The 230,025-nt window shown below is 58.8% G+C and carries 216 protein-coding genes, 6 tRNA genes and 3 rRNA genes (2 of these 225 only partly in view); 90 read left to right on the plus strand and 135 right to left on the minus strand.

Annotated elements, in window-relative coordinates:
* Positions 1-36: the 5' portion of a DUF6515 family protein gene (locus tag ACA060_RS25265; RefSeq protein ID WP_497313892.1), read on the minus strand. It extends 981 nt beyond the left edge of the window; 36 of the gene's 1,017 nt are visible here — the first part of the coding sequence; the start codon lies at positions 34-36; its stop codon lies off the left edge, out of view.
* 435 nt (positions 37-471) lie between these two features.
* Here ACA060_RS25265 and ACA060_RS25270 point away from each other — a divergent pair, with 435 nt between their 5' ends.
* Positions 472-951: an Lrp/AsnC family transcriptional regulator gene (locus tag ACA060_RS25270; RefSeq protein WP_007894448.1), complete on the plus strand. Its 480-nt coding sequence runs from the start codon at positions 472-474 to the stop codon at positions 949-951.
* Positions 952-1,154: 203 nt separating this feature from the next.
* Positions 1,155-1,364, plus strand: a complete 210-nt coding sequence (locus ACA060_RS25275) for a DUF2788 domain-containing protein (RefSeq protein ID WP_109635094.1) — start codon at positions 1,155-1,157, stop codon at positions 1,362-1,364.
* Here ACA060_RS25275 and ACA060_RS25280 read toward each other — a convergent pair.
* The 4 genes from ACA060_RS25280 to ACA060_RS25295 all read right to left on the minus strand — a co-directional run bounded on the left by ACA060_RS25280 (position 1,359) and on the right by ACA060_RS25295 (position 7,799).
* Entirely contained in the window at positions 1,359-1,994 is a 636-nt protein-coding gene (locus ACA060_RS25280) for a pseudouridine synthase (RefSeq protein ID WP_497313894.1), read from the minus strand. The genes ACA060_RS25275 and ACA060_RS25280 overlap by 6 nt on opposite strands.
* A 70-nt stretch (positions 1,995-2,064) precedes the next feature.
* Positions 2,065-3,564, minus strand: a complete 1,500-nt coding sequence (gene amn / locus ACA060_RS25285) for an AMP nucleosidase (protein WP_169858286.1) — start codon at positions 3,562-3,564, stop codon at positions 2,065-2,067.
* A 127-nt stretch (positions 3,565-3,691) separates the two neighbouring features.
* Complete coding sequence (locus ACA060_RS25290; RefSeq protein WP_497313896.1) at positions 3,692-5,341, minus strand: acyl-CoA dehydrogenase family protein; 1,650 nt, start codon at positions 5,339-5,341, stop codon at positions 3,692-3,694.
* A 73-nt stretch (positions 5,342-5,414) separates the two neighbouring features.
* Positions 5,415-7,799, minus strand: coding sequence for a hybrid sensor histidine kinase/response regulator (locus ACA060_RS25295; RefSeq protein ID WP_497313898.1), 2,385 nt, complete (start codon positions 7,797-7,799; stop codon positions 5,415-5,417).
* A 421-nt stretch (positions 7,800-8,220) separates the two neighbouring features.
* Between ACA060_RS25295 and ACA060_RS25300 the strand changes: the two genes are divergently transcribed.
* The 4 genes from ACA060_RS25300 (at position 8,221) to ACA060_RS25315 (ending at position 11,754) form a co-directional block, all read left to right on the plus strand.
* Complete coding sequence (locus tag ACA060_RS25300) at positions 8,221-9,018, plus strand: hydroxymethylpyrimidine/phosphomethylpyrimidine kinase (protein ID WP_109635101.1); 798 nt, start codon at positions 8,221-8,223, stop codon at positions 9,016-9,018.
* Positions 9,019-9,050: 32 nt separating this feature from the next.
* Positions 9,051-9,674, plus strand: a complete 624-nt coding sequence (gene thiE / locus ACA060_RS25305; protein ID WP_497313900.1) for a thiamine phosphate synthase — start codon at positions 9,051-9,053, stop codon at positions 9,672-9,674.
* A 15-nt stretch (positions 9,675-9,689) separates the two neighbouring features.
* Positions 9,690-10,973 (plus strand): glutamate-1-semialdehyde 2,1-aminomutase, encoded by a 1,284-nt coding sequence (gene hemL / locus ACA060_RS25310; protein ID WP_497296237.1) that lies wholly within the window; start codon positions 9,690-9,692, stop codon positions 10,971-10,973.
* Positions 10,974-11,199: 226 nt separating this feature from the next.
* On the plus strand, positions 11,200-11,754 hold the full coding sequence (locus ACA060_RS25315; RefSeq protein WP_109635106.1) for a tetratricopeptide repeat protein: 555 nt from the start codon (positions 11,200-11,202) through the stop codon (positions 11,752-11,754).
* 179 nt (positions 11,755-11,933) lie between these two features.
* On the opposite strand, the gene ACA060_RS25320 is transcribed toward ACA060_RS25315, so the two are convergent.
* Entirely contained in the window at positions 11,934-12,263 is a 330-nt protein-coding gene (locus ACA060_RS25320; RefSeq protein ID WP_007894425.1) for a DUF1820 family protein, read from the minus strand.
* Positions 12,264-12,398: 135 nt separating this feature from the next.
* On the opposite strand from ACA060_RS25320, the gene miaB reads away from it, so the two are divergent.
* From miaB to lnt, 5 genes are all read left to right on the plus strand, one after another.
* Positions 12,399-13,727: a tRNA (N6-isopentenyl adenosine(37)-C2)-methylthiotransferase MiaB gene (gene miaB / locus ACA060_RS25325; protein ID WP_162556250.1), complete on the plus strand. Its 1,329-nt coding sequence runs from the start codon at positions 12,399-12,401 to the stop codon at positions 13,725-13,727.
* 206 nt (positions 13,728-13,933) lie between these two features.
* Positions 13,934-14,938, plus strand: coding sequence for a PhoH family protein (locus tag ACA060_RS25330; protein WP_497313902.1), 1,005 nt, complete (start codon positions 13,934-13,936; stop codon positions 14,936-14,938).
* On the plus strand, positions 14,931-15,425 hold the full coding sequence (gene ybeY, locus ACA060_RS25335; RefSeq protein ID WP_497313904.1) for an rRNA maturation RNase YbeY: 495 nt from the start codon (positions 14,931-14,933) through the stop codon (positions 15,423-15,425). Before ACA060_RS25330 ends, ybeY begins: the two co-directional genes overlap by 8 nt.
* A 5-nt stretch (positions 15,426-15,430) precedes the next feature.
* Positions 15,431-16,270, plus strand: a complete 840-nt coding sequence (locus ACA060_RS25340; protein WP_109635113.1) for a CorC family transporter — start codon at positions 15,431-15,433, stop codon at positions 16,268-16,270.
* 14 nt (positions 16,271-16,284) lie between these two features.
* Positions 16,285-17,808 (plus strand): apolipoprotein N-acyltransferase, encoded by a 1,524-nt coding sequence (gene lnt, locus ACA060_RS25345; RefSeq protein WP_497313906.1) that lies wholly within the window; start codon positions 16,285-16,287, stop codon positions 17,806-17,808.
* 130 nt (positions 17,809-17,938) lie between these two features.
* Here lnt and ACA060_RS25350 read toward each other — a convergent pair whose 3' ends face one another.
* On the minus strand, positions 17,939-18,706 hold the full coding sequence (locus ACA060_RS25350) for a YdcF family protein (protein WP_497313908.1): 768 nt from the start codon (positions 18,704-18,706) through the stop codon (positions 17,939-17,941).
* Positions 18,707-18,811: 105 nt separating this feature from the next.
* Positions 18,812-19,132 (minus strand): hypothetical protein, encoded by a 321-nt coding sequence (locus tag ACA060_RS25355; RefSeq protein ID WP_109635118.1) that lies wholly within the window; start codon positions 19,130-19,132, stop codon positions 18,812-18,814.
* 279 nt (positions 19,133-19,411) lie between these two features.
* Here ACA060_RS25355 and leuS point away from each other — a divergent pair, with 279 nt between their 5' ends.
* The 5 genes from leuS (at position 19,412) to ACA060_RS25380 (ending at position 25,545) form a co-directional block, all read left to right on the plus strand.
* Positions 19,412-22,018 (plus strand): leucine--tRNA ligase, encoded by a 2,607-nt coding sequence (gene leuS / locus ACA060_RS25360; RefSeq protein ID WP_497313910.1) that lies wholly within the window; start codon positions 19,412-19,414, stop codon positions 22,016-22,018.
* An 89-nt stretch (positions 22,019-22,107) separates the two neighbouring features.
* Entirely contained in the window at positions 22,108-22,713 is a 606-nt protein-coding gene (locus ACA060_RS25365; protein WP_497313912.1) for an LPS-assembly lipoprotein LptE, read from the plus strand.
* Positions 22,714-22,752: 39 nt separating this feature from the next.
* Positions 22,753-23,790, plus strand: a complete 1,038-nt coding sequence (gene holA / locus ACA060_RS25370) for a DNA polymerase III subunit delta (protein WP_109635124.1) — start codon at positions 22,753-22,755, stop codon at positions 23,788-23,790.
* A 205-nt stretch (positions 23,791-23,995) separates the two neighbouring features.
* Positions 23,996-24,160: an alternative ribosome rescue factor ArfA gene (arfA, locus tag ACA060_RS25375; RefSeq protein WP_065908951.1), complete on the plus strand. Its 165-nt coding sequence runs from the start codon at positions 23,996-23,998 to the stop codon at positions 24,158-24,160.
* A gap of 62 nt (positions 24,161-24,222) precedes the next feature.
* Positions 24,223-25,545: a lytic murein transglycosylase gene (locus ACA060_RS25380; RefSeq protein WP_497313915.1), complete on the plus strand. Its 1,323-nt coding sequence runs from the start codon at positions 24,223-24,225 to the stop codon at positions 25,543-25,545.
* Between the two features lie 104 nt (positions 25,546-25,649).
* On the opposite strand, the gene ACA060_RS25385 is transcribed toward ACA060_RS25380, so the two are convergent.
* The 13 genes from ACA060_RS25385 to ACA060_RS25445 all read right to left on the minus strand — a co-directional run bounded on the left by ACA060_RS25385 (position 25,650) and on the right by ACA060_RS25445 (position 38,221).
* Entirely contained in the window at positions 25,650-26,600 is a 951-nt protein-coding gene (locus ACA060_RS25385) for a S66 peptidase family protein (protein ID WP_497313917.1), read from the minus strand.
* Positions 26,601-26,763: 163 nt separating this feature from the next.
* Positions 26,764-27,789, minus strand: a complete 1,026-nt coding sequence (gene lipA / locus ACA060_RS25390; protein ID WP_109635129.1) for a lipoyl synthase — start codon at positions 27,787-27,789, stop codon at positions 26,764-26,766.
* 1 nt (position 27,790) lies between these two features.
* Entirely contained in the window at positions 27,791-28,438 is a 648-nt protein-coding gene (lipB, locus tag ACA060_RS25395) for a lipoyl(octanoyl) transferase LipB (protein ID WP_109635131.1), read from the minus strand.
* Positions 28,438-28,713: a DUF493 domain-containing protein gene (locus ACA060_RS25400; RefSeq protein ID WP_008152827.1), complete on the minus strand. Its 276-nt coding sequence runs from the start codon at positions 28,711-28,713 to the stop codon at positions 28,438-28,440. Before ACA060_RS25400 ends, lipB begins: the two co-directional genes overlap by 1 nt.
* A gap of 80 nt (positions 28,714-28,793) precedes the next feature.
* Complete coding sequence (locus tag ACA060_RS25405) at positions 28,794-29,951, minus strand: D-alanyl-D-alanine carboxypeptidase family protein (protein ID WP_403102620.1); 1,158 nt, start codon at positions 29,949-29,951, stop codon at positions 28,794-28,796.
* Between the two features lie 181 nt (positions 29,952-30,132).
* Positions 30,133-31,146, minus strand: a complete 1,014-nt coding sequence (locus ACA060_RS25410; RefSeq protein WP_497313920.1) for a septal ring lytic transglycosylase RlpA family protein — start codon at positions 31,144-31,146, stop codon at positions 30,133-30,135.
* Positions 31,146-32,156: a lytic murein transglycosylase B gene (gene mltB / locus ACA060_RS25415; RefSeq protein ID WP_497313922.1), complete on the minus strand. Its 1,011-nt coding sequence runs from the start codon at positions 32,154-32,156 to the stop codon at positions 31,146-31,148. Before mltB ends, ACA060_RS25410 begins: the two co-directional genes overlap by 1 nt.
* Positions 32,157-32,173: 17 nt before the next feature.
* Positions 32,174-33,277, minus strand: coding sequence for a rod shape-determining protein RodA (rodA, locus tag ACA060_RS25420; RefSeq protein ID WP_438661385.1), 1,104 nt, complete (start codon positions 33,275-33,277; stop codon positions 32,174-32,176).
* 31 nt (positions 33,278-33,308) lie between these two features.
* Positions 33,309-35,204 (minus strand): penicillin-binding protein 2, encoded by a 1,896-nt coding sequence (mrdA, locus tag ACA060_RS25425; RefSeq protein ID WP_109635136.1) that lies wholly within the window; start codon positions 35,202-35,204, stop codon positions 33,309-33,311.
* A 10-nt stretch (positions 35,205-35,214) separates the two neighbouring features.
* Positions 35,215-35,682, minus strand: coding sequence for a 23S rRNA (pseudouridine(1915)-N(3))-methyltransferase RlmH (rlmH, locus tag ACA060_RS25430; RefSeq protein ID WP_007937439.1), 468 nt, complete (start codon positions 35,680-35,682; stop codon positions 35,215-35,217).
* A 9-nt stretch (positions 35,683-35,691) separates the two neighbouring features.
* Positions 35,692-36,186: a ribosome silencing factor gene (rsfS, locus tag ACA060_RS25435; RefSeq protein ID WP_010467363.1), complete on the minus strand. Its 495-nt coding sequence runs from the start codon at positions 36,184-36,186 to the stop codon at positions 35,692-35,694.
* 72 nt (positions 36,187-36,258) lie between these two features.
* The gene (gene nadD / locus ACA060_RS25440; protein ID WP_497313924.1) at positions 36,259-36,981 is read right to left on the minus strand and encodes a nicotinate-nucleotide adenylyltransferase; all 723 of its coding nucleotides are present in this window, start codon (positions 36,979-36,981) and stop codon (positions 36,259-36,261) included.
* Positions 36,950-38,221, minus strand: coding sequence for a glutamate-5-semialdehyde dehydrogenase (locus ACA060_RS25445; RefSeq protein WP_497313926.1), 1,272 nt, complete (start codon positions 38,219-38,221; stop codon positions 36,950-36,952). Before ACA060_RS25445 ends, nadD begins: the two co-directional genes overlap by 32 nt.
* 189 nt (positions 38,222-38,410) lie before the next feature.
* On the opposite strand from ACA060_RS25445, the gene ACA060_RS25450 reads away from it, so the two are divergent.
* The 5 genes from ACA060_RS25450 (at position 38,411) to ACA060_RS25470 (ending at position 48,010) form a co-directional block, all read left to right on the plus strand.
* The gene (locus tag ACA060_RS25450; protein WP_109635140.1) at positions 38,411-39,109 is read left to right on the plus strand and encodes a DNA-3-methyladenine glycosylase; all 699 of its coding nucleotides are present in this window, start codon (positions 38,411-38,413) and stop codon (positions 39,107-39,109) included.
* A gap of 85 nt (positions 39,110-39,194) precedes the next feature.
* Positions 39,195-40,511, plus strand: coding sequence for a bifunctional DedA family/phosphatase PAP2 family protein (locus tag ACA060_RS25455; RefSeq protein WP_497313928.1), 1,317 nt, complete (start codon positions 39,195-39,197; stop codon positions 40,509-40,511).
* 265 nt (positions 40,512-40,776) lie between these two features.
* On the plus strand, positions 40,777-44,238 hold the full coding sequence (locus ACA060_RS25460) for a calcium-binding protein (RefSeq protein WP_497313930.1): 3,462 nt from the start codon (positions 40,777-40,779) through the stop codon (positions 44,236-44,238).
* A gap of 72 nt (positions 44,239-44,310) precedes the next feature.
* On the plus strand, positions 44,311-46,134 hold the full coding sequence (locus ACA060_RS25465) for a hypothetical protein (RefSeq protein WP_497313932.1): 1,824 nt from the start codon (positions 44,311-44,313) through the stop codon (positions 46,132-46,134).
* Between the two features lie 274 nt (positions 46,135-46,408).
* On the plus strand, positions 46,409-48,010 hold the full coding sequence (locus tag ACA060_RS25470; protein ID WP_497313934.1) for a hypothetical protein: 1,602 nt from the start codon (positions 46,409-46,411) through the stop codon (positions 48,008-48,010).
* Positions 48,011-48,048: 38 nt separating this feature from the next.
* Here ACA060_RS25470 and ACA060_RS25475 read toward each other — a convergent pair whose 3' ends face one another.
* From ACA060_RS25475 to ACA060_RS25485, 3 genes are read right to left on the minus strand one after another with little or no spacing between them, the layout of a single operon-like run.
* Positions 48,049-48,639, minus strand: coding sequence for an LON peptidase substrate-binding domain-containing protein (locus ACA060_RS25475; protein ID WP_007946676.1), 591 nt, complete (start codon positions 48,637-48,639; stop codon positions 48,049-48,051).
* A gap of 10 nt (positions 48,640-48,649) precedes the next feature.
* Positions 48,650-49,366, minus strand: a complete 717-nt coding sequence (locus ACA060_RS25480; RefSeq protein ID WP_109635146.1) for an LrgB family protein — start codon at positions 49,364-49,366, stop codon at positions 48,650-48,652.
* A complete protein-coding gene (locus ACA060_RS25485; protein WP_109635147.1) occupies positions 49,363-49,725 on the minus strand; it encodes a CidA/LrgA family protein in 363 nt (120 codons plus the stop codon). Before ACA060_RS25485 ends, ACA060_RS25480 begins: the two co-directional genes overlap by 4 nt.
* Before the next feature lie 197 nt (positions 49,726-49,922).
* Between ACA060_RS25485 and ACA060_RS25490 the strand changes: the two genes are divergently transcribed.
* The 3 genes from ACA060_RS25490 to ACA060_RS25500 all read left to right on the plus strand — a co-directional run bounded on the left by ACA060_RS25490 (position 49,923) and on the right by ACA060_RS25500 (position 52,881).
* Positions 49,923-50,378: a MaoC family dehydratase gene (locus tag ACA060_RS25490; protein WP_010467353.1), complete on the plus strand. Its 456-nt coding sequence runs from the start codon at positions 49,923-49,925 to the stop codon at positions 50,376-50,378.
* 115 nt (positions 50,379-50,493) lie between these two features.
* Complete coding sequence (locus tag ACA060_RS25495) at positions 50,494-52,212, plus strand: C13 family peptidase (RefSeq protein WP_497313937.1); 1,719 nt, start codon at positions 50,494-50,496, stop codon at positions 52,210-52,212.
* 27 nt (positions 52,213-52,239) lie between these two features.
* Positions 52,240-52,881 (plus strand): oxidoreductase, encoded by a 642-nt coding sequence (locus ACA060_RS25500; protein WP_109635151.1) that lies wholly within the window; start codon positions 52,240-52,242, stop codon positions 52,879-52,881.
* Positions 52,882-52,991: 110 nt separating this feature from the next.
* On the opposite strand, the gene ACA060_RS25505 is transcribed toward ACA060_RS25500, so the two are convergent.
* The 4 genes from ACA060_RS25505 to ACA060_RS25520 all read right to left on the minus strand — a co-directional run bounded on the left by ACA060_RS25505 (position 52,992) and on the right by ACA060_RS25520 (position 57,381).
* On the minus strand, positions 52,992-53,276 hold the full coding sequence (locus tag ACA060_RS25505) for a YceK/YidQ family lipoprotein (protein ID WP_109635155.1): 285 nt from the start codon (positions 53,274-53,276) through the stop codon (positions 52,992-52,994).
* Positions 53,269-53,901, minus strand: coding sequence for a flavin prenyltransferase UbiX (gene ubiX, locus ACA060_RS25510; protein ID WP_497313940.1), 633 nt, complete (start codon positions 53,899-53,901; stop codon positions 53,269-53,271). The genes ACA060_RS25505 and ubiX overlap by 8 nt, the downstream gene beginning before the upstream one ends.
* A complete protein-coding gene (gene mpl, locus ACA060_RS25515) occupies positions 53,898-55,247 on the minus strand; it encodes a UDP-N-acetylmuramate:L-alanyl-gamma-D-glutamyl-meso-diaminopimelate ligase (protein ID WP_109635158.1) in 1,350 nt (449 codons plus the stop codon). The genes ubiX and mpl overlap by 4 nt, the downstream gene beginning before the upstream one ends.
* Before the next feature lie 220 nt (positions 55,248-55,467).
* Entirely contained in the window at positions 55,468-57,381 is a 1,914-nt protein-coding gene (locus ACA060_RS25520) for a sigma-54-dependent Fis family transcriptional regulator (protein ID WP_497313942.1), read from the minus strand.
* Between the two features lie 449 nt (positions 57,382-57,830).
* On the opposite strand from ACA060_RS25520, the gene exaC reads away from it, so the two are divergent.
* From exaC to darG, 13 genes are all read left to right on the plus strand, one after another.
* Positions 57,831-59,351, plus strand: coding sequence for an acetaldehyde dehydrogenase ExaC (gene exaC / locus ACA060_RS25525; RefSeq protein WP_033054129.1), 1,521 nt, complete (start codon positions 57,831-57,833; stop codon positions 59,349-59,351).
* Positions 59,352-59,468: 117 nt separating this feature from the next.
* The gene (gene eat / locus ACA060_RS25530; protein ID WP_461977063.1) at positions 59,469-60,917 is read left to right on the plus strand and encodes an ethanolamine permease; all 1,449 of its coding nucleotides are present in this window, start codon (positions 59,469-59,471) and stop codon (positions 60,915-60,917) included.
* A 51-nt stretch (positions 60,918-60,968) separates the two neighbouring features.
* Complete coding sequence (locus tag ACA060_RS25535) at positions 60,969-62,363, plus strand: ethanolamine ammonia-lyase subunit EutB (protein WP_497313945.1); 1,395 nt, start codon at positions 60,969-60,971, stop codon at positions 62,361-62,363.
* 8 nt (positions 62,364-62,371) lie between these two features.
* Positions 62,372-63,196: an ethanolamine ammonia-lyase subunit EutC gene (gene eutC, locus ACA060_RS25540; protein WP_497313947.1), complete on the plus strand. Its 825-nt coding sequence runs from the start codon at positions 62,372-62,374 to the stop codon at positions 63,194-63,196.
* Between the two features lie 120 nt (positions 63,197-63,316).
* Positions 63,317-63,775 (plus strand): GNAT family N-acetyltransferase, encoded by a 459-nt coding sequence (locus ACA060_RS25545; protein WP_109635166.1) that lies wholly within the window; start codon positions 63,317-63,319, stop codon positions 63,773-63,775.
* Positions 63,776-64,016: 241 nt separating this feature from the next.
* A complete protein-coding gene (locus ACA060_RS25550) occupies positions 64,017-64,673 on the plus strand; it encodes a DedA family protein (protein ID WP_010467341.1) in 657 nt (218 codons plus the stop codon).
* A 6-nt stretch (positions 64,674-64,679) separates the two neighbouring features.
* Entirely contained in the window at positions 64,680-65,492 is an 813-nt protein-coding gene (locus tag ACA060_RS25555; RefSeq protein WP_109635168.1) for a M90 family metallopeptidase, read from the plus strand.
* 113 nt (positions 65,493-65,605) lie between these two features.
* Positions 65,606-66,133: an inorganic diphosphatase gene (ppa, locus tag ACA060_RS25560; protein ID WP_028620880.1), complete on the plus strand. Its 528-nt coding sequence runs from the start codon at positions 65,606-65,608 to the stop codon at positions 66,131-66,133.
* Between the two features lie 230 nt (positions 66,134-66,363).
* Positions 66,364-67,110 (plus strand): S24 family peptidase, encoded by a 747-nt coding sequence (locus ACA060_RS25565; protein WP_497313950.1) that lies wholly within the window; start codon positions 66,364-66,366, stop codon positions 67,108-67,110.
* Positions 67,111-67,689: 579 nt separating this feature from the next.
* Positions 67,690-68,610 carry a restriction endonuclease gene (locus ACA060_RS25570; protein ID WP_497313951.1) on the plus strand — a complete coding sequence of 307 codons (921 nt, stop codon included), beginning with the start codon at positions 67,690-67,692 and terminating at the stop codon, positions 68,608-68,610.
* A 165-nt stretch (positions 68,611-68,775) separates the two neighbouring features.
* Entirely contained in the window at positions 68,776-69,357 is a 582-nt protein-coding gene (locus ACA060_RS25575) for a DarT ssDNA thymidine ADP-ribosyltransferase family protein (RefSeq protein WP_497313953.1), read from the plus strand.
* The gene (gene darT / locus ACA060_RS25580; protein WP_497313955.1) at positions 69,354-69,998 is read left to right on the plus strand and encodes a type II toxin-antitoxin system toxin DNA ADP-ribosyl transferase DarT; all 645 of its coding nucleotides are present in this window, start codon (positions 69,354-69,356) and stop codon (positions 69,996-69,998) included. Before ACA060_RS25575 ends, darT begins: the two co-directional genes overlap by 4 nt.
* Positions 69,995-71,080: a type II toxin-antitoxin system antitoxin DNA ADP-ribosyl glycohydrolase DarG gene (darG, locus tag ACA060_RS25585; RefSeq protein ID WP_497313957.1), complete on the plus strand. Its 1,086-nt coding sequence runs from the start codon at positions 69,995-69,997 to the stop codon at positions 71,078-71,080. The genes darT and darG overlap by 4 nt, the downstream gene beginning before the upstream one ends.
* Before the next feature lie 244 nt (positions 71,081-71,324).
* Here darG and ACA060_RS25590 read toward each other — a convergent pair whose 3' ends face one another.
* The 6 genes from ACA060_RS25590 to ACA060_RS25615 are packed head-to-tail and all read right to left on the minus strand — an operon-like array spanning position 71,325 to position 81,503.
* Complete coding sequence (locus ACA060_RS25590; RefSeq protein WP_497313959.1) at positions 71,325-72,140, minus strand: YfaP family protein; 816 nt, start codon at positions 72,138-72,140, stop codon at positions 71,325-71,327.
* A 3-nt stretch (positions 72,141-72,143) separates the two neighbouring features.
* Positions 72,144-73,763, minus strand: a complete 1,620-nt coding sequence (locus ACA060_RS25595; protein ID WP_497313961.1) for a DUF2300 domain-containing protein — start codon at positions 73,761-73,763, stop codon at positions 72,144-72,146.
* Between the two features lies 1 nt (position 73,764).
* Positions 73,765-78,330 (minus strand): alpha-2-macroglobulin family protein, encoded by a 4,566-nt coding sequence (locus ACA060_RS25600; protein WP_497313963.1) that lies wholly within the window; start codon positions 78,328-78,330, stop codon positions 73,765-73,767.
* The gene (locus ACA060_RS25605) at positions 78,327-78,977 is read right to left on the minus strand and encodes a DUF1175 domain-containing protein (RefSeq protein WP_497313965.1); all 651 of its coding nucleotides are present in this window, start codon (positions 78,975-78,977) and stop codon (positions 78,327-78,329) included. Before ACA060_RS25605 ends, ACA060_RS25600 begins: the two co-directional genes overlap by 4 nt.
* Positions 78,962-80,674 carry a DUF2138 domain-containing protein gene (locus tag ACA060_RS25610; RefSeq protein ID WP_497313967.1) on the minus strand — a complete coding sequence of 571 codons (1,713 nt, stop codon included), beginning with the start codon at positions 80,672-80,674 and terminating at the stop codon, positions 78,962-78,964. The genes ACA060_RS25605 and ACA060_RS25610 overlap by 16 nt, the downstream gene beginning before the upstream one ends.
* A gap of 37 nt (positions 80,675-80,711) precedes the next feature.
* The gene (locus tag ACA060_RS25615; RefSeq protein WP_497313969.1) at positions 80,712-81,503 is read right to left on the minus strand and encodes a YfaP family protein; all 792 of its coding nucleotides are present in this window, start codon (positions 81,501-81,503) and stop codon (positions 80,712-80,714) included.
* A 277-nt stretch (positions 81,504-81,780) separates the two neighbouring features.
* On the opposite strand from ACA060_RS25615, the gene ACA060_RS25620 reads away from it, so the two are divergent.
* The 5 genes from ACA060_RS25620 (at position 81,781) to ACA060_RS25640 (ending at position 88,370) form a co-directional block, all read left to right on the plus strand.
* Positions 81,781-82,926: a Fic family protein gene (locus tag ACA060_RS25620; protein ID WP_497313971.1), complete on the plus strand. Its 1,146-nt coding sequence runs from the start codon at positions 81,781-81,783 to the stop codon at positions 82,924-82,926.
* Positions 82,927-83,186: 260 nt separating this feature from the next.
* Positions 83,187-83,429, plus strand: coding sequence for an exodeoxyribonuclease VII small subunit (locus tag ACA060_RS25625; RefSeq protein ID WP_007894317.1), 243 nt, complete (start codon positions 83,187-83,189; stop codon positions 83,427-83,429).
* Positions 83,426-84,328 carry a (2E,6E)-farnesyl diphosphate synthase gene (gene ispA / locus ACA060_RS25630; RefSeq protein ID WP_109635185.1) on the plus strand — a complete coding sequence of 301 codons (903 nt, stop codon included), beginning with the start codon at positions 83,426-83,428 and terminating at the stop codon, positions 84,326-84,328. The genes ACA060_RS25625 and ispA overlap by 4 nt, the downstream gene beginning before the upstream one ends.
* Before the next feature lie 91 nt (positions 84,329-84,419).
* On the plus strand, positions 84,420-86,318 hold the full coding sequence (gene dxs, locus ACA060_RS25635; protein ID WP_497313973.1) for a 1-deoxy-D-xylulose-5-phosphate synthase: 1,899 nt from the start codon (positions 84,420-84,422) through the stop codon (positions 86,316-86,318).
* A 168-nt stretch (positions 86,319-86,486) separates the two neighbouring features.
* Positions 86,487-88,370, plus strand: a complete 1,884-nt coding sequence (locus tag ACA060_RS25640; protein WP_497313975.1) for a TonB-dependent receptor domain-containing protein — start codon at positions 86,487-86,489, stop codon at positions 88,368-88,370.
* A gap of 151 nt (positions 88,371-88,521) precedes the next feature.
* On the opposite strand, the gene ACA060_RS25645 is transcribed toward ACA060_RS25640, so the two are convergent.
* The 12 genes from ACA060_RS25645 to nrdR form a co-directional block, all read right to left on the minus strand.
* A complete protein-coding gene (locus ACA060_RS25645; RefSeq protein ID WP_497313977.1) occupies positions 88,522-89,322 on the minus strand; it encodes a cobalamin-binding protein in 801 nt (266 codons plus the stop codon).
* Positions 89,322-89,741, minus strand: a complete 420-nt coding sequence (locus ACA060_RS25650; RefSeq protein WP_109635191.1) for an MFS transporter — start codon at positions 89,739-89,741, stop codon at positions 89,322-89,324. Before ACA060_RS25650 ends, ACA060_RS25645 begins: the two co-directional genes overlap by 1 nt.
* Entirely contained in the window at positions 89,738-90,355 is a 618-nt protein-coding gene (ribA, locus tag ACA060_RS25655) for a GTP cyclohydrolase II (protein WP_027924335.1), read from the minus strand. The genes ACA060_RS25650 and ribA overlap by 4 nt, the downstream gene beginning before the upstream one ends.
* A gap of 233 nt (positions 90,356-90,588) precedes the next feature.
* Entirely contained in the window at positions 90,589-91,326 is a 738-nt protein-coding gene (locus ACA060_RS25660; protein ID WP_497313979.1) for a substrate-binding periplasmic protein, read from the minus strand.
* Positions 91,327-91,348: 22 nt separating this feature from the next.
* Complete coding sequence (locus tag ACA060_RS25665) at positions 91,349-91,852, minus strand: phosphatidylglycerophosphatase A family protein (protein WP_403102722.1); 504 nt, start codon at positions 91,850-91,852, stop codon at positions 91,349-91,351.
* Complete coding sequence (gene thiL, locus ACA060_RS25670; RefSeq protein ID WP_497313981.1) at positions 91,849-92,814, minus strand: thiamine-phosphate kinase; 966 nt, start codon at positions 92,812-92,814, stop codon at positions 91,849-91,851. The genes ACA060_RS25665 and thiL overlap by 4 nt, the downstream gene beginning before the upstream one ends.
* An 18-nt stretch (positions 92,815-92,832) precedes the next feature.
* The gene (nusB, locus tag ACA060_RS25675; RefSeq protein WP_008033741.1) at positions 92,833-93,333 is read right to left on the minus strand and encodes a transcription antitermination factor NusB; all 501 of its coding nucleotides are present in this window, start codon (positions 93,331-93,333) and stop codon (positions 92,833-92,835) included.
* Complete coding sequence (gene ribH / locus ACA060_RS25680) at positions 93,330-93,806, minus strand: 6,7-dimethyl-8-ribityllumazine synthase (protein WP_003185938.1); 477 nt, start codon at positions 93,804-93,806, stop codon at positions 93,330-93,332. The genes nusB and ribH overlap by 4 nt, the downstream gene beginning before the upstream one ends.
* Before the next feature lie 91 nt (positions 93,807-93,897).
* Positions 93,898-94,989, minus strand: coding sequence for a bifunctional 3,4-dihydroxy-2-butanone-4-phosphate synthase/GTP cyclohydrolase II (ribBA, locus tag ACA060_RS25685; protein WP_109635198.1), 1,092 nt, complete (start codon positions 94,987-94,989; stop codon positions 93,898-93,900).
* A 16-nt stretch (positions 94,990-95,005) separates the two neighbouring features.
* Positions 95,006-95,668, minus strand: a complete 663-nt coding sequence (locus ACA060_RS25690) for a riboflavin synthase (RefSeq protein ID WP_497313984.1) — start codon at positions 95,666-95,668, stop codon at positions 95,006-95,008.
* Positions 95,669-95,714: 46 nt separating this feature from the next.
* Complete coding sequence (gene ribD / locus ACA060_RS25695) at positions 95,715-96,848, minus strand: bifunctional diaminohydroxyphosphoribosylaminopyrimidine deaminase/5-amino-6-(5-phosphoribosylamino)uracil reductase RibD (protein WP_497313986.1); 1,134 nt, start codon at positions 96,846-96,848, stop codon at positions 95,715-95,717.
* Entirely contained in the window at positions 96,845-97,309 is a 465-nt protein-coding gene (gene nrdR, locus ACA060_RS25700; protein ID WP_003228656.1) for a transcriptional regulator NrdR, read from the minus strand. The genes ribD and nrdR overlap by 4 nt, the downstream gene beginning before the upstream one ends.
* A 128-nt stretch (positions 97,310-97,437) precedes the next feature.
* Here nrdR and ACA060_RS25705 point away from each other — a divergent pair, with 128 nt between their 5' ends.
* The 3 genes from ACA060_RS25705 (at position 97,438) to trxA (ending at position 99,624) form a co-directional block, all read left to right on the plus strand.
* On the plus strand, positions 97,438-97,902 hold the full coding sequence (locus tag ACA060_RS25705; protein WP_109636232.1) for a YbaY family lipoprotein: 465 nt from the start codon (positions 97,438-97,440) through the stop codon (positions 97,900-97,902).
* Positions 97,899-98,555 (plus strand): class I SAM-dependent methyltransferase, encoded by a 657-nt coding sequence (locus ACA060_RS25710; protein WP_497313988.1) that lies wholly within the window; start codon positions 97,899-97,901, stop codon positions 98,553-98,555. Before ACA060_RS25705 ends, ACA060_RS25710 begins: the two co-directional genes overlap by 4 nt.
* 196 nt (positions 98,556-98,751) lie before the next feature.
* Entirely contained in the window at positions 98,752-99,624 is an 873-nt protein-coding gene (gene trxA, locus ACA060_RS25715) for a thioredoxin (protein WP_497313990.1), read from the plus strand.
* An 87-nt stretch (positions 99,625-99,711) separates the two neighbouring features.
* Here the strand turns inward: trxA and ACA060_RS25720 are convergent, their stop codons facing one another.
* Positions 99,712-100,062 (minus strand): hypothetical protein, encoded by a 351-nt coding sequence (locus tag ACA060_RS25720; RefSeq protein ID WP_109635208.1) that lies wholly within the window; start codon positions 100,060-100,062, stop codon positions 99,712-99,714.
* A gap of 134 nt (positions 100,063-100,196) precedes the next feature.
* Here ACA060_RS25720 and ACA060_RS25725 point away from each other — a divergent pair, with 134 nt between their 5' ends.
* The 5 genes from ACA060_RS25725 to ACA060_RS25745 all read left to right on the plus strand — a co-directional run bounded on the left by ACA060_RS25725 (position 100,197) and on the right by ACA060_RS25745 (position 104,336).
* Positions 100,197-100,778: a DUF2796 domain-containing protein gene (locus ACA060_RS25725; protein WP_497313992.1), complete on the plus strand. Its 582-nt coding sequence runs from the start codon at positions 100,197-100,199 to the stop codon at positions 100,776-100,778.
* 136 nt (positions 100,779-100,914) lie between these two features.
* Positions 100,915-101,625 carry an ABC transporter ATP-binding protein gene (locus ACA060_RS25730; RefSeq protein ID WP_497313994.1) on the plus strand — a complete coding sequence of 237 codons (711 nt, stop codon included), beginning with the start codon at positions 100,915-100,917 and terminating at the stop codon, positions 101,623-101,625.
* A 1-nt stretch (position 101,626) separates the two neighbouring features.
* Positions 101,627-102,892 (plus strand): ABC transporter permease, encoded by a 1,266-nt coding sequence (locus tag ACA060_RS25735; RefSeq protein WP_497313996.1) that lies wholly within the window; start codon positions 101,627-101,629, stop codon positions 102,890-102,892.
* Between the two features lie 11 nt (positions 102,893-102,903).
* Complete coding sequence (locus ACA060_RS25740) at positions 102,904-103,416, plus strand: DUF3299 domain-containing protein (RefSeq protein WP_497313998.1); 513 nt, start codon at positions 102,904-102,906, stop codon at positions 103,414-103,416.
* A gap of 221 nt (positions 103,417-103,637) precedes the next feature.
* Entirely contained in the window at positions 103,638-104,336 is a 699-nt protein-coding gene (locus tag ACA060_RS25745) for an OmpW/AlkL family protein (protein WP_109635216.1), read from the plus strand.
* A gap of 195 nt (positions 104,337-104,531) precedes the next feature.
* Here ACA060_RS25745 and pgnE read toward each other — a convergent pair whose 3' ends face one another.
* Positions 104,532-105,461: a UDP-N-acetylglucosamine epimerase PgnE gene (pgnE, locus tag ACA060_RS25750; protein WP_497314000.1), complete on the minus strand. Its 930-nt coding sequence runs from the start codon at positions 105,459-105,461 to the stop codon at positions 104,532-104,534.
* Positions 105,454-106,338 carry a sugar nucleotide-binding protein gene (locus ACA060_RS25755; protein WP_497314002.1) on the minus strand — a complete coding sequence of 295 codons (885 nt, stop codon included), beginning with the start codon at positions 106,336-106,338 and terminating at the stop codon, positions 105,454-105,456. The genes pgnE and ACA060_RS25755 overlap by 8 nt, the downstream gene beginning before the upstream one ends.
* 300 nt (positions 106,339-106,638) lie before the next feature.
* Here ACA060_RS25755 and ACA060_RS25760 point away from each other — a divergent pair, with 300 nt between their 5' ends.
* Positions 106,639-110,955 carry a DNA glycosylase AlkZ-like family protein gene (locus ACA060_RS25760; RefSeq protein ID WP_497314004.1) on the plus strand — a complete coding sequence of 1,439 codons (4,317 nt, stop codon included), beginning with the start codon at positions 106,639-106,641 and terminating at the stop codon, positions 110,953-110,955.
* A 132-nt stretch (positions 110,956-111,087) separates the two neighbouring features.
* Here ACA060_RS25760 and ACA060_RS25765 read toward each other — a convergent pair whose 3' ends face one another.
* On the minus strand, positions 111,088-113,196 hold the full coding sequence (locus ACA060_RS25765; RefSeq protein ID WP_497314006.1) for a mechanosensitive ion channel family protein: 2,109 nt from the start codon (positions 113,194-113,196) through the stop codon (positions 111,088-111,090).
* A gap of 356 nt (positions 113,197-113,552) precedes the next feature.
* On the opposite strand from ACA060_RS25765, the gene ACA060_RS25770 reads away from it, so the two are divergent.
* From ACA060_RS25770 to ACA060_RS25790, 5 genes are all read left to right on the plus strand, one after another.
* The gene (locus ACA060_RS25770) at positions 113,553-114,755 is read left to right on the plus strand and encodes an MFS transporter (RefSeq protein WP_109635224.1); all 1,203 of its coding nucleotides are present in this window, start codon (positions 113,553-113,555) and stop codon (positions 114,753-114,755) included.
* A gap of 208 nt (positions 114,756-114,963) precedes the next feature.
* Complete coding sequence (locus ACA060_RS25775; RefSeq protein ID WP_109635226.1) at positions 114,964-115,890, plus strand: DUF72 domain-containing protein; 927 nt, start codon at positions 114,964-114,966, stop codon at positions 115,888-115,890.
* Positions 115,887-116,684, plus strand: a complete 798-nt coding sequence (locus tag ACA060_RS25780; RefSeq protein ID WP_109635228.1) for an endonuclease/exonuclease/phosphatase family protein — start codon at positions 115,887-115,889, stop codon at positions 116,682-116,684. Before ACA060_RS25775 ends, ACA060_RS25780 begins: the two co-directional genes overlap by 4 nt.
* Positions 116,681-117,976 (plus strand): cardiolipin synthase ClsB, encoded by a 1,296-nt coding sequence (gene clsB, locus ACA060_RS25785; RefSeq protein ID WP_497314009.1) that lies wholly within the window; start codon positions 116,681-116,683, stop codon positions 117,974-117,976. Before ACA060_RS25780 ends, clsB begins: the two co-directional genes overlap by 4 nt.
* On the plus strand, positions 117,963-118,973 hold the full coding sequence (locus ACA060_RS25790; RefSeq protein WP_497314011.1) for a lysylphosphatidylglycerol synthase domain-containing protein: 1,011 nt from the start codon (positions 117,963-117,965) through the stop codon (positions 118,971-118,973). Before clsB ends, ACA060_RS25790 begins: the two co-directional genes overlap by 14 nt.
* 122 nt (positions 118,974-119,095) lie before the next feature.
* Here the strand turns inward: ACA060_RS25790 and ACA060_RS25795 are convergent, their stop codons facing one another.
* The 3 genes from ACA060_RS25795 to ACA060_RS25805 form a co-directional block, all read right to left on the minus strand.
* Positions 119,096-119,854 (minus strand): alpha/beta hydrolase family protein, encoded by a 759-nt coding sequence (locus ACA060_RS25795; RefSeq protein WP_109635233.1) that lies wholly within the window; start codon positions 119,852-119,854, stop codon positions 119,096-119,098.
* Positions 119,844-120,953: a DUF3182 family protein gene (locus ACA060_RS25800; RefSeq protein WP_497314013.1), complete on the minus strand. Its 1,110-nt coding sequence runs from the start codon at positions 120,951-120,953 to the stop codon at positions 119,844-119,846. The genes ACA060_RS25795 and ACA060_RS25800 overlap by 11 nt, the downstream gene beginning before the upstream one ends.
* Positions 120,954-121,253: 300 nt before the next feature.
* Positions 121,254-122,246, minus strand: coding sequence for a GlxA family transcriptional regulator (locus ACA060_RS25805; protein WP_497314015.1), 993 nt, complete (start codon positions 122,244-122,246; stop codon positions 121,254-121,256).
* A gap of 104 nt (positions 122,247-122,350) precedes the next feature.
* Between ACA060_RS25805 and ACA060_RS25810 the strand changes: the two genes are divergently transcribed.
* The 10 genes from ACA060_RS25810 to ACA060_RS25855 all read left to right on the plus strand — a co-directional run bounded on the left by ACA060_RS25810 (position 122,351) and on the right by ACA060_RS25855 (position 131,647).
* On the plus strand, positions 122,351-122,905 hold the full coding sequence (locus ACA060_RS25810) for a cysteine hydrolase family protein (protein WP_497314017.1): 555 nt from the start codon (positions 122,351-122,353) through the stop codon (positions 122,903-122,905).
* 282 nt (positions 122,906-123,187) lie between these two features.
* A complete protein-coding gene (locus ACA060_RS25815; protein ID WP_010467297.1) occupies positions 123,188-123,769 on the plus strand; it encodes a YjfI family protein in 582 nt (193 codons plus the stop codon).
* A 24-nt stretch (positions 123,770-123,793) separates the two neighbouring features.
* Positions 123,794-124,492, plus strand: a complete 699-nt coding sequence (locus ACA060_RS25820) for a PspA/IM30 family protein (protein WP_497314019.1) — start codon at positions 123,794-123,796, stop codon at positions 124,490-124,492.
* Positions 124,493-124,647: 155 nt separating this feature from the next.
* The gene (locus ACA060_RS25825) at positions 124,648-125,211 is read left to right on the plus strand and encodes a rhomboid family intramembrane serine protease (RefSeq protein WP_109635241.1); all 564 of its coding nucleotides are present in this window, start codon (positions 124,648-124,650) and stop codon (positions 125,209-125,211) included.
* 71 nt (positions 125,212-125,282) lie between these two features.
* Complete coding sequence (locus ACA060_RS25830) at positions 125,283-126,317, plus strand: ion channel (RefSeq protein ID WP_109635242.1); 1,035 nt, start codon at positions 125,283-125,285, stop codon at positions 126,315-126,317.
* Positions 126,304-126,981 (plus strand): DUF2491 family protein, encoded by a 678-nt coding sequence (locus ACA060_RS25835; protein ID WP_109635244.1) that lies wholly within the window; start codon positions 126,304-126,306, stop codon positions 126,979-126,981. The genes ACA060_RS25830 and ACA060_RS25835 overlap by 14 nt, the downstream gene beginning before the upstream one ends.
* Before the next feature lie 15 nt (positions 126,982-126,996).
* Complete coding sequence (locus tag ACA060_RS25840) at positions 126,997-127,425, plus strand: DUF350 domain-containing protein (protein WP_109635246.1); 429 nt, start codon at positions 126,997-126,999, stop codon at positions 127,423-127,425.
* 18 nt (positions 127,426-127,443) lie between these two features.
* Complete coding sequence (locus ACA060_RS25845) at positions 127,444-128,163, plus strand: DUF1190 domain-containing protein (protein ID WP_109635248.1); 720 nt, start codon at positions 127,444-127,446, stop codon at positions 128,161-128,163.
* A 12-nt stretch (positions 128,164-128,175) separates the two neighbouring features.
* Entirely contained in the window at positions 128,176-129,333 is a 1,158-nt protein-coding gene (locus ACA060_RS25850) for a glutathionylspermidine synthase family protein (RefSeq protein WP_497314020.1), read from the plus strand.
* A 109-nt stretch (positions 129,334-129,442) separates the two neighbouring features.
* Positions 129,443-131,647, plus strand: coding sequence for an OsmC domain/YcaO domain-containing protein (locus tag ACA060_RS25855; protein ID WP_497314021.1), 2,205 nt, complete (start codon positions 129,443-129,445; stop codon positions 131,645-131,647).
* A gap of 73 nt (positions 131,648-131,720) precedes the next feature.
* On the opposite strand, the gene ACA060_RS25860 is transcribed toward ACA060_RS25855, so the two are convergent.
* Complete coding sequence (locus tag ACA060_RS25860) at positions 131,721-132,248, minus strand: single-stranded DNA-binding protein (RefSeq protein ID WP_016969466.1); 528 nt, start codon at positions 132,246-132,248, stop codon at positions 131,721-131,723.
* Between the two features lie 9 nt (positions 132,249-132,257).
* A complete protein-coding gene (locus ACA060_RS25865; protein ID WP_462029816.1) occupies positions 132,258-133,655 on the minus strand; it encodes an MFS transporter in 1,398 nt (465 codons plus the stop codon).
* Between the two features lie 191 nt (positions 133,656-133,846).
* Here ACA060_RS25865 and uvrA point away from each other — a divergent pair, with 191 nt between their 5' ends.
* Positions 133,847-136,681 carry an excinuclease ABC subunit UvrA gene (gene uvrA, locus ACA060_RS25870; protein ID WP_497314022.1) on the plus strand — a complete coding sequence of 945 codons (2,835 nt, stop codon included), beginning with the start codon at positions 133,847-133,849 and terminating at the stop codon, positions 136,679-136,681.
* 65 nt (positions 136,682-136,746) lie between these two features.
* On the opposite strand, the gene bfr is transcribed toward uvrA, so the two are convergent.
* The 56 genes from bfr to tyrS form a co-directional block, all read right to left on the minus strand.
* Complete coding sequence (gene bfr / locus ACA060_RS25875) at positions 136,747-137,211, minus strand: bacterioferritin (RefSeq protein ID WP_007943775.1); 465 nt, start codon at positions 137,209-137,211, stop codon at positions 136,747-136,749.
* Between the two features lie 149 nt (positions 137,212-137,360).
* On the minus strand, positions 137,361-138,815 hold the full coding sequence (locus ACA060_RS25880) for a catalase (protein ID WP_497314024.1): 1,455 nt from the start codon (positions 138,813-138,815) through the stop codon (positions 137,361-137,363).
* Between the two features lie 237 nt (positions 138,816-139,052).
* Complete coding sequence (rplQ, locus tag ACA060_RS25885; RefSeq protein ID WP_008145500.1) at positions 139,053-139,439, minus strand: 50S ribosomal protein L17; 387 nt, start codon at positions 139,437-139,439, stop codon at positions 139,053-139,055.
* 42 nt (positions 139,440-139,481) lie between these two features.
* The gene (locus ACA060_RS25890) at positions 139,482-140,483 is read right to left on the minus strand and encodes a DNA-directed RNA polymerase subunit alpha (RefSeq protein ID WP_003186012.1); all 1,002 of its coding nucleotides are present in this window, start codon (positions 140,481-140,483) and stop codon (positions 139,482-139,484) included.
* Between the two features lie 22 nt (positions 140,484-140,505).
* A complete protein-coding gene (gene rpsD / locus ACA060_RS25895; RefSeq protein WP_003210056.1) occupies positions 140,506-141,126 on the minus strand; it encodes a 30S ribosomal protein S4 in 621 nt (206 codons plus the stop codon).
* Positions 141,127-141,144: 18 nt separating this feature from the next.
* A complete protein-coding gene (gene rpsK, locus ACA060_RS25900) occupies positions 141,145-141,534 on the minus strand; it encodes a 30S ribosomal protein S11 (protein WP_002555466.1) in 390 nt (129 codons plus the stop codon).
* A gap of 30 nt (positions 141,535-141,564) precedes the next feature.
* Positions 141,565-141,921 (minus strand): 30S ribosomal protein S13, encoded by a 357-nt coding sequence (gene rpsM / locus ACA060_RS25905; RefSeq protein ID WP_003186020.1) that lies wholly within the window; start codon positions 141,919-141,921, stop codon positions 141,565-141,567.
* 130 nt (positions 141,922-142,051) lie between these two features.
* Positions 142,052-142,168, minus strand: a complete 117-nt coding sequence (rpmJ, locus tag ACA060_RS25910) for a 50S ribosomal protein L36 (RefSeq protein WP_002555468.1) — start codon at positions 142,166-142,168, stop codon at positions 142,052-142,054.
* Between the two features lie 27 nt (positions 142,169-142,195).
* Complete coding sequence (secY, locus tag ACA060_RS25915) at positions 142,196-143,524, minus strand: preprotein translocase subunit SecY (RefSeq protein ID WP_007896784.1); 1,329 nt, start codon at positions 143,522-143,524, stop codon at positions 142,196-142,198.
* A complete protein-coding gene (rplO, locus tag ACA060_RS25920; RefSeq protein ID WP_007896782.1) occupies positions 143,525-143,962 on the minus strand; it encodes a 50S ribosomal protein L15 in 438 nt (145 codons plus the stop codon). It abuts the gene before it with no gap.
* Positions 143,963-143,965: 3 nt separating this feature from the next.
* On the minus strand, positions 143,966-144,142 hold the full coding sequence (gene rpmD / locus ACA060_RS25925; protein WP_003186033.1) for a 50S ribosomal protein L30: 177 nt from the start codon (positions 144,140-144,142) through the stop codon (positions 143,966-143,968).
* A 2-nt stretch (positions 144,143-144,144) separates the two neighbouring features.
* Positions 144,145-144,645, minus strand: coding sequence for a 30S ribosomal protein S5 (rpsE, locus tag ACA060_RS25930; RefSeq protein WP_007943782.1), 501 nt, complete (start codon positions 144,643-144,645; stop codon positions 144,145-144,147).
* Positions 144,646-144,648: 3 nt separating this feature from the next.
* Positions 144,649-144,999, minus strand: coding sequence for a 50S ribosomal protein L18 (gene rplR / locus ACA060_RS25935; protein ID WP_003186037.1), 351 nt, complete (start codon positions 144,997-144,999; stop codon positions 144,649-144,651).
* Positions 145,000-145,009: 10 nt separating this feature from the next.
* The gene (rplF, locus tag ACA060_RS25940; protein ID WP_003176412.1) at positions 145,010-145,543 is read right to left on the minus strand and encodes a 50S ribosomal protein L6; all 534 of its coding nucleotides are present in this window, start codon (positions 145,541-145,543) and stop codon (positions 145,010-145,012) included.
* A 12-nt stretch (positions 145,544-145,555) separates the two neighbouring features.
* Positions 145,556-145,948 carry a 30S ribosomal protein S8 gene (gene rpsH, locus ACA060_RS25945; protein WP_003186040.1) on the minus strand — a complete coding sequence of 131 codons (393 nt, stop codon included), beginning with the start codon at positions 145,946-145,948 and terminating at the stop codon, positions 145,556-145,558.
* Positions 145,949-146,157: 209 nt separating this feature from the next.
* Positions 146,158-146,463, minus strand: a complete 306-nt coding sequence (rpsN, locus tag ACA060_RS25950; RefSeq protein ID WP_003176414.1) for a 30S ribosomal protein S14 — start codon at positions 146,461-146,463, stop codon at positions 146,158-146,160.
* 13 nt (positions 146,464-146,476) lie between these two features.
* Positions 146,477-147,016: a 50S ribosomal protein L5 gene (rplE, locus tag ACA060_RS25955; protein WP_003176415.1), complete on the minus strand. Its 540-nt coding sequence runs from the start codon at positions 147,014-147,016 to the stop codon at positions 146,477-146,479.
* Positions 147,017-147,036: 20 nt separating this feature from the next.
* The gene (rplX, locus tag ACA060_RS25960; protein ID WP_003176416.1) at positions 147,037-147,351 is read right to left on the minus strand and encodes a 50S ribosomal protein L24; all 315 of its coding nucleotides are present in this window, start codon (positions 147,349-147,351) and stop codon (positions 147,037-147,039) included.
* A gap of 11 nt (positions 147,352-147,362) precedes the next feature.
* Positions 147,363-147,731, minus strand: coding sequence for a 50S ribosomal protein L14 (gene rplN, locus ACA060_RS25965; RefSeq protein ID WP_002555479.1), 369 nt, complete (start codon positions 147,729-147,731; stop codon positions 147,363-147,365).
* A 23-nt stretch (positions 147,732-147,754) separates the two neighbouring features.
* Entirely contained in the window at positions 147,755-148,021 is a 267-nt protein-coding gene (rpsQ, locus tag ACA060_RS25970; RefSeq protein WP_003176419.1) for a 30S ribosomal protein S17, read from the minus strand.
* Between the two features lie 2 nt (positions 148,022-148,023).
* A complete protein-coding gene (rpmC, locus tag ACA060_RS25975; RefSeq protein WP_002555481.1) occupies positions 148,024-148,215 on the minus strand; it encodes a 50S ribosomal protein L29 in 192 nt (63 codons plus the stop codon).
* Positions 148,215-148,628 (minus strand): 50S ribosomal protein L16, encoded by a 414-nt coding sequence (gene rplP, locus ACA060_RS25980; RefSeq protein WP_007896757.1) that lies wholly within the window; start codon positions 148,626-148,628, stop codon positions 148,215-148,217. The genes rpmC and rplP overlap by 1 nt, the downstream gene beginning before the upstream one ends.
* 12 nt (positions 148,629-148,640) lie before the next feature.
* The gene (gene rpsC, locus ACA060_RS25985; RefSeq protein WP_003176422.1) at positions 148,641-149,327 is read right to left on the minus strand and encodes a 30S ribosomal protein S3; all 687 of its coding nucleotides are present in this window, start codon (positions 149,325-149,327) and stop codon (positions 148,641-148,643) included.
* 13 nt (positions 149,328-149,340) lie between these two features.
* Positions 149,341-149,673 carry a 50S ribosomal protein L22 gene (gene rplV, locus ACA060_RS25990; RefSeq protein ID WP_003103908.1) on the minus strand — a complete coding sequence of 111 codons (333 nt, stop codon included), beginning with the start codon at positions 149,671-149,673 and terminating at the stop codon, positions 149,341-149,343.
* A 13-nt stretch (positions 149,674-149,686) separates the two neighbouring features.
* On the minus strand, positions 149,687-149,962 hold the full coding sequence (gene rpsS, locus ACA060_RS25995; protein ID WP_002555486.1) for a 30S ribosomal protein S19: 276 nt from the start codon (positions 149,960-149,962) through the stop codon (positions 149,687-149,689).
* Positions 149,963-149,978: 16 nt separating this feature from the next.
* Complete coding sequence (gene rplB / locus ACA060_RS26000; protein WP_003176423.1) at positions 149,979-150,803, minus strand: 50S ribosomal protein L2; 825 nt, start codon at positions 150,801-150,803, stop codon at positions 149,979-149,981.
* A gap of 14 nt (positions 150,804-150,817) precedes the next feature.
* Positions 150,818-151,117, minus strand: coding sequence for a 50S ribosomal protein L23 (gene rplW, locus ACA060_RS26005; protein ID WP_002555488.1), 300 nt, complete (start codon positions 151,115-151,117; stop codon positions 150,818-150,820).
* Positions 151,114-151,716, minus strand: coding sequence for a 50S ribosomal protein L4 (gene rplD, locus ACA060_RS26010; protein ID WP_007896707.1), 603 nt, complete (start codon positions 151,714-151,716; stop codon positions 151,114-151,116). The genes rplW and rplD overlap by 4 nt, the downstream gene beginning before the upstream one ends.
* Positions 151,717-151,728: 12 nt before the next feature.
* Complete coding sequence (gene rplC / locus ACA060_RS26015; RefSeq protein ID WP_003186059.1) at positions 151,729-152,364, minus strand: 50S ribosomal protein L3; 636 nt, start codon at positions 152,362-152,364, stop codon at positions 151,729-151,731.
* A gap of 80 nt (positions 152,365-152,444) precedes the next feature.
* Complete coding sequence (rpsJ, locus tag ACA060_RS26020) at positions 152,445-152,756, minus strand: 30S ribosomal protein S10 (RefSeq protein WP_003186070.1); 312 nt, start codon at positions 152,754-152,756, stop codon at positions 152,445-152,447.
* Between the two features lie 156 nt (positions 152,757-152,912).
* On the minus strand, positions 152,913-154,106 hold the full coding sequence (tuf, locus tag ACA060_RS26025) for an elongation factor Tu (protein ID WP_007896660.1): 1,194 nt from the start codon (positions 154,104-154,106) through the stop codon (positions 152,913-152,915).
* A 31-nt stretch (positions 154,107-154,137) separates the two neighbouring features.
* Complete coding sequence (gene fusA, locus ACA060_RS26030) at positions 154,138-156,243, minus strand: elongation factor G (RefSeq protein ID WP_438662389.1); 2,106 nt, start codon at positions 156,241-156,243, stop codon at positions 154,138-154,140.
* A gap of 30 nt (positions 156,244-156,273) precedes the next feature.
* Positions 156,274-156,744 carry a 30S ribosomal protein S7 gene (gene rpsG / locus ACA060_RS26035; protein WP_002555493.1) on the minus strand — a complete coding sequence of 157 codons (471 nt, stop codon included), beginning with the start codon at positions 156,742-156,744 and terminating at the stop codon, positions 156,274-156,276.
* A 118-nt stretch (positions 156,745-156,862) separates the two neighbouring features.
* On the minus strand, positions 156,863-157,234 hold the full coding sequence (gene rpsL, locus ACA060_RS26040; RefSeq protein WP_002555494.1) for a 30S ribosomal protein S12: 372 nt from the start codon (positions 157,232-157,234) through the stop codon (positions 156,863-156,865).
* A 216-nt stretch (positions 157,235-157,450) separates the two neighbouring features.
* Positions 157,451-161,650 (minus strand): DNA-directed RNA polymerase subunit beta', encoded by a 4,200-nt coding sequence (gene rpoC / locus ACA060_RS26045; RefSeq protein ID WP_007896632.1) that lies wholly within the window; start codon positions 161,648-161,650, stop codon positions 157,451-157,453.
* A 64-nt stretch (positions 161,651-161,714) separates the two neighbouring features.
* Positions 161,715-165,788 (minus strand): DNA-directed RNA polymerase subunit beta, encoded by a 4,074-nt coding sequence (gene rpoB, locus ACA060_RS26050; protein ID WP_497314027.1) that lies wholly within the window; start codon positions 165,786-165,788, stop codon positions 161,715-161,717.
* Between the two features lie 220 nt (positions 165,789-166,008).
* Complete coding sequence (gene rplL, locus ACA060_RS26055) at positions 166,009-166,374, minus strand: 50S ribosomal protein L7/L12 (RefSeq protein ID WP_010467258.1); 366 nt, start codon at positions 166,372-166,374, stop codon at positions 166,009-166,011.
* A gap of 80 nt (positions 166,375-166,454) precedes the next feature.
* Positions 166,455-166,955, minus strand: coding sequence for a 50S ribosomal protein L10 (gene rplJ, locus ACA060_RS26060; RefSeq protein ID WP_010467255.1), 501 nt, complete (start codon positions 166,953-166,955; stop codon positions 166,455-166,457).
* 198 nt (positions 166,956-167,153) lie between these two features.
* Positions 167,154-167,849 (minus strand): 50S ribosomal protein L1, encoded by a 696-nt coding sequence (gene rplA / locus ACA060_RS26065; RefSeq protein ID WP_007896626.1) that lies wholly within the window; start codon positions 167,847-167,849, stop codon positions 167,154-167,156.
* Entirely contained in the window at positions 167,849-168,280 is a 432-nt protein-coding gene (gene rplK / locus ACA060_RS26070; protein WP_003210097.1) for a 50S ribosomal protein L11, read from the minus strand. Before rplK ends, rplA begins: the two co-directional genes overlap by 1 nt.
* Before the next feature lie 117 nt (positions 168,281-168,397).
* Complete coding sequence (nusG, locus tag ACA060_RS26075; protein WP_007896622.1) at positions 168,398-168,931, minus strand: transcription termination/antitermination protein NusG; 534 nt, start codon at positions 168,929-168,931, stop codon at positions 168,398-168,400.
* Between the two features lie 9 nt (positions 168,932-168,940).
* On the minus strand, positions 168,941-169,309 hold the full coding sequence (secE, locus tag ACA060_RS26080; protein ID WP_131062048.1) for a preprotein translocase subunit SecE: 369 nt from the start codon (positions 169,307-169,309) through the stop codon (positions 168,941-168,943).
* A gap of 45 nt (positions 169,310-169,354) precedes the next feature.
* Positions 169,355-169,430: transfer RNA gene (locus ACA060_RS26085), tRNA-Trp, on the minus strand.
* Between the two features lie 53 nt (positions 169,431-169,483).
* Positions 169,484-170,677, minus strand: coding sequence for an elongation factor Tu (gene tuf / locus ACA060_RS26090; protein ID WP_010467251.1), 1,194 nt, complete (start codon positions 170,675-170,677; stop codon positions 169,484-169,486).
* Between the two features lie 83 nt (positions 170,678-170,760).
* Positions 170,761-170,836: transfer RNA gene (locus ACA060_RS26095), tRNA-Thr, on the minus strand.
* Between the two features lie 26 nt (positions 170,837-170,862).
* A tRNA-Gly gene (locus ACA060_RS26100) sits at positions 170,863-170,936 on the minus strand.
* Positions 170,937-170,960: 24 nt separating this feature from the next.
* Positions 170,961-171,045, minus strand: a tRNA-Tyr gene (locus ACA060_RS26105).
* Between the two features lie 142 nt (positions 171,046-171,187).
* The gene (locus ACA060_RS26110; protein ID WP_497314029.1) at positions 171,188-171,628 is read right to left on the minus strand and encodes a hypothetical protein; all 441 of its coding nucleotides are present in this window, start codon (positions 171,626-171,628) and stop codon (positions 171,188-171,190) included.
* Positions 171,629-171,635: 7 nt separating this feature from the next.
* Positions 171,636-172,385 (minus strand): pantothenate kinase, encoded by a 750-nt coding sequence (locus tag ACA060_RS26115; RefSeq protein WP_109635262.1) that lies wholly within the window; start codon positions 172,383-172,385, stop codon positions 171,636-171,638.
* Positions 172,375-173,334 carry a bifunctional biotin--[acetyl-CoA-carboxylase] ligase/biotin operon repressor BirA gene (gene birA, locus ACA060_RS26120; protein WP_497314031.1) on the minus strand — a complete coding sequence of 320 codons (960 nt, stop codon included), beginning with the start codon at positions 173,332-173,334 and terminating at the stop codon, positions 172,375-172,377. The genes ACA060_RS26115 and birA overlap by 11 nt, the downstream gene beginning before the upstream one ends.
* A gap of 133 nt (positions 173,335-173,467) precedes the next feature.
* A 5S ribosomal RNA gene (rrf, locus tag ACA060_RS26125) occupies positions 173,468-173,583 on the minus strand.
* 160 nt (positions 173,584-173,743) lie between these two features.
* A 23S ribosomal RNA gene (locus tag ACA060_RS26130) occupies positions 173,744-176,635 on the minus strand.
* 250 nt (positions 176,636-176,885) lie between these two features.
* Positions 176,886-176,961, minus strand: a tRNA-Ala gene (locus ACA060_RS26135).
* 27 nt (positions 176,962-176,988) lie between these two features.
* Positions 176,989-177,065: transfer RNA gene (locus tag ACA060_RS26140), tRNA-Ile, on the minus strand.
* Positions 177,066-177,148: 83 nt separating this feature from the next.
* Positions 177,149-178,687 (minus strand): 16S ribosomal RNA (locus ACA060_RS26145).
* The 16S, 23S and 5S rRNA genes sit together here with 2 tRNA genes alongside, the layout of an rRNA operon.
* A gap of 551 nt (positions 178,688-179,238) precedes the next feature.
* Entirely contained in the window at positions 179,239-180,438 is a 1,200-nt protein-coding gene (gene tyrS / locus ACA060_RS26150; protein WP_497314033.1) for a tyrosine--tRNA ligase, read from the minus strand.
* Between the two features lie 212 nt (positions 180,439-180,650).
* Between tyrS and ACA060_RS26155 the strand changes: the two genes are divergently transcribed.
* Positions 180,651-182,072 (plus strand): peptidoglycan DD-metalloendopeptidase family protein, encoded by a 1,422-nt coding sequence (locus ACA060_RS26155; RefSeq protein WP_497314035.1) that lies wholly within the window; start codon positions 180,651-180,653, stop codon positions 182,070-182,072.
* A 3-nt stretch (positions 182,073-182,075) separates the two neighbouring features.
* Positions 182,076-183,167: an anhydro-N-acetylmuramic acid kinase gene (locus ACA060_RS26160; protein WP_497314037.1), complete on the plus strand. Its 1,092-nt coding sequence runs from the start codon at positions 182,076-182,078 to the stop codon at positions 183,165-183,167.
* Positions 183,168-183,234: 67 nt separating this feature from the next.
* Here ACA060_RS26160 and erpA read toward each other — a convergent pair whose 3' ends face one another.
* Positions 183,235-183,585, minus strand: a complete 351-nt coding sequence (gene erpA, locus ACA060_RS26165; RefSeq protein WP_007947969.1) for an iron-sulfur cluster insertion protein ErpA — start codon at positions 183,583-183,585, stop codon at positions 183,235-183,237.
* Between the two features lie 168 nt (positions 183,586-183,753).
* Complete coding sequence (argC, locus tag ACA060_RS26170) at positions 183,754-184,788, minus strand: N-acetyl-gamma-glutamyl-phosphate reductase (RefSeq protein ID WP_109635271.1); 1,035 nt, start codon at positions 184,786-184,788, stop codon at positions 183,754-183,756.
* Positions 184,789-184,923: 135 nt separating this feature from the next.
* Between argC and hemJ the strand changes: the two genes are divergently transcribed.
* From hemJ to coq7, 6 genes are all read left to right on the plus strand, one after another.
* Complete coding sequence (gene hemJ, locus ACA060_RS26175) at positions 184,924-185,352, plus strand: protoporphyrinogen oxidase HemJ (RefSeq protein ID WP_109635272.1); 429 nt, start codon at positions 184,924-184,926, stop codon at positions 185,350-185,352.
* A gap of 27 nt (positions 185,353-185,379) precedes the next feature.
* A complete protein-coding gene (locus ACA060_RS26180; protein ID WP_497314039.1) occupies positions 185,380-186,348 on the plus strand; it encodes an NAD(P)H-dependent flavin oxidoreductase in 969 nt (322 codons plus the stop codon).
* Between the two features lie 92 nt (positions 186,349-186,440).
* Positions 186,441-187,385 (plus strand): DUF805 domain-containing protein, encoded by a 945-nt coding sequence (locus ACA060_RS26185; RefSeq protein WP_497314041.1) that lies wholly within the window; start codon positions 186,441-186,443, stop codon positions 187,383-187,385.
* Between the two features lie 95 nt (positions 187,386-187,480).
* A complete protein-coding gene (locus ACA060_RS26190) occupies positions 187,481-188,269 on the plus strand; it encodes an SDR family NAD(P)-dependent oxidoreductase (RefSeq protein WP_109635278.1) in 789 nt (262 codons plus the stop codon).
* A gap of 81 nt (positions 188,270-188,350) precedes the next feature.
* The gene (locus ACA060_RS26195) at positions 188,351-188,689 is read left to right on the plus strand and encodes a histidine triad nucleotide-binding protein (RefSeq protein ID WP_094470373.1); all 339 of its coding nucleotides are present in this window, start codon (positions 188,351-188,353) and stop codon (positions 188,687-188,689) included.
* Positions 188,690-188,906: 217 nt separating this feature from the next.
* Complete coding sequence (gene coq7 / locus ACA060_RS26200; protein WP_497314044.1) at positions 188,907-189,554, plus strand: 2-polyprenyl-3-methyl-6-methoxy-1,4-benzoquinone monooxygenase; 648 nt, start codon at positions 188,907-188,909, stop codon at positions 189,552-189,554.
* Positions 189,555-189,673: 119 nt separating this feature from the next.
* Here the strand turns inward: coq7 and speD are convergent, their stop codons facing one another.
* Positions 189,674-190,468 (minus strand): adenosylmethionine decarboxylase, encoded by a 795-nt coding sequence (speD, locus tag ACA060_RS26205; protein ID WP_109635282.1) that lies wholly within the window; start codon positions 190,466-190,468, stop codon positions 189,674-189,676.
* Between the two features lie 237 nt (positions 190,469-190,705).
* The gene (locus tag ACA060_RS26210) at positions 190,706-191,128 is read right to left on the minus strand and encodes an OsmC family protein (RefSeq protein ID WP_007994936.1); all 423 of its coding nucleotides are present in this window, start codon (positions 191,126-191,128) and stop codon (positions 190,706-190,708) included.
* A 234-nt stretch (positions 191,129-191,362) separates the two neighbouring features.
* Between ACA060_RS26210 and crp the strand changes: the two genes are divergently transcribed.
* Positions 191,363-192,007 (plus strand): cAMP-activated global transcriptional regulator CRP, encoded by a 645-nt coding sequence (gene crp / locus ACA060_RS26215; protein WP_008027103.1) that lies wholly within the window; start codon positions 191,363-191,365, stop codon positions 192,005-192,007.
* A gap of 10 nt (positions 192,008-192,017) precedes the next feature.
* On the opposite strand, the gene ACA060_RS26220 is transcribed toward crp, so the two are convergent.
* From ACA060_RS26220 to ACA060_RS26235, 4 genes are all read right to left on the minus strand, one after another.
* Entirely contained in the window at positions 192,018-192,719 is a 702-nt protein-coding gene (locus ACA060_RS26220) for a lipoate--protein ligase family protein (RefSeq protein ID WP_497314046.1), read from the minus strand.
* A gap of 146 nt (positions 192,720-192,865) precedes the next feature.
* Positions 192,866-193,702 carry an indole-3-glycerol phosphate synthase TrpC gene (gene trpC / locus ACA060_RS26225; protein ID WP_109635285.1) on the minus strand — a complete coding sequence of 279 codons (837 nt, stop codon included), beginning with the start codon at positions 193,700-193,702 and terminating at the stop codon, positions 192,866-192,868.
* Positions 193,699-194,748: an anthranilate phosphoribosyltransferase gene (gene trpD, locus ACA060_RS26230; RefSeq protein ID WP_497314048.1), complete on the minus strand. Its 1,050-nt coding sequence runs from the start codon at positions 194,746-194,748 to the stop codon at positions 193,699-193,701. The genes trpC and trpD overlap by 4 nt, the downstream gene beginning before the upstream one ends.
* A 9-nt stretch (positions 194,749-194,757) precedes the next feature.
* On the minus strand, positions 194,758-195,351 hold the full coding sequence (locus tag ACA060_RS26235; RefSeq protein ID WP_109635289.1) for an aminodeoxychorismate/anthranilate synthase component II: 594 nt from the start codon (positions 195,349-195,351) through the stop codon (positions 194,758-194,760).
* Between the two features lie 405 nt (positions 195,352-195,756).
* Between ACA060_RS26235 and estP the strand changes: the two genes are divergently transcribed.
* A complete protein-coding gene (gene estP, locus ACA060_RS26240) occupies positions 195,757-197,667 on the plus strand; it encodes an esterase EstP (RefSeq protein ID WP_497314050.1) in 1,911 nt (636 codons plus the stop codon).
* Between the two features lie 182 nt (positions 197,668-197,849).
* Here the strand turns inward: estP and trpE are convergent, their stop codons facing one another.
* The 10 genes from trpE to ACA060_RS26290 all read right to left on the minus strand — a co-directional run bounded on the left by trpE (position 197,850) and on the right by ACA060_RS26290 (position 210,404).
* Positions 197,850-199,331 carry an anthranilate synthase component I gene (gene trpE / locus ACA060_RS26245; RefSeq protein ID WP_497314052.1) on the minus strand — a complete coding sequence of 494 codons (1,482 nt, stop codon included), beginning with the start codon at positions 199,329-199,331 and terminating at the stop codon, positions 197,850-197,852.
* A 71-nt stretch (positions 199,332-199,402) separates the two neighbouring features.
* Positions 199,403-200,221, minus strand: coding sequence for a phosphoglycolate phosphatase (locus ACA060_RS26250; protein ID WP_497314054.1), 819 nt, complete (start codon positions 200,219-200,221; stop codon positions 199,403-199,405).
* On the minus strand, positions 200,218-200,892 hold the full coding sequence (rpe, locus tag ACA060_RS26255; RefSeq protein ID WP_008027088.1) for a ribulose-phosphate 3-epimerase: 675 nt from the start codon (positions 200,890-200,892) through the stop codon (positions 200,218-200,220). The genes ACA060_RS26250 and rpe overlap by 4 nt, the downstream gene beginning before the upstream one ends.
* A gap of 117 nt (positions 200,893-201,009) precedes the next feature.
* A complete protein-coding gene (locus tag ACA060_RS26260) occupies positions 201,010-202,158 on the minus strand; it encodes an iron-containing alcohol dehydrogenase (protein WP_109635298.1) in 1,149 nt (382 codons plus the stop codon).
* Positions 202,159-202,379: 221 nt separating this feature from the next.
* Positions 202,380-203,204, minus strand: a complete 825-nt coding sequence (locus ACA060_RS26265; RefSeq protein ID WP_403107452.1) for an ABC transporter permease — start codon at positions 203,202-203,204, stop codon at positions 202,380-202,382.
* Positions 203,205-203,216: 12 nt separating this feature from the next.
* Complete coding sequence (locus ACA060_RS26270; protein ID WP_497314057.1) at positions 203,217-204,464, minus strand: ABC transporter permease; 1,248 nt, start codon at positions 204,462-204,464, stop codon at positions 203,217-203,219.
* 196 nt (positions 204,465-204,660) lie between these two features.
* A complete protein-coding gene (locus ACA060_RS26275) occupies positions 204,661-205,704 on the minus strand; it encodes an ABC transporter substrate-binding protein (RefSeq protein WP_109635303.1) in 1,044 nt (347 codons plus the stop codon).
* 48 nt (positions 205,705-205,752) lie between these two features.
* A complete protein-coding gene (locus ACA060_RS26280; protein ID WP_109635305.1) occupies positions 205,753-206,877 on the minus strand; it encodes an ABC transporter ATP-binding protein in 1,125 nt (374 codons plus the stop codon).
* 343 nt (positions 206,878-207,220) lie between these two features.
* Positions 207,221-207,850, minus strand: coding sequence for a response regulator (locus ACA060_RS26285; protein WP_003210977.1), 630 nt, complete (start codon positions 207,848-207,850; stop codon positions 207,221-207,223).
* Between the two features lie 157 nt (positions 207,851-208,007).
* Positions 208,008-210,404: a PAS domain-containing sensor histidine kinase gene (locus ACA060_RS26290; RefSeq protein WP_497314060.1), complete on the minus strand. Its 2,397-nt coding sequence runs from the start codon at positions 210,402-210,404 to the stop codon at positions 208,008-208,010.
* A 73-nt stretch (positions 210,405-210,477) separates the two neighbouring features.
* On the opposite strand from ACA060_RS26290, the gene ACA060_RS26295 reads away from it, so the two are divergent.
* The gene (locus tag ACA060_RS26295; protein ID WP_497314062.1) at positions 210,478-211,470 is read left to right on the plus strand and encodes an alpha/beta hydrolase family protein; all 993 of its coding nucleotides are present in this window, start codon (positions 210,478-210,480) and stop codon (positions 211,468-211,470) included.
* A gap of 139 nt (positions 211,471-211,609) precedes the next feature.
* Here the strand turns inward: ACA060_RS26295 and ACA060_RS26300 are convergent, their stop codons facing one another.
* From ACA060_RS26300 to ACA060_RS26310, 3 genes are read right to left on the minus strand one after another with little or no spacing between them, the layout of a single operon-like run.
* Complete coding sequence (locus ACA060_RS26300) at positions 211,610-212,377, minus strand: TerB family tellurite resistance protein (RefSeq protein ID WP_109635310.1); 768 nt, start codon at positions 212,375-212,377, stop codon at positions 211,610-211,612.
* 1 nt (position 212,378) lies between these two features.
* On the minus strand, positions 212,379-213,050 hold the full coding sequence (gene murU / locus ACA060_RS26305; RefSeq protein ID WP_497314064.1) for an N-acetylmuramate alpha-1-phosphate uridylyltransferase MurU: 672 nt from the start codon (positions 213,048-213,050) through the stop codon (positions 212,379-212,381).
* Positions 213,047-214,066 carry an aminoglycoside phosphotransferase family protein gene (locus tag ACA060_RS26310; RefSeq protein WP_497314065.1) on the minus strand — a complete coding sequence of 340 codons (1,020 nt, stop codon included), beginning with the start codon at positions 214,064-214,066 and terminating at the stop codon, positions 213,047-213,049. The genes murU and ACA060_RS26310 overlap by 4 nt, the downstream gene beginning before the upstream one ends.
* A 130-nt stretch (positions 214,067-214,196) precedes the next feature.
* On the opposite strand from ACA060_RS26310, the gene ACA060_RS26315 reads away from it, so the two are divergent.
* From ACA060_RS26315 to ACA060_RS26365, 11 genes are all read left to right on the plus strand, one after another.
* On the plus strand, positions 214,197-216,995 hold the full coding sequence (locus ACA060_RS26315; protein WP_497314067.1) for an LPS-assembly protein LptD: 2,799 nt from the start codon (positions 214,197-214,199) through the stop codon (positions 216,993-216,995).
* Positions 216,976-218,292: a peptidylprolyl isomerase SurA gene (gene surA / locus ACA060_RS26320; RefSeq protein ID WP_497314069.1), complete on the plus strand. Its 1,317-nt coding sequence runs from the start codon at positions 216,976-216,978 to the stop codon at positions 218,290-218,292. The genes ACA060_RS26315 and surA overlap by 20 nt, the downstream gene beginning before the upstream one ends.
* The gene (gene pdxA / locus ACA060_RS26325) at positions 218,289-219,278 is read left to right on the plus strand and encodes a 4-hydroxythreonine-4-phosphate dehydrogenase PdxA (RefSeq protein ID WP_497314071.1); all 990 of its coding nucleotides are present in this window, start codon (positions 218,289-218,291) and stop codon (positions 219,276-219,278) included. The genes surA and pdxA overlap by 4 nt, the downstream gene beginning before the upstream one ends.
* Positions 219,275-220,093: a 16S rRNA (adenine(1518)-N(6)/adenine(1519)-N(6))-dimethyltransferase RsmA gene (gene rsmA / locus ACA060_RS26330; RefSeq protein WP_109635321.1), complete on the plus strand. Its 819-nt coding sequence runs from the start codon at positions 219,275-219,277 to the stop codon at positions 220,091-220,093. Before pdxA ends, rsmA begins: the two co-directional genes overlap by 4 nt.
* Before the next feature lie 123 nt (positions 220,094-220,216).
* The gene (apaG, locus tag ACA060_RS26335) at positions 220,217-220,597 is read left to right on the plus strand and encodes a Co2+/Mg2+ efflux facilitator ApaG/CorD (protein WP_497314073.1); all 381 of its coding nucleotides are present in this window, start codon (positions 220,217-220,219) and stop codon (positions 220,595-220,597) included.
* Positions 220,597-221,481, plus strand: a complete 885-nt coding sequence (locus ACA060_RS26340) for a symmetrical bis(5'-nucleosyl)-tetraphosphatase (RefSeq protein ID WP_109635325.1) — start codon at positions 220,597-220,599, stop codon at positions 221,479-221,481. The genes apaG and ACA060_RS26340 overlap by 1 nt, the downstream gene beginning before the upstream one ends.
* Positions 221,482-221,514: 33 nt before the next feature.
* A complete protein-coding gene (gene glpE, locus ACA060_RS26345) occupies positions 221,515-221,844 on the plus strand; it encodes a thiosulfate sulfurtransferase GlpE (RefSeq protein WP_109635326.1) in 330 nt (109 codons plus the stop codon).
* 296 nt (positions 221,845-222,140) lie between these two features.
* Positions 222,141-224,063: a PrkA family serine protein kinase gene (locus ACA060_RS26350; protein WP_059407387.1), complete on the plus strand. Its 1,923-nt coding sequence runs from the start codon at positions 222,141-222,143 to the stop codon at positions 224,061-224,063.
* Between the two features lie 202 nt (positions 224,064-224,265).
* Positions 224,266-225,537 (plus strand): YeaH/YhbH family protein, encoded by a 1,272-nt coding sequence (locus ACA060_RS26355; protein ID WP_010467159.1) that lies wholly within the window; start codon positions 224,266-224,268, stop codon positions 225,535-225,537.
* Positions 225,534-227,096 (plus strand): SpoVR family protein, encoded by a 1,563-nt coding sequence (locus tag ACA060_RS26360; protein ID WP_109635328.1) that lies wholly within the window; start codon positions 225,534-225,536, stop codon positions 227,094-227,096. The genes ACA060_RS26355 and ACA060_RS26360 overlap by 4 nt, the downstream gene beginning before the upstream one ends.
* A gap of 63 nt (positions 227,097-227,159) precedes the next feature.
* Complete coding sequence (locus ACA060_RS26365; protein WP_497314076.1) at positions 227,160-228,389, plus strand: multifunctional CCA addition/repair protein; 1,230 nt, start codon at positions 227,160-227,162, stop codon at positions 228,387-228,389.
* Positions 228,390-228,472: 83 nt separating this feature from the next.
* Here the strand turns inward: ACA060_RS26365 and folK are convergent, their stop codons facing one another.
* Positions 228,473-228,991: a 2-amino-4-hydroxy-6-hydroxymethyldihydropteridine diphosphokinase gene (folK, locus tag ACA060_RS26370; protein ID WP_497314078.1), complete on the minus strand. Its 519-nt coding sequence runs from the start codon at positions 228,989-228,991 to the stop codon at positions 228,473-228,475.
* A complete protein-coding gene (folB, locus tag ACA060_RS26375) occupies positions 228,982-229,338 on the minus strand; it encodes a dihydroneopterin aldolase (RefSeq protein ID WP_008027044.1) in 357 nt (118 codons plus the stop codon). The genes folK and folB overlap by 10 nt, the downstream gene beginning before the upstream one ends.
* 74 nt (positions 229,339-229,412) lie before the next feature.
* Here folB and plsY point away from each other — a divergent pair, with 74 nt between their 5' ends.
* Positions 229,413-229,982 carry a glycerol-3-phosphate 1-O-acyltransferase PlsY gene (gene plsY / locus ACA060_RS26380; RefSeq protein ID WP_109635333.1) on the plus strand — a complete coding sequence of 190 codons (570 nt, stop codon included), beginning with the start codon at positions 229,413-229,415 and terminating at the stop codon, positions 229,980-229,982.
* A 23-nt stretch (positions 229,983-230,005) separates the two neighbouring features.
* On the opposite strand, the gene tsaD is transcribed toward plsY, so the two are convergent.
* Positions 230,006-230,025, minus strand: partial view of a tRNA (adenosine(37)-N6)-threonylcarbamoyltransferase complex transferase subunit TsaD gene (gene tsaD / locus ACA060_RS26385; protein WP_010467153.1) — the end only. 1,006 nt of this gene lie beyond the right edge of the window; only the last 20 of its 1,026 coding nucleotides appear in the window; its start codon lies off the right edge, out of view; the stop codon is at positions 230,006-230,008.

A 230,025-nucleotide genomic window follows, 5' to 3' on the forward strand; every position in this document is an offset into this window, starting at 1 on the left:
ACCAACACCGGCCAAACGCCAGATGCGCGACTTCATGCTTTTCCTCACTGCGGGTTAGGGCCTGTACGTAAGACTGGGAAAGGACAGGGCGGTTCTGCAACAGGTTATCAGTCGCGCAACTTATTTATTGAGGGCAGTTCTCAAATTCCAGGCAAAAGAAAAGGGAGACCCGTCGGCCTCCCTTAGATAACTTCGTCCGTGCTCGACGCTTATGACGTCGGCTCACCTCACGCCGTCTTCTGGACAGTGTGTAGCTCGGGGGCCGGCACATCCCCTGTGGGGGTGGCGGCCGCCGCTGGCCTGATTCGGCGAGCAGCTGTGGACTGTTTGTCCGAGCAGTGATTCTGGTGATAAGAATAGGCCGCGGGCGCCGGCAGAGGATTGCGAAGATTGCTCAATTAAACATCACTTGCGCAATTTTTAACCCTGGATAGATAATCTGCCGCAATAGTTATGACAAAGGCCTGATTGATGAGCAAACTCGACCGATACGACTTGAGCATTTTGGCGGAATTGCAGCGTGACGCGCGCATCTCCAACCAGGAGCTGGCCGAACGCATCGGCCTGTCGCCTTCGCCTTGCTCGCGCCGGGTCAAGCAACTGGAAGACGACGGCTACATCACCCGTCAGGTGGCGCTGCTGGACCGCAAGATGCTCGGATTGAGCCTCACGGCCTACGTACTGATCGGCATGGACCGACATACGCCGGAGCGTTTCGAGAACTTTGAAGCTGCGATCCGCACGTTGCCGCAGGTGCTGGAATGCAGTTTGGTGACGGGGATGGATGCGGATTATCAGCTTAAAGTTGTCGTGCCCGACATGGATCATTATCAGAAATTGCTGCTGGGGCATTTGACCCGGATTGAAGGGGTGACCAGCGTTCGTTCGAGTTTTGTGTTGAATCAGGTGCTCAATAGTACCGAGCTACCTTTAACCCATCTGCGCAGCTAAGTACGCCTTCGCGGGCAAGCCTCGCTCCTACAGGATTGTGGTAGCTCGTGATCCACACAAATCCGTAGGAGCGAGGCTTGCCCGCGAAGGGGCCGGCACAGGCGACGAATAGCTGCGACACACTGCCGCAGGTCAATCCTCCACCCCTGCCCCATGCCGTATACTCCAGCGCCTTTTAGCCCCGCCCGCGCTGGAGAAACTCAATGGATCCTGCCGTATTCGAAGAGTGGATGATGACTGGACTGGTCAGCATCCTGATCATTTTCATGGGTTTCATCGTCTGGGATCTGGCGAAGAAATCCAAGGCCGGACGCTTTGGCTCGGTCATCCTGTTCTCCGTACTGGGTCTGGGCGTGGCCGCGTTCGTGATCAAAAGCGTGGTGATCGGCCTGATCGAATCCGGCGCGTTATAAGCGCGCCGGCACTTCCTTCCACTGGCCCTGGTCGAGCCCTTCGATCGTCCAGTCGCCGATTCTGACCCGCACCAGACGCAACGTCGGCAAGCCGACCGCCGCCGTCATGCGCCGTACCTGACGGTTACGCCCCTCGCGAATGACCAACTCAAGCCAGCTCGTCGGCACACTTTTGCGAAAACGCACCGGCGGATTGCGTGGCCACAGCTCAGGCTCATCCAGTTGCCGCGCCTCGGCGGGCAAGGTCATGCCGTCATTCAGTTCGACACCGTCACGCAAACGCTGCAGCTGCTCGACGCTCGGCTCGCCCTCCACTTGCACCCAATACGTCTTGGCCAATTTGTGTTTCGGGTCGGCGATGCGCGCCTGAAGCTGGCCATCGTTGGTCAGCAGCAGCAAACCTTCGCTGTCGCGGTCCAACCGTCCTGCCGGGTAGATCCCCGGAATCTCGATGTAGTCCTTGAGCGTCGCCCGCCCTCCTTCGTCGCTGAACTGCGTCAGCACATCGAACGGTTTATTGAACAGAATCAGCTTCGGCTCGGCCGGCGGCGCTTTGGCGACACGGCGCGGGGCTGAAGGAGCTGGCTTCGCGCCTGGACGACGGGAAGGAGGATGCGGTGGACGGGACATGGGGAAAACAACATCTAACGGTCAGGGCTGCTAATGCTAGTGCCCTGACCGCTAAATGGCCATCTCGCAATCAGCGGAACGGCGGCTCGTCGAAGCTACGCAGTTTGCGCGAGTGCAACGAGTTGAGTTCGGTGCGCAACAGATCCACCGCCTCGATGCCGATCTTCAAGTGCTGGCTGACCGCGCGCTCATAGAAGGCGTTGGCCGAACCCGGCAGTTTGATTTCGCTGTGCAGCGGTTTGTCCGAGACGCAGAGCAACGTGCCGTATGGCACTCGCAAGCGATAACCCTGGGCCGCGATGGTGCCGCTTTCCATGTCCACCGCCACGGCGCGGGACAGGTTGATCAGCGGACGTTCCTGAGCCCAGCGCAATTCCCAGTTACGGTCGTCGTAGGTCAGCACGGTGCCGGTTCGCAGGCGTTTCTTCAGCTCGTCGCCCTTCTCTCCGGTGATGTTGGCAGCCGCTTGCTGCAAGGCCATCTGTACTTCGGCGAGGGCCGGAATCGGAATGTTCGGCGGCACGACGCGGTCGAGAATCCCGTCACGACGCATATAAGCGTGAGCCAGTACGTAGTCGCCAATGGTCTGCGACTGACGCAAACCGCCGCAGTGACCGATCATCAGCCAGCAATGCGGACGCAGCACCGCAAGGTGGTCGGTGATGTTCTTCGCGTTGGAAGGGCCGACGCCGATATTCACCAATGTCACACCATGGCCATCGCTGGCGATCAGGTGATAGGCCGGCATCTGATAGCGGTGCCACACCACACCGGCGGCAATCGCCGAGGCTTCGCCGTGGTCCATGCTCTTTTCGATGATCACGTTGCCCGGCAACACCATGCGCACGAAACGCGGATCGCTGCGCAACTGTTCCAGGCCATGGACGATGAACTGATCGACGTAACGGTGGTAGTTGGTCAACAGAATCCACGGCTGCACATGACGCCAGTCGCTGCCGGTGTAGTGCACCAGACGCCGCAGGGAGAAATCGACCCGCGCGGCATCAAACAGGGCCAGTGGCAGAGGATCGGTGTTTTCCCAATCATACAAACCATCGGCAATGCCGTCGGTCGCGGCCGACAGGTCGGTACTCGGGAACACCCGCGCCAGCACGGCAGCGGTGACACCGGAGCCGGCCAGTTCATCGCCCTGCTCGACCACGTACGGATAAGGAATGTTTTGCTGGCTGATGCCGACTTCCACGGTCACGGTGAAGTCGTGCATCAACGGCACGAGTTGTTCCAACAGGTATTTACGAAAAGCCGCCGGATGGGTGACGGTGACGCTGTAGGTTCCGGGCAACTGAACCTTGGCATAGGCGCGCGTGGTCTGTGGGACTTCGCCCTGGCAGTGGTAGGTCAGACGCAGTTCGGGATAACGAAACATCGCACGCTGTTCAGCGTCCGGTTCAACTCGGTCCTTGAGATAACGCTTGAGCGCCTGGTTCAGCGCGGTGGTTGCACGATTGTGCAAGAGCGCAAGCCGGTCCACGGCTTGCTCGGCGGTTTGAACGACAATAAAAGCTTCGGTCACGATCAGCATCCTGTGTTCTGACTTGCAGAGCTTCATCTTGCCTGCATCATCGCTTCACGGGAACAGTGGCGTGTTGGCTGCACACCAATTCTGAGACACCTTTGAACCTGTGGGAGCGGGCTTGCCCGCTCCCACAGGTTCAGCAGTGTTGATCAAAATGTGATCAGAATCCTTGCGGGGTTGAGCGGGCGACGATCGATTCCACCTCCAACCCACGCGGCAACGCGCCATACACTCGACCGGCCGAACCGAGGCGACTGGCGATGAAGGCATCGCTGACCGCCGAGTTGCCGGCCTCCAGCAGCAGCTTGGCCTGGAGCCCCAGCGCGATGTCTTCGGTGAGCTGCCGCGCGCGGTATTGAATGTCGCTGGTGTCCTTGAACGCCGTCTGCAACTGAGTGATGTGCGCGGCCAGGCGTTTATCGCCATGACCATCACCCAACTCGCTGAACAACACATCAAGCACACCCGGCTCCTTCGACAACGCTCGCAGCACGTCCAGGCATTGCACATTGCCGGAACCTTCCCACGTCGAATTGACCGGCGCCTCACGGTACAGACGCGGCAGGATGCTTTCCTCGACATAGCCCGCACCGCCCATGCATTCGGCGGCTTCATTGATCATTGCCGGCGCGCGCTTGCAGATCCAGTACTTGCCCACCGCCGTCACCAGTCGGGCGAATTTGGCTTCATGGCTGTCATCCAGATGATCCAGCGCCTTGCCCATGCGCAGGCTCAAGGCCAGGGCCGCTTCGCTTTCCAGCGCCAGATCGGCCAAAACGTTCTGCATCAATGGCTGCTCACTGAGCAACTTGCCGCCGACCCTGCGGTGAGCGCAGTGATGGCTGGCCTGAGTCAGCGCCTGACGCATCAGCGAGCTGGAGCCGACCATGCAATCGAAACGAGTCATCGCGACCATTTCAATGATGGTCGGAACCCCGCGCCCTTCTTCGCCGACCATCCACGCCAGCGCACCGCGAAATTCCACTTCGCTGGACGCATTGGAGCAGTTGCCGAGTTTGTTTTTCAGGCGCTGGATATAGAACTGGTTGCGCGTGTCGTCCGGGCGATGGCGCGGCAGCAGGAAACAGGTCAAACCCTTGTCAGTCTGCGCCAACGTCAAGAACGCATCGCACATCGGCGCGGAACAGAACCACTTGTGACCCACCAACTCATAGGCCTGGCCCGGACCACTGGCGCCAACCGGGTACGCCTTGGTGGTGTTGGCCCGCACGTCGGTGCCGCCCTGTTTCTCGGTCATCGCCATGCCGATGGTAACGCCAGCCTTGTGCGCCATACCGACATTACGCGGGTCGTATTCAGTGGAGAGGATTTTCGGCAGCCATTGTTTGGCCAGATCCGGTTGCAGGCGCATCGCCGGAACGCTGGCGAAGGTCATGGTCAGCGGGCAACCGCTACCTGCTTCGGCCTGGCTGTGCAGGTAGGTCATGGACGCGCGAGCCACATGCGCGCCGGGCTGCGGATGCGCCCAGGGCAACGAGGTCAACCCGTGCTCGACCGCCGTGCGCATCAACTCGTGATACGCCGGGTGAAATTCCACCAGATCGATGCGATGGCCGTAGCGGTCATGGCTGACGAACACCGGTTTGTTCTGATTGGCCAGAAACCCTGCTTCCATCAGCGGCCCGCCGGCCAGTGCGCCATACGCGTCGATCCGCGACTCGGCCCAACCGGCCCCGAAACGCCGCGACCACTCCTGCAAAGGCAGGTCGATGCGGTAGAGGTTGGTGCCGTCCAGCGACGGTGGCTGGTTGGTGACTTCGTGGGTTTCGGCGAACTGATGCAGGTTCATGACGGGGCTCCTTTGGTCAGCCAAGGACTTCAGTTAAGCACCGCCCCCTGGCCGAACAAAGTGTCATACCTGCCTAAATGTCGGCGCTTTCGCCTTGCCCCGAACAGAGCACCCGCCGATACAGCGCCGCTTGCAAATCCTCGAATTTCACCGGTTTGCTCAGGTAGTCGATCAAGGCGCCAGTCGGGCAGCGCTCCCGATCGGCGCTCACGGCAATCACGAACACTGGCAACTCGGCGCAGCCCGGCAAGGCGCGGATCTGGCAGCACAGGGAGGTGCCACCCTGCGTCGGCAACTGACAATCGAGCAGCACCGCGTCAAAGGTTTCTCGCTGCAAGAGATCAAGCGCGGCAGCGCCACCGTCGGTGGCGCGCACCCGGAATCCGAGTTTGAGCAACATGCCGCGCATCACCAATTGATTGATGCTGTTGTCATCCACCAGTAGCACCGTGCAGTCCTGGGGCAATCGAAGACGAGGAAACTCGCGGGTCATCATGGGCACGGCCGGCCGCTCGACCACGGGCAGTTCGAACTCGACATCCAATTGGAAGCGGCTGCCGCTGCCGGGCTCGGACCGATGGGTCAGGCGTCCGCCGAGCAATTCGACCAGTTGGCGACAGATCGCCAGGCCAACGCCCAGGCCGCCGTATTCGCGGGTCATTGAACCGTCGAGCTGGAAGAAGCGCTGATACATCGTCGCCTCGCCCAGATCGGTGAAGCCGATGCCGGTGTCGATCACCGCAAACGACACCGACACCCGACCGTTCTCCACCGGTTTGCCCGTGACGCGCAGGGCCAGCCCGCCGACCCGGGTGAATTTGATGGCGTTGTCCAGCAGGCATTCCAGGCATTGCGCCAGCTTGGCACTGTCACCGTTCAAGCGATCCGGCAGGCCTGGCGTCACTTCCACTTTGAAGTCCAGCGACTTGCTTGCAGCATTGCCTTCGAACTGCGCGCGCAAGGTCTCGACGACGCCGCGCAGACTGAACGTTGCCGAGCTGACCTTGAGCTTGCCGGCTTGCAATTCCGTCAGGGTCAGGATGCCGTTGACCATGCGCATCATGTCCCGCGCAGAACCGGCGGCGGTTTGCTGGTATTGCTCCAGTTCCGGGTCCATCTCGACGGTCTGCATCAACTCGAGCGAACCGATCACACCGTTCATGGGCGTGCGCAACTCGTGGGTCAGGGTGGCGAGGAATTCGTCCTTGAGCTTGTTGCTGTGGGCCAGTTGCTGGTTCAGCACTTCGAGCTTCTGACCGGCATCGAACAGCGTCTGCGCCTGCTGCTCGCGCATGGCGTTGATGCGGTCGGCCAGGGCCAGGGACAGCAACGCCACTTCGATGGCCGAACCGATCTGGCTGGAATACATGGTCAGGAACACGTTGGGCAGGTAACCCAAGACCATCATGGTGTTGACGATGCCGCCGAGCAGGAAAGCCGACCAGGCAATGATGAAATACCGCGCCACCCGCAGGCCACGCAACCAGGCGCACAGCCCGGCGATGAAGATCACCACGGTGAAGACCAGCGCCAAGGCTGTCGCCAGACGCAAGGCCAGCGCGTAACTGGCCATCAACGACAACCCGATCACCACTGCACTGAACGCCACCAGGGCCAACAGTAAACGGTCGAGCCAGCGACCGTGGCTGGCCGTCTGCAAGAAACTGCGAGCGAACTGGCTGCCGAACAGGCCTGCGCACCCGATGAAGAACGGCGTCGCGGCGTTGGCCCACCAGGGGTTGTCCGGCCAGAAATACTCCACGGCCGCGCCGTTCACCGACAGCTGATACAGGCCGAATGAAGCGATGTAAAAGATGTAATAGAGGTAACTGGTGTCGCGCACGCTGAGGTAAATGAACAGGTTGTAGACCAGCATTCCCAACAACACGCCATAGATCAGCCCCAGCACATACAGGCGGACCGGTTGTTCTTCGAGGTAAGCGGTGCTCGACCACAAGGTGACCGGCGCCTGGATCGACCCTTCGCTCTGCAGGCGCAGGTACACGGTTTGCGCCTGGTCAGGGGTGAAATTCAGATCGAACAGGTAGTTGTTCTGGCGGATCTCGCGCGTGGCAAACGGCAACGCATCGCCGGTTTGCCGGGCCAATCGATAGTCACCGCCCGCATCGGGCAAGTAGAGATCGAGGTGATCGAGGGGCGGATAGGCCAGTTCCAGCAGCCAGGTCCGTTGCGCCGCCGGATTGGTCGGGCGGTAATGCAGATCGATTTTCAGCCAGAACACCGAACGCGAGTAACCGGCGTTGAGAGTGGCTTTATCGTGGGGCTTGAAGTTTCCGGCCGCGGCTTGCGCACGAACATCGGCGATGGTCGCCTGACCGCCCGCGTCTTCGTACACCTGCAGGGCTCGGCCCAGGGGAAGGCTCTGGGTGAATTCATCGAACTCGACGGCGCTCGCCATTAGGGGCAAGCACAACAGTAACATCAGCAAATAGCGCATTTAAGCCCCAGCGTGGCCTGTCCGGTTATCTCAGGAAGCCCCTCATTCCCTTTGAGTAGACGTAAAACCGGTATTACCTGTTATTGGTTTGGATCCACTCTAGCATAGCCGTTGATGGCCATTGAGCACCATTGAAATTTTTCCTGCGAAGGCTCTAGTACGGGCGTTCCAGCGGCATGATTGAGGCAGATCTGTTTATGCTGTCAGCGCGTGACAAGGCATCGGCCGCTTTACACATTCCTGTAGCAGCTGGCGAAGCCTGCGTTCGGCTGCGAAGCAGTCGTGAATTCAGACGATGCGATGCATCATTCAGACCGCGCGCTCAGGTTTTACGACAGCTTCGCAGCCGAACGCAGGCTTCGCCAGCTGCTACAAGTCACTCCCATGACTCGTTGGTCGACTGGTGGTAAGCTCGCGCACCATGAATATCTACAGCTCTCGCCCCGTTGTCCTCTGTCTCTCCGGCCACGACCCAAGTGGTGGCGCCGGCTTGCAGGCAGATATCGAAGCCCTGCTCGCCCAGGGTTGTCATGCGGCCCCGGCCGTCACCGCCCTGACCGTGCAAGACACGGTCAACGTCACTGACTTTCGCGTGCTCGACCGCGAGTGGGTGCTGGCCCAGGCCAATGCCGTGCTCAACGACTCCGAAGTCGCTGCCGTGAAGCTGGGCATGCTCGGTTCCCTGGAGATGGTCGACACCGTCGTCGAACTGCTCTCGGCGCACCCGCATTTGCCGGTGGTCTGCGACCCGGTGCTGCGCGCCGGCGGCGGCGGACGCCTGGGCAAGGATGAAGTCGGCTACGCCATGCGCGAACGCCTGCTGCCCCTGTCCATCATCGCTACCCCCAACCTTCCCGAAGCCCGCATCCTCGCCGAACTGCCCGAAGGCACCGCGGACGAGTGCGCTGAAAAACTCCTGCCGTTCGTCAAACACCTGCTGATCACCGGCGGTCATGGCGACGAACACGAAATCCACAATCGCCTGTACAGCCGCGAAGGCCTGCGCGAAACCTATACCTGCCAGCGCCTGCCCGGCAGCTATCACGGTTCCGGCTGCACCTTGGCCAGCGCCCTGGCCGGTCGACTGGCCCAGGGTGAAAACCTCGCCAGCGCCGTGCAGACCGCGCTTGACTACACTTGGCGTACCCTGCGTGATGCCGAGCAGTTGGGCAAAGGCCAGTTCGTGCCGCGTCGCCTGCCGCTGGATTTCTGTTCGTAACTTTCTATTCGCACTGCGGTGAGGCTTGTCCGATGAAACTACGTGGCCTGTACGCCATTACCGACAGCCAGTTGCTGGCCGGTAAATTTCTCTCGTACGTGGAAGCGGCGCTGGAAGGCGGCGTCACCCTGCTGCAATACCGCGACAAAAGCAGCGACGACGCCCGACGTTTACGTGAGGCCGAAGCCCTGCGCGATCTGTGTGATCGCTACAAGACTCATTTGATCATCAACGACGACGCCGAACTGGCCGCTCGCTTGAACGTCGGCTTACACCTGGGTCAGACCGATGGTCCGCTGACACCGGCACGCGCGTTACTCGGCCGTCAGGCGATCATCGGTTCAACCTGCCACGCGCAACTCGAACTCGCCGAGCAAGCGGCCAAGGAAGGCGCCAGTTACGTCGCCTTCGGTCGCTTCTTCAATTCCAACACCAAACCCGGCGCCCCGACCTGCAGTCTTGAACTGCTCGACCAGGCCCGCAGCAAACTGCACCTGCCGATCTGCGCGATTGGCGGCATCACCTTGGACAACGCCGCGCCGCTGGCGGCCCATGGGGTCGACTTGCTGGCGGTGGTGCATGGCCTGTTTGGCGCCGACAGCACGGCTGAAGTGACCCGCCGCGCCCGCGCCTTCAACGAATTACTGAAAATCTGATTTGAGAGCCCGATCATGTCTCGTTCCGAAACCCTGTTTGCCAATGCCCAGAAACACATTCCCGGTGGCGTGAACTCGCCTGTTCGTGCGTTCAAAAGCGTGGGCGGCACACCGTTGTTCTTCAAACACGCCGAAGGCGCTTACGTCACCGACGAAGACGACAAGCGTTATGTTGACTACGTTGGCTCCTGGGGCCCGATGATTCTCGGCCACAGCCATCCGGACGTGCTGGACGCAGTGCGCAAACAACTGGAACACGGTTTGTCCTACGGTGCCCCAACCGCGATGGAAACCGAGATGGCCGACCTGGTCTGCTCGATCGTGCCGTCGATGGAAATGGTGCGCATGGTCAGCTCCGGCACCGAAGCGACCATGAGCGCCATCCGTCTGGCCCGTGGTTTCACCGGTCGCGACAACATCATCAAGTTCGAGGGCTGCTACCACGGTCACTCCGACAGCCTGCTGGTCAAGGCCGGCTCCGGCGCCCTGACCCAAGGCGTGCCGAGCTCGGCCGGTGTGCCGGCGGATTTCGCCAAACACACCCTGACTCTGCCATTCAACGACATCGACGCGGTCGAAGCCATGCTCGCCGACGTTGGCCAGGACGTGGCCTGCATCATCGTCGAGCCGGTGGCCGGCAACATGAACTGCGTACCGCCGGCACCTGGTTTCCTCGAAGGCCTGCGGACCCTGTGCGACAAGCACGGCGTGGTGTTGATTTTCGACGAAGTGATGACCGGTTTCCGTGTTGCCCTCGGCGGCGCACAAGCGCACTTCGGCGTGACGCCGGACCTGAGCACCTTCGGCAAGATCATTGGTGGTGGCATGCCGGTCGGCTGCTTCGGCGGCAAGCGTGAAATCATGTCGCACATCGCGCCACTGGGCCCGGTGTATCAGGCTGGCACGCTGTCCGGTAACCCGCTGGCAATGGCGGCGGGCCTGACGACGTTGCGCCTGATCAGCCGCCCTGGCTTCCATGACGAACTGAGCGACTACACCAGCCGCTTGCTCGATGGCCTGCAACAGCGCGCCGATGCCGCGGGCATTCCGTTCGTCACTACTCAGGCCGGCGGTATGTTTGGTCTGTACTTCAGTGGTGCCGATGACATCGTGACTTTCGACGACGTGATGGCCAGCGACGCCAAGCTGTTCGGTCGTTTCTTCCACTTGATGCTCGAAGGCGGCGTGTACCTGGCACCGAGTGCTTTCGAAGCCGGCTTCACCTCGATCGCTCATGGCGAAACCGAGTTGAAACTGACGCTGGATGCCGCCGAACGTGCATTCGCCGCACTGAAATAACGCAGTGCCCGCTGACGCTGGCGATTGCCAGCGTCAGCTTTCACCTGGATTTCCCCCTTTATTCCTGTGCTTCTGCTAATAATCCCCCGCAAATGGGGCGATATATTCCCCGCGCAGCAGAAAAACGAGTAAAGACTTTGTAAGGTTGGCCCTGCTTATTTCATAATGCGCGCTTATTGGATCCCCTCGATGGGTCCGCGCGCCCTTCAGAGGTAAGTCGATTCCCATGAACCGCACCGGCCGCGCCCTTGCACTGGGCTGCCTGTTGCTCCTTCAGCCCCTGCTCGCGCTCGCACAAGCAGGCGGCAACTCGTTGTTAATCCCAGCGATGGGTCGCTGCACCCTCAATACTCAGCCGCAAGACCTGACGCAAGCGCTCGCCGCCTGCCAGAAAGCGTCGGATGAAGGGGATGCGCAAGCGCAATACGAGTTGGGTGAGTTCTACTACGACGGCAAAAACACCCCGCGCGACCTCAAAATAGCCCTGGGCTACTTCGAAAAGGCCTCGCTGCAAGGCCACGCCCAGGCGCAATTCAAACTCGGCACCATGTTCTTTCACGGCGAAGGCGTGCCGGCCAATAACGTTCAGGCGTATATCGTGCTGAAAATGGCCGCGGTCAACGGCGCTGAAGATGCGCTGGATACGGCGGATGAAGTCGCCGAGAAGATGCCGCGCGAAGATCTGGAAGTCGCTACCCAGGTGCTGGGGCAAATATTCCGTAAATACCTGATGGAATTGCAGAGCGCCGATGGGCGTACGCCGTTTTCGCCACTGCCCTGATTGACGCAGGCCCCTGTGGCGAGGGAGCTTGCTCCCGCTCGGCTGCGCAGCAGTCGTAACGTCAAACAATGCGGTGAATCAGAAAAACGGTGTTTGCAGAGTTTAGGGCCGCTTCGCGCCCCAGCGGGAGCAAGCTCCCTCGCCACAAACAACCCAGTTCATTTCAAAAGCTTTCCTGCTTACTTCTCAGGCATCGGCATCGGAAACGGCATGACATTGCCGACCGCGCCGCGGGCTTCGCTGATTTTCGGTGTGCCGAGGCGTTCCACTTCGTCGATGCGCACAATCGAATGCATCGGCACGAAACTGCGCACCACGCCCTCGAACTGAGCCTTGAGCTTCTCTTCGCTCGGATCGACGACCACTTGCGTACGCTCGCCAAAGACGAACTCTTCCACTTCCAGGAAGCCCCACAGATCACTTTGATAGATCTGCTTGGCATACATTTCGTACACCTGGCCCTGGTTGAGGAAAATCACCTTGTAGATTGGGGCTTCACGTTTGGTCATGGTGGGCGGGCAACACATTAGGGGATAAAAATGAGGGCGCGAACTATAGCATAGCCGCCGGACGCACAGCGGTAGGAACCTGGGGACATGTTCCCTATAATGCGCGGTTCTTTGAATCACGTGATGACTGTATCCATGGCCAAGAAGCTTTACATCGAAACCCACGGTTGCCAGATGAACGAGTACGACAGCTCGCGCATGGTCGATCTGCTGGGTGAACATCAGGCCCTGGAAGTCACCGCTCGCGCTGAAGATGCCGACGTGATCCTGCTCAACACCTGCTCGATCCGCGAACGCGCCCAGGACCGGGTGTACTCCCAACTCGGCCGCTGGCGCGAACTGAAACTGGCCAACCCGGACATGGTAATCGCCGTCGGCGGTTGCGTGGCCAGCCAGGAAGGCGCGGCCATCCGCGATCGCGCCCCGTACGTGGACGTGGTCTTCGGCCCGCAAACCCTGCACCGCCTGCCGGAAATGATCGACGCCGCGCGCGCCACCAAGCTGCCGCAAGTCGACGTCTCGTTCCCGGAAATCGAAAAATTCGACCATTTGCCCGAGCCGCGTATCGACGGTCCAAGTGCCTACGTGTCGGTCATGGAAGGCTGCAGCAAGTACTGCACGTTCTGCGTGGTGCCTTACACCCGTGGCGAAGAAGTCAGCCGACCGTTTGATGACGTGATTGCCGAAATCATGCACCTGGCCGAAAACGGTGTGCGGGAAGTGACGCTGCTGGGTCAGAACGTCAACGGTTATCGCGGGACCACTCACGATGGTCGCCTGGCGGATCTCGCCGAACTGATCCGCGTGGTAGCCGCCGTCGATGGCATCGACCGGATCCGCTACACCACCTCACATCCGCTGGAATTCTCGGACAGCCTGATCCAGGCCCACGCCGACGTGCCGGAACTGGTGAAACACCTGCACTTGCCGGTGCAATCGGGTTCAGACCGCATTCTCTCGGCGATGAAACGCAACCACACCGCGTTGGAGTACAAATCCAAACTGCGCAAATTGCGCGCCGCCGTGCCGGGGATCTGCATCAGCTCGGACTTCATCGTTGGCTTCCCGGGCGAGACCGAGAAAGACTTTGAACAGACCATGAAACTGATCGAAGACGTCGGTTTCGACTTCTCCTACTCCTTCGTCTACAGCCAGCGTCCGGGCACTCCGGCCGCCGATCTGGCCGACGAAACGCCGGAAGAGTTGAAAAAGGAACGCCTGAACGCGCTGCAACATCGCTTGAACCAGCAGGGTTTCGAGATCAGCCGACAAATGGTCGGGTCGATCCAGCGGATTCTGGTCACCGATTATTCGAAAAAAGACCCCGGCGAGCTGCAAGGTCGGACCGAGAATAACCGTATCGTCAACTTCCGCTGCGACAATCCGACCTTGATCGGCCAGTTCGCCGATGTGCACATCGATGCCGCACAGCCGCACTCGCTGCGGGGCTCACTGGTCCAGTAACCCATATCTCCCCTCTGGGAGCGGGCTTGCTCGCGAAAGCGTCGGCACATCCAACATCTATGTGACTGACAGACCGCATTCGCGAGCAAGCCCGCTCCCACAGGGGGGCGGTGTTTGGCGCTGGATTATTTAAGAGCTTTCGCACCCAGCCCACTGGCGTTATCCTTGATTTCATCTTAATTGCCCCAGGGCGGCTAAATACGACCTTGAACGCACCCATAGAACCACATCGTTTTATTCTCGAGCCCTTTGAGGCCCGCCGCTTCGCCAATCTGTGCGGGCAGTTCGACGAGCATCTGCGCTTGATCGAACAGCGCCTGACCATCGAGATCCGCAACCGCGGAAACCAGTTCGAGCTGATCGGCGACCCCAAGCACACCACCTCCGCGGAAAACCTCCTGCGCCGCCTGTACCGGGAAACCAAGGGTACCGAGCTGTCGCCGGACATGGTTCACCTGTTCCTGCAGGAATCGGCCGTCGAAGAACTGGACAACGTTTCCCCGTCCGAACCCTCCGTAGCCCTGCGTACCAAAAAAGGCATGATTCGCCCTCGAGGCTTGAATCAGCTGCGCTACGTGAAGGAAATTCTCGGCAACGACATCAATTTCGGCATTGGCCCGGCCGGTACCGGCAAGACCTATCTGGCCGTTGCCTGCGCGGTCGACGCGCTCGAACGCGAGCAGATCCGTCGCATCCTGCTGGTGCGCCCGGCGGTTGAAGCGGGCGAAAAGCTCGGCTTCCTGCCCGGCGACCTGTCGCAGAAGATCGACCCGTACCTGCGCCCGCTCTACGACGCTCTCTACGAGATGCTCGGTTTTGAACACGTGGCCAAGCTGATCGAGCGCCAGGTCATCGAAGTTGCGCCGCTGGCCTACATGCGCGGCCGCACGCTGAACAACAGTTTCATCATCCTCGACGAAAGCCAGAACACCACCGTCGAACAGATGAAGATGTTCCTGACCCGGATCGGCTTCGGCTCCACAGCCGTCATCACCGGTGACATCACCCAGGTCGACCTGCCGAAAGGCACCAAGTCCGGGCTGCACCATGTGATCGAAGTGCTCAAAGACGTTCCGGGCATCAGTTTCACCCATTTCATGCCCAAGGACGTTGTGCGCCATCCGCTGGTGCAACGCATCGTCGAAGCCTACGAGCGCTTCGAGAATCGCGTGGTAGACGAAACGCCAAAGGACAGTCGCCGCGATGCTTGAGCTTGATCTGCAACTGGCTACCCAAGCGTCTGCCCCGAGCGAAGCCGAGTTCCGCCAATGGTGCGAACTGGCCCTGCGCCAGCGCACCGCCGACTCTGAAATGACCATCCGTTTGGTCGATGAAGAAGAGGCCCGCGAGCTGAACCACACCTGGCGGCAGAAGGATTACGCCACCAACGTCCTGTCGTTTCCTGCCGATGTGCCTGACGAGTTTCTGGATATCCCACTGCTGGGCGATCTGGTGATTTGCGTGGCCGTGGTCGAACGCGAAGCCGCCGAGCAAGGCAAGGAACTAAAGGCCCATTGGGCGCATCTGGTGATTCACGGCAGCTTGCATCTGTTGGGTTACGACCATATAGATGACGACGAAGCCGAAGAAATGGAAGCACTGGAACGAACGTTGCTTGCCGAGTTGGGCTATCCCGACCCTTATGAAGACGACGAAACAGACACAACCCCTCCCGTGACAACAAAGGATTCAGAGTAATCGCTATGAGCGAAGATCGATCGAGCAACGGGCAAAAGTCTTGGCTGGGTAAGCTCACCCAGGCTTTTGCCCACGAGCCGAAGAACCGCCAGGAGCTGCTGGAGCTGCTGCGCGACGCACACCAAAACAAACTGCTGGACAGCGAAGCGCTGGCCATCGTCGAAGGCGCCATTCAGGTCGCTGACCTGCAAGTACGGGACATCATGGTCCCGCGCTCGCAGATGATCAGCATCAAGGCGACCCAGACACCTCGCGAGTTCCTGCCTGCCGTGGTCGACTCGGCTCACTCCCGTTACCCTGTCATCGGCGAAAGCCACGATGACGTGATGGGCGTGTTGCTGGCCAAGGACTTGCTGCCATTGATCCTCAAGGAGAATGGCGACAGCTTCAACATCAAGGATCTGCTGCGTCCGGCCACCTTCGTGCCCGAGTCCAAGCGTCTGAACGTGCTGCTGCGTGAGTTCCGCGCCAATCACAACCACATGGCCATCGTCATTGACGAATACGGCGGTGTGGCGGGCTTGGTGACCATCGAAGACGTGCTGGAACAGATCGTCGGCGACATCGAAGACGAGCACGACGTCGAGGAAGACAGCTACATCAAGCCGCTTCCAAGCGGTGACTTCCTGATCAAGGCCCTCACGCCGATCGAGAACTTCAACGAGTTCTTCGACAGCGAATTCTCCAACGACGAGTTCGACACCGTTGGCGGCCTGGTGATGAGCGCGTTCGGGCACTTGCCAAAACGCAACGAAATCACTGAAATCGGCCCTTATCGCTTCCGCATCCTGAACGCCGACAGCCGTCGGATTCACTTGCTGCGCCTGACGCCTATTGCCCGGTAATTCTAAGGATTGAAATGCATCGTATGACCCGCCCCGGCTGGCCCGGTAACCTGCTGGCCGTGGCGGCCGGTGCACTCACCACCCTGGCCCTGGCGCCGTTCGATATCTGGCCGTTGGCGTTGCTGGCGGTCGGTTTCTTCTATGCCGGTTTGCGCGAACTGAGCCCCCGTCAGGCCCTGGGCCGTGGCTGGTGTTTCGGTTTCGGCCTGTTTGGCGCCGGCACCAGCTGGATCTATTACAGCATCCACCACTTCGGCGGCGCTTCGGTGTTGCTGGCCGGTTTCCTGATGCTGATCTTCACGGCGGCGATTGCCTGGTTCTTCGCCCTGCCCGCCTGGATCTGGGCGCGCTGGCTGCGTCGTAACGAAGCACCGCTGGCGGATGCCTTGGCGTTTGCAGCGCTGTGGGTCGGCCAGGAAGCGTTTCGCGGCTGGTTTCTCACCGGTTTCCCGTGGCTCTACTCCGGTTACAGCCAGCTCGACGGCCCGCTGGCCGGGCTCGCCCCCGTCGGCGGGATGTGGCTGATTTCCTTCACCCTGGCCCTGACGGCTGCGCTGATCTACAACTCAATACGTCTGGTGCGCACGGGCCGCAAAGGCTTCATCGCCGCAGGCGTGTTGCTGCTGGTCGGCCCTTGGGTGGCCGGCATGGCCTTGAAGGAACACGCCTGGACCAGCCCGGCGGGCCCGGCGCTGAGCGTCGCGGCCATTCAGGGCAATATCGAACAAAGCATGAAGTGGGACCCGGCGCAGCTCAACGCGCAGCTGGCGTTGTACCGCGACATGAGCCTCAGCTCCAAGCCAGTCGACTTGCTGATCTGGCCGGAAACGGCCGTCCCGGTGCTCAAAGAGTCCGCCGAGGGCTACCTGAACATGATGGGGAATTTCGCCTCAGAGCGTAAATCTGCGCTGATTACCGGCGTCCCGATCCGCCAGGAAGTCCGCCATGAGAAGCGCTTTTTCAACGGCATTACCGTGCTTGGTGAAGGCGATGGCACCTACCTCAAGCAGAAACTGGTGCCGTTTGGTGAATACGTTCCGTTGCAGGACGTGCTGCGCGGGCTGATCGCGTTTTTCGACCTGCCGATGTCTGACTTTGCCCGTGGCCCGGCAGACCAGCCCATGCTGCAAGCCAAGGGTTATCAGATTGCGCCATTCATCTGCTACGAAGTGGTCTACCCGGAATTCGCCGCCAGTCTGGCGGCTCGCAGTGATTTGCTGCTGACCATCAGCAACGACACCTGGTTCGGCACCTCCATCGGTCCGCTGCAACATCTGCAGATGGCGCAGATGCGCGCGCTCGAGGCCGGCCGCTGGATGATCCGCGCCACCAACAACGGCGTGACCGGCCTGATCAACCCGTTCGGGCAGATCACGGTGCAGATCCCACAGTTTGAACGCGGCATCCTGTACGGCGAAGTCGTGCCGATGCACAACCTGACGCCTTACCTGGAATGGCGTTCGTGGCCGTTGATCATCGTTTGTGTGTTGTTGTTTGGCTGGGCACTGGTGGCGAGCCGGATGGCCAAGACCGTCTGAGACTGACGAGCTTTTGTGGCGAGGGGATTTATCCCCGTTGGGATGCGGAGCAGCCCTGAAAAATGGGCCTGCTGCGCAGTCCAACGGGGCGGTGCGACGTTTCGCTAAATCCCCTCGCCACAGGTATCGATCACTTCCGTCGGTAAAACAGCGAATACCCGATCTGCCCCACTGCCTCATTCAACAACTGCCCGCTCTGCCAGATCGATTTGAATTCCGGCATCCAGCCGCCCAGCGGCCGGGCATTGTCCACGCCTAAAAAACCCACCGGCGCTGGCACCACTTCAAACCCTGCCTGTTCAAAACTCCAGACCGATCGCGGCATGTGCCAGGCCTGTGTGACCACCACTACCCGCTTGATTCCCTGCGGCAACAACACCTCGGCGCTGAACTGCGCGTTCTCCCACGTCGTGCGGCTGCGCCCTTCCTGCCAGCGCACGGTCACGCCGAAATCATCGAGCAACGAATCCGCCATCAACTTCGCTTCGGTGGGCGGCGTACCGTAATGCAGGCCGCCGCTGGTGAGAACGGGCAACCCGGAAGCCTTGGCCAGCCGCGCCGCATACCGTTCGCGCTCCAGACCTATACCTGTCGGCTGATCAACCCCCCAGGCAATATCGCCACGCTCACGCCCGGAACCCAGCAGCACAATCGCATCCGCGCGCTGGTTCAGGGTGGCCCATTCCTCCCGTGCCAGTGGCGGCTCACTTTCCAGCGCCTTGGCGCCCCACTGCACCACCACCGGCAAACTCATTAACAGGAAGCCGCCGAAACCCAAGGTAAAGCAAACCGCCGCAAGCCTCGGCCTAGAGCGGCGAAACCACCACGCAAGCATCAACAGCAGCAAAAGAATGCCGGGAGGCAATAGAAGTTGTTTCACGAAATAGCGAAAAGGCATCGAGCATCTCCAAAAGATGCCCGAAGCCTAAGTGGGTTGACGCAATGCGACAACAAGTGCGGAAGGACTATGCTTTAAAAAGCCATGGGACATGGCTTGCAGTCGTTATTTGAACTGCAGAGACCGGACCTTTTCCGCGTCCCTGCCAGGTGCCTTGTCCTTGAGCCAGATGATCTTGGCCGAACGTGGTGCGTCGAGTTGCTTCACTGCTGCAGACAAGCATCCGTGCGTCTCACGTTCACTGCGGTCCAGATAGGCTTTGACCAGTGCAAACTCTGCGGGGCTCAACCCACGCAGTTCCAGCTCCAGGGGACGCTCATCGCGTAGCCGGTCCGCGGTTTTAGCTGCGTCCAGGGCCATCCCCAGACGATCGATCAGTCTTTCATACAGCTGCGGTTTCGTGACTTTTTTCTGTGACTCAACCATCCCTCACCTCATTGAAGATAAGACTCGCTCCCCATTTAGAGCTTAGCTTCCATGAACAAACCGGCTGGATGCCGCGACCAACGGCCCTCGCGGCGGTTTTCACAAGACGCGCGGCAGTAATCAGGGTTTCCCTCGGTAGAGTGCGGTCATGTATGCTACGGCGCTTCCTGTAACTCCACTTCCAGCTCGCGTGGGCACCGAAACGCCGATTTGGCGTCGTCACCGTCCAGCGTTGCATTGAAGAGGATTAGGCCACCCCTATTCAGTTCAAAAGTAGCCATGCACGAACAATATCAGCCCCGTGAAATCGAAGCCGCCGCCCAGTCGTTCTGGGATGAGCAAAAGTCCTTTGAAGTCAGTGAACAGCCAGGCAAGGAGACTTTCTATTGCCTGTCGATGTTCCCTTACCCCAGCGGCAAGCTACACATGGGGCACGTGCGCAACTACACCATCGGCGACGTGATCTCCCGCTACCAGCGCATGCAAGGCAGAAACGTTCTGCAACCCATGGGTTGGGACGCCTTCGGCATGCCGGCGGAAAACGCCGCGATGAAGAACAACGTAGCGCCCGCCAAGTGGACCTACGAAAACATCGCCTACATGAAAACCCAGCTGCGCAGCCTGGGCCTGGCGGTGGACTGGTCCCGCGAAGTGACCACCTGCAAGCCTGATTACTACCGCTGGGAACAATGGCTGTTCACTCGCCTGTTCGAAAAAGGCGTGATCTACAAGAAAAGCGGCACCGTGAACTGGGACCCGGTCGACCAGACCGTCCTGGCCAACGAACAAGTAATCGACGGCCGCGGCTGGCGTTCCGGCGCGCTGATCGAAAAGCGCGAAATCCCGATGTACTACTTCAAGATCACCGCCTACGCGGATGAGCTGCTGGAGAGCCTCGACGAACTGACTGGCTGGCCTGAACAGGTCAAGACCATGCAGCGCAACTGGATCGGCAAATCCCGTGGCATGGAAGTACAGTTCCCGTACAACGTCGACTCCATCGGCGAAGCCGGCGCGCTGAAAGTCTTCACCACCCGTCCGGACACCCTGATGGGCGCGACCTACGTCGCCGTGGCCGCCGAACACCCACTGGCCACCCTGGCCGCGCAGAACAACCCTGAACTGCAAGCGTTCATCGCTGAATGCAAGGGCGGCAGCGTTGCCGAAGCCGACGTCGCCACCCAAGAGAAAAAAGGCCTGCCGACCTCGCTGTTCGTCGAGCACCCACTGACCGGTGAGAAACTCCCGGTGTGGGTCGCCAACTATGTGCTGATGCATTACGGCGATGGCGCTGTCATGGCTGTCCCGGCTCACGACGAACGTGATTTCGAGTTCGCCACCAAGTACGACCTGCCGATCAAGACCGTGGTGCGCACCAGCTCTGGCGACACCAACCCCGCTCCATGGCAGGACGCTTACGGCGAGCACGGCACGCTGATCAACTCCGGTGAGTTCGACGGCCTGGACTTCGCTGGCGCATTCGACGCCATTGAAGTCGCGCTGATCAAGAAAAACCTCGGCGCCTCGCGTACCCAGTTCCGCCTGCGCGACTGGGGCATCAGCCGTCAGCGCTACTGGGGCTGCCCGATCCCGATCATCCACTGCACCACCTGCGGTGACGTGCCGGTCCCGGAAGATCAACTGCCTGTCGTACTGCCGGAAGACGTGGTGCCGGACGGCGCCGGTTCGCCATTGGCGCGCATGCCTGAGTTCTACGAGTGCGCTTGCCCGAAATGCGGCGCACCGGCCAAGCGTGAAACCGACACCATGGACACCTTCGTCGAGTCGTCGTGGTACTACGCCCGTTACGCCTCGCCACACTATGAAGGCGGCCTGGTAGAAAAATCCGCGGCTGACCACTGGCTGCCGGTTGATCAGTACATCGGCGGTATCGAACACGCGATTCTTCACCTGCTGTACGCGCGCTTCTTCCACAAGTTGATGCGCGACGAAGGCCTGGTGAGCTCCAACGAGCCGTTCAAGAACCTGCTGACCCAGGGCATGGTGATCGCCGAGACTTACTATCGTCGCGAAGCCAATGGTGCTTACACCTGGTTCAACCCGGCGGACGTCGAACTCGAACGCGACAGCAAGGCCAAGGTCATCAGCGCCAAGCTGATCGCAGACGGCCTGCCGGTGGAAATCGGCGGCACCGAGAAGATGGCCAAGTCGAAGAACAACGGCGTCGACCCACAGTCGATGATCGACCAGTTCGGCGCAGACACCTGCCGTCTGTTCATGATGTTCGCCTCGCCACCTGACATGAGCGCGGAATGGTCCGACTCCGGCGTCGAGGGCTCGCACCGCTTCCTCAAACGCGTCTGGCGCCTGGCTCAAGCGCACGTCACTCAGGGCTTGCCGGGTAAACTGGACGTCGCCAGCCTGAACGACGAGCAGAAAGCCATTCGCCGTTCGATCCACCTGGCCATCAAGCAGGCCAGCCACGACGTCGGCCAGAACCACAAATTCAACACCGCCATCGCCCAGGTGATGACGCTGATGAACGTGCTGGAAAAAGCCGCGCAAGGCACCGAACAGGATCGCGCACTGGTTCACGAAGGTCTGGAAGCCGTGACGTTGCTGCTGGCTCCGATCACCCCGCACATCAGCCACGAGCTGTGGCATCAACTGGGTCACGCTGGCCCGGTGATCGACGCCGGTTGGCCGGTGGTGGACGAAACCGCGCTGGTGCAGGACAGCCTGACGCTGGTCATCCAGGTCAACGGCAAGCTGCGCGGCCAGATCGAAATGCCGGCCACCGCGACTCGCGAAGAAGTCGAAGCCGCTGCCCGGGTCAACGAGAACGTGCTGCGCTTTGTCGACGGCCTGACTATTCGTAAAGTGATCGTAGTGCCCGGGAAACTGGTCAATATCGTCGCCAGCTAAAATTGGATCAGGCGCCAGGTGAGCCTGGCGCCGAGTAAAACCTTTCGGGCCGCACGGTCGGCCCACATGGTTTCAAGGGGAGCAACAAGATGATCAAACGCAATTTGCTGGTGATGGGCCTTGCGGTCCTGTTGAGCGCCTGCGGTTTCCAGCTGCGCGGCACCGGCACCAATGAACTGGCGATCAAGGAGCTCGATCTGAGCGCCCGCAACGCCTACGGCGAAACCGTGACGCAATTGCGTCAAGTGCTGCAAAGCAGCGGCGTCAAGGTTTACACCGGAGCGCCGTACAAGCTTGTGTTAACGGATGAGCAGGAAAGCCAGCGCATCCTCAGCTACGCCGGTGCCGGCCGTACTGGCGAATATCAGGTGAGCACCGTGTTGAGCTACGACATCCGGGGTGCGCAAGGCCTGCCGCTGCTGAGCGACAAGCTCGAAGTGCAGAAGATCTTCATCCACGATGGCAACAACCTGGTGGGTTCCGACCAGGAAGCCAATACGGCTCGCACAGAAACCCGTCGCGAGTTGGTTCAACGCATGATGCTGCGCCTGTCACAGCTCTCTCCGACTCAGTTGGAGCAACTGCAACAGACCGCCGACGCCAAGGCAAAAGCCGAAGCCCAGGCACTGGAAGCGGCGCAGAAAGCTGAAGCGGAAACCCCGCGTCAGTCGCCCATCGAAATCCCGCAGCAATAAGACTTACGGGGCGCCCAGGCGCCCCGTTCGCCCTTTCTTATGAAACTCGCCCCCGCCCAACTCGCCAAGCACCTGCAAGGCACCCTCGCGCCTATCTACATCATCAGTGGCGATGACCCGCTGCTGTGTCAGGAAGCCGCCGACGCCATTCGTGCCGCCGCTCGCCAACAGGGTTTTGACGAACGCCAGGTCTTCGCCGCCGACGCCAGCTTTGACTGGGGGACGTTGCTGCAAGCCGGCGCGAGCATGTCGCTGTTCGCCGAAAAGCGCCTGCTGGAGCTGCGTCTGCCGTCCGGCAAACCCGGTGACAAGGGCGCCGCTGCGTTCATCGAATACTGCTCGCGCCCAGCCGAAGACACGGTGCTGCTGATCAGCCTGCCCAAGCTGGATGGCAGTGCGCAGAAAACCAAGTGGGGCAAGGCGCTGGTCGAAGGACAGCAGACGCAGTTCGTGCAGATCTGGCCGGTGGATGCCAACCAGTTGCCGAGCTGGATTCGTCAACGGTTGTCCCAGGCCGGGCTTTCCGCCAGCCAGGACGCCGTGGAACTGATTGCCGCGCGGGTCGAAGGCAACCTGTTGGCCGCCGCCCAGGAAATCGAAAAACTCAAGCTGATGGCCGAAGGTGGCCAGATCACCGTCGAAACCGTGCAAGCGGCGGTGGCCGACAGTGCGCGCTTCGATGTCTTTGGCCTGACCGACGCGATTCTCAACGGCGAAGCCGCCCATGCCCTGCGCATCCTCGAAGGGCTGCGCGGGGAAGGCGTCGAACCCCCGGTGATTCTCTGGGCGCTGGCCCGGGAGCTGCGTCTGCTGGCCAACCTTTCGCTGCAATACAGCCAGGGTGTGCCGCTGGACAAAGCCTTCAGCCAGGCTCGACCGCCGGTCTGGGACAAGCGCAAACCGCTGATGAGCAAAGCCCTGCAACGCTACCCGGCGCAACGCTGGGCGCAGTTGTTGCTGGAAGCGCAGCGCATTGATGCGCAGATCAAGGGTCAGGCGGCGGGTTCGCCATGGATGAGTCTCAGTCGGTTGTCGTTGTTGATGGCGGGCCAACGGCTGACGTTGCCTGCGGAGTAAGGTTTTTTGTGGCGAGGGAGCTTGCTCCCGCTGGGTTGCGAAGCGACCCCGCTTATCCCTGAAAGCAGGGGACCGCTGCGCAGTCCAACGGGAGCAAGCTCCCTCGCCACAGATATCATTGCCTACGCAATACGGGGACTAGACAGCCCTCCAACTTCAGCAGATTATTTCCCCCGCAAAACCCACTCATCCGAGAGATCTGATCATGAGCAAAAAGCCATCCAGGCATGGCCCCAACAAGGCCAAATCCATCATCGCCCAGCCATTGTTCCGCAGCCGTCAGGAACGAGCCGGAAAGGGCAAAGGCAGCTACCGCCGCGAAGCCTTCCAGTCTAATAGCTGGGAGGCTTCTTACTTTCTGGCGGCCTGAAAGGCAAGCCATCGCTCAACATGTTAAGGTCTGCACCTGATTCGTATTCTCTGGACCTGTGCATGCCCCTTTGTATTTCCCGTCGTTGGCCCCTGCGCCAACTGATCGCTGCCTCCAGCCTCATTTTGCTTGTCGCCTGCGCGGAAAAACCGACCGCCGCCGACGCCCAGCCGCTTCAGACCCTTCCCGTATCGACAGCCCCTGCGGTCATTCCGCCCGTGGTACCGACCGGTGAAAACCTCGACATCCAGCCCACCCAGACCTTCGCCGAATGGCAGGCGGGTTTCCGCAAAGACGCGCTGGCCGCCGGCATCCGCGCAGATCTCTTCGACCGCGCCTTCGCCAATGTCAGCCTCGACACCAGCGTGATCCGTGCCGATCGCAGCCAACCCGAGTTCTCCCGCCCGGTGTGGGAATACCTCGATGGCGCCCTGTCGCCACTGCGGGTACGCAAAGGTCAGGCGCTGGTCAGCCAATACGCTGACATTCTGCAAAGCATCGAGCAGCGCTACGGCGTTGATCGCCAGGCCTTGGTGTCGGTGTGGGGCATGGAGAGTAATTTCGGGCAGTTCCAGGGCAACAAGTCAGTGATCAACTCCCTGGCCACCCTGGCCTACGAAGGCCGGCGTCCGGGCTTTGCTCATGCGCAACTGATCGCCGCCTTGCAAATCCTGCAACAAGGCGATATCGAGCCTGAGAAAATGCTTGGCTCCTGGGCGGGCGCCATGGGCCAGACCCAGTTCATCCCGACCACCTACAACACCCACGCCGTGGATTTCGACGGTGACGGCCGCCGCGACATCTGGGGCAGCCCGGCCGATGCGCTAGCCTCGACGGCGCACTATCTGCAAAGCTCCGGCTGGCAGAAAGGCCAACCGTGGGGCTTTGAAGTGCAGTTGCCAGGCAGTTTCAACTACGTCCTGGCCGACGGCACGATTCGCAAGAGCGTCGCCGAATGGCAACAGTTGGGGGTCTCGCTGCCTAATGGCGCCCAGGTTCCGGCAGGTTCCGAACACCTGTCCGCCGCCCTGCTGTTGCCGGCCGGTTATCGTGGCCCGGCGTTCCTGGTGCTCGACAACTTCCGCGCAATCCTCAAGTACAACAACTCGTCGTCTTATGCATTGGCGGTGAGCCTGTTGTCCGAGCGGTTCAATGGCGGCGGCCTGATCAATGGCACTTGGCCAAAAGATGACTTGCCGTTGAGCCGCACCGAGCGGATCGAACTGCAAAGCCTGCTGAGCGCGCAGAACTACGATGCGGGCACTGCCGACGGGATTATCGGCGCCAATACCCGCAAAGCGATCCGCAGTGCCCAGCAGTCGTTTGGCTGGCCGGCGGACGGGTATCCGACGCACAAGCTGCTCGAAGGCCTGCGTAACCGTTAAAAAGCTTCGCGGGCAAGCCTCGCTCCCACAGGTTTTTGTGTCGTTCACAAAACCCATGTGGGAGCGGGCTTGCTCGCGAAGACTGACTGTCAGGCGACAACTGTCTACCGTTTGACGACCACATCCTGCTCCAACACCAATTCCTTCTTCCCCGCATCCAACCGAACCAACGCACCCATCGGCAACGTCAGGTTCGGATCGCAATGCCCACTGCGCCATCCAGCCAGCACCGGTATCCGCAACGGTTCGAATGTTTGCTTGAGCAAACGCTCCAGCGCCACCCCATCAACCCCCGCCACATCACCCACCAGAACACCGCGCAACTTGCCCAGCGTGCCGGAAAGGCGCAGGTGAGTCAGTAAGCGGTCGATGCGATACAGCGGCTCGTTGATGTCCTCAATAAAAAGAATGACCCCTTCAGCCTCCATCTCGTACGGCGTGCCCATGGTCGCGGCAATCATCGACAGATTGCCCCCCAGCAAACGCCCGTGAGCAATGCCAGGCTCGATTGTGGTCAGCGGGTAAGCCACCGGGTGCGAAAGCACACTGCCCGCCTTCACCTGCCCTCTGAGCATGTTGAAAAACGAAGACTCCGTAGGCTTTTGCTTCTCGCCCAGCAAATCGGCATTGAGCAGCGGACCGTGAAAGGTCACGAAACCGGCGTAACGGCTGATTGCCACGTGCAGCGCAGTGATGTCGCTGTAGCCGATAAACGGCTTGGCGTTGTTTTGCAGCAACTCGAAATCGATTCGATCGAGCAGGCGCGGCGTACCGTAACCGCCACGCAGGCAAATGATCGCGTCGACTTCGGTGTCGGCGAACGCCGCGTGCAAGTCATTGAGCCGCACATCGTCGCTGCCGGCCAGGTAGCCATCCTGCTCGTACACCCCAGGAAACACCCGCAGCGCATAGCCGCGAGCACGCATCCAGGCAACGGCCTTATCGGTGTCCAGCCCGGCAGGACCGGCGGGCGCAATGACGCCGATCAGCCCTTGCGAAGGCAAGGCCGGAACGGGTGAGTGAGGAAACAGCGTGTGAGTGGGTCGAACGGTCATCCATGAATCTCCCTGCGCGAAAAGCTTCACCACACAGTAGTCAGGAACGGGGACAAACAGAAGAGGATCAATCGCCCCGCAGGTTGCAGGAAAAGACGGTAGCGGCCGTAGGCACGGCCAACAAAAACGCCCGCAAGGTTTGAAAAACCTTGCGGGCGTTTTGTTACAAGGACGAGATCAGTTCAGCTTTAACCAGCTTCGCCTGCTCGTCGGCGTGATACGAGGAACGTACCAGCGGGCCGGAAGCGACGTTCTTGAAGCCCATCTTGTAACCTTCCTCGGCGAACCAGGCGAATACGTCCGGGTGCACGAAACGCTGAACCGGCAAGTGGCTGCGCGACGGTTGCAGGTACTGTCCCAGGGTCAGCATGTCGATGTCGTGTTCGCGCATGCGCTTCATGACTTCGATGACTTCTTCGTCGGTTTCGCCCAGCCCCAGCATCAGGCCGGATTTGGTCGGAATGTGCGGCATCATCTGCTTGAAGCGTTGCAGCAGGGTCAGCGACCACTGGTAGTCCGAACCCGGACGCGCAGCCTTGTACAGGCGCGGCACGGTTTCCAGGTTGTGGTTGAACACATCTGGCGGCTCGGCGGCGGTGATTTCCAGCGCAACGTCCATACGGCCACGGTAATCCGGGACCAGGGTTTCGAGCTGCACGTTCGGCGACAGCTTGCGGATCTCGCGGATGCAGTCGGCAAAGTGCTGGGCACCGCCGTCACGCAGGTCGTCGCGGTCAACCGAGGTGATCACCACGTATTTGAGTTTCAGGTCGGCGATGGCGATGGCCAGGCTTTCCGGCTCATTGACGTCCAGTGGCTTCGGACGACCGTGGCCCACGTCGCAGAACGGGCAGCGACGGGTGCAGATGTCGCCCATGATCATGAAGGTCGCGGTGCCGCCGGAGAAGCACTCGCCCAGGTTCGGGCAGGACGCCTCTTCGCACACGCTGTGCAGCTTGTGTTTGCGCAGCAGGGCTTTGATGCGGTCGACTTCCGGGGAAACCGGGATGCGCACGCGGATCCAGTCAGGTTTCTTCGGCAGTTCGGTGGTCGGGATGATCTTCACCGGGATGCGTGCAACCTTCTCGGCGCCGCGCAGCTTGACGCCGGCTTCAACCTTGGCACGCGGGGCCGGACGCTCGGTTACATCCAGCGTCGGGATCATGGTTTGCACTGCATCAGTAGTCATATCAGTCGATTCCGCCCGTTAGGGTCGTCTGCTCAGCATAGTCGAGGTGTTTGACGAGCTGCGCGCGCAGCCGGGCACTTACCTCGGCAAATTCAATCGATCCTGCGTGATCGCTCAGCTGGGTCATCGCCAGCCCGGCGTAGCCGCAGGGATTAATCCGTCGAAACGGTTCCAGGTTCATGTCCACGTTCAGGGCCAGGCCATGAAAGGAGCAACCGTGGCGGATCCGCAGACCCAGGGACGCGATTTTCGCCCCGTTGACGTAGACACCCGGCGCATCGGGCTTGGCCGCTGCGGTCACGCCGTAGCTGGCCAGCAGCTCGATCAGGCAGTGCTCCATGCGGGTGACAAGGTCACGCACGCCGAAACCCAGTTTGCGCACATCGAGCAACAGGTAGGCCACCAGCTGGCCAGGGCCGTGGTAAGTCACCTGACCACCGCGATCAACCTGCACCACCGGGATATCCCCCGGCAGCAGCAAGTGCTCGGCCTTGCCGGCCTGGCCTTGCGTGAACACCGGCGGGTGTTCGACCAGCCAAATCTCGTCCGCGGCATCGCTGCCGCGTTCGTTGGTAAACCGCTGCATGGCATGCCAGACCGGCTCGTAAGCCATCTGACCGAGCTCGCGAAAGCCCAGCGTGCCGGACATCACAGCACCATGTGCACGAAACCGGTAGCCCGCAACTCGCTGTTGATGTCGTACAGCTGTTCCTGGCCGGTGGCGATGATGTGCAACTGGATGGTCGTGTACTTGCCGTTGGTGCTCTGGCGCTCGGCCAAGGTCTTGTGGTCAACGGTCGCGTGTTTCTCAAGGATCGCGATGATCTTGTCCTTGAAACCCACGCCGGTGTCGCCGATCACCTTAATCGGGTAATCCGCGCAGGGGAATTCGATCTTTGGCGCCTTTACTTCGGTATCTGTCATGGCGTAACGGCCTCGTAAGCCGTGGCAACGGACATGGCCCCGCTCCGGATTGGAACGGGGCCATGCAAGTCCACACTAATTCAGTTGAACAAGCCGTAGAAGAATAGACGGATGCTATCCCACATGCGGCGGAAGATACCACCCTCCTCGACAGCGTCCAGGGCGATCAGGTCGGCGCTGTGCACCACCTTGTCGTCCAGTTTCACTTCGACTTTACCGATTACGTCGCCCTTGGCGATTGGCGCAACCAGTTGCGGGTTCATGGTCATGCTCGCGGCGAGCTTTTTCAGCTGGCCTTTTGGCAGGGTCATGGTCAGGTCTTGAGCCAGGCCGGCCTTGACTTGATTGGTGCTGCCTTTCCAGACAGGGGCCTGAGCCAGCTCGGCGCCTTTCTGATAGAAGGTCTGGGTTTCGAAGAAGCGGAAACCGTAGGTCAGCAGCTTCTGGGTTTCGGAAGCACGAGCCACTTCGCTGTTGGTGCCGAACACCACGGCGATCAGGCGCATGCCATCACGTACAGCCGAAGACACCATGCAGTAGCCGGCTTCGTCGGTGTGGCCGGTTTTCAGACCATCGACGGTCTTGTCGCGCCACAGCAGCAGGTTGCGGTTAGGTTGCTTGATACCGTTCCAGAAGAACTCTTTCTGCGAGTAGATCGCATAGTGAGCCGGATCTTCGTGGATGATCGCGCGAGCCAGCACGGCCATGTCGTGAGCCGACGAGTAGTGCTCAGGGTTCGGCAGACCGGTCGGGTTCATGAAGTGGCTGTTGGTCATGCCCAGGTCGGCCACGGTTTTGTTCATCATGTCGGCGAATGCGTCCTCGCTGCCGGCGATGTGCTCGGAGAGCGCAACACTGGCATCGTTACCCGACTGAATGATGATGCCGTGCAGCAGGTCGCTGACAGTGACTTGCGAGCCGACCTTGATGAACATCCGCGAACCGCCGGTACGCCAGGCGTTTTCGCTGACGGTCACCGGATCGTTTTCACCGATCTGGCCACGACGGATTTCCAGGGTCGCGATGTACGCGGTCATCAGCTTGGTCAGGCTGGCCGGCGGCAGACGCTGGTCACCGTTGTTCTCCACCAGCACGTTGCCGCTGCTGGCGTCCATGAGTACATAGGCTTTGGCGGCCAGTTGCGGTGGCGACGGCATCATCTCGACCGCAAAAGCGGCAGGTGAGAGGAGCAGCGGGACTAGCAGGCACAGGCGTTTGGCAAAGGTGGTGATGTTCATCCGTCTCTCGAAATCGCTAATGGAAACTGCCCAAGGGCAAAACTAATCAGACAGCTTTCTAACGAGCTGTCGCGTGTTCAGTTGTTCACTCAGAACCCTTGCCGGGCTTTTGTTCTTCAACGAGCCAACAACCAGGTCCACCCCCCAAACTGCAAGCGAACCGTCAATCAAGTACTGCGTATTATTCGGCGGTGACCACGCTCGGCGAACCGAGATTGGCCAGGCGCACGCTGTTCTGCACTTGCTGGATTTCACCCGGCGAGCCAATCGGCCCCAGACGTACGCGGTGCAGCGTTTGTTGATTACGCACGATCGAGCTGATGAACACCGGAGCGCTCACCATCCCGCTGAGCTTCGATCTCAGGAGTTCTGCAGCGTCCGGGTTGGCGAACGCGCCCACCTGCAGATACTGGCCAGAGGCTGGTACAGAAGCGTTTTTTTTTGCATCAATCTGCACGGGCACTACGGCCGCCGCGTGTTGCTGCGGAGGTGGCGTCCATTGCTCGACGGTGCCGGCCGAAGCGGTAATCGTCGGCGCGGCATTTTGCGCTACTTGCGGCTCGTTGAGCATCAAAGGCGCCGGACGGCCCTTTTGTGCCCACCACTGTTGCGGATCGATGCCCTCGACCTTGACCCGCGCGGTGCCGGTTTCGGCGTAACCGAGTTTTTTCGCGGCGGCGTAGGACAAGTCGATGATGCGGTCCGAATAGAACGGCCCGCGGTCGTTGACTCGCAGGATCACGCTCTTGTTGTTGTCCAGGTTGGTCACCCGAACGTAACTTGGCAGTGGCAATGTCTTGTGAGCGGCACTCATGCCGTACAGGTCATACACCTCGCCATTGGCGGTGTTCTGGCCGTGGAACTTGGTGCCGTACCAGGACGCCGTGCCCGAGGCGACATAGGTCTTGGATTCTTGCAGCGGGAAGTAAGTCTTGCCCAGCACGGTATACGGGTTGGCTTTATAAGGGCCGGAGTGCAGGGTCGGCGTGGCATCCGGGATGCGCGATACGTCGACATCCCACCACGGTGCGCCATCTTTGTGCGCACGGTTGATGTCCAGCCCCGGCGTCGAACGCACGGCGGTGGATGAAGATTTCTGAGCCGGCGCGCGGCTGGTCGAGCAACTGGCGACCAGCACCGCCAACGCGGCGAAAGCCATGAGCTTCAGGGGTTTATTCATAGGCAATGCCCGCATTACTTGACGCCCCGTGCTTGGACCAGCTGTTCAGACAGTTGATGTACCGCCATGGCGTACATCACGCTGCGGTTATAACGCGTGATTGCGTAAAAATTCTTCAGGCCCATCCAGTATTCGGGGCCATTGTTACCTTCCAGGCGGAAAGCCGTGACCGGCATATCATCGCGCAGCGCATCATGACTCGACCAGCCCAAGGCTCGCAACTCCCCGACCGTTTTAGTCGGCTCGATGCCCGTCGTCAAACCTTCATCCACATGCTCGCCACGCACATCGGCGCGGCTGACCACCGGCTCACCGGCGACCCAGCCGTGGCGCTTGAAATAACTGGCGACGCTACCAATGGCATCGTCCGGGTTGGTCCAGATATTGATGTGGCCGTCACCGTCGAAGTCCACCGCGTAGGCGCGAAAACTGCTCGGCATGAACTGCGGCAAACCCATTGCGCCGGCATAAGAGCCTTTGAGGGTCAGCGGATCGACCTGCTCTTCACGGGCCAGCAACAGGAATTCACGCAACTCCTTGCGGAAGAATTCAGCACGGGGAGGATAGTCGAAACCCAACGTCGACAAGGCGTCAATTACCCGGAAATTGCCGGTATTGCGGCCGAAAAAGGTCTCAACACCGATGATCGAGACAATCACCTGCGCCGGCACACCATATTCCTGCTCGGCACGGGCCAGTACCGCCTCGTGCTGACGCCAGAAGTCCACACCACGGGCGATGCGCGCGTCGGTGATGAACATCGGGCGATATTCGTTCCACTGCTTGACCCGTTCGGCAGGCTTCGAGATCGCGTCCAGAATCGACTGCTTGCGCTCGGCTTCGCGGAACACGCCCATCAGCTGTTCACCGGCAAAACCGTAGTCGCGGGTCATTTCACCGACGAATTCGGCCACCTGGGGTGAGCCTTCGTAATCGCCGGCCAACGCGTCCTGCGTTGTGCCAAGGATGCTTACCAGGCCGACCCACGGCGCGTATCGAGTCGCCCAGCCACGCATTACTTGCATTGACATCTTCACCTTATTCAAACCTGTGCGATCCACTTACGATGGGTATGGATCGACATCAAAACCCCAAACGCTGACAGCAGCGTTACCAGCGAAGTTCCTCCGTAGCTAATGAACGGCAACGGCACCCCCACGACTGGCAACAGGCCACTGACCATACCGATGTTGACGAAAACGTAAACAAAAAACGTCATGGTCAGGGCGCCCGCGAGCAATTTGCCGAACAATGTCTGGGCCTGGGCGGTAATCACCAGCCCTCGACCGATCAGCAACAGGTAAATCAGCAGCAGTGCGCAAATGCCCACCAGGCCGAACTCTTCGCCCATCACCGCAATAATGAAGTCGGTGTGGCTTTCCGGCAGGAAGTCCAGGTGCGACTGGGTGCCGAGCAGCCAGCCTTTGCCGAACACGCCGCCGGAACCGATGGCGGCTTTCGACTGAATGATGTTCCAGCCGGTGCCGAGCGGATCGCTCTCCGGATCAAGGAACGTCAGGATTCGCTGCTTCTGGTAGTCGTGCATGATGAAGAACCACATCGCCACGGCCACCGGCACGGCAGCGGCCAGCACGCTCATGATCCAGCGCCAGCGCAACCCGCCCATGAACAAGACGAAAGCGCCACCCGCGAGGATCAGCAGCGAGGTGCCGAGGTCTGGCTGACGCACGATCAGAATGAAGGGCAAGCCGATCAGGAACAGACTGACTCCCACATGTTTGAGCTGCGGCGGCAAGGTGCGCTTGGACAAGTACCAGGCGATGGTCGCCGGCATCAGGATCTTCATGAACTCCGAAGGCTGGAAGCGGATCACCCCCGGAATGTTGATCCAGCGTGTGGCGCCCATGGCGTTATGGCCCATGACATCCACCACCACCAGCAACAGCACGCCGATCACATAACCGACCGGCACCCAGCGGGCCATGAAGCGCGGCTCGAACTGGGCGATGACGATCATCGACACCAGGCCGATGCCGAACGAAGTGGCTTGCTTGGCCAGCAGGTCCCAGCTCTTGCCACTGGCCGAATACAGCACGAACAGGCTGCCGGCGGCGAGGGTCAGCAGCAGGATCAGCAACGGGCCGTCGATGTGCATGCGTTGCAACAGCGTCGCACGGCGACGCATCACATCCTCACTGGAGAGGATGCGATCGAAATTACTCTTCACGGGCCGTAGCCTCCGCACTGATAGGGCTGGCGTATTCGGCCTTCAACCGACCGTCCTGGTCCAGAAGCCAGGCGTCCATGATCTGACGCACCACGGGGGCGGCGACGCCGGAGCCGGACTCGCCATTCTCGACCATCACCGACACCACGATTTGCGGGTTGTCGGCCGGCGCGAAACCGACGAACAAGGCGTGGTCGCGGTGGCGTTCCTGAACCTTGGAGCGGTCGTACTTCTCGCCCTGCTTGATCGCCACCACCTGAGCCGTACCACTTTTGCCCGCGATGCGGTATTGCGCACCGATCGCCGCTTTTCGCGCCGTACCCCGGGCACCGTGCATCACCTGCTGCATGCCATGGTTGACCTTGGTCCAGTCGGACGGGTCGCGCAGGACGATGTCCGGTATCGGGTTTTCGTCCTTCGGCTTCTCGCCTTCGACGGTCTTGGCCAGGTGCGGACGGTTCCAGACACCTTTGTTGGCGACCAGCGCGGTGGCCTGGGCCAGCTGTAACGGCGTGGACTGCATGTAGCCCTGCCCAATCCCAAGAATCAGTGTTTCTCCCGGGTACCAGGCCTGACGTCGGGTTGCACGCTTCCATTCCCGTGTCGGCATCAGCCCCGGTGACTCTTCGAACATGTCCAGCGAGACCTTCTGGCCGATGCCGAACTTGCTCATGTACGCCGACAAGCGATCGATTCCCAATTTGTGGGCCAGGTCGTAGAAGTAGGTATCGTTGGACCGCATGATCGCCGTGTCCAGGTCCACGTAGCCGTCACCGGTACGGTTCCAGTTACGGTATTTGTGGTCGTAATTGGGCAACTGGTAATAGCCAGGATCGTAGACCCGACTCGACGCAGTCACGACACCAGCATCCAGCCCGGCAATCGCCACCGCCGGCTTGATGGTCGAGCCCGGCGGGTAGAGGCCGCGCAGCACGCGGTTGAACAGTGGCCGGTCGATGGAGTCGCGCAGCTCGGCATAGGCTTTGAAGCCGATGCCGGTGACGAACAGGTTCGGATCGAAACTCGGCGCACTGACCATTGCCAGCACTTCGCCGGTTTTCGGATCGAGCGCTACCACAGCGCCACGGCGACCACCGAGCGCCGCTTCGGCGGCTTCCTGCAATTTGATGTCCAGGCTCAGGACGATGTCCTTGCCGGGAATCGGATCGGTACGCTTGAGCACACGCAATACGCGGCCCCGAGCATTGGTTTCGACTTCTTCATAACCCACCTGACCGTGCAGCTCGGGCTCGTAGAAACGCTCGATCCCGGTTTTACCGATGTGGTGGGTGCCGCTGTAATTGACCGGATCGAGCGACTTCAGCTCTTTCTCGTTGATCCGCCCCATGTAGCCCACCGAGTGCGCAAAGTGCGGGCCCTGCGGGTAGTGACGTACCAGCTGCGCGACCACTTCCACCCCCGGCAGACGGAACTGATTCACCGCGATGCGGGCGATCTGCTCTTCGGTCAGCTCGAACAGGATCGGCACCGGCTCGAACGGCCGGCGCCCCTGACGCATGCGCTTCTCGAAGATCACCCGGTCTTCGGGTGTCAGTTCCAGCACTTCGACGATCACGTCGAGCACTTGCTGCCAGTCGCCGGACCGTTCGCGGGTCATGCTCAGGCTGAAGCTGGGCCGGTTATCGGCCACCACCACGCCATTGCGGTCGAAGATCAGCCCGCGGGTCGGCGGAATCGGCTGCACATGGACGCGGTTGTTTTCCGACAGGGTCGAGTGGTACTCGTACTGGATCACCTGCAGGAAATACAGCCGCGCGATCAGCACGCAGATCAGCAACACCACCGCAATTGCCCCGAACACGACGCGGCCACGCACCAGACGGGCGTCTTTTTCGTGGTCCTTGATGCGGATCGGCTGGGGCATGAGGGCAGAACTACTTGTGGTAAGGGTGGCCGGACAAGACTGTCCAGGCACGATACAGCTGTTCGCCGATCAGAATCCGCACCAGCGGGTGCGGCAACGTCAACGGCGACAACGACCAGCGCTGATCGGCCCGCGCACACACTTCCGGCGCCAGCCCTTCGGGGCCACCGACCATGAAATTTACCGTGCGCGAGTCAAGCCGCCAGCGATCGAGTTCGACCGCCAACTGCTCGGTGCTCCAAGGCTTGCCGTGGACTTCGAGAGTGACAACACGCTCATTCGGCCCGACCTTGGCCAGCATGGCTTCGCCTTCCTGACGGATGAAGCGTGCCACGTCGGCGTTCTTGCCACGGGTGTTGAGCGGTATTTCCACCAGTTCCAGCGCCAGCTCGGACGGAAGACGCTTGGCATATTCATGCCAGCCTTCTTCCACCCACTTGGGCATGCGTGAACCGACGGCGATCAGTCGCAGTCGCACAGCGGTCCCTTATTGCTGGTCTTTGTTGAGCTTGACGAAGTGCTCATGGGTGTTTTCCGGGCTGTGGTGAGCGGCGTTCAGAGCACGGCTCTGTTCCGCACCGGACCACAGACGCTCGAGGTCGTAAAACTGACGAGCCGAAGCCGTCATCATGTGCACGATGACGTCATCCATATCCAGCAGCACCCAGTCGCTGTCGCCCTTGCCTTCTTCACCCAGTGGCTTGACGCCCAGGGCTTTGACGGCTTCGCGGACCTTGTCCAGCATCGCGCCGATCTGGCGGTTGGAGGTACCGGTGGCGATGATCATGTAGTCAGTAATGCTCTGCTTTTCACGAACGTCGATGACCTGGATGTCCTGGCCCTTTACGTCTTCCAGGGCTGCTACGGCAACCTTGACCAGCTCATCACCCTTCAGGGGCTCGGTGGTGAGAACCGGCTCAGGCAGCGGGGCGCTCTTGAACGTGCCTTTGCGCTTTACTTTAGTTACGTCTTTGTTCGTCATATAAAACTCGTTTTGCTCGTATGTTCGGGCGCTTCGGTACACGCGTTCACGTGTTTTGAAGCGCTCCCTTTTTCAGTTCGACGCACGGTAGAGTCCGTGCGCATCGATGTAGGCCAGGACCGCGTCGGGCACCAGGAAACGTACCGACTTACCGCTGGCCAGCAGTTGACGGATCTGGGTGGCGGATACCGCGAGCGGCGTCTGCCAGACGAATGCAATCTGTCCGCTCGGCCCTTTGAGGGCCAGCGGGTCGCTCACCGAGCGTGCCGCCAACAGATTGCGCAAGGCATCCGGCGGTTCGCTGTCGGCATCCGGGCGTTGCAGCACCAGGATGTGGCAATGCTGGAGCAACTCTTCCCAGCGGTGCCAAGTGGGCAGGCCGCAAAATGCGTCCCAGCCCAAAAGTAGAAAAACCTGGTCAGAGGCGGCCAATTCGGCGCGCATCAGTTCCAGGGTGTCGATGGTGTAGGACGGTTTGTCCCGCTGCAATTCGCGGGCGTCCACCACCAACGGCGCCACACCGGCCACCGCGCACTCGACCATCGCCAGACGGTCCTTCGCCGCCACCTGCGGCGTACCGCGATGTGGCGGCCGGGCACTGGGTGTCAGGCGTAACTCGTCGAGCGCCAGCGATTCGGCAACTTCCAGCGCACCGCGCAAATGGCCGATGTGCACCGGGTCGAAAGTCCCGCCCAGTACGCCAATGCGTCGAGGCGCAGGCTCGCTGGCGGTTTCCGGAGCTGCCTTTTTGAGGTCGCCCAAGTCAGACCGACGCCTGGCCGCGCAACTGGCCATCACCGACTACGATGTACTTCTCGCAGGTCAGACCTTCGAGGCCCACCGGGCCGCGGGCGTGCAGCTTATCAGTAGAAATGCCAATCTCGGCACCCAATCCGTATTCAAAGCCATCGGCGAAGCAGGTCGGCGTGTTGATCATTACCGACGACGAATCGACTTCCGCCACAAAACGCCGGGTGTCGGCGAGGTTTTCACTGACGATCGAGTCGGTGTGATGCGAGCCGTACTGATTGATGTGCTCGATCGCCTGGTCCAGCCCGTCAACGACGCGAATCGAGAGAATCGGCGCCAGGTATTCGGTGTTCCAGTCTTCGTCAGTGGCCAAGACAGCCTCGATGATCGCCCGGGTGCGCTCGCAACCGCGCAGCTCGACGCCTTTTTCGCGGAACTGTGCGGCCATCGACGGCAGGAAATCCTTGGCGACGGCTTGATCCACCAGCAGCGTTTCCATCGCGCCACAGATGCCATAACGGTAAGTCTTGGCATTGAAGGCGATGCGCTGGGCTTTCGGCAGATCGGCGTGGGCGCTGACGTAGACGTGGCAGATACCGTCCAGGTGTTTGATCACCGGCACGCGGGCATCGCGGCTGACGCGTTCGATCAAGCCACGGCCGCCACGGGGCACGATGACGTCGACGTATTCGGGCATGGTGATCAGCGCGCCAACGGCGGCACGGTCGGTGGTTTCGACTACTTGCACTACGGCAGCGGGCAATTCTGCCTCGGCCAGGCCACGTTGAATGCAGGCAGCGATGGCGCGATTGGAATTTATCGCCTCGGAACCGCCACGCAGGATGGTTGCATTGCCGGATTTCAGGCAAAGGCTCGCGGCATCGATGGTCACGTTCGGCCGGGATTCGTAGATGATCCCGATCACGCCCAACGGCACGCGCATCTTGCCGACCTGAATGCCCGATGGCCGGAAGCTCATGTCGCGAATCGCGCCGACCGGGTCCGGCAGCGCCGCGACCTGACGCAAGCCGACGATCATGCCGTCGATGCGTTCCGGGGTCAGCGCCAGACGCTCAAGCAATGCTGGTTCGAGACCATTGGCACGACCTGCAGCCAAATCCAGCTCATTGGCCGCCGTCAGCTCGGCGCGTGCAGCGTCCAGCGCATTGGCAGCCGCCTGCAACGCGCGGTTTTTCTGCGCAGTGCTGGCACGGCCAATGACGCGAGAAGCCTCGCGGGCGGCGCGACCCAGGCGGGTCATGTAGTCAAGAACGGACTCAGTCATTGTCTGTGGTGGTCTTTGCTAAGGTCTTGGTAAAGAGTAAAGCGGCAGATTATAGCTGTCGCGTCCCGGGACTAACAGCGGTGACGGGCGGATGGTCGAAATGGAGGGCAATTAGCCGACGTTCAGCCGGGATTAAGCTGCAAATTGTTATCATCACGACTCAATCAGCCTTGATAAACATCGTTCATCATGTCCAACCTGACTGTTCGAGCGTCCGCTGCAGGCCTGCCCACGGGGCTCCCGGACGAGTTTTTCGACCGCGACGCGCAAACCCTGGCCCGGGATTTACTCGGCAAAGTCATCCGTCATCGAGTCGGTGACCTGTGGCTCAGCGCCCGGATTATCGAGACCGAGGCCTACTACTGCGAAGAAAAAGGCAGCCACGCGTCCCTCGGCTACACAGAAAAGCGTAAGGCTTTGTTTCTGGATGGCGGGCACATCTATATGTATTACGCCCGCGGTGGTGATTCCCTGAACTTCAGCGCCCAGGGGCCGGGCAACGCGGTACTGATCAAATCTGCCTATCCATGGGTCGACGAGTTGAGCGGGCCGGCGAGCCTGGCGCAGATGCTGCTGAACAACCCCGACGCCCAAGGCCGCCCTCGCCCGTCGCAAAAGCTTTGCGCCGGGCAGACGTTGCTTTGCAAGTCGCTGGGTTTGAAGGTGCCGGCCTGGGATGCCAAGCGTTTTGACCATGAAGTGTTGCTGGTCGAAGACGTCGGCCCGGCGCCTGTTCACATCATTCAAACCACGCGACTGGGCATCCCCCATGGGCGTGATGAGCATTTGATGTACCGCTTCGTCGACGCGGCTTACGCGCCGTATTGCACGCGGAACCCGATGCGAAGGGGGCAGGTCGAAGGTCGCGATTATTTTTTGCTGTCCTGAATAATGCCTCCCACATAGGGGTTGTAGTGTTTTAAAGATTGCGTTCGTCCCAAGGGACCAATGAACATCAGATGGAGTTGTTTTTATGGGCCCATGGCTCGATAGCGTGACAGGTTGGCTGGCGGCTAACCCGCAATGGCTGGCCGCGGCGGTGTTCATCGTGGCATTCGTGGAATGCCTGGCAATTGCCGGGCTGATCGTGCCCGGCACGGTGTTGCTGTTCGCCGTGGCGGTGCTGGCCGGCAGCGGCGCGTTGTCCTTGAGCGAAACGCTGTTGCTGGGGTTCGTCGCCGGCGTGCTGGGCGATATCGTTTCGTACTTCATCGGTCGACATTTCCACCAGAACATCCGGCGTCTGCCTGGGCTGCGCCACCATCCGGAATGGATCGCCGGCGCCGAGGCGTATTTCCAGCGCTACGGCATCGCAAGCCTGCTGGTCGGCCGCTTTATCGGCCCGCTACGGCCGATGCTGCCGATGGTCGCCGGGATGTTCGACATGCCGTTCCCGCGCTTCGCCGCTGTCAGCTTGTTGGCCGCCGCAGGCTGGAGCGTTGCGTACCTGCTGCCCGGATGGGCCACGGGCGCGGCGATTCGCTTGCCATTACCCGAAGGTTTCTGGCCTGAAGCAGGGATCGTCGCCGGCAGCATTGCGCTAATGATCGGCTTGAGCGTGACCAGCAGCCTGCGCCGCCATCGCCACGCCACCGCCTATATAGCGAGCTTCGGCTTGTTGATTCTGGCGGGGCTGTTTATCGGCTACCCGCACCTGACCGCGCTCGATCAAGGCGTGATGACCCTGGTGCAGGAACACCGCAGCCCGATGCTCGATGAAGTGGCCGTCACCTTCACGCTGATCGGCGAATTCCGCAACATGCTGGTGTTCAGCGCCCTGCTGACTGGCTTGCTGCTGCTCACCCGGCAGTGGCGCCAGGCGATTTTCGCCGGCGGCACCCTGCTCTTCACCGCGCTAGGCAACACGTTCACCAAACAATTTTTCGCCCGTGTGCGCCCGGAAGTGCTGAGCGACCCGCTCACCAGCTACAGCATGCCCAGCGGCCACGCCTCGGGCGCCTTCGCCTTGTTCCTGACCCTCGCCGTGCTGGCCGGTCGCGGCCAACCGCCGCGCATGCGCCTGACCTGGTTGCTGCTGGGCTGCCTGCCGGCGCTGGCGATTGCCTTGTCGCGGGTGTATCTGGGCGCGCATTGGCCGACGGATGTACTAGCCGGCGCGATGCTGGCGGCTTGCGTCTGTGCGGCGAGTTTGTGGCTGAGCCAACGTCAGACGCCGCTCAACGCCATGCCGCCCAAGATCTGGTGGCTGGTGTTGCCGGCGCTGGTGGCGCTGTTCGGTTTCTTTGCGTTGAGGCATTTGCCGCATGCGATGTTGCGGTACGCCTACTAAGTGCAGCTACAAAAAACCCGGGCGCAATGCTCGGGTTTTATTGGACGTGACCAGAGTTTAATCTCCTAGACCTTGTCGCGCTCACTGCCATTTACTAGTCCATCAATCGTTATCAGTTATTTCTTAAACAGCTCCCCACATCTGTCAAAAACAACAAACATCCAGAAAAACAAATACCATCGAAATAGACATAACGTCATGCAATATTCACTACCACTCACGGAGCACTCATCAATTATAAATAACCTATGAAAGATAAAAACTCATGCCCCTACCCGCCACGCTGACAAATAGAAACAACGCTATAAATATCACAGATATTTTACCGTCCCCCTCCGTTACACCACTCGTTGAATCCCACCCTATCAAGCAAACTTCAGAAAACAAATCCTCCGCACTAAAACCCAGCCTTCAAGATCTCGACGCATTATTTGGTTTTCTGCACTTCGGGGAGTTTTCGGTCAGTCGCGTAGAACTTCATACAATGGGCGCCATGATCAATGGTGAATTTATCACCAGCACCAACACTTACTTCGCAATGCCTGATCAGGTATTCATCGATTCACTGGAGTTTGATCCTGCCAAGGTCGAACAACGTATCAAAGCCGTGGAAGCACACCAGAGCCATATCCCCGCCACTCTGCTTTTTGAAATCGCCACACAACGCTCAACCACCGCTCCTCCCTTGTTAAAAGAGTCAGATGCCTCGACGGTGCCCGCTGAGAAAATCAGCAACCTGTTGAAATCAACCCAGCGCCTCGACATCCACAAAAACCCCTTGCCCGATCAATTGCCTGCCTGGATTGACAGGACCAAGAGTTATGGCATGAGCTCCATGGGCGCCGGACTTCAGGCATACGGTCTCTACAGCGCGATTATCGGCACAGCTGAAGCGATCAAGAAAGGCCATTGGGACGAAGCGGCGATCAATGTCGGGGGAGGCACAGCAGAGATCGGCTCGCTGATTATCGAACGCGGTCTGGCGAAGACTGGCGAGGCCATGATTCGCAGCGGAGCAAAAACGTTTGAACATTTCGGCAGAACAACCGTTGGACAAGTACTGAGCAAAGGTGCCGGCCTGATGGCCAGTGTCCTGACGCTGCCCTTCGATCTCTACACAGCGATCAAATCGTTCAACGATGCCGCCGACGCCAAGGGAAAAGAAGCGCAAGACCATTACTTCAATGCCGCCCTCAGCCTGACCAGTGCAGGTCTTTCCACAATACTTGGGTGCGCCGCGCTACTCGGCTTCAAAGCCGCCGGCCCTGTGGGTATCGCTGCCGCCGCAATATTGATTGTCGGCGCCAGAATTTATGGTGCCGCACGGACTGTTGACGACATCGACGATTACATCGAGCTGAGCATGCATGAACGCTGGCGGGCAGGTTGGTTTGCCTTTACCGGTCAGAATCAGGACCAAGAGGTCCTGGACCGTTTTGCCGTCGCCAAAACCTACAGCGATTATGCCAAGGCGCTCGATAGCACCGGCACCGGCTGGCTCAAAAATGAACTGAAGGACAGTGTCGAAGCGGTGGTGAACGGGCGATTTGAAGTGCAGTTACAACCCACCCGACACCATAAGTTTCAATGGGATGAAGCCAGCGGCGAACCCTCCTTTGTAACGGTCAACGTCCCCGTGATCAAAGAGACCGATGACATCTACGACGCCACAGACGGTCTTCCGACAGGTATTCCCAATGCCCTTGTCGGTGAAACAGGTCCTTCCAAAGGGGTCCTCTGGCAACTGGGCGGCGGCAACGACAGCATCATTGGCGTTCGAAGCAAACCGAACTACTTCAACTATTCCTCCGGAATTAAAACGCTGAACGGAGGCGACAAGAACGATTCTTTCCTTTTCCAGTCCGCCGCTCAAAGCCTCAAGAAAGCGCCTTCAACCGGACAGGTCAATACATTACGAGGCGGAGCCGGCACAGACACGTTATCGCTTCAGGGTAAGCATGTTCCGGTTCGCCATGGGCCGGATGACACGATGTATGTTGGGTACGACATCAATCTGATGAGTGGAAAGCTCGGGTTACGTTCACCGGATAACGCCACCGCTCCAGTCCTGCACTCAAACATCCACTCCATCGAAAAGGTCGAAACCCTGGCCGGTGCGCATAACCTTGTGACGGGTTCCGACGAGGCTGACTACATCATTGCGAACGGCCACGACCGCATCAATGCTGGCGCGGGAAATGATCAGATCGTCGTCCGAGGCAACGACTGCAGCGTCAATGGGGGTAGCGGTGCGGATACCTACTACCTCAATGGCATGACGCATTCGGTATCCATTGCAGAAGATGGCGAAGATCTTAGCGTCATTCACCTTGGTGTAACGCTTGAGTTCGTGCAGGACTGGCGCATCCGCGATAACGCATTGGTCATTTCATCCCTGCAAAACGCGGAGTCTTTCCAGCCGGAAAGGCAACTGGTCATTAATGACGTGTATGAAACGCAGGCGGATAAACGCTCGTTACGAAACCCCATGCTTTTATTTGTCACTGAGGACGGGTACCAACTAAAGGCCGATCTGCCCGCCCTGATAAACGGCCTGACCGAGCAGAGCGTCAACGTCATTGTTGTGGTGATGGGAACACCAAAAACACCGCCCTTCATTGTCAACAGCCGTGTTCAGCGAGTGCCTAACCCCAGCCTTTCGTCCTACTTTGTGGCCCGCGAGACTTATAGAACCGTCTTTTTTGTCGACAAGCCAGAAAGCCTTACGCCCAGTGTTTTATACATAGACTTTGACAGTGACGAAATCACAGCGATCGACGCCATTTACACAGTGACCTCCACACCTCGAAACAGCTTTAACTACCTGAATTATTCAAACACCCATTTCCAGATTTCGTTCAAGAGCGGTAGCTCCCTACTGATTCACGGCAGTGTGGAAGAGGATCCCGGAAAAAAAACCGATAGGGGCGCCGGCATCATGTCCTCGGGCTGGAAGACCGTCCACCCGTTCACCCTGGTAATGCGTAACGGTAAATCCTACTGGTTGGACTTCCCTAAAAACGCCTACCTTGATGACAGCAAATACCCTGGGTACAGAGTCATCGACAGCGCCGCCTCATTGCGTGAAAAACCCGGAAAATACGTATTCGCTAAACCGACTTGCGATAGACGTCTTTTGAAAGCGGCTCCGCAGCGTGTCGATTTCGATTCAGCGTCACACAGCTCCGTTTATTCGCTGGAAGGGCAAGCCTCATCCTATGACATCTACCCGACCGGCAATACATCCCTTCGGCTGTCGACTCCCGGTGCCGCGGCCAAAACCTCCAGCGCCTCGACCTGGAACATTTACACGCTTCGCCTGGCAGAGAACATCACTCTGCAAGGGATAAACATCAAAAACAATTTCCTGAAAATTGGAAGTGTCCATATTCAACTGCCAAATACCGAAGTGTCTGACATACCGCTGGAAACGATCAACGTTATTGTTTCATCAGGAAGCCGCTATCGCATCGACCCTTTGTTCGAAGTTGCCGTCTTGCACGCCATCAATGCGAATAGTTACCCAAGCATTGCCGCCATCGTATTGGACATCATTAAACACAAACAAAATGACGGCCTTGTCGCCGAACTGATAAGCATTGAAAACCTTCGAACGAACGACACCACGCAAGGAAACATTTATTACGACACAGAAATTGACAACTGGACTATCGACACGGACTGGTCACGTAGCTTCAAAATCGAAAACCTGGAGATTGTGAAATAACCTGGCCCGCCTCAACCCTTCATTCCACATTTATTCAGTCACCCCAATTATTAAACATTGAGGAGCGCCAACATGCGTCCAAAACCGCCACATCGATTAAAACCGGACGGAGTCAACTTATCACCTGACGCGCTGGAACCACCCCGATTGCCCGGAAACGAAACGCTCACGAGGCAACATTCAAGCATCGTCGACCCGCATGATTTTCATCCTCAAGGTCGGCAGCCATTCCTGCCAGATGAAAGACAGATCAGCGGAGCAACCAGTGTCGAAGGCGTATCGGTGCCCGAGTCGGGGGTGGAGATCTCGGATACGCCAGGGTCGGGCCCCGGTGAACTGGCGGTCCAGTACGGCCTGGAGACTTACTTGCTGCGACCCGCCCTGCTAAGCGGCATGCAACCACCCGATGGCCAGGGGTTCCGGTGGATGAAAGGGCGCAAGTTTGTTGATATCGAAAATAAGGGAACCGCGTATGTGGAATTCGACATCGTCACCGGAACCTACCGTGCGACTGATCTCTACCGGAAGCTCCCTTCCGGCCCCGCCCTGTACAAAAATGAGGGAGCACTGACCTGGCGTCAAAAAGAAGCGATCACCGAAGGCAGTCCTGATCAATCTGCCCGACATCAACATCCAATTGTCGAGGCGCAACCCGGACACAGCAGGAGTCGCTCAGACTCTCTGGAGCAGGAATCACTCGCCTCCCAACCCAGTGCAAAAAAAACAGAGACTGACTTGACCGCTCAGTCGAACACACCTGATACCGTCGACTCTGTCGATGCTGGAAGGCTGTTAATCGATGGGCCATTGAAATGGCTATACCCGAGCAAGACAAGCAGCGAACGCTACGAGTTACTTGAATCGTACAACTTAACCAGCGGCCAACTTACACGCTTGCTTCGAGACATGAACGAAACTCGCACTTTTCCTGCGTGGGCGGAAACTCATAAGCACTTATCTTCACAAGCGGACAACTCTCAAAGATTCGACCTCATTGCTGCCGAGGTTGCTCTGGTCATCCCCCAACTAAGACGTCAGCCACAAGACGATTACTCTCCACACGACTTATATTGCTCCAGCGAGTTTCTCGGCCATTTTTCCGCGTCGATCGGTTATCAGCGCAACCAACACGGTCTTTTATACCGTACCGATATTCCCGCCATGTTCAGGGGGGATGATCGAACGCCGTTCGAACTGGCAAGGGATCGGCGAATGATCGCGCGCGAAGGGCATCCTCAAACGGTCACACAACGAGCGCAAAGCGCTACTTTTCTCCTGTCAGATGCGAAGGATTATGCAAGCAACCTGGGTGGGCACGCGAAAAACGACAAGTTGCGATACAACGCACAGGCCAATCTATTTCCTGGAGTGCGAAAGTATCCAAAAGGCAGGTTTGATGATGATTCTGACGAGGACTACCGTAACGAGTCGTCGAATTCGGATTCCGACAGCTCATTTACGCTTGATAAGTCGCGAGACTATGAGCCCATCAGATACAGGCAACATGTTGGTTTTATCTACATGATCGACACCCGTGGTATTGAGGTGGTGCCGGGGCGAGAAAACCTCTATCTCAATGATGATGGCTCGAGCAGCTTCCAGCCCGACGCGCTGGAAGGCGTTATCTCAATATCGAAAAGGGGATTGAGTTCCGACCGGGTATGGTTAGTCAATTCAGATCTGACTCGTGCCGCCCCCGTCAATGAGGTTTACGAGCAGGCAGGTAACAACGCTGACGCCATAGAACATGAAACCTGGATCGGTACCTTTAACCGGGATCGTTATGATCAGTTGGTTGATCAAGTCGTCGACAAAGGCTGGGGGATCACATTTCCGGAAAACCAGGCGATCTCTTCCGACGATATTGTTTGGCCGACCATAGAACCCAGGTCGTAAGTCATTTGCTACATAAGCCCCATAAACTTTCTTTGCTTAAACGGATTTGAGCACCTCTACCATGCCTGTAAAACCCCCTACGAAGCTTCCTGCAGTAGACATCTCAACAATCAACGTCAATCCGCCGCCAATACGGCCCGACAGAGACGCCCTGGTTCCACCACCGGCAATGCCAGGCAGCTCCGTTTTTCATCATGGACAATCGCCAAGTCCGGCGAGGCCTGAACACGGGACGGGCGCCACCGTTGCAATAACCTTCGATAGAGGGGGTCGCGTGCCTGCGAAACTGGACATTACGGAAATCTCCGTAAGACAACCGTTACAACCCTTGGCAGACTCGAGTCTGACACCCTATCTATTGCGCCCCGCCATGCTGCGAACTATGCCGCTGCCCGACGAACTCGGGTTTCGGACAATCGTCGCACGCAAATTTGTGGACGTTAAAAACGAAGGAACCGTCTATGTGGAATTCGATGACGCCACCGGGGCTTATCGAGCGACAGACCTTTACAAAAAGCAGCGGCAAGGACCTGCGCTTTACAAAAACGACGGGGAAGCCACCTGGAGTCAGCGGCCTCGGGCGAGAGAAACAGTCACTCTGAAACGTTCCCGGCCCGATGAGTCAGTGCTTGAAACAACCCTCCCCGACAAACATCCAAGAGTCCAGTCTCCAGGTGCGCCACGGAGCATTGAGGATGCGCCTGCAAGCCCCCGCCCGGGCAATACGCAATGGGGTCAGAACCCACGGGCTGAGTTGATCGATGGTCCACTTCAGTCGCTCTATCCAGACAAAACAGCCAACGAGCTTGAAACACTTCTAAGGTCTTACAATTTATCCCCGGGACAGCAAACACGCCTGCACAGGGACATGGTGGAAAATCTCAAGATTCCCGAATGGGCTGAACAGCATAAGCAGGTGAGCAGGGATACCGGTAATCCTCATCGACACGACCTGCTGTACAGCGAGATAGAGCCAAACCTGATTCACCTGAGGAACGGAACCGCAACTACTGGCCTGTATGACCTTCATCTCAGTTTGACCAAAGAGTTTCTCGATAGCTTTCTGCTAAAGGCTGGCTACTTGCGAAACAGAAACAACTGCCTGTACCGGACCGATATCCCGGCTGTATTCAGGGGGGATGAACGCACACCGTTTGAACTGGCAAATGATGGCTGGATGCTGCCCCGCTACAACCATAAACCCTATGCAACCACCCAAAAAGCCATGAGCGTCACAGTGAGTTTGAAGGCGGCAAAAATGTATGGCGGGGACGAGCCGGACCCGGAATATCTGCTTTACAACAGTCAAACCAATAAATACCCGGGCAAGCAACCCGATGACGCCAGCGACGACTCCGATGCCTCCACGACCTCTCAGACCGCCAGCAGCGGATCAGAGTCGGACAGTTCGCTGCAACTCGACCTGGAGCGCAACTACGAAACGACCAGGCACAACCAGAAAATTCAGTTTGTTTATGCCATCGACAGCCGAAACATGGAAATCGTACTGGGCGAAGAAAACCATGCGTTCAACCGCGCAGCAAACGGCCCGAACTGGTTCCCCGAGGATGATCTGGAAGCACTGCTTTCAGTCTCGAGACGAGGCATCAGCGCCGATCGGATCTGGGTTTTTGATTCCGCCCACCAAAAAGCGGTGCGCGTCAAAGATCTCCGGGATCACGCCGATGACGCCGATGACTCCTACGCCCGAAGAGTAGAAGAACGAACACACTCCGGCGCCAGCAACACAGATGAGTATGACCTTCTGATTGCTGAGGTTGCAGCGGCTGGCAAACCGGTCCTTTTGCTCAGTGGCGACAAGGAGTGGTTTGCCAACGATATCGTCTGGCCTTCACTGTCGGAAAATCAAAGCTAACGCGGCGTTCGACTTACCCTGCAATCAATACCCCGAAATCAGGCAAACAACTCACCCTGCAACTCATCCAGCAGCGCCTGAATCGCATCCAGTCGCTGTTGGGGATCATCGAGTTGCAGCAGGTCGATCTTGTCCACTTCAGCGAACGGCAGCAGATACGCCAGTTGATTGGCCAGCGACTGTTGCCCGGTCGCTTCGGTGCCCATGTTCAGCGCCTCGACCATCGGGTGTTCGGCCAATGCCTTGAGGAGTGCGACCAGGTCGGCGTCCTCGTCCTGCAGCGGCTGCTCAGGCTCGTCCTCCAGCCACTCGACGTCAGCGACGGTCAACTGATCGCGCTGCACCTCGGTGCGCAAGACATGAAAGCGCCGCCCGCCCTGCACGCGAATGCCCAGCAGGCCGTTGTCCTGTTGCTTGAAATCGGTGATCAGCGCCTCACACCCCACCAGCGCATAGCCGGCCGGAGCGATGCCGACTTCTTCGCCGTCGAGAATGCACACCACGCCGAAGCCGCCGCCCTGCTTCATGCAGCGGCCGATCATGTCCAGGTAGCGCGCCTCGAAGATCTGCAAGTCGAGGATGCAACCAGGGAACAGCACCGTGTTCAACGGGAAAAGCGGCAAGCTCATAGACATTTCCTTACACCACTATCGACACCGCCAACGGCAGGAACACCGCCGTGGCTACGCCCATCAGACTCATCGCCAGCGCCGCGAAGGCGCCGCATTCTTCACTTTCCTGCAAGGCCACCGAGGTGCCGACCGCGTGGGCGGTCATGCCCAGCGCCATGCCCCGGGCTTCAGGGCTGTGCACACCCAGCCGGGTCAGCAGACTCGGCCCGAAGATCGCACCGATCACGCCGGTGATCAACACGAACACCGCCGCCAGCGCCGCGACACCACCGATCTGCTCGGCGACCAACATGGCAATCGGCGACGTCACCGACTTCGGCGCCATGGTCATCAGGATCATGTGCTCGGCGCCAAACCACCAGCCCAGCAACACGCCCATGCCCGTGGCAACCACGCCGCCTATCACCAGCGTAGTAAATATCGGCCAGAACAACTGCCGAATCCGTCGCAGATTGAGGTACAGCGGCACCGCCAGTGCAACGGTCGCAGGCCCGAGCAGGATGCTGAGGATCTCGGTGCTCTTGCGGTATTCGATAAAGGTAATGCCACACACCGTCAGCACGCCGATCACCAACAGCATGGAGACCAGCACCGGTTGCAGAAAGATCCAGCGGGTCTTCTCGAAGGCCGCCAGCACCAGCTGATAAGCGCCCAACGTAATGCCGATGCCGAACAACGGATGATGGATCACCGAATCCAGCGCGCCGTGCCAGTCGAGGATCATGGGCGATCTCCGCGGTGGGCATGACGCTTGACCATGCGCTGCATCAGCACCCCGGCAAACGCCATGGACAACACCAGCGACAACACCAGTGCGCCGACGATGGCCCAGAAATCCGCGGCGATGTCCTTGGCGTAAACCATCACGCCCACGGCCGGCGGCACCAGCAGCAACGGCAAATAACGCAGCAGGCTGCTGGCCGCCAGGTTCAGCGGCTCGCCGACCTGCCCGCGTGAAATCAGGTACACCAGCAACAGCAGCAGGCCGACAATCGGCCCGGGCAGTACCGGTAAAAACAAATGGTTGATGGCTGTGCCCAGCAATTGGAACAGCACCAGCCAGGTCAGGCCACGTAACAACATCCAGCATCTCCCGCACGCACTCCCCACCAAACAGGGGCCGGGCATTATAAGCACGTCAACGCTATGGATCGGCATTCGCCAAAAGCATGGTCGGTTGACCGGAGCAATTTGCCATGTTGATCTAAAGTGGTTCACAGGGAGGCCAAATCCCCCCACTCGAAAAACTATAAATCCGATGAAACCCAAGGAGAGTCTCAATGCCCTATGTTCCCGTTGCAGAGCTCAAAGATTATGTCGGCAAGGAACTCGGACGTTCCGAATGGCTCACCATCGATCAGGAGCGCATCAACCTGTTCGCAGAAGCCACAGGTGATTATCAGTTCATCCACGTCGACCCGGTCAAAGCCGCGCAAACGCCATTTGGCAGCACCATTGCACACGGATTCCTGTCGCTGTCGCTGATCCCGAAACTGATGGAAGACATCCTGATCCTCCCTCAAGGGGCGAAGATGGTGGTCAACTATGGTCTGGACAGCGTGCGTTTCATTCAGCCAGTGAAGGTCAACTCCAGGGTTCGACTCAAGGTCGACATGAACGAAGTCATCGAGAAGAAACCCGGTCAATGGCTGCTCAAAGCCACCGCCACGCTTGAAATCGAAGGATCGGACAAACCGGCGTATATCGCCGAGCCGCTGTCCCTCTGTTTCGTCTGACACAGGCCTGATTGCGAAACAGCTCACGCTGTTTCGCGCCGTGTCTCTGCCGTGTCTCTATAAATGCGACACATAGCTGCGGCATACTCCGTCGCATAATTGCCCGGATCCCGCTATGCGCTCACTTGCCCTCCTCGCCTTGACCCTGTTGCTCACCGCTTGCGGCGATGGCGAATCGCTGCTGCCCCCCGATGCCCGCTTGCCGGACGGCGGGCGCTATCGCGGTGATCTGGTCAACGGCTTGCTGCAAGGCCAGGGCCGCATCGACTACCCCAATGGCAGCTGGTACGCCGGCGAGTTCGACAAAGGCCAATGGCATGGCCAGGGCGAATGGCATGGCAGCAACGGCGAGGTCTATCGCGGCCAATTCAATCAAGGCTTGTTCGACGGCCAAGGCACACTGACCACCAACGGCAGCAGCTACACCGGCGGATTCAAACTCGGCCGTCGTGATGGCGAGGGCACGCTCAAAGAAAACGCGATGACCTATCGCGGTGAATTCAAGGCCGATCAATATTCAGGGCTCGGTCGTCTCGAACTCGACGACGGCAGCTCTTACCAGGGCCAGTTCGCCCACGGCAAACCCAACGGTGAAGGCCAGCGCGGCGACGCCAGCGGCAATCAGTTCACCGGGCACTTCAAGGACGGTCAGCTGGAAGGCAACGGGACCTTCAACAGCGCCGATGGCGACATCTACGTCGGTGGCTTCAAGAACAATCAACTGCACGGCAAGGGCCGCTACGAGAACGCCGACGGCGATGTCTGGCTGGGCCAGTTCAAGGAAGGCTCGCTGAACGGCAAGGGTGAGTTGATTGGTGCCGATGCCAGTCATTACGTCGGCCAGTTCAGCGACTGGCGCTTCAGTGGCCAAGGCCGATTGAACCTGCCCGACGGCAGCTTCTACATCGGCCAGTTCGACGCAGACGCCTATTCGGGGCGCGGCACGCTGGTGCTGACGGACGGCACGGTGCAAAGCGGCACGTGGATCAATGGTCAGCGGGTCCGCGATGCCGATGGCAAATTGTTGCCCGATAGCCTGGAGCTCGGTTTGTTGGCCCAGGGCCGCTTGCTCGACGATGCACTGACCAACGTGCCGGCCTCGACGCCAGCGGTTGAGCTGTACACGTTGACCGTCGGCGGTGACGGTAAGCAGAGCGTGTTCCTGCGTGAGTCCGATTACGTCAGCAACATGCTGACCAGCCGCTTCGGCGCCTTCGGCCAGATCCGCCTGGTGAACCATCGCGATCACCTCGTCGACCGGCCGATGGCCACCCGGGAAAACCTGCGCCGCGCTGCGCTGACCCTCGCCGAGCGCAGTGGCCCGGAAGACTTGATTTTCATCTACCTGACCAGCCACGGCAGCAGCGAACATGAACTGGTGCTCGACCAGCCGCGCATGGAGTTGGCCGATCTGCCGGCCGATGAACTCGCCGCCGTCCTCGCGCCGCTGAGAAATCGCGACAAGATCATCGTGATTTCATCCTGCTACTCCGGCGGTTTCATCCCCGCGCTCAAGGATGAACGCACGCTGATCATGACCGCCTCACGCGCTGACCGGGTGTCCTTCGGTTGCTCGGAAGAAGCCAATTTCACCTACTTCGGCGATGCGCTTTTTGCCCAGGCACTAAACCAGACCGATGACCTGGAGCAGGCCTTCAAGCTGGCCAAGGCCACGGTGGCGGAGCGTGAGCTGGCTGACGGCTTCGAAGCCTCTGAACCGCAGATCTGGGCGCCGAAAACCGTTCTCTCGCACTGGCAGCTGTTACGCAAGCAGCAGGCACGAAAAGCACTACAAAGTGTCTCTATCAGCAACAAGGATGCAAAGAGCAACTAAGCTGAACAGTATCAAGGGGGAAACACTATGTACTTGACGCCTCAGCATGTATTGCTTGCCGGAGCTACCGGGTTGACCGGTGAACATTTGCTTGATCGCCTGCTCAATGAGCCAACGATTTCAAGGGTATTGGCCCCCTCACGCCGGCCACTGGCCGAGCATCCCCATCTGGAAAACCCGGTCGGTGACCCGGCGGTGTTTCTGCCGCAACTGAACGGTCGTGTCGACATCGCCTACTGCTGCCTCGGCACCACGATCAAACAGGCCGGCTCCGAACAAGCCTTTCGTGCGGTGGACCTGGACATGGTGGTGGCGTTCGCCAAACGTGCGCGGGAGATGGGAGCACGACACCTGATCGTCATCAGTGCCTTGGGGGCCGATCGCAGATCCTCGGTTTTCTACAACCGGGTCAAAGGCGAGATGGAATATGCATTGCGCGCGCAGGACTGGCCGCAGCTGACCATTTGCCGACCTTCGGTGTTGTTGGGCGAGCGACTCGAACCGCGCACGGCTGAGCAATTCGTCGGGCCGTTGTCGCGCTTGATCCCTGGCAAATACCGCGGCATCGAAGCCTGCCAATTGGCGCGGGCGATGTGGCGGCTGGCGCTGGAAGAACAGGATGGGGTGCGGATTGTCGAGTCGGACGAGTTGCGCAAGTTAGGCAAATAGTCCGCAGGACCTGTGGCGAGGGAGCTTGCTCCCGTTGGACTGCGCAGCAGTCCCTGTTTTGGGGCCGCTTCGCGACCCAACGGGGGCAAGCCCCCTCTCCACAGGGTCTCCTACAACCCACCCGTCGCCTGAAAACTCACCCCGATCACCGTCAGCAATGACAACGGCAATAACAGCGTGTCGAGCAACGCGCTGGCCGGCAGATCGACACCAGGGTAGCTCGGCGCTTCGGCGCCAAACCGGTCCATGGCGCAGCACCCACCGTTCATGGCGTACAAATCAAGACGCGTCCCCGCGTACACCACTGGCGCTCCCGGCTTGGCGGCGTCCAGCGTGCGCGCCGTGGCGCAGCCCGTCAGTTGCAGCGCCAGCAGCATAATCAGCAGCTTATTCATCGCTGCTCAAATGATGTTCGCCCCAGCGCGGCAGCATGTCTTGCGGGATGTTCAACAGGTTGAGAATCCGTGCCACCACAAAATCGATCAGGTCATCGATGGTCTGTGGCTGGTGATAGAAGCCCGGCGAAGCCGGCAAAATCGTCACGCCCATGTTCGACAACTTGAGCATGTGCTCCAGATGAATGCTCGAATACGGCGCCTCGCGCGGCACCAGAATCAACTGGCGACGCTCCTTCAACGTCACATCGGCAGCCCGCTCGATCAGGTTGTTGCAGGCACCGGTCGCGATGGCCGACAAGGTCCCGGTAGAGCAAGGCACCACCGCCATCGCCGCCGGCGCACCGGAGCCCGAGGCCACCGGCGACATCCAGTCTTCCTTGCCGTACACCTTGATCTGCCCGGCCGCCGCGCCGGTGTATTCAGTGAGGAAGGCCTGCATCGACTGCGGCTTGGCCGGCAGCGTGACGTCAGTTTCGGTCGCCATCACCAGTTGCGCCGCCTTGGAGATCAGGAAGTGCACTTCGCGGTCTTCGCGGATCAGGCAGTCGAGCAGACGCAAACCGTACTGGGCGCCCGAAGCGCCGGTCATCGCGAGGGTGATGCGTTCCGGGCCGTTGTTCATTGCAGCGCCTCGGCGAGTTTGCCGTGCAGGCCGCCGAAGCCGCCGTTGCTCATGATCACCACGTGGGTGCCGGGCTGGGCCTGGCTCTTCACGCGCTCGATGATACCTTCCAGGGAGTCGCTGACAATCGATGGCACCGTGCACAATGCGGCGGTCGCGCCCAAGTCCCAGCCGAGGTTGGCAGGGGCGTACCAGATCACTTGATCGGCATCGACCACGCTTTCCGGCAAACCGTCACGGTGAGCGCCGAGCTTCATGGAATTGGAACGCGGCTCGATGATCGCAATCAACGGCGCATCGCCGATGCGTTTGCGCAAGCCGTCGAGGGTCGTCGCAATCGCCGTCGGGTGGTGAGCGAAGTCGTCGTAGATGGTGATGCCGCGAACCTCGGCGACTTTTTCCATCCGGCGCTTCACGCTTTTGAACGCGCTCAACGCGGCGATGCCCATGGCAGGCACCACGCCGACATGGCGAGCGGCCGCCAATGTGGCCAGGGCGTTAGCGACGTTGTGCTGGCCGGTCATGTCCCAGTCGACGACGCCTTGGGCCACGCCTTCGAACATCACTTCGAACTTCGAACCGTCTTCGCTGAGCAGTTTGACCTGCCACTGACCGCCGGCACCGGTGGTTTGCACCGGGGTCCAGCAGCCCATCTCGATGACCCGCTGCAACGCCGGCTCGGTGGTCGGGTGGATCACCAGGCCTTCGCTCGGGATTGTGCGCACCAAATGGTGGAACTGCCGCTCGATGGCGGGCAAATCCGGGAAAATGTCTGCGTGATCGTATTCCAGGTTGTTCAGGATCGCCGTGCGCGGACGGTAGTGAACGAACTTGGAGCGCTTGTCGAAGAACGCGCTGTCGTACTCGTCCGCTTCGATGACGAAGAACGGCGTACCGCCCAGACGCGCTGACACCGAGAAGTTTTGCGGCACGCCGCCGATCAGGAAACCCGGGCTCATGCCCGCGTGCTCCAGGACCCAGGCGAGCATGCTGCTGGTGGTGGTTTTGCCATGGGTGCCGGCGACAGCCAGGACCCAGCGACCTTGCAGCACGTGGTCAGCCAGCCATTGCGGGCCGGAGACGTAAGGCAGGCCTTTGTTGAGCACGTATTCGACGGCCGGGTTGCCGCGGGACATGGCGTTGCCGACCACCACCAGATCCGGTGCCGGATCGAGTTGGGCGGGGTCGTAGCCTTGGGTCAACTCAATGCCCTGCGCTTCAAGCTGAGTGCTCATCGGCGGATAGACGTTGGCATCGGAGCCCGTCACGTGATGGCCCAGCTCTTTGGCCAGAACTGCCATCGAACCCATGAAAGTGCCGCAGATACCAAGAATATGAATGTGCATAGTCGACCTCGTAAAACATGGCCGCAGGTTAGCGTAGGGAGGAGAAAATCGCACTCTTTAGCTGATGGGGCCCCGGTCTCTGTGGCGAGGGAACTTGCTCCCGTCCGGCTGCGCAGCAGTCGTAAAACCTGAGTTCGCGATGTACCTGATACACCGTAGTTGCAGATTTTTGGGCCGCTTCGCAGCCCAGCGGGAGCAAGCTCCCTCGCCACAAAAGCCTCTAGCGGGCGATTCCGTGTTTGCGCAGCTTCCGATAGAGGGTGTTACGACTGACGCCAAGCTGTTCGGCGGTATGCGTCATGTGCCAGCGCGTCTGCTCCAGCGCATTAAGCAACGCCAGCCGCTCTGCATCGTCCAGCGGATATTCGGAGGGCTCTTCGACGGCCACAACCGGCACCGGCTTAGCCTGACGAATCATCGCCGGCAAATCCTCCAACCCGATCCGCCCGTCGTCACACAACGCCGCCAAGGTGCGCAGCACATTGCGCAACTGCCGCACGTTCCCCGGCCAGACGAAGCCCAGCAAAGCTTGCCGGGCCGGCTCATCGATCAGTACGGTTTCCCCGCCCGCTTCTTCGGCCAGCAGGAAATCAAGCAGCTGCGATTTGTCACTGCGCTCACGCAACGCCGGCAACGCAACCTCCAGCCCATTGAGCCGGTAATACAGGTCCTCGCGGAAGCTACCGTCCTGCACCCGGTCCAGCAAATTACGGTGAGTGGCGCTGATGATCCGCACATTGACCGCCTCCGGTTCGCCGCCAATCGGCACCACCTGACGATCTTCCAGCACTCTTAGTAGTCGGGTCTGCAACGCCAACGGCATGTCGCCGATTTCATCGAGGAACAGCGTGCCGCCGTCCGCCTGCTGCAACTTGCCGCGCATGCCTTCCTTGCGCGCGCCGGTGAAGCTGCCGCCGCGATAACCAAACAGCTCGCTCTCGATCAGGCTTTCAGGGATCGCCGCGCAGTTGAGGGCGACGAAGGCTTTTTCCGATCGCTGGCTGGCCTGATGCACGGCTTTGGCAAAGGCCTCTTTGCCGGAACCGGTTTCGCCATTGATCAACAGCGGCACGTCTCGCTCGAAGACCCTCAAGGACTTGCGGAAATCTTCCTGCAACGCGGCATCGCCCAGGCAAATGCCCGACAGACGCGGACGCTCGGCAATCGCCGGGCTTGGCACCACGGGTACCGGAATGCTGCGCGGCTGCCCGCGCAACAGGGCAAACAGGCTCCGCCCATCGCGGGTGCGCAATGGCCAACTGGCGCTGGCGTTGACACTGGCGCGGCCGAGCAAGTCGTCCAGCGAGCAATCGAAAAACGCCTCGACCGGCTTGCCCAACAATCCACCGCGAATATGCCCCAGCAGGTTCAACGCACTCTGGTTGACCGCACTGATGCGCCCTTCTCCGTCGAATGCCAGCAACCCTTCGCTGAACAGCCCGACGGATTCAGCCTGCAAGTGAAAGCGCAGCAGCCATTGATTGTCGAAGTAGCGCAGGAAATAGCAGCTCTCGATCATCTTCGCCGACAGATTGACCAGAGCCATGGTGTGGAATTGGCTTTGTCGTGAAACCTCGTGACGCGCCGAGGACACGTCAAGCACCGCCAGCAGCTCGCCGTGAGGGTCGAACACCGGGCTCGCCGAGCACGTCAGGCCCGTGTGGCGGCCGCGAAAGTGTTCATCCTGGTGAATGGTCAGCGACTGGCGCTCCACCAGGCAGGTGCCGATACCGTTGGTGCCTTCGCAGGCTTCACTCCAGTCGGCGCCGAGCCACAGGCCTGCGCGTTCGAAGATTTTCCGTTCGGCAGGTGCAGTGACGCAGTTGAGGATCACCCCGCGGGCGTCGGTCAGCAGTACGGCATGCCCGGCGCCGGAGAGTTGCTGATGCAGGCTGGTCATTTCGTTGCCGGCAATGTGCAGCACTTGCTGCAAGCGTTCGCGGCTTTCGAGCACCCGCCCATGTTCCAGCACCGTCGGCGCCATGGTCAGGGCCGGGTCGAGGTGATAGTCCTCAAGACAGCGCAGCCAGGAACGGGCAATGGACGGATCGCTGCCGGGACCGTGCAGGTGGGATTTGCCCTGAGTGACGGTCAAGACTTGCTGGGCATGGCGACTCAAATGGTTGTCGTGCATTTCTTATTATTCTCCCCGAGAGCTGTGCTGAACCCCACGAAGGGCTGACACACATCCTGTGGCGAGGGAGCTTGCTCCCGTTCGAGTGCGAAGCGCTCGCCAAAAACCATAATCGGCAGACATTTTGGGGCTGCTTCGCAACCCAGCGGGAGCAAGCTCCCTCGCCACAGAGAAATACCGGTGCAGTGATTTGTGGCCCAGCATCCTCCAGCCATCGGCGCATTGCAATGCTGGCCAGACTCGCCAGTCACAGGTTGTGCCACAAGCGATACAAAGTGTCACAGGGGCTGTACCGAAAGCGTCACAGGCGCGGCCCGCCTGTCCGACAAAAACCACGCAAGGCCTTGATTTGCCTGACCTGCAGGGCAGTGGCCCGACCTTTGCTCTACGCTTATAGCAGGCGCACATGCGCTCTCCCTTATAAGCACAAAAGCCAAGGAGAAATCACCATGCGTTACGCTCACCCCGGTACTGAAGGCGCTATCGTTTCGTTCAAGAGCAAATACGGTAACTACATCGGCGGCGAGTTCGTCGCGCCTGTCAAAGGTCAGTACTTCACCAATACCTCGCCAGTGAATGGCCAACCGATTGCCGAATTCCCGCGGTCCACGGCCGAAGACATCGAAAAGGCCCTGGACGCTGCCCACGCCGCTGCCGATGCCTGGGGCGCCACGTCCGCTCAGGCTCGCTCGCTGGTGCTGCTGAAAATCGCCGACCGCATCGAACAGAACCTCGAAGTCCTGGCAATCACCGAATCCTGGGACAACGGCAAAGCCGTGCGTGAAACCCTCAACGCCGACATTCCACTGGCAGCCGACCACTTCCGTTACTTCGCCGGTTGCATCCGCGCCCAGGAAGGCAGCGCCGCCGAGATCGATGGCAACACCGTGGCTTATCACATCCACGAACCGCTGGGCGTGGTCGGGCAGATCATCCCGTGGAACTTCCCGATCCTGATGGCTGCCTGGAAACTCGCCCCGGCCCTGGCTGCCGGTAATTGCGTGGTGCTCAAGCCGGCCGAGCAAACGCCACTGGGCATCACCGTGCTGATGGAACTGATCGGCGACCTGCTGCCGCCGGGCGTGCTCAACGTCGTGCAAGGCTTCGGCAAAGAAGCCGGCGAAGCGCTGGCCACCAGCAAACGCATTGCCAAGATCGCCTTCACCGGCTCGACCCCGGTTGGCTCGCACATCATGAAATGCGCCGCAGAAAACATCATTCCGTCCACCGTGGAGCTGGGTGGCAAGTCGCCGAACATCTTCTTCGCCGACATCATGCAAGCCGAAGAAACCTTCATCGAAAAAGCTGCCGAAGGCCTGGTGCTGGCGTTCTTCAACCAGGGCGAAGTCTGCACCTGCCCATCCCGTGCATTGGTGCAAGAGTCGATCTACGACGACTTCATGAAAGTCGTGATGAAGAAAGTGCTGTCGATCAAACGTGGCGACCCGCTGGACACCGACACCATGGTCGGCGCCCAGGCGTCCGAGCAGCAATTCGACAAAATCCTTTCGTACCTGGAAATCGCCAAGGGCGAAGGCGCCGAGCTGCTGACCGGCGGCAAGGTAGAAAAACTCGAGGGCAACCTGGCGACCGGGTACTACATCCAGCCGACCCTGCTCAAGGGCACCAACAAAATGCGTGTGTTCCAGGAAGAAATCTTTGGCCCGGTGGTGAGCATCACCACGTTCAAGGACGAAGCCGAAGCCCTGGCCATCGCCAACGACACCGAGTTCGGCCTGGGTGCCGGCCTCTGGACCCGCGACATCAACCGCGCCTATCGCATGGGCCGCGCCATCAAGGCCGGTCGCGTGTGGACCAACTGCTACCACCTGTACCCGGCGCACGCCGCGTTCGGCGGTTACAAAAAATCCGGCGTCGGTCGTGAAACCCACAAAATGATGCTCGACCACTATCAGCAGACCAAAAACCTGCTGGTGAGCTACGACATCAATCCGTTGGGTTTCTTCTAAAAGCGTCTGTCGCAGGCAAGCCACTCTCCTTGTGGGAGTGAGCTTGCCTGCACATTAGGCCTTCGCGCCAACCCGGCAACCACGCCGGTCAAAAACAATAAGAACAGGTGAACTCCTATGCCTAGCGATCAAGCCAGCGTGCAGCCGGCTACCTCCTCGGTCGACTTTGAAAAAGTCGGCTCCGACTATTTCCAGCAACGGGAACTGAAAAAAGGTGCAGCAGGCTGGGTCCTGCTAGTGGGCCTGGGCGTGGCCTACGTCATCTCCGGCGATTACGCGGGTTGGAACTTCGGCCTGGCCCAAGGTGGCTGGGGCGGTATGTTTCTCGCCACGTTGCTGATGGCGACCATGTACCTGTGCATGTGTTTTTCCTTGGCGGAGCTGTCTTCCATGATTCCTACCGCGGGTGGCGGCTACGGTTTTGCCCGTAGCGCATTCGGGCCGTGGGGCGGGTTTCTGACCGGGACCGCAATCCTGATCGAATACGCCATCGCCCCGGCGGCGATCGCGGTGTTTATCGGCGCCTATTGCGAGTCACTGTTCGGTATCGGTGGCTGGATGATTTACCTGGCGTTCTACATCATCTTTATCGCCATTCACATTTTCGGGGTCGGCGAAGCGCTAAAACTGATGTTCGTCATCACCGCCGTCGCCGCCCTGGCACTGGGCGTGTTTCTGGTGGCGATGGTGCCGCACTTCAACGTCGCCAATCTGCTCGACATCCCGGTGACTGACGCCAAGGGCGCCAGCAGCTTCCTGCCCTTCGGCTACGTCGGCGTGTGGGCGGCAATTCCTTACGCGATCTGGTTCTTCCTCGCTGTCGAGGGCGTGCCGTTGGCAGCAGAAGAAACCAAAAACCCGAAACGCGACCTGCCCCGCGGATTGATCGGCGCCATGCTGGTGCTGGTGAGCTTTGCCCTGCTGATTCTGGTCATCGGCCCGGGCGGTGCGGGCGCCAATGCACTGCTGACCTCGGGTAATCCGTTGGTCGAAGCATTGAGCAAGGCCTATGGCGGCTCGACCTGGATGGGCCACTTCGTCAATCTGGTGGGTCTGGCGGGTCTGATTGCCAGTTTCTTCTCGATCATCTACGCCTACTCGCGGCAGATCTTCGCGCTGTCCCGCGCCGGCTACCTGCCGCGCAAACTGTCAGAAACCAACAAGAGCAAGGCTCCCGTTCTGGCTCTTATTATTCCCGGCATCATCGGATTCGGCTTGTCGCTGACAGGTCAAGGCGACCTGCTGATTCTGGTAGCAGTGTTCGGCGCGACCATTTCCTACGTCCTGATGATGGCGGCGCACATCACACTGCGCATTCGGCGCCCCAAAATGGATCGCCCATATCGCACGCCCGGCGGTATCTTCACCTCCGGCGTAGCGTTGGTGCTGGCTTGCATCGCCGTAGTAGCGGGTTTTCTGGTAGACCCTCGCGTGGTGATTGGCGCTGCGATCATCTATGGAGTGTTAATTGCTTACTTTGCTTTCTACAGTCGGCATCACTTGGTAGCAGGCACGCCCGAAGAAGAATTCGCGGCCATTCAGAACGCTGAAAAAGCCCTGCACTAACGGCCAGAAATCGCGGCGCAGGCCCTGTCTGCGCCGTCACGGAGAATCTGTATGGCAAGTTTTGCTCAAACGATCGGCGCCCAGACCTACCGCTTCGCGAGCCTCAAGGACGTCATGGCCAAGGCCAGTCCGGCGCGCTCCGGGGACTTTCTGGCCGGCGTCGCCGCCCTCAACGACGGCGAGCGTGTGGCCGCACAAATGGCCCTGGCTGACATCCCCCTGAGCCATTTCCTGCAGGAAGTACTGATTCCTTACGAAGCCGATGAAGTCACCCGACTGATCATCGACACTCACGACAAACAAGCCTTCGCCGCCGTCAGCCATCTCACCGTCGGCGGGTTCCGCGACTGGCTGCTCAGCGATGAGGCCGACGAACAGAGCCTGCGCGCCCTCGCTCCCGGCCTGACCCCGGAGATGGTTGCCGCCGTGTCGAAGATCATGCGCGTGCAGGATCTGGTACTGGTGTCGCAAAAGATCCGCGTGGTCACGAAATTCCGCGGCACCATGGGTTTGCGCGGGCGACTGTCCACGCGCCTGCAACCCAATCACCCCACCGACGAACCGGCCGGCATTGCGGCGAGCATTCTCGACGGCCTGTTGTACGGCAACGGCGACGCGATGATCGGCATCAACCCGGCCACCGACAGCATCGCGTCGATCTGCGCCATGCTGGAAATGCTCGACGCGATCATCCAGCGCTACGAAATTCCGACCCAGGCCTGCGTGCTGACCCACGTCACGACCTCCATCGAGGCGATCAATCGCGGTGTTCCGCTGGATCTGGTGTTCCAGTCGATCGCCGGCACTGAAGCGGCGAACGCCAGTTTCGGCATCAACCTGAATGTCCTGCAGGAAGGTTATGACGCCGGCCTGAGTCTGAATCGCGGCACTCTGGGCCAGAACCTGATGTATTTCGAGACCGGCCAGGGCAGTGCCCTGTCGGCCAACGCCCACCACGGCATCGATCAACAGACCTGCGAAACCCGCGCCTACGCCGTGGCGCGCCATTTCAAACCGTTTTTGGTCAACACCGTCGTAGGATTTATCGGCCCGGAATACCTCTACAACGGCAAACAGATCATCCGCGCCGGTCTCGAAGACCACTTCTGCGGCAAGCTGTTGGGCGTGCCGATGGGTTGCGACATCTGCTACACCAACCACGCCGAAGCCGATCAGGACGACATGGACACCCTGCTGACCCTGCTGGGCGTGGCCGGGATCAACTTCATCATGGGCATCCCGGGCTCCGACGACATCATGCTCAACTACCAGACCACCTCGTTCCACGACGCCCTTTACGCCCGCCAGACCCTGGGCCTGAAACCGGCGCCGGAGTACGAACAGTGGCTGGCAAAAATGGGCATCCTGACGCAAGCGGACGGCAAGATTCACTTCGGCGACAAGCTGCCGCCGGCCTTCCGCCAAGCAATGGCGCAACTGGGATGAGTGTTGAAATGGATAAACCACCTGTTGATCCAGAGAATCCGCTATTGGAACTGCGTCGCCTGACCCCGGCGCGGATTGCCCTGGGTCGCACCGGCACCAGCATGCCGACCCGTGCGCAACTGGATTTCCAGTTCGCCCACGCTCAAGCCCGGGACGCGGTGCACTTGCCGTTCGATCATGCTGGGCTCAACTCACAACTGGCCGAGGCCGGGCGTGAGAGTTTGCTGCTGCACAGTGCCGCCACGAACCGGGACACTTACCTGCAGCGGCCCGATCTGGGGCGAAAGTTGAGTGATGAGTCGGCGCAGACCCTGCGCGAGTACGCGCTGGCCAAACCGGGCGGTGTGGACCTCGTGATCGTGGTCGCCGATGGCTTGTCGGCGCTGGCCGTTCATCGCCATACCTTGCCGTTTCTGGCGCGGATGCAAGAGCAGATCGAGGCTGAAGGCTGGTCCGCTTCGCCGGTGGTGCTGGTGGAGCAAGGCCGGGTCGCCGTGGCCGACGAGATTGGCGAATTGCTCGGCGCAAAAATGGTGGTGATCCTGATCGGTGAACGCCCCGGCCTCAGTTCGCCGGACAGCCTGGGGTTATATTTCACCTACAATCCAAAGGTCGGGCTGACGGACGCCTACCGCAATTGCATCTCCAATGTCCGGCTCGAGGGCTTGAGCTACGGCATGGCGGCACACCGTTTGCTGTACCTGATGCGTGAGGCTTGCCGCCGGCAGCTGTCGGGAGTCAATCTGAAGGACGAAGCCCAGGTTCAGACGCTGGAGTCGGACGCAGGTGCAGACATGAAAGGTAATTTCCTACTGAGCCCGCCGATTGCCTGAACCGTTTCCGCATTGCGTTTCTGTTCCGGTTTCAGGCAGGATCGATGCACGGCTGCCCGAGTGAAGAACCGTTCGCCGTCAGAGCACGTGAAGACAGCCACTTGAAGACGAGACCTATCGATGCGGATTATTCAAGCGACCCTCGAACACCTGGACCTGCTGACCCCGTTGTTCGTCAAATATCGCGAGTTTTATGGTTCCCTGGCGTATCCGGACTCGTCCCGGGCGTTCCTTGAGAAGCGCCTGCGACGCAAGGAATCGGTGATTTACCTGGCGCTGGCCGATGGCGACGACAAACTGATGGGGTTCTGTCAGTTGTACCCGAGCTTTTCGTCCCTTTCGCTCAAACGCGTGTGGATCCTCAACGACATCTACGTCGCCGAAGACGCCCGCCGCCAATTGGTGGCCGACAACCTGATCCGCACCGCGAAGAAAATGGCCAAGGAAACCAATGCCGTGCGCATGCGCGTTTCCACCAGCAGCAATAACGAAGTGGCGCAGAAAACCTACGAATCCATCGGGTTCAAGGAAGACACCGAGTTCAAGAACTACGTGTTGCCGATCAGCGACGAGCTCTGATGCCTGCCGGCTTCTGTGATGAGGGATCGTTCGCCCTCATCACAGAAGGGTTATTTATTGTCACCAGACTTCCGGCCGCGGCATAGACATCCCCCGCTACAATCTCGACGCGCGTTTCACCACTCAGCCCGTATAATGCCGGCCTTTTCGGCTTGTAAGAAAAACTACACTCCTCTGTAGGCTTTCGCGAAGTCATCCGCACAGGCCCGCAGAGTCCGGCCGTCACCACAGGTGCCCCTCCATGGATTTCAACCCGATCGACCTTATCCTGCATCTCGATGTTTACCTCGACTTGCTGGTGAACAACTACGGGCCATGGATCTACGCCATCCTGTTTCTGGTGATCTTCTGCGAAACTGGCCTGGTGGTAATGCCCTTCCTGCCGGGCGATTCCCTGTTGTTCATCGCTGGCGCCGTAGCGGCTGGCGGCGGCATGGACCCGGTATTACTGGGAGGCCTGTTGATGCTGGCGGCGATCCTCGGTGACAGCACCAACTACGTCATCGGCCGAACCGCGGGCGAACGTTTGTTCAGCAATCCGAACTCGAAAATCTTCCGTCGCGACTACCTGCAGCAAACCCATGACTTCTATGACAAGCATGGTGGCAAGACTGTGACTCTGGCGCGCTTCCTGCCGATCATCCGCACCTTTGCACCGTTCGTCGCCGGCGTCGCCAAAATGCCTTACCCGCGTTTTTTTGCCTTCAGCGTCCTCGGCACCATTCTGTGGGTCGGCGGCCTGGTGACCCTGGGTTACTTCTTCGGCAACGTACCGTTCATCAAGAAAAACCTTTCGCTGCTGGTGGTGGCCATCATCCTGCTGTCGCTGGTGCCAATGATCATCGGCGTGGTCCGCAGTCGCTTCGGCAACGCCGCGTCCAAAACCCAATCGCGCTGACTCGCGATGTGGTCCCTGAGCGCCTGGCGTCGCCGGCGTATCTTGGCCAGACACCCGATTGCCGACGATCTGTGGCAACGGGTGCGCCATCACTTGAGTTTTCTCGATGGCCTCAGCGCCGCCGAAGATCAATGGCTGCGCGAAGCCTGCGTGCTGTTCCTGGAAGATAAACACCTGACCGCCCTGCCCGGCGTCGAACTCCATCAGGAGCAGCGCCTGCTGCTCGCTGCTCAAGCGCAATTGCCGCTGCTGCACCTGGGCGACCTGAACTGGTATCAGGGTTTCCATGAAATCGTTCTCTACCCCGATGACTTCCTCAGCCCTCAACGCCATCGTGATGCCAGCGGCGTCGAACACGAGTGGGACGGCGAGCACAGCGGCGAAGCCTGGCAGCAAGGCCCGATCATCCTCGCCTGGCCGGGCGTAATGGCCAGCGGCGGCTGGGAAGGCTACAACCTGGTGATCCACGAACTCGCGCACAAACTCGACATGCTCAACGGCGACGCCAACGGCTTGCCGCCGCTGCACCCCGACATGCGGGTCAGCGAATGGGCCAAGGTCATGCAGCACGCCTACGACGACCTGAATAAGCACCTTGACCGTAATCCGGACGCCGAAACGGCTATCGACCCCTACGCGGCAGAAAACCCCGCCGAATTCTTCGCGGTCACCAGCGAATACTTCTTCAGCGCCCCGGATTTGCTGCACGAGGCGTATCCTCAGGTCTATGAGCAGCTGAAGCTGTTTTACCGCCAGGACCCACTGGCCAGGCTGCGGCAACTTCTGGCCGAGAACCCGGTCTATCAGGCACACGACTAAGGTCTCTACGACCCTTGGTACGTAGCATCAACGGCGGAATATGCCTATAATCGCCGCCACTTTTTGGTCAATCCGGCCAAGTGTTTTTGGTCAACTAACGGGGGCACCGCCCAATGAGCTACAGCAAGATTCCGGCTGGCAAAGACCTGCCGAACGACATCTACGTCGCGATCGAGATTCCGGCCAACCACGCGCCGATCAAATACGAAATCGACAAAGACAGCGATTGCCTGTTCGTTGACCGTTTCATGGCCACCCCGATGTTCTACCCGGCCAACTACGGTTTCATCCCGAACACCCTGGCTGACGACGGTGACCCCCTCGACGTGCTGGTCGTGACCCCTTACCCGGTTGCACCAGGCTCGGTGATCCGCGCACGTCCGGTCGGCATCCTGCACATGACCGACGACGGCGGCGGCGATGCCAAAGTCATCGCAGTCCCACACGACAAGCTGTCCCAGCTGTACGTCGACGTGAAGGAATACACCGATCTGCCTCCACTGCTGCTGGAACAGATCAAGCACTTCTTCGAGAACTACAAAGACCTCGAAAAAGGCAAATGGGTGAAGATTGAAGGTTGGGGCGACGCAGAAGCCGCTCGCACCGAGATCATGAAGTCGGTTGCTGCCTATAAAGGCTAAGGCGCCATTGGCCTCGCGCCTGTGACGACTTGAAGAAAACCCCGGTTGATCCGGGGTTTTTTGTGGGCGTCCATTAAGGGCTTTTTAAACGGCGCGTTTACTTCCAGAACGCTACGTTTTTTCTTGTTTAATTTGTTCCAAATACGTCTTACATCCGGTCGTAAATTTCCCTCGAAATTTGAACGGTTCGTTTATTCAAAGCCCGCCCCGGCGCCCGTAGACTCGTGTTTATGAAAAAGAACACTAGCGGCCCACGGTTTAAAGCGCTCCTCGAAAAAGCGAAAATAACGACGACAGGATTTGCCGCTTTCTTCGATACGGAGCCGCAAAATATCCACAACTGGTACACCCGCGGTGTGCCCGCCTACCGCATGGAAGAAGTCTCCAGACTACTCTCGGTAAACAGCGACTGGCTGAAAACCGGCGAGGGTTCCCAAGACTCCAAACACTTGCGCCTGCTCGACGAGTCCGGCAACACCTTCGACGCCCAGGCCATTCGCGGCATCTACACGGTGGTCGAACCCACCGATGTCGAACTGCCCCTCTACAAGGAAATACCCATCGCCCCGGGCTCCTTCAACACTCACGTCGTCGAAGACCCCGGCCAATTCATCCGCCTGCCCAAAAGCCACCTCGACTCCCTGGAAATCAAATACACGGATGTCTTCTGCGTCCAGATGATCGGCAACGGCATGGGAGCACGGATTGAGGACGGCTCCACACTCGCCATCGACCGCGGACTGACCAAGGTGATTGACGGGGAAATCTATGCCATCGAGCACGACGGCATGCTGCGCATCAAATACCTGCACCGGATGCCGGGCAATGCCCTGCGGTTGCGCAGCTACAACCAGGCCGAACACCCGGATGAGATCTTCAATGCCGAGCAGATTGATAAGCAGAACATCAGGGTGCTGGGGTGGGTGTTCTGGTGGTCGACGCTGAACAAACGGCGGCCGGCGGTGCCGTTTTTGTAGCACCCGGGCATTTTTACACCCACAGGCATCACACAATCCCTGTGGGAGCGGGCTTGCCCGCGAAAGCGATGGAACACTCACCCTGGATATCCAGACGGATCACTCGATCCCAAGCCCCGATAGCTCTAAGACGCACACCACACTGGGAATCCGGCAAAAAAATCAGTATGCTGCGCCCCACATTTGCGCATCACCCCGCCCCGCGGCTCTGATCGCACCGACAAGGCAGATGATTTTCTCGCCGAGTCCCACAGCCGGACGCAAGATCCGGGTGTACGTTTTGAAGGCTGGCGAGGTTTACCAAAAATGAACCAAGCCAGTCCCCGAGAAGCCGGCCACAAGCCGGCTTTTTAATGCCTGCTGGAAGTCGCTCGCACTTCTGAAACTCTCTGCTTTTGCCAGATCAATAGTCTCATCCTGCTTTCACAAAACTCTGTTCTACGTCGACAGCCCCCCCATGACACAGTGGCTTACGCTTTCTCAGCATCAACGGCTCACTCGTGAGGGATACCTGAGCGGCCGTTAACTTATACTCGCCCGCGCCATGCTCAAATACGTAGCCATCACAGGGAAGCGTCCATGTCCGTTCCAACTTACGATCAGTTCATCGAGCCGATCCTGCGGTTTCTCGCCACTAAACCCGATGGAGCACCCGCTAGGGATGCCTATGAAGCTGCAGCAAAAATGTTGCACCTGTCTTTAGAGCAGCGCGAAGAACTGATAGCCAGTGGGCAGACGACCTATAAGAACAGAGCGGGCTGGGCACATGATCGGCTCAAGCGCGCCGGCCTTTCCAGCAGTGCCAAACGCGGGTATTGGAAATTGACTGATGCCGGTGTGGCCTACGCCAAGGAACATCCAGCGCCCTTGCCGGCCGGCGCAGTGGAACATTTAGCCATTGGCTATATGAATGTGAAGCTGAAGGTTGCCCCTGACGCGGCACCGCTTGATGACGAAACACCTGTTGAACCTGACGTGACCTCCGCGACCGCCAGCCCGGATGACCGGCTTGAGCAAGCCCTCCAGGAATTACGCGACGCTACGGCGGCTGACCTTTTGGATAACTTGTTACAGGTCAGCCCCAACCGCTTCGAAGTGATTGTGCTGGATGTGTTGCATCGCCTGGGATACGGCGCTAGTCGCAATGACTTGCAGCGTGTCGGAGGCTCTGGGGATGCCGGCATTGATGGCATCATCTCGCTCGATAAGCTGGGGCTCGAGAAGGTTTATGTCCAAGCCAAGCGCTGGCAGAACACGGTGGGTCGCCCTGAGCTGCAGGCATTCTACGGCGCACTCGCCGGGCAAAAGGCTAAGCGCGGGGTGTTCATCACAACCTCTGGTTTCACGGCTCACGCTGTCGACTTTGCTAGATCGGTGGATGGCATTGTGTTGGTGGATGGCACACGACTGGTGCATCTGATGATGGATCATGAGGTGGGGGTTACATCGCGACTGTTGCGGTTGCCGGCGCTAGATCGTGACTATTTTGACGAAGAGTGAGAGACGGTTTTTGGGCAAACCGGTCACTTCCCCGCAACGCTTGTAGTTCAAGACGCTGGCAAACTAGAATCACGAAGTGCGCCCGACTTGGAAGGTCGCGGTTTACGCGTAGAAGAGACAGGGCTAAAGCGGATTTAGATAGTTGTGCAGGTCAAGGAGACCACGATGCCGGACGTCAGAAATATCAAGGAACAAAAGCTTCTATACCACCTCACTTCGGTTGCAAACCTGGATGGCATTCTTCAGGTAGGTCTAAAGCCTCGCGCTGAACTCACCGACTTCAAAGATGTAGCTGACAGTGAAATTCTGAAGAAGCGCAAAGTCCTTGAGCTTGACAGCTATGTGCCCTTTCACTGGTTCGCTGCAAATCCGTTTGACGGAAGTGTGCAACGTAACAACCCTGATGTGACATTCGTCCTGATCTCCGTTTACAGGTCTATTGCGAAACAAAACGGTTGGAAAGTCATTCCTCGCCACCCTCTGGCAAACGACTCAATCCAGTTACTCGATTACGACGAGGGTTTCGAAGCCATTGAGTGGGAGGTCATGAACAGCCGGGAGTATCACGACGCTCACTGCAAAAGCATCTGCATGGCGGAATGCCTGGCGCCTGGGGTTGTTAAGCCAAACGCCTTCTTCAAAATCTTCACTCCTAACGAGGAGGTCGAAGCACTCTGCGTGGCTAAAATGCGCGAGGCCGGTGTTAATGTACTCACCGGAGCGAATCAGAGAATGTTTTATCAATGAACTACACCAGTCTGAATCCAGAGAAGGCTCTGATTTGGCGTATCGTCCACCGCGATAACCTACCTTGGATTCTGGACAACGGCCTGCATTGCGCCAACTCGGACGTGCAGGCTCCACAGTATGTGAATATTGGCAACGCTGACTTGATCGACAAGCGCCGCAATCGTTTTGTTCCTATTGCTCCAGCGGGCGTTTTGGCCGACTACGTACCCTTCTATTTCACACCCTTCTCTGTGATGATGAAAAACATTCACTCCGGGTGGAGCGTTCAGCAGCGCAGCAACGACGAGATCGTGATTCTGGTCTCCAGCCTGTACCGCGTCGAACAGCTTGGCCTACCGTTTGTCTTCACAAACGCACATGCCTACCCGGATTGGACAGACTATTACAGCGATCTGGCGAGTCTCGGCGAGATCGATTGGTCTATCCTTCAACGACGCGACTTCAAACGTGATCCTGATGACCCTCGAAAGATGGAGCGTTATCAGGCCGAAGCGCTGATTCACGATCACCTACCGATTACAGGACTCCTTGGCATCATGTGCTACACCGATGCAATGAAAGAACGCATAGAACAAGACGTGGCTGCTAGAGGCCTGACGTTATCTGTTCATGCGCGTCCGGGATGGTATTTCCAATGATCAGATTTACCCAAGGCAACCTTCTGGAAGCCGAAACCGAAGCCCTCGTCAATACGGTGAATACCGTGGGTGTGATGGGCAAAGGTATCGCGCTGATGTTCAAAGAGCGTTTCGCGGAGAATTACCGTTTGTATTCGGCGGCCTGCAAGGCTGGCGAGGTAGAAACAGGCAAGGTTCACGTAACCGCAGTCAATGAACTGGAAGGCCCTCGCTGGATCGTTAACTTTCCTACCAAACGTCACTGGCGATCACCTTCGCAGATGGCATGGATAACAGAAGGTTTACACGATCTGCGTCGCTTTTTGATTGAGAACAATGTGAAGTCCGTGGCGGTTCCGCCGCTAGGTGCCGGCAACGGTGGTTTGAAATGGGCAGAAGTCCGCGAACAGATTGTTGATGTCTTGAGTGATCTGGATGTCGATGTGCTGGTGTTCGAACCGTCCAATCAGTATCTAAATGTCGCCAAGCGTAGCGGTGTGGAAAAGCTTACGCCTGCTCGCGCACTCATTGCGGAACTGGTTCGACGCTACTGGGTTTTAGGCATGGAATGCAGCCTGCTTGAGATTCAGAAGCTGGCCTGGTTCCTGGAGCGCGCTATTGAGAAGCTGCCGGACACCAAAAACCCGCTGGATCTTAAGTTCGTTGCTCATAAATACGGGCCATATGCCAATCGGTTGGAGCATCTGCTCAGTAACCTGGATGGCAGCTACCTGCATTGCGACAAGCGCATCAGTGATGCGGGAATCAGCGACGTGATTTGGTTTGACCAAGAGCGCAAAACCTTTTTGCAAACTTACCTCAAGACCGAGGCCAAGGAGTATTCCCAAGCCTTGGAGCGCACTGCCGAGTTGATCGACGGCTTTGAGTCGCCATTCGGCATGGAATTGTTGGCGACAGTCGATTGGCTGCTGAGTCAGGAGAAGGTATCCCCGACTGTTCCTGCTGTGCGTGAAGCATTGAAGCATTGGGATGGCGGAGCCGGTGCCGCCGCCCGCAAGAGCAGGCTGTTTGACGACTCGGCGCTTGATATCGCTCTCAAACGCCTGACATCCAGTAGTTTTAAGCCTGAAATGGCTGCCTGATAACCTCACTACCGTCGATGATTGTCCAACAACCGTTGGACAGTAGGGGACGGCTTGTAGCATCTCAGCGAGCAAAGGTCAGTCTGGATCATCTCGACTGTTCAGTTGCCAAATTAGACGACGCCTGAACACTCCGAAATCGGTCAGCAGCCTGCTGACTAATTCTGTCTGATCGCTTTGAAGCAATTGGGCAGCAAGCTGCTGCCCAATTCAATTGTGCAAGAGCTACTTGCACAATCACCCCTCACGGATAACTAAACCCCTTAACCAACGTCAACTCTCCCACCGCCCGCATCGGCACCAGGAACGTCTCCATCTTCTCATTCGGCGTCCCCTCTTCTGTAATCACCGTCACCTGCGCAGTCGTCAGTGGCTGAACCGCCTCCTCCTGCCCATCCTCATCACTCCGATACCCGCCCCCGAAGTAATTCACATAAACGAGGTATTGCCCCTTGATCGGCGCCGGCATTGCGAAGATTTCAGGGCCATACCCCGTCGTCACGTCAACATCCAGCGCCGCACCATTAGGCACAACCCGATCGCCATACCAGATGTGCGCACCATCGGGCGTGATGAGGTGCAGATCCAGATCCGTCCCATCGCTGTCCCACGCCAGCAACACCCGCAACTTGGCCGGCGTGGCGCCACCACTGGCATTGAGAAACTGCGTCCGATGCCGCTGCTGACCATCGGGGCTGCGAACTTCAACGCTGTTGCTGCCATTGGGAAACGAGAACGGTCGATCAAAGCGTCCAGCCGGATCAATCTTCAGCGGCATGCTGACGCCGTTGATGATCAACCGTCCCGGTTCACCTGACTTGGGCGTGGCGTTGATCTGTCCGGTGATACGCGCAGTATTGGCCTGGCCCACCGGGGTGTTCACCGACGAAGCCGGGTAGTTAACAATCTGACGAAAGCTTTCACCTTCACCTTCGGACGCGCCAGTGCGCCAACCACCAACGGGCGTATCAAGTTTCACGCCGCTCTCAGCCGCAAAAACCGTCGGCAATACGCAAAAAGAACAAAGGAACAGGAAGACCTGTGGATAACGGAGTTTCATGGCCTATTCCAGCAAGAGGTGGCGGGCGAGCCCTTCGATGTAGGTTTCATCCTGGCCGTTGGGATGTGCTTCGAAGGCCAGGTGCAGGTATTCGTGGGTCAGGTCGAGGCGGTCTTGCAGCGACAGCACGCCGCGCACGTAGATGCGCTGGCGTTCGCGGTCGACATAGGGGCGGCCGAAGGCCAGGCGGCAGACGGCGAAGGTGCTGACGTCGTTGTAGCCGACTTCGCTTTCCAACCGCGGACGCCAGCCGCGGCGTTGCTTTTGCAGCCAGTCTTGCGCGGCGGGCAGTGCTTCGCAGGAGGCGACGGGGTTGTCCCAGCGGCTGAGGCTGGCGCGCGGGTAGGCGTGCAGCAGGATGGCGTCGTAGCGTTGGCCGGCGTTGGCTTGTTCGACGGCGTGCTGCCAGGACAGTTTGTCCGGGCCGGGTTGGTCGGAGTGATAGGTGACGGTGCTGCCGGCGAGGACCAGGTCGCTGGTCCAGGCGGCGATGTGGCGTGATTCGGCGGCGGCCGGGCGTGGGGCGACGCGTTGGCGGCTGCTGCTGTCGTCGATGCTCAGGCAATCGCCGTGGCGGGTGGCGTTTTGCAGCAGGTAGGTTCTTATCGCAATGGCCAGTGCTTTAGCGGCTTCAGCAGGTTCGGGTTTGGCTTCACGTTGCAGGACCCGGGCGACGTACTCTTCACGGTCCAGCCGGGCGACGAGCTTGTCCTTCAACAGAAACAGTTCGCCATCGCTGTGGATATCGAGTTGATTGCCGTTGGCGAATTCGACGCGGTAATCGCCTTGCAAAGGCCCGGAAGCCACAACGTGATCCCCGGCCAGAACGCGCCCGATCGGATAACGAGAAAACAGCCCGACCTCGACACATCGTCCTGCGTCCGCGGGCCAATCCACCGACAACACCGAAGCCAACGCAGCCCCGTAATGACGAAGCACCATCTGACTGGTCCCGCGCCCGCCCGCCCAGATCGGCGTGCCGTCCGTCGTCCAACCGGCAAACCCGCCCTGACGCGACGAAGGATCCTCATCGCCCAACCAACTCCAGGTTTTCACCCGCAACCGGCCACCGAGTTCGCCGACGACATTGCCGTCAGCCGCATTGAGCACCACATCGAGCAACACCCGCCGCGCCTGATCCTGAGCCGGCATCACGGCCAGCACCTTCAGCAATTCCGCCACCGACACGCGCGTAGAAGGCTGCAACGAAGGCAAGTCCAGCAACCATTCCGGAGCCTGCCGAGCCTGCCAATATCCCCGCCAGCCAGCATTGGAAATACCCAATCGCGCAGGCTCAAAGTACAAACCGCACGATTTCACCAACGCCTGATCGCGTTCGATCTTGCCACCCGCCGTGCAGCAATAAACTTCCTCTTTCGACTGCCCGCGACACTCATACGCCGGCTCACGGGCGCCGGTATCCACCAGCCAGCCGTACACAAACAATTTCCACAAACTGCCGAGCGGTGCCTGCACATCAGCAGGCAATGGCTCGCGGGAAATCACCTGAGTCCGGTTCAGCGAAATCAATTCACCCTTGAAGCCCAGTCGCAGCGGTTCGTCCTGCGCTGTCGCCAGCGCAGGAATCAAACACAGCAGCCACCAGACCAGCGCTCGGGTCATGTCAGTTGACCGTGACCTGACCGAGAGCCGGTTTCTGTTCCTGGGCCTGATGTTGTGGCGCGTAGACCTGAGTGAAGCGCACCGGCGGCAGGTCGAACTGGCCTTTCTGCGAAAAGCGCACCAGATGACGCAGGCGCAGTTCGCCGCTCAAGGCATCGACCGGAATGGCATACGCCATCTGGCCCGGTTCGAAACGCGCTTTCTCCAGTGCAGTCGGTTCCGTGCCGGCCTTGCCCATGAGCTTGATGCCCCAAGTCGTGCGCTCGACATCGGCGCCCGGCGGCAGCGGCACTTCAATCATGCCGTAGCGCAACGGCTTGGCGGCTTTGCTGGTGATGATCACTTCGTCCAGATACAGGCCGTCACTGGACAACGGTTTGTTGCCCACCGCTTCAAGCTTGAATTGGAACGCTTCGTCACCCGGCACCAATCGAGACAGGCGCCGGGTGATGGTCACCGCCATCGGCTCAACCGGCGGTTGTTTGGTCTGGAAGCTCAGCGCGGCGCGCAACGGACGTTCCTGCGTTCCGGTCAGCGACAACACCGCCGGCACAGACGGAGCACCCTGCCATGTCCAATACATCTCACCGGTAGCACTGTGTTGTTTTTTCCAGCCTTCACCCGGAGCCAGTGCAATCGTCGGCGACGCTTGCTCGATGCTGCGCTGCAACCAGGTCAACGCCAACGCGCGCTCCAGGGTTGATTGCTGTGGCAGCAACCGTTGCAACAACGCTTGCGCACGAGCCTGATCGAAGGTTTGCAGCGACAGGTTCAAGGCTTCGGCAAAGGGCTGAGAACTGACCGCCAGACGTTGCTGTGCATCCGGCAGCTGACGATTGAATGCGTCGGGCAAAGCCACCTTCGACTGACGCGCCAGCGATGCCGTCAGCGCACGAGCAGCCGCCAGACCCAATGCGGAATCCGGATCGCTCATGACAAGGCTGTCCTCGCCATCCTCCATCAGGTTCGCCGCATTGCCCTCGCCTGCGTTGGCCAAGTCATCCATCAAACCGCTGAGCAACGTATTGACCGGCAATTGCATCTGCTTGGCGAACGACAGAATCAGCGCCCGCTGCAACAACGGCGTGTTTTTCGCCTGCTTCGAATACACCTCCAGCACCCGCTGCCAATGCTCCGGCGGCAGGCTCAGTTCCAGCGCTTTGCTGGCGTGCCAGTCGGCGTAATAGGCGTAGGCAGTGAGGAACGCATCCGGCTCACCGTCCATGCCCCACCAGGTGAAGCTCGCGGAAGGCCCGGCCATTTGCACCAGGCGCAGGCGGCTGTTCTGCATGATCAGGCGCAAGCGATCGCGGATCTGCGGGTTCGACGACAAGGTCGGATACGCAATGCTCAACGGCAGCAAACGGCTAGCCGTTTGTTCGACGCCGCCGTACGGATAGCTCAGCAAATCATCGAGCGCCGAGCGGAACAGCGCTTGCGGACTGTCATCCAGACGCAGGCGAATATCCGTCGCGTCCGCCGGCAGCGTCAGCGGCGTGTCACCGCTGGCCACGTCCAGGCTCTGGCTTTGCGTCACCTGCCAACCTTCGCCGGTCGCAGTCAGGCGCACGGCCAGGGCATCGGCGGTTTTACCGTCCTGCACCAGTTCGGCGGCCCACTCGCCGGAGGCCAGCGCGAACGCCGGCAGCGCGATGTAGTTGATGCCGTTGTTGAGCGTTACCGGCACGCGCTGCTCGGTGCCGCCGTAATGGATGACCAGTTCAGCCTTGACCGGTTTTTCGGCCTGGCTGAAAGCGAACACACCGAGATCCGGTTTGTCGCCATTGCGGAACTTGGTCGGGCCGCTCCACTTCAGGTACAGCGGTTTCTCCGAGCGCACGAATTGCTTCTTCTGCCCGACCTGACCGTCATCGGCGATGGCCCGCGCAGTGATGCGCCAGCGGGTCAGCGAGTCCGGCATTTTGAAGGTGAAGCGGATTTTGCCGTTGGCGTCGGTGATCAACTCAGGTTCCCACGCGGCGGTGTCGACGTCTTCGCGACGCGGCCGTTCCAGCACTTTCACGCCGCGTTCGCTGCGGTTGGCTTTGCCCGGTGCCCCGGGGCTGCCCGGCAGCGCAACGTCGTAGCTGATAAACGACAGACTGGCGCTGGTGCGCACGTTGTTGCGGCGCGGGTGGTAGAAGAACTGGTCGATGGTCGGCGCGACTTCCGGTTGCAACGCGTAGACCATTTCATCGACCACGCTGACGGTCAGGTGCGCCGGAATCGGCTTGCCGGCGAACTGGGTAGTCAGGTCGACCGACACGGTATCGCCCGGCTGGTACGACTCTTTATCGGTGGCAATGGCGACGTCGATTTGCGGCGCGATCACCTTGATGCCGGCGTTCTGGAAGCTGTACTGACCGCCCTTGGTGTACAGCACCGAGAACGTCAGGTTCGGCGCGAAATTGTCCTTCACCGGAATGCGCGCGCGGTATTGGGTGTCGCTGAGTTTTTCCATCTTCAGCCAGTCGCCGCCCTTGGACAGCAGCGCGGTGGACTCGACCTTGTCGCGTTCCAGCGACAGCAAGGCATCGCTCACTGGCTCAGGGAAAGTGATCAGCGCCAAGGCTTCATCGCCTGCCTTGTACTCGGGTTTGTCGAGGACGATTTCCACGGTGCCGGGCACCGCTTTCACGCCATCGCCCGTGACCGAATGGCCAGTGGCGCCGACGACTCGACCATGGCCATCTTTCAACGTCAGGTTGTAGGTGCCCGGACGGTCGAAGGCCAATGTGAAGCCTTTATCGGTTGCGGTGAGTTTGCCGTCGCCGGTGCTCTGGTCTTCCAGACGCACCCAGCTGTAGCTGCCCGGCGTGACCGCTTTGCTTTCCTCGCTGCCGCCTTCGTTGGCGTAGCTGAACGCAACCTTGTCGCCCACTGCGCTGAACCGCTGCGGGGCGCTCAAGCGGAAACTGGCGGCACCACGGTCGATGAGGATTTCCTTGGTGGTCTTGACCCGATACGCCGCGCCATCGCTGGCGAAAACGGTGAGCATGTAGCGACTCGGTTTCTCGGCGGCCGGCAGGTCGAGGGTCGCATTGCCCTTCGAATCCGTGGTCAGTTCGGTGCTGGTCAGTTCCACCGGGAATTGCCCGAGGTATTGCAGCTCGTTGTCGACCATCGACAATTGCTGGGCGCGCAGGCTCAGGCTCAACTTGGCGTTCGCCACAGGCTTGCCGTCCGGGTACAGCAGCACGAGGCTGCCTTTGACCGGTTCGCCGGTGCGGTAATCCTGCTTGGCCAGGTTCAGCGAGATTTCGAAGTGCGGCTTGATGTATTCGGCGACGCGAAATGCGCTGCTGTAAGCCTGATCCTTGTAGCTGAAACGCAGTTCATAACCACCCGCCACCGCGTTATCCGGTAGCTGGAAGCGGCCCTGGGTGCCGGACTTGGAATCGAGTTTCAGCGAGAGCGATTGCAGCGCCGTGCCAGTAGCATCGAGCACGGTGACGTTGACGTCGGCAGCGGTCGGCTGCACCGAATCCCGGGCATTCTTGAACTCGCGGCCGACGATTTTCAGCGACACCCAATCCCCCGGCCGATACAGCGGCCGATCGGTGAAGGCATAGAGTTTGGTGTCGTAGATTTCGCTGTCGTAGTAGAAGTTCTCGGAGACAAACACCCCGCCCTCTTCGTCCTCGCCGATCACGAACGAACGCTCGGGGCTGACGTGTTTCAGGCGCAGCAAACCATCGCCATCAGTGGCGCCGCTGCTCATCACGCCCAGACCATCGGTCCACAGCACATTGACCTTCGGCACCGAACTGCCTTCGTGTTTGCGCGCGGCCCAGACCAGCAGTTCATCACCGGCAATCTTGCTCACGGCGACGGTGTTGGAGACAAAGACCATGGTGGTCGCGCGGTACTTGCCGATCAGCGCTTCCACCAGGTACAAACCCGGTTTCAGGTTGCCCAGCGGAATGTAAACGTTGCCCGGTGCGACGCTGACGAACTCACTGGAAGAACCGGCCAGATTCACACCGGTAGGCGGCTGGATCGGCTTGGCTTGCCACAGCGGATAACGGAACTGACTGACCACCGGCAAACCCGGGATCAATGCGAATTGCGGCTGAGCGTCGTAGGGCGTTGGCGCGGCAATCGCGCTGCCCATCTTCAGTTCCGGCACTTCCTCGGTGACTTGTTTGCGCGACTCGTAGGAAAACGCCCGCTGCATCACACGACGGGATTTGCGGTACCAGTTGTCCCACAGGTACGCGAGGGTGTTCGACAGGCCTTCGCCCTTGAACTGGCCGTCACTGACCACGCGGTGCAGGTTCTTCTGGCGCTTGAGGAAATCCAGCGGTTTGTCGATGCGATACACCCGAATGTCGGCGCCGCCGTAAGGCTCCATGCGGAACCGGCGATAGTCGCGACCCGGTGCTTCGAGGCGCACCATCGCCTGCTCGTCGCTGGCGAAACTGCTGTCGGCCAGCAGGAAAAAGCTTTCACCGGCCACCGGCGTGTAGCCGCTCGGCTCGACGGAGTCTTCAGCGTTGACTGCTGAAAACGGCAACACCAGGAGCAACAGCAAAGGCAGAAAACGCAACATGCGGGCACCGATCATTGGGAGAGGAAGTTCAGTCGATAGACGCCGATGAAGTTGGGGTTGGCTGCGTCGGGTATCCATCGGGTGTCCTTCCATGTCATGAGTTGCTGCAGGCTCGCGGAACGCATGCCGTTGTCTGTGGGGGTGGTGGAGCCGGTGTGATAGGCGATGTAGCGGCCCATCCAGATCATCAGGTGCTGGTCGTCGCCCTGATCGAAAAACATCAGGTCGCCAGGCCGGGCCTGCGATACGTCGCGGCCCACCAGATGACTGTTGAACTGGATCAGTTTGATTGCGTTGACGTACGGCCCGACCTTGCCGCCGCCCTGCTGCCATTGCTGGGCGAGGCCGCGCTGGGCTTCGCTCAGTGGCAGCTCTGGCGGCAGGTAACGGTTGGACAGGCCATTGCTGCGCAGCCATTTATCGTCGTGGACTTTCAGCGCTTCGTTGGCGGCGAAACGCACCAGGCCCGCGCAGTCCTGCTGATACCAGCGCGGACTCGGGCCTTGGGTCAGTTGTTCCTGGGCGATGCGCACGAACCAGGCGCGGAACACCTGGGATTGCTGCGGATCCAGCGCTGCCGCTTCGGTGGCAAATGCGCGACTGCCCAGCAACATCGCCAGCAGGCCGAGGCCTCGGATAAGTGCGGTCACAGGGATTTCCATTCCAGCGGCAGCCACTGCCAATGGCCGTCAGGCTCACTGCCTTCAGGCAAGGTCAGGGCGTATTTTCCGTAACCGCCGAGCTTGCGCAGTTTCGGGATCAGGTAGGTTTGCGCGGCGTTGTAGAACACCGGCTCCATGTCCTGCGGCAGGCTGTCGAGGGTTTCCTGTTGCATCAGTTGCGCCATGGCATCCGGGCCGAAGTAGACCGGCATCAGCAGGTCTTTCGGCACCACGTCGGCCATCGGCGGGAAGCGTTTGTCGAGGGTGCCGAGTGCCTTGTCCACGAGCTTGTCGTCGAGGGAGAACAGCAACGTCGAACCGTGACGCGCGAGACTGACCTTCATGAACGCCTTGCCGGTGATCGCGTCCGGGTTCTCGGCATCCTTGGCTTTATAAGGACCGAAGTTGGAGCTGACCTGGCGCTGCCATTGATGGCTTTGGCCTTCCTGCTTCTCGACCACCGGGAACGCGTGTTCTTCAACGTTGCCTTCGTAGGCGCCGACCATCGAGCCGAACAGAGTGCCCAGGTCGCCGTCGAGTTTGGCGCTGTCATCATCGTTCAGGCTGGCCACCAGCAACGGCGTGTACAGCCGCGAATCGGCGTACCAGCAGAGTCCGGCCGCACCGGCCATGTGTTCGGTCAGGGACTGGGCCACGGTTTCGTCGGCGCCCAGTTTCACTAGCAGCGGTTTCTGTTGTTCGGCGGCGAGCGGCAAGGCCACGCAAGCACTGGCGCCCATCGGCATGGCTTGCCAGATCGGTTTGAAATCGAAGTCCGGTTGGTTGTCCAGTTCGTCCATGGCGAGGAAGCTGTGCCAGCCCTTGTCGTCCATGTCGAAGCGCAGGCCGGCGAAGTTCGGGATGAAACGCTGGTAACCCATGGCCAGAACGCTGGCGTTGACCGACAAGCGTTGTTTCACTTCAGGCGTGCGCGGTGGCAGGCCGAAGGCTTCGGGGAACAGTTTCTGACCGCCGAGCAGTGCTTCCAGCGCTTGGGTCGACACCATGCCGCGCTCGTCAGTCGGGCCGTGGCCGGTGTCATACAGCTTCGAAGGGTTGGACAGCACCACCAACTTGTCGCCATAGGAGGCGAACACCAACGCTTTGCTGTTGTTGTAGGTCAGTTGATACAGCGGCACCGCATCGCCGGCGACCTTGATTTCACCGAGCTGGGTCAGCTGCGTATCATCCAGTGCCACTTTGGCCAGCGGCTCCAGCACCTTGGCCAGACCACCGCGATCCATCACCAACAAAAAGTCTTTCAGACGACCATCCGCCCCGCGCCACAACGCCACATCCGCCGGCTGATCGAAGAGTTGCTCGATCAGGCTGTCCTGCAATTTCAGGTCATGTTCGTAAATGATCCGCCGCAGACTGCCGATCAAACCGAGGCGATCGGCATGCGCTTCGTAATAGAAGACGAAATCTTCGGTCAGGGTTTCCTTGAGGAACGGCACGGCCAGCAAGTCCTTGGGCAACTGGCTCAAGGAGTGGGTTTCGAGCAGGCCGTCCGGGCGGCTCATGCCCAGTTTGTCACTGGCCAACTCTGCCGCTGGCGCCTTGGGTTTGTGCATGAACCAGCCCAAACCGCCCGCCACGCCGGCCACCAGGACCAGCCCGACCAGCAGCGCCGGCCAGCGGCGAGGAGTTTTGGCAGCAGGCGTTTCGGCGGCCGGAGAAACAGTGTTATCACTCATGTTCACAAAACCCGATGTCATCCGTGGAGCGGGATGCTTAATAGTTGAAAGTCTTGACCAGCAGCAGGTCACCGATGGCCCGCAGGGGCACGATGAAGGTCTCGCGTTTTTCGTCGACGGTGTTTTCGTTGAGCACCAGGTTGATCTGCGAGGTGATCACCTCGTTCTGGTTGCTGGTCTCATCGAAGTTATAGCCGCCGCTGCCGAAGTTGCCCCAATAGTTCACGTAAACCAGATAGGTGCCATGCATCGGTGCGGTCATGGTGAACATTTCCGGGCCAGGGCCATCGACACCGTCCGGGTCCAGGCCGCCGCCGTTGCTCATCGCCGGGCGAGCCCAGAACGCATGCTGGCCGTCGGGGGTCACGATGTGCAGATCGAGTTCGGCTTTCGGATCGTCCCATCCCAGCACCACGCGAATCCGCGCCGGCGTGCGCAGGTTGTTCGCTTCATAAAATTGAACGCGCTTGAGGGATTTGCCTTCGACACTGCGCACTTCGACGCTGTTGGAGCCGGCACCGAACGCATACGGCCGGGCGAAACGCCCTTGGTCGTCGGTGTACAGATTCAGGGGATTGCCGTTGACCGCCAGCGTGTGCGGCCCGCGTTGAGTGCCGATGGCCTTGAGCTGACCCTGGATCATCGTGCGATTACGCTGCACGCCCCGGTCGATGGGCGGCGTGGGATAGGCAACTTGAGGGTATTCGCTGCGATCGAGCAGGCCGTTGTAGCGCCAGCCGCCGACCGGTTCCGACAGCTCAGCCGTCGACTCGGCCCAGGCAGCGGTCGCGCAGACCCACCCCATCAGCACTAGAAGTAATGAACGCATGTGACGCCTCCTGCCATGCATAACGAAACCTTGCACCCGATCCTCGGCGCGTTACAGATCCAAAAACTGCGTTTCGTCAGAAAGACCCGTGACTATTGGGTCGTAGAAGGCGCGAAGGTTAGCCATTTGGCGGTTTTTTAACAATCGGATACATCTATATTTGCGGTAGGAATCACGGTGTTTTTTGGACGTGAGCCGAATAAAGAGGTTATTCGGCTCACGAAATGAGCCGAATACGACTATTATTCGGCTCATTGACCTTGGAGCACCTGAATTCATGGCACCTCACTGGATCTGGCAACAGCCCGAATGGCCGAATTTCAACTGGCAAGCCGAGCGCCTGACACCGCTGCTGCGTGAGTGCGTGCAGGCGCAAGGCCGGTTGATGGGCATGGCCAGTTCCGTGGGTGGCTCGCTAAGTGCGCAGAGCGAACTGGATGCGTTGTTGCAAAACATCGTGACGTCTTCCGCTATCGAAGGTGAACAGCTCAATGTTGGCTCGGTCCGCTCTTCGCTGGCGCGGCGCCTGGGTCTGGAACAGGTCGATGGCGATCACGTCAGTCAGCGCAGCGAAGGTCTGGCGGAGTTGATGCTCGATGCCACCCAGCACTTTGCGAAACCGCTGACGCTGGAGCGATTGCTGGAATGGCATGAGTGGCTGTTTCCGGATCAGGACACTGACCTTGCTGCTCGAGCGATGCATGTCGGCGCGTTACGCGGCGATGAGCCGATGCAGGTAGTTTCAGGCCGGCTCGACCGACCGACCATTCACTTTGAAGCGCCTCCCCGTCGTGGCCTTGAGCAACAACTCGATACGTTCCTTGCCTGGTTTGAAGCCAGCCGAAGTCAGGAAGGGCTCGATCCATTGCTGCGGGCCGGCATCGCGCACTTCTGGTTCGTCACCTTGCACCCCTTCGACGATGGCAATGGCCGCCTGACACGCACCCTCACCGATCTGGCGCTGGCTCAGGGCGAGGCACAGGCCATCCGTTTCTATGCGATGTCAGCGAGCATTCTTGAGGATCGCGCTGGCTATTATCGGGTGCTGGAAGCCAGCCAGAAGGCGACGACGGATATTACTGATTGGTTGGAATGGTTTCTGAAAACCTTGCTGCGCAGCTTGCACCAGGCTATGGCGCGGATCGAATCCGTGTTGGGCAAGGCGCGTTTCTGGCAGACGCATCGGCAGTCCCCCTTAACGGCGGAACAGACCAAAGTGCTGAATCGCCTGCTTGATGGCGGGGAGCGCGGTTTCGAGCATGGCATCAGTGCGGCGCAGTATCAGGCAGTGGCGAAAGTATCCAAAGCTACTGCCACTCGTCATCTGAGCGAACTGTTGGAGAAAGGCTACCTGAAGCGTCTACCAGGCGGCGGGCGCAATACTCGATACCAGATCAGCTACCCCGATGCCTCCACCGATTAATCAGGATCAACGCTGTCCTGTGGCGAGGGAGCTTGCTCCCGCTCGGCTGCGCAGCAGTCGTAAATTGCTGAATGCGGTCTTCTTGAAAAAACCTGGGTGAATGGTCTTGGGGCCGCTGCGCGACCCAGCGGGAGCAAGCTCCCTCGCCACAAGGGGTGTTTTCAACTTGGGATCAAGGCTCAAAAACCCGCCCTCATTTGCCCATAACCCCCATGTCTGCTAGTGTCGCGCCGGTTTAACGTCAACCGGAAATAGCCGCCATGGCCCGCAAAAAAGCTGCACTGGATTTCGAACAATCTCTCGCTGACCTGCAAACGCTGGTGGAGCGTCTGGAGAACGGCGAATTGTCGCTGGAAGACTCGCTGACGGCTTTCGAGCAGGGCATCGGTCTGACACGCGATTGCCAGGCGGCGCTGGCCCAGGCCGAGCAAAAGGTTCAAGTGCTGCTCGAGCGTGATGGCGAGTTGGCCGAGGAACCCTTCGACGCGGATCAGCCAGAATGATTGCAGCGTATTCGGCGACCAGTCAGGCCCGCGTCAACGCCGCACTGGAAACCTTGTTCAACGCGCCGAGCCCTGAGCTCGCGCGCTTGTACGAAGCCATGCGCTACAGCGTGATGAATGGCGGCAAACGGGTTCGCCCGCTACTGGCCTACGCCGCGTGCGAAGCGCTCGGTGGCAAGGCCGAGCAAGCCAACGGTGCGGCCTGCGCCGTTGAGCTGATTCACGCTTATTCCTTGGTGCACGACGATTTGCCGGCCATGGACGACGACGATCTGCGTCGTGGCCAGCCGACGACGCACAAGAAATTCGATGAAGCCTGCGCAATTCTGGCCGGTGACGGCTTGCAGAGCCTGGCGTTCAGCGCCCTGCTTGATCCGCGCCTGAGCAACTCTGACGCTGCTCTCACCTCCGATCACCTTCGCCTGCAAATGGTCAGTGCCCTGGCATTGGCAGCCGGCCCGGCCGGCATGGTCGGCGGCCAAGCCATCGACCTCGGCTCGGTCGGTCTGAAACTCGATCAAAAAGCCCTCGAAACCATGCACCGGCACAAGACCGGCGCGCTGATCGAGGTCAGCGTCAAACTCGGCGCCCTGGCCAGTGGCCGCGCCGAGAAGGACGAACTGAAGTCCTTGCAGACTTATGCACAGGCCATCGGCCTCGCTTTCCAGGTGCAGGACGACATTCTCGACGTCGAGAGCGATACCGAAACCCTCGGCAAACGTCAGGGCGCCGACATCGCTCGCGACAAGCCGACCTACCCGGCCCTGCTCGGCCTCGACGCGGCCAAGGCTTACGCCCTGGAATTGCGCGATCAAGCCCTGCATGCGCTGCGACCGTTTGACGCGGCCGCCGAGCCGTTGCGCGATCTGGCCCGCTACATCGTCGAACGGCGCAGCTGACAGCGTATCCGCCAAAAAAGAGCAACGCGTGGGCAGGGGGCGATGCATCAGGTAAACTGCCGCATCTTTTATACCTATAACGATTCGCCTGATGCCCACGACGTTTCATGAGATTCCCCGCAAGCGCCCGACCACGCCCCTGCTCGACCGTGCCAACACGCCGGACGGCCTGCGCCGGTTAGGCGAAGCCGAGCTGGAAACCCTGGCCGATGAGTTGCGCCTGGAATTGCTCTATACGGTCGGACAGACCGGCGGGCATTTCGGTGCCGGCCTGGGCGTCATCGAGCTGACCATCGCGTTGCATTACGTCTTCGACACCCCGGACGACCGGCTGGTGTGGGACGTGGGTCATCAGGCCTATCCGCACAAAATCCTCACCGGCCGTCGCGAGCGCATGGGTACCCTGCGCCAGAAGGACGGCGTTGCGGCTTTCCCGCGTCGCTCCGAGAGCGAGTACGACACCTTTGGCGTCGGTCACTCCAGCACCTCGATCAGCGCAGCGCTGGGCATGGCCATTGCCGCCCGTCTGCAGAACAGTGATCGCAAGGCCATTGCGGTGATCGGCGACGGCGCACTGACCGCGGGCATGGCGTTCGAAGCGCTGAACCATGCGCCGGAAGTGAACGCCAACATGCTGGTGATCCTCAACGACAACGACATGTCGATCTCGCGCAACGTCGGCGGGTTGTCGAACTACCTGGCGAAGATCCTTTCCAGCCGCACTTACGCGAGCATGCGTGAAGGCAGCAAAAAGGTCCTGTCGCGCCTGCCCGGCGCCTGGGAAATCGCCCGTCGCACCGAAGAATACGCAAAAGGCATGCTGGTCCCCGGCACGCTGTTCGAAGAACTGGGCTGGAACTACATCGGCCCGATCGATGGCCACGACCTGCCGACCCTGATCGCCACCCTGCGCAACATGCGCGATCTCAAAGGCCCGCAGTTCCTGCACGTCGTCACCAAGAAAGGCAAAGGCTTCGCCCCGGCGGAAGTCGACCCGATCGGTTACCACGCCATCACCAAGCTTGAACCTGTTGATGCGCCGGCCGCGGCGCCGAAGAAATCCGGCGGACCGAAGTATTCCGGCGTGTTCGGCGAATGGCTGTGCGACATGGCCGCGTCTGATCCGCGCTTGGTGGGCATCACCCCGGCGATGAAAGAAGGTTCCGACCTGGTGGCGTTCAGCGAGCGTTTCCCGCTGCGCTATTTCGATGTGGCGATTGCCGAACAGCATGCTGTGACCCTCGCCGCCGGCATGGCCTGCGAAGGTGCGAAACCGGTGGTGGCTATCTATTCGACGTTCCTGCAACGCGGTTACGACCAACTGATTCATGACGTCGCGGTGCAAAACCTCGACGTGCTGTTCGCCATCGACCGCGCAGGCCTGGTCGGCGAAGACGGCCCGACGCACGCGGGCAGTTTCGACCTGTCGTTCCTGCGCTGCATCCCCGGCATGCTGGTGATGACCCCGAGCGACGAAAACGAACTGCGCAAAATGCTCACCACCGGTCACCTGTTCAACGGTCCGGCGGCGGTGCGCTACCCGCGCGGCTCCGGCCCGAATGCAACGATCGAAAAAGACCTTCAACCGATCGAAATCGGCAAAGGCGTGGTTCGTCGCCAGGGCAACAAAGTCGCCCTGCTGGTGTTCGGTGTGCAACTGGCCGAGGCGCTGAAAGTCGCCGGGAAGCTGGATGCGACCGTGGTCGACATGCGTTTCGTCAAACCGCTGGACGAAGAACTGGTTCGCGAAATCGCTGGCAGCCACGAGTTGCTGGTGACCATCGAAGAGAACGCGATCATGGGCGGTGCCGGTGGCGCGGTCAGCGAATTCCTGGCCCGTGAAAACATCCTCAAGTCGATGCTGCATCTGGGTTTGCCCGACAGTTACGTCGAGCATGCGAAGCCTGCGCAAATGCTGGCTGAATGCGGGTTGGATGAAGCGGGAATTGAAGCGTCGGTTCGTCAGCGGCTGCAACTACTGAACATCTAAACACCAGACACATGCAAAACCCTGTGGGAGCGGGCTTGCCCGCGATAGCGAAATGACAGTCAACTTATTCATTGACTGACACACCGTCATCGCGGGCAAGCCCGCTCCCACATTGGTTTTGAACAACCTTCAAAAATGTGTTCGCTTTAAAGCGTCACCGGACTGTCCATGAAACTCTCCCACCTCGCCCTGACGCTGACCCTGCTGCCGGCCGGCCAACTCTTGGCTGACACCTTCGAACGCGATCAAGCCCTGAAGCTCCCCGAAGTGCTGATCAGCGCCAACCGTCAGGTCGAAGCGCGCAACGACAGCAGCGCCGCCAACACCGTCTTCACCCGCGAAGACATCGACCGCCTGCAACCGAGCAGTGTCACGGACTTGCTAAGTCGTGTGCCGGGTGTGCAGGTCGGGCAAACCGGCGGGCGCGGCAGTCTGCCGGGGATTTACATTCGCGGGACCAAGTCGGCGCAGAGCCTGGTGCTGGTGGATGGTCAACGCATCGGCAACTCGACTTCCGGCGACAGCAACCTGCAACACATCAACATCGAACAGGTCGAGCGCGTGGAAGTGTTGCGCGGCTCCCGCTCGGTGATTTATGGCAGTGATGCAATTGGCGGCGTTATCCAGATTTTCACCCGGCGTGGCGTCGAACAAGGCCTGCAACCGCGTCTGCACGCTGGATTTGGCAGCAACCAGACGTGGGAGCGAAGCCTGGGGTTGTCCGGTGGCAATGAAAAAACCCGTTTCAACCTTGGCGCCAGCCTCGATGAAACAGCCGGAATTAATCGCACCCACGAGTCGTATCCCAGTGATGGCGATCACGATGAGTATCGCAATAAATCGGTGAGTTTGAGCCTGAGCCATGCCCTCACCGATGACATCGAAATCGGTGCCAACGCTCTCGATAATCGCGGCAAAAGCGAGTTCGACAATCCATTTGGCCGCTTCGACACGACGACCTTCGAATCGCTCCAGCAGCAGCCTTACAGCGACTTTGCCGTAAGCAGCATCAGCAGTTATGTCGATGCCCGGGTTAACGATCTCTGGAAAACCCGTGTCGAATTCGCTCACAGTGAAAACCGCGAGAAGACACTGGACACGCTCAGCGATGAGCGCAGCGTGTTCAACACCTACCGTGATTCGGTGAATTGGCAGAACGACCTGACGCTCAATGAGCGCAACAGCTTGATTCTCGGCGGCGACTGGTACGAAGACCGGATCAACAGCAGCACAGCGTTCGACGAGGACAGCCGCTGGAACCGCGCGGCGTTTATTCAGCATCGCTATCAGGCAGACAATTTTTCCACGGAGCTGGGTTTGCGCCGTGACCAGAACCAGCAGTTCGGTGGCCAGAATAGCTGGAGCGGCACCTTCACCTTGCCGCTGAACCCGGACAACGACGTGCTGTTGACCTACAGCGAGGGCTTTCGCGCACCGACCTTCAATGACTTGTACTACCCGGATTTCAGCAATCCTGACCTGAAGCCTGAAACCTCGAAAAGCTACGAGCTGCAATGGCGCAGCCAATTGACCGAGACCAGTCGCCTCGAAGCTTCGCTGTATCGCACGGACCTTGAAGACGCGATTATCTTCGGCAATCACTCACGGCCGCAGAACGTGGCTTCAGCGCGTATCAACGGGTTCGAAGCGGCACTGAAACAGGAGCTGTTCGGCTGGCAGAGCAACCTCGGCGTGGCGATCATCGACCCACGGGATCGCGACAGCGGCCATACCCTGGCCCGTCGTGCGCGGCGGACCTTGAGCCTGGACCTGGACCGACAGTTCGACCGGCTCGGCCTCGGCGCCAGTTGGCAGGCGGTGAGCAGCAGTTATGACGACGAGAACAATCTGCAGCCGCTGGGCGGGTATGCGTTGCTGGGGTTGCGTAGCAGTTGGGAATTGAATCGTGAGATCAAGCTTGAGCTGAAGGTCGATAACCTGCTGGACAAGGGTTATAGCCGGGCGTTGTACAGCCATGATGGCAGTCAATACGGGTATCGCGAGGAAGGTCGGGCGTGGATGTTCGGGGTGACCTGGACGCCGGAGTTCTAAAACTGACACCGGCCACTGTGGCGAGGGAGCTTGCTCCCGCTCGACTGCGCAGCAGTCGCAAAACAGGCTGATGCGGCTTCATTTGAAGTAACCCTCAGACAAATTTGGGGCCGCTTCGCAGCCCAGCGGGAGCAAGCTCCCTCGCCACAGGTCAGCGGTTGGGCGCGATGACTTGGCACAGTTTGGCCGTCGCCTCGATCATCTGCCCACTCGGTCGCTCCAGGCCCTTATCGGTCACCAGCAGCAATTGCTCCCGAGTCACTGCAGCGACTTGCGGCCAGGCTTTCCACGCCTCCAGCTGCGCCTGATCACTGGCCAGAATCACCTCGGGGTTACGCTGCAACACCGCCTCCACGCTGACCTGCGGTGCCGGCAATGTCAGGTCGGCAAACACATTCCGCGCCCCGCACACTTCCAGCGCATCACTGATGATCTGCCCGCCACCCACGGTGTACAGCGGTCGATCCCATACCTGATAAAACACCCGCAACGGTTCATCCCGGCGATAGCGCTGGCGCAGCCCATCCAGGCGCTGGCGTAATTGCGCGGCCAATGAAACGCCACGCTCGGGCCGACCGAGTTGCGTGGCAATCGCTTCGATCTGCGCGGTCAGTTGTTCGAGGGTGTGAGGTTCGGCGACATACGTGGGAATGTTCAGTCGCTTGAGCTGCTCACGCTGGCCCGGGCCAACGCTGCCGGGCCAGAGCAGCAGCAAATCAGGTTTGAGGCTGAGCAGCCGCTCCATGTCCAACTGGCCATAACGGCCAACCGATGGAAGCCCTTTGAGTTCGGCAGGACGTTCACCGGCATCCAGCACGCCGACCAGAAGGTCCGCGGAACCCAGTTCGACAACGATTTCAGACAGAGACGGCGCGAGGCTGACAACGCGCTCGACAGCAGAGGCCATGCCGCTACTGGCCAGCAGCATCACCGCCAGCCAGACGCGAAACATCAGGCGAGTTGACGCGGGATACGGTAGAGGTAGAACAGCACCGTGGTCGACAGCGCCAGCAGCACCAACGGAACTGCTTCGAGGCCGACGAACACCGCCAGCGCACCGATCCACGCCGGCAGACTCGCGACCAGCAACGCCGTGCGACGCTTGGCAGCCAGGGTGATCCAGGCGGCGGGCTCTTCAGGGGTGTCGAGGGCTTTCTGGGTGGCGATCAGTGCATGTTTGTAGCCGCCGAAAAACTTCAGACTGACAAACATCGAGGCGACACCGGCAATGAACAAAGGCATCGCCAGCACCGGCAAGATCGCCTCGCCCTGGCCAAACACGCCATTGATCACGAACAGCGGCAACAGGGCCAAGGCCATGTATTGCCACCAGTTGAAGGACAATCGCCGCCTTACTTGACCGCGCGTCACGCCCGGTCTGCCTCGCCCTGATGCTCGTTGCCCATCATGTGGTCGAGCTTGCTGGCCTTGGTGGCCAGGTAGAGTTTGTTGTGCGGGTTATGCCCGGTGTGCAGCGGCACGCGCTCGGCGACCACAATGCCCATGTCGGTCAAGGCTTTGACCTTGCGCGGGTTGTTGGTCATCAGGCGCAGGGATTTCACGCCCAGGTGTTCCAGCATCGGCAGGCACATGGCGTAGTCACGCTGGTCGGCGGCAAAGCCCAAGCGTTCGTTGGCTTCAACGGTGTCGGCACCGCCATCCTGCAACTCATAGGCGCGGATCTTGTTCAGCAGGCCAATGCCACGGCCTTCCTGGCGCAGGTAAAGCAACACGCCACGGCCTTCACGAGCGATAGCCTGCAAGGCGGCTTCAAGTTGCGAGCCGCAGTCGCAACGCTGGCTGAACAAGGCATCACCCGTCAGGCATTCGGAGTGCAACCGGCCGAGTACCGGGGCACCGTCGGCGAACTCACCCAGGCTCAACACCACGTGCTCGCGCCCGTTTTCTTCATCGAGAAAGCCGTGCATGGTGAATTGCGCAAAAGGCGTTGGCAGCTTGGAAGCGGCGACAAAAACGACAGGCACCGGTGTGCTCCTGATCAATAAGTACTGGAGATTCGCAGAGGCGGCATTGTAACAGCAGGTTCCTGCAGACGCTTAGGCTGAATTATGGGGCATAACGATCAAAAAGTTAGATCTCAGGCCCACCATCAACCCCTGTGGGAGCGGGCTTGCTCGCGAATGCGGGCTGTCAGTCGACTGAAATGTTGACTGAACTACCGTTTTCGCGAGCAAGCCCGCTCCCACATTGACCGTGTTCAGTTCGGGTTGAACGGATAGGGTTGTTTCCAGCGTTCGAAGATCGGTTTCAATCGGCCGCTTTTCACCAGCAGTTCCATGCGCTGATCGAACAGCGCCATCAATGCGCGAGCCTTGGGCGTATCGGCGAAGCACAGGTACAGCGGCAATTCCGCAATATGAGTGCGCCGAAACTGAGACGGATCCTTGGCCCACTTCAGGATGTAGTCGACCTCGGTCAGTGCGTCGATGTAGAAGTCGGCACGGTTACGGGTCAGCATCGACAGAATGCCGGTGCGCCGCACGACCTCGTTATAGCGCTGCACGCCGGGCAGGTATTTCTGGTACTCGTAACCGCGGACCCAGGCCAGTCGATAGTTGCCAAGGGTTTCCGGGGTCGGCGCCGGATTACTGGCCAGGCCTAGGGCGTAGATGTGATCGGTATCATAATTCCAGCGTGGATAAAGCACATCACTGGCCTCGTCACGGTAAGAACCGACACAGGCATCCACTTCACCACGCTGGGCCAGGCCCACGGCGCGGGTGTAAGGTTCGGTACGAAAAGCCAGTTTGATCCCGGCCGGTTCGAACACTTCCCGCAGCACATCCCACCCCAGGCCATGCCCGTCAGCAGCGGTATAGTCTTCCCATTCCTCGCTGGCCAGATGGATCACGGAGGGCGTCGTCGCGGCATCCTCCGCCTGGGCGAACGAGCAAAACATGGCGAACACCATCACAGCCAACCGGCGCCGAGCCATCCTTAGTCCCCTGTCTCGCCCGTCAGGCGAAAATCCATACCAGCCCCTGCATCGCCAACCACGCAAACACACCTGCCAATACGTCATCGAGCATGATCCCGACGCCACCGTGCACATGCCGGTCGATCCAGTGAATCGGCCAGGGCTTGAGAATGTCGAAGAAGCGGAACACCAAGAACCCCGCGAGCAACCAGTACCAACCTTCTGGCACCAGCCACAGGGTGATCCACATCCCGACCATTTCGTCCCAGACGATGCCTTCGTGGTCGTGGACCCGCAGATCGTCGGCGACCTTGCCGCACAGCCAGAAGCCGAACAGCATGGTGACGCCGAGCATCAGCCAGTAACCCCAGTCGGGCAGCATCTGCCACAACGGGATGAAGGGTAGCGCAACTAACGACCCCCAAGTGCCCGGCGCTTTTGGCAAGGTGCCCGAACCGAAGCCGAACGCCAGGAAATGCCAGGGATTGCGCCAGACCGAAGGCGGTACGAATTCCGCCGGGACCTGTTTGGGATGATCTGTCACGGTGTCTCCCGAAAATGTTGATAGCCCCGGGTTTGCGGGGTGATGTCTTGCCCAGCGGCATCCAGCAGCACAACGCCCTGCCCTGCCACCACACGTCCGACCATGTGGATCGGCCAGCCGGCGGCCAGCAACGCGGGCAACTCGACGGACGGTAGGCTGAAGGCCAGTACATAGTCATCGCCGCCACTCAGGGCCGCGTCTTCAGCACCCGGCTGGCCGAGGAAGGCAACTAGAGCGTTCGACAGCGGTAAGCGGTCGCGTTCAACCTGAATGCCGACATTCGACGCCAGGGCGATATGCCCGCAGTCCGCGAGCAGGCCGTCGGAGATGTCCAATGCCGAGGTGGCTTTGCCACGCAGCGCCTGACCCAACGCCAGTTGCGGCTGCGGTGACCAGTAATGGGCCAGCAATGGGTCGGCGATGGCGGTTTCAGCCGTACGCTGCCCCAACACCAGCGGCAAGGCACCCGCCGCATTGCCCAACTCACCGCCCACGCAGAGCAAATCGCCGGGCTGCGCCCCCCGGCGGGTCAACGCCTTGCCGGCCGGCACACGACCGAACACGGTCATCGTCAGACTCAGCGGCCCGCGCGTGGTATCGCCGCCCACCAGCGCCACGCCACAGCTCTGCGCCATGGCATTCAAACCACGGGCGTAGGCGTCCAGCCAATCGGCGGTCACCGTCGGCAAGGTCAGGGCAAGGGTAAAGGCAATTGGGGTGGCGCCCATGGCGGCCAGATCGCTGACGGCTACAGCCAGCGAACGCTGACCGAGCAGAAACGGGTCGCAAGGATCTGCGAAATGCACGCCGGCAACCAGCGTGTCGGTGGAAATCGCCAACTGTTCCCCGGGAGGAACAGCGAGCAAGGCGCAGTCATCGCCGATCCCGAGGGCAACGCCTTCACCGCCTTGCGCACAAGGCGCGGCGGCGAAGAAATTGCGGATCAGCTCAAACTCACCCATAGCGATTGCAAGCGCCGATTAGCGCTTGAACGCCTTCACTTCAGCTTCACGCAGACGCGGGGCCAGCTTGTCGAGTACACCGTTGACGAATTTGTGGCCGTCGGTGGAACCGAAGACTTTCGCCAGCTCGATACCTTCGTTGATCACAACGCGGTAAGGGACGTCGACACGCTCAAGCAGTTCCCAGGTGGACAGGCGCAATACCGCCAGTTCAACCGGGTCCAGCTCTTCGATGGTCAGGTCCAGGCAAGGCTTGAGAGCGGCGTCGATCTTGTCCTTCTGCGCTGGAACCCCGTGCAGGATTTCACGGAAGTAGGCGCCGTCGACATCGCTGAAATCGTTATCGACCCGAAACTGCGCTTCGATCTCGTTCAGCGACTGCTTGGCCATGTGCCACTGGTACAGCGCTTGAGTCGCGAGCTGACGGGCTTCGCGACGCTTGACGCTTTTCGATGGCTTGCCAGCATCCGCAGGCTTTGGATCGCGCGGGTTGAAACGATCGCTTTCGTCGCTAATCACTTGGCCTCCAACTGCGCCAGCAGGCTGACCATTTCCAGAGCGGACAGGGCAGCTTCGGCACCTTTGTTACCGGCCTTGGTGCCGGAACGTTCGATGGCTTGCTCGATGGAATCAACGGTCAGGACGCCGAAAGCGACCGGTACGCCGAACTCCATGGACACCTGGGCCAGGCCCTTGGTGCATTCGCCCGCCACGTATTCGAAGTGCGGAGTACCGCCACGAATGACCGCGCCCAGGGCGATGATTGCCGCGTATTCGCCCTTCTGAGCGACTTTCTGCGCAACCAGCGGGATTTCGAAGGCGCCAGGCGCGCGGATGATGGTGATGTCGCTTTCGCTTACGCCGTGGCGAACCAGGGCATCAACTGCACCGCTGACCAGGCTTTCAACGACGAAGCTGTTGAAACGGCCCACTACCAAAGCGTAGCGGCCTTTAGGGGCGATGAAGGTACCTTCGATGGTCTTCAGGGTCATTCGTTAGATCTCTTAAAGAGCCGGGACGCGTTTTCTACGCATCCCTCAGTGATGTGTTAGCCGCGAATCAAGGACTGGAAACAACCGGTCATTATTCGGAGGGCACGTATTCTACAACTTCCAGATCGAAACCGGATATCGCATTAAATTTCATTGGCGCCGACATCAAGCGCATTTTGCGTACGCCCAGGTCCCGAAGGATCTGCGAACCGGCACCAACGATGCTGTAAGTGGTCGGTTTTTTCACGGCCGTCTGGTCCGCAGTTTCACGGATGTGCGCCAGCAACACGTCGCCATCGAGCGGGTGACCGAGCAACAGCACCACGCCGCTGCCCGCCTCGGCGACCGCAGCCATCGCGGCGCGCAGGCTCCAGCGGCCCGGTTGCTTGACCATCAACAGGTCGCGCAGCGGGTCCATGTTGTGTACGCGAACCAGGGTCGGTTCTTCAGCGCACACGGTGCCCAGGGTCAGGGCCATGTGCACGTCGCCTTCCACGGAATCACGATAGGTCACCAGGTTGAACTGGCCCAGTTCGCTGTCCAAAGGCTGCTCGGCAATCCGCTGAACGGTACGTTCGTGGATCATCCGGTAGTGAATCAGGTCGGCGATGGTGCCGATCTTGATGTTGTGCTCGGCCGCGAAGGCTTCGAGTTCAGTGCGACGGGACATGGTGCCGTCGTCGTTCATCACTTCGCAGATCACGCCGCTTGGCTCGAAACCGGCCATGCGCGCCAGGTCGCAGGCCGCTTCGGTGTGGCCAGCGCGCGCCAGGGTGCCGCCGGCCTGAGCCATCAGCGGGAAGATGTGGCCAGGGCTGACGATGTCTTCAGCCTTGGCGTCTTTCGCTGCGGCCGCTTGCACGGTGCGCGCGCGGTCGGCAGCGGAGATGCCGGTGGTCACGCCTTCGGCCGCTTCGATGGACACGGTGAACTTGGTGCCGAAACCGGAACCATTGCGCGGTGCCATCAAAGGCAGCTTGAGCAGCTCGCAGCGCTCGCGGCTCATCGGCATGCAGATCAGGCCACGGGCGTGCTTGGCCATGAAGTTGATGTGTTCGGCCTTGCAGCACTCGGCGGCCATGATCAGGTCACCTTCGTTCTCGCGGTCTTCGTCATCCATGAGGATGACCATCTTGCCTTGGCGGATGTCTTCAACCAGTTCTTCGATGCTATTGAGCGCCACAAGGCACCCCCTTCAGTCAGGATTTGAGGTAGCCGTTGGCGGCCAGAAAGCTTTCAGTGATGTTACTGGAGGCTGGCTCTGCGGCCTTGTCGCCCAACAACAGGCGCTCCAGATAACGTGCCAGCAAGTCGACTTCGAGGTTCACCCGGCGACCTGGCTGGTACGACGCCATGATGGTTTCGCTCAGGGTGTGCGGAATGATAGTCAGCATGAACTCGGCGCCATCGACCGCGTTCACGGTCAGGCTGGTGCCGTCGACGGTGATCGAGCCTTTATGGGCGATGTACTTGGCCAGGTCCTTCGGCGCACGGATGCGGAATTCCACGGCACGGGCATTCTCGGTACGGGCAACCACTTCGCCCACCCCGTCGACATGACCGCTGACCAGATGCCCGCCGAGGCGAGTGGTCGGGGTCAGGGCTTTTTCCAGGTTTACCGGGCTGCCGCTTTTCAGGTCATTCATGGCGGTGCAGTCGAGGGTTTCGCGACTGACGTCCGCGGCAAAGCCATTGCCCGGCAATTCAACGGCGGTCAGGCACACGCCGTTCACCGCGATGCTGTCGCCCAGTTTGACGTCGCTCAGGTCGAGCTTGCCGGTTTCTACGTGGACCCGCACATCTCCGCCTTTTGGGGTCAATGCACGAATACTGCCGATGGATTCGATGATGCCGGTAAACATGGAGTCCTCCTCGAGAACAAAGCCGTCGCGTGGCGCAGGCCGGGAATTATACGCTCGCCGCCGGCGCAGGAATGGCGATGACTCGCCAGTCATCGCCAACCGCGCGAATTTCGGTGATTTTGAGCTCGGGCGCGTCTTTCATTTGCGCGAGCGGCCAGTCCAGTAATGGGCGAGCCGAGGAGCCGAGGAACTTGCCGGCGATAAAAATCTGGAATTCATCCACCAGACCTTGCTGGGCAAAAGCCCCCGCCAGACGCGGACCCGCTTCGACCAACACTTCATTGACCCCACGGGCGGCGAGTTCGACCAGCAACTTGCGCAGGTCGACCAGGCCATCGTCACCGGCCACGATCAGGCATTCCGGACCGTTGGCGTATTGCTCTTCAATCGCCATGCAAGTGGCGACCAGTGCCGGGCCAGCCTTGAAGAACGGAGCGTCCAGCGGCACGCGTAAACGGCCGTCGATCAGCACGCGCAGCGGCGGACGGCTCATGGCCAGGGCCGTTTGCTCGGGGTCCAGACCCAGTTCATCGGCCCGCACGGTCAATCGGGCGTTGTCCGCCAGCACCGTGTCGGCGCCGGTCAGCACCACGCTGGCCTGGGCGCGCAGGCGTTGTACTGCTGAGCGCGCCGCTGGGCCAGTGATCCATTGGCTCTCGCCGCTTTCCATCGCCGTGCGACCGTCCAGGCTCATGGCCAGCTTCACCCGCACGAACGGCAAGCCGTGTTCCATGCGCTTGAGGAAACCTTCGTTGAGCTTGCGCGCCTCGCCTTCGAGCACGCCGCTTTCGACAGCGATGCCAGCCTGGGCCAGGCGTTGCATACCGCGACCGGCCACCGACGGATTCGGGTCCTGCATCGCCGCGACGACCCGTGCGAGGCCGGCATTCACCAGCGCATCGGCACAGGGCGGCGTGTGGCCATGGTGGCTGCACGGTTCGAGGGTCACGTAAGCGGTGGCGCCTCGGGCCTTGTCGCCAGCGGCGCGCAGGGCGTGAACTTCGGCATGGGGTTCGCCGGTGCGCACATGCCAGCCTTCGCCGACAATTTGCCCGTCCTTCACGATTACACAGCCGACCCGAGGGTTGGGGTGGGTCGTGTAGTGGCCTTTGCGCGCCAATTCCAGGGCGCGGGCCATGTAATGGGCGTCGAGGATGGCTTGTTCCGGGGTGGTGGTCATTCTTTCACCGGCTCACGGGCCAGGCGATCGATCTCTTCGCGGAACTCGTTGAGATCCTGGAAGCGCCGATACACGGAGGCGAAACGAATGTAAGCGACTTCGTCGAGCTTTTGCAGCTCGGCCATCACCAGCTCACCGACCACGAGGGATTTGACCTCGCGTTCACCGGTGGCGCGCAGTTTGTGTTTGATGTGCACCAGCGACGATTCGAGGCGTTCGACACTCACCGGGCGCTTCTCCAGCGCGCGCTGCATGCCGGCGCGAAGTTTTTCTTCGTCGAAGGGCTGACGGCTACCGTCGGTTTTGATCAGGCGCGGCAACACCAGTTCGGCAGTCTCGAACGTCGTGAAACGCTCGCCGCAGGCCAGGCATTCACGCCGGCGGCGCACCTGTTCGCCCTCGGCGACCAGACGCGAGTCGATGACCTTGGTGTCGTTGGCACCGCAGAAGGGACAGTGCATGGTGGCAGGCAACAAAAAAAGGGAGGGCCATGGTAGCGCATCCCCGTGGCAAGACAAGCCATAGGGTTTGCGGTATACAGACTGGCTATAGAGCTTGATCCATGGATTTCACCTTGCTGGAGCCGCAAATGTCCCTAAGACCGCTCGTATTGCTCAGTGTTTTCAGCCTGCTGGTGGCCTGCAGCAGCGATGCGCCCAAGCCTCAGCCGCCAACGCCAGGGCCCGCCCCGCAGGCGGCGCAGAAAAAAGCCAAGGAATCCGCCAACCTCGGCCCGTTGCCCGCGTATCAGCGTGAATTGAGCGGCACCCTGCAAGGCATACCGGCCGGTGCCGAAGTCGAGCTGGCGCTGCTGGTGATCGATGCCCAGGACCGTCCGCAACAATTGCTCGCCAGCTCCAGCCTGATCGGCACCAATCAGATTCTGCCGTTTCACCTGCGCTTCAACCCGGAATCGTTCCCGGCGGGCGTGCGTGTTGAACTGCGCGGCCGTGCCAGCCAGTCCGGTCAGCTGATTTTGCATCTGCCGTCGCAAGTCATTACCCAGCCGACGACTCAGGCCTTGGGTCAGTTGCAATTCGTCAAAGCGCCATGACTGCACCGCTCGACCTGCAACAGGCGTTGGGTGAATTGCTCGGTGATGCGCAGCTGGTGCCTGTCCCGTTACCCGGCACCGAGCTGAAACTCTGGTTGATCGACGGCGACAACATGGACCGCGCGTTCAGCCCGGAAGAAACCCGGCGGATTCTGCATGAGCCGCCGTACTGGAGTTTCTGCTGGGCCAGCGGTTTGGCGGTGGCCCGTTATCTGGCAGCGTTTCCAGAATGGGTCAAAGGCAAACGGGTGCTGGATTTTGGCGCCGGTTCCGGGGTGGCAGGAATTGCAGCAGTCAAGGCCGGGGCGCTGGAAGTGGTGGCCTGTGACCTGGATCCGCTGGCGATTGCCGCGTGCCGGGCGAATGCTGAACTCAATGAAGTGGAGCTGAGCTACTCGTCGGATTTTTTCGCCGAGGCGGACCGGTTTGATCTGATTCTGGTGGCCGACGTTTTGTATGACCGGGCGAACTTGCCATTGCTTGATCAGTTTTTGAGCCGCGGCCAGGAGGCATTGGTGGCGGATTCGCGGGTGAGGGATTTCAGGCATCCGCTCTATCAACGTATCGAAATGCTGGAAGCGATGACCCTGCCGGATCTGGCCGAACCTGAAGAGTTTCGGCATGTGAGCCTGTACCACGCGCGGCGCGCCTGAAAGCTTCGCGAACAAGCCCGCTCCCACAGTGTTCTGTGTTGTTCACAAAGATTACATTCACAGAAGATCCCTGTGGGAGCGGGCTTGCCCGCGAAGGCGTCCGGTCAGGCAACATACCTCTCAACCGCCACCCCGCTTCCGGCCGCCCCCCGTCAAGCCGTATAGTTGCCCCATTCACGCTTCCAAGAGATCCCCCATGAGTCAGGAAACGCCGTACATCTTCGACGCCACGACCGCCGATTTCGACCAGTCGGTGATCGAGAACTCTTTCCACAAACCGGTGCTGGTGGATTTCTGGGCCGAATGGTGTGCGCCCTGCAAAGTGCTGATGCCGATGCTGCAGACCATCGCCGAAAGCTATCAGGGCGAGTTGTTGCTGGCCAAGGTCAACTGCGATCTCGAACAAGACATCGTTGCCCGTTTCGGCATTCGCAGCCTGCCGACGGTGGTGTTGTTCAAGGACGGTCAGCCGGTGGACGGTTTTGCCGGTGCGCAACCGGAATCGGCTGTGCGGGCGATGCTTGAGCCTCACGTACAAATGCCGCCACCCGCAGCCGCCGATCCGTTCGAACAGGCCCAGGCGCTGTTCGATGACAGCCGTTTCGCCGACGCCGAGGCCGCGCTCAAAGTGCTACTGGGCGAAGACAACACTAACGCTGGCGCCTTGATCCTCTATGCCCGTTGCCTGACTGAACGTGGCGAACTGGGCGAAGCCCAAACCGTGCTCGACGCGGTGAAAAGCGATGAGCACAAAGCCGCGCTGGCCGGCGCCAAGGCGCAGATCCAGTTCCTGGGTCAGGCCAAGGATTTGCCGGATGCCGCAGACCTGAAAGCACGTCTGGCGAAAAACGCGCAGGACGATGAAGCGGTGTATCAACTGGCGATCCAGCAACTGGCCCGCCAGCAATACGACGCCGCGCTGGATGCCTTGCTGAAACTGTTCATCCGCAATCGCAGCTACAGCGAAGGCTTGCCGCACAAGACCCTGCTGCAGGTCTTCGAACTGCTGGGCAATGATCATCCGCTGGTGACCACTTACCGCCGCAAGTTGTTTGCTGCGCTTTATTGAAAGATCAAAAGATCGCAGCCTCGTTTCACTCGACAGCTCCTACAGGGGATCTTGTTTCCCTGTAAGAGCTGCTGCGATCTTTGCGGTTTACTCGATCCAGCTGTAGAGCGGCGTATCCCCGCCGCTCGACACTTTCACCTCCGCGCAATGGCGCAGGCGCACCAGCAGGCGCTTGCCCGACGCCGCGCTGCCGGTCAGTCCTTCCAGCTGCTCCAGCAAATCCGGCCCGCTCAATTGCCCGGCCTTGCGCAGCAAGTCTTTGGCGATCTGCCACAGCGCATCATCCTGGTTCATCGGCTTGGCCGGGGCAGCACTGGCTGCACTGGTGTCAGGTGTGACCACCTGCAACTGCGCGCCGAACCGAGCCCAGTCGGCGTCATCCATCTCCAACGTCAAATCCACCGGCCAGTCGCCGATGCTTCCGCGTATACGCAACATAAGTCTGCTCCTGCACATTTCTGACTTGCATGCTCCCATGTGACTTGCGCAACGCCAAGCAGGCGGTCAAACTCCTCGCACTTTCGTTATAAGATTACATAACAAACTCTTCATTTTACTTTCGGAGACCCGCCATGCGCCGTCTGCTTCTCGCTCTGCCGTTTGCCCTGTTGCCGCTGGCCGTCGCCCACGCCGCTGAAGAACATGATCACGACCACGATCATGAACACGGCAGCCTCAGCGCCCACGAACATGGCGTCGCTCGCCTGAATGCAGCGCTGGACGGTCAGACCCTGGAGCTGGAACTGGAAAGCCCGGCGATGAACCTGGTGGGCTTCGAACACGTTGCCACCACTGACGCCGACAAGGCCAAAGTCGCCGCCGCTCGTGCACAGCTTGAGAAACCGTTGTCACTGTTCAACCTGCCGAAAGCCGCCGGTTGTGTAGTGGCGACCCAGGAACTGGAAAGCCCGCTGTTCGGTGACAAGCCAGACGCTGATGACGAAGATGCCAAAGACGAACATCACCACGACCACAGCGAAATCCACGCGCACTATCAATTCACCTGCTCGGCCCCGGGCGCGCTGAAAACCCTGGACCTGGCGAACATCTTCAATACCTTCCCGGCTACCCAGAAGATTCAGGTACAACTGATCAGCCCGAGCGGCCAGCAAGGGGTTGAAGTGACGGCCAAGGCGGCCGCCCTGAAATTCTGAATTTAACCTCGCCACTGTAGGAGCGAGGCTTGCCCGCGAAGACGTCGTTACAGTCGACATCACTGTTGAACGTGATGGCCTCTTCGCGGGCAAGCCTCGCTCCTACAGGGTTCAACACCAACCTGACCGGTTTCACATGACCCAAGCACTCATCGAACTGTCCGACCTGGGCTTCAGCTGGCCAGGTCACCCGCCGCTGCTGGACATCCCGGCGTTTCGCCTGGAACCCGGTGAAACGCTGTTCCTCAAAGGTCCCAGCGGGAGTGGTAAAACCACCCTGCTCGGACTGCTCGGCGGCGTTCAGAAACCCGATCGCGGCAGCATTCGCCTGCTGGGCCAGGAACTGACCGAACTCGGTGCCGGCGCGCGTGACCGCTTTCGCGTGGATCACACCGGCTACATCTTCCAACAGTTCAACCTGCTGCCGTTTCTCTCGGTGCGCGAGAACGTCGAACTGCCCTGCCACTTCTCCAGGCTGCGCACCGAACGGGCGAAACAACGCCACGGTAGCGTCGACCAGGCCGCGGCCACCCTGCTCGCGCATTTGGGTTTGAAGGATGAAAGTATCCTCAGCCGCCGCGCCGACTCGCTGTCCATCGGCCAGCAGCAACGGGTCGCCGCCGCGCGCGCATTGATCGGTCAGCCGGAACTGGTGATCGCCGACGAACCGACCTCGGCCCTGGATTACGACGCTCGCGAAAACTTCATTCGCCTGCTGTTCGCCGAATGCCGCGAAGCCGGCTCGAGCCTGTTGTTTGTCAGCCACGACCAAAGCCTCGCGCCGCTGTTCGATCGCCACTTGTCGCTGGCCGATCTCAATCGCGCCGCCACCCCGTTCGAGGTCTGAGATGTATTTGTTTCGTCTTGCGATGGCCAGCCTGGCTAACCGCCGCTTCACCGCGATTCTCACCGCGTTCGCCATCGCATTATCGGTTTGCTTGCTGTTGGCCGTGGAACGGGTGCGCACCGAAGCCAAGGCCAGTTTCGCCAGCACCATCAGCGGCACCGACCTGATCGTCGGCGCACGCTCCGGTTCGGTGAACCTGTTGCTGTACTCGGTATTCCGCATCGGCAACGCCACCAACAACATCCGTTGGGACAGCTTCGAGCACTTCGCCAACAATCCGAAAGTGAAGTGGGCGATCCCGATGTCGCTCGGCGATTCCCATCGCGGTTACCGGGTGATGGGCACCACCGAGGCGTACTTCGAACACTATCAATACGGTCATCAGCAACACCTGGAACTGGCCGATGGCCGCGCCTTCGCCAGCGATCCGTTCGAAGTGGTGCTCGGTGCCGAAGTGGCGGAGGCGCTGCACTACAAGCTCGGCGACAAACTGGTGCTGGCCCATGGCGTGGCGGTGATCAGCCTGGTCAAACACGACGACAAACCGTTCACCGTGGTCGGCATTCTCAAACGCACCGGCACCCCGGTGGACCGCACGTTGCACATCAGCCTCGGCGGCATGGAAGCGATTCACGTCGACTGGCACAACGGTGTGCCGGCCCAGGGCAAAGGCCGGATCAGCGCCGATCAGGCGCGCAACATGGACCTGACGCCGCAAGCGATCACCGCGTTCATGCTCGGTCTCAACAGCAAGATTTCGACCTTCGCCATGCAACGTGAAATTAACGAATTTCGTGGCGAGCCGATGCTGGCGATCCTGCCCGGCGTGGCGCTGCAAGAGCTGTGGAGTCTGATGAGCACGGCGGAAAAAGCCTTGTTCGTGGTCTCGCTGTTTGTGGTGCTGACCGGGTTGATCGGCATGCTCACGGCGATTCTCACCAGCCTCAACGAACGACGCCGCGAGATGGCGATTCTGCGCTCGGTCGGCGCGCGGCCGTGGCACATCGCGTCGTTGCTGGTGCTGGAGGCGTTTGCCTTGGCGTTGTCGGGTGTGATCGCCGGGCTGGGGCTTTTGTACGTGGGCATCGCCCTGGCCCAGGGGTATGTGCAGGCCAATTACGGCTTGTACTTGCCGCTCGCCTGGCCCAGTGAATATGAATGGACGCTGCTCGGTGGCATCCTGATCGCCGCGTTGCTGATGGGCAGCGTGCCGGCGTGGCGCGCGTATCGCCAATCCCTGGCCGATGGCCTGTCGATCCGACTATGAGGACGTTAATGATGCCCCGCGCCCTGCTTGCGCTGTTGATGCTGGTCGCCCTGCCGCTGTGGGCGGCCGAGCCGAAAGAACTGACCTGGTCAGAAATGATCCCGCCGGACGCCATGCCGGAAGTGCCGAACATGACACCGCTGCATGACCTGTCGCAGATGAGCAGCGCACTGGAGTCGGCGCCCGCCGCCAAGCAGGACATGCCCAATGCGCCGGTGGTGAAAAGTCTCGACGGGCAGAACATTCGCTTGCCGGGCTACATCGTGCCGCTGGAAGTGAGCGAGGAAGGACGCACCACGGAGTTTTTGCTGGTGCCGTATTTCGGCGCCTGTATCCACGTGCCGCCACCACCGTCGAACCAGATCGTGCACGTAAAAAGCGAAGTGGGCGTGAAGCTGGATGAGCTGTACCAGCCGTACTGGATCGAGGGGGCGTTGCAAGTCAAAGCGTCGACCAGCGAGCTGGCGGATGCGGGGTATCAGATGGAGGCGGACAAGATTTATGTGTATGAATTGCCGGAGTGAATCCGGGAGTCATGTGGTGTTTGATAGATAGCCTTCGCGAGCAAGCCCGCTCCCACATTTGATCGCATTCCAATGTGGGAGCGGGCTTGCTCGCGAAGAGGCCATCAAAGGTTCCACAAAAATCAGCACCATCACTGTTTCATTGAGCTGAATCAAAAGACCGTATCAGACGCCTCCGTACCATTGGACATCGATCATTTTTAACGTCCTTTGGAGCCTCCATGCACAAGTCCTTGCTCAGCGCTTCGCTGTTCGCCCTCGCGCTCGCAGCCCCGCTCGCCTACGCCCATGACGCCGGCGACATCCTCGTTCGTGCCGGTGCAATCACCATCAACCCGAAAGCCGACAGCTCCAGCGTCAAGGTCGATCAAGGCCCGCTGGCCGGCGCCGACCTGGGTGGCAAGGCCACCATGGGCAGCGACACGCAGCTGGGTCTGAACTTCGCTTACATGATCGACAGCCACTGGGGGATCGAGCTGCTGGCCGCCTCGCCATTCGAGCATGACGTGAAGATCAAAGGCACCGCCCTGGGCGCGGCCAACGGCAAACTCGGCACCCTGAAACACCTGCCGCCGACCTTGAGCGTTGTGTACTACCCGCTGGACGGGAAGTCCGCGTTCCAGCCGTACGTTGGCGCCGGCATCAACTACACCTGGATCTACGACGAGCACGTCGGCAGCGCAGCACAGGCCAACGGCTTCAGCAATTTCAAGGCGGATAACTCTTGGGGCATGGCGTTTCAGGTCGGTGCTGACTACATGATCACCGACAACATCATGCTCAACGCCCAGGTGCGCTACATCGACATCGACACTACGGCGACCGTAGAAAACAACGCCGTGGCTCCGGGCACTCGGGCCAAGGTCGATGTGGATGTCGACCCGTTCATCTACATGGTTGGCCTGGGTTACAAATTCTAAGAAGGACTTGAATGGCTTTAGTGGCGAGGGAGCTTGCTCCCGTTGGACTGCGAAGCAGACCCGGGATTGATGACGACTGCTGCGCAGTCGAGCGGGAGCAAGCTCCCTCGCCACAGGTCCTGCATCGGCCAAAGAAGCATTTCCGGCCACAAAAAAGGCGCCCCGAAAGGCGCCTTTTTCATGGCTGCGAATACCTCAGCGCCCCAACAACCGCGCCAAGCCGACACTCATCGGTGTCTGCTCAGGGTAGGTAAAGCGCTCCAGCAATCGCCGGTTGTTCGCTCGCGAATGACGGATATCACCAGAGCGCGCCGGGCCATAACTCACCGGTGGCAATTGACCGACCACCGCCTTCAGCGCTTCAAGCATTTGCTTGAGGGAAGTCGCCTGATTCCAGCCGACATTGACCGCGCCCACTTCGACCTGCGGTTGCTCGATGGCTTGCACCAGAAAGTCCACCAAATCCTCGACGTACACAAAATCACGCGTCTGCTCGCCATCGCCAAACACGGTGATCGGCAGGCCTTTCTGCGCGCGTTCGCTGAAAATACTGATCACGCCGGAATACGGCGAGGACGGGTCCTGACGCGGGCCGAAGATGTTGAAGAAACGGAAAATCACCGGTTCCAGATCATGCTGGCGACGGTAGAAATCGAAGTAGTACTCGCTGGCCAATTTGTCCGACGCATACGGGGTCAACGGTGCCTTGGGCGTGTCCTCATCGATCGACTCGCCTTCGCCATTGTTGCCGTAGACCGCCGCACTGGAGGCGTACAGCACTCGCTTGACGTCGGCCTGGCGCATGGCTTCGCAGACATTCAGCGAGCCGATGAAATTGCTTCGGTGAGTCTTCACCGGATCGTCCACCGAGGCCTGCACCGAAGCCACCGCGGCCAGATGCGCCACGGCGCTGCAACCGACCATTGCTTGAGCCACCAATGCAGCATCGGCGACGTCACCCACGATGAGTTCGACCTTGGGGTTGTCCAGCGGCAGGTTGCTGCGTTTGCCGGTGGACAGGTCATCGAGAATGCGCACCGAATGCCCCTTGGCGAGCAAGGCATCGGTCAGGTGCGAGCCGATGAAACCGGCGCCGCCGGTGATTAAAACAGGGCCGTCAGCCATGGCGATAGAACCTATCCAGTAAGCCCGGGAGTGCCGCACGCCAGGCGCGAGGCTTGATCCCGAACGTGTGCAGAATTTTCTTGCAGGCCAGCACCGCGTGTTGCGGTTCTTCGGCGGCGTCCGGGCGCGCGGCGTGAGCCTGGGCGGTCGGCGCTTCGATGGCGAGCGGATGCAGTGCGCGTGCTTCGGTGAGGATCGCTTGCCCAAGCGCCAGCGGCGTGGTCGCCTCATGCCCGGCGTAATGATAGGTGCCCCACAGCGGCGCCGCACAATCGAGTTGCTTGAGCACCGAAATGATCACCCGCGCGGCGTCGTCGACCGGTGTCGGGTTGCCCCGGCGGTCATCGGCCATCAGCAATGCTTCAGGCTGTTCGGCGCGACCGAGGAAACGCCCGAGGGTGCCGTCGGGGCTGTCATCGAGCAGCCAGCCGAAGCGCAGCAGCACGTGTTGCGGGCAAGTGGCGCGCACGCTTTGTTCGATCCGCCACAAGGCCTGACCGCGCAGGCCCAGCGGCACCGGTTCGTCTTTTTCGCTGTAGGCGGTCGCCCGAGAGCCATCGAACACGCGATAGCTCGACGGTTGCAGCAGCACGATGTTGTGATGCTGGCACAGTTCGGCCAGACGCTCGATCGCCCGCTCCTGCCCGGCCAGACGCTGCTCGCTGACCGTCTCCGCCTGGAACCAGTCGAAGTAGTAGGCGAGATTGATCAGCGCGTCCGGGCGGGTGTCGTCGAGCAGTTGCGTCAGGCTCGCGGCATCCCAGCCGTCTTGCGGTGGGCGGGGGGCGAGGAAGCCGATGTCTTCCTCCGCACCGAGGCGAATCAGCGCCTGCCCAAGGGCATTTCCGCCGCCCAGTAACATAAGGCGCATTCGCATAGAGTCAGCAGGCCCAGTCTGATTGGAAGATTGGCTTTATCGACAGCGCCCACGGGCGATGTCGTTGATAGTTGCCGGAATCGTTGCATTTTGCGGGTTTAGTGCGCAACCGTCATCCGTAAAGTGTAGATCCCGGGGATTTGTGGTGCCTGTTCCGGCCCCTTCGCGGGCAAGCCTCGCTCCTACAAGGGAGCGCGATCATCTGTAGGAGCGAGGCTTGCCCGCGAAGAGGCCCTCAAAATCGGCGCAAGTCTTGAGTGGTACTTGCAACTTCCTATCCCCACCCGCATAAATTACCCCATGAATCTGCCCATCCCCACGGACGCGGCCCTGGCAGGCTTCCACCCCGCCGTCAGCGCCTGGTTCAGCAACACCTTCCCGACGGTCACCGCCGCCCAGGCCCGGGCGTGGCCGTTGATCCGCCAGCACCGCTCAACCCTGATCGCCGCGCCCACCGGGTCCGGCAAGACCCTCACGGCCTTCCTGGCGGTCATCGACGACCTGGTCCATCGCGGACTGGACAATGAAGGCGGGCTGCCCGACGAAACCCTGGTGGTCTACGTTTCACCGCTCAAAGCCCTGTCCAACGACATCCAGATCAACCTGCAAAACCCGCTGGCCGGCATCACCGAGCAATTGCGCGTCATGGGCCTGCCCCCATTGCAGATCAACACCGCCGTGCGCACCGGCGATACGCCGCAAAAAGACCGCTCGGCCATGCGCCGAACAGCGCCGCATATTCTGGTGACCACCCCGGAATCCCTTTACGTGCTGCTCGGTTCCGACTCCGGCCGGCAGATGCTCGGCACCACGCGCACGGTAATCGTCGACGAAATCCACGCCATCGCCGCCAGCAAACGCGGCAGCCATTTGGCCCTGAGCCTCGAACGATTGCAGGCGCTGTGCGCGGTCCCGCTGATGCGCATTGGCCTGTCCGCCACGCAAAAACCCATCGAAGCGGTCTCGCGCTTCCTTGTTGGCCGTGATCGCGAATGCGAAATCATTGACATCGGCCACGCCCGCCCGCGGGATCTGGACATCGAAGTGCCGCCGGTGCCGCTGTCCGCCGTGATGGCCAACGATGTCTGGGAACTGGTCTACGACAGGCTCGCCGCCCTCGCCCGCGAACACCGCACCACGCTGATTTTCGTCAACACCCGGCGCCTGGCCGAGCGCCTGAGCCGGCATTTGAGCGAGCGCCTCGGCAAAGAGGCCGTCGCCGCGCACCACGGCAGCCTGGCCAAGGAATTTCGCCTCGACGCGGAACAGCGGCTCAAGCGCGGCGACCTGCAAGTGCTGATCGCCACAGCCTCGCTGGAACTGGGGATCGACATTGGCGACGTCGACCTGGTGTGCCAAATCGCCTCGCCGCGCTCGATTGCCGGGTTTCTGCAACGGGTCGGCCGCTCCGGGCACCAAGTCGGCGGCACGCCCAAGGGCCGTTTGTTCGCCACCACCCGCGATGATTTGATCGAATGCGCCGCCCTGCTCGACTGCGTGCGTCGCGGCGAACTCGACACCTTGCAGATTCCCAAGGCGCCGCTGGATGTGTTGGCGCAGCAAATCATCGCCGAAGTCAGCTGCCAGGAATGGCAGGAGCAGGCGTTGCTGGAGATGTTCCGCAAAGCCTCGCCTTACGCCGAACTCGACGAAAAACATTACCAGGCGCTGCTGCACATGCTCGCCGAGGGCTACAACGGTCGTCAGGGGATCCGCAGCGCCTACCTGCACCGCGACGCCGTGACCCGTACGTTACGCGGTCGTCGGGGCAGCAAACTGACGGCCGTGACCAGCGGCGGAACGATTCCGGACAACGCCGATTACAGCGTGCTGCTCGAACCTCAATGGCTGAACATCGGCAGCGTCAACGAAGACTTTGCGGTGGAAAGTATCGCCGGAGACATCTTCCAGCTGGGAAATACGTCGTATCGAATCCTGCGCGTCGACACCGGCAAGGTCCGGGTCGAAGACGCCCAGGGCCAGCCGCCGACCATTCCGTTCTGGCTCGGTGAAGCGCCGGGACGCAGCGCAGAATTGTCGTTCGCCGTGGCGCGCCTGCAAGCGCAGCTAGACGAACTGCTCGGCGCCACACCGGGCAACTTGCAACCGGCCATCGACTGGCTGACCGACACCCTCGGCCTGAACCTCGCCAGCGCCGAACAGCTGGTGGATTACCTGGCCCGGGCGCGCCTGACATTGGGCGCGCTGCCGTCACAAGACACCTTGCTGATGGAGCGTTTTTTCGACGAGTCCGGCGGCACGCAACTGATCATCCACTCGCCGTTCGGCAGTCGCATCAACCGCGCCTGGGGGCTGGCCTTGCGCAAGCGGTTCTGCCGCACGTTCAACTTCGAATTGCAGGCCGCCGCCAGCGAAGACGCGATTGTGCTGTCGCTGTCCACCAGCCACAGCTTCGAACTCGACGACGTCTGGCGCTACGTGCACAGCAACACCGCCGAGCACCTGCTGATCCAGGCAATACTCGATGCGCCGCTGTTTGGCGTGCGCTGGCGCTGGAACGCCGGGGTTGCCCTGGCGTTGCCGCGTTACACGGGCGGGCGCAAAGTCGCGCCGCAGATCCAGCGCATGAAAAGCGAAGACCTGATCGCCAGCGTATTCCCCGATCAGATCGCCTGCGTGGAAAACCTCGCCGGCGAACGCGACGTGCCCGAGCATCCGCTGGTGGAACAAACCCTCGACGATTGCCTGCACGAAGCCATGGACAGCGAAGGTTGGCTGGCGTTGTTGCGGCGCATGGAAAGCGGCGATGTCCGGCTGATCAGCCGTGATTTGCCGGCGCCCTCGCCACTGGCAGCGGAAATCCTCAGCGCCCGGCCCTACACCTTTCTCGACGATGCACCGCTGGAAGAACGCCGCACCCAAGCGGTGCTCAACCGTCGCTGGACCGATCCGCAGTCCACCGACGACCTCGGTGCTCTGGACGCCGAAGCGATTCAAGCGGTACGCGACGAAGCCTGGCCAACGCCCACGAGCGTCGATGAAATGCATGAGGCCTTGATGAGCCTGGCATGCATCTCCGATGCCGAGGCGAAGGCCAATGCGCATTGGCTGGACTGGCTGAACGCCCTCGCTGAAAGCGGCCGCGCCAGCCGCTTGCAACTCAATGCCGGGCAATCGCTGTGGTTGGCGCTGGAACGCCTGACCTGTCTGCGGGCGATTTATCCACAGGCGACGTTGCTGCCACCGCTGGAGGCGCTGCCAGGTTTCGATGAAGTCTGGGAGTCGGATGAAGCGGTGTTGGAAGTGATTCGCGCGCGGCTCAGCGCGTTTGGTCCACTGCCGTTAAAAGCGATTGCCGAACCGTTGGGATTGCCGGCCATTGAAGTCACCCAAGCGCTGGCGCAACTGGAGCGCGAAGGTTATGTGCTGCGCGGTCAATTCACTCCGGGCGCCACTGAGGATGAATGGTGCGAACGGCATCTGCTGGCGCGGATTCATCGCTACACGGTCAAGCGTCTGCGGCGGGAAATCGAGCCCGTATCGTTGCAGGATTTCATGCGATTTCTGTTTGATTGGCAGCACCTGTCCGCCGCGACTCAAGGCCAGGGCAGCGCGGTCTTGTCCGCCATCGTCGCGCAGTTCGAAGGCTACCCCGCCGCCGCGTCAGCCTGGGACAGCGACATCTTGCCGATGAGGATCAAAGGCTATTCGGCGAGTTGGCTGGATGATTTGTGTCGCAGCGGCAAACTGGTCTGGACGCGCCTGACCGCACGCAACAAGAGCGCCAGCACGGCGCTGCGCAGCACGCCAATTCTGTTACTGCCGCGCAGCCAGGTCGGGTTGTGGAGCAGCCTGACCGAGCAAACTCCGGTCAGCGAACTGTCGCCCAAGACGCAAAAAGTCTACGAAGCACTTAGTCAGCACGGCGCGCTGTTTTTCGATGAGCTGATTCACGAGGCGCATCTGCTGCGCGCGGAGCTGGAAATTGCCTTGCAGGAACTGGTCGGCGCCGGGCTGGTGAACGCCGACAGCTTCGCCGGCCTGCGAGCGCTGATCACCCCGGCCAGCAAACGCCAGAATCGCAGCAGCCGACGCGGGCGCGGGGCGTTTGTCGGCGGGATGGACGATGCCGGGCGCTGGGCTTTGCTACGACGCGGTCCCGCCGCGTCGGTTGTGGATAACAAACGCCCGGCGCCGACGCCGAGCGACACCCTGGAACACATCGCCATAACCTTGCTTCGGCGCTACGGCGTGGTGTTCTGGCGCTTGCTGGAGCGGGAAGCGGATTGGTTACCGAGCTGGCGGGAACTGCTGCGCACGTTCCATCGGCTGGAGGCGCGAGGGGAAATTCGCGGTGGGCGGTTTGTCAGTGGGTTGGCCGGGGAGCAGTTTGCGTTGCCTGAGGCCATTCCATTGCTGCGCGAAGTGCGGCGCCGACCGCATGACGGAAGTCTGATTGCGGTGTGCGGGGTTGATCCGCTGAACCTTGCCGGGACGTTATTGCCCGGGGCAAAAGTGCCGGCGTTGGCGAGTAATCGGTTGGTGTATCGGGATGGTCTTCCGGCTGCCGCCGAAATCGCCGGCAAGCAGGTTTATTGGGTAGAGCTGGATCAGCAAATGACTGCTGAATTGCACAACAAACTGACCCGGCATTGAGGTTGTCTGGACGGGCCTCATCGCGGGCAAGCCCGCTCCCACAATGATCTCTGTTGTTAATAAGATCTGAATTCACCGAAAAACCTGTGGGAGCGGGCTTGCCCGCGATGAGGCCAGTAGTAACAACGCAAACTATTGAGTGCGAGGCTGATCCGGCAGCATCACCGGCGAATTTTCGGCCAGCGGCCCATCATCTGCCATCGCATGTTTCGGCATCAAAACCTGCTGTGGATAAGTCTGCGCGAAATGCACCCACGGGCTGTTATCCACAAGCTTCTTCAAGCGCTGGTTAAACGCCCGGCTCACCGCATATTGCCCGCCCGACACCGTGCGGAACTGCGCCGTCAGCACCACGCCGTTGAGGTCCATTTTGTCGACCCCGAACACGTCCAGCGGCCCTTGCAGGTTGTACTTGAGAAACGCGTCCTCACGTATCGAGTCCCCCGCTTCGCGAATCAACTCGATGGCTTTGTCGACATCGGTGTCATAGGTGAACTGCACCGAGAAAAACGCATAGGCAAATTGCCGTGATTGGTTGGTGACAGCCTTGATCTGCCCGAACGGCACCGAATGGACAAACCCCTTGCCGTCGCGCAGGCGCAAAGTGCGGATGGTCAGGCCCTCGACCGTGCCGGCGTGGCCGGAGTCGAGCACCACCCAGTCGCCAATCGACAGGGTGTCTTCGATGATGATGAACAACCCGGTGATGACGTCCTGCACCAATTGCTGCGAACCGAAACCGATGGCCAGGCCGACCACCCCGGCACCCGCCAGCAACGGCGCGACGTTGATCCCCAGGTTAGCCATGGTGGTGATCGCGCAGATCACCACCAGGATGATTTTGATCGCGTTGCGCAACAGCGGCAGGATGGTTTTGACTCGCGTACTCGGTTGCGCCGTGCGTTTGTTGACCGGTGGTTTCAGCGCTTCCTGGATTGCCGTATCGAGCACCACCCACAGCAACCAGGTCACCAGAAAGATCAGCCCCATGCTGCTCAACGACTCACTGATCGCCCGCCCTACCGAGTTCTGCTCGGCGAATTCGAAAAGCGACACGCCCCAGATCCGGCCGAGGATTTCGATGAAGGCAACGGCCATGACGATGCGCAGCAACGCGTGCAGCAGACTGAGAAAGCGCTCTTTGTAGGCGCTGCTGTGCTGGATCGCGGCGACCTGACGCGACTTGAACATGTGCTGGAAAATCGTGCTGAGGAACACCGTGGCGATCAGCAGGATGGTGGTGAACAACGCACAGCGCAGGGCTTTCTGATTGTCATCGCCCACGCCGAGCAGGTTGATCGCCGAGACCATCACCATCAGCAGGATCGGCCAGTACCAGAGCCCGGAAAAGATCCGCAGGGATTCTTGAAGCGACGGCTGTTTGAGGCGCTGGGCCAGTGACCGGTTACGGATCAGATGCGCGACCGGGCGCCTTAGTCGAATCACCAAAAATCCGAAAATGATCGAAACGAAAAACCCGGTCAGCACTGCAGCGCTGCTGGTGATGTTGCCGCCCAGTTGCCGGGCGATTTGCGGGCTGGTCAACGCATCACTGAGCGCGGCGAGAAAGCCGATCAGGAACAGCGGTCGTGGGCAGAAATCGCGAATGATCTGCACCGCCGTGCGCTTGTGGCCGGTGTTGAACATGACAATCACGCAGAGCAGCATCGAGGTCGAGAAAATACCGCTGCTGGTGGCATAGGCGAAACACAGCGCCAGCGCCCGGCCTACCGAGGCGGGCAGGAAATGGCTGACGTACAGGGTCAAGGGCAGGCATATCAGCGCCGGGAGCGTGTAAGGCAGCACATAATTGAGCAGATCCTGACTGCGCTGGCGGGTTCGCAGAAAGCGGCCCTGGTTTAAACGCTTGGCGAGGATCCCGCCGAGTACGGTGAGCAAGGCAAAGGTGCCGAGCCAGACGCCGGACAACATCAGGAAATCGCCAATCACGCTCCAACCTGAACGGCTCGAGGGTCGATTGACCAGTTTGTCCACTTCGTTCGCCGCCCGATCGGCCCGCAGGCGCCAGGCGTCGACCAGGTCTTCGTTGAGGTCGAGCTTGTCCTGAACGTCGTCGATGCTGGAACTGATCGCTCCGAGCAGTCCGCCCTGGACCAACGGCTCCGGCGTAGCAGGTTCCTCGGCAGCGGCGGGAACACCCGGCAGCGCGGCGGCTTCCAGCTCGTTGCTGCCCAGAAACAGCAACGCCCCCAGTAGTATCGCGGTCTTGAACTTGAGCAAAACGGGAAGCTCCTTGGGAAGGGTCTGTAAGGAACTGATCGGGAAATGGCGGGCAAGTTCGGTTTTGCCCGCGAGATAACAGCCAGCACATCCCCCTGTGGCGAGGGAGCTTGCTCCCGCTGGGGTGCGAAGCGCCCCCAAAAACCTGCAAACCCGAGCTCCACAGGTACACCGCGCTGTAAGGCTTTGCGGCTGCTGCGCAGCCGAGCGGGAGCAAGCTCCCTCGTCACAGGGTTTCATTTGCCAGCGCGATATTTGACCGGCACGCAAATATCAAATGCCCACCCCTCTATTTTTCCGCACAACCCAAACCCCGACACTGCGCTCCATCAATCAAACCCACCGGAGTTGCAGTCATGCCCATTGCCTTGCTCGCGCTGACCCTCAGCGCCTTCGCCATCGGGACGACCGAGTTCGTCATCGTTGGCCTGTTACCCACCATCGGTGCCGACCTCGGCGTCAGCCTGCCGTCCGCCGGCCTGCTGGTCAGTCTTTACGCACTGGGTGTTGCCATTGGCGCCCCGGTGCTGACCGCCCTCACCGGCAAAGTCCCGCGCAAATTGTTGCTGTTGTCGCTGATGGTGCTGTTCACCCTGGGCAACCTGCTGGCGTGGAAAGCCCCCAGCTACGAGTCGCTGATCATTGCGCGAATCGTCACCGGCCTGGCCCACGGGGTGTTTTTCTCGATTGGCTCGACCATCGCCACCAGCCTGGTGCCGAAGGAAAAAGCCGCCAGCGCGATTGCGATCATGTTTACCGGCCTGACTGTGGCGCTGGTCACCGGCGTACCGCTGGGAACCTTCATCGGTCAGCATTTCGGCTGGCGTGAAACCTTCCTCGCCGTGTCCGCCTTGGGTGTGATCGCCTTTATTGGCAGTCTGCTTTATGTGCCGAAAAACATCGCCCACAGCAAACCCGCTTCGCTGTTGCAGCAATTGCAGGTGCTCAAGCAACCACGCCTGCTGCTGGTGTACGCCATGACTGCGGTCGGTTACGGCGGCTCGTTCATCGCCTTCACCTTCCTGGCGCCGATTCTTCAGGACATTTCCGGCTTCAGTGCCGGCACCGTCAGCCTGGTGTTGCTGGTCTATGGCATCTCGGTGGCCGTCGGCAACATCTGGGGCGGCAAACTGGCGGACAAACGCGGCCCGATCAGCGCCCTGAAAATCATCTTCGCCCTGCTCGCTGCCGTACTGTTCGTGCTGACCTTTACCGCCGGCAACCCATGGCTGGCGCTGGCCACCGTGCTGGTCTGGGGCGCAGTGGCGTTCGGCAACGTGCCGGGGCTGCAGGTTTACGTAGTGCGCCAGGCCGAACATCACACCCCGCAGGCTGTGGATGTGGCCTCGGGGCTGAACATCGCCGCGTTCAACCTTGGCATCGCCGGCGGCGCGTGGGGTGGTGGCTTGATCGTTGCGCACATGGGCCTGATCCACACGGCGTGGATTGGCGGGCTGGTGGTGTTGGTGGCATTGGCGCTGACGGCTTGGAGTGGTCGTCTTGATCGCCTCGGCCCGGTCTATGCCGAGGGCTCAACCCGCATCGCCGTCAGCCACTAAACCCTGTGGGAGCGGGCTTGCTCGCGAAAGCGGTGTGTCAGCTGCATTAATGTCGACTGACACTCCCTCTTCGCGAGCAAGCCCGCTCCCACATTTTGTTATGCGGTGTTTATCGAGGTTGCCGTCCGTAGCCCCGTCGAAACTTTCACGGTTATCCCACGGTCATCAAAAGACAGTGGCAACCGAGGACCATTAGACGGGAGGCGACATGGCGGCGATTCACATCGGTATTTCAGGCTGGCGCTACACACCCTGGCGGGGTGGTTTCTACCCGAAGGGGCTGACCCAGAAGCGCGAATTGCAATTTGCGTCACGGGCGGTCAACAGCATCGAAATCAATGGATCGTTTTACGCCCTGCAACGGCCTGAACGTTACGCCCAGTGGTACGCAGAAACCCCGGCGGACTTCGTGTTCAGCGTCAAAGCCCCGCGGTTCATCACCCATATCAAACGCCTGCGGGACATTCATAAACCGCTGGCGAATTTCTTTGCCTCCGGGATCCTCGAGCTCAAAGAAAAACTCGGTCCGATCCTCTGGCAGTTCCCGCCCAACTTCAAATTTGACGTCGAGCTGTTCGAAAGCTTCCTCAAGCAATTGCCCCACGACACCCAGCAGGCGGCCGCCCTCGCCCGCCAGCACGATTCGCACCTGCACGGCCCCGCCAGCATGAAGGCGTACAAGAAAAAGCCGCTGCGCCATGCCGTTGAAATCAGGAACGAGACCTTTATTGACCCGGCGTTCGTGCGCCTGCTCAAACGCTACAACGTTGCCTTGGTGATCGCCGACACCGCCGGAAAATGGCCGTACCGCGAAGACGTCACCAGTGATTTCGTCTACCTGCGCCTGCACGGCACCGAAGAACTCTATGCCAGCGGTTACACCCCCGAGGCGCTGGAACGCTGGGGCGAGCGGATCGACGCCTGGAACCACGGCCAGCAACCCGCCGATCCACAGTTGATCGCACCTCGGCAGAAACCGAAAGCGCGCAAGTCCCGGGAAGTCTTCTGCTATTTCGACAACGACATCAAGGTCCGCGCGCCCTTCGATGCTCGGCGCTTGCTTGAGCACTTCCATCTCGACAAGGACCTCGCTACCGCCCCCGGCGAACCTGTTGCCGAAGGGGTATTGCCATGAGCATTTCCGAACCGGTCGGCACCACCGACGAACAGCAACCGATCATCACCGCCGTGCGCCGCTTCACCGTGCTGACGGTCAATACCCACAAGGGTTTCACTGCGCTCAACCGGCGCTTCATCCTGCCGGAATTGCGCGAAGCGGTGCGCAGCGTGTCCGCCGACGTGGTGTTTTTGCAGGAAGTCCACGGCACCCACGAGCATCATCCGCAGCGCTACAGCAACTGGCCAGCGATGCCGCAGTACGAATTCCTCGCCGACACCCTGTGGCCGCAGTTTGCCTATGGCCGCAACGCGGTGTACCCGGCGGGTGATCACGGCAATGCGTTGTTGTCGAAATTCCAGATCATTCGCAACGACAACTTCGACGTCTCGATCAGCGGCCACGAGAACCGCGGCATCCTGCACTGCGTGTTGCGCCTGCCGGGCGATGGCCGGGAATTGCACGCCATTTGCGTGCATCTGGGGTTGCGTGAGTCCCATAGAACGGAACAACTCAAGTTGCTGGCGCAACGCCTTGAAGACCTTCCGGACGACGCCCCGGTGATCGTCGCCGGCGACTTCAACGATTGGCGCCTGCGGGCCGATGCGCTGCTCAAGCCCTGCGGCCTGCGCGAAGTGTTCGCCGAACACCACGGCAAACCGGCACGCAGTTTTCCGGCGCGATTGCCCGCGCTACGCCTGGACCGCATCTATGTGCGCAACCTCAAGGCCAGCCGTCCGCAAGTGCTGGCGGCGCGGCCCTGGTCACACCTTTCCGACCACGCACCGCTATCGGTGGAGATCGAGCTATGAGCAGCGCCCCGATGGAAAAGGCCACCGTTGAACACGTGCCGACTAACCCGCCGGTGCGTGAACCCGGTGTGGTCGACGTCGAATACGGCTGGCAGGGCAATAACCTTGTGGAAATGCTGGAAAACGGCGAAGCCTATTTCCCGCGGGTGTTCGAGGCCATGCGCCAGGCCAAGACCGAAATCCTCCTGGAAACCTTCATTGTGTTCGAGGACAAGGTCGGCAATGAGCTGCAGCAAGTGCTGATCGAAGCCGCCCAACGCGGCGTACGGGTCACCGCCAGCCTCGACGGGTTTGGCTGTGGCGAGTTGAGCAACGGCTATCTCGCGGCGTTGAGCCAAGCCGGCGTGCGCCTGCAAATATTCGATCCGGCGCCCAAGCATCTGGGCATCCGCACCAACTGGTTCCGCCGCCTGCACCGCAAGATCGTGGTGGTGGACGGCACGATTGCGTTCATCGGCGGGATCAACTTTTCCGCCGACCATCTGGCCGACTTCGGCCCCGAGGCCAAGCAGGATTATTCGGTTGAAGTGCAAGGTCCGGCGGTGGCTGACATCCATCATTTCGCGCTGCTGCAAAGTGGCCGCCCGGCCCGCGCCAAATACTGGTGGCAACGCCGCCGGCAGCGGCGCTCGGAACTGGCCTTCAGCGATCACGACGGCCAGGTTCGCCTGGTGTACCGCGACAACGGCGACCACCGGACGGATATCGAAGAGGTTTACCGCCAGGTGCTGCGCAGTGCCCAGCGCCGCGTCGTGATCGCCAATGCCTACTTCTTTCCGGGTTACCGCTTGCTGCGTGAAATCCGCAACGCCGCGCGCCGTGGCGTGGACGTGCGCCTGATTCTGCAAGGCCAACCAGACATGATGGTGGCCAAACTGGCCGCGCGCATGACCTACGACTATCTGCTCAAGTCCGGGGTGCAGATCTTTGAATATTGCGAACGCCCGCTGCACGGCAAAGTCGCGCTGGTGGATGAGGACTGGAGCACCGTTGGCTCAAGCAATCTCGACCCGTTGAGCCTGTCCATGAACCTGGAAGCCAATGTGTTGATCCGCGACCGTGCCTTCAATCACGACCTGTTCGAACGGCTTGAGGTGCTGAGCAATAACCACTGCAAAGCCATGTTCGTGGAAAAGTCACCGCGCGGACGGATCTGGCACATGACCGTCGGCTTTCTGGTGTTTCACTTCCTGCGCCACTTCCCGGCCTGGGCCGGTTGGCTGCCAGCGCATAAACCTCGTCTGAAACCCTTTACTCATCAAGCCGGGAGCGACCACCATGGACCGCGTTGAAGCTCACTCGGCACCTCATGACGACAGCACAGCACCTGCCCCGGAAAAGAAAACACGCTGGAGCCGCTGGAAAAAGCCGCTGACGATGCTGTTTTTCCTGGCGCTGATCGTGCTGTTGACGATGCTTGCCCAGCGCATCGAATGGGATGAAGTGTTCCACACCCTGGCCAATTTCAAGGTGCGCACACTGATCATTGCGTCCGGCCTGACGCTGGTGAGTTTTCTGGTATACGCCTGTTTTGACCTGATCGGCCGCACCTACATCCGCCAGGACCTGACCTGGAAACAGATCCTGCCCGTGGGGGTCATCAGCTACGCCTTCAACCTCAACCTGAGCGCATGGGTCGGCGGCATTGCCATGCGTTATCGCCTGTATTCGCGGCTCGGGGTGAGCAAAAGCAACATCGCGAAAATCCTCGGATTGAGCCTGGCGACCAATTGGTTCGGCTACATGGTGATTGCGGGCGCGGTGTTCAGCAGCGGACTGGTCAGAATGCCTCCGGGCTGGAAGCTGAGTAGCGGTGCATTGCAAGCTGTTGGCGTGTTGCTGTTGTTGGTGAGCGCGGGGTATCTGGCGGCGTGTCAGTTTTCCAGGCGTCGGGAATGGTCAATACGCGGGGTGGAAATCAATCTGCCGTCGCTGCGTATGGCGGTGCTGCAACTGGCCCTCGGGGCACTGAACTGGTCGCTGATGGCAGCGGTGATTTTCACGTTGCTGCCGAGCAAGCTGGATTATCCGTTGGTGCTCGGGGTGTTGCTGATCAGTGCGATTGCCGGGGTGATTACCCACATTCCTGCGGGGCTCGGGGTGTTGGAGGCGGTATTTGTGGCGTTGTTGCAGCATGAGGCTTCGCGGGGGAGCCTGGTGGCGGGGTTGCTGGCGTATCGGGCGATCTATTTTATTTTGCCGTTGCTGATTACGTTGGTGATGTATCTGGTGGTGGAGGCCAAGGCGAAGTCGCTGCGGATTGCCAAAAAGCCCAAAGAGTCAGGTTGATTTCGAGGACGCCATCGCGGGCAAGCCCGCTCCCACAAGGTTCTGCGGTGTTACAGATAGTGTATTCACCAGAGACCCTGTGGGAGCGGGCTTGCCCGCGAAGGCGTCCGAAAGATCCCCACTCATTTCGACTGAATAATGCTCAACCGCTCGCCAACCACCATCTCGGTAATCCAGTCCACCAGAATCGACGTATACGCCTGCTGCGAAACCGGTTCGCTCAACGCGTGATCGGCGCCGTCGATGATCCGGTGCGTCAGCGAATGCGTCTGTTGGCACGCGGCGCGGTAGCTCATGATCGTTGCGTGAGGCACGAAGTCGTCGGTCTCGGACTCCACAAGCAGCACATCCCCGGTGAATTGCGAACAGGCATGCAGGGCGCGATTGCTGTCGGCGCGTACCAGCGTGTTGCGGTAATCGCGCAAATCCGCCTTGTCCAGTTCACGCTTGGGCGTGTGCCATTCATCGTCGCGATACAGCGCCGGCACCCGCAGCGCCAGCCAGCGCACCGGGCGCAACGAAGTCAGGATCGAGGCCAGATAACCGCCATAGCTGGTGCCGACCACCGCAATGGCGGAGGTGTCGAGCGCCGGATGGGCGAGCAAGCGGTCGTACGCCGCCAGCAAATCGCGCAGGTTGTCTTCACGGGTGACGCGAGTGAGCGGAATACCGGTGCCGCCGGTGTGCCCGCGCAAGTCGAACGTCAGGCACACGCACCCCAGACCGGCGATGCCTTTGGCCCGTTCCAGATCCCGCTCCTGGCTGCCGCCCCAACCGTGCACAAACAACACGCCGGGGACTTTCGATTTGGGGCTCAGAAATGTCCCGCTCATTTGTTCATCGTCGATGTCGATCTGAATGGTTTCGCTTCTAGCCGTCATAGGATTTGACCGTTACGTACTTGAGAAGAAAGTCACTGTTTTGCGCCGGTCCGCGATACACCTCGATGGCGTCCGCCGGCAGCGGCTGGTCGATGTAGGTTTCCACCGAAGACACGCTAATCGCGCGCATTCCGGGGTCGTTGACGAAGCTCTGCAACGCCGCCACTTCGGCACTGCTGGCACCGCCCATGCGCCAGGACTGTTCGAGCACACCGCTTCGCTGTTGGCCATTGCTGTCCAGGCCTTGGGCGATGTCATAGTTGCGGCGCGAGGCATAGAAACCGGGGTAGGCCTCGTCTGCGGCACTGTCGAACACTTGCGCTTGCTGGATCGCCAGGCGCACATCGTCAGGCAGGTCCAGTTTCAGCAGGTCTTCGTAGTAACCCTGCACCACCAGCAGATTGGAACCTCCATAAACCTGCTCGCCCTGACCGTCTTCGGTCAAGTATTGATCGCCGCAATAACTCAGCACCCTGCCGCCGATAAAGCTCTGGCCGACGCTGTGGGTGATCACTTTGTCGAGATCCTGCTCAAGCACCACGCCTTCGTTGAACAGCGCCTTGGCATCGGGACGAGCCAGAACCGCATCGAACTGATCGAGGCTTTTGATCACTTCCTGGCCTCGTCCGGCGCAGGCATGAATCGGCTTGATGCGGATCGGTCCGGTGTAGAGCAAATGCTCAGCCGCCGGTCGCGCATCGTCGAACGAGAACACGCTGAGGCCATCGAGCACCACGCTGCGTACGCGTTCGGAAAACAACGGTGACCAGCCTTCCGGGGCGTGCGCATTTTTGTTGCGCAACCCGTGACTGATGGCTTTGGTGCAGATGAAATCGTGATCGACGTAGCCGCCCCACATATCCTCCGGCCCCGTGACGCCCAATGCCCGGGCGGCAGCGACGCCGACCAGGGTCTGGGTCGGCAAGAGATAAAGATCGCGGCCGTTATGAAGTTCGGGATCGTAGCTGCCACCGAACTTGAGCCCGAGGATTTGCGCCAGCCAACGGGCGAGTGCGCGATTGGTTTCGACTTCGTGCTGGGGCGCCTCGGGGCGGACCGAGTGGGCGACCACCAGTTTCTTGCGGTTTGTTGGGGTCATGCGTCCCCCTTCAATCGGCTTTTGATGAATGTAGTTGAAGGGGTGCAGAGATCAAGCCAAGGGCGGCTTGATCGAAATGGCCTTGAATTCAGTCGGTTGCAGGAATCGTAATGGCACGACGCCTGCTCGATTCTGCACGACGCCCATCGGCGACTCCGGCATTTTGCACGATCCCGGCCTTCCACTGATCCCCTGTGGGAGCGAGCCTGCTCGCGATAGCGGTGTGTCAGTCACATTAATTTGTCTGACACACCGCTATCGCGAGCAGGCTCGCTCCCACAGGGGATTGGGGTGTTACAACTACCGGGTTGCGGCAATGGGCGTCACGCCAAACCGTGACCGGTAATCACTCGGCGCCAGCCCGGTAATTTTCTTGAACGTCGCCCGGAACGCCCCCGGGTCCTGATAGCCCACGGTCCACGCGATGTGGTCGATGGTGCCGTTGGTGAATTCGAGCATTTCCCGCGCCTTGCCGACCCGCAGGTGCTGGCAATACTCGGTGGGTTTCAACCCGGTCGCTGCGCGGAAGCGGCGCAGGAACGTGCGTTCTTCCAGCCCCGCCCGCTCGGCCATCGCTGTCAACGACACATCGGTGGCCCCGGTGCTTTGCAGCCAGTGCTGAACCTTGAGAATCGATGCGTCGCCGTGGCTGAGAATCGGTGAAAAATTGCTACCGCATTCACTCGCGCTGTCGCTGTGCTCCACCACCAGAAAACGCGCAGTGCCGGTGGCGATGCTCGGGCCGAGCAGACGGTCTACCAAACGCAGCCCCAGCTCGGACCAGGCCATCAGCCCGGCGGTGGTGATCAAGTCGCCGTCGTCGACAATGGGCGTATCGGCCTTGAGCTTGATCGCCGGATAACGCTCGGCGAACGTTTTGGCCGAGGTCCAGTGGGTGGTGGCACTGCGGCCGTCGAGCAAACCGCTTTCCGCCAACAGAATCGAGCCCACGCAGATGCCACCGAGCGTCGCGCCCTGCGCATGTTGCTGACGCATCCAGTCGATCAACGCCTGCGGTGCCTGGCCTTCGGAAAACCCTGCGATCGACGGCGGAATCAACACCGCCACCAAGGCGCGATCGGGCCCCGGATGACTGTCGTAGACCCGCTCCGGCGCCTGCTCGCCATCAACCTGCCAATGGCTGACCCGCAGCAACGGCAACTGCGCAGACTGATGTTCGGCGGCAATCCGGTTGGCCACGCCGAACAGATCGGTCAACCCGTGCACCGCCGCCATCTGCGCGCCGGGATAAATCAGCACGCCGAGTTCGGCGATTGCCCTTTGTGCATCCATTGTCAGTTTTCCCCCTTCTATTGTCGGTGCGGCCAATCCCCTGACGGCCTGCCAGAGCCAATACTTCGTTCCACACCCAACACACACATTTCGAGGAAACAGCCATGGCCAAGCAAGCACTCATCGTAGTCGATATCCAAAACGACTACTTCCCCCAAGGCAAGTGGCCGCTGGTCGGTGCCGATGCTGCCGCCGACAACGCCGTCCGTTTGCTCAAAGCCTTTCGTGATGCTGGTGATTCGGTGGTGCACATCCGTCACGAATTCACCTCTGACGAAGCCCCTTTCTTCACCCCGGGTTCGGAAGGCGCGAAGCTGCACCCGAAAGTCCTGAACCGTGCCGACGAGCCGGTGGTGCTCAAGCACTTCGTCAACTCGTTCCGTGAAACCGAACTCAAATCGATCCTCGACGAGCAAGGCATCAAGGAACTGGTGGTCGTCGGCAGCATGAGCCACATGTGCGTCGATGGCATCACCCGCGCCGCGGCCGATTTCGGCTACACCGTCACCGTGATCCACGACGCCTGTGCCTCACGCGACCTGGAATTCAACGGCGTCACAGTGCCCGCCGCCCACGTTCACGCCGCCTTCATGTCGGCCCTGGGTTTTGCCTATGCGAACGTGATTTCCACTGACGAATTCCTGGCGGCCAGCCGCTGATCTCTTAACTTATTGATCAACTTCCGAAAAGGGTCCGCCGCGCTTGAGCGCTGCGGGCCCTTTTGGCTGGCCGAAAAAAGTAATGCAAAAAATCTCACGCGTGAGCTATTGAGAGTGGCAAAAATTGCCTGTAGTGTTTCCCACGCGTGAGTTTTTCACATCGAGGTCAGCCCCATGAAAAGCAGCTCTCCATCGAGCCCCCCAACCGGGCCCGAGACCGATCCAGCAAGCCGCAAGGGAGAGCGCGCGAAACCGTCCGCGAAAAAACCGTCGAGCTTTTACATGAAGCAGATGCGCGCGGGCCTGGGTGCCGCCGGTTATGTGAAACACGAGACTTGGGTGCTTCCCGAAAACCGAAGCCTGCTCAAGCAGATGGAGAAACAGCTTCGCCAACCGATTCTGGCTGGCTCATTCATGTCGGAGAATTACATGAGCGCAGGTACAAACTGGAACATTGATCGCCTCTTCAGCGCCCTTCAGGCCCTGGACGAAGTGGTTTCGAACGACATCACGCTTTCTCTCGTTCAAGGCTCCGAATCCAGCATCAAGCTGGAAATGAACGATTTCGGTGGCTTGCCGATTTACATCGCGGTGGTGGGCGAGCAGATCATCGTCGATACCGTTCTGGTCGACATCGAGTCTATCAACGACGTGCCGGCCTTCAATGACGCCGTGCTGCGCAGCCGGGAGATGTTCCCCCTGTCCTCGATCGGTATCGAGTCCATGCCGAACGGGCAGATTGTCTACAACATGTTCGGCGCCCTGAGCTCCGACTCCAGCCTGACGAACATCGTGACCGAGGTGAAAACCCTGGTCGATAACGTCCAGCGCGCCAGCGAAGCCTTCGAACGTTTCTTCAATTAATTATTCGGTATCAGGAAATATCCAATGACTCAGTCCATCTGGAGCAAATTGTTCACCGCGCTGCGCGGCGGTGCCAACGAAGTCGGCGAATCGATTGTCGACCAACAGGCCCTGCGCATCCTCGACCAGGAAATTCGCGATGCGGACAGCGCCCTGGCCAACGCCAAACGTGAACTGGTCACCATCATGGCCAAGCACAAACTGTCGGCTGACCGCGTCAGCGAGTACAACGCCAAGATCAAGGACCTGGAATCCAAGGCCCTGGCCGCGATCCAGGCCAACCGTGAAGACCTGGCACTGGAAGTGGCCGAAGCCATTTCGACCCTGACCAACGAGCTGGACGTCGAGCAGAAGCAGGCCACCGAATTCGGCGGTTACGCTGAAAACATGCGCAAAGACATCACCAAGGCTGAAAACCGCATCAAGAGCCTGCGCCAGCAAGTGGACATGGCCAAGGCCCGCGAAAGCGTACAGAAAGCCCAGGTCAGTGCTTCGATCGCCAGTGGCGGCGCCAACGGCAAGCTGGAAACCGCCGTCGGTACATTGAACCGCCTGCAGGCCAAGCAGCAGCAACGCGCGGCTGAACTGGAAGCTCAGGACCAACTGGCCGATGCATCGACCGGTACTGATCTGGAACGCAAACTGCGCGACGCCGGCATCACGCCGAACGAAGGCAGCGCCAATGCGATTCTGGAACGCCTGAAGAAAAAATCGGCTGAGTAATCGACTCTCGGGTCGAACGCATAACCTGTGGGAGCTAGCCTGCTAGCGATTGCGGTTTGTCAGACAACATCGATATCGACTGACACTCCCCCTTCGCGAGCAGGCTCGCTCCCACAATAGGATGCGTTCCAGTTTTCAGTGAATCGAGGTCAAGGATGGATGCCCTGAAGGGTTTCAAGACAATCGCAGGCTTGGCGCTCGTCATGGTCGCGTTGCAACTGTTCAACGTCGCGACCGGCTACAGCCTCATGGCCTTCGGCCTGATCCCGAGAACCGTGCACGGTCTGCTCGGCATCATCACCTCGCCTTTCCTGCACGCTTCCTTTGCGCACCTGAGCGCGAACCTGATTGCCTTTTTGATACTGGGCACCCTGGTCATCATCGAAGGACTCAACCGGTTCATTGCGGTCAGCGCGATCATTATTCTGCTGGGCGGCGCGCTGGTCTGGCTGTTCGGCTTTGCCGGCGTACACATCGGCGCCAGCGGCTGGGTATTCGGACTGTGGGCGTACCTCTTGTCCCGCGCCTGGTTTCACAGGAGCTGGGGCAACCTGATAACGGCCGGCGTCGTTGCCTTGCTCTACGGCGGGCTGATTTTTGGCTTCCTGCCTCGCCAGGGTGTTTCCTTCGAAGGTCACCTGTTTGGTGCACTCGCCGGATTTATTGCAGCCAAGGTACTTTTCTCGGCGCCGCGCAGCAGGTTTAATGCCGCCGGTTGAACGCACTTGTGCATTGAGACGCCGAGGCGATGAAGTCGCCAGGAACAAGTACCCACGGAGTCAGGGACGAAATGTCGATTTTCCTTTTATTGCGCATGTATGCCTCGTCCCTCTTCCACCGTTTCGGCTGGGCAGGTCTGGTCATTGCCTTGGGCGTCCACCTGATCACGGCGTATCTGGGCCTGGTGCTCCTGGGCGAACAACACCTCACCGCCCCCGCCACGTTTACTTACTTCTATCTGACCACCACACTCACCGTCGGCTATGGCGATCTTGCGCCGCAGACAGCGGCGGGACGGATTTTCGTGGCCACCTGGGTCATGCTCGGGGGCATTGCGCTGCTGACGGCAGCCATCGGCAAAACCACCAGCAGCGTCATTGATGCATGGAGAAAAGGCATGAAGGGCAAAGGCGATTTCACCGGCAAGGTCGGCCATACGGTTCTCATCGGCTGGGAAGGCGCGTCCAGTGAGCGGGTCATTGAATTGTTGCTTCAGGACGAAACCTCGAACGACAACCTGATCGTCATTTGCGATTGCACCCTTGAAGAAAACCCGATGCCGGGCAAAGCCAGCTTCATCAAAGGTGAAAGCCTGTCTTCGGTTGCGTTGCTACTACGCGCTGGCGTTCCCGGTGCCGAACGCGTTCTGGTGCGAACCCATTCAGACGACCTGACCCTGGCCACGGTGCTGGCGGTCAATCAACTGAAGCCTGTCGGGCATGTGGTCGCCCACTTCAATGACAGTGAAGTCGCCGCACTCGCCAGCGCTTATGCGCCGAGTCTGGAATGCACTTCAAGCATGGCCATCGAGATGTTGGTGCGCGCGTCTCAGGATCCGGGCTCGTCAGTGGTCATCAATGAACTGCTGTGCGTGGGTCAAGGCGCCACCCAATACCTGATGAAACTGCCCGAGGCCTTTGAAGCGACGTTTGGCGATCTGTACACACGGATGAAAGAACATCACAACGCCACGCTCATCGGCTATCGCGCCAAGGGCGCCCGACAACCGTCGATCAACCCGCCCGGCGCTACCCGCGTTGAGGGCGGCGAACTCTTCTACATCGCCTCCACTCGCCTCAAGGAAATCTCCAATGGGATGGTTTAAACAGTTGATGGGGCTTGAGGCCCCGAACGCGACGCCAGAGTCGAAATGGACCGCCAACGAAACCCCGCCACCTGCCACCGGCCCATTGGGCCTCGGATTGGGCAAGGGCGTGATGTTCGACACCTCCCTGAGATTGTTGCTCGACGGCAACACCACGGTGACCATCCCGGGTTCCCAGCAGATCTGGAGCAACGGCACCGTCGATCTCGGGCAGTCGACCTGGCTGTCGCGCTATTACATGAACGACGAAGACTACTGGCTGCAGGTACACACCACCGGCGAAATTGCCGGGCAGGTCGAGTCGGTGATCCTGTTCAACTACCTCAGTTACATCACCATCAGCAGTGAAGCGGAGCTGCGCCGATTGGCCGGTCCGCAAAGCCTGATCGGGCTGCCGACCTACACCCATAACGGCGTCGAATACACCCGCGAATGGGGCACCGAGAATGGCCAGACAGAATTGGTGGCGTTGAGCGAACAGCTGAAAAATCCGGAGGAGTCCTACGGCATCGAGCACCGTTCGATGCTGTACGCCCGCGAAACCGGCCTGACCGATCGCCGGGAGTTCCTGCTGTTTTCCGTTGAGGAAGACGCCGAAGGCACCATCAGCTTGAGTACGTCGCTAGGCATCTCGCTGTACACAACCGACCTGAATACGTTTTAAAAAAGGAAGAAGTCCATGCTAGAAGCACTCTCCATCTCCCTGAACAAGGCCGCCGTGTTCGGGTTTGTTTCGTACATTCTCGGCGCCGCGGTTTTGTTCGCGCTGTTTCAGTTCATCTACACCCGCATCACCCCGCACAAGGAATTCGAACTGATCCGTTCGGGCAACGTAGCCGCTGCAATTGCCCTGGGCGGCGCCGTCATCGGCTTCGCCATTCCGGCGAGCAACGTGATTGCGTACTCGATCAGCATCCTCGACTTCGTTGTCTGGGCAGTGATCGCGGCCCTCGTGCAACTGCTGGCGTTTCTGGTCACCAGCCTGGTGCTCAAAGGCACCTCGGAACGCATCAAGAAAGGTGAAATCGCGGCCGGCATCTACGTCGCAGCCGTGGCCATCAGCGTCGGCATGTTGAACGCCGCGTGCATGACCCCTTCCCAGAACTGATTGCGCCCGGAGATCCCGATGAAACGAAGCAAGTACGTTCAGCTTTCGCTGGCAGCGTCGGTCGCCATGGCGATATCCGGCTGCGGACCGACGGAAAAAACCTACGCGGTGCAAAAGAAGTACAACTTCCAGTCCGTTCAGCAGTGCGCCGATGAAAAGCTTCCGGTGGACGTCTGCTCGGACGCCTACATGACGGCCATGGCCGAGCATCGCCGCATTGCGCCGGTGTACGACAGCCAGGCCGATTGCGATGCCGACTTTGTCGCCGACTGGTGCCAGCAGGATTCCGCCGGCAAGTTCATCCCCAAGCTCGGCGGTTTCGAACTGACCGCCGATGGCCAGGTGACGCAATCCCAGGTGGACGCCGCCAAGGCGCAATTACCCGCCTCGGAAACGGCGAACACGGGTGGCTCGGGCTTCTCCACCAGCAGCCTGCTGACCGGCTTGCTGATCGGCAACATGCTGAGCAGCAACCGCAACAGCTACTACTCCGAGCCGGTGTATCGCTATCGCGATGATCGCGGCAGCTACTCGAACTCGACGCTCAGCCAGCGGATTGCCAAGGGCTCGACGTTCACCAAGTCCAATCAGGCGCGGTACGGCAGCAGCAACTACGCCGACTCGGTCCGTTCTTCTACCAGCAAGCCGGTTTCCGTTTCCTCGTCCACCTCCCGTGGCGGCTTCGGCAGCAAGGCCAGCGCACGCAGCGGCTGGGGCGGCGGCGGATCGAGCAGTTAAGGAAACCGGGCCATGAAGAAGATCCAATGCGCAGAACGTCCTGACTGGAAGCAGACAGCCGAGAGTCTCGGCTTTATGTTCCATACCATCGACAACGAACCTTACTGGGACGAGAGCGCGTATTACCAGTTCACGCTCAAGCAGATCGAGAACGATCTCGAAGACCCGACCACCGAGATCCATGAGATGTGCATGGACCTGGTGGCCCGCGTGGTGCAGAGCGAGGAGCTGCTGGAGCGCCTGAGCATTCCGGCGCCATTCTTCGACATGGTCCGCACCTCATGGCTCCAAGGTCACCCGCACCTGTACGGGCGCATGGACTTCTCCTACAACGGCACCGGTCCCGCCAAGTTGCTCGAACTCAACTACGACACGCCGACCAGCCTGTATGAGGCGGCGGCGTTTCAGTGGGGCTGGCTGGAGCAATGCATCGAACGCGGTGTGCTGCCCAAGCAGGCCGACCAGTTCAACAGCATCGACACCAAACTGCATCAGGCCTTCGCCCAATTGCAGCTCAAGCAGCCCTTCTACTTCGCCTCGATGAAAGACTCGGTCGAAGACAAGGGCACCACCGATTACCTGCGGCTGGTGGCGGAAAAGGTCGGCATCGAATCACGCCACATCGATATCGAAGACATCGGCCTGACCAGTGACGGACGTTTCGTCGACCTCGAAGAACGCTGGATTCCTCACCTGTTCAAGCTGCACGCCTGGGAGTTCATCTTCCACGAGCCCTTTGGTGCCGCGATTGCCCAGAGTGATACGCAGTTTTTCGAGCCGGCGTGGAAATCCATCATCTCCAACAAAGGCATCCTGCCGCTGTTGTGGGAATTCAACAAAGGTCACCCGAACCTGCTCGCGGCGCACCTGGATGCTGACCCGAACAAAGCAGTGCCGAAGGGCTGGGTGCGCAAGCCGTTCTTCTCGCGGGAAGGCGCCAACATCGAGCTGCAAACCGCTGACGGTCTGATCGTGAAAGAGGACGGCCCCTACACCGATGCGCCGTTTATCCTTCAGGAATTCGCGCCGCTGCCACGTTTTGGCGACAGCTACACGCTGATTGGCTCCTGGGTGATCGGCGATCAGGCGGCGGGGATCGGTGTGCGAGAGGACAACAGCCTGATCACCAAGGATTCGAGTCGCTTCTTGCCGCATCTGATCCTCGACTGACTGCTAAAAAAGGCCCGTTGGGGACATATCACAAGACGCTCGCAAGACTTACAGCTGAAATACCGGATAATGGCGGCCATTCGTCTAGCCGTTATTCTGGTAATCCCCCATGGAAATCAAGGTCAACTTTCTCGACAACCTTCGACTTGAAGCCAAGTTCGATGACTTCACGGTGGTGGCCGATCAACCTATCCGCTACAAGGGCGATGGCTCGGCACCGGGTCCGTTCGACTACTTCCTGGCGTCGTCAGCGTTGTGCGCCGCTTACTTTGTGAAGTTGTACTGCAGCACGCGCAATATCCCCACGGATAACATCCGGCTGTCGCAGAACAACATTGTTGACCCGGAAAACCGTTACAACCAGATTTTCAAGATCCAGGTCGAGTTACCGGCGGACATCTCCGACAAGGATCGCCAGGGCATCCTGCGCTCCATCGACCGTTGCACCGTGAAAAAAGTGGTGCAGGCCGGGCCGGAGTTTGTGATCGAAGAGGTGGACAACCTCGACGCCGATGCCCAGGCATTGCTGATGCCGGCGTCCAGTTCAGAGGCGAGCACTTACATCGCGGGCAAGGATCTGCCGCTGGAGCAAACCATCGCCAATATGTCGGCCATTCTGGCGGACCTGGGCATGAAGATTGAAATCGCCTCGTGGCGCAATATCGTGCCCAATGTGTGGTCGCTGCATATCCGCGATGCGCACTCGCCGATGTGCTTTACCAACGGCAAGGGTTCGACCAAGGAAAGCGCACTGGCATCGGCGTTGGGCGAGTTTATCGAGCGACTCAACTGCAACTTCTTCTACAACGACCAGTTCTGGGGCGAGGACATCGCCAACGCGCCGTTTGTGCATTACCCGGACGAACGCTGGTTCAAGCCTGGCCGTAAAGATGAACTGCCGACGGAAATCCTCGACGCGTACTGCCTGAAGATTTACAACCGCGACGGCGAGCTGCGCGGCTCCCACCTGATCGACACCAACTCGGGCAACGAAGAGCGCGGCATCTGCTCGCTGCCGTTCGTGCGCCAGTCCGATGGCGAGGTGGTGTATTTCCCGTCCAACCTGATTGAAAACTTGTTCCTGAGCAACGGCATGAGTGCCGGTAACACGCTGGCCGAAGCCCAGGTCCAGTGCCTGTCGGAGATCTTCGAGCGCGCGGTCAAACGCGAAATCATCGAAGGTGAATTTGCATTGCCGGATGTGCCGGCTGATGTGCTGGCGAAGTACCCCGGAATACTGGCCGGTATTCAGGCGCTGGAAGAACAGGGGTTCCCCGTGCTGGTGAAGGATGCGTCCCTGGGCGGTGAATTCCCGGTGATGTGCGTCACGCTGATGAACCCGCGCACAGGTGGTGTATTCGCCTCGTTCGGCGCGCACCCGAGCCTGGAAGTGGCGCTCGAACGCAGCCTCACCGAATTGCTCCAGGGTCGCAGCTTCGAAGGCCTCAACGATTTGCCCCAGCCGACGTTTGAAGGTCATGCGGTGACCGAGCCGAATAACTTCGTCGAGCACTTCATCGACTCCAGCGGCGTGGTGTCGTGGCGCTTCTTCAGCTCCAAGTCCGATTACGAATTCGTGGAGTGGGACTTCTCCGGCCAGGGCGAAAACTCGAACACCGACGAAGCCGCAACGCTGTTCGGCATTCTCGAGGGCATGGGCAAAGAAGCGTATATGGCGGTGTATGAGCACATTGGTGCAACGGCCTGCCGCATCCTGGTGCCGGACTATTCGGAAATCTATCCCGCGGACGATCTGATCTGGGATAACACCAACAAAGCGCTGTTCTTCCGCGCCGATATCCTCAACCTGCATCGCCTGGACGAAGAGGAACTGCAAGCGCTTGTTGAGCGTCTGGTGGAAAGCGAGCTGGACGACTACACCGACATCACCTCCTTGATCGGCATCGAATTTGATGACAATACGGCCTGGGGTCAGCTGACGATCCTGGAGTTGAAGCTGCTGATCTATCTCGCCTTGCAGCAATATGAAGAGGCGAAAGAGGCCGTGGAAATGTTCCTGCAGTACAACGACAACACCGTTGAGCGCGGCTTGTTCTACCAGGCTGTCAATGTGGTGCTGGAGATGAAGCTGGACGAAGACCTGGAACTGGAAGACTACGAGGCCAATTTCCGTCGGATGTTTGGCAACGAGCGCACGGATGCAGCGATCGGCTCGGTGGACGGCAGCGTGCGTTTCCATGGCTTGACGCCGACCAGCATGAAGCTGGAGGGGCTCGACAGACACCTGCGCCTTATCGAGAGCTACAAAAAACTGCACACCGCGCGGGCCAACGTCACGACGTTATCCCTTTAACAGTGCCCACAAAAAAGCGAAGCCGGATTAATGGCTTCGCTTTTTTTGGTGTCACTTATCGAGTAGCTGCTTCTCAGAACGGGATATCGTCATCAAAGCTGTCGAAATCCGGTGCTGGCTGCGGAGCGGCCTGCTGTGGAGCCGGAGCCTGACGCGACTGTTGCGGTGCCGACTGCTGCGGACGCGGCGCCTGCTGGCGTGGAGCCGGGGCAGACTGCTGATAGTTATTGCCCCCGCCTTGTTGGTCGCCCTGTTGTGGACGGCCGCCGAGCAGTTGCATGGTGCCTTGCATGTCGACCACGATTTCAGTGGTGTAACGCTTGATACCGTCTTTTTCCCACTCGCGGGTCTGCAGCTTGCCTTCGATGTAGACCTGCGAACCTTTACGCAGGTATTCACCGGCGATCTCTGCGACCTTGCCGAACATCGAAACACGGTGCCATTCGGTCTTCTCGACCTTCTGACCGGTTTGCTTGTCGGTCCACTGTTCGCTGGTCGCCAGACTCAGGTTGGTCACGGCGTTACCGTTAGGCAAGTAGCGAACTTCGGGATCCTGGCCGCAAGTGCCGACCAATATGACTTTGTTAACCCCACGGGCCATAACGTTCTCCTAGGCTTCGCACGCTGTCGCGGCCGGGTTGTTCACCAGACGCTCGAGGGTAGTGCGATCCAATAATTCGGTGTCCAGTTTGATGTAAATCGCCGCTTCATCGGCAACCACGATTGCATCGGTTACTCCAACGACGGCCTTGAGGCGCTCGATCAGGCCAGCTTCACGAATCGCTTCGGGCGACAACGGCAAGCGCAGGCTCGTCACGTACGGAGGTTCCCGCATGGTAACAGCAAAGGCTAGCCAAAGTGCAGCCAGCCCGGCACATCCCAAGAACACAACCGACAAACCGCCGTGCTGAAACATCCAGCCGCCGAGGATCCCGCCCAGCGCCGAACCGAGGAACTGGCTGGTGGAATAAACCCCCATCGCCGTGCCTTTGCCGCCTGCCGGTGAAACCTTGCTGATCAGCGATGGCAACGAAGCTTCGAGCAAGTTGAACGCGGTAAAGAACACCACCGTCCCGATCACCAGAGCCCGCAGGCTATCGCCGAACTGCCAGAAGAATAGCTCAGTGAGCATCAGCGTCAGCACCGCGCCCAATAAAACTCGTTTCATTTTGCGTTTCTTCTCGCCGTAGATAATGAACGGGATCATGGCGAAGAAGGAGATCAGCAGCGCGGTCAGGTAGACCCACCAGTGCTGCTCTTTGGGCAACCCGGCTTTTTCGACCAGGGCCAGGGGCAAGGCAACGAAGCTCGACATCAACATCGCGTGCAACACAAAAATGCCCAGGTCCAGGCGCAACAGGTCCGGATGCTTGAGCGTCGGGATCAGCGCCGAACGCGCGACACCGGATTCACGGTGCTGCAACGGGCCGGTGGAACGCGGCACCATGAACATCACAATCACAATGCCGAACAGCGCCATGCCACCCGTGGCGAGGAACAACCCGGACAGACCGAAGGCGCGGGTCAGCAACGGCCCTACCACCATGGCGACAGCGAACGACAGACCAATCGTCATGCCGATCATGGCCATGGCTTTGGTCCGATGCTGTTCCCGGGTCAGGTCTGACAGCAGCGCCATCACCGCAGCGGAAATCGCCCCGGCGCCTTGCAGGATCCGTCCGGCGATGACGCCCCAGATCGAATCGGCATTGGCCGCCAGCACGCTGCCGAGGGCGAAGATGATCAGCCCGAGGTAAATAACCGGACGGCGGCCGATGCGGTCGGAAATGAAGCCGAAAGGAATCTGGAAAATCGCCTGGGTCAGGCCGTAAGCGCCAATCGCCAGCCCGATGAGGGCCGGGGTCGCCCCTGCCAGATCCATCCCATAGGTCGCCAGTACCGGCAACACCATGAACATGCCAAGCATACGGAAGGCGAACACCAGGGCCAGACCGCTTGCTGCGCGCGTCTCACTGCCACTCATGCGTTCGCTGTGGGGATCGTGCATGGAAAAACCTCATGTGAACCGGCGGCGATTCTACCAGTCCCATCGATTGACGGGGTATATCGCGACGCTTTGACGCGCTCCGCTGACAGACTCTTCATGTAAGACGCAAATCCGCTCGTTTGATAGTGTGCATCCATCCAGTATTTGGCCGTATACTCCTACGTTTTCGACGCCCGCCAAGCGAGGCCACTTTGGACAAGATCCTGATTCGTGGGGCCCGAACCCACAACCTGAAGAACATCGACCTGACCCTGCCACGGGACAAACTGATCGTCATCACCGGCCTGTCCGGATCCGGCAAATCGTCCCTGGCGTTTGACACGCTGTACGCCGAAGGCCAGCGCCGCTACGTCGAATCGCTGTCGGCCTATGCCCGGCAGTTTTTGTCGATGATGGAAAAGCCTGACGTCGACACCATCGAAGGTTTGTCGCCAGCCATTTCCATCGAACAGAAGTCGACCTCGCACAACCCGCGCTCGACGGTCGGCACCATCACCGAAATCTACGACTACCTGCGCCTGCTTTATGCACGCGTGGGTATTCCGCGCTGCCCGGATCACGACATTCCGCTGGAAGCGCAGACCGTCAGCCAGATGGTCGACCTGGTCCTCGCCCAGCCGGAGGGCAGCAAGCTGATGCTGTTGGCCCCGGTGATTCGCGAGCGTAAAGGCGAGCATCTGTCGGTCTTCGAAGAACTGCGTGCCCAGGGTTTTGTCCGGGCGCGGGTCAACGGCCGGCTCTGCGAGCTGGACGAGTTGCCGAAGCTGGATAAACAGAAGAAGCACTCGATCGATGTCGTGGTTGACCGCTTCAAGGTTCGCCCCGACCTGCAACAGCGCCTGGCCGAGTCGTTCGAGACCGCACTGAAGCTGGCGGACGGCATTGCGCTGGTAGCGCCGATGGACGACGAGCCCGGCGAAGAGATCATCTTCTCCGCGCGCTTCGCCTGCCCGATCTGCGGTCATGCCATTAGCGAACTCGAACCCAAGCTGTTCTCCTTCAACAACCCGGCGGGCGCTTGCCCGACGTGCGATGGTCTGGGGGTCAAGCAGTTCTTCGACATCAAGCGCCTGGTGAACGGCGAGCTGACGCTGGCCGAGGGCGCGATTCGCGGCTGGGACAGGCGTAACGTCTATTACTTCCAGATGCTCGGGTCGCTGGCCTCACACTACAAGTTCAGCCTCGAAGTGCCGTTCAACGACCTGCCGGCCGATCAGCAGAAATTCATCCTGCACGGCAGCGGTTCGCAAAACGTCGACTTCAAATACCTGAACGACCGCGGCGACATCGTCAAACGCTCGCACCCGTTCGAAGGCATCGTGCCGAACCTCGAACGCCGCTACCGCGAGACCGAGTCGGCTTCGGTGCGTGAAGAGCTGGCCAAGTTCCTCAGCACCCAGCATTGCCCGGATTGCCGGGGCACGCGCCTGCGTCGTGAGGCGCGGCACGTCTGGGTGGGCGAGAAGACGCTGCCGGCGGTGACCAATCTGCCGATTGGCGATGCGTGTGAATATTTCGGCGTATTGAAGCTGACCGGCCGCCGCGGAGAAATTGCCGACAAGATCCTCAAGGAAATCCGCGAGCGCCTGCAGTTCCTGGTCAACGTGGGTCTCGACTATCTTTCACTGGACCGCAGTGCCGACACCTTGTCCGGCGGTGAAGCTCAGCGGATTCGTCTGGCCAGTCAGATTGGCGCCGGCCTTGTGGGGGTTCTGTACATCCTCGATGAGCCGTCGATCGGCCTGCATCAACGTGATAACGATCGGTTGCTCGGCACGCTCAAGCACCTGCGTGACATCGGCAACACAGTGATCGTGGTCGAACACGACGAAGATGCCATTCGCCTCGCGGACTATGTGGTCGACATTGGGCCGGGCGCGGGTGTCCACGGTGGGCATATTGTCGCCGAAGGTACGCCGGCCGAGGTCATGGCTCACCCTGATTCGTTGACCGGCAAGTATCTGTCGGGCCGGGTGAAGATTGCGGTTCCAGCCAAACGCACACCGCGTAACAAGAAGTTGTCGCTGTCCCTCAAGGGCGCTCGCGGCAACAACTTGCGCAATGTCGACCTGGACATTCCGATTGGTCTGTTGACGTGCGTCACCGGTGTGTCCGGCTCGGGCAAGTCGACGCTCATCAACAACACGCTGTTTCCCTTGAGCGCCACGGCACTCAATGGCGCAACGACGCTTGAGGCTGCCGCTCACGACAGCATCAAGGGCCTGGAGCATCTGGATAAGGTCGTCGACATCGACCAGAGCCCGATCGGCCGTACGCCGCGCTCCAACCCGGCGACCTACACCGGGCTGTTCACGCCGATTCGTGAATTGTTCGCGGGCGTGCCGGAATCTCGCTCCCGTGGTTACGGCCCAGGCCGCTTCTCCTTCAACGTGAAGGGCGGACGCTGCGAAGCGTGTCAGGGCGATGGCCTGATTAAGGTGGAAATGCACTTCCTGCCGGACATCTATGTCCCGTGCGACGTCTGCAAGAGCAAGCGCTACAACCGCGAAACCCTTGAGATCAAGTACAAGGGCAAGAGCATCCACGAAACCCTCGAGATGACCATCGAGGAAGCGCGAGTGTTCTTTGATGCGGTTCCGGCACTGGCGCGCAAGCTTCAGACGTTGATGGATGTAGGCCTGTCCTACATCAAGCTGGGACAATCGGCGACGACGCTGTCGGGGGGTGAAGCCCAGCGGGTGAAACTGTCCCGCGAGCTGTCCAAGCGCGACACCGGCAAGACCCTGTACATCCTCGATGAGCCGACCACCGGCCTGCACTTCGCGGATATTCAGCAACTGCTGGACGTGCTGCATCGACTGCGCGACCACGGCAACACCGTGGTGGTGATCGAGCACAACCTCGATGTGATCAAGACGGCCGACTGGCTGGTGGACCTGGGGCCGGAAGGCGGCTCCAAGGGCGGACAGATCATTGCTGTCGGTACCCCGGAAGAAGTGTCGGAGATGAAGCAGTCTCACACCGGCTTCTACCTCAAGCCGCTGCTGGCTCGCGACAAGGCCTGAATCACAGCCATGAAAAAGCCCCTGTCACTTTGTCAGTGACAGGGGCTTTTTTGTATCCGGTGGAATCAGGCGTGCGACTGCAGGTAGTTCTCGAGACCGATCAATTTGATCAGACCCATCTGCTTTTCAAGCCAGTAGGTGTGGTCTTCTTCGGTGTCATGCAATTGAACACGCAGCATCTCGCGGCTGACATAGTCCTTGTGCTGCTCGCAGAGCTTGATGCCCTTACAAAGCGCAGCGCGGACTTTGTATTCCAGTCGCAGGTCGGCAGCGAGCATGTCAGGCACCGTGGTGCCGACGTCGAGATCGTCCGGACGCATGCGCGGCGTGCCTTCCAGCATCAGGATACGGCGCATCAGTGCATCGGCGTGCCCTGCTTCTTCTTCCATCTCGTGGTTGATTCGTTCGTAGAGCTTGGTGAAACCCCAGTCCTCATACATCCGCGAATGGACGAAATATTGATCACGCGCCGCCAGTTCGCCGGTGAGCAACGTGTTGAGGTAATCGATTACATCTGGGTGGCCTTGCATCGCCCTACATCTCCCTGCTTGAAAGTCTGTAGTTTGAACCAAGGCGACTGTTTGGTCACTCCGTTCGCGCGATAAAAGCGAAGATATTCTGAGAAAAGCAGTTCAAATAACGCAAAAACCGCCCAAATGAGGGCGGTTCTGCTTCTCGTTTAGACTTCGTTAAGCTGTACGTTGAGTGCCTTTGCGATTGCTTCTCCATACGCCGGGTCAGCCTTGTAGAAATGCTGCAACTGGCGATCAACCACATCACTGGAAACACCAGCCATCGCGCCGGCAATGTTGCTGACCAACAGAGTTTTCTGCTCGTCATTCATGAGTCGGAAAAGTGCACCGGCGTGGCTGTAGTAGTCGGTGTCTTCGCGATGATCGTAACGATCAGCGGCGCCGCTCAATGCCAAAGCCGGCTCAGCGTAGCGCGGCGCTTGTTTTGGCGAATCGACATAGCTGTTCGGCTCATAGTTTGGTGCCGCACCGCCATTGCTGCCGAACGCCATCGAACCATCGCGCTGGTAGCTATTCACCGGACTGCGAGGCGCGTTCACAGGCAGCTGCTGATGGTTGGTGCCAATGCGGTAGCGGTGAGCGTCGGCGTAAGCGAACACACGGCCCTGGAGCATGCGATCCGGCGACAGACCAACACCCGGGACCATGTTGCTCGGACCGAACGCCGCCTGCTCGACTTCAGCAAAGTAGTTCTGCGGATTGCGATTGAGCTCCAGCTCTCCGACTTCGATCAGCGGAAACTCTTTCTGCGACCAGGTTTTGGTCACGTCGAACGGGTTTTCGTAGTGCGCTGCGGCCTGGGCCTCAGTCATGATCTGGATGCACACGCGCCATTTCGGGAAGTCACCGCGCTCAATCGCTCCGAACAGGTCACGCTGCGCGTAATCCGGATCGGTACCGGCCAGGCGTGCTGCATCTGCAGGCGCCAGGTTCTTGACCCCTTGCTTGGTCTTGTAGTGCCACTTCACCCAATGCCGCTCGCCATTGGCGTTGATCAGGCTGTAGGTGTGGCTGCCGAAGCCGTGCATGTGACGATAGCCGTCAGGAATGCCACGGTCGGAAAACAGAATGGTGACCTGGTGCAGCGCCTCAGGCGAGTGCGACCAGAAGTCCCACATCATCTGCGCGCTTTTCAGGTTGCTTTGCGGCAGACGTTTTTGGGTGTGGATAAAGTCGGGGAATTTCAGCGGATCACGGATGAAGAACACGGGCGTGTTGTTGCCGACGATGTCCCAGTTACCTTCTTCGGTGTAGAACTTCAAGGCAAAGCCACGTGGGTCGCGCTCAGTATCCGCCGAACCACGTTCGCCACCTACCGTGGAAAACCGCAGGAACGTCGGGGTTTGCTTGCCGACCGATTCAAACAGTTTGGCGCTGGTGTATTGGGTGATGTCGCGAGTTACGGTAAACGTACCGTAAGCACCCGAGCCTTTGGCGTGTACACGACGCTCAGGGATGTTTTCACGGTTGAAGTGGGCAAGCTTCTCGATCAGGTGGAAGTCGTCGAGCAGCAGCGGGCCACGAGGGCCGGCGGAACGGGAATTCTGGTTGTCGGCGACAGGAGCGCCGCTGGCGGTGGTCAGCGTCTTACTTTGACTCATGCGATCTCTTCCTCTGTCAGTCTTTAACTGCCGGCTATCGGCTGAGAGGGAGTATTGATCACGAACGTTACACTGACTAATTCATTAACTCGCGATCATCAATAGAAAATTACTAATACTCCCCCTTTCGGAGGCTGACAATATTAGTAATGTGCAGGCATGGACAATCAGACATAGGTTTATTTCAGGCACAAAAAACCGGGCACTAGGCCCGGTTTTTCGTTTCAGACTGACGTCTTACTCAGCGGATACAGCTTCACCACCGGCAGGACGGTCAACCAACTCGACGTACGCCATAGGCGCGTTGTCGCCAGTGCGGAAACCGCACTTGAGGATGCGCAGGTAGCCACCCTCACGGGTAGCGTAACGCTTGCCCAGGTCGTTGAAGAGCTTACCAACGATAGCCTTCGAACGAGTACGGTCGAAAGCCAGACGGCGGTTAGCCAGGCTGTCTGTCTTGGCCAAAGTGATCAGCGGCTCAGCAACGCGACGCAGTTCTTTAGCTTTCGGCAGTGTAGTTTTGATCAGCTCGTGCTCGAACAGCGACACTGCCATGTTTTGAAACATGGCCTTGCGGTGCGAGCTAGTGCGGCTCAGGTGACGACCACTTTTACGATGACGCATGGTTCATTCCTTACCAAACACAACGTTCGGTGATTACGACGATCAGGCAGTCGCCTTGTCGTCCTTCTTAAGACTTGCAGGCGGCCAGTTGTCGAGGCGCATGCCGAGGGACAGACCGCGGGAGGCCAGAACGTCCTTGATTTCAGTCAAGGATTTCTTGCCAAGGTTCGGAGTCTTCAACAGCTCTACTTCGGTACGCTGAATCAGGTCACCGATGTAGTAGATGTTTTCCGCCTTAAGGCAGTTAGCCGAACGTACAGTCAGTTCCAGATCGTCAACCGGGCGAAGCAGGATCGGATCGATCTCGTCTTCCTGCTCAACAACCACTGGCTCACTGTCACCTTTGAGGTCGACGAACGCAGCCAACTGCTGTTGCAGAATGGTTGCAGCGCGGCGAATAGCCTCTTCAGGATCCAGGGTACCGTTGGTTTCCAGATCAATAACCAGCTTGTCCAGGTTAGTACGCTGCTCGACACGGGCGTTTTCCACCACGTATGCGATACGGCGAACCGGGCTGAACGAAGAGTCAAGCTGCAAGCGACCGATGCTGCGGCTTTCGTCTTCATCGCTCTGACGCGAGTCTGCCGGTTCATAACCACGACCACGAGCTACGGTGAGCTTCATGTTCAGGGCGCCGTTAGACGCCAGGTTAGCGATTACGTGATCGGGGTTAACGATCTCGACATCATGATCCAGCTGAATATCGGCAGCGGTAACCACCCCCGAACCCTTCTTCGACAAGGTCAGCGTAACTTCGTCACGACCGTGCAGCTTGATAGCCAGACCTTTAAGGTTCAACAGGATTTCAATTACGTCTTCCTGTACGCCTTCGATGGCGCTGTACTCATGGAGCACACCGTCAATCTCGGCCTCGACTACTGCACAGCCGGGCATTGAGGACAACAGGATGCGTCGCAGCGCGTTGCCCAGGGTGTGGCCGAAACCACGCTCGAGAGGCTCGAGAGTGATCTTGGCGCGGGTTGGACTGACAACCTGCACATCAATATGGCGGGGTGTCAGGAACTCATTTACCGAAATCTGCATGGATGCACCTATTTTCTAGCCCTTACTTGGAGTAGAGCTCGACAATCAGGCTTTCGTTGATGTCGGCGGACAGATCACTGCGAGCAGGAACGTTCTTGAAAACGCCCGACTTCTTCTCAGTGTCTACTTCTACCCATTCTACGCGGCCACGTTGGGCACACAGATCGAGAGCTTGGACAATGCGAAGTTGGTTCTTTGCTTTCTCGCGAATCGCGACCACGTCACCAGCACGAACCTGGTAGGACGGTACGTTTACGGTCTGACCGTTAACGCTGACGGATTTGTGCGATACCAGCTGACGGGATTCGGCACGAGTAGAGCCAAAACCCATACGGTATACAACGTTGTCCAGACGGCATTCGAGCAGTTGCAGCAGGTTTTCACCGGTTGCACCTTTCTTGCCAGCAGCTTCTTTGTAGTAGCCGCTGAATTGACGCTCGAGAACGCCGTAGATACGACGGACCTTCTGCTTTTCACGCAGTTGGGTGCCGTAATCGGACTGGCGACCGCGGCGTTGGCCGTGGATACCAGGTGCTGCTTCGATGTTGCACTTCGATTCGATCGCGCGCACGCCGCTCTTCAGAAAGAGATCGGTGCCTTCGCGACGAGCGAGTTTGCATTTTGGACCAATGTAACGAGCCATTCTTTACAATCTCCTGGATTACACGCGGCGCTTCTTCGGCGGACGGCACCCGTTGTGCGGGATTGGCGTCACGTCGGTGATGCTGGCGATCTTGTAGCCACAGCCGTTCAAAGCGCGGACTGCAGATTCACGACCTGGGCCTGGACCTTTGACGTTAACGTCGAGGTTTTTCAGACCGTATTCCAGCGCAGCTTGACCAGCACGTTCAGCAGCTACTTGAGCAGCAAACGGGGTGGACTTGCGGGAACCGCGGAAACCCGAACCACCGGAGGTAGCCCAGGAAAGAGCGTTGCCTTGACGGTCGGTGATGGTCACGATTGTGTTGTTAAAAGAAGCATGGATGTGGGCAATGCCATCAACCACTGTCTTTTTAACTTTTTTACGAGGACGAGCAGCAGGTTTAGCCATGATTAATTTCCTGTCGATTCGCTGGGGCGATTACTTGCGGATCGGCTTACGCGGACCTTTACGGGTACGCGCGTTAGTCTTGGTACGCTGACCGCGCACTGGAAGACCACGACGATGACGCAGACCGCGATAGCAACCGAGGTCCATCAAACGCTTGATTTTCATGTTGATTTCGCGACGCAGGTCACCTTCAGTGGTGAACTTCGCCACTTCGCCACGCAGCTGTTCAATCTGCTCGTCGCTCAGATCCTTGATCTTTGCGGCTGGGTTTACCCCAGTCACTGCACAGATCTTCTGCGCAGTAGTGCGACCAACACCATAGATGTAGGTCAGCGAGATAACAGTATGCTTGTTATCTGGAATGTTAACGCCTGCAATACGGGCCATTCAGTGGGACTCCAATTGACAGCTACCTACGCCCCGGAAGCCAAGAAATAGGGCGCGAGATAATATCGCTGTAATAACAAATAATCAACCCGGTAGCGCACTAGCTACCGGGCTTGAAGCACAATCACAGTCAGCCTTGGCGCTGTTTGTGACGCGGTTCCGCGCTGCAAATTACTCGAACAACACCTTCGCGGCGAATAATCTTGCAGTTACGGCACAGCTTTTTCACCGATGCACGAACTTTCATCACCAACTCCTCGAACCTTATGGGTACTCAGCGCAACATGCCGCTGCCGTAACCCTTCAGGTTGGCTTTCTTCATCAGGGATTCGTACTGGTGCGAAACGAGGTGCGATTGTACTTGGGACATGAAGTCCATCACAACCACGACGACGATCAGCAACGAGGTCCCGCCAAGGTAGAACGGAACGTTTGCTGCAACCACCAGGAACTGGGGCAACAGGCATACGGCCGTCATATATAGAGCACCGAACAGGGTCAAACGAGTCAGAACGCCATCAATGTAGCGCGCAGACTGCTCACCTGGACGGATGCCCGGAATAAAGGCACCGGACTTCTTCAGGTTTTCCGCTACGTCTTTCGGATTGAACATCAACGCCGTATAGAAGAAGCAGAAGAAAATAATCCCTGCACTAAACAGCAGAATATTCAACGGCTGACCAGGAGCGATCGACTGCGAGATATCCTGCAGCCAGCCCATACCTTCAGACTGACCAAACCAGGTACCCAACGAAGCCGGGAACAGCAAAATGCTGCTCGCGAAAATGGCCGGAATAACACCGGCCATGTTCACCTTCAACGGCAAGTGGCTAGTCTGCGCAGCAAAGACCTTACGGCCCTGCTGACGCTTGGCGTAATGAACAGCAATACGACGCTGACCACGCTCAATGAACACCACGAAACCGATAATCGCTACTGCCAGCAAACCGATGGCAACCAGGGCAAAAATGTTGATATCACCCTGACGCGCAGACTCGAAAGACTGCCCGATCGCTCTCGGAAGACCGGCGACGATACCTGCGAAAATCAACATCGAGATACCGTTGCCAACACCACGCTCAGTAATCTGCTCACCCAGCCACATCATGAACATCGCACCAGCCACAAACGTGGATACTGCGACGAAATGGAAGCCAAAGTCACCAGTGAACGCAACGCCCTGCCCTGCCAGACCAATGGACATGCCAATTGCCTGAACGAGAGCGAGGACGACAGTGCCGTAGCGGGTGTACTGAGCAATCTTGCGACGCCCAGCTTCACCTTCCTTCTTCAACTGTTCCAGCTGCGGGCTGACGGCTGTCATCAGTTGCATGATGATCGATGCCGAGATGTACGGCATGATCCCCAGTGCAAAGATGCTCATCCGCTCCAGCGCACCGCCGGAAAACATGTTGAACAAGCTAAGAATGGTCCCCTCATTCTGTCGAAACAGGTCCGCGAGTCGGTCCGGGTTGATACCTGGAACCGGGATGTGTGCGCCTATTCGGTAGACGATAATCGCCAAGAACAGAAAACGCAGACGAGCCCAGAGTTCAGACATACCGCCTTTGCCGAGCGCAGAGAGAGCACCTTGCTTAGCCATTTATTCCTCGAACTTGCCGCCAGCTGCTTCGATAGCCGCACGCGCACCTTTGGTGGCGCCGATTCCCTTTCCGATGGTAACAGCGCGAGTAACTTCGCCGGACAGCATGATTTTCACACGCTGTACGTTGACGTTGATCACGTTGGCATCTTTCAGAGACTGCACAGTGACGATGTCGCCTTCCACTTTAGCCAGCTCGGACAAACGCACTTCTGCGCGATCCATGGCTTTCAGGGAAACGAAACCGAACTTCGGCAGGCGACGATGCAGCGGCTGTTGACCGCCTTCAAAGCCTGGAGCAATGGTGCCACCGGAGCGGGAGGACTGACCTTTGTGGCCACGGCCACCGGTCTTGCCCAAACCACTACCGATACCACGGCCCGGACGATGCTTTTCGCGACGGGAACCCGGCGCTGGACTCAGATCATTGAGTTTCATCGATTAACCCTCGACACGCAGCATGTAGTAAGCCTTGTTGATCATCCCGCGATTCTCGGGAGTATCAAGTACTTCTACAGTGTGACCGATGCGACGCAGACCCAGACCCTTAACGCACAGTTTGTGGTTAGGGATGCGGCCGGTCATGCTTTTGATCAGCGTAACTTTAACGGTAGCCATGATCAGAAGATCTCCTTGACGCTTTTGCCACGCTTGGCGGCAATGGATTCAGGAGACTGCATAGCTTTCAAACCTTTGAAAGTGGCGTGAACCACGTTTACCGGGTTAGTCGAGCCGTAGCACTTGGCCAGAACGTTCTGAACGCCAGCAACTTCGAGGACAGCACGCATAGCGCCGCCAGCGATGATACCGGTACCTTCAGATGCAGGCTGCATGTACACCTTCGAAGCGCCGTGACCAGACTTCATTGCGTACTGCAGAGTGGTGCCGTTCAGATCAACTTGGATCATGTTGCGGCGAGCAGCTTCCATTGCCTTCTGGATCGCAGCAGGCACTTCACGTGACTTGCCACGGCCGAAGCCAACACGCCCTTTACCATCACCAACCACGGTCAACGCGGTGAAAGTGAAGATACGGCCGCCTTTTACGGTTTTGGCTACGCGGTTAACTTGAACCAGCTTCTCAATGTAGCCTTCGTCGCGCTTTTGGTCGTTATTTGACATAACTTAGAACTCCAGCCCAGCTTCACGAGCAGCATCAGCCAGCGCCTTGACGCGGCCGTGGTACTTGAAGCCAGAGCGGTCGAAAGCCACCTGCGAGACGCCAGCGGCTTTAGCACGCGTAGCGACCAGCTGGCCAACCTTAGTGGCCGCGTCGATGTTGCCAGTGGCGCCATCACGCAGTTCTTTATCCAAAGTCGAGGCAGATGCCAGGACTTTGTTGCCGTCGGCCGAAATGACCTGGGCGTAGATGTGCTGCGACGAGCGGAACACGCAGAGACGCACGACTTCGAGTTCGTGCATTTTCAGGCGTGCTTTGCGAGCGCGACGCAGTCGAGTAACTTTTTTGTCGGTCATTTGCTATGCCCTACTTCTTCTTGGCTTCTTTACGACGGACGACTTCGTCCGCGTAGCGCACACCTTTGCCTTTGTACGGCTCTGGTGGACGGAAGTCGCGGATCTCGGCGGCCACTTGACCTACCAGCTGCTTATCGATGCCCTTGATCAGGATATCGGTCTGGCTAGGAGTCTCAGCGGTGATGCCTTCCGGCAGTTCATAATCCACTGGGTGCGAGAAGCCAAGAGCCAGGTTCAGCACTGTGCCTTTTGCTTGCGCTTTGTAACCAACACCGACCAGCTGGAGCTTGCGCTCGAAGCCTTGGCTTACGCCTTGGACCATGTTGTTTACCAACGCACGAGTGGTACCAGCCATTGCGCGAGTTTGTTGATCGCCATTGCGAGCAGCGAAACGCAGCTCACCAGCTTCTTCAACGATCTCAACGGACGAATGGATGTTCAGTTCGAGAGTGCCCTTGGCACCCTTCACCGAAAGCTGTTGGCCTGCGAATTTTACTTCGACACCAGCTGGCAGCTTAACGGGGTTCTTAGCGACGCGTGACATGCTTATCCCCCCTTAGAACACAGTGCAAAGAACTTCGCCGCCGACACCGGCAGCGCGCGCAGCACGATCCGTCATCACACCTTTGTTGGTGGAGACGATAGACACACCGAGACCGCCACGAACTTTTGGCAGATCATCGACGGACTTGTACTGACGCAGGCCTGGACGGCTAACGCGCTTCACTTCCTCGATGACCGGACGGCCTTCGAAGTACTTCAGCTCGATGGACAGCAGTGGTTTGATTTCGCTGCTGATCTGATAACCCGCAATGTAACCTTCGTCCTTCAGGACTTTGGCAACAGCTACCTTCAAAGTAGAAGATGGCATGCTTACGACGGACTTTTCAGCCATCTGGGCATTACGGATTCGAGTTAGCATGTCCGCTAACGGGTCCTGCATACTCATGGGCTAGACGCTCCTAATACAAAAAAATTAGCCTTGCGGCTACTACTTGTCGCCGAGGACATCCATGCGAAAAAAGCACGGGCTCAGGCGAGCCGGGTATTCTAGACACACCCCACAAATGAATCAAGCCCCAAAAGGGGCTTGATTCAAGTTCAAGGTCACCGGCGGTCAGGATCTTACGATTCCAACCACCGAGACTTTGATAGTGCTTACCAGCTGGCTTTAACCAGACCAGGTACGTCACCACGCATTGCAGCTTCACGCAGTTTGTTACGGCCGAGGCCGAACTTGCGGTAAACGCCGTGTGGACGACCGGTCAGGCGGCAGCGGTTACGCATGCGCGAGGCGCTTGCGTCACGTGGCTGCTTCTGCAGAGCTACTGTGGCTTCCCAACGTGCTTCTGGACTTGCGTTCAGATCAACGATGATAGCTTTCAGTGCTGCACGCTTTTTGGCGTACTTGGCAACCGTGAGCTGACGTTTCAGCTCGCGGTTTTTCATGCTCATCTTGGCCATTTTCCTACTCCAATCAGTTGCGGAACGGGAATTTGAAAGCACGCAGCAAAGCGCGACCTTCATCATCGTTCTTGGCAGTGGTGGTCAGGGTAATGTCCAGACCGCGGAGAGCATCGATCTTGTCGTAGTCGATTTCCGGGAAGATGATCTGCTCTTTAACGCCCATGCTGTAGTTACCACGACCATCGAAGGACTTGGCATTCAGGCCGCGGAAGTCGCGAACCCGAGGCAGGGAGATCGACAGCAGACGATCCAGGAATTCGTACATACGCTCACGGCGCAGAGTCACTTTGACGCCGATCGGCCAACCTTCACGGACTTTAAAGCCAGCGATGGATTTCCGAGCGTAAGTCACAACGACTTTCTGACCGGTGATCTTTTCCAGGTCGGCAACAGCGTGCTCGATGACTTTTTTGTCACCGACCGCTTCGCCCAGACCCATGTTCAGGGTGATTTTGGTAACGCGTGGAACTTCCATCACGTTCGAAAGCTTAAGTTCTTCCTTAAGCTTCGGTGCGATTTCCTTCCAGTAAATCTCTTTTAGTCGTGCCATGGTCTTCTACCTAGCAGTGTTCAAGCATCAACCGCTTTTTGGGTCGACTTGAAGACACGAATTTTCTTGCCGTCTTCTACTTTGAAACCAACGCGGTCAGCCTTGTTGGTTTCGCCGTTGAAAATGGCGACGTTAGAAGCGTCCAGTGGAGCTTCTTTTTCGACGATACCGCCTTGTACGCCCGACATCGGGTTAGGCTTGGTATGACGCTTAACCAGGTTCAGACCACCAATAACCAGGCGGTTATTAGCGAGAACCTTAAGCACCTTACCGCGCTTACCTTTGTCTTTGCCGGCGATCACGATGATCTCGTCGTCACGACGAATCTTTTGCATGTCGGATCTCCTTACAGCACTTCTGGGGCGAGCGAGACGATCTTCATGAACTTCTCAGTACGAAGTTCACGGGTCACTGGCCCAAAGATACGGGTGCCGATCGGCTCTTGCTTGTTGTTCAGAAGAACAGCAGCGTTGCCATCAAAGCGGATAATGGAGCCATCAGCACGACGTACGCCGTGACGAGTGCGGACTACAACAGCAGTCATCACTTGGCCTTTTTTCACTTTACCGCGAGGAATTGCTTCCTTCACGGTAACTTTGATGATGTCACCGATACCAGCGTAACGACGATGGGAGCCACCCAGCACCTTGATGCACATAACACGGCGAGCGCCGCTGTTATCGGCCACATCGAGCATGGATTGAGTCTGAATCATATAATTTCTCCGACCCCTAGTCCTTAGACTTCCACAGCGCGTTCGAGAACATCAACCAGCGCCCAAGACTTGGTCTTGGCCAAAGGACGAGTTTCACGAATAGTGACTTTGTCGCCGATGTGGCACTGATTGGTTTCGTCGTGCGCGTGCAGCTTAGTCGAACGCTTAACGTATTTACCGTAGATCGGGTGCTTAACGCGACGCTCGATCAGAACGGTGATGGTTTTGTCCATCTTGTCGCTGACAACACGGCCAGTCAGCGTACGGACAGTTTTTTCGGCTTCAGCCATGATTACTTACCTGCCTGCTGGTTGAGCACAGTCTTCACGCGAGCGATGTCACGCTTAACTTGCGAGAGCAGATGAGACTGCCCCAACTGGCCAGTTGCTTTCTGCATACGCAGATTGAACTGGTCGCGCAGCAAGCCGAGCAGTTGCTCGTTCAGCTGCTGTGCGGATTTTTCACGAAGTTCATTCGCTTTCATCACATCACCGTCCGTTTAACAAAGGCGGTGGCGAGCGGCAGCTTTGCAGCAGCCAGGGCAAAAGCCTCACGCGCCAGCTCTTCAGAAACACCCTCGATTTCATACAGGACTTTGCCTGGCTGAATCTGGGCAACCCAGTACTCCACACTACCCTTACCTTTACCCATCCGAACTTCGAGTGGCTTTTTGGAAATAGGCTTGTCCGGGAATACACGGATCCAGATCTTGCCGCCACGTTTAACGTGACGGGTCAGAGCACGACGCGCTGACTCGATCTGACGAGCGGTGAGACGACCACGAGCTACAGACTTCAGCGCGAACTCGCCGAAGCTGACTTTGCTACCGCGCTGAGCCAGACCACGGTTGTGGCCTGTCATCTGCTTGCGGAACTTCGTACGCTTTGGTTGCAACATTTGGCGTACCCCTTACTTAGCAGCTTTTTTACGAGGCGCTGGTGCTTGTGGTTTCAGTTCTTCTTGGCGACCACCAATTACTTCGCCTTTGAAGATCCAAACCTTTACACCGATCACACCGTAAGTGGTGTGAGCTTCGTAGTTGGCATAGTCGATGTCGGCACGCAGGGTGTGCAGTGGCACACGACCTTCGCGATACCATTCAGTACGTGCGATTTCAGCACCGCCGAGACGACCACTCACTTGGATTTTGATGCCTTTGGCACCAATGCGCATGGCGTTCTGTACAGCGCGCTTCATAGCGCGACGGAACATTACGCGACGCTCCAGCTGCTGAGCTACGCTCTGCGCAACCAACATACCGTCGAGTTCCGGCTTGCGGATTTCTTCGATATTGATGTGCACAGGCACACCCATTTGTTTGGTCAGGTCCTGACGCAGCTTCTCAACATCTTCACCTTTCTTCCCGATAACGATACCTGGACGAGCGGTGTGGATGGTGATACGTGCAGTTTGAGCCGGACGATGGATATCGATACGGCTTACGGACGCGCTTTTTAGTTTGTCTTGGAGATACTCACGCACCTTCAGATCAGCGAACAAATAGTCCGCATAAGTCCGACCGTCTGCGTACCAGACGGAGGTGTGTTCCTTGACGATTCCCAGGCGAATGCCAATGGGATGTACTTTCTGACCCATCTCTTCGACTCCGTTACTTGTCAGCAACCTTGACAGTGATATGGCAAGACCGCTTGACGATGCGATCAGCACGGCCTTTGGCACGTGGCATGATTCGCTTCAGCGAACGCCCTTCGTTGACGAATACGGTGCTGACTTTGAGGTCATCAACGTCTGCGCCTTCGTTATGCTCGGCGTTGGCTACGGCCGACTCCAGCACTTTCTTCATGATCTCGGCGGCTTTCTTACTGCTGAAAGCCAACAGGTTGAGCGCTTCGCCCACCTTCTTCCCGCGGATCTGGTCGGCGACCAAGCGGGCTTTCTGGGCGGAGATTCGAGCGCCCGACAACTTAGCGGCTACTTCCATCGTTCCTTACCCCTTAACGCTTGGCTTTCTTGTCTGCCACGTGCCCACGATATGTGCGGGTACCGGCAAACTCGCCTAGTTTGTGGCCGACCATGTCTTCGTTCACGAGAACTGGAACATGTTGACGACCGTTATGAACTGCGATGGTCAGACCGACCATTTGTGGCAGGATCATCGAACGACGCGACCAGGTTTTAACTGGTTTGCGATCGTTCTTTTCCGCCGCCACTTCGATCTTCTTCAGTAGGTGAAGATCAATAAAAGGACCTTTTTTCAGAGAACGTGGCACTGTCGTATCCCTCTATTTACTTGCGACGACGGACGATCATTTTGTCGGTACGCTTATTACCACGAGTCTTCGCGCCCTTAGTCGGGAAGCCCCATGGCGATACCGGATGACGACCACCAGAGGTACGACCTTCACCACCACCATGTGGGTGGTCAACCGGGTTCATGGCAACACCACGAACGGTTGGGCGAACGCCACGCCAGCGTTTGGCACCAGCTTTACCCAGCGAACGCAGGCTGTGCTCGGAGTTCGAGACTTCACCCAGGGTCGCGCGGCATTCAGCCAGCACTTTACGCATCTCACCAGAACGCAGACGCAGGGTCACGTAGACACCTTCACGAGCGATCAGCTGAGCCGAAGCACCAGCGGAACGAGCGATCTGTGCGCCTTTACCTGGCTTCAATTCGATGCCGTGTACGGTGCTACCAACTGGAATGTTACGCAGTTGCAGAGCGTTGCCCGGCTTGATCGGCGCCAAGGCACCTGCGATCAGCTGGTCGCCAGCACTCACGCCTTTAGGGGCGATGATGTAGCGACGCTCGCCATCTGCGTACAGCAGCAGAGCGATGTGAGCAGTACGGTTTGGATCGTATTCAATACGCTCGACAGTGGCAGAGATGCCATCTTTGTCGTTGCGACGGAAATCGACCAGACGATAATGCTGCTTATGGCCACCACCGATGTGACGAGTGGTAATGCGACCATTGTTGTTACGACCACCAGTCTTCGATTTTTTCTCGAGCAGCGGTGCGTGAGGAGCGCCTTTATGCAGCTCCTGGTTGACCACCTTGACCACAAAACGGCGGCCAGGGGAAGTCGGTTTGCATTTAACGATTGCCATGATGCACCCCTTCCTTACTCAGCACTGCTGCTGAAATCGAGATCTTGGCCTGGCTGAAGGGAGATAACTGCCTTCTTCCAGTCATTACGCTTGCCCAGACCGCGAGCAGTGCGCTTGCTCTTACCCAGAACATTCAGGGTAGTAACACGCTCTACTTTCACGCTGAACAGGCTTTCGACGGCCTTCTTGATTTCCAGCTTGGTTGCGTCAGTTGCAACCTTGAAAACGAACTGGCCTTTCTTGTCAGCCAGAACCGTAGCCTTCTCGGAAACGTGCGGGCCAAGCAGAACTTTAAATACGCGTTCCTGGTTCATCCCAGCAGCTCCTCGAATTTCTTCACGGCCGACACGGTGATCAACACCTTGTCGTATGCGATCAGACTAACTGGATCGGAACCTTGCACGTCACGTACATCAACGTGTGGCAGGTTACGAGCAGCCAGGTACAGGTTCTGATCAACTACTTCAGACACGATCAAGACGTCAGTCAGGCCCATGCCGGTCAGTTTGTTCAGCAGATCTTTGGTCTTCGGTGCATCAACAGCGAAGTCCTGAACCACAACCAGACGATCAGTACGCACCAGCTCAGCAAGGATGGAACGCATTGCTGCGCGATACATCTTCTTGTTCAGCTTCTGGGTGTGATCCTGAGGACGAGCTGCGAAAGTGGTACCGCCGCCACGCCAGATTGGGCTACGGATAGTACCGGCACGAGCACGGCCAGTACCTTTCTGACGCCATGGGCGCTTACCGCCACCACGAACGTCGGAACGGGTCTTTTGCTGCTTGCTACCTTGACGGCCGCCGGCCATGTAGGCCACGACTGCTTGGTGAACCAGCGTCTCGTTGAATTCGCCGCCAAATGTCAGTTCGGAAACTTCGATCGCTTGAGCGTCATTTACATTTAATTGCATGTCAGCTTCCCCTTAACCGCGAGCCTTGGCTGCTGGACGTACAACCAAGTTGCCGCCAGTAGCGCCAGGAACAGCGCCCTTGACCAACAACAGATTGCGTTCAGCGTCCACGCGCACTACTTCGAGGGACTGCACGGTCACGCGCTCAGCGCCCATATGACCGGACATTTTTTTGCCCTTGAATACACGACCAGGAGTCTGGCACTGGCCGATAGAGCCTGGAACGCGGTGGGACACGGAGTTACCGTGGGTATTATCTTGCCCGCGGAAGTTCCAACGCTTGATCGTACCCTGGAAGCCTTTACCCTTGGACTGACCGGTTACATCAACCAGTTGACCAGCGGCGAAGATTTCAGCGTTGATCAGATCGCCGGCCTGGTACTCGCCTTCTTCAAGACGGAATTCCATTACGGTACGACCAGCGGCAACGTTCGCTTTAGCGAAGTGGCCAGCTTGAGCAGCTGTAACACGCGAAGCACGACGCTCGCCTACAGTGACTTGCACTGCACGATAGCCATCGGTCTCTTCAGTTTTGAACTGGGTGACGCGATTCGGCTCGATCTCAATGACCGTGACCGGAATGGAGACACCTTCTTCGGTGAAAATACGGGTCATACCGCATTTACGACCGACTACACCAATAGTCATGTTGTAAACCTCATGAGTGTACGGGGCTTTCACCCGCTATGGCCGCCCATTTCAGAGCGTTACACGACTAAGACCGAGTCTTAGCCGAGGCTGATCTGTACTTCCACACCGGCCGCAAGATCAAGCTTCATAAGAGCATCAACGGTTTTATCCGTTGGCTGGACGATGTCCAGAACGCGCTTATGAGTACGGATCTCGTACTGGTCACGCGCGTCTTTGTTGACGTGCGGGGAGACCAGAACGGTGAACCGCTCTTTACGGGTAGGCAGTGGAATTGGACCACGCACTTGGGCACCAGTACGTTTCGCGGTTTCCACGATTTCCTGGGTGGATTGGTCGATCAGGCGATGGTCAAAAGCCTTCAACCTGATACGGATTTGCTGATTTTGCATTGGATTTCAGACTCCGGCTGCTATTCCCACCGAGCGCAATACGCCCGTTAAAAGGAGGCGCAATTCTATAGACGCCCCATATAGGTGTCAACCCAATAAAAAAGCCCCCGCTGAGCGGGGGCTTTTTCAATTCATCAAAGCTTGCTCTAAAAGAGCTTACTCGATGATTTTGGCTACGACGCCAGCGCCGACGGTACGACCGCCTTCACGGATAGCGAAACGCAGACCGTCTTCCATTGCGATGGTCTTGATCAGGGTGACAACCATTTTGATGTTGTCGCCTGGCATTACCATTTCAACGCCTTCCGGCAGTTCGCAGTTACCAGTCACGTCAGTTGTACGGAAGTAGAACTGTGGACGGTAGCCTTTGAAGAACGGAGTGTGACGACCGCCTTCTTCTTTGCTCAGAACGTAGACTTCAGCTTCGAACTTGGTGTGCGGCTTAACCGAACCTGGCTTAACCAGAACCTGGCCACGCTCAACGTCGTCACGCTTGGTACCACGCAGCAGAACGCCGCAGTTCTCGCCAGCACGACCTTCGTCGAGCAGCTTACGGAACATTTCAACACCGGTGCAGGTGGTGACGGTAGTGTCACGCAGACCAACGATTTCCAGTGGATCCTGAACCTTGACGATACCGCGCTCGATACGGCCAGTTACAACAGTACCGCGACCGGAGATCGAGAATACGTCTTCGATTGGCATCAGGAACGGCTTGTCGATAACACGAACTGGATCTGGAATGTAGCTGTCCAGAGTCTCAACCAGTTTACGAACGGCAGTGGTGCCCATTTCGTTGTCGTCTTGGCCGTTCAGAGCCATCAGAGCCGAACCGATGATGATCGGAGTGTCGTCACCTGGGAAGTCGTAAGTGCTCAGCAGATCGCGCACTTCCATCTCAACCAGTTCCAGCAGCTCAGCGTCGTCAACCATGTCAGCCTTGTTCAGGAAGACAACGATGTACGGAACGCCAACCTGACGGGACAGCAGGATGTGTTCACGGGTTTGTGGCATCGGACCATCAGCGGCCGAGCAAACCAGGATAGCGCCGTCCATCTGAGCAGCACCGGTGATCATGTTCTTCACATAGTCAGCGTGACCTGGGCAGTCAACGTGAGCGTAGTGACGGATCAGCGAGTTGTATTCAACGTGCGCGGTGTTGATGGTGATACCACGAGCCTTTTCTTCCGGAGCGCTGTCGATCTTGTCGAAAGCAACAACGGCCGAACCGAAAACTTCGGAGCAGACGCGAGTCAGAGCAGCGGTCAGCGTGGTTTTACCGTGGTCGACGTGACCGATGGTGCCAACGTTGACGTGCGGGAGGGTACGGTCAAATTTTTCTTTAGCCACGACAATTAACTCCTAGCCTAAAGGGGCTGAATCAGCCTTGTTTTTTGGTAACGGTTTCGACGATGTGCGACGGAGCCGTATTGTATTTTTTGAATTCCATAGAGTAGCTTGCGCGACCTTGGGACATGGAACGGACGTCAGTTGCATAACCGAACATCTCGCCCAGCGGAACTTCAGCACGAATTACTTTGCCGGAGACCGTGTCTTCCATACCCAGGATCATGCCGCGACGACGGTTAAGGTCGCCCATCACGTCACCCATATAGTCTTCAGGTGTAACAACCTCTACCGCCATGATCGGCTCAAGCAACTCACCACCGCCCTTCTGGGCCAGTTGCTTGGTTGCCATGGAAGCAGCCACCTTAAACGCCATCTCGTTGGAGTCGACGTCGTGGTAAGAACCATCAAACACGGTAGCCTTCAGGCCGATCAGCGGATAGCCGGCAACAACGCCGTTCTTCATCTGCTCTTCGATACCCTTCTGGATAGCCGGGATGTATTCCTTAGGAACCACACCACCCACTACTTCGTTCAGGAATTGCAGACCTTCCTGACCTTCGTCAGCAGGAGCAAAACGAATCCAGCAATGACCGAACTGGCCACGACCGCCGGACTGACGAACGAACTTGCCTTCAATTTCGCAGCTCTTCGTGATGCGCTCACGGTACGAAACTTGAGGCTTACCGATGTTGGCTTCGACGTTGAACTCACGGCGCATCCGGTCTACCAGGATGTCCAGGTGCAACTCGCCCATGCCGGAGATGATCGTTTGACCAGTCTCTTCATCAGTCTTGACGCGGAAAGATGGATCTTCCTGAGCAAGCTTGCCCAGAGCGATACCCATTTTTTCCTGGTCGTCCTTGGTCTTAGGCTCTACGGCAACCGAAATAACCGGCTCCGGGAAGTCCATGCGAACCAGGATGATTGGCTTGTCAGCGTTGCACAAAGTCTCACCAGTGGTGACGTCCTTCATGCCGATCAAGGCCGCGATGTCACCAGCGCGTACTTCCTTGATTTCTTCACGGGCGTTTGCGTGCATTTGCACCATACGGCCCACGCGCTCTTTCTTGCCTTTAACCGAGTTGATCACGCCGTCGCCGGAGGCCAACACGCCCGAGTAAACTCGAACAAAGGTCAAGGTACCCACGAATGGGTCAGTGGCAATTTTGAATGCCAGAGCGGAGAACGGTTCGTTGTCGTCTGCATGACGCTCCAGATCGATAGTCTCGTCATCCGGGTCAGTACCCTTGATGGCAGGAATATCAACAGGCGCAGGCAGGTAATCGATAACGGCGTCGAGAACCAGCGGAACACCCTTGTTCTTGAAGGAAGAACCGCAAACAGCCAGAACGATCTCACCAGCGATAGTACGCTGACGCAGAGCGGCCTTGATTTCCGCGTTGGTGAGTTCTTCACCTTCGAGGTACTTGTTCATCAGTTCTTCGCTGGCTTCGGCCGCAGCCTCAACCATGTTGCCGCGCCACTCGTCAGCCAGTTCCTGCAGTTCAGCAGGGATAGGCTTGCGAACTGGGACCATGCCTTTGTCAGCATCGTTCCAGTAAACAGCTTCCATGGACATCAGGTCGATCTGACCCTGGAAGTTGTCTTCGGAACCGATAGCCAACTGGATTGGAACCGGAGTGTGACCCAGACGCTGTTTGATCTGACCGATCACGCGCAGGAAGTTCGCACCAGCACGGTCCATCTTGTTTACGTAAACAAGACGTGGAACGCCGTACTTGTTGGCTTGACGCCATACGGTTTCCGACTGAGGCTCAACACCCGAGGTGCCGCAGAACACAACGACCGCGCCGTCGAGAACACGCAGGGAACGCTCAACTTCAATAGTGAAGTCCACGTGACCCGGGGTGTCGATGACGTTGAAGCGGTATTGGTCCTTGTGCTGCTTCTCAGAACCCTGCCAGAAGGCGGTAATAGCAGCAGAAGTAATGGTAATACCACGCTCCTGCTCCTGCACCATCCAGTCTGTGGTCGCGGCGCCGTCATGCACCTCGCCCATTTTGTGACTTTTGCCAGTGTAAAAAAGGACGCGCTCGGTGGTGGTGGTTTTACCAGCATCCACGTGAGCAACGATACCAATGTTACGGTAGCGATTAATCGGTGTAGTACGAGCCATAAAGCCCTCGCAAAATTAGTGACGCTAAAATTAGAAGCGGTAGTGCGAGAAAGCCTTGTTGGCTTCAGCCATACGGTGCACGTCTTCACGCTTCTTAACTGCAGCACCTTTGCCTTCAGCAGCGTCCAACAGTTCGCCAGCCAAACGCAGAGCCATAGACTTCTCGCCACGCTTACGGGCGAAGTCTACCAACCAGCGCATTGCCAGAGCGTTACGACGGGACGGACGAACTTCGACCGGAACCTGGTAAGTAGCACCGCCTACACGGCGCGACTTTACTTCGACCAGCGGAGCGATGGCGTCGAGAGCTTTCTCGAAGATTTCCAGGGGGTCGCTGTTCTTGCGTTCTTTAACCTTTTCCAGCGCGCCATAAACGATACGCTCGGCAACGGCTTTCTTGCCGCTTTCCATCACGTGGTTCATGAACTTGGCCAGAATCTGGCTGCCGTATTTTGGATCGTCAAGCACTTCGCGCTTGGCTGCTACGCGTCTTCTTGGCATGGATAAGCCCTCAAACGGTCTTCAGGTTCGCTCGGAATCGGTGCCCTTTCGGGACGCCTCCGACCTTACTCTTATCGACTCAGAAAAATAGAAAATCAGTTCTTACAAAAAGCCACTACTACTTAGGCTTCTTGGTACCGTACTTCGAACGACCCTGGTTACGACCTTTAACGCCGGAAGTATCCAAAGAGCCGCGAACGGTGTGGTAACGAACACCTGGCAAGTCTTTTACACGGCCGCCACGGATCAGTACGACGCTGTGCTCTTGCAGGTTGTGGCCTTCACCGCCGATGTACGAGGAAACCTCGAAACCGTTGGTCAGACGCACACGGCATACTTTACGCAGTGCCGAGTTAGGTTTTTTCGGCGTGGTGGTATACACACGGGTGCATACGCCACGACGTTGCGGGCAGTTCTGCAGCGCAGGTACGTCGGATTTCTCGACGATACGCTTACGCGGCTGACGTACCAGCTGGTTGATAGTTGCCATCTACTAGCTCCACTGTTGTCTTGCGACGCTATTGTCTTGCAAGAAAAGCAAAATGGCAGGAACGAATTCCCGCCAAATTTAGGGGTACAAGAGTCTAAAGAGGATCTTGTCCCCAGTCAAGGCAAGGCCCCGACCTCCCCGCTCATCCAACCTCGACAAATTGTCTCGATTCGATGAACGGAACGGCCAGGGCCTTACGCTCATTTACCGCAGAACTCAGTTACCGCTCGAGTTCAGCGCTTCGGTCAGTGCAGCTTCCACTTCACTGGCGCTTACGCGCAACGGTTTGTCAGCGTCACGGCGGCGCTTACGCTCGCTGTGATAAGCCAGACCGGTACCCGCCGGGATCAGACGACCCACGACCACGTTTTCTTTCAGGCCGCGCAGGTAATCGCGCTTGCCGGTTACCGCCGCTTCGGTCAGTACGCGAGTGGTTTCCTGGAAGGAAGCCGCCGAGATGAACGATTCGGTGGACAACGACGCCTTGGTGATACCCAACAGCACGCGAGTGAACTTGGAAACGAATTTCTCGTCGCCAGCCAGACGCTCGTTCTCTACCAGAACGTGAGTCAATTCCATCTGGTCGCCCTTGATGAAACTGGAATCGCCGGATTCAGCGATTTCAACTTTACGCAGCATCTGACGCAGGATGGTCTCGATGTGCTTGTCGTTGATCTTCACGCCTTGCAGACGGTAAACGTCCTGGATCTCGTTCACGATGTACTTGGCCAGCGCACTCACACCCAACAGACGCAGGATGTCGTGTGGATCGCTCGGGCCGTCGGAGATAACTTCGCCGCGGTTTACCTGTTCGCCTTCGAAGACGTTCAGGTGACGCCACTTCGGAATCAGCTCTTCGTACGGATCGCTACCGTCGTTCGGGGTAATAACCAGACGGCGCTTGCCTTTGGTCTCTTTACCGAACGCGATGGTGCCGCTGACTTCAGCCAGAATCGAGGCTTCTTTCGGACGACGGGCTTCGAACAAGTCGGCAACACGCGGCAGACCACCGGTGATGTCACGGGTCTTCGAAGTCTCTTGCGGAATACGAGCGATAACATCACCGATCGCAATTTTCGCACCATCCGCAACACCGACCAAGGCGTTGGCTGGCAGGAAGTACTGAGCGATAACGTCAGTGCCTGGCAGCAACAGATCCTTGCCGTTGTCATCAACCATCTTCACAGCAGGGCGGATATCTTTACCGGCAGCTGGACGGTCTTTGGCATCGAGCACTTCAATGTTGGTCATACCGGTCAATTCGTCAGTCTGACGCTTGATCGTGATGCCTTCTTCCATGCCCACGTAGGTCACGGTACCTTTCATTTCGGTAACGATTGGGTGAGTGTGCGGATCCCACTTGGCCACGATTGCGCCAGCGTCGACCTTGTCACCTTCTTTAACCGAAATCACAGCACCGTACGGCAGCTTGTAACGCTCGCGCTCACGACCGAAGTCATCAGCGATTGCCAGCTCACCGGAACGGGACACAGCAACCAGGCAGCCATCCACTCGCTCAACGTGCTTCAGGTTGTGCAGACGGACGGTACCGCCATTCTTCACCTGAACACTGTCGGCTGCGGAGGTCCGGCTTGCCGCACCACCGATGTGGAACGTACGCATGGTCAGCTGGGTACCCGGCTCACCGATGGACTGGGCAGCGATAACGCCGACCGCTTCACCGATGTTCACCTGGTGACCACGAGCCAGGTCACGGCCGTAGCACTTGGCGCAAATGCCGTAGCGGGTTTCGCAGCTGATCGGCGAACGCACGATCACTTCGTCGATGCTGTTCAGCTCGATGAACTCGACCCACTTCTCGTCTACCAACGTACCGGCTGGAACGATGATTTCTTCGGTACCTGGCTTGAACACGTCACGGGCAATGACACGACCCAATACGCGCTCACCCAACGGCTCAACAACGTCACCGCCTTCAATGTGCGGAGTCATTACCAGGCCATGTTCGGTGCCGCAATCGATCTCGGTCACAACCAGATCCTGCGCCACGTCTACCAGACGACGAGTCAGGTAACCGGAGTTCGCAGTTTTCAACGCGGTATCCGCCAAACCTTTACGAGCACCGTGAGTGGAGATGAAGTACTGAAGTACGCTCAAACCTTCACGGAAGTTCGCAGTAATCGGCGTTTCAATGATGGAACCGTCCGGCTTGGCCATCAGGCCACGCATACCGGCGAGCTGACGGATCTGTGCAGCAGAACCCCGTGCGCCCGAGTCGGCCATCATGTACATCGAGTTGAACGATTCCTGGTCGACTTCGACGCCATGACGGTCGATGACTTTCTCTTTCGAGAGGTTGGCCATCATCGCCTTGGAAACTTCGTCGTTCGCCTTGGACCAAAGGTCGATCACTTTGTTGTACTTCTCGCCCTGGGTTACCAGGCCGGAGGCGTACTGACTTTCGATCTCTTTCACTTCGTCGGTAGCAGCACCGATGATGCGGGCTTTTTCATCCGGGATAACGAAGTCGTTAACACCGATGGAAACGCCGGAAATGGTCGAATAGGCAAAACCGGTGTACATCAACTGGTCAGCGAAGATCACGGTCTCTTTCAAACCAACCACGCGGTAGCACTGGTTGATCAGCTTGGAGATCGCCTTTTTCTTCATCGGCTGGTTGACGACGTCGTACGACAGGCCAGGTGGAACAACCTGGAACAACAGCGCACGGCCGACAGTGGTGTCGACGATACGGGTGTTCTTGACGCTGCCACCGTCACGATCGTTAACGGTTTCGTTGATCCGCACTTTAACCTTGGCGTGCAGTGCGGCTTCGCCGGCACGGAACACACGGTCAACTTCCTGCAGATCCGCGAACACACGACCTTCGCCTTTGGCGTTGATCGCTTCACGAGTCATGTAGTACAGACCCAATACAACGTCCTGCGACGGAACGATGATTGGCTCACCGTTGGCTGGCGACAGAATGTTGTTGGTCGACATCATCAACGCACGCGCTTCCAACTGAGCTTCCAGTGTCAGCGGTACGTGCACGGCCATTTGGTCGCCGTCGAAGTCGGCGTTGTACGCGGCACAGACCAGAGGGTGCAGCTGGATAGCCTTACCTTCGATCAGTACCGGTTCAAACGCCTGGATACCCAGACGGTGAAGGGTCGGTGCACGGTTGAGGAGAACCGGGTGTTCGCGAATTACTTCAGCGAGAACATCCCAAACCTCTGGCAGTTCGCGCTCGACCATCTTCTTGGCAGCTTTGATGGTGGTAGCGAGACCACGCATTTCCAGCTTGCCGAAAATGAACGGCTTGAACAGTTCGAGAGCCATTTTCTTCGGCAGACCGCACTGGTGCAGACGCAGGGTCGGACCTACGGTAATTACCGAACGACCGGAGTAGTCAACACGCTTACCGAGCAAGTTCTGACGGAAACGACCCTGCTTACCCTTGATCATGTCAGCCAGGGATTTCAGAGGACGCTTGTTGGAACCGGTGATAGCGCGGCCACGACGACCGTTGTCGAGCAGTGCGTCGACGGCTTCCTGCAACATACGCTTTTCGTTGCGCACGATGATGTCCGGAGCGGACAGATCGAGCAGACGCTTCAAGCGGTTGTTACGGTTGATCACTCGACGATATAGATCGTTGAGGTCGGAAGTCGCGAAGCGACCGCCATCCAGCGGGACCAGTGGACGCAGATCTGGCGGCAGAACCGGCAGAACGGTCAGCACCATCCATTCTGGAAGGTTGCCGGAACCCTGGAAGGCTTCCATCAACTTCAGACGCTTGGACAGCTTCTTGATTTTGGTTTCGGAGTTGGTTTGCGGAATTTCTTCGCGCAGACGGCCAATCTCGTGCTCCAGGTCGATAGCGTGCAGCAGTTCACGGACAGCTTCGGCACCCATACGGGCATCGAAATCGTCGCCGAACTCTTCCAGCGCTTCGAAGTACTGCTCGTCGTTCAGCAGCTGACCTTTTTCAAGGGTGGTCATGCCTGGATCGATAACGACATAGCTCTCGAAGTAGAGAACGCGTTCGATATCACGCAGGGTCATGTCCATCAGCAAGCCGATACGCGACGGCAGCGATTTCAGGAACCAGATGTGGGCAACTGGCGAGGCCAGCTCGATGTGCGCCATGCGCTCACGACGAACTTTGGCCAGCGCGACTTCAACACCGCACTTCTCGCAGATCACACCACGGTGCTTCAAGCGCTTGTACTTACCGCACAGGCACTCGTAATCCTTTACCGGGCCAAAGATCTTGGCGCAGAACAGGCCGTCACGCTCTGGTTTGAACGTACGGTAGTTGATGGTTTCCGGCTTTTTAACTTCACCGAACGACCACGAACGGATCATCTCAGGCGATGCCAATCCAATACGGATGGCGTCGAACTCTTCGACTTGACCCTGGTTTTTCAGCAAATTCAGTAGGTCTTTCAAGGCCTTTCCTCCTGGCGGAGCAGAGAGCGGGCAATCCTGCCCCGCTCTCGATTCGCGTCACGTGTTATTCGGTTTCCAGATCGATATCGATGCCGAGGGAACGAATTTCCTTGATCAACACGTTGAAGGACTCGGGCATGCCCGGCTCCATACGGTGATCGCCATCCACGATGTTTTTGTACATCTTGGTACGGCCGTTCACATCGTCCGACTTCACTGTGAGCATTTCTTGCAGAGTGTAAGCAGCACCGTATGCTTCCAGTGCCCAGACCTCCATCTCCCCGAAACGCTGACCACCGAACTGCGCCTTACCACCCAGCGGCTGCTGGGTAACCAGGCTGTACGAACCGGTAGAACGAGCGTGCATCTTGTCGTCTACCAAGTGGTTCAGCTTCAGCATGTACATGTAGCCAACAGTAACCGGGCGCTCGAACTTGTTGCCGGTACGGCCGTCGGTCAGCTGCATCTGGCCGCTTTCTGGCAAGTCTGCCAGTTTCAGCATGGCCTTGATTTCGCTTTCCTTGGCACCGTCGAACACTGGAGTGGCCATTGGAACGCCGCCACGCAGGTTCTTCGCCAGATCCAGGATTTCCTGGTCGGAGAAGCTATCCAGATCTTCGTTACGACCGCCGATCTGGTTGTAGATCTCGTCGAGGAATTTACGAAGCTCGGCGACTTTGCGCTGCTCTTCGATCATCCGGTTGATCTTCTCGCCCAGACCTTTGGCTGCGAGGCCCAGGTGGGTTTCAAGGATCTGACCAACGTTCATACGCGAAGGTACGCCCAACGGGTTGAGGACGACGTCGACCGGGGTGCCATTGGCATCGTGCGGCATGTCTTCAACCGGCATGATCACGGAGACCACACCTTTGTTACCGTGACGACCGGCCATCTTGTCGCCCGGCTGGATGCGGCGACGGATTGCCAGGTAAACCTTGACGATTTTCAGCACGCCTGGAGCCAGGTCATCGCCCTGCTGCAGTTTGCGCTTCTTGTCTTCGAACTTGTCGTCCAGCAGACGGCGGCGATCAACGATGTAGGCCTGAGCCTTCTCGAGCTGCTCGTTCAGAGCATCTTCAGCCATGCGCAGTTTGAACCACTGACCATGCTCAAGACCGTCGAGAACTTCGTCGGTGATGTCCTGACCTTTCTTCAGGCCGGCGCCGCCTTCGGCTTTGTGGCCGACCAGAGCGGAACGCAGACGTTCGAAAGTGGCGCCTTCAACGATACGGAACTCTTCGTTCAGGTCCTTGCGGATCTCGTCGAGTTGAGTCTTCTCGATCGACAGTGCACGAGCATCACGCTCGACGCCGTCGCGGGTGAAGACCTGTACGTCGATGACAGTACCCTTGGTGCCGGTAGGCACGCGCAGGGAGGTGTCTTTAACGTCGCTGGCTTTTTCACCGAAGATGGCACGCAGCAGTTTTTCTTCCGGAGTCAGCTGGGTCTCGCCTTTCGGAGTGACCTTACCAACCAGGATGTCGCCTGCGCCAACTTCAGCACCTACGTAAACGATACCGGCTTCGTCCAGCTTGTTCAGTGCAGCTTCACCCACGTTCGGGATGTCTGCAGTGATTTCCTCTGGTCCAAGCTTGGTGTCACGTGCCACACAGGTCAGTTCCTGAATGTGGATCGTGGTGAAGCGGTCTTCCTGAACCACACGCTCGGACAGGCAGATGGAGTCTTCGAAGTTGAAGCCGTTCCACGCCATGAACGCGATGCGCATGTTCTGACCCAGAGCCAGTTCACCCATGTCGGTGGACGGACCGTCGGCCATGATGTCGCTACGCTGAACCCGATCACCTTTACGCACCAGCGGACGCTGGTTGATGCAGGTGTTCTGGTTGGAGCGGGTGTACTTGGTCAGGTTGTAGATGTCGACACCAGCTTCGCCGGTTTCAACTTCGTCATCAGCAACACGAACCACGATACGGCTGGCGTCGACGGAATCGATCACGCCGCCACGACGAGCCACGACGCAAACGCCGGAGTCACGGGCTACGTTACGCTCCATGCCAGTACCGACCAGCGGCTTGTCAGCGCGCAGGGTTGGTACAGCTTGACGCTGCATGTTCGAACCCATCAACGCACGGTTGGCGTCATCGTGCTCGAGGAACGGGATCAGCGACGCTGCAACCGAAACTACCTGCTTCGGCGATACGTCCATCAAGGTGACGTCTTCCGGCGCCTTGACGGTGAACTCGTTCAAGTGACGAACAGCTACCAACTCGTCGATCAGGACTTTCTTGTCGTTCATCGTGGCCGAAGCCTGAGCGATCACGTGGTCAGCTTCTTCGATGGCAGACAGGAACACGATCTCGTCGGTGACCAGAGCGTCTTTCACCACACGGTACGGGCTCTCGAGGAAGCCGTACTGGTTGGTGCGCGCATAAGCGGCCAGGGAGTTGATCAGACCGATGTTCGGACCTTCCGGCGTTTCAATCGGGCATACACGACCGTAGTGAGTCGGGTGTACGTCACGAACTTCAAAGCCAGCACGCTCACGAGTCAAACCGCCAGGGCCGAGTGCAGACACACGACGCTTGTGGGTGATCTCGGACAGCGGGTTGTTCTGGTCCATGAACTGGGAAAGCTGGCTGGAACCGAAGAACTCTTTCACCGCCGCAGCCACTGGCTTGGCGTTGATCAGGTCTTGCGGCATCAGGCCTTCGCTTTCAGCCATCGACAGACGCTCTTTGACCGCACGCTCAACACGTACCAGGCCAACGCGGAACTGGTTCTCGGCCATTTCGCCTACGCAGCGAACACGACGGTTACCCAGGTGGTCGATGTCATCGACGATGCCTTTACCGTTACGGATGTCGACCAGAGTCTTCAGAACCGCGACGATGTCTTCTTTGCACAACACGCCCGAACCTTCGATTTCGGTACGACCGATACGACGGTTGAACTTCATCCGGCCGACCGCAGACAGGTCGTAGCGCTCAGGGCTGAAGAACAGGTTGTTGAACAGAGTCTCGGCAGCGTCTTTGGTTGGCGGCTCGCCTGGACGCATCATGCGATAGATCTCGACCAGCGCTTCCAATTGGTTGCTGGTGGAGTCGATCTTCAGGGTGTCGGAGACGAACGGACCGCAGTCGATATCGTTGGTGTACAGAGTTTCGATGCGAACAACCTGGGCCTTGGCGACTTTCGCCAGGATCTCGGTGTTCAGCTCGGTGTTGCACTCTGCCAGGATTTCGCCGGTTGCCGGATGCACGATGGCCTTGGCGGTAGTGCGACCCAGGACGTAGTCCAGAGGCACTTCCAGGGTCTTGAGACCGGCTTTTTCGATCTGGTTGATGTGGCGCGCAGTAATACGGCGACCTGCCTCAACGATGACCTTGCCCTTCTCGTCCTGAATATCAAGTACAGCGATTTCACCACGCAGACGCGAAGCAATCAGTTCCAGACTGAGGGTTTCGCCGCTCAGGTGGAAAACGTTGGTGGTGTAGAACGCGTCGAGCACTTCTTCAGTGGTATAGCCGAGCGCGCGCAGCAGTACCGATGCAGGCAGCTTGCGACGACGGTCGATACGCACGAACACGCAGTCTTTCGGGTCGAACTCGAAGTCCAGCCACGAACCGCGGTAAGGAATGATGCGCGCGGAGTACAGCAGTTTACCGGAGCTGTGCGTCTTGCCACGGTCGTGGTCGAAGAACACGCCCGGGGAACGGTGCAGCTGGGAAACGATTACACGCTCGGTACCGTTGATTACGAAGGTACCGTTCTCAGTCATCAGGGGGATTTCACCCATGTAGACTTCTTGCTCTTTAATGTCCTTGATCGCTTTGTTCGACGATTCTTTGTCGAAAATGATCAGGCGCACTTTTACCCGCAAAGGTACGGCGTAAGTTACACCGCGCAATACGCATTCTTTGACATCAAATGCCGGTTCGCCCAGGCGATAACCGACGTACTCCAGCGCAGCATTGCCGGAGTAGCTGATGATCGGGAAAACGGATTTGAAGGCCGCATGCAGGCCCACGTCGCGGAACTGATCTTTAGTCGCTCCCGCTTGCAAGAATTCACGATACGAATCCAGCTGGATGGCCAGGAGGTACGGCACATCCATGACGTCCGGCAACTTGCTAAAGTCCTTGCGGATACGTTTTTTCTCAGTATATGAGTAAGCCATCAGCGTTCCCCAGCTTGGTCACCTGCTTGTTTGGCCCCTCCCGACGGGAGCAGCCAGAAAATCGTGCAAACCCCATGGTTTGCGCCACCGCATCGGGTGGTTACAGCTCGTTACCAGCACCGACCCAGTCGGCTGCCAATAACGGAAAAAGGCCGGTGGCAAGAGCCACCAGCCATCAGCCTTTCGCTTAACGCTCGGGCTGGAGGAGCAAAGTCGATGCTTACTTCAGCTCGACTTTGGCGCCTGCTTCTTCCAGAGTGGCTTTGGCTTTGTCAGCTGCGTCTTTCGAAACAGCTTCCAGAACCATGCCCGGAGCGCCGTCAACTACAGCCTTGGCTTCTTTCAAGCCCAGACCGGTCAGCTCACGTACTGCCTTGATCACGTTAACTTTCTTCTCGCCAGCTTCCAGCAGCATGACGTTGAATTCAGTTTGTTCTTCAACAACAGCAGCGACAGCAGCTGGACCAGCGGAAGCAGCGGCAGCAGAAACGCCGAACTTCTCTTCCATGGCCTTGATCAGCTCAACGATTTCCAGAACGGATTTTTCGCCGATTGCTTCGATGATTTGGTCGTTAGTCAGAGACATGACTATAAATTCCTGTATTGGGGTGACAGCCTACGCGGCCATCGAAATAAACAATAAACGCTGAAAGGTGTCGCTCAGCCTTAGGCTGCAGCGGCTTCTTTCTGGTCGCGAAGAGCCGCCAGAGTACGAGCCAATTTGCTGGTTGCGCCTTGAATCACGCTCATCAGCTGAGAAATTGCTTCGTCACGGGTCGGCAGGCTTGCCAGTACGTCGATCTGATTAGCCGCGAGGAACTTGCCCTCGAACGCAGCTGCCTTGATCTCGAACTTATCCTGACCTTTTGCGAACTCTTTGAAGATACGGGCAGCAGCACCCGGATGTTCTTTGGAGAATGCAATCAAGGTCGGGCCGGTGAACACGTCGTTGAGCACGTCATATTGAGTGCCAGCAACGGCGCGCTTGAGCAGGGTGTTACGTACAACACGTACGTAAACGCCAGCTTCACGAGCCTCTTTACGGAGTCCGGTCATAGCGCCTACTGTTACGCCACGGGCATCAGCCACGACAGCGGACAGAGCAACTTGGGCAGCCTTGTTGACTTCAGCGACGATGGCCTTCTTGTCTTCAAGTTTAATTGCCACGGGAAAAACTCCTGCTTGTTACCGTTTCATCCAACCGAGGCCAGATGTCGTTTTGGTGTCTGATTCGGTAAGGAACCGGGAGCACCATCTGCGTAGGCTTGTGGTTTAAGACTTGCGTCGCCTACGGTCTTGGATAGCCCCCGCCAGGCAGGGACCCCAATCTTTCAATTGGCGCAATCACTTGCGCCAATCTGTGTCTTACGCGTCGAGCGAGCCTTGGTCGATGACCAGACCTGGACCCATGGTGGTGCTCAGGGTAACGCGCTTGACATAAATACCTTTCGAGGAAGCTGGCTTGATACGCTTCAGATCAGCGATCAGGGCTTCAACGTTTTCCTTCAGCTTGACGGCATCAAAGCCGACTTTGCCAACGGAGGTGTGAATGATGCCGTTTTTGTCGGTGCGATAACGAACCTGACCAGCCTTGGCGTTTTTAACCGCGGTGGCTACGTCTGGCGTTACGGTGCCGACTTTAGGGTTAGGCATCAGGCCACGTGGGCCCAGGATCTGACCCAACTGACCCACAACGCGCATGGCATCCGGGGATGCGATAACGACGTCATAGTTCAGGTCGCCGCCTTTCATTTCGGCAGCCAGGTCGTCCATACCTACACGGTCAGCGCCGGCAGCCAGAGCGGCCTCAGCAGCTGGACCCTGGGTGAACACAGCTACGCGAACGGTCTTGCCAGTGCCGTGTGGCAGCACAGTAGCGCTACGAACAACCTGGTCAGATTTACGCGGGTCAACACCCAGGTTCACAGCAACGTCGAACGACTCGCTGAACTTGACAGTCGACAGCTCAGCCAGCAGAGCAGCAGCGTCTACAAAGTTGTAGGACTTGCCTGCTTCGATTTTGCCGGCGATAGCCTTTTGACGCTTGGTCAACTTAGCCATTACACACCCTCCACGTTAAGGCCCATGCTACGAGCAGAACCGGCGATAGTACGCACGGCTGCGTCCATATCAGCTGCAGTCAGATCCGCGTTTTTGGTTTTCGCGATTTCTTCCAGCTGAGCACGGGTCACGGTGCCAACCTTAACGGTGTTCGGACGAGCGGAACCGCTAGTCAGACCGGCCGCCTTCTTCAGCAGAACCGAAGCAGGGGTGGATTTGGTTTCGAAAGTGAAGCTACGGTCGCTGTAGACAGTGATGATCACTGGAGTCGGCAGACCTGGCTCAATACCCTGAGTACGGGCGTTGAAAGCCTTGCAGAATTCCATGATGTTCACGCCGTGCTGACCCAAAGCAGGACCAACAGGTGGGCTTGGGTTAGCCTGAGCGGCCTTCACTTGCAGCTTGATGTAAGCGGTAATCTTCTTGGCCATGAGGCACTCCAATTACGGGTTCGAACGCCTCGAAAGGCTCCCCGGTTACTTGCGCGTTTATCCCAGTGACGACAAAACCCCACAGCCTAGGGCTGCGGGGTTGGGATGCTTGCTCAGCTAGACCTTTTCGACCTGGCTGAACTCTAACTCTACCGGAGTAGAGCGACCGAAAATGAGCACTGCCACTTGGATCCGGCTCTTTTCGTAGTTAACTTCTTCGACCGTACCGGTGAAATCGGCAAACGGACCGTCATTGACACGTACCGACTCACCTGGCTCGAACAACGTCTTCGGCTTCGGCTTGTCGCTACCATCAGCAACGCGACGCAGAATCGCTTCTGCCTCTTTATCTGTGATCGGTGCAGGCTTATCAGCGGTACCGCCGATGAAACCCATCACCCGAGGAGTATCCTTGACCAAGTGCCAAGTACCCTCGTTCATGTCCATCTGAACCAGCACATAACCTGGGAAGAACTTGCGCTCGCTTTTGCGTTTCTGGCCATTACGCATTTCAACCACTTCTTCAGTGGGAACCAGAATTTCGCCAAAGCCATCTTCCATGCCAGCCAGCTTTACGCGCTCTACTAACGAGCGCATGACATGCTTCTCGTAACCGGAGTAAGCATGCACAACGTACCAACGCTTAGCCACGGGACACCCTTAGCCGACAATCAAGGAAACAAGCCAGCCGAGCAGGGAATCAAGCCCCCACAACAGCAACGCCATAACCAGAACAACAGCCACAACGATCAACGTGGTCTGCGTGGTTTCTTGGCGAGTTGGCCATACGACTTTACGAATCTCAGTGCGCGCTTCCTTAACCAGTACAAAGAAAGACTTGCCCTTGACTGTCTGCAGGCCTACAAAGGCAGCTACAGCAGCAATGGCGAGCAATGCAAGTACGCGGTACAGGATCGGCGAAGCAGAGTAATACTGATTGCCAACAACGCCAACAATCACCAAAGCGACTACTACTAGCCACTTGAGCAGATCGAAGCGAGAGCCTTGAGCTTCAGCTTTAGGAGTCATCTATGAAGATCCTGTGAAAAGAAAGCCAGACACACCAAGTGAATCTGGCAGGTCAGGAGGGAATCGAACCCCCAACCTACGGTTTTGGAGACCGTCGCTCTGCCAATTGAGCTACTGACCTAAAACAAAATCAGGCCGACCATTATGCCGGCCCGAAAAAGACATTACAACAATTTACTCGATAACTTTGGCTACGACACCAGCACCGACGGTACGACCGCCTTCACGGATAGCGAAACGCAAGCCATCTTCCATCGCGATAGTTTTGATCAGAGTGACAGTCATCTGAATATTGTCACCTGGCATCACCATTTCAACGCCTTCTGGCAATTCGCAGTTACCAGTCACATCAGTAGTACGGAAGTAGAACTGTGGACGGTAACCTTTGAAGAACGGGGTATGACGCCCACCCTCCTCCTTGCTCAGAACGTAAACCTCAGCAGTGAACTTGGTATGCGGCTTGACGGTGCCTGGCTTGACCAGAACCTGGCCACGCTCAACATCATCACGCTTGGTACCGCGCAGCAGAACGCCGCAGTTCTCGCCAGCACGACCTTCGTCGAGCAGCTTGCGGAACATCTCAACACCAGTGCAAGTAGTTTTGACAGTGTCACGCAGACCAACAATCTCAACTTCTTCCTGAATGCGGACAATGCCACGCTCAACACGACCAGTCACAACAGTGCCGCGACCGGAGATCGAGAACACATCCTCGATCGGCATCAGGAACGGCTTATCAATAGCACGCTCAGGCTGCGGAATATAAGTATCCAGAGTCTCGACCAACTTCTTGACGGCAGTAGTACCCATCTCGTTGTCGTCTTGACCATTCAACGCCATCAGCGCCGAACCGATGATGATCGGAGTGTCGTCACCCGGGAAGTCGTAAGTGCTCAGCAAATCGCGCACTTCCATCTCAACCAGCTCCAGCAGCTCAGCGTCGTCAACCATGTCAGCCTTGTTCAGGAAGACAACGATGTACGGAACGCCAACCTGACGGGACAACAGAATGTGCTCACGAGTTTGCGGCATCGGACCATCAGCGGCCGAGCAAACCAGGATAGCACCATCCATCTGAGCAGCACCGGTAATCATGTTCTTTACGTAGTCGGCATGACCTGGGCAGTCCACATGTGCGTAGTGACGCACGGCCGAATCGTATTCAACGTGAGCAGTGTTAATGGTGATACCACGTGCTTTTTCTTCTGGGGCGCTATCGATCTTGTCGAAATCAACCTTTGCCGAACCGAACACTTCGGAGCAGACACGGGTCAGCGCAGCGGTCAGGGTAGTTTTACCATGGTCGACGTGACCAATGGTGCCTACGTTGACGTGCGGCTTATTACGTTCGAACTTTTCCTTAGCCATCGAAGCAACCCCCAGCAGAAAAATTAAGCAGTAATACCAACCATTAAAACAAAGGCAGATATTTTCATATCTGCCTTGTTATATGGAGCTCTTGAGCGGATTTGAACCGCTGACCTCACCCTTACCAAGGGTGTGCTCTACCAACTGAGCTACAAGAGCGTAACGCTTTGCAGGACCTGCGAACTTGGAGCGGGTAGCGGGAATCGAACCCGCATCATCAGCTTGGAAGGCTGAGGTTCTACCACTAAACTATACCCGCGGAGCTTGCAGCTCTCGCTAAAAATGGTGGAGGGGGAAGGATTCGAACCTTCGAAGTCGTAGACGTCAGATTTACAGTCTGATCCCTTTGGCCGCTCGGGAACCCCTCCTAAGCGAGCCGGCATTCTATATCATGCCGACCTTCTGTCAAGCATTTTCTCATTAAAAACCTGAGGTTAGCTGCGTTGACACCGCCTTGCACCGTTGACCGCTAAAGGTCTTCACTGCGAAGCGGGCGCCATTCTATGCAAACTATTCCGCAGGCGCAACCCCCTCGCAGGGCATTATTTTATGTTTTAACTCATTGAAATCTTTGGAAAGGTTTAGCAGCTGAAGATCATCCACTAAACGCCGGCTTTCGGGCGCTATGCGGACCCAGTAACCCACCGAATCTGAAGAGTCTTTCGGCAAGGATTGAAACCTGATTTCCATCCCGCTCAATCGTCGCTCAGCAGCTTGCACGGTCTCTTGACGAGTGAAGCCACCCAAATAGAGACATCCACTGCCCACTGATGCCGACTTCCCTTTCTCACGAGCCGTATCAGTCGCCTCGCTCAACAAGCGAATGTCCTGCTGCGATCCTCGATACAAACTCAAAGGCGTTACATCTTTCGCACGCAGCGGCGCCTCTTGTTGATGCCAGATGTAATAGAAGACATTGAGCACAAGCAGCAAAAGGAACAACCAACGCATAAAAACCTCAAGACAAAGGACATGCCATCGCCAGACCTACAAACACCAGGTCTGGAACCCGCCTGGCATCAGGTACGATTTCAGAGACGAGCGCTGCATCACCTCCGGTGAGAAATACAGCAAAATCTTCCCCCCAATAACCACGCGCCATTTCCAGCTGAGTCAGGACGAAGCCCCTCAACATAAGCGAACATCCTCGCTCAACCGCCTCGACCGTTGTGCGGCCAGGAGCAAGGCTTTCCAGCGCGCGCTCGGCAGCAATATCGCCATAGCGAATCTTGCGGGTATGGGTTCGTAACTGGTTGCGCATCAAAGGCATGCCTGGGCAAATAAACCCGCCAAGATGCTCTCCATCTCCCGCAATGAAGTCAGCAGTCACAGCGGTGCCAAAATCGAGCACCAGGCATGCTCCTGCGGCCAGGTTAAATCCACCGAGCATCGCCAGCCAGCGATCAAGCCCCAACCGCTCGAACTCCTCGTATCCATTTCGCACACCAGCCATTTCACGCGCCGGCGCCGCGCATATCGCGGACACAGAGAACGCTTTCGCCAGAAGAGATGTCAACGCCGCAGTCTCTTCGGTCGTTCTGACGCTGACCAGCCGGCACTGTTTGAGGGCCAGCCCTTCAAGCCTGTTCAGGCTTTCCAGCAATGCGAGATCCGAATCCACCACGCCCTCACCAAACACCCGTTTGGCATCCGCATGGAGAACACGCCACTTTATGAAACTGTTTCCGCAGTCGAGCTCAAGAATCATCACGCAACCTCAGGCTGAGCTCACCACCACTAAATACTTTTTCCACACCATTTACCTTCAAGCGCAAGGCACCCTGACTGTCGACACCCAACACCTCACCATCTATCTGGCTAACTCCAGCAATCAGCGTGACTTCGCGCCCGTGCCAAAGGTGGTTCTGTTCCCATTCCCGCTGGATGGCGGAAAAACCATCGACCTGATGGCGAGCCAGATACTTCTGAAGCATCAATCCTAAATGCGCGACGAGGTGATTGCGATCAAACATCCTGCCCGCCTCCAGCCGCATGGATGTCCACTGCTGATCAATCTCATCGGTCGCCTGCATGTTCACATTAATTCCAACACCCAGCACCACATGACACACATCAGCAGGATCACCCACCAACTCGAGCAATATCCCGGCAATCTTTTTCTGGCCAACCAAAACATCGTTTGGCCACTTCAACCCCGCGCCCGGAATGCCGAGATCTCTCAAGGCTTGCATAACAGCAAGCCCAACCACAAGACTCAGCCCTTCAAGCTGACGCATACCACCTTCGATGCGTAATACGAGACTGTAATAGATGTTTTCCGCGAAAGGACTGGCCCAATTTCGTCCACGCCGGCCGCGCCCCGCAGTCTGCCGCTCGGAAAGCACCAAAAAGGGCGCGGCCTGGCCACGCTCAATTGCGCGCAGAGCTTCAGCGTTAGTAGAGTCAATTGAGTGGAAGAGCAGAATAGGCCAGCCACACGAGGGCGCCTGTTCTTTTATGTCGACAGGATCAAGCAGCGTCAATGGCGCAGCCAATTGATAACCACGACCGCGCACCTTGTGAATGGACAAGCCGAGCTCAGCCTCCAAATGCTGTAGCTGCTTCCATACCGCACTACGACTGATACCCAGGGCGATGCCCAGGGCCTGACCCGAATGGAACTTGCCATCCTTAAGAAGCTTTAACAACGTCAGCATGCAAGTCTCGCCTCACAATGAGGCCCGCATGATAGCCATGCCCCGAGCCGTTGCATAGAAACCCCGAGGGCTAGATTTCCTGCGGACAAAACAAAACCCCAACTGCTTTCGCAATTGGGGTTTCGGAATTTAATCTTGACGATGACCTACTCTCACATGGGGAAACCCCACACTACCATCGGCGATGCATCGTTTCACTGCTGAGTTCGGGATGGGATCAGGTGGTTCCAATGCTCTATGGTCGTCAAGAAATTCGGTAGCCAGGTCATGGGCCCTTGCGGGTTCACGCTCCAGCGAATGGGTATGTGACAGCTTGGTGTTTTGTGAGTATCTCGAACTTTCGGTTCGTTTCGTCTTCACACACCGCAATCTGGTGCCTTTTCAGGTCAGCAAATTGCTTGGGTGTTATATGGTCAAGCCTCACGGGCAATTAGTATTGGTTAGCTCAACGCCTCACAGCGCTTACACACCCAACCTATCAACGTCGTAGTCTTCGACGGCCCTTCAGGGGACTCAAGGTCCCAGTGAGATCTCATCTTGAGGCTAGTTTCCCGCTTAGATGCTTTCAGCGGTTATCTATTCCGAACATAGCTACCCGGCAATGCCACTGGCGTGACAACCGGAACACCAGAGGTTCGTCCACTCCGGTCCTCTCGTACTAGGAGCAGCCCCTCTCAAATCTCAAACGTCCACGGCAGATAGGGACCGAACTGTCTCACGACGTTCTAAACCCAGCTCGCGTACCACTTTAAATGGCGAACAGCCATACCCTTGGGACCGGCTTCAGCCCCAGGATGTGATGAGCCGACATCGAGGTGCCAAACACCGCCGTCGATATGAACTCTTGGGCGGTATCAGCCTGTTATCCCCGGAGTACCTTTTATCCGTTGAGCGATGGCCCTTCCATACAGAACCACCGGATCACTAAGACCTACTTTCGTACCTGCTCGACGTGTCTGTCTCGCAGTCAAGCGCGCTTTTGCCTTTATACTCTACGACCGATTTCCGACCGGTCTGAGCGCACCTTCGTACTCCTCCGTTACTCTTTAGGAGGAGACCGCCCCAGTCAAACTACCCACCATACACTGTCCTCGATCCGGATAACGGACCTGAGTTAGAACCTCAAAGTTGCCAGGGTGGTATTTCAAGGTTGGCTCCACGCGAACTGGCGTCCACGCTTCAAAGCCTCCCACCTATCCTACACAAGCAAATTCAAAGTCCAGTGCAAAGCTATAGTAAAGGTTCACGGGGTCTTTCCGTCTAGCCGCGGATACACTGCATCTTCACAGCGATTTCAATTTCACTGAGTCTCGGGTGGAGACAGCGCCGCCATCGTTACGCCATTCGTGCAGGTCGGAACTTACCCGACAAGGAATTTCGCTACCTTAGGACCGTTATAGTTACGGCCGCCGTTTACCGGGGCTTCGATCAAGAGCTTCGCGTTAGCTAACCCCATCAATTAACCTTCCGGCACCGGGCAGGCGTCACACCCTATACGTCCACTTTCGTGTTTGCAGAGTGCTGTGTTTTTAATAAACAGTCGCAGCGGCCTGGTATCTTCGACCGGCATGGGCTTACGCAGTAAATGCTTCACCCTCACCGGCGCACCTTCTCCCGAAGTTACGGTGCCATTTTGCCTAGTTCCTTCACCCGAGTTCTCTCAAGCGCCTTGGTATTCTCTACCCAACCACCTGTGTCGGTTTGGGGTACGGTTCCTGGTTACCTGAAGCTTAGAAGCTTTTCTTGGAAGCATGGCATCAACCACTTCGTGTTCTAAAAGAACACTCGTCATCAGCTCTCGGCCTTAGAATCCCGGATTTACCTAAGATTCCAGCCTACCACCTTAAACTTGGACAACCAACGCCAAGCTGGCCTAGCCTTCTCCGTCCCTCCATCGCAATAACCAGAAGTACAGGAATATTAACCTGTTTTCCATCGACTACGCTTTTCAGCCTCGCCTTAGGGACCGACTAACCCTGCGTCGATTAACGTTGCGCAGGAAACCTTGGTCTTTCGGCGTGGGTGTTTTTCACACCCATTGTCGTTACTCATGTCAGCATTCGCACTTCTGATACCTCCAGCAAGCTTCTCAACTCACCTTCACAGGCTTACAGAACGCTCCTCTACCGCATCACCTAAGTGATACCCGTAGCTTCGGTGTATGGTTTGAGCCCCGTTACATCTTCCGCGCAGGCCGACTCGACTAGTGAGCTATTACGCTTTCTTTAAAGGGTGGCTGCTTCTAAGCCAACCTCCTAGCTGTCTAAGCCTTCCCACATCGTTTCCCACTTAACCATAACTTTGGGACCTTAGCTGACGGTCTGGGTTGTTTCCCTTTTCACGACGGACGTTAGCACCCGCCGTGTGTCTCCCATGCTCGGCACTTGTAGGTATTCGGAGTTTGCATCGGTTTGGTAAGTCGGGATGACCCCCTAGCCGAAACAGTGCTCTACCCCCTACAGTGATACATGAGGCGCTACCTAAATAGCTTTCGAGGAGAACCAGCTATCTCCGAGCTTGATTAGCCTTTCACTCCGATCCACAGGTCATCCGCTAACTTTTCAACGGTAGTCGGTTCGGTCCTCCAGTTAGTGTTACCCAACCTTCAACCTGCCCATGGATAGATCGCCCGGTTTCGGGTCTATTCCCAGCGACTAGACGCCCTATTAAGACTCGCTTTCGCTACGCCTCCCCTATTCGGTTAAGCTCGCCACTGAAAATAAGTCGCTGACCCATTATACAAAAGGTACGCAGTCACCCAACAAAGTGGGCTCCCACTGCTTGTACGCATACGGTTTCAGGATCTATTTCACTCCCCTCTCCGGGGTTCTTTTCGCCTTTCCCTCACGGTACTAGTTCACTATCGGTCAGTCAGTAGTATTTAGCCTTGGAGGATGGTCCCCCCATATTCAGACAAAGTTTCTCGTGCTCCGTCCTACTCGATTTCATGACTAAGAGATTTTCGCGTACAGGGCTATCACCCACTATGGCCGCACTTTCCAGAGCGTTCCGCTAATCTCAAAGCCACTTAAGGGCTAGTCCCCGTTCGCTCGCCACTACTAAGGGAATCTCGGTTGATTTCTTTTCCTCAGGGTACTTAGATGTTTCAGTTCCCCTGGTTCGCCTCTTAAGCCTATGTATTCAGCTTAAGATAACCATCTTATGATGGCTGGGTTCCCCCATTCAGACATCTCCGGATCAAAGTCTGTTTGCCGACTCCCCGAAGCTTTTCGCAGGCTACCACGTCTTTCATCGCCTCTGACTGCCAAGGCATCCACCGTATGCGCTTCTTCACTTGACCATATAACCCCAAGCAATCTGGTTATACTGTGAAGACGACATTCGCCGAAAATTCGATAATACTCAATTAAGAGCAACTCACAAATTTTACCTTAGCCTGATCCGTTACCAGTGAAAGTAACGTTCAGTCTATCTTTCTATCACATACCCAAATTTTTAAAGAACGATCTAATCCAAAGACTAGAAATCAACATTCACCATCATCACAATGGAATGCTCATTTCTAAGCTTTCAACAAACAGAAGCAGTAGTGGTGGAGCCAAACGGGATCGAACCGTTGACCTCCTGCGTGCAAGGCAGGCGCTCTCCCAGCTGAGCTATGGCCCCGTATTTCTACAGGTTCCCACACAAAATTGGTGGGTCTGGGCAGATTCGAACTGCCGACCTCACCCTTATCAGGGGTGCGCTCTAACCAACTGAGCTACAGACCCAATTTCGGGCTGCTTCTTTATCGTCTTCTTCAATGAATCAAGCAATTCGTGTGGGAACTTATGGAGCAGCTGATGTCGTCGATTAAGGAGGTGATCCAGCCGCAGGTTCCCCTACGGCTACCTTGTTACGACTTCACCCCAGTCATGAATCACACCGTGGTAACCGTCCTCCCGAAGGTTAGACTAGCTACTTCTGGTGCAACCCACTCCCATGGTGTGACGGGCGGTGTGTACAAGGCCCGGGAACGTATTCACCGCGACATTCTGATTCGCGATTACTAGCGATTCCGACTTCACGCAGTCGAGTTGCAGACTGCGATCCGGACTACGATCGGTTTTCTGGGATTAGCTCCACCTCGCGGCTTGGCAACCCTCTGTACCGACCATTGTAGCACGTGTGTAGCCCAGGCCGTAAGGGCCATGATGACTTGACGTCATCCCCACCTTCCTCCGGTTTGTCACCGGCAGTCTCCTTAGAGTGCCCACCATTACGTGCTGGTAACTAAGGACAAGGGTTGCGCTCGTTACGGGACTTAACCCAACATCTCACGACACGAGCTGACGACAGCCATGCAGCACCTGTCTCAATGTTCCCGAAGGCACCAATCCATCTCTGGAAAGTTCATTGGATGTCAAGGCCTGGTAAGGTTCTTCGCGTTGCTTCGAATTAAACCACATGCTCCACCGCTTGTGCGGGCCCCCGTCAATTCATTTGAGTTTTAACCTTGCGGCCGTACTCCCCAGGCGGTCAACTTAATGCGTTAGCTGCGCCACTAAGAGCTCAAGGCTCCCAACGGCTAGTTGACATCGTTTACGGCGTGGACTACCAGGGTATCTAATCCTGTTTGCTCCCCACGCTTTCGCACCTCAGTGTCAGTATCAGTCCAGGTGGTCGCCTTCGCCACTGGTGTTCCTTCCTATATCTACGCATTTCACCGCTACACAGGAAATTCCACCACCCTCTACCATACTCTAGCTTGTCAGTTTTGAATGCAGTTCCCAGGTTGAGCCCGGGGATTTCACATCCAACTTAACAAACCACCTACGCGCGCTTTACGCCCAGTAATTCCGATTAACGCTTGCACCCTCTGTATTACCGCGGCTGCTGGCACAGAGTTAGCCGGTGCTTATTCTGTCGGTAACGTCAAAACACTTACGTATTAGGTAAATGCCCTTCCTCCCAACTTAAAGTGCTTTACAATCCGAAGACCTTCTTCACACACGCGGCATGGCTGGATCAGGCTTTCGCCCATTGTCCAATATTCCCCACTGCTGCCTCCCGTAGGAGTCTGGACCGTGTCTCAGTTCCAGTGTGACTGATCATCCTCTCAGACCAGTTACGGATCGTCGCCTTGGTGAGCCATTACCTCACCAACTAGCTAATCCGACCTAGGCTCATCTGATAGCGCAAGGCCCGAAGGTCCCCTGCTTTCTCCCGTAGGACGTATGCGGTATTAGCGTCCGTTTCCGAGCGTTATCCCCCACTACCAGGCAGATTCCTAGGCATTACTCACCCGTCCGCCGCTCGCCACCAGGTACAAGTACCCGTGCTGCCGCTCGACTTGCATGTGTTAGGCCTGCCGCCAGCGTTCAATCTGAGCCATGATCAAACTCTTCAGTTCAAACATCTTTGGGTTTTTAAGAAACCCTAAACTTGGCTCAGCAATCGTTGGTTACATCTTTGATTTCTCGCGGAGTAACTTGTGATGCTGATAATCTTGTTGACTATCAGTCTGACTCCACAAGCACCCACACGAATTGCTTGATTCAGTTGTTAAAGAGCGGTTGGTTAAGATCTTTCGTCTCAACCGAGGCGCGCATTCTACAGCAGCCTCTGTTGCTGTCAAGCGGTTATTTTCAGAAGTTTCAAAGTTTCCTTTGCAACTTCAACCACTTGCGCTTCCGATCTCTCGTTAGCGGGAGGCGAATTCTACAGCGTTACTCGCTGCTGTCAACACCTCTTTTTCTCCGCTTTCGACCGAGAAGATCGAACCGTCAATCAAGCCACACAAACCCGCTTGATCAACTCCTTCTGGGCTTCGATGACCTGAAGCAACCCGCTGTCGAAAACTGCGTAACTCTTTGTTTACCAAGGAGTTTTCCGTTTCGACTGCGCCGGAAGTGGGGCGAATTATAGACTTCCAGAATCTGCCGTCAACCCCTGATTTCAGGTTTATTCGGATTTGAGCGTAATACGCGCAAATGCCTTCTTTCCAGCCTGGCAAACATGGGTCGCGCCCAATACATACATAAAGGTGCGATCGACAACCTCGCCATCTATACGCACACCACCGGAACCCAACAGGTCTCTCGCGACAGCCGAGTTCTTGACCAGGCCAGCCTTATTAAGGACAGCAGCAATTGGCATGTCTTCAGCAGCGATCAGTTCGATCTCTGGCAGATCGTCCGGTAGCTCGCCATCCTTCATACGGTTGCCCGCCGCACGGTGAGCATTGGCCGCAGCCTCTTCACCATGAAAACGCGCAACGATCTCTTCAGCCAGTTTGATTTTGATATCACGCGGATTGGCGCCCGCCTCGACATCCGCACGGAATGCATTTATCTCATCCATGGAGCGGAAGCTGAGCAATTCGAAGTAGCGCCACATCAGCGCGTCCGGAATCGAGACCAGCTTGCCGTACATGACACCCGGCGCCTCCTGGATACCGACGTAGTTGCCCAAGGACTTGGACATCTTCTTCACGCCATCCAGACCTTCGAGCAGCGGCATGGTCAGAATGCATTGAGCCTCTTGACCATAACTGCGCTGCAGCTCACGCCCCATAAGCAGGTTGAACTTCTGGTCGGTACCGCCCAACTCGACATCCGCGCGCAAAGCGACCGAGTCATACCCTTGAACCAACGGATAAAGGAACTCGTGAATGGCGATTGGCTGATTGGTGGTGTAGCGCTTGTCGAAGTCGTCGCGCTCAAGCATGCGAGCCACTGTGTATTGCGAAGTCAGACGAATGAAGTCTGCTGGCCCCATCTGATCCATCCAGGTGGAGTTGAACGCTACTTCCGTCTTGGCTGGATCAAGAATCTTGAAGACTTGAGTCTTGTAGGTCTCGGCATTCTCGAGAACCTGCTCACGGGTGAGCGGAGGACGCGTCGCGCTCTTGCCGCTTGGATCACCGATCATCCCGGTGAAGTCACCTATAAGGAAGATCACCTGATGCCCCAGCTCCTGGAACTGGCGCAGCTTATTAATAAGCACGGTATGACCCAAGTGCAAATCCGGCGCAGTCGGATCGAAGCCTGCCTTAATACGTAGCGGTTGGCCACGCTTGAGCTTTTCGATCAGCTCGGACTCGACCAACAGTTCTTCCGCACCACGTTTAATCAGCGCTAGCTGCTCTTCAACCGACTTCATAACAGACCCGCAAGGCTCGAATTCAAAGGGGACCAACCATACAAGATCACGCGTCAAATACAAAGTTTGGCCGGCGCGATGACGCCAATCCGCTGACAGAGTGACCGCGGACTTGCTTCAGAGATGATTTGGTTATATTTTATACAGTTATTTCATCTTCATCATGTCATTCATCTTTTCCAATTCATCTTTTTCAAAGTCAAAAATTACCTATGACCAAAGAATCGTCTAAAGCGCCACCGCTTTACCCGAAGACCCACCTGCTCGCAGCAAGCGGTATCGCCGCTCTTCTGAGCCTGGCGCTTCTGGTATTCCCTTCCAGTGATGTAGAAGCCAAAAAGACAACGCTGAGTCTTGAACTGGAAAGTCCTGCTGAACAACTGACACAAGATCAAGACGCTGCTGAAGCCGTCCAAGCCACAAATGAGCCGGCAGCCTCGCCTTTCGCGCAGATCGAAAACAGCGCCGAAGAACCTCAGGAAACCGCCCAGGCCGAGCCTGCACCGACGCCTGTCGTCGAAGAAAAGAAGGCGCCAAACCACAGGGAAGTGATCGTTTCCAAAGGCGATACGCTGTCCACGCTGTTTGAGAAAGTCGGCCTCCCCGCCACTTCAGTGCATGAAGTACTGGCCAGCGATAAACAGGCCAAGCAATTCAGCCAGCTCAAACACGGCCAGAAACTCGAATTCGAACTCGCCCCCGACGGCCAACTGACCAATCTGCACAGCAAGGTCAGTGACCTCGAAAGCATCACTCTGACCAAGAATGATAAGGGTTATACGTTCAACCGCATTACCGCCAAGCCTACCGTGCGCTCCGCCTACGTTCATGGCGTGATCAACAGCTCGCTGTCGCAGTCTGCCGCGCGCGCCGGCCTTTCCCACAGCCTGACCATGGACATGGCCAGCGTGTTTGGCTATGACGTCGACTTCGCCCAGGATATTCGCCAGGGCGACGAGTTCGATGTGATCTACGAGCAGAAAGTCGTCAACGGCAAGGCTGTCGGCAACGGCCCGATCCTTTCCGCACGTTTCACCAACCGCGGCAAAACCTACACCGCCGTGCGTTACACCAACAAACAAGGCAACAGCAGCTACTACACCGCTGACGGCAATAGCATGCGCAAGGCGTTTATCCGCACGCCGGTAGACTTCGCCCGCATCAGCTCGAAATTCTCCATGGGCCGCAAACACCCGATCCTGAACAAAATCCGCGCCCACAAAGGTGTCGATTACGCAGCACCACGCGGTACCCCGATCAAAGCAGCCGGTGACGGCAAAGTATTGCTGGCCGGTCGCCGTGGTGGCTACGGCAATACCGTGATTATCCAGCATGGGAACACCTACCGCACGCTGTACGGCCACATGCAAGGCTTCGCCAAAGGCATCAAGACTGGCGGCAGCGTCAAGCAAGGCCAGGTGATCGGATATATCGGCACAACCGGGCTCTCCACCGGCCCGCACTTGCACTATGAGTTCCAGGTCAATGGCGTGCACGTCGACCCACTGGGCCAGAAAGTTGCGATGGCCGATCCAATCTCCAAAGGGGAACGCGCACGCTTCCTTGCGCAGAGTCAGCCGTTGATGGCCCGCATGGATCAAGAGAAGTCCACTATGCTGGCTTCGAAGCGCTAAATCATGACGCTCTATATAGGTGTGATGTCCGGGACCAGCCTAGATGGCTTGGACATTGCGCTGATCGAGCTGACCCCGGCGATCATCTTGATCGCCACGCACTACACTCCCATGCCTGATTCCCTGCGCACCGAGCTGCTTGGCTTGTGCGCCAGCGGCCCGGACGAGATTGCCCGCTCCGCCATCGCTCAACAGAACTGGGTGAAACTGGCCGCTCAGGGCATTAACACCCTCCTCCAACAACACAACCTGAAACCCGAAGACATTCGAGCGATTGGCAGCCACGGCCAGACCATTCGCCATGAACCGGCGCGCGGCTTCACCGTACAGATAGGAAACCCTGCCCTATTGACCGAGCTGACCGGCATCACCGTGGTCAGCGACTTCCGCAGCCGTGACGTGGCCGCCGGCGGACAAGGTGCACCGCTGGTTCCAGCCTTTCACGAAGCGTTGTTTGATGAACGTGCCGGTAATCGTGCGGTGCTGAACGTTGGCGGATTCAGCAACCTCAGCCTGATCGAACCCGGCAAGCCTGTCGCCGGCTTTGACTGCGGCCCAGGCAACGTTCTACTGGATGCGTGGATTCATCAGCAACGCGGCGACAACTTTGATCGCGACGGCCAATGGGCGGCCAGTGGCAAGGTTGAACCGGTTCTGCTGTATGAATTGCTGAGTGATCCGTTCTTCGTGACCAAAGGCCCGAAAAGCACCGGTCGCGAAGTGTTCAACCTGCCATGGCTGACACAACATCTCTCGAAGCTCCCGACCTTCGCCGCTGAAGACGTGCAAGCAACCCTGCTTGAGCTGACCGCACTGACCATCGTCGAATCGCTGCAGCACGCTCAATCGAATACTCAGGAACTGTTGGTCTGCGGTGGCGGCGCCCATAACGCCACACTGATGAAGCGCCTGGCCAGCCTGCTACCCAACGCGACAGTCAGCAGCACCGCCGCCTACGGCGTGGATCCGGACTGGGTTGAAGCCATGGCCTTCGCCTGGCTGGCCCATTGCTGCCTGGAAGGCGTCGCCGCCAATCGCCCAAGCGTCACCGGCGCCCGCGGCCTGCGCGTACTCGGCGCCATCTACCCGACATAAACGCAACACAGCAAAACGCCGCAAAGCCCTGAAGCCATGCGGCGCTTGATGATGCGGTGAAGCGCGATCAGATCGAGAACGAAGAGCCGCAACCACACGTGGTGCTGGCGTTCGGATTCTTGATCACGAAACGCGAACCTTCCAGACCTTCCTGATAATCCACCTCGGCGCCCGCCAGATACTGGAAGCTCATTGGATCTACGACCAGACTCACACCTTCGCGCTCGACGATGGTGTCGTCATCGGCCACTTCTTCATCGAAGGTGAAGCCGTACTGAAAACCTGAACAACCGCCGCCCGTAACGAATACGCGCAGCTTCAAGCGATCATTCCCCTCTTCATCGACCAGGCTCTTCACCTTGTGCGCGGCACCGTGGGTGAATTGCAAAGCGGTGGGGGTGAAGGATTCGACGCTCATGCTGACTATCTCCCGGCGTTACGCCGCCATAATGCGTGATGACGCGCATTATCCGCTTCTCCTAGAAAATTGGTCAACTATTGTTACGGTATATCAATAAACCCGATTGCCGGTTCTAAATGCAAAAAGGCCCGTCAGACGGGCCTTTTTGCTGAACGGGGTAAAACCTTACGGCAGCATGCCGGCGTGGGACAGGCCCAAGCGCTCATCCAGCCCGAACAGAATGTTCAGGTTCTGCACCGCCTGACCCGACGCACCTTTGACCAGGTTATCGATCACCGACAAAACCACCACCAGATCACCGTCCTGCGGACGATGCACCGCGATACGGCAGACGTTGGCGCCGCGCACGCTGCGGGTTTCCGGATGGCTGCCGGCCGGCATCACATCGACGAACGGTTCGTTGGCGTAGCGCTTTTCAAACAACGCCTGCAGATCCACCGAGCGATCCACGACAGTCGCATACAGTGTCGAATGAATGCCGCGAATCATTGGCGTCAGGTGCGGAACGAAGGTCAGACCGACGTCCTTGCCCGCTGCGCGACGCAGACCCTGGCGGATTTCCGGCAAGTGACGGTGACCTTTGACGGAATAGGCTTTCATGCTTTCCGACGTCTCGGAGTACAGCGAACCGACCGAAGCACCACGGCCCGCACCGCTGACACCGGATTTGCAGTCAGCGATCAAACGCGTGGTATCGGCCAGCCCGGCTTCGAGCAATGGCAGGAAACCCAATTGCGTAGCCGTTGGATAGCAACCCGGCACGGCGATCAGGCGAGCATCCTTGATCTGCTCGCGATTGACTTCCGGCAGACCGTAGACCGCTTCCTCCAGCAGTTCCGGCGCACCGTGCGGCTGGCCGTACCACTTGGCCCATTCAACCGAGTCTTGCAGGCGGAAGTCCGCCGACAGGTCGATGACCTTGGTCCCGGCCGCCAGCAATTCGCCAGCCAGCGCATGGGCAACACCGTGCGGCGTGGCGAAGAACACCACATCACAGGCGCCCAGTGTCTTGATGTCCGGAACGCTGAACGCCAGGCCGTCGTAGTGGCCTCGCAGGTTCGGGTACATGTCAGCCACGGCCAGACCGGCCTCGGATCGGGAAGTGATCACGACCACTTCAGCTTGCGGATGCTGTGCCAACAGACGCAGCAGTTCGACACCGGTGTAACCCGTGCCGCCGACGATACCGACCTTGACCATATACCTGCCCTCAACGAACCCACTGGAAAGCCGTCGATAATAGGGGCCGCGCGGCCCTGCGACAACCGCTTAGGTGACGTGCGGACAGTCAAGCCTCTACTATTCGGGCTACCGTGAACCTGGGAATAACTAAAAATGCTTTATCTGTGGCTCAAAGCGCTTCATATCATCAGCATGGTCTGCTGGTTTGCCGGCCTGTTTTACCTGCCGCGCCTGTTCGTTTATCACGCCCAAAGCGAGGATACCGTCAGCAAGGAACGCTTCAGCCTCATGGAGCGCAAGCTGTACCGCGGCATCATGGGCCCGGCGATGATCGCCACGCTGATTTTCGGTATCGCGCTGATCTGGCTTAACCCAAGCATCTTCAGCCAGGGCGCCTGGATTCACGCCAAGCTGACGCTGGTGGTGATCCTGATCGGCTACCACCATATGTGCGGCGCGCAGGTGAAACGTTTTGCCCGTGGCGAAAACACCCGCAGCCATGTCTTTTATCGCTGGTTCAATGAAGTGCCGGTTCTGATATTGCTGGCTATCGTAATTCTGGTCGTTGTTCGGCCGTTCTAATAAGCACAACTCACCGGGGTACTTCCAATGTCGCTGCCCGCTTTGCTCGAACAACGTTTGCGCCTGCCCGTAGTGGCTGCGCCGATGTTTCTGATTTCCAATCCGCAATTGGTGCTCGCCTGCTGCCGTAACGGCGTGGTCGGCAGTTTTCCCGCACTGAACCAGCGCGAGAGCAGCGGCTTCAAGGCCTGGCTGGAAGAGATCGAGGCAGGGTTGGCGACACTGGAGAATCCTGCGCCTTACGCCGTGAACCTGATCGTCCACAACACCAACCCACGACTGCAAGCAGACCTTGCGATCTGCATCGAGCATAAAGTGCCGATCGTGATCACCAGCCTCGGCGCTGTGAAAGAAGTAGTCGATGCCGTTCACAGCTATGGCGGCCTGGTGTTTCATGACGTGACGACCCGTCGCCATGCCGAAAAAGCCGCCGAGGCCGGTGTGGACGGTTTGATCGCCGTGGCAGCAGGCGCCGGTGGACATGCCGGGACCTGGAGCCCGTTCTCGCTGATTGCCGAGATTCGCCAGTTCTTCGACAAAACCCTGCTGCTGGCAGGCTGCCTTAACCATGGTCACGAAATTCTTGCCGCGCAATTGCTCGGTGCGGATCTGGCCTACTTCGGTACGCGATTTATCGGCACGACGGAAAGTCATGCGCCTGACGCTTACAAAGAGATGTTGCTGACTGCCAGAGCCGCGGACATCGTCCATACGCCAGCGGTGTCAGGCGTACCGGCAAGCTTCATGCGTCAAAGCCTGGAGGCCGCCGGTTTCGACATGGCCGCGTTGCAAGGCAAGGGCGAGGTCGACTTCGGCTCCAAACTCAAGCCGATCAGCGATGAAGCCAAAGCCTGGAAAACCGTGTGGTCTGCAGGCCAGGGTGTCGGGGAAATCGATGATTTGCCAAGCGTCGATCAACTGGTCGCTCGACTGGACGCGGAATATCGCAAGGCACTGGAACTGGCGGCACAGCTGCCTAAACGCTGGCCGCGCTGAGATGAAAGTTTGGCCAGCCCGCCCCGGCTGGCCTTACACTCCACGCCTGTAACATTTCCTCATTCAAAAACTCGCGACAAGGATGCCTCGCAATGAGCGACAACCGTTTCAAGATCGTGTTCGACGGCGCTCTGCTGCCAGGCGTTAACGTCACCACCGCCAAACAGAAGCTGGCCGAGCTATACAAAAGTGAAGTCGCTGCGGTCGAACGGCTGTTCACTGGCAAGACGGTTACGCTCAAGAAAGACCTGTCGCACGCCGACGCGCAAACCTACCTTCAGGCGCTGACGAAAACCGGCATCGATGCTCGCATCGAAAGCGAGCCGTCCATAGAGCTGAACCTGGCCGATGCTCACGAACACCGGCCCGTCAGCAGCCCATCCGGATTCGCCGACCCGGCATCCCCTTACGCCCCGCCTCGGGCTACCGTCGGTGAAGCCCTGCCAGAATACGCCACACTCAAGCCATTCAGCGTTGAAGGCCGCATCGGTCGTTTGCGCTATCTTGCCTGGACGATGGCCCTGACGCTGGTCACGCTGGCCGTCGGTTCGGTACTGGCCATTTTTGCCTTCGCCATCATCAGCGCCGATTCAACCGCAGGCCTGATTCTCGGTGGCCTGGTGGCGTTCATCCTGTTCATTGCCATGGCGGTCGTGAGCATTCAGATCAGCGTTCAGCGCCTGCATGACATCGGCTGGTCCGGCTGGCTCTGGCTGCTGAACCTGGTCCCGTTCGTGGGCAGCTTCTTCCCGTTCGTGATCATGATCGCCCCGGGCACCAACATCGCCAATCAATACGGCGCGCCGCCTCCACCTAACACCACCGCGGTCAAAGTGCTGTCTTCGCTGTGGGTCGTGTTGATTGCCATCGTCTTTATTGGCGCACTGGCCGGAGGCTTGACGGCTATTCAGGAAGAATATGAAACCGCGGCCGAAACCAGCTACGACAGCAGCTCGGTGATTACCGAAGAAATTGAAGTCGAGCCGGCGCAAGAGGCGGAGCAAGCAGCGGATTCCGCAGAGGAAGAAGCCGAATAAGCCCCGGCCCCTGTAGACTCTGCGAAAGAATGAACAGCGCTCCCCGCCCGTGACACCCGCGTCGCCGGCGCGGAGCTGTTGCGATGGAGAACTGCATGACCCGTTACGCTCTGATCACCGGCGCTTCCAGCGGCATCGGCCTGGCGATGGCCGAAGCGCTGGCCCGCCGTGGCCGCAGCCTGATACTGGTGGCCCGACAGCGTGATCAGCTGGAAAGTATTGCAATCGAATTGACCCAACGGTTTGGCGTGGAAGTGCTGTTCCGCGCCTGTGACCTCGGTGAACCGCTACGGCTGTCCGGGTTCCTGCTGGAACTGGAAGAAGGTGACCGGCAAATCGATTTGCTGGTCAACTGCGCGGGCATCGGCACCTGCGGGCCATTTCTGGCCCAAGACTGGATGACCGAGCAGGACCTGATCGAAGTGAACATCCTGGCCCTCACCCGCTTGTGCCATGCCATCGGTAACAGCATGGCCTTGCAGGGTGGCGGGCAGATTCTGAACGTCGCTTCAATGGCGGCATTCCATCCCGGCCCGTGGATGAGCACCTATTACGCCAGCAAAGCCTATGTGCTGCACTTTTCCGAAGGGCTGCGCGTCGAGCTGAAGAAGTGCGCAGTCAAGGTCTCGGTGCTTTGCCCCGGCCCGACACGTACCGGCTTCTTCCGCACTGCGCAGTTGAACACCGGCAAACTGGCCGACAGCAACCTGCTGATGAGTCCAGAAGAGGTTGCGCTGTATACCGTGCGAGCCCTGGAGAAAAATCGGGCAATCATTATTCCGGGTCGGGGGAACCGCTGGCGTGCCTTCCTGCCGCGGCTCGGCTCTCGCTGGCTGAACCGGACAATCGCGGGCATGGTCAACAAGGCCTACTGTCCGCGCTGACCAGGCCTCAAGGTAAAAGGCTGGGCTCGGGGATAACCCATGAGTACACTCAGGCCAGCCCCAACAACGGAGAAAACAGCTGTGGATACTCTGTTCACCAAGATCATCAACCGGGAAATCCCGGCAAAAATCATTTACGAGGACGACCAGGTACTGGCCTTCCACGACATCGCCCCACAGGCACCGGTGCATTTTCTGGTCATCCCGAAAAAAGCGGTGCGCACCCTCAACGACCTCACCGAGGACGACAAGGCATTGGCCGGACATATCCTGTTCACCGCCCAACGCCTGGCCCTGGAACTCGGCTGCGAGGAAGGTTTCCGTGTGGTCATGAACTGCAATGAACTGGGTGGACAGACGGTCTATCACATTCATATGCATGTGTTGGGTCAGCGCCAGATGCACTGGCCGCCGGGCTGATTGCAGCAAACCTTGTGGGAGCGGGCTTGCTCGCGAAAGCGATATGTCAGTCGACATCAACGTTGCATGACACACTGCCTTCGCGAGCAAGTCGGATCGCCGCACCGCCGATTCCACAAAGGCTCGTAGCTCAGCAACTGCTTCACAATGACCCAGCGCAAACCTTCCCCGGCCGATTGGGTTAAACTGGCCGCCGAGATTCTTCCCGGAGGTCAGCATGACTACCCAGCGTCACTACTCGCCGATTGACCGCCTTCTGCTGCAAGCCGATGCCGCGATGCGTACCTTGCTGCCCTTCAGTGGCCAGCCGTACCGTCCGTCGCCCGCCATCGTGCAGCCGGATGCGCAAATGAGTGACGAAGACACCCGCCACGTTGCTGGCTTGATGCGCATCAACCATACCGGCGAAGTCTGCGCCCAGGCGCTGTATCAGGGGCAGGCCCTGACGGCCAAGTTGCCGCATGTGCGCGCCGCCATGGAACATGCTGCCGAGGAAGAAATCGATCACCTGGTTTGGTGCGAGCAACGCATCAAACAGCTGGGCAGCCACACCAGCATTCTCAACCCGCTGTTCTACGGCATGTCGTTCGGAATTGGCGCGGTGGCTGGATTGATCAGCGACAAGGTCAGCCTGGGTTTCGTTGCCGCGACCGAGCATCAGGTGTGCAAACACTTGAATGAGCACCTTGAGCAATTGCCGGAAGAAGATGAAAAGTCCCGGGCGATTCTTGAGCAGATGCGGATTGATGAAGAACATCATGCCGAGAGTGCGCTGGATGCCGGAGGTTTTCGTTTTCCGGCGCCGGTGAAATTCGGGATGGGTTTGTTGGCAAAAGTGATGACCAAGAGTACTTATCGGATCTGATAGATGCATTGCCTGACAAGGTCTCTTCGCGAGCAGGCTCGCTCCTACAGGGGATTTTGCGACAGACATGAAAAAGGCGACTGCCGTGAGGGAGTCGCCTTTTTTTGTGCTCGAAAATCTTAGTTAGGCATGTTGCGCGCGTAGAAGATTTCCAGCATTTCGTGTTTCACACGGTCGGTTACCTGAGCTCGCTGCTCGGAGGACAGGCTGTTGGTGGCGTCGCCAAACAAGTAGTTGTCCAGTTCGAAGTTCTTCAACAGCATCTTGGTGTGGAACAGGTTTTCCTGGTACACGTTCACGTCGGTCATCTGGTACGCGTCGCGGGTGTCGTCGGAGAGGTAGTTCTGAATCGAGTTGATCTCGTGATCGATGAAGTGCTTGTTGCCTTCCACGTCACGAGTGAAACCGCGCACGCGATAATCCACGGTCACGATGTCCGAATCGAACTGGTGAATCAGGAAGTTGAGCGCCTTGAGCGGTGAAATGACGCCACAGGTCGACACGTCAATGTCCACACGGAAGGTCGCAATGCCATCGTCCGGATGGATTTCCGGGTAGGTGTGCACCGTGATGTGGCTCTTGTCGAGGTGGGCCAGGATAATCTCGGGCAACGGGCCCGGCGACTCTTCGATCTGGCTGTCGGTCGGGGTTACCGGCTCTTCAGAGATCAGAATCGTGACGCTGGCGCCCTGGGGTTCATAGTCCTGACTGGCAATGTTCAGGATGTTGGCACCAATGATATCGACAACTTCTGTGAGGATCTGCGTCAGGCGTTTCGCGTTGTACTCTTTATTGATGTACTCGACGTAAGCCTGTTGGTCTTGCGGGGTTTCCGCGTAGCAGATGTCATAGATGTTGAAGCTCAAGGTCTTTGTCAGGTTATTGAACCCGTGGAGCTTGAGTTTGCTTTTCACCGTTAAAAACTCTCTATGTATTGCGGCCCGGGCCGCGTGATCAAGCATGCCCGTCAGATGCGAACAACGCAGCTGCGTAGGACGGTTAACACCTCTTCGCGATGGCGATTTTGGTTGTCTGTTCGGGTTTGCAGCCGTCGAAGACGGGCCACTACCCTGAAAAAAGTGGCGCATTATGCAGACGTCAGCTTGGGATCGCCAGAGTCTGCACTGCTTTTATGATAGTTGAATGTCGATTCAACCGAGTTCGATGATCTCGTAGTCGTGGGTAATCGCCACGCCAGCCGCGCCGAGCATGATCGACGCCGAGCAATACTTCTCCGCTGACAGTTCGATAGCGCGTTTGACCTGGGCTTCTTTCAGCCCGCGGCCCTTGACCACGAAGTGCATGTGGATCCTGGTGAAGACTTTCGGATCTTCGGTCGCACGCTCGGCTTCGAGGAAGGCTTCACAGCTTTCGACGGCCTGACGGGACTTTTTGAGGATGCTGACCACGTCGAAATTGCTGCAACCGCCAACACCCAGCAGGAGCATTTCCATCGGCCGGACACCCAGGTTACGACCGCCTGCATCGGGCGGACCGTCCATGACCACGACGTGACCGCTGCCGGATTCACCGAGGAACATGGCTTCGCCAGCCCATTGGATGCGTGCCTTCATCGCCAGACTCCACTGCTTAAAAAAGGGTCGCCAGCTTAGCACAGGGCCCCTGATCTACAGCGCCCTGCATTCGTAGGGCATAACCATCCGAACCGTAGGTAATTTCTCGAATATTGCGAGAAGTGTCTGTTAAGCTGGCGCCAATTCGCTGGCGCATAGCCAGCTTTGCTGGCATCCGTCGTCATCGACTCATAAAAAATCAAACACACCGTGAAGTCTTTTCGGGATACAACCATGGTTGCTATTGCCCCAACCCCCAAAATCAAGAACCTCGACAAGCTGTTGATGCATTGCCAGCGCCGTCGTTATGCGGCCAAGAGCAACATCATTTGCGCCGGTGATCGCTCGGAAACGCTGTTCTTCATCATCAAGGGTTCCGTCACGATCCTGATCGAGGATGACGACGGCCGCGAAATGATCATCGCCTACCTGAACTCCGGGGACTTTTTCGGCGAGTTGGGCCTGTTTGAACAAGCGGGGCTCGAGCAGGAACGCAGCGCCTGGGTACGCGCGAAGATCGAGTGTGAAGTGGCGGAAATCAGCTACGCAAAATTCCGCGAACTATCCCAGCAGGATCCAGACATTCTTTACGTGCTCAGCGGACAAATCGCACAACGTCTGCGTAATACCACGCGCAAGGTCGGCGATTTGGCCTTCTTTGACGTAACCGGCCGCGTCGCCCGTTGCCTGCTGGAACTGTGCAAACAGCCGGACGCCATGACCCACCCGGACGGCATGCAGATCAAAGTCACCCGTCAGGAAATCGGGCGGATTGTCGGTTGTTCACGGGAGATGGTCGGTCGCGTGCTCAAGGATCTGGAAGAACGCAACCTGGTGGACGTCAAAGGCAAGACCATGGTGGTCTTCGGTACGCGCTAAGCTTGAAAACTCAAGCGGCGAGCATGTCCGCCAGCAGCTGGCGATAAAGCGCATCAAGCCGCCCGAGCGCATCGGGCGCGGCAAACTTCTCATGCAGGGCAATGTGGCTTTCGGCGCGCACCCGCTGCTCAAGACCGCACGCTTCGTTGAAGCGATTGACCGCAGCGACCATCGATTCACGCTCGTTATCCAGCAACAACGCACCGTGCACCAATCCAACTGGACGCGCTCCACCCTTACTCTGGCGCCAGCGCTGAGCGGTGCCGACCATCTTACGGCCGTCGAGGTTGACGTTGAAACGGCCATCGCAGAACGCACCGTCGACTTCGCCCAAGGAAGATACGCCGCCCAGCTCATCGAGTAACTGACAGATCGGGTCGCAGAGACGGCGATAAGCGGTTTCGATGCGGTTCTGGTCACCTTCGCTGCGAGGGGGTGCGTAGACCAGCGCGATATTGATAGTGGAAGCCGATTGCGGCACAGGCTCTCCACCGGTTTCACGCAGCAGCACTGGCCAACCGGCGGCGGCTGATACTTCACAGGCGGCTTCGAAACCTGGCAGGCGGTTCAGACGTCGGGGCATGACCAATGCGCGGTCGCTGGGTTGCCAGAACAATAAGCCGAAGTCTGAATCGCCGGTGCAGACACGGGCCAGCAGGTCTTGCTCGGCTTGCAGGCCGGCTTCGACGGTCAGATGGGTCGGCTGAGTCATGGGCTACTCCACTAGGCGTAAAGTCTTTGGGAAATTTGAGGGCCTCTTCGCGAGCAAGCCCGCTCCCACATCAGAATTGTGTACACAGATCCAATGTGGGAGCGGGCTTGCTCGCGAAGGGCGCGCAGCGGTTTGCCTGACTGCACTCAGTCGAGCGTAGAACCGCTGACCGGACCGCCGCGCTCAGGAAAAAACAGGCGCTGCAACTCGGTGCCCGGGCTTTCGGCGCGCATAAACGCCTCGCCCACCAGAAACGCGTACACGTCACTGATTTCCATCAGCTCCACATCGGCCCGGTTGAGAATGCCGCTTTCCGTAATCACCAGGCGATCACGCGGGATGCGTGGCAACAGGTCGAGCGTGGTTTCGAGGCTGACGTCGAAGGTGTGCAGGTTGCGGTTGTTCACGCCAACCAGCGGTGTATCGAGGGTTTTCAAGGCCCGCTCCAGCTCGTCGCCATCGTGGACTTCCACCAGCACGTCGAGGCCGACGCTTTTGGCCACGGCCGCCAGTTCGGCCATCTTCAGGTCATCCAAGGCGGAGACGATCAACAGCACGCAGTCAGCGCCCAACGCGCGGGCTTCGACGATCTGGTACGGATCGATCATGAAATCCTTGCGGATCACCGGCAGGTTGCAGGCCGCCCGCGCCTGCTGCAGATATGCATCGGCGCCCTGGAAGTAATCGATATCGGTCAGCACCGACAAGCACGTCGCGCCGCCCTTCTCGTAGCTTTTGGCAATGTCGGCAGGAACGAAGTGCTCGCGGATCACGCCTTTGCTCGGCGAGGCTTTCTTGATTTCGGCAATGACGGCCGGCTGTTTCAGCTTGGCCTGAGCAATCAGTGCCTTGGCAAAACCACGGGGTGCATCGGCCGCCTTGGCCAGGCTTTCCAGCTCCGCCAGACTCACACGGGCGCTACGCTCGGCAACTTCCTGGACTTTGCGGGCCAGAATGTTTTCCAGAACCGTCGGTACACTCATCCCTCATTCTCCACTTTGAATACCGCGGTAAATGCACCCAACTCCTCAAGTTTTTCCCGAGCGAGGCCTGTGTGCAGCGCATCGTGCGCCAGGGCAACGCCTTCTTTCAAACTGGTTGCCAGGTCGGCGGCGTACAGCGCCGCACCGGCATTGAGCACGATCATCTCGGCGGCTTTCTGGCCGCTTTCGGTCTTGCGCTTGCCCAGGGCATCGCGAATCAGCTCAAGGGACGCCGCCGGGCTTTCCACCGCCAGGCCGTGCAGGCTCTGGCTCTTCATGCCCAGGTCTTCCGGCTCGACCCAATACTCAGTGATCTGGTCATTCTTCAGTTCTGCCACGTAGGTTGGCGCCGCCAGACTGAACTCATCCAGGCCATCCTTCGAATGCACCACCAACACGTGCTTGCTGCCCAGACGTTGCAAGACTTCGGCCAATGGCCGGCACAACGCCTGGCTGAACACGCCCACCACCTGGTGTTTCACGCCGGCCGGATTCGTAAGCGGGCCGAGCATGTTGAACAGGGTACGCAGGCCAAGATCCTTGCGCGGGCCGGCGGCGTACTTCATTGCACTGTGATGGGTCTGGGCAAACATGAAACCGATGCCGACATTGTCGATGCAGCGTGCCACCTGGACCGGAGTCAGGTTCAGGTAGATCCCGGCCGCCTCCAGCAAGTCAGCGCTGCCGCTTTTGCCCGACACCGCACGGTTACCGTGCTTGGCCACGGTGCATCCGGCCGCTGCCACCACGAAAGAGGAAGCGGTCGATACGTTAAAGATGTTTGCACCGTCACCACCGGTGCCGACCACGTCGACGACGCCGTCGAGGGTCTTGAGTTCGACCTTGTCCGCCAGCTCGCGCATGACCGACACCGCGCCGACGATCTCGTCGATGCTTTCACTTTTCATGCGCATGGCCATCATGAACGCGCCGATCTGCGCATCCGTGCATTGCCCGGTCATGATCTCGCGCATGACATCGCGCATCTCATCGGTGCTGAGGTCGAGGTGATCGACGATACGGCTCAGGGCTGTCTTGATATTCATGAAAAGTCCTTAGCGCGTGCCGCCGGTTTGTTTGAGGAAGTTAGCGAACAGCTCGTGGCCCTGCTCGGTGAGAATAGACTCGGGGTGGAACTGCACACCCTCGATGTTCAATGTCTTGTGGCGCAGGCCCATGATTTCGTCGACCGAGCCGTCTTCGAGCTGGGTCCAGGCGGTCAGCTCCAGGCAATCGGGCAGGGTTTCGCGCTTGACGATCAGCGAGTGATAACGCGTCACCGTCAGCGGACGATTCAGGCCTTCGAATACGCCCTTGTCCTCGTGGAATACCGGGCTAGTCTTACCGTGCATGACCTGCCGGGCGCGGACCACATCACCGCCAAAGGCCTGACCGATGGATTGGTGACCGAGGCAGACACCAAGAATGGGCAGTTTGCCGGCGAAATGCTTGATCACATCGATCGAGACTCCGGCTTCGGTCGGGGTGCAAGGGCCGGGGGACACGACGATACGCTCAGGGTTGAGCGCTTCGATTTCGGCAACGGTGAGCTCATCGTTGCGCACGACTTTGACCTGGGAGCCGAGCTCACCGAGGTACTGCACAACGTTGTAGGTAAAAGAGTCGTAGTTATCGATCATCAGCAACATGGCGGTTGGAACCTCTTGAATTCACTGACTTTAAGTACAGCCTTCGAATGATTACCCGCAACGTCCTGCGCTTTGTCAGTCGCCGGGTGCGCCGGCAAAGCGGTATGTCATACGGGTGAAGAAGGCAAATCGGTACAGGTCCGGCGGGGCCGGCAAAAGAATTCAGGCGCGCCAACGCCAGCGGGCGTGTGCCTTGATGACTTGATCCAGAAGTTTGCTGATGATCAACACGGGGAAGGTCTCATTCATACGTCTCGGCACAGTAACTTAGCTGGGCAGAGCGTGCAATATAGCCGGCGTGACTGGCCGCGAAACAATTGAACGGTTCGCGACCGATGGCAAAAGGCCGGAAGTTTTTGGTACTGTCGTTTCGTTCACTACAACAATAAATAAACGGACTTGCTCATGATCAAACAGACGTTGTTTGTACCGCTCGCAGGATGCTTGCTCGCCATGGCCTGCGCCCAGGCGATCGCCGCGCCTAATCCTTACTCCAATTTCGTCGTCTTCGGTGACAGTCTCAACGATGCCGGGACCTTTGCCGACACGGGCGGGCCTGCCGGTTCGACCCAGCGCTTTACCAACCGGACGGGGCCGGTTTACCTGGATGGCAGCGGCGAAGTCCGCTCGCTCAACTCCACACAGATTCTTGGCGGAAAACTAGGCTTCTCGGCGGATCAGACCGCCTCATCTTCCTCGGCGGTACGCGCCAACAATGGCCAGCCCGATGGCAACAACTGGGCCGTCGGCGGTTATCGCACCGACCAGATTCTCGATTCGATCACCAGCACCTCCGCCACGGGCGATCGCACCCGAGCAGGCTATCTGCCGTCGAACAATTTCCGCGCCGACCCGAACGCGCTGTATTACCTGTCGGGCGGTGGTAACGACTTCCTGCAAGGTCGCGTGACCAGCCTGCCTCAGGCCAGCGCCGCCGCCGATCGCCTGGTCAGCAGCGTGCAAACCCTTCAACAGGCCGGTGCCCGCTACATCATGGTCTGGTTGCTGCCAGACATCGGCTTCACCCCGGCCTTCAACGGCACACCACTGCAAGCGTTCACCTCCCAACTCAGCACCCAGTTCAACACTGAACTGGTGAGCCAGCTGCAGAACGTCAATGCCAACGTCATTCCGCTGAACATCCCGGTTCTGCTTAAGGAGACGTTTGCCAACCCAGGGCAGTTCGGCCTGGCCACCGATCAGAACCTAAGCGCCACCTGCTTCAGCGGCAGCAGCTGTACGGAAAACGCCCGTTACGGCATCAACAGTGCGACGCCGGACCCAACCAAACTTATCTACAACGACTCGGTGCACCCGACCGAAGCCGGGCAACGCCTGATTGCCGATTACGCCTACTCGCTGCTGGCCGCGCCATGGGAAGCCACCCTGTTGCCACAAATGGCCCAAGGGACTTTGCGTTCTCATCAGGATGAGTTGCGCAACCAGTGGCTGGCTGATTGGGAAAACTGGCAAGGCGTGGGTCAATGGCGGGCGATTGTCGCCGGCGGCGGCCAACACCAGGATTTCGATAGCCAGCGCAGTGGCGCCAGTGCTGACGGCAACGGCGCCAACCTGAATATCGGCGGCAGCTACCGGCTCAATGACGCATGGCGTGTAGGTTTGGCGGCGGGCTTCTACAATCAGAAGCTCGAAGCAGGCGATCACGACTCGGATTACAAGCTCAACACCTACATGGGTACGGCATTCGCCCAGTACCAGCAAAACCGTTGGTGGGGTGACGCGGCAGTGACCGCCGGGCATCTGGACTACGACAGCCTCAAACGCAAATTCCAGTTGGGGGTCAACGAACGCGCAGAGAAAGGCGACACCGACGGTTACCTGGTCGCTATCAGTGGCCGCCTGGGGTATGACATCGCGCCAGAGGCCAGCAGCCCGTGGCACCTGTCGCCGTTCGTGAGTGCTGATTTCGCCAAAGTCGAAGTCGACGGTTATTCGGAAGACGGTGCCGACTCCACCGCGTTGACCTTCGATGATCAGTCGCGCATCTCCCGGCGTCTTGGTCTCGGCATCCAGGGCAAGTACCAGATCACTTCGCAGACCCAGGTGTTCGGCGAACTGGCTCACGAGCGCGAGTACAACGACGATACCCAGGATGTGACGATGAACCTCAACAGCCTGCCGAACAACAGTTACTCCCTGGCTGGCTACACACCGCAATCCCACCTGAACCGCTTGAACCTAGGCGTGAGCCACAACCTCACCAAGGATCTGGCATTGCGGGCGAGTTATGACATTCGCAAGGATGACGACTTTACCCAGCAAGGCATTAACGTAGGCGTTGCGCTGGACTTCTAAACATCAGGCAAAAAAAACGCGGCGCCCTCACAGGTGCCGCGTTTTTTTTATGCTGAACACTTATTGTGGCGAGCGAGCTTGCTCGCGCTCGACTGCGAAGCAGTCGTCGATTGGGTCTGCTTCGCAGGCCAACGGGAGCAAGCCCCCTCGCCACAAAGGCTCGCCCCAGGTTTTGTGTGAACTCAGGCGTCCGGGGTTTGTTCGGCCAGGGCCACGGCGCGGAACATCGCACGGCGCTTGTTCAGGGTTTCTTCCCATTCCAGCGCCGGCACCGAGTCGGCGACGATGCCACCACCGGCCTGCACGTGCAGTTCGCCGTTCTTGATCACTGCGGTGCGGATCGCAATCGCGGTGTCCATGTTGCCGTTCCAGGCAAAGTAGCCCACTGCCCCGCCGTAGACGCCACGCTTGACCGGCTCCAGTTCGTCGATGATTTCCATCGCGCGAATCTTCGGTGCGCCCGACAACGTACCCGCTGGCAGAATCGCCCGCAGTGCGTCCATCGCCGTCAGTCCAGCCTTCAATTGGCCGGTAACATTGGACACGATGTGCATCACGTTGGAATAACGCTCGATAACCATTTTCTCGGTGAGTTTCACCGAGCCGATCTCCGACACCCGACCAGTGTCGTTACGGCCCAGGTCAATCAGCATCAAGTGCTCGGCGATTTCCTTGTCGTCCGACAGCAGGTCTTTTTCCAGCGCCAGGTCCGCTTCTTCGTTGGCCCCACGCGGACGGGTGCCGGCAATCGGGCGCACGGTGATCAGGTTGTCTTCGACCCGCACCAGCACTTCCGGCGAACTGCCGACGACGTGGAAGTCGCCGAAGTTGAAGAAGTACATGTAAGGCGTCGGATTGAAGCAACGCAGCGCCCGATACAGATCGATCGGCGCCGCCTTGAAGTCGATCGACATGCGCTGGGACGGCACGACCTGCATGCAGTCACCGGCCAGGATGTATTCCTTGATGGTGTCGACAGCTTTTTCGTAATCATCCTGGGTGAAGCTCGAGCGGAATACCGGATCAGCCGACTGTTGCTTGCTGAAATCCAGGCCACGGCGCGGGGTGATCGGCTGACGGAGTTTTTCCAGCAGCTCTTCCAGACGGGCCTGACCTTGCTCGAAGGCATCTTCCTTTGAGGGGTCAGCCAGCACAATCGCGTGCATCTTGCCGGCGAGGTTGTCGAACACCACCACGGCGTCGGAGACCATCAGCAGAATGTCCGGCACGCCCAGCGGATCCGGGTTCGGGCACTTGCCCAGACGCTTCTCCACATAGCGCACGCAGTCGTAACCGAAATACCCCACCAGACCGCCATTGAAGCGCGGCAGGCCAGGGATGGTCGGCACGTTGTAGCGGGCTTTGAAGGTTTCGACAAAGGCCAGAGGATCTTCGACCTCGTGGCTTTCGATCTCGACGCCGTCGTGGGTCACGCTCACCTGATGATCGTGAACCCGCAGCACGGTGCGGCACGGCAGGCCGATGATCGAATAACGGCCCCACTTCTCCCCGCCTTGCACCGATTCCAGCAGGTAGGAGTTCGGCTCGTCGGCCAGTTTCAGGTAGATCGACAGCGGGGTATCGAAGTCGGCCAGGGTTTCGCAGGCCAACGGGATACGGTTATAGCCGGCAGCGGCCAAACGCAGGAATTCTTCGCGGATCATGGGGTAGCCTCGTGGCTTGAGGTGCTAACAGTCAGGTATGCAAACGCGCCGGAAAGCCGGCCAGAATCAAGTCAGGCGCGCCAACGCCAGCGGGCCAGGGCCTTGATGACTTTCATCCAGAGTTTGCGAGTGACCACCACGATGGCGTTTCCAGAAGGGGGTTGAGCTACGTCGGGCAACGTTATCTCAGCGGCTGGATCCAGGCAACCGGGAATTAGCTTGCGCAGATCGTCGATCACCAGCGTCGGCGACTCTTCCGAAATAGGCCGGCCATGGTTGTAGCCATAGCTGAGGGCCACGCACTTGACCCCCGCCGCTTTCGCCGCCAGCACGTCGCTGCGCGAATCGCCGACAAACAGCGATTGCGAGGCCGGAATATTGGCCATTTTCATCACGAAAAACAGCGCGGCTGGATCAGGCTTTTTCTGCGGCAGGGTGTCGCCGCCGATAATCCACTTGAAGTAACGGCCGATTTTCATCTGATCCAGCAGCGGCGCGACGAAGCGCTCCGGCTTGTTGGTGATCAGTGCCATCTCGACACCCTGCTTGTGCAGCCATTTGAGGGTGTCACGCACGCCTGGATAGACCACGGTCAAGTCATGGCTCTCGCTATAAGCCTCCATGAAAATCGCCAGTGCGCCCTCGGCTTCACCGTCGTCGACCGTCGAATGGTCGATGCCACCGGCCAGCGCACGGCGAACCAGCACCGGTGCGCCGTTGCCGACCCACTCGCGCACCGACTCGAGGCCGGCGGGTTGACGCCCGAGTTTGAGCAGCATGTTATCCACAGCCAGGGCGAGGTCGGGGACCGAATCGATCAGCGTGCCATCCAGATCGAACATCACCAGCCGCGGCAGACGCCCCGGGAACAGCTGCTCAAAGCCACTCATGGACGAGCCAACGCCAGTTCGGAACGCATCTTTTCAATCACCTCTTGGTAGTTCGGTGCATTGAAGATCGCCGAACCGGCGACGAAGGTGTCGGCGCCAGCCGCTGCGATTTCACGAATGTTGTTCACGTTGACGCCGCCGTCGATTTCCAGGCGGATGTCACGGCCGGAGGCATCGATCAGCGCGCGCGCTTCACGCAGCTTGTCGAGGGTGCCGGGGATGAACTTCTGCCCGCCGAAACCCGGGTTGACGCTCATCAGCAAGATCATGTCGACCTTGTCCATCACGTACTTGAGCACGTCCAGCGGCGTTGCCGGGTTAAACACCAGGCCCGACTTGCAGCCGCCTTCGCGGATCAGTTGCAGGGAACGATCGACGTGCTGCGAGGCTTCCGGGTGGAACGTGATGTAGGTCGCACCAGCCTCGATGAAGTCACCAACAATACGGTCCACCGGACTGACCATCAGGTGAGCGTCAATCGGCGCGGTCACGCCGTACTTGCGCAGCGCGGCGCAGACCATCGGGCCGATGGTCAGGTTCGGTACGTAGTGGTTGTCCATGACATCGAAGTGCACGAAGTCGGCGCCGGCGGCCAGGACGTTGTCCACTTCTTCACCCAGGCGGGCGAAGTCGGCGGAGAGAATCGACGGAGCAATGACGAAGGGCTGCATGACGCACCTTTTTTGAGCAGAATCACGATGGCGCGCATTGTATACCTCATGCTTTGACGCGCGCACTGTGACCGCGATGATTGGGCCTGCCTTCGATCAAATCAGTTACGGCAGGCTCTAGAACGCCGCTCGGTAGATCTTCTCGATATCGATGGCGCTCAACTTGCGTGGATTGTTGCGCATCAGGCGCTCGATCCCCGCGGCTTCCACGGCCATGGCCGGGATCGCGTCCTCCGGAACACCGAAGCTGCGCAGGCCCGGCGGGATTTCTACCGCGGCGCACAATTCGGTCATTGCCTCCACGGCTTTGTCCGCCGTTTCGTTGGCGCTCAGGTGAGCGGTCTTCACCCCCATGGCCTCGGCAATATCCTGCATACGCTCGACGCAGGCCATCTTGTTCCAGGTCATGACATACGGCAGCAGCAAGGCGTTGCTGACGCCGTGGGCGATGTTGAAACGCCCGCCCAGCGGATACGCCAGCGCATGCACCGCGCCGACCCCGGCATTACCGAAGGCCATGCCGGCCATCAGGCTGGCGGTGGCCATGTCTTCGCGGGCTTGCAGGTTGGACGGGTTGGCGTAAGCCTTGGGCAGCGCTTTGGCGATCAGCTTGATGGCGCCAATGGCCAGGGCATCCGTGATCGGCGAGGCGTTGACCGACAAGTAGGATTCGATGGCATGCACCAGCGCATCAACGCCACTCGCGGCAGTGACACTGCGCGGACAGGTCAGGGTCATTTGCGGACTGACCAACGCCACGTCCGGCAATAGATAGTCGCTGACAATGCCCTTCTTCAGTTGCGCGACCTTGTCGGAGAGGATGGCGACGTTGGTCACCTCCGAGCCGGTGCCGGCCGTCGTCGGGATGGCAATCAGCGGTGGGCCTTTGCGTGGCACCTGATCGACGCCGAACAAATCCTCCAGCGCACCGTGGTAACCGGCGTAGGCCGCGACGCTTTTGGCGATGTCGATGGCGCTGCCGCCGCCGAGTCCGATCAGACCGTCATGCCCGCCCTCGCGGTATACCCGCATGCAGTCCTCGACGATGGCGATTTCCGGGTCTGGCAGCACACGGTCGAAAATCTCGTAGGATCGATCGCCCAACTGCGCGAGCGCCAGCTCGACCGTGCCGGACTTGACCAGGGCAGCGTCGGTGACGATCAGCGGGTTGTCGACATCCAGGCGGGTGAGTTCGGCGGCCAGTTGCTCGATGGCACCTGCGCCGGTGATCAGTTTGTGAGCGATTTTGAAAGAGGAAAGACTCATCGTGCGCAGCCTCTTATAAATAGGGGAGCTGGGCACAATAGTAGCTGGGGATTGGGGTTTGTCTGCTATTCAGGCCATGAATGACCCAACATCCCGAAAACACCCTGAATCCCTGCGGGAGCGAGCCTGCTCGCGATAGCGGAGTATCAGTCGACATCAATAATTGAATGTCAGTCCGTCATCGCGAGCAGGCTCGCTCCCACAGGGGATGGTGTTTGGGCTTAGACCTGGGCGGTACGCAGTTTTTCGCTGCGGCCGCGCAGCCATTCCAGGGTCAGCAACAGGATCACCGAGAAGGCAATCAGCAGGGTCGCCGCAGCAGCAATCGTCGGGCTGAGGTTTTCGCGGATACCGCTGAACATCTGCCGAGGCAAGGTCGCTTGTTCCGGGCCGGCGAGGAACAGCGTCACCACCACTTCATCGAACGACGTCGCGAAAGCAAACAGCGCGCCGGAGATCACACCCGGCGCAATCAGCGGCAGCGTCACCCGGCGGAACGCCGTCAGCGGCGAAGCACCCAGACTGGCAGCGGCACGCACCAGGTTATGGTTGAACCCCTGCAAGGTCGCCGACACAGTAATGATCACAAACGGCACACCCAACACCGCATGCACCACGATCAGCGAGAAGAAGCTGTTACCCAGGCCCAGCGGCGCAAAGAACAGGTAGCTCGCCACACCGATGATCACCACCGGCACCACCATCGGCGAAATCACCAGCGCCATCACCAGCGCCTTGCCCGGGAAATCGCCCCGCGTCAGGCCGATCGCCGCCAGCGTCCCGAAGATCATTGCCAGTACCGTCGCCGCCGGGGCAACGATGATGCTGTTCTTCAATGCCCGCATCCATTCCGCCGAGGCGAAGAAGTCCTGATACCAGTGCAGCGAGAAGCCTTGCAGCGGATACACCAGGAAACTGCCCGAGTTGAACGACAGCGGAATGATCACCAGCACTGGCAGAATCAGGAACAACAGAATCAGGCCGCAGAGAATCCGCAAGCTGTAAAACCACGCCCGTTCGATGGGCGACATATAAGGACTCAGCATTTCATTCTCCCCTTAGCTCAGGCGCAGGCGACTGGCGCCCACCAGCCAGCTGTAAATCAGATAAAGCACCACGGTCGCCAACAGCAGCAACCCACCGAGTGCGGTCGCCATGCCCCAGTTGATGCTGGTGTTGGTGTAGAAGGCGACGAAGTAACTGACCATCTGATCGTTCGGGCTGCCCAGCAACGCCGGGGTGATGTAGTAGCCGATCGCGAGGATGAACACCAACAGGCAACCGGCGCCGACACCGGCATAAGTCTGCGGGAAATAAACCCGCCAGAAACTGGCGAACGGGTGGCAGCCGAGGGAGATCGCGGCACGCATGTAGGTCGGGGAGATGCCTTTCATCACGCTGTAGATCGGCAGGATCATGAACGGCAGCAGGATGTGCACCATCGAGATGTAAACCCCGGTACGGTTGAACACCAGCTCCAGCGGCTTATCGATGATGCCCATCGCCATCAGGCCGCTGTTGATCAGCCCGCCCGATTGCAGCAACACGATCCACGCGGCAACCCGCACCAGGATCGAGGTCCAGAACGGAAGCAGCACCAGAATCATCAGCAGGTTGCTTTGGCGTGATGGCAGGTTCGCCAGCAGGTAGGCCAACGGATAAGCCAGCACCAGGCAGATCACGGTGATGATCAGGCCCATCCAGAACGTGCGGGCGAAGATGTCGAGGTAGATCGCCTGGTCAGGAGTGGCCGGGGCGATTTCGCCGAGGTCGTCGATGCGATGATCGACGGACGCCAGCAGGTAGTACGGCGTAATACTGCTGGTGTTGCGGCGCACCGCTTGCCAATAGGCCGGGTCACCCCAACGCTCGTCGAGGCCCTCCAGCGCTTCTTTATAAGAGGCCGGTTCGGTGGCGAACGGCAAGGCGCGGGCGGTTTTGGTCAGCAGGCTGCGGTAGCCGGCCAACTCCATGTTCAAGCGCTTGGACAGGTCGCCCAGGGTCTGATTTTTGCGCGCTTCAGCGAGGTCTTCGCTGGCCGCCTTGTAAACCGGTTCAGCGGGCAGGCCGCGGCCGTCCCAACTGGCGATGGCCGCCACGGTGCGCGGCATGCCGCCGACCACTTCCGGGTTACCAACGCTTTTGTAGAGCAGCGCCACGATCGGCACCAGGAACACCAGCAACAGAAACAGCACCAACGGCGCGATCAAGGCTTGTGCCTTCCAGCGGTTGATCCGCTCGGCGTGCTTGAGCCGCTGCTTCAAGGTGGGGTCAGTGCCCGCGTTCAGGGGAATGGCGGTGGCCATGGCGTACTCCGGAAATCTTTGATCAATCGTTGAAGTGGGAACGAGCTTTTGTGGCGAGCGAGCTTGCTCGCGCTGGGCTGCGAAGCGGCCCCAAAATTCTGCTGACAACTTCCAATTTTGTGAGTGCTGCGCACTCAAGCGGGAGCAAGCTCCCTCGCCACAAAAGCTCGCCCTCACAAGAGGGCGAGCCCTCTGGTTACTTCGCAGCCCAGGAATTGAAGCGCTGTTCCAGTTGCTCGCCGTTGTCAGCCCAGAAGCTGACGTCGATTTGCACCTGGTTGGCGATGTTTTCCGGGGTGGTCGGCATGTCTTTCAGGACATCCTTGGACAACAACGGGACGGCCTGAATGTTGGCTGGGCCGTAAGCAATGTTTTCCGAGTAAGTCTTCTGCTGCTGCGGAGCCACCGAGAACGCGATGAACTTCTTCGCCGCTTCGGCGCGCTTGGCGTCCAGACCTTTCGGAATCGCCCATGCGTCGAAGTCGTAGATACCGCCGTTCCACACGACTTTCAGGTTGCTTTCTTTCTGCACGGCGGCGATCCGGCCGTTGTAGGCCGAGCTCATGACCACGTCACCGGACGCGAGGTATTGCGGCGGTTGTGCGCCGGCTTCCCACCACTGAATGCTTGGCTTGAGCTCATCGAGTTTCTTGAATGCGCGATCCTGGCCATCTTTGCCGGCCAGCACTTTATAGACGTCTTTCGGCGCAACGCCGTCGGCCATCAGTGCGAATTCCAGGGTGTACTTGGCGCCTTTACGCAGGCCGCGCTTGCCCGGGAATTTCTTGGTGTCCCAGAAATCTACCCAGCTGGTCGGTGCGGAGGCCAGTTTGTCGGCGTTGTAGGCCAACACGGTCGACCACACGAAGAAACCTACGCCACAAGGCTGAATCGCGCCCTTGACGTAATCTTCGGATTTGCCGAACAGCGCAGGGTCAAGTTGCTCGAACATGTCTTCGTCGCAACCGCGAGACAGTTCTGGCGATTCAACTTCCACCAGGTCCCAGGACACGCTCTTGGTGTCGACCATGGCTTTGACCTTGGCCATCTCACCGTTGTATTCGCCTGCCACGATCTTGCCGTTGCCAGCCGCTTCCCACGGTGCATAGAACGCTTTGGCCTGCGCGGCCTTGTTCGCCCCGCCAAAGGACACCACGGTCAAATCCGGGCCCGCCGCCATCGCGTGTGCCGCACCGATCATGCCCATGACCAAAGCGGTGAATTTCAGGGATCTCAACATTTATTGTTCTCTCCACGTGCAGGGTTGGTGTTGGTGTAGCCGGGGCGATCAATGCGCCTCTAGAAGTGGGTCGAGCGCGCGAACGTGTTCGACCTGCCAGCCAAGCGGTACCACATCGCCGACGGCGAGCGCGGGATCGAGCTCGGCAATCGGTTGTTTCACGAAGAAGTCGGTCTTGCCGCAGACTTCCAGGCGAACCCGGACGTGGTCGCCCAGATAGATGAATTCCGCCACCCGCCCTGAGAAGCGGTTGACGCAGGATTCGCTGGAGCCGTTGAGGCTTACGCGTTCCGGACGAATCGACAGCGTGACCGGTTCGCCGGTCTTGCCGACGTTGACCGCCAGGGCTTCAACCTTTTCACCGCGACCGAGTTCGACGATGCAACGATCGCCGGTCTGGCTGTGCAAGCGGCCGTTGAGGCGGTTGTTCTCGCCGATGAAATTGGCGACGAAGGTGTTTTTCGGCTCTTCATAGAGGGTGCGCGGCGCAGCGATCTGCTGGATCTCGCCCTGATGGAACACCGCCACACGGTCGGACATGGTCAGGGCTTCACCCTGGTCGTGAGTCACGTAGACCACGGTCACGCCGAGGCGCTGGTGCAGGTGTTTGATTTCCATCTGCATGTGTTCACGCAGTTGTTTGTCCAGCGCGCCGAGGGGTTCGTCCATCAGCACCAGTTGCGGTTCGAACACCAAGGCGCGGGCCAGGGCCACACGCTGTTGCTGGCCGCCGGACAGTTGCGCCGGGTAGCGCTGGGCGAAGGCGTCGAGCTGAACCATGCTCAGGACTTTTTTGACCTTGTCACTGACGTCGCTCTTGTTCAAACCGCGCACGGTCAGCGGAAACGCCAGGTTCTCGGCGACGGTCATGTGCGGGAACAACGCGTAGTTCTGGAACACCATGCCAATGTCGCGCTTGTGCGGCGGCACGTTGTTGATGGAGCGCCCGGCCAGTAGGATTTCGCCGGCAGTCGGCGTTTCGAAACCGGCGAGCATCATCAGGCTGGTGGTCTTGCCGGAGCCGGACGGCCCGAGCAAGGTGAGGAACTCGCCTTTGCGAATTTCCAGGTTGAGGTCTTTGACGATCAGGTTCTCGCCGTCGTAGCTTTTTTGCACTCCACGAAAGCTGACCAGAATGTCACTGGCCCCTGCGTTTGAATCGACCTGGCTCATACCCACACCTTTTTTGTTGATGACTGCTGTGGACTAAGCCTAGTGGACGGTGGGGAGCGCGCAAATCGGGGCGCAGGAGAGAATCGCCTCAGTGGGATGGAAGGTTGGGGGTAGGGATTGCCCTACACGGATGGCGGGGATGGGTAGGTGCGGTGGCTAGCCTGAAGCTACAAGCCGCAAGAACTGGCAAAAGTAGCTTTTCAGGATGTCGCAAACGGATATGACGACGAGATCCCTGTGGGAGCGAGCCTGCTCGCGATAGCGGTGAATCAGGCAAAGCTATGCCGACTGACACGCCGCTATCGCGAGCAGGCTCGCTCCCACATTGGGACGGTGGTGGGCTTTAGAGAAGCTTGTGCTCCATCGCATATTTCACCAGTTCCGCCAGGGAGGTGATGTTGAGTTTCTGCATCAGCCGCGCCTTGTGGGTGCTGATGGTTTTGCTGCTCAGGGCCAGTTGCTGCGCGATGTCGTTGACGTTGGCGCCCTGGGCCAGGCGTTCGAACACCGAGAACTCACGCTCCGACAGCAACGAATGCAACGGCCGCGAATCGGTCAGGCCGACTTCGAAGACCATGCGGTCGGCCAGGTCCGGGTCGATGTAACGACCGCCCGCCGCGACTTTGCGAATCGCCGTCAGCAGCAGTGCCGGATCGCTGTCCTTGGTCGCGTAACCCGCAGCGCCGACTTTCAGCGCCCTGGCGGCCATTTGCGCTTCGTCGTGCATCGACAGCACCAAAATGGCCGGCGGATTGTTCAGCGCACGAATCCGCGGGATCGCTTCCAGGCCATTGACGCCCGGCATGGAGATGTCCAGCAATACCACTTCGCAGGGAACATGCCGCAGGGTCTCGAGCAACTGCTCGCCATTGCTCGCCTCCCCCACCACCAGCAAGTCCTTGGCCAAGCCAATCAACTGCTTGATACCTTCACGGACGATGGTGTGGTCTTCGGCTACCAGTACACGGATCACAGTCTTCTCCATTCTTTTTATATAAGAGCCAAGATCAATCGCGAGCAGGCTCGCTCCCACAGTGGATTGGGTGTGTATCAGCTATCTGTGCACCTGCCCGGATCCCTGTGGGAGCGAGCCTGCTCGCGATGGCGTCAGTACAGACACCACAAATACTTCAGGCCTCATTCACGGGCACTCGCACACTCAACGTCGTGCCCTCCCCCGGCTCACTCTCCAGCGACAACCGCCCGCCCATGATCAACACCCGCTCACGCATGCCGACCACCCCGAAGGACGTCGCCCTGCCGGTGGCGGGAACAAATCCTACGCCATCATCGCTGACGGTAAGACACAACTCGTCGCCTTCCAGCGTCAACGTCAGTTCAACAGTATGCGCCTGGGCATGGCGCATGACATTGGTCAGCGCTTCCTGAAGGATCCGGAACAGCCCAATGGCCTTGGCGTCACTGAGCACCGGCAGATTCTCCGGCACCTGAACCAGACACGGAATCTGCGTGCGCGCCTCGAAGCGCCGGGCCTGCCACTCGATGGCGGACGCGATCCCGGCATCGAGAATCGGTGGCCGCAACGCCGTCGCCACATCGCGCACCAGCTGGAACAGCTGCGCAATCAAGCGTTTCATGCTGTTCAAGCGCTCATTCAGACCCGGGTCGAGTTGGGCATAGGCCAATTCGCACATGGAGGTTTCCAGCTTGAGCACGGTCAACATCTGACCCAGCTCGTCGTGAACTTCCCGGGCGATACGGGCCTTTTCCTCTTCGCGCACGCTCTCCAGGTGAGCGGACAGCTCACGCAGTTGCTCGCGGGAGCTGGCCAGTTCCAGTTCGATGCGCTTGCTCTCGCTGATGTCCCAGACAATTCCGTCCCAGACATACGCGCCGTCTTCGAGCCGGCGGGTGATGGCCTTGATCTCGGCCCAGCGTTGCTCGCCCGAACGCGTGAGAATCCGCCCCTGCCATGACCAGTCGCTGTCGGTGTCCAGCGCATGGTCCTGAGTCTGGTGATAGCTGGCCTTGTCGTCCGGATGCACCAGGCTGCGCAGGCCTTTGTCGCGATGGGCCAGGGTCGCCGGCGAGTAACCCACCAGACTCTCGCTGCCCTCACTGATGTAGGCAAAGTCGATCTGCCCCGTCAACGGCGCCCGTTCCAGGCGAAAGACCAATCCCGGGACGTTGGCGGCAATTCCCTGCAACCGTGCTTCGCTTTCCTGCAACGCCGCAAGGGCACGACGACGCTCAGTGACGTCGTTGAGGTAAACCACCAGGTATTCACCCCCGCGAAAGCGCATGAAGCTCAACGAAACATCGGTCGGCAGGATGCTGCCATCGGCTCGTACACAGTTGGTTTCGAAACTTTGCGGCCCTTCTTCGCTCGCACGGGCGCGCTTCCACAGGTTCAGCCAGCGGTCCATGTGCAAGCCTGGCTCAAAGTCGATCAACGGCCGATCAATGATTGCGCCGGGCGGATACCCGAGCATGGTTTCGGCGGCGCGGTTGGCGTAGCGCACGTGGCTGTCCCAGTTGACCCAGAGAATGCCGACGGTGCTCTGATCGATGGAAAACTGGGTCAGGCGCAACGCCTCTTCACTGGCCTCACGCAGGGCAATGTCCTCGCGCGCCGCCAATAGACGCTGCTCCAGACTGTGCTGCTGGCGGCGCTGCCAGAACACGATGGCCATGCTGCTCAGCATCAATACCGCCATCAGCAGGCAGAGGTTTTGCCAGAATCCCCGGGATTCGGTCAGACGCGGGTACTTGGGTTGCAGCCATTGGTTGTGCAGTTGTTCAAGGTCTTTGGCCGGGATCGCCCGCAGCGCGCTTTCGACGATGCCGGCCAGTTCCGGCTGGTCCCGTCGCGTGGCGACCCGCAGCAATTGCGGCAGGCCAATGTCACCCACCACGACCAGCCCGGAGAACTCAGGCTCCACGGATAAACGTCCCAACTGCGCTTCATCGACCACGGCGTAACCAGCCTGCTGGCTCAGCAACAGCTGCAACGCCTGGCGCTCGATCGGTACGCCTTGCAGGTTCAGATGGGGATAGTTGCCGCGAAGGTAATCGGCCGTCGCGCTGGGCATGCGCACGGCGACGCGGGTCTGGCTGTCGAGTTTCTCCAGCTCCACCACACCAGCGCTTTTCTGATCGCTGACCACCAGTTGCGGCACTCGCATGTAGGGGTCAGAGAACTGCCAGAACCGCAGGCCGGCGGGGGTTTGAGTCAGCCCGGGGGCAATGTCGATTTCACCCTCGCGCGCGGCGGCTTCCAGTTGCGCGAGGTCGGGGAAATTACGCCAGCTCAGTTCGACCTTGAGGGCCTTGGCCAGCCATTTCATCAACTCGACGTTGACCCCGGACAAGCGCTGCAAGCGGCGATCGTATTGCGCGTAAGGCGCCTGCAACACCAGCCCCACGCGCAACTCGCCGTGCGCGGCCAACCACTGTTGTTGCTGGGGCGACAAGGCCGCGACGTGCGCCGGTGGCGCGGAAGCCGCCCAACTCATCAAGGGAAACCACAAACAGCCGATAACCCACAGGCAGCGAAAACGCATCATTGAAGTCTCACACACTGACAAATACTGACCAACCCATTAGGCTGCCGGAATAACTTCTGGCCTGGAATATCCGATGCCCCCTGTCTACCGCCTGGCATTGCCAGCATTGTGCCTGTCGCTGATCCTGCCTTGCGCCTTTTCCGTCGAGGCGGCCGATCCTGCGCCTGCTGCCGCGGAAAAACCCGCAGAAGAAAAACCGGTCGAACGCCAGCCACTGCTTGAGCGTAGTCAGGAAGAAGCGACTGCACTTGAGCGACAACTCCCTGCGCAGGAACAGCAACAACTGCAAGCCGGTGCCGACACCTTTCTGGCTTTGTGGAAACCGGCCAATACCGCCGAGCCCAAAGGTGCGGTGATTATCATCCCGGGTGCCGGCGAGACTGTTGACTGGCCGCAAGCAATCGGCCCCTTGCGCAACAAATTACCCGACGCGAAGTGGAGCAGCCTGAGTATCACCTTGCCGGACGTGCAAAGCGATGCCATCGCGCCACGCGTTATGGAAATGCCACCAACGCTCAAGGCCCCGGAAACCGGCAGCAAGGACTCGACTACGGCAGCCCCCATCGAGCAAGCGGCCGGTGGTGAAGCGGAAGTTGCCGACAAGGCCATCGCCGAAACCACCGAGGAGCAAGCCAAAGCCAATGCCGAGCGCATCTTTGCTCGCATTGATGCAGCTATTGCCTATGCCGAACAACAAAGCGCTCGCAGCATCGTGGTGTTGGGCCATGGCACCGGGGCTTATTGGGCCGCGCGTTATCTGAGCGAGAAGCAGCCGTCGCAAGTGGAGAAATTCGTGATGGTCGCGGCCCAGACACCTGCCGCGGCGAAGCCCGAGCTGGTTGAGCTGACGCCGACTCTGAAGCTGCCGACGGCAGACATCTTCTATATGGATAAGCCACTGGATCGCAACGCAGCGCTGGCACGAATGCAGGCCAGCAAGCGCTTGAAGACTTCGGCGTTCAGCCAGGTGTCGCTCAAGGCGCTGCCCGGTAATGCAAAGGCCGAGCAAGAGCAACTCGTGCGGCGGGTGCGTGGTTTGTTGAATCCGCAGAAGACGGCGGACTGACAGACCGCGTCGCTCCATTCGCGGGCAAGCCCGCTCCCACAGGTTTACATGTCGATAGCAAAAATTGCGTACGACTCAAATCCTGTGGGAGCGGGCTTGCTCGCGAAGGCGACATCACTGACGGCACATATCTTTGCCGCTACCGAAAATCCCGCCGCTCACGAATCAACGTGTAGGCCGTATGCAGTTCACGAGTCTTGTCGGTCGCCTCACGCACCTGCAACGCCGTTGCACCGCTGCCGGCAATCTTGTCCGGGTGATGGCGACTGAGCAGGCGTCGATAGGCACGCTTGATCTGCGCCGGCTCGCTGGTCGCCGACACCCCCAACAGCCGCAAGGCATCCTGATACGTCAGGGTGCTGCTGACCTGCGGTCGCTTGTGCTGATCGTAGTCGGCCGCCAGCGCCAGTACTTGTTGCGGCGTCCAGCCCAGCCACTTGCCCCACTGGGCCAGCAGTTCGCGCTCATTGTTCCCCGCTCGCCCATCGGCCCAGACCATCCGCCAACAGGCGCGCAACACGCCTTCGGCAGCATGAGGCTGGGCACTCAAGCGCCGTAGATATCCGCGCAAGCGGTCATTGCCCGACTTGCCACGATTGAACGCGGCAATGGCACGACGCTGCGCCGACTCGGTCATTTCCAGCGAGCGCATTTCCTGGCGGGCCTGCTGGATGTGGCCTTCAACCACTCGTCCATCGCTCTTGGCCAACCGTCCCAGCAACACGAACAACAGTTCATCGTTGCGCAGCATCGGACGACCGCCGAGCTTTTCCCGCAAATGCCCCCAGCTCTGCAGGTGCAAACGCCGATCCAGCGCCTGTCCCAACAAAGCGCCGAGCATGGCCCCCGGAATGCTGGCTATGGCAAAGCCCGCTCCGGCTCCAATCAGAGTCCCTGGCCACAGCATGTCAGCGTCTCGCTTCTATCAGGGTTTCAACTTCAGCCAGGCGTTCGTGCGTGCCGACATCCACCCAGTGTCCGTTCAGGCGTTCACCGGTGACCTGTCCATCAGCCATGGCTTTGCGCAGCAGCGGTGCCAGTTTGAAGGCGCCGGCCGAGCAACCGTCGAACAATTGCGGATGCAACACGGCAATGCCGCTGTAGGTCAGGGTGTCGGTGTCTGGCTGACCGTCACGCACTTGCCCGTCGACCAGCGTGAAATCGCCGGTCGGGTGATGCGGCGGGTTGTCCGCGAGCACCAGATGCGCCAACCCGGCGATGGGTTGATGCAGCACGCTGAAGTCGTAATCGGTCCAGATGTCACCGTTGACCACCAGGAACGCGTCATCGCCCAGCAAGGGCAATGCGCGGAAGATGCCGCCGCCGGTTTCCAGTGGCTCACCTTCCGGCGAGTACTGGATACGCAAGCCGTATTGCGAGCCGTCCCCCAGGTAACTTTCGATCTGCTGACCGAGCCAGGCGTGATTGATGACGATCTCGGTAAACCCGGCGATCGCCAGGGCTTTCAAGTGGTACTCGATCAGAGGAACGCCGCCGGCACGAACCAGCGGCTTGGGTGTGGTCAGCGTCAGCGGGCGCATGCGCTCGCCTTTTCCCGCGGCCAGAATCATTGCCTTCATGCAGAGGCTCCAGCACGCAGACTCAGCAGCAACACATCCAGCTCAGCCAGTTCAGGACGGCGGGCGATCACCGCGTCTATATAGGCAAAGAAGCGCGGCACATCGGCCAGGTAGCGCGGTTTGCCGTCGCGGTGGCAGATGCGGGCGAAGATGCCGATCACTTTCAGGTGGCGCTGCACGCCCATCAGGTCGCTGGCTCGCAGGAAATCTTCAAAGTCGGGTTGCACGGGAATACCGAGCGCGCCTGCTTGCTGCCAGTAATCTTCCAGCCAGATACGCACACGTTCCTCGGGCCAACTGAGGAAGGCGTCCTTGAACAGGCAGGTCACGTCATAGGTCACAGGGCCATAGACCGCATCCTGGAAATCCAGCACGCCAGGGTTCGGCTCGCTGAGCATCAGGTTGCGTGGCATGTAGTCGCGGTGCACCAGCACTTTTGGCTGAGCCAGGGCGCTGTCGATCAGCAGCTCGGTCACGTTCTGCCAGAGCATTTGCTGCGCCGAGTCGAATTCGATGCCCAGCTCACGTTTCACGTACCACTCGGGGAACAGTTCCAGTTCCCGGCGCAGTAATGCCACGTCATAACTTGGCAACGGCGCGACCATCGGCAATTGCTGAAAAGCCAGCAGTGCTTGCAGGGCATCCTTGAACAAATCGTCGGCATTTTCGCTGTCGATCACGTCGAGGTAAGTCTTGTTGCCCAGGTCATTGAGCAAAAGAAAACCGCGCTCGAGGTCTTCGGCATAAATTTTCGGCACATTTATTCCGGATTTCGCCAGCAAAAAAGCGATATCCACGAAGGGTTTGCAGTTTTCCTGGGGCGGTGGCGCGTCCATTACGACGAAACTTCTGCCCTCGCCTTCCCAGCGGAAATAGCGCCGAAAACTCGCATCACTACTGGCCGCGGTCAATGTGGCCGGGGGTACGGCGCCCCATCCCTGTTCTGCAAAGAGGGTTGCCAACTGCTCATCGAGCCAAACTTTCAGGTGTTGCAAACGTACATCTTGGTCAGGCATTGCAAGGGTCTCCGACGGCGCTAGCCGTCAAGCGGGTCATGCTTTATTATCCAGCATCTTTTTCAGACCATCGAGAGGCGTGCGGCCCACACCGCGGGCAGATGGCACGCAGGAAGCCCGGACTAATAAGATGGCATTGAAATCCCCCGCGTTTCGTAAAAAATTTCCGTTGTTGGTTACCGGCAGTCTGCTGGCCCTGCAACCCCTAGCCACCTCATTCGTGGTCGCCGCGGAACAGTATGACTGCTCAGTCTCTGCTTCGGGTGCCTGGGACTGTGCGCCAAAAGCGCCAGCGGCGGCATTGCCACCGCGTCCCGTCCATGAAGGCAGCGCAGTTTCCGCCACCGGCGAAGCTGCGACCGAGAGTGGCACCAGCGAAGACACTGGCGCCAAGCCTGTGCTGGTTACCGAGTCCAAAGGCCGCGGCCTGAAGTCGCGTAGTGCAGACTACAGTCACCTCGACTGGGTTCCGCGCGAGAACCTCACGGCGGCGCAACTGGCCGAGACCGGTCCTTACTGCTCTGGTTCCTATATCGAACCGATTCGTCCTGGCATGAATGACAAGACGGATAAAAGTGACGCACCGACCTTTATCGGCGCGAAAGCCTCCCGCTATAAGCAGGAAGAGCAAGTCGCGACCCTGGCCGGCGACGTCGTCATGCGTCAGGGCAGCATGCAGGTCGAAGCCGACGAAGCGAACCTTTACCAGGCCGAGAGCCGTGGCGAACTGAGCGGCAACGTGCGCATTCGCGACAACGGCGCGCTGATCGTGGGCGACCACGCCGACGTGCAGCTCGATACCGGTGAAGCCAAGGTGGATAACGCCGAATACGTGATGCACAAATCCCGTATCCGCGGTAATGCGCTGTACGCCAAACGTGCCGAAAACGCGATCATCCGCCTCAAGGATGGTACGTACACCACGTGCGAACCGAACAGCAACGCCTGGCAGCTCAAGGGCAACAACATCACCTTGAACCCGGCGACCGGTTTCGGTACCGCGACCAACGTGACACTGCGGGTCAAGGACATTCCTGTCCTGTACACGCCGTACATCTATTTCCCGATCGATGACCGTCGCCAGTCCGGCTTCCTGCCGCCGACTATCGGCACCGGCAGCGATACCGGCTTCATGCTGGTCACACCGTATTACTTCAACCTGGCGCCGAACTACGACGCCACGTTGTACCCGCGTTACATGAGCAAGCATGGCTTGCTGATGGAAGGCGAATTCCGCTACCTGACCCCGTCCAGCGAAGGTCAGTTAGGCGCTGCATACCTCAACGACGAGGACACCGATCGCAGCGGGCAGACCGACTACCAGAAAAACCGCTACATGTATAACTGGCAGCACAAAGGTGGCCTCGACTCGCGCGTTTATACGCAAGTCGATTACACCAAGATCAGCGATCCGTATTACTTCCAGGATCTGCAGACTGACCAGATTGGCGTGAAAAGCGAAGACTACGTCACCCAACAGGGAGCAGTGGTTTACCGTGGCGATAATTATGCCGCGACGGTAAGCGCCACGGCCTATCAGCTGGCGACGGTCTCGGCCATCACGCCATATGACCGCTTGCCGCAAATCACCTTCAATGGTGCGCTGCCGCAACATCCAGGCGGTTTGGATTTCTCGTATAACACTGAAATCGTGCGGTTTGATCGTGACCTGAAAAACGGCACCTTCACCAATGAAAACGGCGATGTCAGTGATCGACTGGATACACACGTTTTTGGGTTAGCGCGTGCTACGGGTGATCGTCTGAATGTCGCCCCAGTTATCAGCTATCCAATGAATGCAAGTTATGGTTTCCTCAAACCATCTCTGAAGTACCAGTACACGCAGTACCAACTGGACCTGGACAGCCAAGGCAAACGTGACATAGCCACGCAGACCGCTGAACAAGACAGACTCAACGGCACCTTCGGCTCCAACCAGAACCGTGGTGTTCCGATCGCGAGCATTGATAGCGGCCTGTATTTCGATCGCAATACCCAATGGTTTGGCAAGAACTATCGCCAAACCCTGGAGCCGCGCCTGTTCTACCTCTATGTACCGGAGGAAAACCAGGAAGATATCCCGGTGTTCGACACTGGCGAATACACCTTCAACTACGCGTCGCTGTTTCGCGACAATCGCTTCTCCGGTACCGACCGCGTCGGTGACGAGAACAAACTGTCGCTGGGCATAACCAACCGCTGGATCGAAGACAACGGTTTCGAGCGTCAGCGCATCAGTGTCGGCCAGGCCTTGTACTTCAAGGACCGCGAAGTCCAGTTGCCGGGGATCGATGCAAAAACCCGCGACGACGCGCACTCCAACGTGTCGCCTTATGCGCTGGAATACGAGTACCGCTGGAACCGCGATTGGCGCACCACGGCCGACTATAACTGGGACCCGGACAGCCGCAGCCCTCGCTCGGGTAGCGCGATGTTCCACTACCAGCCTGAAGACAACCCGAACAAGGTCATCAACGCCGGCTATCGCTATCGCAACGACCAGGTTCGTTACGACCAGAACACTGGTAAATGGTCGGTGGGCGGTGGTGACTACGGCTCCCCTGGCCAACCTGGCTATGTGAAGGACTACTACAAAATCCAACAGCACGACTTCTCGGTGATCTGGCCGGTCGTGCCGCAATGGAACGTCATCAGTCGCTGGCAGTATGACTACAACCGCAACCGTACCCTGGAAGCCTTCGGTGGTTTCGAGTACGACAACTGCTGCTGGAAACTGCGCCTGATCAACCGTTACTGGGTTTCTTATGACGAGTTCAGTCAGGAAGCTCCGGAAAACGAAAAAGGCGACCATGGCATCTTCCTACAAATCGTTCTGAAGGGTCTCGGCGGCCTCACCGGCGCCAAAGTAGAGAGCTTCCTCGACAAAGGCATCCAAGGTTATCGTGAACGTGAAGACCAAGCTTTCTGATTGTCTGCGCCCGCTAGTGCTGGGCGCGCTGTTCCTGGGTACCGCGGCAAACGCCGCGGTACAGTCCATCGATAAAGTGGTGGCCATTGTCGACAACGACGTGGTCATGCAGAGCCAACTGGACCAGCGTGTTCACGAGGTTCAGCAAACCATCGCCAAGCGCGGTGCCGCAGTGCCGCCAGCCGGCGTGCTGGATCAGCAGGTGCTTGAGCGTCTGATCGTTGAAAACCTGCAATTGCAGATCGGCGAGCGTTCCGGCATCCGCATTACCGATGAAGAACTGAACCAGGCTGTCGGCACCATTGCTCAGCGCAATAACATGTCGATTGATCAGTTCCGCGCAGCCCTGACCCGCGACGGCCTCTCTTACGAGGACGCCCGTGAACAGATTCGCCGCGAAATGATCATCAGCCGTGTGCGTCAGCGTCGTGTGGCTGAACGTATCCAGGTTTCCGAGCAGGAGGTGAAGAACTTCCTCGCTTCCGACCTCGGCAAGATGCAGTTGTCCGAAGAGTTCCGCCTGGCCAACATCCTGATTCCTACACCGGAGAGCGCCAACTCCGATGCGATTCAGAATGCGGCCAAGCAAGCGGACGCGGTGTACCAGCAGCTCAAGCAAGGCGCTGACTTCGGTCAGCTGGCAATTGCCAAATCCGCCAGCGAAACCGCACTGGAAGGCGGCGACATGGGCTGGCGTAAAGCCGCTCAATTGCCACCTCCATTCGATCGCATGCTGAGCACCATGACCGTTGGCGACATTACCCAGCCAATGCGTACGCCGGGCGGCTTCATCATCCTGAAGATCCTCGACAAGCGTGGTGGTGAGACCCAGACGCGTGACGAAGTGCACGTGCGTCATATCCTGGTCAAGCCAAGCCCGATCCGTGACGAAGCAAAGACCAAGGCCTTGGCTGAGTCGCTCTACACCCGGATCGAAGCGGGCGAAGATTTCGGCGAACTGGCGAAAAGCTTCTCGGAAGATCCGGGTTCCGCCCTCAACGGTGGCGACCTGAACTGGATCGATCCGAATGCATTGGTACCTGAGTTCCGCGAAGTGATGGCCAAGACCCCGCAAGGTCAGCTGTCCAAGCCGTTCCAGACCCAATACGGCTGGCATGTCCTGGAAGTCCTTGGCCGTCGCGCCACCGACAGCACTAACCAGGCCCGTGAGCAGCAAGCGATGACCGTACTGCGTAACCGCAAATACGACGAAGAGCTGCAAACCTGGCTGCGTCAGATCCGTGACGAAGCGTATGTAGAGATCAAACTCCCTGGTGCAGACCAGGCAGCGCAGTGAAACCCAAGCGTTTCGCGCTGACACCCGGTGAACCGGCCGGCATAGGTCCCGACCTATGCCTGCTGCTCGCCTCGCAAGCCCAGCCACACCCCCTGATTGCCATTACCAGCCGCGACCTGCTCCTTGAGCGGGCCGCGCAACTGGGCGTGGTTGTCGATCTGCTCCCTGTTGCGCCTGACAGCTGGCCGGATGTTCCGGCACCCGCCAACAGCCTGTATGTCTGGGATACACCGCTCCATGCACCGGTCACTGCCGGGCAACTGGATAAGGCCAATGCGGCTTTCGTTCTGGAAACCTTGACCCGTGCGGGCCAAGGCTGCCTCGACGGGCATTTCGCCGGCATGATCACTGCCCCCGTGCACAAGGGCGTGATCAATGAATCCGGGATTGCCTTCTCCGGGCACACCGAATTTCTCGCCGACCTGACCCACACCGCACAAGTGGTGATGATGCTTGCCACCCGCGGCTTGCGCGTGGCACTGGTGACCACTCACCTGCCCCTTCGCGAGATTGCCGATGCAATCACGCCGGAGCGTCTGGAACGGGTCACACGGATTCTGCACACAGACCTGCAACAAAAATTCGGCATCGCCCGACCACGCATACTGGTCTGCGGGTTGAACCCGCATGCTGGTGAAGGCGGTCACCTGGGCCATGAAGAAATCGACATCATCGAACCTACATTAGAGCGCCTGCGCGGCGAGGGCATGGACCTTCGCGGCCCCCTGCCCGCCGACACTCTGTTTACCCCCAAATATCTGGAGCACTGCGACGCGGTGCTGGCGATGTACCACGACCAGGGCCTGCCTGTGCTGAAATACAAAGGCTTCGGCGCGGCAGTCAACGTGACCCTGGGCTTGCCGATCATCCGCACGTCGGTCGACCACGGCACCGCCCTGGATCTGGCCGGCAGCGGCAACATCGACACCGGCAGCCTGCAAGTCGCCCTGGAAACCGCCTACCAGATGGCCGAGACCCGTATATGACCGAGCATTACCAACACCGGGCGCGCAAGCGTTTCGGCCAGAACTTCCTGCACGATGCCGGCGTTATCGACCGCATCCTGCGCTCCATCCACGCCAAGCCTGAAGACCGCCTGCTGGAAATCGGCCCGGGCCAGGGTGCGTTGACCCAAGGCCTGCTGGGCAGCGGCGCGCAGTTGGACGTGGTGGAACTGGACAAGGACCTGATCCCGATCCTCAACCAGCAGTTCGCCGGCAAGAGCAACTTCAACCTGCATCAGGGTGACGCGCTGAAGTTCGACTTCAACAGCCTGAATGCAGCACCGGGCAGCCTTCGCGTCGTCGGCAACCTGCCGTACAACATCTCGACGCCGCTCATTTTTCACTTGCTGCATAACGCCAGCCTGATTCGCGACATGCACTTCATGCTGCAAAAAGAAGTGGTCGAGCGCATGGCGGCAGGTCCTGGTGGTGGTGACTGGGGTCGCCTGTCGATCATGGTTCAGTATCACTGCCGGGTCGAACATCTGTTCAACGTAGGCCCGGGCGCTTTCAACCCGCCACCGAAAGTCGATTCGGCCATCGTGCGCCTGGTGCCTCACGCGGTGCTGCCGCACCCGGCCAAGGATCACAAGCTGCTGGAACGTGTGGTGCGCGAAGCCTTCAACCAGCGTCGCAAGACCTTGCGCAACACCCTCAAGTTGCTGCTGAGCAACGACGAAATCACCGCAGCCGGCGTTGACGGCAGCCTTCGCCCAGAGCAGCTCGACCTTGCCGCCTTCGTGCGCCTGGCCGACAAGCTCAGCGAACAAGTCCCGCCATCCCCCGCCGCCGACTGACAGGCGACGAACGTCATCGGGTAGGACACCAGCGCCCATGTCTGGTTTACTACCCGATACTTGGCCTAGACTGAGTTCAATCAGCTACGCCCCGCGTCCCGCTTCGTTTTTAAGGCCTCTTGCATGTCCGATCCTCGTTATCAGGTCGACGTCAGCGTCGTCACCCGCTATCTGGCAGAACAATCGCAACCCGAGCACGACCGCTTTGCCTTCGCCTACACCATCACCGTGCAGAACAACGGCGAGTTACCGGCCAAGCTGCTGTCACGGCACTGGGTCATCACCGATGGCGACGGGCATGTCGAAGAGGTTCGCGGTGCGGGCGTTGTCGGCCAGCAACCGTTGATCGAACCAGGCAAGAGCCATACCTACAGCAGCGGCACCGTCATGACTTCCAAGGTCGGCACGATGCAGGGTACTTACGAAATGGTCGCCGATGACGGCAAACACTTTGACGCCATCATCGCGCCATTCCGCCTGGCGGTGCCCGGAGCCCTGCACTGATGGCGACGTACGCCGTCGGCGACCTTCAAGGCTGTCTTGAAGCCCTTCAATGCCTGCTCAAAAAAGTCGCGTTCGACCCGGCAAAGGATCGTCTGTGGCTGGTGGGTGATCTGGTCAACCGTGGCCCGCAGTCGCTGGAAACCTTGCGCTTTCTCTACAGCATCCGCGAATCGCTGGTGTGCGTGCTCGGCAACCATGACCTGCACTTGCTGGCGGCCGGGAAGAACATCGAACGGCTGAAGAAAACCGATACCCTTCGCGAGATTATCGAAGCCCCCGATTGCGCCGAGCTACTGGAATGGCTGCGCCAGCAAAAACTCATGCACTACGACGAGCAACGTAACGTTGCGCTGGTGCATGCCGGCATTCCGCCGCAATGGTCGCTGCGCAAAGCACTGAAGTGCGCCGCCGAAGTCGAGACGGCGCTGCGCGACGACAATTTGCTGCCACCCTACCTCGACGGCATGTACGGCAACGATCCGGCGAAATGGGACAGCGACCTCCAAGGCGTCACGCGTCTTCGGGTGATCACCAACTATTTCACCCGCATGCGTTTCTGCACGGCCGAAGGCAAGCTGGACCTCAAGAGCAAGGAAGGCCTGGGCACTGCGCCACCCGGCTACAAACCCTGGTTCCAGCACAAGGAACGCAAAACCAAGGGTGTGAAAATCATTTTCGGGCACTGGGCCGCGCTTGAGGGCCAGTGCAACGAGCCGGGCATCTCTGCCCTCGACACGGGTTGCGTCTGGGGCGGTGCCCTGACGATGATGAATGTCGACAGCGGGGAACGCCTGTCCTGCAAATGCGACGAGCATGGCCATGCTGCCGCGCCACCAGTCGCCCCACTCACTTGCGAACAAACGCCAGCCAGCGCCCAGCGCTAGACTGCGCTTTCAGCCGAGCCACCGGAGCCCGCCATGAGCGAATTCAAACGCATCCCCCCAGAACAGGCACAAGCCCTGCGCGAACAAGGCGCAGTGGTGGTCGATGTCCGCGACCCTGCTACTTTTGCCGCGCTGCACATCAGCGGCTCGAAGCATCTGGACAATCATTCACTGCATGCATTTATTCAGGCTGCCGATCTGGATGCACCGACCGTAGTGGTCTGCTACCACGGCAATTCCAGCCAAGGCGCGGCCGCGTACCTGATCAGCCAGGGCTTTTCAGACGTGTACAGCATGGACGGCGGTTTTGAGCTGTGGCGTACGACTTACCCGGCGGAAACGGCGCAAGGCACGTCCGAATAATTTTTTTGTAACGTGCAAGCCCCGGCCCCCGCGGGCTCGCGCGGTGGCAGACGAACGGTCTGCCACAACTAATTACGTATCTCGCCTTTACCTCCCGAATAAGCAACTATCCTTAAGCGCAGGCCATCCAAAACAGGGGAGAGCCGGTACACCGGCGCGCGGGTCATCGGGAGTAGCTTTCGGGGTAGTCAGCCCTGAAAGAGTTCTGGGGGGTAAACAGCAACTGCATATCCGGTTGCTGCCAGCATCGACTGAATGATCCGGCGTCGGCTCCACGTATCGAGCGAGGTGACGTCATGAGTATCTTTAGCCACTTCCAACAACGCTTCGAGTCCACACGCCAGGAAGAACTCTCGCTGCAAGAGTATCTTGAGCTGTGCAAACAGGACCGCAGCGCCTATGCCTCCGCCGCCGAGCGTCTATTGCTGGCCATCGGAGAACCGGAGCTGCTCGACACCTCGACCAACTCGAGACTGTCGCGAATCTTCTCCAACAAGGTGATCCGCCGCTATCCGGCCTTTGAAGACTTCCACGGGATGGAAGAATGCATAGACCAGATCGTGTCGTATTTCCGCCACGCCGCTCAGGGCCTGGAAGAGAAGAAACAAATCCTCTATCTGCTCGGCCCCGTCGGTGGCGGTAAATCGTCCCTGGCCGAGAAGCTCAAACAACTGATCGAGAAAGTGCCCTTCTACGCCATCAAGGGCTCGCCGGTATTCGAGTCGCCTCTGGGTCTGTTCAACGCCACTGAAGATGGCGCGATCCTCGAGGAAGACTTCGGTATTCCACGGCGCTACCTCAATACCATCATGTCGCCATGGGCCACCAAACGCCTGGCCGAATTCGGCGGCGACATCAGCCAGTTCCGCGTAGTGAAACTCTATCCGTCGATCCTCAACCAGATCGCGGTGGCCAAAACCGAACCGGGCGATGAAAACAACCAGGACATCTCCGCACTGGTGGGCAAGGTCGATATTCGCAAACTGGAAGAATTCCCGCAAAACGACGCCGACGCCTACAGCTATTCGGGCGCACTGTGCCGGGCCAACCAGGGCCTGATGGAATTCGTCGAAATGTTCAAGGCACCGATCAAGGTGCTGCACCCATTGCTGACCGCCACTCAGGAAGGCAACTACAACAGTACTGAAGGCCTCGGGGCGATTCCGTTTACCGGGATCCTGCTCGCCCACTCCAACGAATCGGAATGGCACACCTTCCGTAACAACAAGAACAACGAAGCCTTCATCGACCGGATCTACATCGTCAAAGTGCCGTACTGCCTACGGGTCAGCGACGAAGTGAAGATCTACGACAAGCTTCTGTTCAACAGCTCCCTGGCCAAGGCCCATTGCGCGCCCGACACCCTGAAAATGCTCGCCCAGTTCACCGTGCTCTCGCGTCTCAAGGAGCCGGAAAACTCCAACATCTACTCCAAGATGCGTGTGTATGACGGCGAGAATCTCAAGGACACGGATCCAAAAGCCAAGTCGATCCAGGAATACCGTGATAACGCCGGTGTCGACGAGGGCATGAACGGTCTGTCGACCCGGTTCGCGTTCAAGATCCTGTCCAAGGTCTTCAACTTTGATCCGCACGAAATCGCCGCCAACCCGGTGCACTTGCTCTATGTGCTGGAACAACAGATTGAACAGGAACAGTTCCAGGCCGAGACCCGCGAACGCTATCTGCGCTTCCTCAAGGAATACCTGGCGCCGCGTTATATCGAATTCATCGGCAAGGAGATCCAGACCGCCTATCTCGAGTCTTACAGCGAGTACGGCCAGAACATCTTCGATCGTTACGTGCTGTACGCCGACTTCTGGATCCAGGACCAGGAATACCGCGATCCGGAAACCGGCGAGATCCTCAACCGCGTCGCGCTGAACGAAGAACTGGAGAAAATCGAAAAACCGGCCGGTATCAGCAATCCGAAGGATTTCCGCAACGAAATCGTCAACTTCGTATTGCGCGCCCGGGCCAACAACAATGGCAAGAACCCGACCTGGCTCAGCTACGAAAAACTGCGGGTGGTCATTGAGAAGAAAATGTTCTCCAACACCGAGGACCTCCTGCCGGTCATCAGCTTCAACGCCAAGGCCAGCAAAGAGGACCAGCAGAAACACAACGACTTCGTCACACGGATGGTCGAGCGGGGCTACACCGACAAACAGGTACGACTGCTGTCCGAGTGGTACCTGCGGGTCAGAAAATCACAGTAACCCGCTGCCGGTCAGACCGGTTGTCGTCAGCCAGAGGCCTGTGTACGCATTTTCTGTTACACAGACCTCTGGAAGGTGTTCGAAAGTCGGTAGCGAGGTTCAGTCAGCGTCCAAAAGCGCTTGGGGGAGCGTGAACATCCCTTGGCACCGTCGATGCTGCATAACCGCTCGCCCCTTTCAGGACAGCTTCTAAGGAGCAGTCATGAGCTATGTGATCGACCGACGTCTCAATGGCAAGAACAAGAGCACGGTAAACCGTCAGCGGTTTCTGCGGCGTTACCGTGATCACATCAAGAAGGCTGTCGAAGAGGCGGTCAGTCGGCGTTCCATTACCGATATGGAGCACGGCGAACAGATCAGTATCCCCGGCCGCGACATCGACGAGCCGGTGCTTCACCACGGACGCGGTGGCAAGCAGACGGTCGTGCACCCCGGCAACAAGGAATTCACCAGCGGCGAACACATCGCCCGTCCACCAGGCGGTGGTGGCGGCCGGGGCCCGGGCAAGGCTGGCAACTCGGGCGAAGGGATGGACGAATTTGTCTTCCAGATCACCCAGGAGGAATTTCTCGAATTCATGTTCGAGGACCTCGAACTGCCAAACCTGGTGAAGCGCAACCTCACCGGCACCGACACCTTCAAGACCGTACGCGCGGGTATCAGCAACGAAGGTAACCCGTCGCGGATCAACATCATCCGGACCCTGCGCTCGGCCCATGCCCGGCGAATCGCCCTGTCTGGCAGCAGCCGGGCAAAATTGCGCGAAGCCAAAGAGGAACTGCTGCGACTCAAGCGAGATGAACCGGACAACTTCGGCGATATTCAGGAGATCGAAGCAGAAATCGAGAAACTCAGTGCGCGCATCCATCGCGTACCCTTTCTGGACACCTTTGACCTCAAGTACAACCTGCTCATCAAGCAGCCGAACCCAAGCTCCAAAGCGGTGATGTTCTGCCTGATGGACGTGTCTGGCTCCATGACCCAGGCGACCAAGGACATCGCCAAGCGCTTCTTCATCCTGTTGTACCTGTTTCTCAAGCGTAACTACGACAAGATCGACGTCGTGTTCATCCGCCACCACACCAGCGCTCGCGAAGTGGACGAGGAAGAGTTCTTCTACTCCCGGGAAACCGGCGGCACCATCGTCTCCAGCGCCTTGAAACTGATGCAGGAGATCATGGCCGAGCGTTATCCGAGCAATGAGTGGAACATCTACGCGGCCCAGGCCTCCGATGGTGACAACTGGAACGACGATTCGCCGATCTGCCGCGACATTCTGATCAACCAGATCATGCCATTCGTGCAGTACTACACTTACGTTGAGATTACCCCGCGCGAACATCAGGCCTTGTGGTTCGAGTACGAACGCATTGCCGAAGCCTTCTCTGACACTTTTGCCCAGCAGCAACTGGTCTCGGCCGGGGATATCTATCCGGTCTTCCGTGAACTCTTCCAGCGCAGGTTAGTGACATGACCGCCAAAGAGCAGAAGCGCCAACCCATTTCCACCGGCTCCGAATGGACGTTCGAGCTGATCCAGGCCTACGACAAGGAAATCAGTCGCCTGGCGGCTCGTTATGCCCTGGATACCTACCCCAACCAGATCGAAGTGATCACCGCCGAGCAGATGATGGACGCCTACGCCTCCGTCGGCATGCCGCTGGGTTATCACCATTGGTCCTACGGCAAACACTTCCTCAGCACCGAGAAGTCCTACAGCCGTGGGCAGATGGGACTGGCCTACGAGATCGTGATCAACTCGGACCCGTGCATCGCCTACCTGATGGAAGAAAACACCATCTGCATGCAGGCCCTGGTGGTCGCTCACGCGTGCTACGGCCACAACAGCTTCTTCAAGGGCAATTACCTGTTCCGCACCTGGACCGACGCCAGTTCGATCATCGATTACCTGGTCTTCGCCAAGCAATACATCATGCAATGCGAAGAACGCCATGGCATCGACGCCGTGGAAGACCTGCTGGATTCCTGCCACGCCCTGATGAACTACGGGGTTGATCGCTACAAACGTCCGTATCCGATTTCGGCTGAAGAAGAACGCCGTCGGCAAAAGGACCGGGAAGAGCATCTGCAAAAACAGATCAACGATCTGTGGCGGACCATTCCAAAAGGCGCGGACAAGTACAGCGACAAGGACAACGCTCGCTTCCCCGCCGAACCTCAGGAAAACATCCTGTACTTCATCGAAAAACACGCGCCGTTGCTGGAGCCCTGGCAGCGGGAAATCGTGCGCATCGTGCGCAAGATCGCCCAGTATTTCTACCCGCAACGCCAGACCCAGGTGATGAACGAAGGTTGGGCCACGTTCTGGCACTACACGCTGATGAACGACCTGTATGACGAAGGCCTCGTCACCGATGGCTTCATGATGGAGTTTCTGACCTCCCACACCAGTGTGGTCTACCAACCCGGCTTCGACAGCCCCTACTACAACGGCATCAACCCCTACACCCTGGGTTTTGCCATGTACCGGGACATCCGCCGCATGTGTGAACACCCGACCGAAGAGGACTACCGCTGGTTCCCTGAGATTGCCGGCACCGACTGGCTGTCGAGCATCAAGTTCGCCATGAGCAGCTTCAAGGATGAGAGCTTCATCCTGCAGTACTTGTCACCCCAGGTGATACGCGACCTTAAGTTGTTCAGCATTCTCGATGACGATCAAAAGGACGATCTGCTGGTCCCGGCGATTCACGACGAAGGGGGCTACCGCATCATTCGCGAAACCCTGGCCGCGCAGTACAACCTGGGAAATCGCGAGCCCAACATTCAGATCTACAGCATCGACCGACGCGGCGACCGCTCCCTGACCTTGCGTCACCAGCAGCACGACCGCAAACCGTTGGGCGAGTCCACCGAAGAAGTGCTCAAGCATCTGCACCGACTGTGGGGCTTCGACATTCATCTGGAAACGCTGCAAGGCGACCAGGTCATGAAAGTTCACCATGTTCCGCCCAGAAGCGAACACAGCGAGGGGGATTACGGCCGGCTGGACCTGGCTGTCATTCATCTTTGATTCTGTTTCTGCCTCCGGAAGTTCGACGCAAAGGTTATTCTGTCGAGCTAACGGAGGTCTTTTATGCGGATTTATAAAGTCGGCGGCGCGGTACGCGATCGCCTGCTGGGCAAGCCGGTCACCGATATCGACTGGGTCGTGGTCGGTGCCAATACCGAAGAAATGCTCGCCAAGGGTTTTCGCCCGGTAGGCGCTGATTTCCCGGTATTTCTTCACCCCAAGAGCGGTGAGGAATACGCCCTCGCCCGTACCGAACGCAAAAGCGGACGCGGTTACGGCGGCTTCACCTTCCATGCCAGCCCCGAGGTCACCCTCGAAGAAGACTTGATCCGTCGCGACCTGACGATCAACGCCATGGCCGAGGACGATCAGCAGAACCTGACGGACCCGTACCACGGCCAACGCGACCTTGAAGCTCGCGTGCTTCGCCACGTTTCCCCCGCTTTCGCCGAAGATCCACTCCGTGTCCTGCGCGTTGCCCGCTTCGCAGCTCGATACGCCGGGCTGGGTTTCACCGTCGCGCCTGAAACAATGGACCTTATGCGGCAACTCAGTGAGTCAGGTGAACTGGAGGCGCTGACTGCCGAACGCAGCTGGAAGGAAATTTCCCGCGCACTGATGGAAGATCAGCCACAGATATTCATCGAAGTGCTGCGCGAATGTGGCGCGCTCAAGGTATTGATGCCGGAAGTCGACGCCCTGTTCGGCGTGCCACAACCGGAAGCCCATCACCCTGAGATCGACACGGGCGTGCACACCCTGAGCGTGCTCGAGCAAGCGGCTCTGCACAAACAACCGCTGACTGTGCGTTGGGCGTGTTTGCTGCATGATCTGGGCAAAGGATTGACGCCCCAGGAAGAATGGCCGCGCCACATCGCCCACGAACACACGGGCCTGAAGCTGATCAAAGCGGTCAACGAACGGTTCAAGGCACCGAAGGATTGCCAGGAATTGGCATTGCTGGTGGGCCAGTATCACACCCACGGCCACCGCGCCCTGGAGCTGAAGGCCTCGACTCTGCTGGAGTTGCTGCAGAGTTTTGACGTGTACCGTCGTCCGCAGCGGTTTGAAGAGTTCATTGCAGCGTGCGAGATGGATGCGCGCGGGCGCAAAGGGCTGGAGCAGAGAAGTTATCCACAAGCGGATTATTTGCGCGGCGCGGCGACTGCAGCCCGGAGCGTGGCAGTTCAGCCGTTGCTGGAGAAGGGATTCAAGGGGCCGGAGCTGGGCGAGGCGATCAAGCGTGAGCGGCTAAAAGCGCTCAAGGCCTACAAAGAGGCAGCGTCTGCCTGAAAAGCTTCGCGAGCAAGCCCGCTCCCACAGTTTCAGTGTAAATCCCTGTGGGAGCGAGCTTGCCCGCGATTGCGTCAGTCAGATCACAGCAAATTCGAAGGCGTCAGCTGCTCACCGCGCCACTCGAACGCCACTGGCGCCAACACCTGATCGATCTGCGCTTCACCCCACAAGGTCGCAAAGCTTTTGCCTACGCCCGGATGCACACGATCCGGCGCAATCAGCGACAACGGCCACAGTACAAAGGCGTTTTTCAGAATCTCTGCCCGCGGCAGGATCAACCCATCGAAATTGCCCACCAGATCGCCAAACAAAAGCACATCGATATCCAGCGGCAGCCCCTTGCGGTCAGGCGCATAACGGCCATTGTCCGCCTCGATGAATTTCAATCGACGGTCCAGCTCCATCAGCGGCAAATCGGTGTACGCCGAGACCACGAAATTAAAGAACGGCCCGCTCTTGATCCCCACTGGCTGGCTTTCGAACACCGCCGAGCAACGGATATCCACGAGAAAACCCGCCAGGGCTTCGAGCCCGGCATGCAAATGGGTTTCGCGCTCGATATTGCTACCGAGCCCGAGATACACCTGAGTCAGCGACATCCGCGCTCGATCTCCACGCCCACACCACCGGTGGCCGCCGGGACCGCGCCAGGCTTGGTCAGCTTGAGGCGCATCCAGGTGATGTTGAATTCGCTCATCAACACTTCGACCAGACGCTCGGCAAAAGTCTCGACCAGCTGGAACTGCGCCTGCTCGGCAAACGCCTGAATGCGCGACGAAACGCTCGCGTAGTCGAGCGCCAGGGTCAGGTCGTCCCCTGCAGCGGCCGGACGATTGTCCCAGGCGAAGCTCAGATCAAGTCTCAGGCACTGTCGGATGCCTCGCTCCCAGTCGTAGGCACCAATCACGGTGTCGACTTCCAGGCCCTCGATAAACACTCTGTCCAAGCACTTTTCTCCGCTGCACGACAAGGGCGCAATGCGCCGTTAGAATCAGGGCGTCCTCGCCCGGAATAGTTAGCATGTTTTGGTTATTGGCGACCCTCGCCTACCTGCTCGGCTCTCTGTCCTTCGCCATTTTGCTCAGCCGCCTGACCGGTAACCCCGATCCGCGAATGAGTGGCTCGGGCAATGCCGGCGCCACCAACATGTTGCGTCTGGCCGGCAAAAAACTCGCCATCCTGACGTTGATCGGCGACCTCTGCAAAGGCCTGCTGCCAGTATTAATCGCCGGCTTTGCGGGTCTTTCCCTACAAGAACAGGCCTGGATCGGCGTTTGTGCCGTCATCGGTCACCTGTTCCCGCTGTACTTCCGCTTTCGCGGCGGCAAGGGCGTCGCCACCGCGGCCGGCATGCTGCTGGGCCTGTATCCGCCTGCAGCACTGCTGGCGGTCTGCGCCTGGCTGCTGACGTTCTACCTGACCCGCACCAGCTCACTCGCCGCGTTGATCGCCACGCCGTTGACCCTGCCACTGCTGGCCTGGCAAGAACCGGCGGCACTGCTGCCCATGAGCGCACTCACGGGGCTGATCGTCTGGCGTCATCGCGGCAATCTACGCGACCTGTTTGCCGGGCGCGAACGGCATTTTTAAATACCGGACATGAGCACCGCTCATTACAGCGCCGACAGCTGCT

Source organism: Pseudomonas sp. LBUM1671, from assembly GCF_059695685.1.

What these genes read in the sequence shown, in the direction of transcription:
- ACA060_RS25270 (WP_007894448.1), top strand. Translation starts at nt 472, where the DNA reads ATGAGCAAACTCGACCGATACGACTTGAGCATTTTGGCGGAATTGCAG.
- ACA060_RS25275 (WP_109635094.1), top strand. Translation starts at nt 1,155, where the DNA reads ATGGATCCTGCCGTATTCGAAGAGTGGATGATGACTGGACTGGTCAGC.
- ACA060_RS25280 (WP_497313894.1), bottom strand. Translation starts at nt 1,994, where the DNA reads ATGTCCCGTCCACCGCATCCTCCTTCCCGTCGTCCAGGCGCGAAGCCA.
- amn (WP_169858286.1), bottom strand. Translation starts at nt 3,564, where the DNA reads ATGAAGCTCTGCAAGTCAGAACACAGGATGCTGATCGTGACCGAAGCT.
- ACA060_RS25290 (WP_497313896.1), bottom strand. Translation starts at nt 5,341, where the DNA reads ATGAACCTGCATCAGTTCGCCGAAACCCACGAAGTCACCAACCAGCCA.
- ACA060_RS25295 (WP_497313898.1), bottom strand. Translation starts at nt 7,799, where the DNA reads ATGCGCTATTTGCTGATGTTACTGTTGTGCTTGCCCCTAATGGCGAGC.
- ACA060_RS25300 (WP_109635101.1), top strand. Translation starts at nt 8,221, where the DNA reads ATGAATATCTACAGCTCTCGCCCCGTTGTCCTCTGTCTCTCCGGCCAC.
- thiE (WP_497313900.1), top strand. Translation starts at nt 9,051, where the DNA reads ATGAAACTACGTGGCCTGTACGCCATTACCGACAGCCAGTTGCTGGCC.
- hemL (WP_497296237.1), top strand. Translation starts at nt 9,690, where the DNA reads ATGTCTCGTTCCGAAACCCTGTTTGCCAATGCCCAGAAACACATTCCC.
- ACA060_RS25315 (WP_109635106.1), top strand. Translation starts at nt 11,200, where the DNA reads ATGAACCGCACCGGCCGCGCCCTTGCACTGGGCTGCCTGTTGCTCCTT.
- ACA060_RS25320 (WP_007894425.1), bottom strand. Translation starts at nt 12,263, where the DNA reads ATGACCAAACGTGAAGCCCCAATCTACAAGGTGATTTTCCTCAACCAG.
- miaB (WP_162556250.1), top strand. Translation starts at nt 12,399, where the DNA reads ATGGCCAAGAAGCTTTACATCGAAACCCACGGTTGCCAGATGAACGAG.
- ybeY (WP_497313904.1), top strand. Translation starts at nt 14,931, where the DNA reads ATGCTTGAGCTTGATCTGCAACTGGCTACCCAAGCGTCTGCCCCGAGC.
- ACA060_RS25340 (WP_109635113.1), top strand. Translation starts at nt 15,431, where the DNA reads ATGAGCGAAGATCGATCGAGCAACGGGCAAAAGTCTTGGCTGGGTAAG.
- lnt (WP_497313906.1), top strand. Translation starts at nt 16,285, where the DNA reads ATGCATCGTATGACCCGCCCCGGCTGGCCCGGTAACCTGCTGGCCGTG.
- ACA060_RS25350 (WP_497313908.1), bottom strand. Translation starts at nt 18,706, where the DNA reads ATGCCTTTTCGCTATTTCGTGAAACAACTTCTATTGCCTCCCGGCATT.
- ACA060_RS25355 (WP_109635118.1), bottom strand. Translation starts at nt 19,132, where the DNA reads ATGGTTGAGTCACAGAAAAAAGTCACGAAACCGCAGCTGTATGAAAGA.
- leuS (WP_497313910.1), top strand. Translation starts at nt 19,412, where the DNA reads ATGCACGAACAATATCAGCCCCGTGAAATCGAAGCCGCCGCCCAGTCG.
- ACA060_RS25365 (WP_497313912.1), top strand. Translation starts at nt 22,108, where the DNA reads ATGATCAAACGCAATTTGCTGGTGATGGGCCTTGCGGTCCTGTTGAGC.
- holA (WP_109635124.1), top strand. Translation starts at nt 22,753, where the DNA reads ATGAAACTCGCCCCCGCCCAACTCGCCAAGCACCTGCAAGGCACCCTC.
- arfA (WP_065908951.1), top strand. Translation starts at nt 23,996, where the DNA reads ATGAGCAAAAAGCCATCCAGGCATGGCCCCAACAAGGCCAAATCCATC.
- ACA060_RS25380 (WP_497313915.1), top strand. Translation starts at nt 24,223, where the DNA reads ATGCCCCTTTGTATTTCCCGTCGTTGGCCCCTGCGCCAACTGATCGCT.
- ACA060_RS25385 (WP_497313917.1), bottom strand. Translation starts at nt 26,600, where the DNA reads ATGACCGTTCGACCCACTCACACGCTGTTTCCTCACTCACCCGTTCCG.
- lipA (WP_109635129.1), bottom strand. Translation starts at nt 27,789, where the DNA reads ATGACTACTGATGCAGTGCAAACCATGATCCCGACGCTGGATGTAACC.
- lipB (WP_109635131.1), bottom strand. Translation starts at nt 28,438, where the DNA reads ATGTCCGGCACGCTGGGCTTTCGCGAGCTCGGTCAGATGGCTTACGAG.
- ACA060_RS25400 (WP_008152827.1), bottom strand. Translation starts at nt 28,713, where the DNA reads ATGACAGATACCGAAGTAAAGGCGCCAAAGATCGAATTCCCCTGCGCG.
- ACA060_RS25405 (WP_403102620.1), bottom strand. Translation starts at nt 29,951, where the DNA reads ATGAACATCACCACCTTTGCCAAACGCCTGTGCCTGCTAGTCCCGCTG.
- ACA060_RS25410 (WP_497313920.1), bottom strand. Translation starts at nt 31,146, where the DNA reads ATGCGGGCATTGCCTATGAATAAACCCCTGAAGCTCATGGCTTTCGCC.
- mltB (WP_497313922.1), bottom strand. Translation starts at nt 32,156, where the DNA reads ATGCAAGTAATGCGTGGCTGGGCGACTCGATACGCGCCGTGGGTCGGC.
- rodA (WP_438661385.1), bottom strand. Translation starts at nt 33,277, where the DNA reads ATGCGTCGCCGTGCGACGCTGTTGCAACGCATGCACATCGACGGCCCG.
- mrdA (WP_109635136.1), bottom strand. Translation starts at nt 35,204, where the DNA reads ATGCCCCAGCCGATCCGCATCAAGGACCACGAAAAAGACGCCCGTCTG.
- rsfS (WP_010467363.1), bottom strand. Translation starts at nt 36,186, where the DNA reads ATGACGAACAAAGACGTAACTAAAGTAAAGCGCAAAGGCACGTTCAAG.
- nadD (WP_497313924.1), bottom strand. Translation starts at nt 36,981, where the DNA reads ATGGCCAGTTGCGCGGCCAGGCGTCGGTCTGACTTGGGCGACCTCAAA.
- ACA060_RS25445 (WP_497313926.1), bottom strand. Translation starts at nt 38,221, where the DNA reads ATGACTGAGTCCGTTCTTGACTACATGACCCGCCTGGGTCGCGCCGCC.
- ACA060_RS25450 (WP_109635140.1), top strand. Translation starts at nt 38,411, where the DNA reads ATGTCCAACCTGACTGTTCGAGCGTCCGCTGCAGGCCTGCCCACGGGG.
- ACA060_RS25455 (WP_497313928.1), top strand. Translation starts at nt 39,195, where the DNA reads ATGGGCCCATGGCTCGATAGCGTGACAGGTTGGCTGGCGGCTAACCCG.
- ACA060_RS25460 (WP_497313930.1), top strand. Translation starts at nt 40,777, where the DNA reads ATGCCCCTACCCGCCACGCTGACAAATAGAAACAACGCTATAAATATC.
- ACA060_RS25465 (WP_497313932.1), top strand. Translation starts at nt 44,311, where the DNA reads ATGCGTCCAAAACCGCCACATCGATTAAAACCGGACGGAGTCAACTTA.
- ACA060_RS25475 (WP_007946676.1), bottom strand. Translation starts at nt 48,639, where the DNA reads ATGAGCTTGCCGCTTTTCCCGTTGAACACGGTGCTGTTCCCTGGTTGC.
- ACA060_RS25480 (WP_109635146.1), bottom strand. Translation starts at nt 49,366, where the DNA reads ATGATCCTCGACTGGCACGGCGCGCTGGATTCGGTGATCCATCATCCG.
- ACA060_RS25485 (WP_109635147.1), bottom strand. Translation starts at nt 49,725, where the DNA reads ATGTTGTTACGTGGCCTGACCTGGCTGGTGCTGTTCCAATTGCTGGGC.
- ACA060_RS25490 (WP_010467353.1), top strand. Translation starts at nt 49,923, where the DNA reads ATGCCCTATGTTCCCGTTGCAGAGCTCAAAGATTATGTCGGCAAGGAA.
- ACA060_RS25495 (WP_497313937.1), top strand. Translation starts at nt 50,494, where the DNA reads ATGCGCTCACTTGCCCTCCTCGCCTTGACCCTGTTGCTCACCGCTTGC.
- ACA060_RS25500 (WP_109635151.1), top strand. Translation starts at nt 52,240, where the DNA reads ATGTACTTGACGCCTCAGCATGTATTGCTTGCCGGAGCTACCGGGTTG.
- ACA060_RS25505 (WP_109635155.1), bottom strand. Translation starts at nt 53,276, where the DNA reads ATGAATAAGCTGCTGATTATGCTGCTGGCGCTGCAACTGACGGGCTGC.
- ubiX (WP_497313940.1), bottom strand. Translation starts at nt 53,901, where the DNA reads ATGAACAACGGCCCGGAACGCATCACCCTCGCGATGACCGGCGCTTCG.
- mpl (WP_109635158.1), bottom strand. Translation starts at nt 55,247, where the DNA reads ATGCACATTCATATTCTTGGTATCTGCGGCACTTTCATGGGTTCGATG.
- ACA060_RS25520 (WP_497313942.1), bottom strand. Translation starts at nt 57,381, where the DNA reads ATGCACGACAACCATTTGAGTCGCCATGCCCAGCAAGTCTTGACCGTC.
- exaC (WP_033054129.1), top strand. Translation starts at nt 57,831, where the DNA reads ATGCGTTACGCTCACCCCGGTACTGAAGGCGCTATCGTTTCGTTCAAG.
- eat (WP_461977063.1), top strand. Translation starts at nt 59,469, where the DNA reads ATGCCTAGCGATCAAGCCAGCGTGCAGCCGGCTACCTCCTCGGTCGAC.
- ACA060_RS25535 (WP_497313945.1), top strand. Translation starts at nt 60,969, where the DNA reads ATGGCAAGTTTTGCTCAAACGATCGGCGCCCAGACCTACCGCTTCGCG.
- eutC (WP_497313947.1), top strand. Translation starts at nt 62,372, where the DNA reads ATGGATAAACCACCTGTTGATCCAGAGAATCCGCTATTGGAACTGCGT.
- ACA060_RS25545 (WP_109635166.1), top strand. Translation starts at nt 63,317, where the DNA reads ATGCGGATTATTCAAGCGACCCTCGAACACCTGGACCTGCTGACCCCG.
- ACA060_RS25550 (WP_010467341.1), top strand. Translation starts at nt 64,017, where the DNA reads ATGGATTTCAACCCGATCGACCTTATCCTGCATCTCGATGTTTACCTC.
- ACA060_RS25555 (WP_109635168.1), top strand. Translation starts at nt 64,680, where the DNA reads ATGTGGTCCCTGAGCGCCTGGCGTCGCCGGCGTATCTTGGCCAGACAC.
- ppa (WP_028620880.1), top strand. Translation starts at nt 65,606, where the DNA reads ATGAGCTACAGCAAGATTCCGGCTGGCAAAGACCTGCCGAACGACATC.
- ACA060_RS25565 (WP_497313950.1), top strand. Translation starts at nt 66,364, where the DNA reads ATGAAAAAGAACACTAGCGGCCCACGGTTTAAAGCGCTCCTCGAAAAA.
- ACA060_RS25570 (WP_497313951.1), top strand. Translation starts at nt 67,690, where the DNA reads ATGTCCGTTCCAACTTACGATCAGTTCATCGAGCCGATCCTGCGGTTT.
- ACA060_RS25575 (WP_497313953.1), top strand. Translation starts at nt 68,776, where the DNA reads ATGCCGGACGTCAGAAATATCAAGGAACAAAAGCTTCTATACCACCTC.
- darT (WP_497313955.1), top strand. Translation starts at nt 69,354, where the DNA reads ATGAACTACACCAGTCTGAATCCAGAGAAGGCTCTGATTTGGCGTATC.
- darG (WP_497313957.1), top strand. Translation starts at nt 69,995, where the DNA reads ATGATCAGATTTACCCAAGGCAACCTTCTGGAAGCCGAAACCGAAGCC.
- ACA060_RS25590 (WP_497313959.1), bottom strand. Translation starts at nt 72,140, where the DNA reads ATGAAACTCCGTTATCCACAGGTCTTCCTGTTCCTTTGTTCTTTTTGC.
- ACA060_RS25595 (WP_497313961.1), bottom strand. Translation starts at nt 73,763, where the DNA reads ATGACCCGAGCGCTGGTCTGGTGGCTGCTGTGTTTGATTCCTGCGCTG.
- ACA060_RS25600 (WP_497313963.1), bottom strand. Translation starts at nt 78,330, where the DNA reads ATGATCGGTGCCCGCATGTTGCGTTTTCTGCCTTTGCTGTTGCTCCTG.
- ACA060_RS25605 (WP_497313965.1), bottom strand. Translation starts at nt 78,977, where the DNA reads ATGGAAATCCCTGTGACCGCACTTATCCGAGGCCTCGGCCTGCTGGCG.
- ACA060_RS25610 (WP_497313967.1), bottom strand. Translation starts at nt 80,674, where the DNA reads ATGAGTGATAACACTGTTTCTCCGGCCGCCGAAACGCCTGCTGCCAAA.
- ACA060_RS25615 (WP_497313969.1), bottom strand. Translation starts at nt 81,503, where the DNA reads ATGCGTTCATTACTTCTAGTGCTGATGGGGTGGGTCTGCGCGACCGCT.
- ACA060_RS25620 (WP_497313971.1), top strand. Translation starts at nt 81,781, where the DNA reads ATGGCACCTCACTGGATCTGGCAACAGCCCGAATGGCCGAATTTCAAC.
- ACA060_RS25625 (WP_007894317.1), top strand. Translation starts at nt 83,187, where the DNA reads ATGGCCCGCAAAAAAGCTGCACTGGATTTCGAACAATCTCTCGCTGAC.
- ispA (WP_109635185.1), top strand. Translation starts at nt 83,426, where the DNA reads ATGATTGCAGCGTATTCGGCGACCAGTCAGGCCCGCGTCAACGCCGCA.
- dxs (WP_497313973.1), top strand. Translation starts at nt 84,420, where the DNA reads ATGCCCACGACGTTTCATGAGATTCCCCGCAAGCGCCCGACCACGCCC.
- ACA060_RS25640 (WP_497313975.1), top strand. Translation starts at nt 86,487, where the DNA reads ATGAAACTCTCCCACCTCGCCCTGACGCTGACCCTGCTGCCGGCCGGC.
- ACA060_RS25645 (WP_497313977.1), bottom strand. Translation starts at nt 89,322, where the DNA reads ATGTTTCGCGTCTGGCTGGCGGTGATGCTGCTGGCCAGTAGCGGCATG.
- ACA060_RS25660 (WP_497313979.1), bottom strand. Translation starts at nt 91,326, where the DNA reads ATGGCTCGGCGCCGGTTGGCTGTGATGGTGTTCGCCATGTTTTGCTCG.
- thiL (WP_497313981.1), bottom strand. Translation starts at nt 92,814, where the DNA reads ATGGGTGAGTTTGAGCTGATCCGCAATTTCTTCGCCGCCGCGCCTTGT.
- ribH (WP_003185938.1), bottom strand. Translation starts at nt 93,806, where the DNA reads ATGACCCTGAAGACCATCGAAGGTACCTTCATCGCCCCTAAAGGCCGC.
- ACA060_RS25690 (WP_497313984.1), bottom strand. Translation starts at nt 95,668, where the DNA reads ATGTTTACCGGCATCATCGAATCCATCGGCAGTATTCGTGCATTGACC.
- ribD (WP_497313986.1), bottom strand. Translation starts at nt 96,848, where the DNA reads ATGACCACCACCCCGGAACAAGCCATCCTCGACGCCCATTACATGGCC.
- nrdR (WP_003228656.1), bottom strand. Translation starts at nt 97,309, where the DNA reads ATGCACTGTCCCTTCTGCGGTGCCAACGACACCAAGGTCATCGACTCG.
- ACA060_RS25705 (WP_109636232.1), top strand. Translation starts at nt 97,438, where the DNA reads ATGTCCCTAAGACCGCTCGTATTGCTCAGTGTTTTCAGCCTGCTGGTG.
- ACA060_RS25710 (WP_497313988.1), top strand. Translation starts at nt 97,899, where the DNA reads ATGACTGCACCGCTCGACCTGCAACAGGCGTTGGGTGAATTGCTCGGT.
- trxA (WP_497313990.1), top strand. Translation starts at nt 98,752, where the DNA reads ATGAGTCAGGAAACGCCGTACATCTTCGACGCCACGACCGCCGATTTC.
- ACA060_RS25720 (WP_109635208.1), bottom strand. Translation starts at nt 100,062, where the DNA reads ATGTTGCGTATACGCGGAAGCATCGGCGACTGGCCGGTGGATTTGACG.
- ACA060_RS25725 (WP_497313992.1), top strand. Translation starts at nt 100,197, where the DNA reads ATGCGCCGTCTGCTTCTCGCTCTGCCGTTTGCCCTGTTGCCGCTGGCC.
- ACA060_RS25730 (WP_497313994.1), top strand. Translation starts at nt 100,915, where the DNA reads ATGACCCAAGCACTCATCGAACTGTCCGACCTGGGCTTCAGCTGGCCA.
- ACA060_RS25735 (WP_497313996.1), top strand. Translation starts at nt 101,627, where the DNA reads ATGTATTTGTTTCGTCTTGCGATGGCCAGCCTGGCTAACCGCCGCTTC.
- ACA060_RS25740 (WP_497313998.1), top strand. Translation starts at nt 102,904, where the DNA reads ATGCCCCGCGCCCTGCTTGCGCTGTTGATGCTGGTCGCCCTGCCGCTG.
- ACA060_RS25745 (WP_109635216.1), top strand. Translation starts at nt 103,638, where the DNA reads ATGCACAAGTCCTTGCTCAGCGCTTCGCTGTTCGCCCTCGCGCTCGCA.
- pgnE (WP_497314000.1), bottom strand. Translation starts at nt 105,461, where the DNA reads ATGGCTGACGGCCCTGTTTTAATCACCGGCGGCGCCGGTTTCATCGGC.
- ACA060_RS25755 (WP_497314002.1), bottom strand. Translation starts at nt 106,338, where the DNA reads ATGCGAATGCGCCTTATGTTACTGGGCGGCGGAAATGCCCTTGGGCAG.
- ACA060_RS25760 (WP_497314004.1), top strand. Translation starts at nt 106,639, where the DNA reads ATGAATCTGCCCATCCCCACGGACGCGGCCCTGGCAGGCTTCCACCCC.
- ACA060_RS25770 (WP_109635224.1), top strand. Translation starts at nt 113,553, where the DNA reads ATGCCCATTGCCTTGCTCGCGCTGACCCTCAGCGCCTTCGCCATCGGG.
- ACA060_RS25775 (WP_109635226.1), top strand. Translation starts at nt 114,964, where the DNA reads ATGGCGGCGATTCACATCGGTATTTCAGGCTGGCGCTACACACCCTGG.
- ACA060_RS25780 (WP_109635228.1), top strand. Translation starts at nt 115,887, where the DNA reads ATGAGCATTTCCGAACCGGTCGGCACCACCGACGAACAGCAACCGATC.
- clsB (WP_497314009.1), top strand. Translation starts at nt 116,681, where the DNA reads ATGAGCAGCGCCCCGATGGAAAAGGCCACCGTTGAACACGTGCCGACT.
- ACA060_RS25790 (WP_497314011.1), top strand. Translation starts at nt 117,963, where the DNA reads ATGGACCGCGTTGAAGCTCACTCGGCACCTCATGACGACAGCACAGCA.
- ACA060_RS25795 (WP_109635233.1), bottom strand. Translation starts at nt 119,854, where the DNA reads ATGACGGCTAGAAGCGAAACCATTCAGATCGACATCGACGATGAACAA.
- ACA060_RS25800 (WP_497314013.1), bottom strand. Translation starts at nt 120,953, where the DNA reads ATGACCCCAACAAACCGCAAGAAACTGGTGGTCGCCCACTCGGTCCGC.
- ACA060_RS25805 (WP_497314015.1), bottom strand. Translation starts at nt 122,246, where the DNA reads ATGGATGCACAAAGGGCAATCGCCGAACTCGGCGTGCTGATTTATCCC.
- ACA060_RS25810 (WP_497314017.1), top strand. Translation starts at nt 122,351, where the DNA reads ATGGCCAAGCAAGCACTCATCGTAGTCGATATCCAAAACGACTACTTC.
- ACA060_RS25815 (WP_010467297.1), top strand. Translation starts at nt 123,188, where the DNA reads ATGAAGCAGATGCGCGCGGGCCTGGGTGCCGCCGGTTATGTGAAACAC.
- ACA060_RS25820 (WP_497314019.1), top strand. Translation starts at nt 123,794, where the DNA reads ATGACTCAGTCCATCTGGAGCAAATTGTTCACCGCGCTGCGCGGCGGT.
- ACA060_RS25825 (WP_109635241.1), top strand. Translation starts at nt 124,648, where the DNA reads ATGGATGCCCTGAAGGGTTTCAAGACAATCGCAGGCTTGGCGCTCGTC.
- ACA060_RS25830 (WP_109635242.1), top strand. Translation starts at nt 125,283, where the DNA reads ATGTCGATTTTCCTTTTATTGCGCATGTATGCCTCGTCCCTCTTCCAC.
- ACA060_RS25835 (WP_109635244.1), top strand. Translation starts at nt 126,304, where the DNA reads ATGGGATGGTTTAAACAGTTGATGGGGCTTGAGGCCCCGAACGCGACG.
- ACA060_RS25840 (WP_109635246.1), top strand. Translation starts at nt 126,997, where the DNA reads ATGCTAGAAGCACTCTCCATCTCCCTGAACAAGGCCGCCGTGTTCGGG.
- ACA060_RS25845 (WP_109635248.1), top strand. Translation starts at nt 127,444, where the DNA reads ATGAAACGAAGCAAGTACGTTCAGCTTTCGCTGGCAGCGTCGGTCGCC.
- ACA060_RS25850 (WP_497314020.1), top strand. Translation starts at nt 128,176, where the DNA reads ATGAAGAAGATCCAATGCGCAGAACGTCCTGACTGGAAGCAGACAGCC.
- ACA060_RS25855 (WP_497314021.1), top strand. Translation starts at nt 129,443, where the DNA reads ATGGAAATCAAGGTCAACTTTCTCGACAACCTTCGACTTGAAGCCAAG.
- ACA060_RS25860 (WP_016969466.1), bottom strand. Translation starts at nt 132,248, where the DNA reads ATGGCCCGTGGGGTTAACAAAGTCATATTGGTCGGCACTTGCGGCCAG.
- ACA060_RS25865 (WP_462029816.1), bottom strand. Translation starts at nt 133,655, where the DNA reads ATGCACGATCCCCACAGCGAACGCATGAGTGGCAGTGAGACGCGCGCA.
- bfr (WP_007943775.1), bottom strand. Translation starts at nt 137,211, where the DNA reads ATGCAAGGCCACCCAGATGTAATCGATTACCTCAACACGTTGCTCACC.
- ACA060_RS25880 (WP_497314024.1), bottom strand. Translation starts at nt 138,815, where the DNA reads ATGAGTCAAAGTAAGACGCTGACCACCGCCAGCGGCGCTCCTGTCGCC.
- rplQ (WP_008145500.1), bottom strand. Translation starts at nt 139,439, where the DNA reads ATGCGTCATCGTAAAAGTGGTCGTCACCTGAGCCGCACTAGCTCGCAC.
- ACA060_RS25890 (WP_003186012.1), bottom strand. Translation starts at nt 140,483, where the DNA reads ATGCAGATTTCGGTAAATGAGTTCCTGACACCCCGCCATATTGATGTG.
- rpsD (WP_003210056.1), bottom strand. Translation starts at nt 141,126, where the DNA reads ATGGCTCGTTACATTGGTCCAAAATGCAAACTCGCTCGTCGCGAAGGC.
- rpsK (WP_002555466.1), bottom strand. Translation starts at nt 141,534, where the DNA reads ATGGCTAAACCTGCTGCTCGTCCTCGTAAAAAAGTTAAAAAGACAGTG.
- rpsM (WP_003186020.1), bottom strand. Translation starts at nt 141,921, where the DNA reads ATGGCCCGTATTGCAGGCGTTAACATTCCAGATAACAAGCATACTGTT.
- rpmJ (WP_002555468.1), bottom strand. Translation starts at nt 142,168, where the DNA reads ATGAAAGTTCGTGCATCGGTGAAAAAGCTGTGCCGTAACTGCAAGATT.
- secY (WP_007896784.1), bottom strand. Translation starts at nt 143,524, where the DNA reads ATGGCTAAGCAAGGTGCTCTCTCTGCGCTCGGCAAAGGCGGTATGTCT.
- rplO (WP_007896782.1), bottom strand. Translation starts at nt 143,962, where the DNA reads ATGAAACTCAATGATCTGAGTCCAGCGCCGGGTTCCCGTCGCGAAAAG.
- rpmD (WP_003186033.1), bottom strand. Translation starts at nt 144,142, where the DNA reads ATGGCTACCGTTAAAGTTACGCTGATCAAAAGCATGACCGGCCGCATC.
- rpsE (WP_007943782.1), bottom strand. Translation starts at nt 144,645, where the DNA reads ATGTCAAATAACGACCAAAAGCGCGACGAAGGCTACATTGAGAAGCTG.
- rplR (WP_003186037.1), bottom strand. Translation starts at nt 144,999, where the DNA reads ATGACCGACAAAAAAGTTACTCGACTGCGTCGCGCTCGCAAAGCACGC.
- rplF (WP_003176412.1), bottom strand. Translation starts at nt 145,543, where the DNA reads ATGTCACGCGTCGCTAAGAACCCCGTTAAGCTGCCAGCTGGTGTCGAA.
- rpsH (WP_003186040.1), bottom strand. Translation starts at nt 145,948, where the DNA reads ATGAGTATGCAGGACCCGTTAGCGGACATGCTAACTCGAATCCGTAAT.
- rpsN (WP_003176414.1), bottom strand. Translation starts at nt 146,463, where the DNA reads ATGGCCAAGATGAGCATGAAAAACCGCGAGCTGAAACGTCAGCTCACG.
- rplE (WP_003176415.1), bottom strand. Translation starts at nt 147,016, where the DNA reads ATGGCACGACTAAAAGAGATTTACTGGAAGGAAATCGCACCGAAGCTT.
- rplX (WP_003176416.1), bottom strand. Translation starts at nt 147,351, where the DNA reads ATGCAAAAGATTCGTCGTGACGACGAGATCATCGTGATCGCCGGCAAA.
- rplN (WP_002555479.1), bottom strand. Translation starts at nt 147,731, where the DNA reads ATGATTCAGACTCAATCCATGCTCGATGTGGCCGATAACAGCGGCGCT.
- rpsQ (WP_003176419.1), bottom strand. Translation starts at nt 148,021, where the DNA reads ATGGCTGAAGCCGAAAAAACTGTCCGTACGCTGACTGGCCGTGTTGTC.
- rpmC (WP_002555481.1), bottom strand. Translation starts at nt 148,215, where the DNA reads ATGAAAGCGAATGAACTTCGTGAAAAATCCGCACAGCAGCTGAACGAG.
- rplP (WP_007896757.1), bottom strand. Translation starts at nt 148,628, where the DNA reads ATGTTGCAACCAAAGCGTACGAAGTTCCGCAAGCAGATGACAGGCCAC.
- rpsC (WP_003176422.1), bottom strand. Translation starts at nt 149,327, where the DNA reads ATGGGTCAGAAAGTACATCCCATTGGCATTCGCCTGGGAATCGTCAAG.
- rplV (WP_003103908.1), bottom strand. Translation starts at nt 149,673, where the DNA reads ATGGAAGTAGCCGCTAAGTTGTCGGGCGCTCGAATCTCCGCCCAGAAA.
- rplB (WP_003176423.1), bottom strand. Translation starts at nt 150,803, where the DNA reads ATGGCAATCGTTAAATGCAAACCGACTTCCCCTGGCCGCCGTTTTGTG.
- rplW (WP_002555488.1), bottom strand. Translation starts at nt 151,117, where the DNA reads ATGAACCAGGAACGCGTATTTAAAGTTCTGCTTGGCCCGCACGTTTCC.
- rplD (WP_007896707.1), bottom strand. Translation starts at nt 151,716, where the DNA reads ATGCAATTAAATGTAAATGACGCTCAAGCGATCGAAGTTTCCGAACTG.
- rplC (WP_003186059.1), bottom strand. Translation starts at nt 152,364, where the DNA reads ATGACTATTGGTGTAGTCGGTCGTAAATGCGGTATGACCCGTATTTTC.
- rpsJ (WP_003186070.1), bottom strand. Translation starts at nt 152,756, where the DNA reads ATGCAAAATCAGCAAATCCGTATCAGGTTGAAGGCTTTTGACCATCGC.
- fusA (WP_438662389.1), bottom strand. Translation starts at nt 156,243, where the DNA reads ATGGCTCGTACTACACCGATTAATCGCTACCGTAACATTGGTATCGTT.
- rpsG (WP_002555493.1), bottom strand. Translation starts at nt 156,744, where the DNA reads ATGCCAAGAAGACGCGTAGCAGCCAAGCGCGAAGTGCTTGACGATCCA.
- rpsL (WP_002555494.1), bottom strand. Translation starts at nt 157,234, where the DNA reads ATGGCAACTATCAACCAGCTGGTACGTCAGCCGCGTAAGCGTATCGTC.
- rpoB (WP_497314027.1), bottom strand. Translation starts at nt 165,788, where the DNA reads ATGGCTTACTCATATACTGAGAAAAAACGTATCCGCAAGGACTTTAGC.
- rplL (WP_010467258.1), bottom strand. Translation starts at nt 166,374, where the DNA reads ATGTCTCTGACTAACGACCAAATCATCGAAGCAATCGGCGAAAAATCC.
- rplA (WP_007896626.1), bottom strand. Translation starts at nt 167,849, where the DNA reads ATGGCTAAGTTGACCAAGCGTCAAAAGGCTATCGCCGGCAAAATCGAA.
- rplK (WP_003210097.1), bottom strand. Translation starts at nt 168,280, where the DNA reads ATGGCCAAGAAGATTACCGCTTACATCAAGCTGCAAGTGAAGGCCGCT.
- secE (WP_131062048.1), bottom strand. Translation starts at nt 169,309, where the DNA reads ATGACTCCTAAAGCTGAAGCTCAAGGCTCTCGCTTCGATCTGCTCAAG.
- tuf (WP_010467251.1), bottom strand. Translation starts at nt 170,677, where the DNA reads ATGGCTAAGGAAAAGTTCGAACGTAATAAGCCGCACGTCAACGTAGGC.
- ACA060_RS26110 (WP_497314029.1), bottom strand. Translation starts at nt 171,628, where the DNA reads ATGCGTTGGTTGTTCCTTTTGCTGCTTGTGCTCAATGTCTTCTATTAC.
- ACA060_RS26115 (WP_109635262.1), bottom strand. Translation starts at nt 172,385, where the DNA reads ATGATTCTTGAGCTCGACTGCGGAAACAGTTTCATAAAGTGGCGTGTT.
- birA (WP_497314031.1), bottom strand. Translation starts at nt 173,334, where the DNA reads ATGCTGACGTTGTTAAAGCTTCTTAAGGATGGCAAGTTCCATTCGGGT.
- tyrS (WP_497314033.1), bottom strand. Translation starts at nt 180,438, where the DNA reads ATGAAGTCGGTTGAAGAGCAGCTAGCGCTGATTAAACGTGGTGCGGAA.
- ACA060_RS26155 (WP_497314035.1), top strand. Translation starts at nt 180,651, where the DNA reads ATGACCAAAGAATCGTCTAAAGCGCCACCGCTTTACCCGAAGACCCAC.
- ACA060_RS26160 (WP_497314037.1), top strand. Translation starts at nt 182,076, where the DNA reads ATGACGCTCTATATAGGTGTGATGTCCGGGACCAGCCTAGATGGCTTG.
- erpA (WP_007947969.1), bottom strand. Translation starts at nt 183,585, where the DNA reads ATGAGCGTCGAATCCTTCACCCCCACCGCTTTGCAATTCACCCACGGT.
- argC (WP_109635271.1), bottom strand. Translation starts at nt 184,788, where the DNA reads ATGGTCAAGGTCGGTATCGTCGGCGGCACGGGTTACACCGGTGTCGAA.
- hemJ (WP_109635272.1), top strand. Translation starts at nt 184,924, where the DNA reads ATGCTTTATCTGTGGCTCAAAGCGCTTCATATCATCAGCATGGTCTGC.
- ACA060_RS26180 (WP_497314039.1), top strand. Translation starts at nt 185,380, where the DNA reads ATGTCGCTGCCCGCTTTGCTCGAACAACGTTTGCGCCTGCCCGTAGTG.
- ACA060_RS26185 (WP_497314041.1), top strand. Translation starts at nt 186,441, where the DNA reads ATGAGCGACAACCGTTTCAAGATCGTGTTCGACGGCGCTCTGCTGCCA.
- ACA060_RS26190 (WP_109635278.1), top strand. Translation starts at nt 187,481, where the DNA reads ATGACCCGTTACGCTCTGATCACCGGCGCTTCCAGCGGCATCGGCCTG.
- coq7 (WP_497314044.1), top strand. Translation starts at nt 188,907, where the DNA reads ATGACTACCCAGCGTCACTACTCGCCGATTGACCGCCTTCTGCTGCAA.
- ACA060_RS26210 (WP_007994936.1), bottom strand. Translation starts at nt 191,128, where the DNA reads ATGAAGGCACGCATCCAATGGGCTGGCGAAGCCATGTTCCTCGGTGAA.
- crp (WP_008027103.1), top strand. Translation starts at nt 191,363, where the DNA reads ATGGTTGCTATTGCCCCAACCCCCAAAATCAAGAACCTCGACAAGCTG.
- ACA060_RS26220 (WP_497314046.1), bottom strand. Translation starts at nt 192,719, where the DNA reads ATGACTCAGCCGACCCATCTGACCGTCGAAGCCGGCCTGCAAGCCGAG.
- trpC (WP_109635285.1), bottom strand. Translation starts at nt 193,702, where the DNA reads ATGAGTGTACCGACGGTTCTGGAAAACATTCTGGCCCGCAAAGTCCAG.
- trpD (WP_497314048.1), bottom strand. Translation starts at nt 194,748, where the DNA reads ATGAATATCAAGACAGCCCTGAGCCGTATCGTCGATCACCTCGACCTC.
- ACA060_RS26235 (WP_109635289.1), bottom strand. Translation starts at nt 195,351, where the DNA reads ATGTTGCTGATGATCGATAACTACGACTCTTTTACCTACAACGTTGTG.
- estP (WP_497314050.1), top strand. Translation starts at nt 195,757, where the DNA reads ATGATCAAACAGACGTTGTTTGTACCGCTCGCAGGATGCTTGCTCGCC.
- trpE (WP_497314052.1), bottom strand. Translation starts at nt 199,331, where the DNA reads ATGATCCGCGAAGAATTCCTGCGTTTGGCCGCTGCCGGCTATAACCGT.
- ACA060_RS26250 (WP_497314054.1), bottom strand. Translation starts at nt 200,221, where the DNA reads ATGAGTGGCTTTGAGCAGCTGTTCCCGGGGCGTCTGCCGCGGCTGGTG.
- rpe (WP_008027088.1), bottom strand. Translation starts at nt 200,892, where the DNA reads ATGCAGCCCTTCGTCATTGCTCCGTCGATTCTCTCCGCCGACTTCGCC.
- ACA060_RS26260 (WP_109635298.1), bottom strand. Translation starts at nt 202,158, where the DNA reads ATGAGTCTTTCCTCTTTCAAAATCGCTCACAAACTGATCACCGGCGCA.
- ACA060_RS26265 (WP_403107452.1), bottom strand. Translation starts at nt 203,204, where the DNA reads ATGCTGAGTCCTTATATGTCGCCCATCGAACGGGCGTGGTTTTACAGC.
- ACA060_RS26270 (WP_497314057.1), bottom strand. Translation starts at nt 204,464, where the DNA reads ATGGCCACCGCCATTCCCCTGAACGCGGGCACTGACCCCACCTTGAAG.
- ACA060_RS26275 (WP_109635303.1), bottom strand. Translation starts at nt 205,704, where the DNA reads ATGTTGAGATCCCTGAAATTCACCGCTTTGGTCATGGGCATGATCGGT.
- ACA060_RS26280 (WP_109635305.1), bottom strand. Translation starts at nt 206,877, where the DNA reads ATGAGCCAGGTCGATTCAAACGCAGGGGCCAGTGACATTCTGGTCAGC.
- ACA060_RS26290 (WP_497314060.1), bottom strand. Translation starts at nt 210,404, where the DNA reads ATGATGCGTTTTCGCTGCCTGTGGGTTATCGGCTGTTTGTGGTTTCCC.
- ACA060_RS26295 (WP_497314062.1), top strand. Translation starts at nt 210,478, where the DNA reads ATGCCCCCTGTCTACCGCCTGGCATTGCCAGCATTGTGCCTGTCGCTG.
- ACA060_RS26300 (WP_109635310.1), bottom strand. Translation starts at nt 212,377, where the DNA reads ATGCTGTGGCCAGGGACTCTGATTGGAGCCGGAGCGGGCTTTGCCATA.
- murU (WP_497314064.1), bottom strand. Translation starts at nt 213,050, where the DNA reads ATGAAGGCAATGATTCTGGCCGCGGGAAAAGGCGAGCGCATGCGCCCG.
- ACA060_RS26310 (WP_497314065.1), bottom strand. Translation starts at nt 214,066, where the DNA reads ATGCCTGACCAAGATGTACGTTTGCAACACCTGAAAGTTTGGCTCGAT.
- ACA060_RS26315 (WP_497314067.1), top strand. Translation starts at nt 214,197, where the DNA reads ATGGCATTGAAATCCCCCGCGTTTCGTAAAAAATTTCCGTTGTTGGTT.
- rsmA (WP_109635321.1), top strand. Translation starts at nt 219,275, where the DNA reads ATGACCGAGCATTACCAACACCGGGCGCGCAAGCGTTTCGGCCAGAAC.
- apaG (WP_497314073.1), top strand. Translation starts at nt 220,217, where the DNA reads ATGTCCGATCCTCGTTATCAGGTCGACGTCAGCGTCGTCACCCGCTAT.
- ACA060_RS26340 (WP_109635325.1), top strand. Translation starts at nt 220,597, where the DNA reads ATGGCGACGTACGCCGTCGGCGACCTTCAAGGCTGTCTTGAAGCCCTT.
- glpE (WP_109635326.1), top strand. Translation starts at nt 221,515, where the DNA reads ATGAGCGAATTCAAACGCATCCCCCCAGAACAGGCACAAGCCCTGCGC.
- ACA060_RS26350 (WP_059407387.1), top strand. Translation starts at nt 222,141, where the DNA reads ATGAGTATCTTTAGCCACTTCCAACAACGCTTCGAGTCCACACGCCAG.
- ACA060_RS26355 (WP_010467159.1), top strand. Translation starts at nt 224,266, where the DNA reads ATGAGCTATGTGATCGACCGACGTCTCAATGGCAAGAACAAGAGCACG.
- ACA060_RS26360 (WP_109635328.1), top strand. Translation starts at nt 225,534, where the DNA reads ATGACCGCCAAAGAGCAGAAGCGCCAACCCATTTCCACCGGCTCCGAA.
- ACA060_RS26365 (WP_497314076.1), top strand. Translation starts at nt 227,160, where the DNA reads ATGCGGATTTATAAAGTCGGCGGCGCGGTACGCGATCGCCTGCTGGGC.
- folK (WP_497314078.1), bottom strand. Translation starts at nt 228,991, where the DNA reads ATGTCGCTGACTCAGGTGTATCTCGGGCTCGGTAGCAATATCGAGCGC.
- plsY (WP_109635333.1), top strand. Translation starts at nt 229,413, where the DNA reads ATGTTTTGGTTATTGGCGACCCTCGCCTACCTGCTCGGCTCTCTGTCC.